Annotated in this window: 211 protein-coding genes (2 of these 211 running past the window's edge); 115 read left to right on the forward strand and 96 right to left on the reverse strand. The window is 63.1% G+C overall.

The annotated features are described in order from the left end of the window. The 6 genes from V6766_RS03030 to V6766_RS03055 form a co-directional block, all read left to right on the forward strand. A protein-coding gene (locus V6766_RS03030) for a glycosyltransferase family 2 protein (protein WP_448463467.1) crosses the window boundary here: on the forward strand, positions 1-679 show its 3' portion. The gene continues 65 nt to the left of window position 1, outside the view; 679 of the gene's 744 nt are visible here — the last part of the coding sequence; the start codon falls outside the window, past its left edge; the stop codon is at positions 677-679. Continuing rightward, entirely contained in the window at positions 679-1305 is a 627-nt protein-coding gene (locus V6766_RS03035; RefSeq protein WP_448463469.1) for a phosphodiesterase, read from the forward strand. Before V6766_RS03030 ends, V6766_RS03035 begins: the two co-directional genes overlap by 1 nt. A 2-nt stretch (positions 1306-1307) precedes the next feature. Beyond that, positions 1308-1958 (forward strand): HAD family hydrolase, encoded by a 651-nt coding sequence (locus V6766_RS03040; protein WP_448463471.1) that lies wholly within the window; start codon positions 1308-1310, stop codon positions 1956-1958. Continuing rightward, positions 1955-2695, forward strand: coding sequence for a glycosyltransferase family 2 protein (locus V6766_RS03045; protein ID WP_448463473.1), 741 nt, complete (start codon positions 1955-1957; stop codon positions 2693-2695). Before V6766_RS03040 ends, V6766_RS03045 begins: the two co-directional genes overlap by 4 nt. Next, the gene (locus tag V6766_RS03050) at positions 2692-3030 is read left to right on the forward strand and encodes a hypothetical protein (protein WP_448463475.1); all 339 of its coding nucleotides are present in this window, start codon (positions 2692-2694) and stop codon (positions 3028-3030) included. The genes V6766_RS03045 and V6766_RS03050 overlap by 4 nt, the downstream gene beginning before the upstream one ends. Positions 3031-3185: 155 nt before the next feature. Beyond that, a complete protein-coding gene (locus tag V6766_RS03055) occupies positions 3186-4178 on the forward strand; it encodes a WavE lipopolysaccharide synthesis family protein (RefSeq protein ID WP_448463477.1) in 993 nt (330 codons plus the stop codon). Between the two features lie 55 nt (positions 4179-4233). On the opposite strand, the gene choV is transcribed toward V6766_RS03055, so the two are convergent. The 3 genes from choV to choX all read right to left on the reverse strand — a co-directional run bounded on the left by choV (position 4234) and on the right by choX (position 7234). After that, complete coding sequence (choV, locus tag V6766_RS03060; RefSeq protein WP_448463479.1) at positions 4234-5274, reverse strand: choline ABC transporter ATP-binding protein; 1041 nt, start codon at positions 5272-5274, stop codon at positions 4234-4236. Next, entirely contained in the window at positions 5274-6110 is an 837-nt protein-coding gene (gene choW / locus V6766_RS03065) for a choline ABC transporter permease subunit (protein WP_448463481.1), read from the reverse strand. The genes choV and choW overlap by 1 nt, the downstream gene beginning before the upstream one ends. A 182-nt stretch (positions 6111-6292) precedes the next feature. Then, positions 6293-7234 (reverse strand): choline ABC transporter substrate-binding protein, encoded by a 942-nt coding sequence (gene choX, locus V6766_RS03070; RefSeq protein WP_448463483.1) that lies wholly within the window; start codon positions 7232-7234, stop codon positions 6293-6295. Between the two features lie 185 nt (positions 7235-7419). On the opposite strand from choX, the gene betI reads away from it, so the two are divergent. The 13 genes from betI to V6766_RS03135 all read left to right on the forward strand — a co-directional run bounded on the left by betI (position 7420) and on the right by V6766_RS03135 (position 23143). Then, positions 7420-8010 carry a transcriptional regulator BetI gene (gene betI, locus V6766_RS03075; protein ID WP_448430127.1) on the forward strand — a complete coding sequence of 197 codons (591 nt, stop codon included), beginning with the start codon at positions 7420-7422 and terminating at the stop codon, positions 8008-8010. Beyond that, positions 8007-9524, forward strand: coding sequence for a choline-sulfatase (gene betC, locus V6766_RS03080; protein WP_448463485.1), 1518 nt, complete (start codon positions 8007-8009; stop codon positions 9522-9524). The genes betI and betC overlap by 4 nt, the downstream gene beginning before the upstream one ends. A 3-nt stretch (positions 9525-9527) precedes the next feature. Next, positions 9528-10991 carry a betaine-aldehyde dehydrogenase gene (betB, locus tag V6766_RS03085; RefSeq protein ID WP_448463487.1) on the forward strand — a complete coding sequence of 488 codons (1464 nt, stop codon included), beginning with the start codon at positions 9528-9530 and terminating at the stop codon, positions 10989-10991. A 209-nt stretch (positions 10992-11200) separates the two neighbouring features. Beyond that, entirely contained in the window at positions 11201-12880 is a 1680-nt protein-coding gene (betA, locus tag V6766_RS03090; RefSeq protein ID WP_448463489.1) for a choline dehydrogenase, read from the forward strand. A gap of 218 nt (positions 12881-13098) precedes the next feature. Further along, complete coding sequence (locus V6766_RS03095) at positions 13099-14445, forward strand: ABC transporter substrate-binding protein (RefSeq protein WP_448463904.1); 1347 nt, start codon at positions 13099-13101, stop codon at positions 14443-14445. A gap of 176 nt (positions 14446-14621) precedes the next feature. Then, a complete protein-coding gene (locus V6766_RS03100; protein ID WP_448463491.1) occupies positions 14622-15848 on the forward strand; it encodes a mandelate racemase/muconate lactonizing enzyme family protein in 1227 nt (408 codons plus the stop codon). A 31-nt stretch (positions 15849-15879) separates the two neighbouring features. Beyond that, positions 15880-17478: a GMC family oxidoreductase gene (locus V6766_RS03105; RefSeq protein ID WP_448463493.1), complete on the forward strand. Its 1599-nt coding sequence runs from the start codon at positions 15880-15882 to the stop codon at positions 17476-17478. Positions 17479-17497: 19 nt separating this feature from the next. Next, the gene (locus V6766_RS03110; RefSeq protein ID WP_448463495.1) at positions 17498-17950 is read left to right on the forward strand and encodes a gluconate 2-dehydrogenase subunit 3 family protein; all 453 of its coding nucleotides are present in this window, start codon (positions 17498-17500) and stop codon (positions 17948-17950) included. Positions 17951-18032: 82 nt separating this feature from the next. After that, entirely contained in the window at positions 18033-18974 is a 942-nt protein-coding gene (locus tag V6766_RS03115) for a carbohydrate ABC transporter permease (protein ID WP_448463497.1), read from the forward strand. Continuing rightward, positions 18971-19825 carry a carbohydrate ABC transporter permease gene (locus V6766_RS03120; RefSeq protein ID WP_448463499.1) on the forward strand — a complete coding sequence of 285 codons (855 nt, stop codon included), beginning with the start codon at positions 18971-18973 and terminating at the stop codon, positions 19823-19825. Before V6766_RS03115 ends, V6766_RS03120 begins: the two co-directional genes overlap by 4 nt. A gap of 38 nt (positions 19826-19863) precedes the next feature. Then, positions 19864-20571, forward strand: coding sequence for a GntR family transcriptional regulator (locus V6766_RS03125; RefSeq protein ID WP_448463501.1), 708 nt, complete (start codon positions 19864-19866; stop codon positions 20569-20571). Positions 20572-20614: 43 nt separating this feature from the next. Continuing rightward, on the forward strand, positions 20615-21685 hold the full coding sequence (locus V6766_RS03130) for an ABC transporter ATP-binding protein (protein WP_448463503.1): 1071 nt from the start codon (positions 20615-20617) through the stop codon (positions 21683-21685). Between the two features lie 21 nt (positions 21686-21706). Then, positions 21707-23143 carry an aldehyde dehydrogenase family protein gene (locus V6766_RS03135; protein WP_448463505.1) on the forward strand — a complete coding sequence of 479 codons (1437 nt, stop codon included), beginning with the start codon at positions 21707-21709 and terminating at the stop codon, positions 23141-23143. Between the two features lie 104 nt (positions 23144-23247). Here V6766_RS03135 and secB read toward each other — a convergent pair whose 3' ends face one another. Both secB and V6766_RS03145 read right to left on the reverse strand, forming a co-directional pair. Beyond that, positions 23248-23733: a protein-export chaperone SecB gene (gene secB / locus V6766_RS03140; protein WP_448430151.1), complete on the reverse strand. Its 486-nt coding sequence runs from the start codon at positions 23731-23733 to the stop codon at positions 23248-23250. Positions 23734-23838: 105 nt separating this feature from the next. Beyond that, positions 23839-24363, reverse strand: coding sequence for an FxsA family protein (locus tag V6766_RS03145; protein WP_448463507.1), 525 nt, complete (start codon positions 24361-24363; stop codon positions 23839-23841). A 172-nt stretch (positions 24364-24535) separates the two neighbouring features. Here V6766_RS03145 and V6766_RS03150 point away from each other — a divergent pair, with 172 nt between their 5' ends. The 3 genes from V6766_RS03150 to V6766_RS03160 are packed head-to-tail and all read left to right on the forward strand — an operon-like array spanning position 24536 to position 26198. Beyond that, positions 24536-25237 (forward strand): Tim44/TimA family putative adaptor protein, encoded by a 702-nt coding sequence (locus V6766_RS03150; protein ID WP_448463509.1) that lies wholly within the window; start codon positions 24536-24538, stop codon positions 25235-25237. Positions 25238-25278: 41 nt separating this feature from the next. Further along, a complete protein-coding gene (locus V6766_RS03155) occupies positions 25279-25839 on the forward strand; it encodes a Smr/MutS family protein (protein WP_448463906.1) in 561 nt (186 codons plus the stop codon). Next, complete coding sequence (locus tag V6766_RS03160; protein WP_448463511.1) at positions 25836-26198, forward strand: helix-turn-helix domain-containing protein; 363 nt, start codon at positions 25836-25838, stop codon at positions 26196-26198. Before V6766_RS03155 ends, V6766_RS03160 begins: the two co-directional genes overlap by 4 nt. A 17-nt stretch (positions 26199-26215) precedes the next feature. On the opposite strand, the gene V6766_RS03165 is transcribed toward V6766_RS03160, so the two are convergent. From V6766_RS03165 to V6766_RS03175, 3 genes are all read right to left on the reverse strand, one after another. Next, positions 26216-28738: an HWE histidine kinase domain-containing protein gene (locus V6766_RS03165; RefSeq protein ID WP_448463513.1), complete on the reverse strand. Its 2523-nt coding sequence runs from the start codon at positions 28736-28738 to the stop codon at positions 26216-26218. Next, entirely contained in the window at positions 28735-29277 is a 543-nt protein-coding gene (locus V6766_RS03170; RefSeq protein WP_448463515.1) for a biliverdin-producing heme oxygenase, read from the reverse strand. Before V6766_RS03170 ends, V6766_RS03165 begins: the two co-directional genes overlap by 4 nt. A 154-nt stretch (positions 29278-29431) precedes the next feature. Beyond that, on the reverse strand, positions 29432-30379 hold the full coding sequence (locus tag V6766_RS03175; RefSeq protein ID WP_448463517.1) for a LysR family transcriptional regulator: 948 nt from the start codon (positions 30377-30379) through the stop codon (positions 29432-29434). Positions 30380-30503: 124 nt separating this feature from the next. Here V6766_RS03175 and V6766_RS03180 point away from each other — a divergent pair, with 124 nt between their 5' ends. The 6 genes from V6766_RS03180 (at position 30504) to V6766_RS03205 (ending at position 37576) form a co-directional block, all read left to right on the forward strand. After that, positions 30504-30950, forward strand: coding sequence for a tripartite tricarboxylate transporter TctB family protein (locus V6766_RS03180; protein WP_448463519.1), 447 nt, complete (start codon positions 30504-30506; stop codon positions 30948-30950). Beyond that, positions 30947-32524 carry a tripartite tricarboxylate transporter permease gene (locus V6766_RS03185; protein ID WP_448463521.1) on the forward strand — a complete coding sequence of 526 codons (1578 nt, stop codon included), beginning with the start codon at positions 30947-30949 and terminating at the stop codon, positions 32522-32524. Before V6766_RS03180 ends, V6766_RS03185 begins: the two co-directional genes overlap by 4 nt. Further along, complete coding sequence (locus V6766_RS03190; protein WP_448463523.1) at positions 32521-33489, forward strand: Bug family tripartite tricarboxylate transporter substrate binding protein; 969 nt, start codon at positions 32521-32523, stop codon at positions 33487-33489. The genes V6766_RS03185 and V6766_RS03190 overlap by 4 nt, the downstream gene beginning before the upstream one ends. Before the next feature lie 73 nt (positions 33490-33562). Beyond that, complete coding sequence (locus tag V6766_RS03195) at positions 33563-34765, forward strand: CaiB/BaiF CoA transferase family protein (protein ID WP_448463525.1); 1203 nt, start codon at positions 33563-33565, stop codon at positions 34763-34765. Between the two features lie 21 nt (positions 34766-34786). Further along, positions 34787-35737 (forward strand): alpha/beta hydrolase family protein, encoded by a 951-nt coding sequence (locus tag V6766_RS03200; RefSeq protein WP_448463527.1) that lies wholly within the window; start codon positions 34787-34789, stop codon positions 35735-35737. A gap of 318 nt (positions 35738-36055) precedes the next feature. After that, positions 36056-37576, forward strand: coding sequence for an aldehyde dehydrogenase (NADP(+)) (locus V6766_RS03205; RefSeq protein ID WP_448463529.1), 1521 nt, complete (start codon positions 36056-36058; stop codon positions 37574-37576). An 18-nt stretch (positions 37577-37594) separates the two neighbouring features. On the opposite strand, the gene V6766_RS03210 is transcribed toward V6766_RS03205, so the two are convergent. Further along, positions 37595-38662 (reverse strand): glycosyltransferase family 4 protein, encoded by a 1068-nt coding sequence (locus tag V6766_RS03210; protein WP_448463531.1) that lies wholly within the window; start codon positions 38660-38662, stop codon positions 37595-37597. Between the two features lie 317 nt (positions 38663-38979). Between V6766_RS03210 and V6766_RS03215 the strand changes: the two genes are divergently transcribed. Beyond that, entirely contained in the window at positions 38980-39735 is a 756-nt protein-coding gene (locus V6766_RS03215; RefSeq protein ID WP_448463533.1) for a Crp/Fnr family transcriptional regulator, read from the forward strand. Positions 39736-39814: 79 nt separating this feature from the next. On the opposite strand, the gene V6766_RS03220 is transcribed toward V6766_RS03215, so the two are convergent. The 7 genes from V6766_RS03220 to V6766_RS03250 all read right to left on the reverse strand — a co-directional run bounded on the left by V6766_RS03220 (position 39815) and on the right by V6766_RS03250 (position 45589). Then, positions 39815-40906, reverse strand: coding sequence for a Gfo/Idh/MocA family protein (locus V6766_RS03220; RefSeq protein ID WP_448463535.1), 1092 nt, complete (start codon positions 40904-40906; stop codon positions 39815-39817). 16 nt (positions 40907-40922) lie between these two features. Then, the gene (locus tag V6766_RS03225; RefSeq protein WP_448463537.1) at positions 40923-41708 is read right to left on the reverse strand and encodes a ThuA domain-containing protein; all 786 of its coding nucleotides are present in this window, start codon (positions 41706-41708) and stop codon (positions 40923-40925) included. A 55-nt stretch (positions 41709-41763) separates the two neighbouring features. Next, positions 41764-42039, reverse strand: a complete 276-nt coding sequence (locus tag V6766_RS03230; protein ID WP_448463539.1) for an HPr family phosphocarrier protein — start codon at positions 42037-42039, stop codon at positions 41764-41766. Positions 42040-42047: 8 nt separating this feature from the next. Continuing rightward, complete coding sequence (locus V6766_RS03235; RefSeq protein ID WP_448463541.1) at positions 42048-42449, reverse strand: PTS sugar transporter subunit IIA; 402 nt, start codon at positions 42447-42449, stop codon at positions 42048-42050. Between the two features lie 113 nt (positions 42450-42562). After that, complete coding sequence (locus V6766_RS03240) at positions 42563-43045, reverse strand: HPr kinase/phosphorylase (protein WP_448463543.1); 483 nt, start codon at positions 43043-43045, stop codon at positions 42563-42565. Continuing rightward, on the reverse strand, positions 43042-44748 hold the full coding sequence (locus V6766_RS03245) for a stimulus-sensing domain-containing protein (RefSeq protein WP_448463908.1): 1707 nt from the start codon (positions 44746-44748) through the stop codon (positions 43042-43044). Before V6766_RS03245 ends, V6766_RS03240 begins: the two co-directional genes overlap by 4 nt. A 124-nt stretch (positions 44749-44872) precedes the next feature. Then, entirely contained in the window at positions 44873-45589 is a 717-nt protein-coding gene (locus V6766_RS03250) for a response regulator transcription factor (RefSeq protein ID WP_448430193.1), read from the reverse strand. 334 nt (positions 45590-45923) lie between these two features. Between V6766_RS03250 and V6766_RS03255 the strand changes: the two genes are divergently transcribed. Beyond that, positions 45924-47531 carry a phosphoenolpyruvate carboxykinase gene (locus tag V6766_RS03255; RefSeq protein ID WP_448463545.1) on the forward strand — a complete coding sequence of 536 codons (1608 nt, stop codon included), beginning with the start codon at positions 45924-45926 and terminating at the stop codon, positions 47529-47531. A 323-nt stretch (positions 47532-47854) separates the two neighbouring features. Here V6766_RS03255 and V6766_RS03260 read toward each other — a convergent pair whose 3' ends face one another. After that, complete coding sequence (locus tag V6766_RS03260; protein WP_448463547.1) at positions 47855-48295, reverse strand: glyoxalase superfamily protein; 441 nt, start codon at positions 48293-48295, stop codon at positions 47855-47857. Positions 48296-48537: 242 nt separating this feature from the next. On the opposite strand from V6766_RS03260, the gene arfB reads away from it, so the two are divergent. Continuing rightward, positions 48538-48975 carry an alternative ribosome rescue aminoacyl-tRNA hydrolase ArfB gene (arfB, locus tag V6766_RS03265; protein WP_448430199.1) on the forward strand — a complete coding sequence of 146 codons (438 nt, stop codon included), beginning with the start codon at positions 48538-48540 and terminating at the stop codon, positions 48973-48975. A gap of 5 nt (positions 48976-48980) precedes the next feature. After that, complete coding sequence (locus tag V6766_RS03270) at positions 48981-49592, forward strand: alpha-ketoglutarate-dependent dioxygenase AlkB family protein (protein WP_448463549.1); 612 nt, start codon at positions 48981-48983, stop codon at positions 49590-49592. Positions 49593-49663: 71 nt separating this feature from the next. Here the strand turns inward: V6766_RS03270 and V6766_RS03275 are convergent, their stop codons facing one another. From V6766_RS03275 to V6766_RS03305, 7 genes are all read right to left on the reverse strand, one after another. After that, entirely contained in the window at positions 49664-51655 is a 1992-nt protein-coding gene (locus V6766_RS03275; RefSeq protein ID WP_448463551.1) for a TRAP transporter permease, read from the reverse strand. Between the two features lie 10 nt (positions 51656-51665). Beyond that, complete coding sequence (locus V6766_RS03280; RefSeq protein ID WP_448463553.1) at positions 51666-52808, reverse strand: TAXI family TRAP transporter solute-binding subunit; 1143 nt, start codon at positions 52806-52808, stop codon at positions 51666-51668. A 345-nt stretch (positions 52809-53153) separates the two neighbouring features. After that, positions 53154-54011 carry a D-amino-acid transaminase gene (locus tag V6766_RS03285; protein ID WP_448463555.1) on the reverse strand — a complete coding sequence of 286 codons (858 nt, stop codon included), beginning with the start codon at positions 54009-54011 and terminating at the stop codon, positions 53154-53156. Positions 54012-54123: 112 nt separating this feature from the next. Continuing rightward, positions 54124-54825, reverse strand: coding sequence for a sulfate transporter family protein (locus tag V6766_RS03290; RefSeq protein ID WP_448463557.1), 702 nt, complete (start codon positions 54823-54825; stop codon positions 54124-54126). Between the two features lie 97 nt (positions 54826-54922). Further along, positions 54923-55459, reverse strand: a complete 537-nt coding sequence (locus tag V6766_RS03295; RefSeq protein WP_448463559.1) for a DUF1176 domain-containing protein — start codon at positions 55457-55459, stop codon at positions 54923-54925. Between the two features lie 195 nt (positions 55460-55654). Further along, complete coding sequence (locus V6766_RS03300) at positions 55655-56887, reverse strand: iron-containing alcohol dehydrogenase (RefSeq protein WP_448463561.1); 1233 nt, start codon at positions 56885-56887, stop codon at positions 55655-55657. Then, entirely contained in the window at positions 56887-58365 is a 1479-nt protein-coding gene (locus tag V6766_RS03305) for an NAD-dependent succinate-semialdehyde dehydrogenase (RefSeq protein ID WP_448463563.1), read from the reverse strand. The genes V6766_RS03300 and V6766_RS03305 overlap by 1 nt, the downstream gene beginning before the upstream one ends. Positions 58366-58641: 276 nt before the next feature. On the opposite strand from V6766_RS03305, the gene V6766_RS03310 reads away from it, so the two are divergent. After that, a complete protein-coding gene (locus tag V6766_RS03310; RefSeq protein WP_448463565.1) occupies positions 58642-60246 on the forward strand; it encodes a flavin-containing monooxygenase in 1605 nt (534 codons plus the stop codon). A 103-nt stretch (positions 60247-60349) separates the two neighbouring features. On the opposite strand, the gene phoB is transcribed toward V6766_RS03310, so the two are convergent. From phoB to phoR, 7 genes are all read right to left on the reverse strand, one after another. Next, complete coding sequence (phoB, locus tag V6766_RS03315; RefSeq protein WP_448463567.1) at positions 60350-61033, reverse strand: phosphate regulon transcriptional regulator PhoB; 684 nt, start codon at positions 61031-61033, stop codon at positions 60350-60352. A 22-nt stretch (positions 61034-61055) separates the two neighbouring features. Next, positions 61056-61775 (reverse strand): phosphate signaling complex protein PhoU, encoded by a 720-nt coding sequence (gene phoU, locus V6766_RS03320; RefSeq protein ID WP_448430528.1) that lies wholly within the window; start codon positions 61773-61775, stop codon positions 61056-61058. A gap of 12 nt (positions 61776-61787) precedes the next feature. Next, on the reverse strand, positions 61788-62591 hold the full coding sequence (gene pstB / locus V6766_RS03325; RefSeq protein ID WP_448463569.1) for a phosphate ABC transporter ATP-binding protein PstB: 804 nt from the start codon (positions 62589-62591) through the stop codon (positions 61788-61790). Between the two features lie 9 nt (positions 62592-62600). Continuing rightward, positions 62601-63929, reverse strand: coding sequence for a phosphate ABC transporter permease PstA (gene pstA / locus V6766_RS03330; protein ID WP_448463571.1), 1329 nt, complete (start codon positions 63927-63929; stop codon positions 62601-62603). Beyond that, positions 63926-65407 carry a phosphate ABC transporter permease subunit PstC gene (gene pstC / locus V6766_RS03335; protein ID WP_448463573.1) on the reverse strand — a complete coding sequence of 494 codons (1482 nt, stop codon included), beginning with the start codon at positions 65405-65407 and terminating at the stop codon, positions 63926-63928. Before pstC ends, pstA begins: the two co-directional genes overlap by 4 nt. Positions 65408-65475: 68 nt before the next feature. Beyond that, on the reverse strand, positions 65476-66519 hold the full coding sequence (locus V6766_RS03340; protein ID WP_448463575.1) for a substrate-binding domain-containing protein: 1044 nt from the start codon (positions 66517-66519) through the stop codon (positions 65476-65478). Positions 66520-66646: 127 nt separating this feature from the next. Further along, positions 66647-67882 carry a phosphate regulon sensor histidine kinase PhoR gene (phoR, locus tag V6766_RS03345; protein ID WP_448463910.1) on the reverse strand — a complete coding sequence of 412 codons (1236 nt, stop codon included), beginning with the start codon at positions 67880-67882 and terminating at the stop codon, positions 66647-66649. A 390-nt stretch (positions 67883-68272) separates the two neighbouring features. Between phoR and V6766_RS03350 the strand changes: the two genes are divergently transcribed. Together V6766_RS03350 and V6766_RS03355 are read left to right on the forward strand one after the other, a co-directional pair. Next, the gene (locus V6766_RS03350; protein WP_448463577.1) at positions 68273-68968 is read left to right on the forward strand and encodes an orotate phosphoribosyltransferase; all 696 of its coding nucleotides are present in this window, start codon (positions 68273-68275) and stop codon (positions 68966-68968) included. Positions 68969-69004: 36 nt separating this feature from the next. Next, positions 69005-69931, forward strand: coding sequence for a carbohydrate kinase family protein (locus V6766_RS03355; RefSeq protein WP_448463579.1), 927 nt, complete (start codon positions 69005-69007; stop codon positions 69929-69931). Between the two features lie 4 nt (positions 69932-69935). Here V6766_RS03355 and V6766_RS03360 read toward each other — a convergent pair whose 3' ends face one another. Next, entirely contained in the window at positions 69936-71993 is a 2058-nt protein-coding gene (locus V6766_RS03360) for a M3 family metallopeptidase (protein ID WP_448463581.1), read from the reverse strand. Between the two features lie 134 nt (positions 71994-72127). Here V6766_RS03360 and V6766_RS03365 point away from each other — a divergent pair, with 134 nt between their 5' ends. From V6766_RS03365 to V6766_RS03375, 3 genes are all read left to right on the forward strand, one after another. After that, positions 72128-72565: a MarR family winged helix-turn-helix transcriptional regulator gene (locus tag V6766_RS03365; RefSeq protein WP_448463583.1), complete on the forward strand. Its 438-nt coding sequence runs from the start codon at positions 72128-72130 to the stop codon at positions 72563-72565. Between the two features lie 14 nt (positions 72566-72579). Continuing rightward, complete coding sequence (locus V6766_RS03370; protein WP_448463585.1) at positions 72580-73875, forward strand: multidrug effflux MFS transporter; 1296 nt, start codon at positions 72580-72582, stop codon at positions 73873-73875. Between the two features lie 76 nt (positions 73876-73951). Next, complete coding sequence (locus tag V6766_RS03375; protein WP_448463587.1) at positions 73952-74641, forward strand: hypothetical protein; 690 nt, start codon at positions 73952-73954, stop codon at positions 74639-74641. A 73-nt stretch (positions 74642-74714) separates the two neighbouring features. Here V6766_RS03375 and V6766_RS03380 read toward each other — a convergent pair whose 3' ends face one another. Beyond that, a complete protein-coding gene (locus tag V6766_RS03380) occupies positions 74715-75935 on the reverse strand; it encodes an argininosuccinate synthase (RefSeq protein WP_448463589.1) in 1221 nt (406 codons plus the stop codon). Positions 75936-76137: 202 nt separating this feature from the next. Here V6766_RS03380 and V6766_RS03385 point away from each other — a divergent pair, with 202 nt between their 5' ends. The 3 genes from V6766_RS03385 to V6766_RS03395 all read left to right on the forward strand — a co-directional run bounded on the left by V6766_RS03385 (position 76138) and on the right by V6766_RS03395 (position 78080). Then, positions 76138-77004: an SDR family NAD(P)-dependent oxidoreductase gene (locus V6766_RS03385; protein WP_448463591.1), complete on the forward strand. Its 867-nt coding sequence runs from the start codon at positions 76138-76140 to the stop codon at positions 77002-77004. After that, positions 76994-77335, forward strand: coding sequence for a TfoX/Sxy family protein (locus V6766_RS03390; protein WP_448463593.1), 342 nt, complete (start codon positions 76994-76996; stop codon positions 77333-77335). Before V6766_RS03385 ends, V6766_RS03390 begins: the two co-directional genes overlap by 11 nt. A gap of 115 nt (positions 77336-77450) precedes the next feature. After that, entirely contained in the window at positions 77451-78080 is a 630-nt protein-coding gene (locus V6766_RS03395; RefSeq protein ID WP_448463595.1) for a riboflavin synthase subunit alpha, read from the forward strand. 17 nt (positions 78081-78097) lie between these two features. On the opposite strand, the gene V6766_RS03400 is transcribed toward V6766_RS03395, so the two are convergent. From V6766_RS03400 to V6766_RS03410, 3 genes are read right to left on the reverse strand one after another with little or no spacing between them, the layout of a single operon-like run. Beyond that, positions 78098-78622, reverse strand: coding sequence for a flavin reductase family protein (locus V6766_RS03400; RefSeq protein WP_448463597.1), 525 nt, complete (start codon positions 78620-78622; stop codon positions 78098-78100). Between the two features lie 52 nt (positions 78623-78674). Continuing rightward, positions 78675-79565 (reverse strand): aldo/keto reductase, encoded by an 891-nt coding sequence (locus tag V6766_RS03405; RefSeq protein WP_448463599.1) that lies wholly within the window; start codon positions 79563-79565, stop codon positions 78675-78677. After that, a complete protein-coding gene (locus V6766_RS03410; protein WP_448463601.1) occupies positions 79565-80722 on the reverse strand; it encodes an LLM class flavin-dependent oxidoreductase in 1158 nt (385 codons plus the stop codon). The genes V6766_RS03405 and V6766_RS03410 overlap by 1 nt, the downstream gene beginning before the upstream one ends. A 75-nt stretch (positions 80723-80797) precedes the next feature. On the opposite strand from V6766_RS03410, the gene V6766_RS03415 reads away from it, so the two are divergent. The 3 genes from V6766_RS03415 to V6766_RS03425 all read left to right on the forward strand — a co-directional run bounded on the left by V6766_RS03415 (position 80798) and on the right by V6766_RS03425 (position 83970). Next, on the forward strand, positions 80798-81505 hold the full coding sequence (locus tag V6766_RS03415; protein ID WP_448463603.1) for a GntR family transcriptional regulator: 708 nt from the start codon (positions 80798-80800) through the stop codon (positions 81503-81505). Positions 81506-81516: 11 nt separating this feature from the next. Beyond that, entirely contained in the window at positions 81517-82632 is a 1116-nt protein-coding gene (locus V6766_RS03420) for a Gfo/Idh/MocA family protein (protein WP_448463605.1), read from the forward strand. A 123-nt stretch (positions 82633-82755) separates the two neighbouring features. Then, on the forward strand, positions 82756-83970 hold the full coding sequence (locus V6766_RS03425; protein WP_448463607.1) for a sensor domain-containing phosphodiesterase: 1215 nt from the start codon (positions 82756-82758) through the stop codon (positions 83968-83970). A gap of 61 nt (positions 83971-84031) precedes the next feature. Here V6766_RS03425 and V6766_RS03430 read toward each other — a convergent pair whose 3' ends face one another. Next, a complete protein-coding gene (locus tag V6766_RS03430) occupies positions 84032-84226 on the reverse strand; it encodes a hypothetical protein (RefSeq protein ID WP_448463609.1) in 195 nt (64 codons plus the stop codon). 408 nt (positions 84227-84634) lie between these two features. Here V6766_RS03430 and hrpB point away from each other — a divergent pair, with 408 nt between their 5' ends. Together hrpB and V6766_RS03440 are read left to right on the forward strand one after the other, a co-directional pair. After that, positions 84635-87097, forward strand: coding sequence for an ATP-dependent helicase HrpB (gene hrpB, locus V6766_RS03435; RefSeq protein WP_448463611.1), 2463 nt, complete (start codon positions 84635-84637; stop codon positions 87095-87097). Positions 87098-87110: 13 nt separating this feature from the next. Beyond that, positions 87111-88403 (forward strand): ActS/PrrB/RegB family redox-sensitive histidine kinase, encoded by a 1293-nt coding sequence (locus tag V6766_RS03440; RefSeq protein WP_448463613.1) that lies wholly within the window; start codon positions 87111-87113, stop codon positions 88401-88403. A gap of 20 nt (positions 88404-88423) precedes the next feature. Here V6766_RS03440 and coaBC read toward each other — a convergent pair whose 3' ends face one another. Beyond that, complete coding sequence (coaBC, locus tag V6766_RS03445; protein WP_448463615.1) at positions 88424-89623, reverse strand: bifunctional phosphopantothenoylcysteine decarboxylase/phosphopantothenate--cysteine ligase CoaBC; 1200 nt, start codon at positions 89621-89623, stop codon at positions 88424-88426. A gap of 206 nt (positions 89624-89829) precedes the next feature. On the opposite strand from coaBC, the gene V6766_RS03450 reads away from it, so the two are divergent. Continuing rightward, the gene (locus V6766_RS03450; RefSeq protein ID WP_448463617.1) at positions 89830-90294 is read left to right on the forward strand and encodes a hypothetical protein; all 465 of its coding nucleotides are present in this window, start codon (positions 89830-89832) and stop codon (positions 90292-90294) included. 42 nt (positions 90295-90336) lie between these two features. Here the strand turns inward: V6766_RS03450 and V6766_RS03455 are convergent, their stop codons facing one another. From V6766_RS03455 to V6766_RS03465, 3 genes are all read right to left on the reverse strand, one after another. Beyond that, on the reverse strand, positions 90337-91581 hold the full coding sequence (locus V6766_RS03455) for a saccharopine dehydrogenase NADP-binding domain-containing protein (RefSeq protein ID WP_448463619.1): 1245 nt from the start codon (positions 91579-91581) through the stop codon (positions 90337-90339). A gap of 58 nt (positions 91582-91639) precedes the next feature. Next, the gene (gene nspC, locus V6766_RS03460; RefSeq protein WP_448463621.1) at positions 91640-92734 is read right to left on the reverse strand and encodes a carboxynorspermidine decarboxylase; all 1095 of its coding nucleotides are present in this window, start codon (positions 92732-92734) and stop codon (positions 91640-91642) included. Positions 92735-92884: 150 nt separating this feature from the next. Next, a complete protein-coding gene (locus V6766_RS03465; RefSeq protein WP_448463623.1) occupies positions 92885-93838 on the reverse strand; it encodes a sugar-binding transcriptional regulator in 954 nt (317 codons plus the stop codon). A gap of 243 nt (positions 93839-94081) precedes the next feature. Between V6766_RS03465 and V6766_RS03470 the strand changes: the two genes are divergently transcribed. Then, complete coding sequence (locus tag V6766_RS03470; protein WP_448463625.1) at positions 94082-94972, forward strand: NAD-dependent epimerase/dehydratase family protein; 891 nt, start codon at positions 94082-94084, stop codon at positions 94970-94972. A gap of 275 nt (positions 94973-95247) precedes the next feature. Here V6766_RS03470 and dnaQ read toward each other — a convergent pair whose 3' ends face one another. Genes dnaQ through V6766_RS03495 form a run of 5 tightly spaced genes read right to left on the reverse strand, consistent with a single transcriptional unit; the run spans position 95248 to position 98888 of the window. Beyond that, on the reverse strand, positions 95248-95961 hold the full coding sequence (gene dnaQ, locus V6766_RS03475; protein WP_448463627.1) for a DNA polymerase III subunit epsilon: 714 nt from the start codon (positions 95959-95961) through the stop codon (positions 95248-95250). Then, positions 95961-96584, reverse strand: a complete 624-nt coding sequence (gene coaE, locus V6766_RS03480; protein ID WP_448463629.1) for a dephospho-CoA kinase — start codon at positions 96582-96584, stop codon at positions 95961-95963. The genes dnaQ and coaE overlap by 1 nt, the downstream gene beginning before the upstream one ends. Further along, positions 96581-97441, reverse strand: a complete 861-nt coding sequence (locus tag V6766_RS03485; RefSeq protein WP_448463631.1) for a shikimate dehydrogenase — start codon at positions 97439-97441, stop codon at positions 96581-96583. Before V6766_RS03485 ends, coaE begins: the two co-directional genes overlap by 4 nt. Next, a complete protein-coding gene (locus V6766_RS03490; RefSeq protein ID WP_448463633.1) occupies positions 97434-98048 on the reverse strand; it encodes a Maf family protein in 615 nt (204 codons plus the stop codon). Before V6766_RS03490 ends, V6766_RS03485 begins: the two co-directional genes overlap by 8 nt. Positions 98049-98066: 18 nt before the next feature. Further along, positions 98067-98888: a pyruvate, water dikinase regulatory protein gene (locus V6766_RS03495; protein WP_448463635.1), complete on the reverse strand. Its 822-nt coding sequence runs from the start codon at positions 98886-98888 to the stop codon at positions 98067-98069. Between the two features lie 408 nt (positions 98889-99296). Between V6766_RS03495 and hemE the strand changes: the two genes are divergently transcribed. From hemE to V6766_RS03535, 8 genes are all read left to right on the forward strand, one after another. After that, complete coding sequence (gene hemE / locus V6766_RS03500) at positions 99297-100322, forward strand: uroporphyrinogen decarboxylase (RefSeq protein WP_448463637.1); 1026 nt, start codon at positions 99297-99299, stop codon at positions 100320-100322. Positions 100323-100346: 24 nt separating this feature from the next. Beyond that, on the forward strand, positions 100347-100877 hold the full coding sequence (gene hemJ / locus V6766_RS03505; protein ID WP_448463639.1) for a protoporphyrinogen oxidase HemJ: 531 nt from the start codon (positions 100347-100349) through the stop codon (positions 100875-100877). A 199-nt stretch (positions 100878-101076) separates the two neighbouring features. Then, entirely contained in the window at positions 101077-102342 is a 1266-nt protein-coding gene (rho, locus tag V6766_RS03510; RefSeq protein ID WP_448463640.1) for a transcription termination factor Rho, read from the forward strand. Between the two features lie 352 nt (positions 102343-102694). Next, entirely contained in the window at positions 102695-104005 is a 1311-nt protein-coding gene (gene mnmE / locus V6766_RS03515; protein ID WP_448463641.1) for a tRNA uridine-5-carboxymethylaminomethyl(34) synthesis GTPase MnmE, read from the forward strand. Positions 104006-104135: 130 nt separating this feature from the next. Then, positions 104136-105983 (forward strand): tRNA uridine-5-carboxymethylaminomethyl(34) synthesis enzyme MnmG, encoded by a 1848-nt coding sequence (gene mnmG, locus V6766_RS03520; protein ID WP_448463642.1) that lies wholly within the window; start codon positions 104136-104138, stop codon positions 105981-105983. A 3-nt stretch (positions 105984-105986) separates the two neighbouring features. Further along, entirely contained in the window at positions 105987-106604 is a 618-nt protein-coding gene (gene rsmG / locus V6766_RS03525) for a 16S rRNA (guanine(527)-N(7))-methyltransferase RsmG (protein WP_448463643.1), read from the forward strand. A gap of 17 nt (positions 106605-106621) precedes the next feature. After that, positions 106622-107413 carry a ParA family protein gene (locus tag V6766_RS03530; RefSeq protein WP_448463645.1) on the forward strand — a complete coding sequence of 264 codons (792 nt, stop codon included), beginning with the start codon at positions 106622-106624 and terminating at the stop codon, positions 107411-107413. Positions 107414-107435: 22 nt separating this feature from the next. Next, a complete protein-coding gene (locus V6766_RS03535; RefSeq protein WP_448463647.1) occupies positions 107436-108308 on the forward strand; it encodes a ParB/RepB/Spo0J family partition protein in 873 nt (290 codons plus the stop codon). 351 nt (positions 108309-108659) lie between these two features. Here the strand turns inward: V6766_RS03535 and holA are convergent, their stop codons facing one another. Genes holA through leuS form a run of 3 tightly spaced genes read right to left on the reverse strand, consistent with a single transcriptional unit; the run spans position 108660 to position 112890 of the window. Continuing rightward, the gene (holA, locus tag V6766_RS03540) at positions 108660-109700 is read right to left on the reverse strand and encodes a DNA polymerase III subunit delta (RefSeq protein WP_448463649.1); all 1041 of its coding nucleotides are present in this window, start codon (positions 109698-109700) and stop codon (positions 108660-108662) included. Positions 109701-109712: 12 nt separating this feature from the next. Next, positions 109713-110273 carry a hypothetical protein gene (locus tag V6766_RS03545; RefSeq protein WP_448463651.1) on the reverse strand — a complete coding sequence of 187 codons (561 nt, stop codon included), beginning with the start codon at positions 110271-110273 and terminating at the stop codon, positions 109713-109715. Next, positions 110260-112890, reverse strand: a complete 2631-nt coding sequence (leuS, locus tag V6766_RS03550; protein WP_448463653.1) for a leucine--tRNA ligase — start codon at positions 112888-112890, stop codon at positions 110260-110262. The genes V6766_RS03545 and leuS overlap by 14 nt, the downstream gene beginning before the upstream one ends. A 165-nt stretch (positions 112891-113055) precedes the next feature. Between leuS and V6766_RS03555 the strand changes: the two genes are divergently transcribed. Next, the gene (locus V6766_RS03555; RefSeq protein ID WP_448463655.1) at positions 113056-113721 is read left to right on the forward strand and encodes a YggS family pyridoxal phosphate-dependent enzyme; all 666 of its coding nucleotides are present in this window, start codon (positions 113056-113058) and stop codon (positions 113719-113721) included. A 6-nt stretch (positions 113722-113727) separates the two neighbouring features. On the opposite strand, the gene V6766_RS03560 is transcribed toward V6766_RS03555, so the two are convergent. Beyond that, positions 113728-113949 carry a DUF1413 domain-containing protein gene (locus tag V6766_RS03560; RefSeq protein WP_448463657.1) on the reverse strand — a complete coding sequence of 74 codons (222 nt, stop codon included), beginning with the start codon at positions 113947-113949 and terminating at the stop codon, positions 113728-113730. Between the two features lie 76 nt (positions 113950-114025). Next, entirely contained in the window at positions 114026-115156 is a 1131-nt protein-coding gene (locus V6766_RS03565) for an NADH:flavin oxidoreductase (RefSeq protein ID WP_448463659.1), read from the reverse strand. A gap of 110 nt (positions 115157-115266) precedes the next feature. Here V6766_RS03565 and V6766_RS03570 point away from each other — a divergent pair, with 110 nt between their 5' ends. Next, positions 115267-115641 (forward strand): winged helix-turn-helix transcriptional regulator, encoded by a 375-nt coding sequence (locus V6766_RS03570; protein WP_448430010.1) that lies wholly within the window; start codon positions 115267-115269, stop codon positions 115639-115641. Positions 115642-115731: 90 nt separating this feature from the next. On the opposite strand, the gene V6766_RS03575 is transcribed toward V6766_RS03570, so the two are convergent. Next, complete coding sequence (locus tag V6766_RS03575) at positions 115732-116430, reverse strand: DUF1013 domain-containing protein (protein ID WP_448463661.1); 699 nt, start codon at positions 116428-116430, stop codon at positions 115732-115734. A 303-nt stretch (positions 116431-116733) separates the two neighbouring features. On the opposite strand from V6766_RS03575, the gene acs reads away from it, so the two are divergent. Together acs and V6766_RS03585 are read left to right on the forward strand one after the other, a co-directional pair. After that, positions 116734-118692, forward strand: coding sequence for an acetate--CoA ligase (acs, locus tag V6766_RS03580; RefSeq protein WP_448463663.1), 1959 nt, complete (start codon positions 116734-116736; stop codon positions 118690-118692). A gap of 142 nt (positions 118693-118834) precedes the next feature. Then, a complete protein-coding gene (locus tag V6766_RS03585; RefSeq protein WP_448463665.1) occupies positions 118835-119611 on the forward strand; it encodes a pyrroline-5-carboxylate reductase in 777 nt (258 codons plus the stop codon). Positions 119612-119635: 24 nt separating this feature from the next. Here the strand turns inward: V6766_RS03585 and V6766_RS03590 are convergent, their stop codons facing one another. The 4 genes from V6766_RS03590 to osmF form a co-directional block, all read right to left on the reverse strand. Beyond that, positions 119636-120376: an ABC transporter permease gene (locus V6766_RS03590; protein ID WP_448463668.1), complete on the reverse strand. Its 741-nt coding sequence runs from the start codon at positions 120374-120376 to the stop codon at positions 119636-119638. Beyond that, positions 120373-121311 carry an ABC transporter ATP-binding protein gene (locus V6766_RS03595; protein WP_448463670.1) on the reverse strand — a complete coding sequence of 313 codons (939 nt, stop codon included), beginning with the start codon at positions 121309-121311 and terminating at the stop codon, positions 120373-120375. The genes V6766_RS03590 and V6766_RS03595 overlap by 4 nt, the downstream gene beginning before the upstream one ends. Further along, positions 121308-122498 (reverse strand): ABC transporter permease, encoded by a 1191-nt coding sequence (locus V6766_RS03600; RefSeq protein ID WP_448463672.1) that lies wholly within the window; start codon positions 122496-122498, stop codon positions 121308-121310. Before V6766_RS03600 ends, V6766_RS03595 begins: the two co-directional genes overlap by 4 nt. Positions 122499-122825: 327 nt before the next feature. Further along, a complete protein-coding gene (gene osmF / locus V6766_RS03605; RefSeq protein WP_448463674.1) occupies positions 122826-123743 on the reverse strand; it encodes a glycine betaine ABC transporter substrate-binding protein OsmF in 918 nt (305 codons plus the stop codon). Positions 123744-124215: 472 nt separating this feature from the next. Between osmF and gyrB the strand changes: the two genes are divergently transcribed. The 9 genes from gyrB (at position 124216) to ahcY (ending at position 136788) form a co-directional block, all read left to right on the forward strand. Continuing rightward, positions 124216-126651: a DNA topoisomerase (ATP-hydrolyzing) subunit B gene (gene gyrB, locus V6766_RS03610; RefSeq protein WP_448463676.1), complete on the forward strand. Its 2436-nt coding sequence runs from the start codon at positions 124216-124218 to the stop codon at positions 126649-126651. A gap of 498 nt (positions 126652-127149) precedes the next feature. Continuing rightward, positions 127150-128463 (forward strand): ABC transporter substrate-binding protein, encoded by a 1314-nt coding sequence (locus V6766_RS03615; RefSeq protein ID WP_448463678.1) that lies wholly within the window; start codon positions 127150-127152, stop codon positions 128461-128463. A 215-nt stretch (positions 128464-128678) separates the two neighbouring features. Further along, positions 128679-129551 (forward strand): carbohydrate ABC transporter permease, encoded by an 873-nt coding sequence (locus V6766_RS03620; protein ID WP_448463680.1) that lies wholly within the window; start codon positions 128679-128681, stop codon positions 129549-129551. Positions 129552-129553: 2 nt separating this feature from the next. Further along, complete coding sequence (locus tag V6766_RS03625) at positions 129554-130384, forward strand: carbohydrate ABC transporter permease (RefSeq protein WP_448463682.1); 831 nt, start codon at positions 129554-129556, stop codon at positions 130382-130384. A gap of 11 nt (positions 130385-130395) precedes the next feature. Further along, positions 130396-131394, forward strand: a complete 999-nt coding sequence (locus V6766_RS03630) for an ABC transporter ATP-binding protein (protein ID WP_448463684.1) — start codon at positions 130396-130398, stop codon at positions 131392-131394. 76 nt (positions 131395-131470) lie between these two features. Continuing rightward, positions 131471-132952: a mannitol dehydrogenase family protein gene (locus V6766_RS03635; RefSeq protein ID WP_448463686.1), complete on the forward strand. Its 1482-nt coding sequence runs from the start codon at positions 131471-131473 to the stop codon at positions 132950-132952. Positions 132953-132971: 19 nt separating this feature from the next. Continuing rightward, positions 132972-133646, forward strand: a complete 675-nt coding sequence (locus V6766_RS03640) for an HAD-IA family hydrolase (RefSeq protein ID WP_448463688.1) — start codon at positions 132972-132974, stop codon at positions 133644-133646. Positions 133647-133673: 27 nt separating this feature from the next. Continuing rightward, a complete protein-coding gene (locus tag V6766_RS03645; RefSeq protein ID WP_448463690.1) occupies positions 133674-135248 on the forward strand; it encodes an FGGY-family carbohydrate kinase in 1575 nt (524 codons plus the stop codon). 139 nt (positions 135249-135387) lie between these two features. Beyond that, positions 135388-136788: an adenosylhomocysteinase gene (gene ahcY / locus V6766_RS03650; protein WP_448463692.1), complete on the forward strand. Its 1401-nt coding sequence runs from the start codon at positions 135388-135390 to the stop codon at positions 136786-136788. A gap of 275 nt (positions 136789-137063) precedes the next feature. Here the strand turns inward: ahcY and V6766_RS03655 are convergent, their stop codons facing one another. Continuing rightward, positions 137064-137705 (reverse strand): L,D-transpeptidase, encoded by a 642-nt coding sequence (locus tag V6766_RS03655; RefSeq protein WP_292055427.1) that lies wholly within the window; start codon positions 137703-137705, stop codon positions 137064-137066. 162 nt (positions 137706-137867) lie between these two features. Here V6766_RS03655 and V6766_RS03660 point away from each other — a divergent pair, with 162 nt between their 5' ends. Next, entirely contained in the window at positions 137868-138371 is a 504-nt protein-coding gene (locus V6766_RS03660) for an MmcB family DNA repair protein (RefSeq protein WP_448463694.1), read from the forward strand. Here the strand turns inward: V6766_RS03660 and V6766_RS03665 are convergent. The 10 genes from V6766_RS03665 to V6766_RS03710 form a co-directional block, all read right to left on the reverse strand. After that, on the reverse strand, positions 138368-139711 hold the full coding sequence (locus V6766_RS03665) for a bifunctional folylpolyglutamate synthase/dihydrofolate synthase (protein ID WP_448463696.1): 1344 nt from the start codon (positions 139709-139711) through the stop codon (positions 138368-138370). The two genes, V6766_RS03660 and V6766_RS03665, sit on opposite strands and share 4 nt — an antisense overlap. Before the next feature lie 121 nt (positions 139712-139832). Further along, a complete protein-coding gene (gene accD / locus V6766_RS03670; RefSeq protein ID WP_448463698.1) occupies positions 139833-140780 on the reverse strand; it encodes an acetyl-CoA carboxylase, carboxyltransferase subunit beta in 948 nt (315 codons plus the stop codon). A 42-nt stretch (positions 140781-140822) separates the two neighbouring features. Further along, a complete protein-coding gene (gene trpA / locus V6766_RS03675; protein WP_448463700.1) occupies positions 140823-141662 on the reverse strand; it encodes a tryptophan synthase subunit alpha in 840 nt (279 codons plus the stop codon). Continuing rightward, a complete protein-coding gene (locus V6766_RS03680; RefSeq protein ID WP_448463702.1) occupies positions 141659-142123 on the reverse strand; it encodes a hypothetical protein in 465 nt (154 codons plus the stop codon). Before V6766_RS03680 ends, trpA begins: the two co-directional genes overlap by 4 nt. Positions 142124-142134: 11 nt before the next feature. Further along, complete coding sequence (locus V6766_RS03685) at positions 142135-142416, reverse strand: hypothetical protein (protein ID WP_448463704.1); 282 nt, start codon at positions 142414-142416, stop codon at positions 142135-142137. A 5-nt stretch (positions 142417-142421) separates the two neighbouring features. Beyond that, the gene (gene trpB, locus V6766_RS03690) at positions 142422-143642 is read right to left on the reverse strand and encodes a tryptophan synthase subunit beta (protein ID WP_448463706.1); all 1221 of its coding nucleotides are present in this window, start codon (positions 143640-143642) and stop codon (positions 142422-142424) included. A 12-nt stretch (positions 143643-143654) separates the two neighbouring features. Continuing rightward, a complete protein-coding gene (locus V6766_RS03695) occupies positions 143655-144311 on the reverse strand; it encodes a phosphoribosylanthranilate isomerase (protein ID WP_448463708.1) in 657 nt (218 codons plus the stop codon). 38 nt (positions 144312-144349) lie between these two features. Beyond that, entirely contained in the window at positions 144350-145075 is a 726-nt protein-coding gene (locus V6766_RS03700) for a M48 family metallopeptidase (RefSeq protein WP_448463710.1), read from the reverse strand. A 135-nt stretch (positions 145076-145210) separates the two neighbouring features. Next, positions 145211-145636, reverse strand: coding sequence for a DUF2852 domain-containing protein (locus V6766_RS03705; protein ID WP_448463712.1), 426 nt, complete (start codon positions 145634-145636; stop codon positions 145211-145213). 178 nt (positions 145637-145814) lie between these two features. Next, positions 145815-146390, reverse strand: a complete 576-nt coding sequence (locus tag V6766_RS03710) for an ActR/PrrA/RegA family redox response regulator transcription factor (RefSeq protein WP_448463714.1) — start codon at positions 146388-146390, stop codon at positions 145815-145817. A gap of 165 nt (positions 146391-146555) precedes the next feature. Between V6766_RS03710 and V6766_RS03715 the strand changes: the two genes are divergently transcribed. From V6766_RS03715 to pyc, 4 genes are all read left to right on the forward strand, one after another. Continuing rightward, entirely contained in the window at positions 146556-147095 is a 540-nt protein-coding gene (locus V6766_RS03715) for a gluconokinase (protein ID WP_448463716.1), read from the forward strand. A gap of 75 nt (positions 147096-147170) precedes the next feature. Beyond that, on the forward strand, positions 147171-148439 hold the full coding sequence (locus V6766_RS03720; protein WP_448463718.1) for an MFS transporter: 1269 nt from the start codon (positions 147171-147173) through the stop codon (positions 148437-148439). A 228-nt stretch (positions 148440-148667) separates the two neighbouring features. Next, on the forward strand, positions 148668-149426 hold the full coding sequence (locus tag V6766_RS03725) for a LuxR C-terminal-related transcriptional regulator (protein ID WP_448463720.1): 759 nt from the start codon (positions 148668-148670) through the stop codon (positions 149424-149426). A gap of 108 nt (positions 149427-149534) precedes the next feature. Then, on the forward strand, positions 149535-152996 hold the full coding sequence (pyc, locus tag V6766_RS03730) for a pyruvate carboxylase (RefSeq protein WP_448463722.1): 3462 nt from the start codon (positions 149535-149537) through the stop codon (positions 152994-152996). 270 nt (positions 152997-153266) lie between these two features. On the opposite strand, the gene V6766_RS03735 is transcribed toward pyc, so the two are convergent. After that, complete coding sequence (locus tag V6766_RS03735) at positions 153267-154148, reverse strand: EamA family transporter (RefSeq protein ID WP_448463724.1); 882 nt, start codon at positions 154146-154148, stop codon at positions 153267-153269. A 78-nt stretch (positions 154149-154226) separates the two neighbouring features. Between V6766_RS03735 and V6766_RS03740 the strand changes: the two genes are divergently transcribed. The 4 genes from V6766_RS03740 (at position 154227) to ispG (ending at position 158291) form a co-directional block, all read left to right on the forward strand. After that, entirely contained in the window at positions 154227-154709 is a 483-nt protein-coding gene (locus V6766_RS03740) for a MarR family winged helix-turn-helix transcriptional regulator (RefSeq protein WP_347446368.1), read from the forward strand. Between the two features lie 311 nt (positions 154710-155020). Then, positions 155021-155806: a DeoR/GlpR family DNA-binding transcription regulator gene (locus V6766_RS03745; protein WP_448463726.1), complete on the forward strand. Its 786-nt coding sequence runs from the start codon at positions 155021-155023 to the stop codon at positions 155804-155806. Next, entirely contained in the window at positions 155803-156981 is a 1179-nt protein-coding gene (locus V6766_RS03750; RefSeq protein WP_448463728.1) for an MFS transporter, read from the forward strand. The genes V6766_RS03745 and V6766_RS03750 overlap by 4 nt, the downstream gene beginning before the upstream one ends. Positions 156982-157034: 53 nt before the next feature. Further along, positions 157035-158291: a flavodoxin-dependent (E)-4-hydroxy-3-methylbut-2-enyl-diphosphate synthase gene (gene ispG, locus V6766_RS03755; RefSeq protein WP_448463730.1), complete on the forward strand. Its 1257-nt coding sequence runs from the start codon at positions 157035-157037 to the stop codon at positions 158289-158291. 258 nt (positions 158292-158549) lie between these two features. On the opposite strand, the gene V6766_RS03760 is transcribed toward ispG, so the two are convergent. Next, positions 158550-159551: a LacI family DNA-binding transcriptional regulator gene (locus V6766_RS03760; RefSeq protein WP_448463732.1), complete on the reverse strand. Its 1002-nt coding sequence runs from the start codon at positions 159549-159551 to the stop codon at positions 158550-158552. A gap of 228 nt (positions 159552-159779) precedes the next feature. Then, entirely contained in the window at positions 159780-161360 is a 1581-nt protein-coding gene (locus V6766_RS03765; protein WP_448463734.1) for a GMC family oxidoreductase, read from the reverse strand. A 242-nt stretch (positions 161361-161602) separates the two neighbouring features. Here V6766_RS03765 and V6766_RS03770 point away from each other — a divergent pair, with 242 nt between their 5' ends. From V6766_RS03770 to derI, 3 genes are read left to right on the forward strand one after another with little or no spacing between them, the layout of a single operon-like run. Then, positions 161603-162370: a DeoR/GlpR family DNA-binding transcription regulator gene (locus V6766_RS03770; RefSeq protein WP_448463736.1), complete on the forward strand. Its 768-nt coding sequence runs from the start codon at positions 161603-161605 to the stop codon at positions 162368-162370. 3 nt (positions 162371-162373) lie between these two features. After that, positions 162374-163138 carry a triose-phosphate isomerase gene (locus tag V6766_RS03775; protein WP_448463738.1) on the forward strand — a complete coding sequence of 255 codons (765 nt, stop codon included), beginning with the start codon at positions 162374-162376 and terminating at the stop codon, positions 163136-163138. Between the two features lie 27 nt (positions 163139-163165). Beyond that, positions 163166-163630 carry a D-erythrulose-4-phosphate isomerase gene (derI, locus tag V6766_RS03780; RefSeq protein WP_448463740.1) on the forward strand — a complete coding sequence of 155 codons (465 nt, stop codon included), beginning with the start codon at positions 163166-163168 and terminating at the stop codon, positions 163628-163630. 297 nt (positions 163631-163927) lie between these two features. Here the strand turns inward: derI and V6766_RS03785 are convergent, their stop codons facing one another. From V6766_RS03785 to V6766_RS03820, 8 genes are all read right to left on the reverse strand, one after another. Further along, the gene (locus V6766_RS03785; RefSeq protein ID WP_448463742.1) at positions 163928-165589 is read right to left on the reverse strand and encodes a glycerol-3-phosphate dehydrogenase/oxidase; all 1662 of its coding nucleotides are present in this window, start codon (positions 165587-165589) and stop codon (positions 163928-163930) included. Beyond that, positions 165586-166362 carry a DeoR/GlpR family DNA-binding transcription regulator gene (locus V6766_RS03790; protein ID WP_448463744.1) on the reverse strand — a complete coding sequence of 259 codons (777 nt, stop codon included), beginning with the start codon at positions 166360-166362 and terminating at the stop codon, positions 165586-165588. Before V6766_RS03790 ends, V6766_RS03785 begins: the two co-directional genes overlap by 4 nt. Continuing rightward, complete coding sequence (locus tag V6766_RS03795) at positions 166359-167888, reverse strand: FGGY-family carbohydrate kinase (RefSeq protein ID WP_448463746.1); 1530 nt, start codon at positions 167886-167888, stop codon at positions 166359-166361. The genes V6766_RS03790 and V6766_RS03795 overlap by 4 nt, the downstream gene beginning before the upstream one ends. Positions 167889-167974: 86 nt before the next feature. Next, on the reverse strand, positions 167975-168829 hold the full coding sequence (locus V6766_RS03800; RefSeq protein WP_448463748.1) for a DeoR/GlpR family DNA-binding transcription regulator: 855 nt from the start codon (positions 168827-168829) through the stop codon (positions 167975-167977). A 392-nt stretch (positions 168830-169221) separates the two neighbouring features. Then, positions 169222-170175 carry a substrate-binding domain-containing protein gene (locus V6766_RS03805; RefSeq protein ID WP_448430299.1) on the reverse strand — a complete coding sequence of 318 codons (954 nt, stop codon included), beginning with the start codon at positions 170173-170175 and terminating at the stop codon, positions 169222-169224. Between the two features lie 75 nt (positions 170176-170250). Then, positions 170251-171363, reverse strand: coding sequence for an ABC transporter permease (locus V6766_RS03810; RefSeq protein ID WP_448463750.1), 1113 nt, complete (start codon positions 171361-171363; stop codon positions 170251-170253). 28 nt (positions 171364-171391) lie between these two features. Further along, positions 171392-172933 (reverse strand): sugar ABC transporter ATP-binding protein, encoded by a 1542-nt coding sequence (locus V6766_RS03815; RefSeq protein ID WP_448463752.1) that lies wholly within the window; start codon positions 172931-172933, stop codon positions 171392-171394. Beyond that, entirely contained in the window at positions 172930-173598 is a 669-nt protein-coding gene (locus tag V6766_RS03820; protein WP_448463754.1) for a DUF2291 family protein, read from the reverse strand. The genes V6766_RS03815 and V6766_RS03820 overlap by 4 nt, the downstream gene beginning before the upstream one ends. Positions 173599-174077: 479 nt before the next feature. On the opposite strand from V6766_RS03820, the gene V6766_RS03825 reads away from it, so the two are divergent. The 7 genes from V6766_RS03825 (at position 174078) to V6766_RS03855 (ending at position 181554) form a co-directional block, all read left to right on the forward strand. Continuing rightward, positions 174078-175043, forward strand: coding sequence for a sugar-binding transcriptional regulator (locus V6766_RS03825; RefSeq protein WP_448463756.1), 966 nt, complete (start codon positions 174078-174080; stop codon positions 175041-175043). A 12-nt stretch (positions 175044-175055) separates the two neighbouring features. Then, on the forward strand, positions 175056-176672 hold the full coding sequence (locus V6766_RS03830) for an FGGY family carbohydrate kinase (RefSeq protein ID WP_448463758.1): 1617 nt from the start codon (positions 175056-175058) through the stop codon (positions 176670-176672). After that, positions 176669-178171 (forward strand): glycerol-3-phosphate dehydrogenase, encoded by a 1503-nt coding sequence (locus V6766_RS03835; protein ID WP_448463760.1) that lies wholly within the window; start codon positions 176669-176671, stop codon positions 178169-178171. The genes V6766_RS03830 and V6766_RS03835 overlap by 4 nt, the downstream gene beginning before the upstream one ends. Before the next feature lie 23 nt (positions 178172-178194). After that, the gene (locus tag V6766_RS03840; protein ID WP_448463912.1) at positions 178195-179127 is read left to right on the forward strand and encodes a TIM barrel protein; all 933 of its coding nucleotides are present in this window, start codon (positions 178195-178197) and stop codon (positions 179125-179127) included. Positions 179128-179457: 330 nt separating this feature from the next. Then, positions 179458-179883, forward strand: coding sequence for a cupin domain-containing protein (locus tag V6766_RS03845; protein WP_448463762.1), 426 nt, complete (start codon positions 179458-179460; stop codon positions 179881-179883). 28 nt (positions 179884-179911) lie between these two features. Beyond that, positions 179912-180754, forward strand: a complete 843-nt coding sequence (locus V6766_RS03850) for a fumarylacetoacetate hydrolase family protein (protein WP_448463764.1) — start codon at positions 179912-179914, stop codon at positions 180752-180754. Then, positions 180751-181554: an SDR family NAD(P)-dependent oxidoreductase gene (locus tag V6766_RS03855; RefSeq protein WP_448463766.1), complete on the forward strand. Its 804-nt coding sequence runs from the start codon at positions 180751-180753 to the stop codon at positions 181552-181554. The genes V6766_RS03850 and V6766_RS03855 overlap by 4 nt, the downstream gene beginning before the upstream one ends. 220 nt (positions 181555-181774) lie before the next feature. Here the strand turns inward: V6766_RS03855 and V6766_RS03860 are convergent, their stop codons facing one another. The 4 genes from V6766_RS03860 to V6766_RS03875 all read right to left on the reverse strand — a co-directional run bounded on the left by V6766_RS03860 (position 181775) and on the right by V6766_RS03875 (position 185816). Next, positions 181775-182236 (reverse strand): MarR family winged helix-turn-helix transcriptional regulator, encoded by a 462-nt coding sequence (locus V6766_RS03860; protein ID WP_448463768.1) that lies wholly within the window; start codon positions 182234-182236, stop codon positions 181775-181777. A 72-nt stretch (positions 182237-182308) separates the two neighbouring features. Further along, positions 182309-182728, reverse strand: a complete 420-nt coding sequence (locus tag V6766_RS03865; protein WP_448463770.1) for a RidA family protein — start codon at positions 182726-182728, stop codon at positions 182309-182311. Positions 182729-182796: 68 nt separating this feature from the next. After that, positions 182797-183540: an SDR family NAD(P)-dependent oxidoreductase gene (locus V6766_RS03870; protein WP_448463772.1), complete on the reverse strand. Its 744-nt coding sequence runs from the start codon at positions 183538-183540 to the stop codon at positions 182797-182799. Continuing rightward, positions 183537-185816, reverse strand: a complete 2280-nt coding sequence (locus tag V6766_RS03875) for a bifunctional salicylyl-CoA 5-hydroxylase/oxidoreductase (RefSeq protein ID WP_448463774.1) — start codon at positions 185814-185816, stop codon at positions 183537-183539. Before V6766_RS03875 ends, V6766_RS03870 begins: the two co-directional genes overlap by 4 nt. Positions 185817-186275: 459 nt before the next feature. Here V6766_RS03875 and V6766_RS03880 point away from each other — a divergent pair, with 459 nt between their 5' ends. The 10 genes from V6766_RS03880 (at position 186276) to pgi (ending at position 196587) form a co-directional block, all read left to right on the forward strand. After that, positions 186276-186689, forward strand: a complete 414-nt coding sequence (locus tag V6766_RS03880) for an acyl-CoA thioesterase (protein WP_448463776.1) — start codon at positions 186276-186278, stop codon at positions 186687-186689. Between the two features lie 50 nt (positions 186690-186739). Continuing rightward, positions 186740-188362 (forward strand): AMP-binding protein, encoded by a 1623-nt coding sequence (locus V6766_RS03885; RefSeq protein WP_448463778.1) that lies wholly within the window; start codon positions 186740-186742, stop codon positions 188360-188362. A gap of 11 nt (positions 188363-188373) precedes the next feature. After that, positions 188374-188781 carry an acyl-CoA thioesterase gene (locus V6766_RS03890; RefSeq protein WP_448463780.1) on the forward strand — a complete coding sequence of 136 codons (408 nt, stop codon included), beginning with the start codon at positions 188374-188376 and terminating at the stop codon, positions 188779-188781. Further along, on the forward strand, positions 188778-189656 hold the full coding sequence (locus V6766_RS03895; RefSeq protein WP_448463782.1) for an alpha/beta hydrolase: 879 nt from the start codon (positions 188778-188780) through the stop codon (positions 189654-189656). Before V6766_RS03890 ends, V6766_RS03895 begins: the two co-directional genes overlap by 4 nt. Positions 189657-190177: 521 nt before the next feature. Then, on the forward strand, positions 190178-191329 hold the full coding sequence (locus tag V6766_RS03900) for an ABC transporter substrate-binding protein (protein WP_448463784.1): 1152 nt from the start codon (positions 190178-190180) through the stop codon (positions 191327-191329). Positions 191330-191404: 75 nt separating this feature from the next. Beyond that, the gene (locus V6766_RS03905) at positions 191405-192319 is read left to right on the forward strand and encodes a branched-chain amino acid ABC transporter permease (RefSeq protein ID WP_448463786.1); all 915 of its coding nucleotides are present in this window, start codon (positions 191405-191407) and stop codon (positions 192317-192319) included. Next, on the forward strand, positions 192316-193311 hold the full coding sequence (locus V6766_RS03910) for a branched-chain amino acid ABC transporter permease (protein ID WP_448463788.1): 996 nt from the start codon (positions 192316-192318) through the stop codon (positions 193309-193311). Before V6766_RS03905 ends, V6766_RS03910 begins: the two co-directional genes overlap by 4 nt. Continuing rightward, entirely contained in the window at positions 193304-194053 is a 750-nt protein-coding gene (locus V6766_RS03915) for an ABC transporter ATP-binding protein (protein ID WP_448463790.1), read from the forward strand. The genes V6766_RS03910 and V6766_RS03915 overlap by 8 nt, the downstream gene beginning before the upstream one ends. Beyond that, on the forward strand, positions 194050-194739 hold the full coding sequence (locus tag V6766_RS03920) for an ABC transporter ATP-binding protein (RefSeq protein ID WP_448463792.1): 690 nt from the start codon (positions 194050-194052) through the stop codon (positions 194737-194739). Before V6766_RS03915 ends, V6766_RS03920 begins: the two co-directional genes overlap by 4 nt. A gap of 222 nt (positions 194740-194961) precedes the next feature. Then, on the forward strand, positions 194962-196587 hold the full coding sequence (gene pgi / locus V6766_RS03925) for a glucose-6-phosphate isomerase (RefSeq protein ID WP_448463794.1): 1626 nt from the start codon (positions 194962-194964) through the stop codon (positions 196585-196587). A gap of 293 nt (positions 196588-196880) precedes the next feature. On the opposite strand, the gene V6766_RS03930 is transcribed toward pgi, so the two are convergent. Continuing rightward, the gene (locus V6766_RS03930; protein ID WP_448463796.1) at positions 196881-197285 is read right to left on the reverse strand and encodes a hypothetical protein; all 405 of its coding nucleotides are present in this window, start codon (positions 197283-197285) and stop codon (positions 196881-196883) included. A gap of 512 nt (positions 197286-197797) precedes the next feature. Between V6766_RS03930 and cyoA the strand changes: the two genes are divergently transcribed. The 9 genes from cyoA (at position 197798) to nrdF (ending at position 207501) form a co-directional block, all read left to right on the forward strand. Beyond that, positions 197798-198904 carry a ubiquinol oxidase subunit II gene (gene cyoA, locus V6766_RS03935; protein ID WP_448463798.1) on the forward strand — a complete coding sequence of 369 codons (1107 nt, stop codon included), beginning with the start codon at positions 197798-197800 and terminating at the stop codon, positions 198902-198904. After that, the gene (gene cyoB, locus V6766_RS03940; protein WP_448463800.1) at positions 198904-200886 is read left to right on the forward strand and encodes a cytochrome o ubiquinol oxidase subunit I; all 1983 of its coding nucleotides are present in this window, start codon (positions 198904-198906) and stop codon (positions 200884-200886) included. The genes cyoA and cyoB overlap by 1 nt, the downstream gene beginning before the upstream one ends. Beyond that, positions 200883-201494: a cytochrome o ubiquinol oxidase subunit III gene (gene cyoC, locus V6766_RS03945; RefSeq protein WP_448463802.1), complete on the forward strand. Its 612-nt coding sequence runs from the start codon at positions 200883-200885 to the stop codon at positions 201492-201494. The genes cyoB and cyoC overlap by 4 nt, the downstream gene beginning before the upstream one ends. After that, a complete protein-coding gene (cyoD, locus tag V6766_RS03950) occupies positions 201491-201937 on the forward strand; it encodes a cytochrome o ubiquinol oxidase subunit IV (protein WP_230722034.1) in 447 nt (148 codons plus the stop codon). Before cyoC ends, cyoD begins: the two co-directional genes overlap by 4 nt. A 198-nt stretch (positions 201938-202135) precedes the next feature. After that, positions 202136-202867, forward strand: coding sequence for an SURF1 family protein (locus V6766_RS03955; protein WP_448463804.1), 732 nt, complete (start codon positions 202136-202138; stop codon positions 202865-202867). Between the two features lie 691 nt (positions 202868-203558). Continuing rightward, on the forward strand, positions 203559-203780 hold the full coding sequence (nrdH, locus tag V6766_RS03960; RefSeq protein ID WP_018065714.1) for a glutaredoxin-like protein NrdH: 222 nt from the start codon (positions 203559-203561) through the stop codon (positions 203778-203780). 129 nt (positions 203781-203909) lie between these two features. Then, positions 203910-204311 carry a class Ib ribonucleoside-diphosphate reductase assembly flavoprotein NrdI gene (gene nrdI / locus V6766_RS03965; protein WP_230722036.1) on the forward strand — a complete coding sequence of 134 codons (402 nt, stop codon included), beginning with the start codon at positions 203910-203912 and terminating at the stop codon, positions 204309-204311. Positions 204312-204313: 2 nt separating this feature from the next. Continuing rightward, entirely contained in the window at positions 204314-206503 is a 2190-nt protein-coding gene (nrdE, locus tag V6766_RS03970; RefSeq protein WP_448463806.1) for a class 1b ribonucleoside-diphosphate reductase subunit alpha, read from the forward strand. A 17-nt stretch (positions 206504-206520) separates the two neighbouring features. Then, positions 206521-207501: a class 1b ribonucleoside-diphosphate reductase subunit beta gene (gene nrdF, locus V6766_RS03975; protein WP_448463808.1), complete on the forward strand. Its 981-nt coding sequence runs from the start codon at positions 206521-206523 to the stop codon at positions 207499-207501. A gap of 60 nt (positions 207502-207561) precedes the next feature. Here the strand turns inward: nrdF and V6766_RS03980 are convergent, their stop codons facing one another. Then, a complete protein-coding gene (locus tag V6766_RS03980) occupies positions 207562-208656 on the reverse strand; it encodes a DUF2778 domain-containing protein (RefSeq protein WP_448463810.1) in 1095 nt (364 codons plus the stop codon). A 543-nt stretch (positions 208657-209199) separates the two neighbouring features. Here V6766_RS03980 and V6766_RS03985 point away from each other — a divergent pair. After that, a complete protein-coding gene (locus V6766_RS03985) occupies positions 209200-211026 on the forward strand; it encodes an SLC13 family permease (protein ID WP_448463812.1) in 1827 nt (608 codons plus the stop codon). Positions 211027-211029: 3 nt separating this feature from the next. Here V6766_RS03985 and V6766_RS03990 read toward each other — a convergent pair whose 3' ends face one another. Together V6766_RS03990 and V6766_RS03995 are read right to left on the reverse strand one after the other, a co-directional pair. Then, positions 211030-211404, reverse strand: a complete 375-nt coding sequence (locus V6766_RS03990) for a DUF2147 domain-containing protein (RefSeq protein ID WP_448463814.1) — start codon at positions 211402-211404, stop codon at positions 211030-211032. 135 nt (positions 211405-211539) lie between these two features. Further along, positions 211540-212118, reverse strand: coding sequence for a TetR/AcrR family transcriptional regulator (locus V6766_RS03995; RefSeq protein ID WP_448463816.1), 579 nt, complete (start codon positions 212116-212118; stop codon positions 211540-211542). Between the two features lie 44 nt (positions 212119-212162). Here V6766_RS03995 and V6766_RS04000 point away from each other — a divergent pair, with 44 nt between their 5' ends. Beyond that, positions 212163-212705 (forward strand): dihydrofolate reductase family protein, encoded by a 543-nt coding sequence (locus V6766_RS04000; RefSeq protein WP_448463818.1) that lies wholly within the window; start codon positions 212163-212165, stop codon positions 212703-212705. Here V6766_RS04000 and nadC read toward each other — a convergent pair. From nadC to V6766_RS04020, 4 genes are all read right to left on the reverse strand, one after another. Beyond that, the gene (nadC, locus tag V6766_RS04005) at positions 212687-213532 is read right to left on the reverse strand and encodes a carboxylating nicotinate-nucleotide diphosphorylase (RefSeq protein ID WP_448463820.1); all 846 of its coding nucleotides are present in this window, start codon (positions 213530-213532) and stop codon (positions 212687-212689) included. The genes V6766_RS04000 and nadC overlap by 19 nt on opposite strands. A gap of 10 nt (positions 213533-213542) precedes the next feature. Next, on the reverse strand, positions 213543-215060 hold the full coding sequence (locus V6766_RS04010; RefSeq protein ID WP_448463822.1) for an L-aspartate oxidase: 1518 nt from the start codon (positions 215058-215060) through the stop codon (positions 213543-213545). Further along, positions 215057-216028, reverse strand: coding sequence for a quinolinate synthase NadA (nadA, locus tag V6766_RS04015; RefSeq protein ID WP_448463824.1), 972 nt, complete (start codon positions 216026-216028; stop codon positions 215057-215059). Before nadA ends, V6766_RS04010 begins: the two co-directional genes overlap by 4 nt. Positions 216029-216183: 155 nt before the next feature. Next, positions 216184-217080 (reverse strand): NUDIX hydrolase, encoded by an 897-nt coding sequence (locus tag V6766_RS04020; RefSeq protein ID WP_448463826.1) that lies wholly within the window; start codon positions 217078-217080, stop codon positions 216184-216186. 461 nt (positions 217081-217541) lie between these two features. On the opposite strand from V6766_RS04020, the gene V6766_RS04025 reads away from it, so the two are divergent. From V6766_RS04025 to V6766_RS04045, 5 genes are all read left to right on the forward strand, one after another. Beyond that, entirely contained in the window at positions 217542-219137 is a 1596-nt protein-coding gene (locus V6766_RS04025) for an ABC transporter substrate-binding protein (protein ID WP_448463828.1), read from the forward strand. Positions 219138-219350: 213 nt separating this feature from the next. Next, complete coding sequence (locus tag V6766_RS04030) at positions 219351-220358, forward strand: ABC transporter permease subunit (RefSeq protein WP_448430282.1); 1008 nt, start codon at positions 219351-219353, stop codon at positions 220356-220358. A gap of 10 nt (positions 220359-220368) precedes the next feature. After that, the gene (locus V6766_RS04035; protein ID WP_448463830.1) at positions 220369-221277 is read left to right on the forward strand and encodes an ABC transporter permease subunit; all 909 of its coding nucleotides are present in this window, start codon (positions 220369-220371) and stop codon (positions 221275-221277) included. A 5-nt stretch (positions 221278-221282) separates the two neighbouring features. Next, positions 221283-222128 carry an ABC transporter ATP-binding protein gene (locus V6766_RS04040; RefSeq protein WP_448463832.1) on the forward strand — a complete coding sequence of 282 codons (846 nt, stop codon included), beginning with the start codon at positions 221283-221285 and terminating at the stop codon, positions 222126-222128. Beyond that, positions 222125-222967: an ABC transporter ATP-binding protein gene (locus V6766_RS04045; RefSeq protein ID WP_448463834.1), complete on the forward strand. Its 843-nt coding sequence runs from the start codon at positions 222125-222127 to the stop codon at positions 222965-222967. The genes V6766_RS04040 and V6766_RS04045 overlap by 4 nt, the downstream gene beginning before the upstream one ends. 66 nt (positions 222968-223033) lie before the next feature. Here the strand turns inward: V6766_RS04045 and V6766_RS04050 are convergent, their stop codons facing one another. From V6766_RS04050 to V6766_RS04075, 6 genes are read right to left on the reverse strand one after another with little or no spacing between them, the layout of a single operon-like run. Next, on the reverse strand, positions 223034-223786 hold the full coding sequence (locus tag V6766_RS04050) for an SDR family NAD(P)-dependent oxidoreductase (protein WP_448463836.1): 753 nt from the start codon (positions 223784-223786) through the stop codon (positions 223034-223036). After that, positions 223783-225297, reverse strand: a complete 1515-nt coding sequence (locus tag V6766_RS04055) for a class I adenylate-forming enzyme family protein (RefSeq protein WP_448463838.1) — start codon at positions 225295-225297, stop codon at positions 223783-223785. The genes V6766_RS04050 and V6766_RS04055 overlap by 4 nt, the downstream gene beginning before the upstream one ends. After that, entirely contained in the window at positions 225294-225767 is a 474-nt protein-coding gene (locus V6766_RS04060; RefSeq protein WP_448463840.1) for a MaoC family dehydratase, read from the reverse strand. The genes V6766_RS04055 and V6766_RS04060 overlap by 4 nt, the downstream gene beginning before the upstream one ends. Further along, complete coding sequence (locus V6766_RS04065) at positions 225767-226783, reverse strand: NAD(P)H-quinone oxidoreductase (protein WP_448463842.1); 1017 nt, start codon at positions 226781-226783, stop codon at positions 225767-225769. The genes V6766_RS04060 and V6766_RS04065 overlap by 1 nt, the downstream gene beginning before the upstream one ends. A gap of 53 nt (positions 226784-226836) precedes the next feature. Continuing rightward, on the reverse strand, positions 226837-227814 hold the full coding sequence (locus V6766_RS04070; protein ID WP_448463844.1) for a fumarylacetoacetate hydrolase family protein: 978 nt from the start codon (positions 227812-227814) through the stop codon (positions 226837-226839). 36 nt (positions 227815-227850) lie between these two features. Next, the gene (locus tag V6766_RS04075; protein WP_448463846.1) at positions 227851-228795 is read right to left on the reverse strand and encodes a DUF6282 family protein; all 945 of its coding nucleotides are present in this window, start codon (positions 228793-228795) and stop codon (positions 227851-227853) included. Positions 228796-228907: 112 nt separating this feature from the next. Here V6766_RS04075 and V6766_RS04080 point away from each other — a divergent pair, with 112 nt between their 5' ends. Continuing rightward, positions 228908-229476 carry the 5' portion of a helix-turn-helix domain-containing protein gene (locus tag V6766_RS04080; protein ID WP_448429917.1) on the forward strand. It continues 214 nt past the right edge of the window, so the window shows 569 of its 783 coding nt (coding positions 1-569); the start codon lies at positions 228908-228910; its stop codon lies off the right edge, out of view.

The following is a 229476-nucleotide window of genomic DNA, read 5'->3' on the forward strand; positions in this document are numbered from 1 at the left end:
CCCGAAGCCGCTTATTCCGGTGCATGGCAAGCCGATGATCCAGGTGGTCGTCGAAAATCTGACGCCGGCCGTCGATCATCGTTTCATCTTCATCTGCCAGTCCGCTCACATTCGCGATTACGGGCTTGAGGAAAAGCTGAAGGCGCTTGCAGGCAATGTCGAGATCATCGGCATCGATCATATCACCGAAGGCCAGGCCTCGACGGTCATGCTTGCCGAGCATCTGATCGATAATGACGACCCGGTGATGACCGCCAATTCGGACCAGTATATCGACATCGACATCAACGATTATCTCCGCTTCATGGGCGACGGCGGCTATGACGGCATGATCATGACGATGAAGGCGGATGACCCGAAATGGTCGTTCGTGCGCGAGGAGAACGGCCGGGTTGTCGAGACCGCGGAGAAGCGGGTGATCTCCAACGACGCCACGGTCGGCGTCTACAATTTCAGGACCGGCCGCGATCTGGTGGCGGCGACCAAGGCGATGATCGGCGACGACGAACGCGTCAATGGCGAATTCTACATCTGTCCCGCCTACAATTACCTGATCCGCGACGGGCGCAGGATCGGTCATTATTCGATCGGCAACGAGGCCGACGGCATGTATGGTCTCGGCATTCCCTCCGATCTCGACCTGTTTCTGGCCCACCCGGTTTCGGAAAAGGTGCGCTGATGGAGGTTCTGTCGCACAGGGGGCTTTGGGAAAGTGCAGCGGAAAAGAACGCCATGACGGCCTTCGTCCGCTCCTTCGATCGCGGCTTTGGCACCGAAACCGATCTACGCGACCATGCCGGCGAAATTGTCATCGCCCATGACATGCCGACAGGGAACGAGCCGCGGCTTTCGGACGTTCTGGATGTCATGGACGGCCGGAATCTGATGCTGGCGCTGAATATCAAGGCGGACGGGTTGAGCGGCAAGGTGAAGGAGATACTGGCGGCCTATGGCCACACGAATTATTTCGTGTTCGACATGTCGCTTCCCGACCTGGTGCGACAGGTGGCCGACGGGTTGACCGTCTTCACCGGTTTGAGCGATCTTCAGCCGAATGCGCCGTTGCTTGAGCAATGCGACGGGGTCTGGCTCGACTGTTTCCGTTCCGACTGGTTCGGTCCGGGCCTCATCGAGGGGTTGATTGGCCAGGGAAAGCGGGTCTGTGTGGTGTCGAGCGACCTGCACCGGCGCGATACCGCGCTCCAATGGTCGATCATAAAATCGGCCAAATGCATCGATAGCAGCCGGCTCTATTTGTGCACCGACGCGCCCGAGGCGGCGCGGGATTATTTTTCGGGAGAGTGAAGATGGCGATCAAGGCAGTCATTTTCGACATGGACGGCGTGCTGATCGAGGCCAAGGAATGGCACTATGACGCGCTCAACCGGGCGCTCGGTCTGTTCGGCTTCACCATCGAGCGCCACGAGCATCGCACCGTCTATGATGGCCTGCCGACGCGCACCAAGCTTGAGCGTCTGAGCGTGGAGAAGAAACTTCCGCCCTATCTTCATGACTTCCTCAATGAGATGAAGCAGCGCTACACGATGGAGATCATCTATGAGCGCTGCCGGCCGCGCTTCGACCACGAATACGCGCTGTCGCGTCTGAGGATGGAAGGCTATCATCTGGCGGTGGCCTCGAATTCCATGCGCGATACCGTGATGCTGATGATGGAAAAGGCGAGCCTTGCGCCCTATCTCGATTTCAAGCTGTCCAACCAGGACGTCACCAAGAGCAAGCCGGACCCGGAAATCTATCTGAAGGCGATCGAGCGGATGGGGCTTTCCCCCAAGGAATGCCTGATCGTCGAGGACAATCCGAACGGCATCAAGGCCGCGACCGCCTCCGGCGCGCATGTGATGGTCGTGAAGGAAGTGGACGAAGTCAATTATGCCGGGATCAAGGCGCGGATCGCCGAGATCGATCAGGCAGCCAAGTCAGTGGGGTCGGCGGCATGAAGATCGTTGTGCTGATGGGCGGTGAAAACCTCGACATCAAGAGCGAGCTCTATCCGCTCTACATGACGGAGTTCAACGAGGAACTGGTTCTGGAGCGCCAGATCGCCGGCCTCCAGAAGCTTTCCCCGCGCGAGATCATCTTCTGCGTCAGGTCCGCCGATATCCGCAAGTTCAATGTCGATGACGTGATCCGCCAGACCACCGATAACGGTCTCTGCGTCGAGGTCGCTGGCCCGACGGCGGGCTCGGTCTGCACCGCGCTTCTGGCGGCTGAACATATCGACGAGAACGAGGAGATCGTGCTGGTCGCCGCCGACGAACTGGTCGAGGCCGATCTTGACGGTATCGTCAAAGTCTTCCGCGAGCGCGATTGCGATGCCGGCGTGCTGGCCTTCCGCTCGGTGCATCCGCGCTATTCCTTCGCGCTTCTCGATCAGGACGGCGATGTCTGCGAGGTCGCCGAAAAGCGGCCGATCAGCAAGCATGCGCTGGTGAGCTTCTATTATTTCCGCAGCGGCAAGGATTTCGTGCGCGCCGCCCTCAACGTCGTGCGCAAGGATCGCAAGATCAACAACGCCTTCTACATCAGCCAGACCATCAACGAGATGATCCTGCGCCACGCCAAGGTCGGCATCGAATTCATCAGCAATGACAGGTTCCACCCGTTGAAGACGGAGATGCAGCTTGCGCAGTACATCTCTCAGCTCAACGACCACAAGGAGGGGCTGCTCCATTGAAGACCGCGCGCCTTGACGACATGGTGAAGGGCTGGTTCATCGGCAATTTTGACCCCAGCCTTGCAAAGACCGAGGATGTGGAGGTCGCGGTCAAGCGTTATGATCGCGGCGACAGCGAGGCCGCGCATTTTCACAAGGTCGCGACCGAATACACCGTCGTGGTGCAGGGGCGGATCCGCATGAACGGGGTCGAATATGGCGCCGGCGACATCATCGTGATGGAGCCGGGAGAGGCAACCGATTTCGAATGTCTGGAGAATGACAGTATCAATGTCGTGGTGAAGCTTCCGGGCGCAACGAACGACAAATATATGGGAATTGCCCGGCAGGATTGAAGTGTACCGGGAATGAAACTCCTGCGGTCTGCGCGGGATATAGTTATCCGGGTACTCAGAGACTGCATTATATTTACTAGCTCTACATCTGTTTGGGTTCCGTGTAGTGTATGGGTTTATCAAGCTGGGGCACGCTGATCGTAGGGTGTGAGAAGATGGACAAAGACGAAATCACATTTCTGTTCCAGGGCGTGGTGGACAAGTCTTTTCTGCGCGGCAGTTTTGCCGCGGTCAGGCGCTTTTTTCCCTCCTCCAGGATCATTCTGTCGACCTGGGTCGGAACCGATACGTCGGGTCTCGACTGCGACGAGGTGGTGCTGTGCGAGGATCCGGGCTTTTTCTACTATTCCCCGCGCGCAGGCGAAAAACCCAACAATGTCAACCGCCAGATTGTCGGCACGCGCGCCGGGCTGGAAAAGGTCGATACCCGTTTCTGCTTCCGCATGCGCACCGATTTCAGGCTGACGGGCGACGGGTTCCTGCGGTTTTTCGACGCCTATCCCGACAGCGTCGATGCCTATCAGGTGTTTTCGCACAAGCTGCTGGCGGCCTGCTATTTTTCGCGCAATCCGCGCTCGCGGGTGAGCTTTCCGTTCCACCCCTCGGACCTGGCCTTCTTCGGCTACACCGACGACATCCGCAAGATGTTCGACGTACCGCTGATGACCGAGGAGGAGGCGAACTGGGATACCGGCGGCCAGCGCTATAACCGCTACACGCCGGAGCAGCATATTTTCGTCAATGCCCTGCGCCGGGACGGAAGGCATGTGCCCTGCGCCTATTATAAGGACGCCAATCCGCAGGCGATCCTCGAAACCGAGAAGTATTTCGCCTCGAATTTCGTCTTCCTCACCTTCGACCAGTTCGACCTGATGCCCTCCAAGCCGACCTTCGTGATGAAGGTGCATCCGAACTCGTTCATGACCTGCTACACCCATAATGAGTGGATCGGGCTTTACCGCAAGCATGTCGATGCGAGCACGCCGGTTCCGGCGGAAGACCCCGAGCGCGAGAAGATCGAGAAATTCTACAAACCCTACAAGGTCTGTCGCCTGATCGGCAATGTCATCTCGCTGCCGTTCAAGAGCAAGATCCGCCGCCGGGCAATCCGCACCGGCGTGCTGGAGTTCTTCCTGTTGCCGCGCTGAGATGACCGCGCTCCCGGCAAGGCCGGGGCACGCGGTCTGGAGGGTCAGGAAGGCGTCACGCCGATTCCTGATTGCTCTCCGGATTGAGCGCGGTGACCACGTCGGAGGGGCGGATACTGCCGAGCGTCTTGCCATCCTTGCTCACTACGCGCAGCACCTTGCCGTCGCCGAGCGCATCCATCATCGCCGCAAGCTTGGTTTCAGCCTCGACGGTGGGTGAATCCGCAAGCGCCTCGTCCTCGCTCATCACGTCCTGCGCACGCAATACGCCCAGCGGGTTCACATTGGCGACGAAGTCCGCGACATAGGCGTCGGCCGGCTTGCGCACGATTTCCGAGGGCGTGCCGCACTGGACGATCCGCCCGCCCTCCATGATCGCGATCCGGTCGCCGATCTTGAAGGCCTCATCGAGGTCGTGGCTGACGAAGATGATGGTGCGCTTCAGGTTTCTCTGCAGCTCGATCAGTTCGTCCTGAAGCCGCGTGCGGATCAGCGGGTCGAGCGCGGAGAACGGCTCGTCCATCAAAAGGATCGGCGCCTCGGTGGCAAAGGCGCGGGCAAGGCCGACGCGCTGCTGCATGCCGCCCGACAATTCGCCGACGAGCTTGTCGCCCCAATCCTGAAGACCGACCAGCTTGAGCTGGGCTCTTGCCTTTTCGAGCCGCTCCTTCTGCCCCATGCCGGCGAATTCCAGCCCGAGCGCGACATTCTCGACAACGGTGCGCCATGGCAGCAGGCCGAATTGCTGGAACACCATGGAAACCCGCGACAGCCGGATGTTGCGCAGCGTCTTGGCGTCCGCCGCCGTCACATCGGTCATGCCGTTGCCGTCATTGACCAGCACGCGGCCGCGGCAGACCGGGTTCAGCCGGTTGACGGCGCGAAGCAGCGTCGACTTGCCGGAACCGGACAGTCCCATCAGCACCAGAAGCTCGCCCTCGCCCACGGAAAGCGAGCAATTGTGGACGCCGAGCACCTGGTCTGTCTCCTCCTGCACCTCGGCGCGGCTCTTGCCCTGGTCCATCATCGGCAGCGCGCTCTGCGGCCGGTCGCCGAAGACGATGTTCACATCTTCAAAAACAACAGCGTCAGCCATTACCTTTTCCTCTCGATCTTGAGAACGCGGTCAAGAATGATCGCGACGACGACGATGACGAAGCCGCTCTCGAACCCGAGCGCCGGATTGACCTGGTTGAGCGCGCGCACCACCGGCACGCCTAGCCCGTCGGCGCCGACGAGGGCTGCGACCACCACCATCGACAGCGACAGCATGATGGTCTGGTTGAGGCCGGCCATGATCTGCGGCAGGGCATAGTGGAGTTCGACCTTGGTCAGCTTCTGCCAGCCGGTGCCGCCGAACGCGTCCGCCGCCTCAAGCAGAGGTTTGGGCACGGAGGAGACGCCGAGATAGGTGAGCCTGATCGAGGCGGGCACGACGAAGATGACCGTTGCCAGCAGGCCGGGCACCATTCCGATGCCGAAGAACACGATCGCCGGGATCAGGTAGACGAAGGGCGGCAGCGTCTGCATCAGGTCCAGGATCGGCTGCAGGACCTGATAGAGGCGGGGCCGGTGGGCCGCGAAGATGCCGATCGGAACGCCGATCGCCATGCAGATGATGCAGGACGAGATCACCAGCGCCAGGCTTTCGGTGGTTTCCTCCCAATAGCCCTGGTTGATGATGAACAAAAAGCCGAGAAAGACGAACAGCGAGACCTTCCAGTTGCGCTGCAGCCAGTAGGAGGCCGCGGTCACGATCACCGCGATCACGATCGGTCCGGGCGCCTGGAGGATCCACAAGAGCTGGTCGATCAGCCAGCCCATGACGTCTGCGAGTCCATCGAAAAACCAGCCGCCATGCATTTGCAGCCAGTCGAAAATATCCTGGGCCCATCGTCCCAGCGGGATTTTGTAATCCGTCAGCCAGTGCAAGAGACTGCTCCTTTGTTCCCCGAATTCAGTGTGTCGAAACGCGCGGCCGGCCAGGGCGACGCAGAGCGATCCGGCCCCGGCATTTTGCCCCGGGCCCGCGCCGCGAAATGCGCGGCTGAAAAGCTATCATCATCGAAAAAGGAAAGCCCGGAAAGCGTTGGCTTGCCGGGCTTGAAGTATTTTTAGAGACCGAGCGATTTCTTGACCGCCGGCAGCCCCGGTTCACCCGAGGTGGTGGTCACGCCTTCAAGCCAGGCGTCAAGGGCATCCGGATTGGCCTTGATCCATTCGGCGGTGGCGTCGCCCTCGTTTTCGCCGTCGTTCAGGATCTTGCCCATGACTTCGTTTTCCATCGGCAGGGTGAACTTCAGGTTTTCAAGCAGCTTGGCGACATTCGGGCACTCTTCGGCATAGCCCTTGCGGGTGACGGTGCGCACGATGCCCTCGCCGCCGAAGAAATCCTCGCCGCCGGTGAGGTATTTCAGCGAATAGGTGGCGTTCATCGGATGCGGCTCCCAGCCGAGGAACACGATCGGCTGTTCCTGGCGGTATTTGCGGCCGACCATGGCGAGCATGCCCTGCTCGGAGCTTTCGACGACCTCGAAGCCCTCAAGCCCGTGCTTGTTCTCCTCGATCAGCGAAACCAGATAGGCATTGCCTTCATTGCCGGGCTCAATGCCGTAGATCTTGTGGTCGAGCTCATCGGCGAACTTGGCAATGTCGCCATAGGTCTTCAGACCCTTTTCATAGGTGTAGGTCGGCACCGCGAGCGTGTATTTCGTGCCCTCGAGATTGGTGGCGATAACATCGATCTCGCCTTCATCGATATAGGGCGTGATGGCGCTGGTCTGGGCCGGCATCCAGTTGCCGAGGAAGACATCGACGTCATCGCTCTTCAGCGAGGCGAAGGTAACCGGCACGGACAGGACCTTGACGTCGACCTTGTAGCCGAGGCCTTCCAGAATGTGCTTGGCTGTCGCTGTGGTGGTGGTGATATCGGTCCAGCCGACATCGGAGAAGCTGACGCTATCGCAGGCGGTTGCTTCCTGTGCCTTGGCGGCGCCGGCGGAAAGAGCGGTCGCGGCGGCAAGCGCGGCGAGGGTCAGTTTCAAGTTATAAGACATGTCAGCGTTTCCTTTCGGTTCGTTTGTCGAAGGCCGTGATGGATCGTTCGGCGTGTCAAAATAAACTGGCGGCTTCCTTGATTGATCGGTCAATCAATATAACATATGCTAAGTCATGTAAACGGCGGGTTGCCCAGAAATTCGCCAGACAGCGCCAGTGAGCATTTTTTCAGCGGGTTCAGCCAATGCCTAAGATCGGAATGGAAGCCATACGTCGCGAAGCGCTTGTACGTGCGGCCATCACCGAGGTGGGCGAGGTGGGCATGGTCGAGGTTACGGTCGCCAAGATCGCCAAGCGGGCGGGCGTTTCGCCTGCGCTCGCGCATCACTATTTCGGCTCCAAAGAAAAGATCCTGTTTGCGGCCATGCGCCGTATCCTTGACGAGTTCGGCAGTTCGGTCAAGGCCCGCTACAAGGATGCGGCCACGCCCAGAGAGCGTCTCGAGGCGATCATCGAGGCCTCGTTCGGGCCGGATCAGTTCGACCCCGCTGTTGTGGCCGCATGGCTCGCCTTTTACGTCCAGGCCCAGCAGAAGGGCGATGCCAGCCGGCTGCTCTCGATCTATGAGGCGCGGCTGCGCTCCAACCTGGTCTATGCGCTGCGCCAGCTTGTACCCCTTGAGGCCGCCCGGCGGATCGCCACCGGGCTCGGCTCGCTGATCGACGGTTTCTACCTGCGCGCCGCGCTGAAGGATTTCGGCATGAGCCGGAGCGATGCCGTCGCCATGACGCTGGAATATCTCGAACTCACGCTCGCCAAGGAGATGTCTTCATGAGTGCGCGACCGAACATTCTCGTTTTGATGGTCGACCAACTTGCCGGTACGCTGTTTCCAGACGGTCCGGCCGATTTTCTGCACACCCCCAACCTGAAGAAGCTCGCCGCCCGCTCGGCGCGGTTCCAGAACGCCTATACCGGCTCGCCGCTCTGTGCGCCGGCGCGGGCCTCGTTCATGGCCGGGCAGCTTCCCCGCCGCACCCGCGTCTATGACAATGCCGCGGAGTTTGCGCCCGATATCCCGACCTATGCCCATCACCTGCGACGCGCCGGCTACCAGACCGCGCTTTCCGGCAAGATGCACTTCGTCGGTCCCGATCAGTTGCACGGGTTCGAGGAGCGGCTGACCACCGATGTGTACCCCGCCGATTACGGCTGGACGCCGGATTACCGCAAGCCCGGCGAGCGGATTGACTGGTGGTATCACAATATGGGCTCGGTCACCGGGGCCGGCATTGGCGAGATCACCAACCAGCTCGAATATGACGACGAGGTCGCCTATGAGGCGGTGCGCAAGATCTACGATCTCGGCCGCCGCAAGGAGGACCGGCCGTTCATGCTGACGGTGTCCTTCACCCATCCGCACGATCCCTATGTGGCGCGCAGGAAATACTGGGACCTCTACGAAGATTGCGACCATCTAGACCCCGAGATCGACACGCTCGATTATGATCAGCAGGACAATCACGCCAAGCGCATTCTCGATGCCAATGACTGGCACAAGGCCACGATCGACAGGCAGGATATCCGCAATGCACGGCGGGCCTATTTCGCCAATGTCTCCTATATCGACGACAAGATCGGCGAGATCCTGGAAGCGCTCGACAGCGTCGGCTTCGGCGAGGATACCGCGATCGTGTTCGTCTCCGACCATGGCGACATGCTGGGCGAGCGCGGGCTGTGGTACAAGATGAGCTTCTATGAGGGCTCGGCCCGCGTGCCGCTGATGGTGGCGGCCCCCGGCGTTGAACCCGGTCTCGTCAAGACGCCGGCCTCCTCGATCGACATCACGCCGACGCTTGCCGATATCGCCGGCATCGACCTTGGCGAGATCGAACCCTGGGTCGATGGCGAAAGCCTGCTGCCGATTGCCGCCGGGGCCGAACGCAAGCTGCCGGTGCGGATGGAATATGCGGCCGAAGCCTCTCAGGCCCCGCTGGTCTCGATCCGCGAGGGCCGGTTCAAATATAACCACTGCGAGCTCGACCCGCCCCATCTCTTCGACCTCGCAGCCGATCCGCACGAGCTGAACAACCTTGCCGACGATCCGGCCCATGCCGAAACGGCGGCGGATTTCGCGACCAAGGTGCGGCAGTTCTGGGACATGAAGGCCTATGACGACGAGGTGCGCGAAAGCCAGGCGCGCCGCCATGTCGTCTATGAGGCGCTGAGGGCCGGGCAATACCGGCCCTGGGACTTCCAGCCTTTCAAGGATGCCTCCGAGCGCTTCATGCGCAATCACATGGATCTCAACATACTCGAGGCCAGCCAGCGCTGGCCGCGAGGGGAGTAAATTATGCGGGCTCAGCCGAAAGCAAGCCATTTCATCGACGGCGAATATGTGGAAGACGCGGCCGGCAAGCCGTTCGAGAGCGTCTATGCCGCGACCGGCGAGGTGATCGCGAACCTCCACAGCGCCACCCCGGCAATCATCGACAAGGCGATGGCTTCCGCCGTCCGCGCGCAACAGGAGTGGGCGTCGTGGCTTCCGGTCGAACGCGCCCGGGTGCTGCGCCGCGCCGCCGATATCATTCGCGAGCGCAACGAGGCGCTCTCCGAACTCGAAACGCTCGACACCGGCAAGGCCATACAGGAAACGCTGGTGGCCGATGCGACCTCGGGGGCGGACAGTCTCGAATGGTTTTCCGCGCAGGCCGCCGCGCTTTCCGGCGAAAGCGTGCCGCTGGGCGATGCCTTCGCCTATACGGTGCGCGAGCCGCTTGGCGTCTGCGTCGGCATCGGGGCGTGGAACTATCCGACCCAGATCGCCTGCTGGAAGGCGGCCCCGGCGCTTGCCTCAGGCAATGCCATGGTGTTCAAGCCCTCCGAGATGACCCCGCTTTGCGCGCTGAAGCTCGCCGAAATCTTCATCGAGGCTGGTGCGCCGAAGGGGCTTTTCAACGTGGTGCAGGGCTTTGGCGATGTCGGGGCGGCGCTTGCGACCCACAAGGACACCGCCAAGGTCTCGCTCACCGGCTCGGTGCCGACTGGCGGCAAGGTCTATGCAGCCGCCGCCTCGGGCATGCGCCATGTGACCATGGAGCTCGGCGGCAAGTCGCCGCTGGTGGTGTTCGAGGATGCCGATCTTGAGGACGCGATCGGCGGCGCTATGCTCGGCAATTTCTACTCCACCGGCCAGATATGCTCCAATGGCACAAGGGTGTTCGTGCAGAAATCCATCCTGGAGAAATTCCTGGCCCGACTGGCCGAGCGCACGAAGGCGATCCGCCTCGGCGACCCGCTCGACCCCGAAACCCATCTCGGCCCGCTGATCTCCGAAGGTCAGCGCGAAAAGGTGATGGGGTACATCGAAAAGGGCAAGGCGGAAGGCGCGCGGCTTGTGATCGGCGGCGGCGTTCCGGCAGGCGATGGCTTTGCGAAGGGTAGCTACATCGAGCCCACGGTCTTTGCCGACGTGACCGACGACATGACGATCGCGCGCGAGGAAATCTTCGGGCCGGTGATGAGCGTGCTCGCCTTCGACAGCGAGGACGAGGTGATCGCCCGCGCCAACGGCACGGAGTTCGGCTTGGCCGCCGGCCTGTTCACCAAGGATATCTCCCGCGCCCACCGCGTGGCAGGCAAGCTCGCCGCCGGCATCTGCTGGATCAACACCTATAACCTGACGCCGGTCGAAATCCCCTTCGGCGGGGTCAAGCATTCGGGCTTTGGCCGCGAGAACGGCAGGGCGGCGATGGAGTTTTATTCGCAGGTGAAGACGGTGCATGTGGCGCTGGGCAAGGTGGATAGTCCGTATTGAGAGACTCTCCTCTCCAATCTCCCCCCTTGAGGGGGAGATGCCCCGACAGGGGCAGAGAGGGGTGAACCCTCTCCGAGAGCACAGAGACTGCGGCTTTTAGGGCTTACGCCCTCTACCCCTCTCTGTCGCTTTCGCGACATCTCCCCCTCAAGGGGGGAGATCGATTGGGGCTATGCTGCTCGTCTGAGAAAAGGTCGCCCACCGCGGCAATGAAAGGGTCTAAATTGGCTGAAGCAGATTTTGTCATCGTGGGTTCGGGTTCCGCGGGCGCGGCGATGGCCTATCGGCTGTCGGAGGACGGGAAATATTCGGTGCTGGTGTTGGAATATGGCGGCACGGATATAGGCCCGTTCATCCAGATGCCGGCAGCGCTTTCCTATCCGATGAACATGAAGCGCTATGACTGGGGCTTTACCTCCGAGCCGGAGCCGAACCTCGGCAACCGGCGGCTGGCGACCCCGCGCGGAAAGGTGATCGGCGGATCGTCTTCGATCAACGGCATGGTCTATGTGCGCGGCCACGCGATGGATTTCGACCATTGGGCCGAGACGGGCGCCGCCGGCTGGGGCTTTGCGGATGTGCTGCCCTATTTCAAGCGCATGGAAAACTGGCATGACAGCGGCCATGGCGGCGATCCGTCCTGGCGCGGCAATGCCGGCCCGCTGCACGTCACCCGCGGCCCGCGCAAGAACCCGCTGTTCCACGCCTTTGTCGAGGCGGGCAAACAGGCAGGTTTCGAGCTCACCGATGATTATAACGGCGAGAAGCAGGAAGGCTTCGGGCCGATGGAGCAGACGGTCTGGAAGGGGCGGCGCTGGTCGGCGGCGAACGCTTACCTCAAGCCGGCGCTGAAGCGCGAGAACCTCGACCTTATCCGCTGCTTCGCCCGCAAGGTGGTGATCGAGAACGGCCGCGCGGTCGGCGTCGAGATCGAGCGCGGCGGCAGGGTCGAAACGGTCCGGGCGCGCCGCGAGGTGATCCTCGCCGCCTCCTCGATCAACACGCCGAAACTGCTGCTTCTGTCTGGCATCGGTCCGGCTTCAGAGTTGGCCGCGCATGATATTGCGGTGGTCGCCGATCGCCCCGGCGTCGGCAAGAACCTGCAGGACCATCTGGAGGTCTATATCCAGCAGGCCAGCACCCAGCCGATCACGCTCTACAAGCACTGGAATCTGTTCGGCAAGGCGCTGGCGGGTGCGCAATGGCTGTTCTTCAAGAACGGCATCGGCGCCTCGAACCAGTTCGAAAGCGCCGCCTTCCTGCGCTCGGCGGCGGGCGTCGATTACCCCGATATCCAGTATCACTTCCTGCCGATGGCGGTGCGCTATGACGGCACGGCGGCGGCGGAAGGCCACGGCTTCCAGGCCCATGTCGGACCGATGCGCTCGCCGTCGCGCGGCGAGATTACGCTGAAAAGCGCTGATCCGGCGGAGGACCCGAAGATCGTGTTCAACTATATGAGCCATGAGAAAGACTGGGCCGATTTCCGCCGCTGCGTCCGACTGACGCGCGAGATCTTCGCGCAAGCCGCCTTCGATCCCTATCGCGGCAAGGAAATCCAGCCGGGCTCCGATATCCAGAGCGATGACGAGATCGACGGCTTCATCCGTGAGCATGCCGAAAGCGCCTATCACCCCTGTGGAACGGCTAAGATGGGCGCGGCCAGCGACCCGATGGCGGTGGTCGATCCCGAATGCCGGGTCATCGGCGTTGACGGACTGCGGGTTGCCGACAGCTCGATCTTCCCGCGCATCACCAACGGCAATCTCAACGCACCGTCGATCATGGTCGGCGAAAAGGCCAGCGACCACATCCTCGGCCGCCACCCGCTTGCGCCGGAAAACGCCGAACCGTGGATGAACCCGCGCCGGCACACGTCGGATCGATAGGCGAGCCGCCACTTACCTTTTTGATTTTCAATAGTTATTTCTGAGGCCGAATGCCCGAGGCGGGCGTTCGGTCCAGGCCTCCCTGCGCGCCGGTTCCGCCGTGACGCGGCTATTCGTCCATCGCAAAAACCTGTTTTGCGGGCGCTTGACGAATCCAATTTCCATATTCTATAGAATATAGAACACGCAACGCGGAGGAGGAGCAAGTCGTGAAAAGCATGATTGGAGGAAAGGGTGCCGCAAGAAGGCGCGTGCTCAAGGGGATGGCCACGTCTTTGGTGCTGGCGGCAATGCCGCTCGCTGCGGCCCATGCGCAGGATGGCCTCGGTTCGCCGGGCGAGCCGGTCGAAATCAAGATCATGGCCAATGAGGCATTCGCCAATACCTGGCAGACCATTCTGGTTCCGGAATTCAACAAGAAGTTCCCGAATGTCGAGGTGCGCATCGATGGCGTGCCCTATACGGAACTGCTCGCCAAGATGATGCTCGATGCCACGAGCCCCGATCCGGAATATGATATCCTGCTGGCCGACGATCCGTGGGTGCCGCAGCTTGCCTCGATCGGCGCGCTGATGGATCTCAAGGGCGACGAGATCGCCGCGATCACCGACGCGGATTACGAATGGGACGATTTCAACGCCGCGCCGCTTGCCGCCGGCGAATGGGATGGCGTCCAGTATGCGGTCCCGGTCCGCTCCAACATGCTTTTGATGTTCTATAACCGCTCGCTCTATGACAAGGCCGGCGTGCCCACGCCGACGCCGGAGCTTACCTGGACGCAGTTCTTCGAAAATGCGCCGAAGCTGGTTCAGGATACTGATGGCGACGGCAAGGTCGATGCCTGGGCGATCGATACCTATTTCGTGCGCGATCCGCTGACGCCGACCATCTGGCAGTCGATCCTCAACGCCAATGGCGGCAGCCTGCTCGATGATGACGGCAATCCCGCCTTTGCCAACGATGCCGGCGTCGCCTCGCTGGAAACCCACAGGCGCCTGCTCGACTATGCGCCGCCCGGCGGCCTCAGCCATGGCTTCTCGGAATCGCTCCAGGCATTCCGTCAGGGCGCGGTCGCCAACATGATCACCTGGGGCAGCGTCTACAAGTCCACCGCCGTCGATCCGCAGTCGACGACGCTCACCACCGATGAGGTCGGCATTCAGGTGCTTCCGGTCGGCGATGTCCGCGCCGGCACGCATCGCGGCATCTGGATTGCCGGCATCAGCAGCAAGACGGAACATCCCGAGGCGGCATGGGCCTTCCTCCAGTGGTTGACCTCGAAGGAGGGCGAAAGCGTAAACGCCGCGCTGGTCGGCTCGTTCCCGGCCCGCAAGTCGACGCTTTCCGGAGAGCCGAGCGAACCATGGCTGGCACCGGTCTATGCCACGCTGCAGAACGCCTATGAAGTTGCCGAAGAGGGCAGGATGTGGCGCATTCGCAGCCCGAAATCGGACGCCGCCCAGCAGGTGCTTGCGGATGAAGTGGCCCGCGCGCTTGCCGGTCAGGCTTCCACGCAGGAGGCGCTCGATACCGCCTCCAAGAAAATCTCCAGGGTGCTGAACTAGCCCGTTCAGTCAACCAGACGAGACGGATGCGGGCCTTCCCGCATCCGTCTCCAACTTCCGGAATTTTATAACAGCTTTTGCCGGCGGAGACGCGGCGCGAGCGAGATCGTGTCGATGCTTTCGGCATCGAATGCCTGGGTCGGAAATATCCGCGCCCATACCGACTGAGGACCATGATGCCAACGAAGGCCATAATCAGTGACGTCAAGACGCTGTCCTGCAGCAATTCCTGGCGCAACTACAATTTCCTGAAGATCACCACCGAGGACGGGATCGTCGGCTGGAGCGAGTTCGACGAGTATTTCGGCTCGCCCGGCGTCGGCGCGGCGATCAACCAGATTTCGCCGCGCATGATCGGCAAGAGCGCGATGCATCACGAGCATATCCGCGAGGATCTGCGCAATGTCACGCGGCCCGGTTCCGGCGGCGTCGTCGGCCAGGCGCTGGGGGCGATCGAGAATGCGCTTCTCGACATCAAGGCCAAGGCGCTGGACGTGCCCTGCCATGTTCTGCTCGGCGGCAAGGTGCGCGACAGGATCCGGGTCTACTGGTCCCATTGCGTTTCCTATCGCACCCGCACCCAGCATTTCTCGCCCGGCATCACCGATATCGATGGCGTGAAGCAGATCGCCCGCGAAGTCGGCGAAAAGGGGTTTTCGGCGCTCAAGACCAATATCTTCCGCTATGACGCGGAGGGTCGGATCGAGCCCTGGTCGCCCGGCTTCGGCCGGCCCTACGAGACCGGTCGCAATGTCGAGCGCAAGACGCTCGCGGGCCTGCGCCAGCATCTCGAGACCATGCGCGAAGCCGCCGGCCCCGACATCGACATGCTGCTCGATCTCAATTTCAACGGAAAGACCGACGGCTATCTGAAGATCCTTCGCGAAATCGACGACCTCGACCTGTTCTGGGTCGAGATCGACACGCTCGATCCCGAGGCGCTCGCCTATATCCGCGCGCAAAGCCGGCACCCGATCGCCTCGTGCGAGACCCTGATCGGTCTGCAGCAGTTCCTGCCCTTCTTCCGCGCCCAGGCCGTCGATGTCGCGATCATCGACACGCCCTGGAACGGCGTCTGGCAGTCGATGAAGATCGCCGCCGCGGCCGAGGCCTACGAGACCAATGTCGCCTGCCACAATTTCTATGGCCATCTCTGCACAATGATGAATGCGCATTTCTGCGCGGCGGTGCCGAACCTCACGATCATGGAAACCGATATCGACCGGATCGGCTGGGACGCGGAAATCTTCACCCATCAGCCGGAATTCAAGGACGGCTATCTCATCCTTCCCGACAGGCCCGGCTGGGGCACGGAACCGATCGAGGCCGCGCTTGCCGACCATCCGCCGGTTCCAGGCGCCGGCATGTGGCAGCGCACCGAAGCCTCGAAGCTTTCGGTATGATGGCGGATGAGGGGAGGCGCGGGCTTCGATCATGAATGAGAAAGTGGATGTCCTCATCATCGGCGCGGGCGCGTCCGGCGCCGCCGTGGCTTGGAGCCTTGCCGATACCAGGATGCGTATCCTGTGCCTGGATCAGGGGGACTGGCAGAACATGTCAGATTTCCCCAGCAACGGGCGGGACTGGGAAGCGCGCCTGACGGAGGACTTCGCGCTTAGCCCGAACCGGCGGCGGCTTGCCGCCGACTATCCGGTCAATGACGACGATTCGCCGATCAAGATCTCCAATTTCAATGGCGTCGGCGGCGGCACCATCCTTTACGCCGGACATTACCCCCGGCTCCACCCCTCCGATTTCAAGGTCCGCAGCCTGGATGGCGTCGCCGATGACTGGCCGATCGACTACGAGACGCTGGAGCCTTTCTTCGCGCTCAACGACCGGATGATGGGCGTTGCCAGCCTGGCGGGCGATCCGGCCTATCCTACGAAAGAGCAGGTCATGGGGCCGATCCCGCTTGGCCGCACGGGTGAGGTGCTCGGCAAGGCCATGAATGATCTCGGCTGGCACTGGTGGCCGTCGGATGCGGCGATCGCGACGCGCGAATATGAGGGCCGCGCGCCCTGCATCAATCTCGGCCAATGCGGCTCCGGCTGCGCCCAGGGCGCCAAGGGCACGACCGATCTGACCTACTGGCCGGAGGCGCAGCGCGCGCGCGTCGAGATACGGCCGCGCTGTCGCGTCAGCCGGATTGAGACCGGTCCGGACGGCATGGCGACGGGGGCTTACTATTTCGACGCAGACGGCAAGGAGCAGTTCCAGCCGGCCGAGATCGTGATCCTTGCCTGCAACGGCATCGGCACGCCGCGCCTGTTGCTGAACTCGGCGTCCGGCCGTTTTCCCGATGGTCTCGCCAATTCCAGCGGCCTTGTCGGGCGCAACCTGATGCTCCACCCCTATGCCCAGATACGCGGCCATTTCGAGCAGCCGATGGATGGCCATCGCGGCTCGCCGATCTGCATCTGGAGCCATGAATTCTATGAGACCGACGCGGCGCGCGGTTTCGTGCGCGGCTATTGCTATCAGTTTTCGCGCGGCATGGGCCCGGTTCGCACGGCGATGACCGGCATGGCGGATGGGCTGCTGCCCTGGGGCGAGGACCATCATGATGCCTTCCGCCGCCTGTTCGGCCACAGCGCCGGCATGCTGGCGATCTGCGAGGACCTGCCCGAAGAGCATAATCGCGTCACGCTCGATCCCGATCTGAAGGATGCAAACGGCATTCCCGCGCCGAAGATCAGCTACCGGCTGAGCGAGAATTCGCGCCTCATGCTCGACCATTCGGTGGCGCGCGGCATCGAGATACTGGAAGCCGCTGGCGCGCGCGACATCACCACCCGGTCGCCGCTGCCCTATGCCGGCTGGCATCTGATGGGCACGGCGCGCATGGGCACGGACCCGGAGCGTTCCGTCGTCAATGAGTGGGGCCGCAGCCATGATGTGAAGAACCTGTTCATCGTCGACGGCAGCGTTTTCGTCACCTCCGGCGGCGTCAACCCGACCTCGACGATCCAGGCGGTGGCGCTCTACGTCGCCGACCAGATCAAGACCCGCCTCTACGAGCTTTTCGATTGAACCGGCCATGACACAGACGATGACAGACCGCGCGGAACCGCCGCCCTTCGAGGACGATAACAAGACGCTGCTTGCGATCGTCGGACACATGATCCCGGCAAGCGCGCGCCACGGCGTGCCCGGCGCCGATGATCCGGCGATCTATGCCGATATCCTGCGCTCCGTCGGCCGTGACAGGCAGGCGCTGGCAGAGGCGCTGGCGGCGGTCGAGGCGCGGGCCGGGACCGGTTTTGCCGCGCTTTCGCGCGAGGAGCAGGCCTCGATCCTTCAGAAATTCCGCGCCAATGAGCCGGCGCTTGCCGGCGTGATGGAGGCTGTCACCGCGCGCTGCTATTATCGCGACGATCGGGTCATGGCATCGATCGGCATCGAGGTCCGTCCGCCATTTCCTGAAGGCTATGCCGTGGAGGCGGGCGATCTGTCGCTGCTTGATACGGTGCGGGCGCGCGGGCCGATCTGGCGTGCGCCCTGAACAAGGCGCGCACCGGCGACAGCGGGAAAGACCCCGTCGGAGGACGGGAGGAGGACGAGGAAGCATGAGGGAGGAGATCGGGATGACGACAGAGACCGCATCGCGCCGCGATGCCGCAGATGGCGGGGCCGCCCGCCACGCCCGGCGGCATGCGCTTGCCGACCTTCTGACCCGCTGGTCGTTCCTGATACCGAGCATGCTGGTGCTGATCGTCATGCTGGCCTATCCGATCTTCTACACGATCGAGATCAGCTTCTCCTCCTTCGATCTCGCGAGCTTCAGCGCCGATCAATGGGTCGGTTGGGAGAATTACCGCGAGGTGATCGGCGACTACCGGTTCTGGGAATCGCTGAAGGTCACGCTGATCTATCTGGTGATCGCCCTGCCGCTGCAGGTCGTGCTCGGCTTCGGCATCGCCTATCTTATCAATGCCGAGTGGTGGGGCCGGGGCATATTGCGTGCGCTGTTCATCATTCCCATGGTCGTCGCACCCGTGGTCGCCGGCGGCATGTGGCGGATGATCCTCGATCCGCTCTGGGGCATCGCCAATTACTGGCTCGGCCTTGTCGGCCTCGGCCCGCTCGACTGGTTCGGCGATGCCAGGCTCGCCATGGCCTCGATCATCATCATAGACACGTGGCGCTGGACCCCGTTCATCGTGCTGATCGCCACCGCCGCGCTGCTTGCCCTGCCCAAGGACGTGTTCGAGGCCGCCAAGATCGACGGCGCCGGCTGGTGGTCCACGCTCTGGTCCGTTGCCGTGCCGCTGCTGGTGCCCGTGATCGCGGCCACCTTCGTTATCCGCTGGCTCGGCGCGGTCAAGATGTTCGACATCGTGCTCGCCGCCACCTATGGCGGGCCGGGCAAGGCGACCAATGTCATCAACCTGTTCATCTACGAGGAGGCGTTCCGCTCGCTGCGCTTTGCAGAATCAGCGGCGATGGCCGTGATCGTGCTGATCCTGACCATGGTGCTGACCGGCATTTTCCTGCGCGGCAGCCGCAAGCTGGAGGAACTGTTTTGAGCGCCCCCGTCCCATCGTCAGCGCCAGCAGGCGCGTTCGGCCACAGGCTGCGGATTGCCGCCGCCATCATCGTCAGCCTGTTCTTCCTGTTTCCGATCTACTGGATGGTGCTGACCTCGTTCAAGCAGCAGGTGGACATCTTCACCAATCCGCCGACCTTCTTCTTCACCCCGACGCTTGCGACCTACACCGAATATATCGCGCGCGCCGATATCGTCCGGCGGCTGGTCAACACCGTCATCGTCGCCGCCGGCTCCGGCCTGCTGTCGATCGTGGTCGGCACCATGGCGGGTTACGCGCTTGCCCGCATCCGGCTTCGCGGGGCCGGCACGATCGGGCTTCTGATCCTGCTGTCGCGCGGCGTGCCGCCGATCGCGCTGGCGGTGCCGATGTTCCTGGTCGCGCGCAAGTTCGGGCTTACCGACAAGCACATCACCCTGATCCTGGCCTACAGCACCTTCCTGATTCCCTATGTGATGTGGCTGATGCGCAGCTTCTTCCTGTCGCTGCCAAAGGAGCTCGAGGAATCCGCCATGATCGACGGATGCTCGCGTTATGGCGCCTTCTTCAAGATCATCCTGCCGATTTCGCTGCCCGGCCTGCTGTCGACGCTGATCTTCAGCATGATCCTTGCCTGGGAGGAACTGCTGTTCGCGCTCGTGCTCACCAACCGCAATGCCTCCACCATACCGGTGGCGATCGCCGGCATTGCCGGCGACACGGTCAACGGCGCGAATTGGGGCGCGCTCACCGCCGTTGGCACGATCACCGTCGTTCCGGTGGTGATCTTCGCGCTTCTGGTGCAGAAGTGGCTTATCAAGGGCTTGGCGGACGGCGCGACCAAGGGATAATTGCGCCGGAGCCTCAAAACCGGAACTGGACGGAAACCATGGACCACCCGAAGACCTACATGACCAAGGCCGAACATGCCCGGCAGCATATCCAGGATATGGTGCTGTCGGGCACGGTCGGCCCGGGCGACAGGATCACCACGCGGGAGGTGTCGCTTGCGCTCGGCATCAGCGAGACGCCGATCCGCGAGGCGATCCGCAGTCTTGCCTCCGATGGCTGGCTGGAGGTGCAGAACCATATCGGCGCCGTGGTGCAGGGCCTGCGCGCCGAGCAGATCCGCGAGATCAGCGCCCTGCGCGGCCTGATCTGCGGGCTTGCGGTGGAGCTTGGCGCCCGGAACTTCGATGCCGAACGGCTGGCGAAGATCGACGAGAATATCGCGGTCTCGGCCACGGCGCTGGAGGCCGAGGATTTCGATCTGTTCGGGTCCAAGAACTACGAGTTTCACCTGCTGCTCTGCGACAATCCGGAATCACCCTGGTGCCGCAGGCTGCTCGAGAACATGCACGGCCTGATGTCGGCCCAGCGCCACGGCATTCCGCCGCAGCCGGGGCGTCTCGCCGATGCCCTGGAAGAGCATAAGGCCATCCGCGACCGGCTGCGCGAGGGCGATTTCACGGCGGCAGCCGCGCTTGTGAACCAGCACGAAAAGAACACCGGCGATTTCCTGATCGATCTGATCGAGGCCGCGCCGGCCAAGGGCGCGAACCGGCGGGCCGAAGGCCGCCGCGCTTCCGCGACATAAATCAGCCGTCCCGGAAAGGGGCGGCAAAGGGAGGAGTTTTGGAATGGGTACGGTTCAAATCCGCAATGTGCGCAAATCCTACGGCGCGGTCGAGGTGCTGCACGGCGTCTCGATCGATATCGAGGATGGCGAATTCGTCGCGCTGGTCGGCCCTTCCGGGTGCGGAAAATCGACCCTGCTCAGAATGATCGCCGGGCTTGAAGGCATTACCGGCGGCGACATCGTGATCGGCGACCGCGTGGTCAACCACGTTGCGCCGAAGGATCGCGATATCGCCATGGTGTTCCAGAACTATGCGCTCTATCCCCACAAGAATGTCCGCGACAATATGGGCTTCGCGCTCAAACAACGGCGCGTGCCGAAAGCGGAGATCGAGCGGCGCGTCGGCGATGCCGCGCGCATTCTCGGGCTCGAGCCCCTGCTTGAGCGCAAGCCACGGCAATTGTCCGGCGGCCAGCGCCAGCGCGTCGCCATGGGCCGCGCCATCGTGCGCGATCCCAACGTGTTCCTGTTCGACGAGCCGCTCTCCAATCTCGACGCCAAGCTCCGCGTGCAGATGCGCTCCGAGATCAAGGAGCTGCACCAGCGGCTGAAGACCACGACCATCTACGTGACCCACGATCAGATCGAGGCAATGACGCTTGCCGATCGCGTCGTGGTTCTGAACGGCGGCGTGATCGAGCAGGAAGGCCCGCCGCTCGAGCTTTACGACAAGCCGGCCAGCCTGTTCGTCGCGGCCTTCATCGGCTCGCCGCCGATGAACTTCCTGCAGGGCGATATCGTCGCCGGGAACGGGCTGAAGCTTGCCGACGGGCGGATATTGCCGCTGCCCGCCGCCGATCCGAAGGGGCGGCAGCGCGTCACCGTCGGCGTCAGGCCCGAGCATTTCGTGCTCGCCGAAAGCGGCTGGCCGGCGATGGTCACGATTGTCGAGCCGACGGGTTCGGAAACCCAGATCACCGCTCGCCTTGCCGACGAGGTTATCCGCATCCTGGTACGCGGGCGCACGGATGCAAAGCCGGGCGATACGATCCATCTTCAGGTCGCGCCGGATGCAGTTCATTTCTTCGATGCAGCGCCGGTGCCGGAACTGGCGCTGGAAGATCCGGTGTGACCGCGCGAAAGGAAAAGACCCATGCTTGAACTCAAAGATTTCTATATCGACGGCCGCTGGACGCCAGCGACTTCGACAGCAAGCCACACGCTGGTGGACGCCACGACCGAACAGCCCTTCGGCACGGTTGCGCTGGCCGGGACAGATGAGGTCGATGCCGCGGTGGCGGCCGCAAAACACGCCTTCCCGGCATGGGCGGAGAGCGACCCGGCCGCCCGGATCGCGCTCGTCAGGCGCATCCATGACATCTACGCCGCCCGCAGCGACGAGATGGCGCGCGCCATCTCGCAGGAAATGGGCGCGCCGATCGAGCTTGCCCGCACACGCCAGGCGGCGGCCGGCCTGCGCCATATGACCAATTTTCTTACCGCCATGGAGCATTTCGATTTCGAAAGGCCGCTCGGACCGCATGCGCCGGATGATCGCATCCTGATGCAGCCGATCGGCGTCGTCGGCTTGATCACGCCGTGGAACTGGCCGATGAGCCAGGTCGCGCTGAAGGTCATACCGGCGCTTCTTGCCGGCTGCACCATGGTGCTGAAGCCATCGGAACTCGCGCCGCTGTCGTCCAACCTGCTGGCCGAGATCATTCACGAGGCGGGCGCGCCCGCCGGCGTCTTCAACCTCGTTAACGGCAATGGCGCGACCGCTGGCGCGCGGCTTGTCGAGCATCCCGACGTTGCCATGATCAGCTTCACCGGCTCGACGCGCGCCGGCGCCAGCATCATGCGCGGCGCGGCCGACAGTTTCAAACGCGTCGCGCTGGAACTGGGCGGCAAGGGCGCCAACCTCATCTTTGCCGATGCCGACGAGGACGCCGTCGCGCGCGGGGTGCGGCAATGCTTCATCAACAGCGGCCAGAACTGCAACGCCCCGACCCGGATGCTGGTCGAGCGTTCGATCTACGAGACCGCCGTTGAACAGGCGGGCGCGGCGGCCGGCGCGATCGCGCTCGGCCCCTCATCGGCCGAGGGCGCACATATGGGGCCGGTGATCTCGAAGGGACAGTTCGACAAGATCCAGGACCTGATCGAGACCGGCATTCGCGAGGGCGCGCGGCTGGTGGCGGGCGGGCCCGGCCGCCCGGCCGGCTTCAACCGCGGCTATTTCGTTCAGCCGACGGTGTTTGCCGATGTCGACAACGCCATGACCATCGCGCGCGAGGAGATTTTCGGCCCCGTCCTCAGCATCATTCCGTTTGCCGATGAGGACGAGGCGGTGGCGATCGCCAACGACACGCGCTACGGCCTCACCAATTATGTCCAGAGCGGCGATGGCGCGCGGCGCAACCGGTTGGCGCGGCTACTGCGTTCCGGCATGGTCGAGATGAACGGAGAGCCGCGCGGCGCCGGCTCGCCCTTCGGCGGCGTCGGTCATTCGGGCGGCGCGCGCGAGGGCGGCGTCTGGGGGCTGGAGGAATACATGACCGTGAAATCGGTCTCTGGCTGGTCGTCGTAACCGGGACAACGTTCCTTGGCGGCAATGGCGGCCAAGGGAATGTGCCCAACAAAAAAACCCGGCCTCGAGACCGGGTTTTTTCATTTCAGAAAGTGCTGCGCCGCTCAGTTGGCCGGCTGCTGCACCTTGGCGCGGGCCTGTTCCTCGGCCATGCGCTTCTGGAACATCTGCGCGAAGTCGATCGGGTCGACGAGCAGCGGCGGGAAGCCGCCATTGCGGGTGGCGTCGGCGACGATCTGGCGGGCGAAGGGGAACAGCAGGCGCGGGCATTCGATGAACAGCATCGGCAGCACGTGCTCCTTCGGGAAGTCGGCCACGCGGAACACGCCGCCATAGACCAGTTCGCACAGGAACATCGGCTTGTCGTTCGACTTGGCTTCCGCCTTCAGCGACAGCAGCACGTCGTAGGTGTCGTCGCCGAGCGGATTGGCGTTGACATTGACGGAGATGTTGATCGCCGGCTGGGCGTCGCGCTTCTGCAGCGAGGCGGGAGCTCCCGGATTTTCGAAGGAAAGATCCTTGATGTACTGGGTGAGAATGCTCAGTGCAGGGCTCGGCTTCTTTTCCGCCGCTCCGTTTTCCTCGGCCATTGCGCGTCCTTTCGAGTAATGTCGTTGTGTGCGAATTAGCATCTCGCCGGCGGGCGTACAACCCTTCGTGCCGGCGGTTCGGGCCGTGAAGGCCTGCATTTCAGCCTATTTGGGCTTGTCGTTGTCGTCGGGCTTGTCCTTGCCCGCCCAGGGCGAATTCGGATCGGGGTCGTGGGAGAAATCATCGGCATCGAGATCGACCACTTTCGGCCCCTCGCGCGGGCCTTCGCGGCGCGGCGGCTCGCGCCTCGTGTAGCTGAACCCGGCGGAGCGCTCGGAAACCACCACCATGTTGCGGCTCATCCGCTTCCACACGAAATCGCGAAACGGTGGCACAAACAGCAGGAAACCGCAGATATCGCTGACGAAACCGGGGATCAGCAGCAGAATGCCGGCGAGCACGATCATGCCGCCATGCACGAGGTCGCGGCCCGGATTGCCGCCGTCGCGGACATCCTGGTTGAGCCTCTGCAAAACGCTGAAGCCCTGGATGCGCAACAGGATCGCGCCGATCACGGCGGTCAGCATGATCAGGCCCAGCGTCGGAAACAGGCCGATCGCGCGGCCGACGATGATGAAGCCCGCGATTTCAATGAACGGGTAGAGAATGATGGCGATGAGAAACGGCAAGTCGGTTTCCTGTCTGGCTTGTCTTTTCCAGATTGTATTTTCTGGCTTTCTTTCCCTTTTCGCGGCCCATGGGAAATGCGCTTGATAATCCGATGTGTTACATTTGAATCATGGCCCTGTGAAGTCTATATGGGGATAGGAAAACAACAAGGAAAGCCGCGGGTACGACGAAATGGGCACAAGCGATCTGATAACCCTCTTCTTCCTGATTGCGGCTGTGGTGATTTTCTTCCAGCTTCGCAACGTTCTCGGGCGGCGCACCGGCAATGAAAAGCCGCGTTACGAGCAGACGCCGGTGCGTTCGCGCACCGATGCGCTGGAGCCGGGACGCGGCGAGGGCAAGGTGATCACGCTGCCGGGCGTCGAGAAGGAACAGGAAGCCGCCCGCAAGGCCGCGATCGACAGGATCGCGCCGGCGGGAAGCGACGTCAATTCCGGCCTCCAGGCGATTGCCGCGGCCGATCCGCAGTTCGACCCCGACGCCTTCCTCAAGGGCGCGCGCTCGGCCTATGAAATGATCGTGATGGCCTTTGCCGAGGGCGATCGCCGCAGCCTCAAGAACCTTCTGTCGAAGGACGTCTATGACGGCTTCAACGCCGCCATCAGCGAGCGCGAGGCCAAGGGCGAAACGGTGCGCGCGAATTTCGTGGGCATCGAAAAGGCTGAGATTACCGAGGCCGAGGTCGAAAAGACCGAAGCCCGGATCACGCTCAGGATCGTCAGCCAGATGATCTCGGCCACCTATGGCAGGGATGGCGAGGTCGTCGAGGGCGATCCGGAGGAAATCGCGGAAATCCGGGATCTCTGGACCTTCGCCCGCGACACCAAGGCGCGCGATCCGAACTGGAAGCTGATCGCCACGGCCTCCGAATAGGCGATTGATCCGGCGGCCATTGCCGCCTGACGGGAGTTCGACTGATGAGCCGGCGCAAGCTCTCGTCCGAGGAACGCGATTTGTGGAACAAGGTGGCCCGCACGGCGCGGCCGCTTCCCGGCCGCAAGGCGGAAAAGCTTGAGGCCCCGGACGAAAATTTCGCCGAGATGATGAGCCCGAAGTCGCCCGCACCCATAAAGGCCGAGCCGCCGCGCGCCGGCGTTTCGCCGCTTGCGCTCCGGCAGCCGAAGGAACCGCGCCACCATCCGCTGGAGCGGCCGGTGAAACGGAAGCTCGCCAGCGGGCGGATCGGCATCGATGCCCGCATCGATCTCCACGGCCTGTTTCAGGACGAGGCCCATGCGCTGCTTCTATCCTTCCTGCGCCGCGCCCATGAACGCGGCCACCGCCATATCCTGGTGATCACCGGCAAGGGCGCGTCGCTTGGCAGCGATGGCGTGCTGAAGCGCACCGTGCCGCTTTGGTTCTCGCTGCCGGATTTCCGGCCGCTGATTTCCTCCTATGAGACCGCCGCCCGCCAGCATGGCGGCGAAGGCGCGCTTTATGTCCGCCTTGCGCGCCGGAAGGGAGGGGCGGCATGACCCCCTTCGGCGATGCCGTGCGCGCATTGCGGGCAAAACGCGGCGTCACGCAAAAGCAGATGGCCGAGGCCATCGGCGTCTCCCCCGCCTATCTCTCGGCGCTCGAACACGGGCGGCGCGGCAAGCCGAGTTTCGATTTCCTGCAGCGGGTCGCCGGCTATTTCCACATCATCTGGGATGATGCCGAGGCATTCTTCGAGATCGCCGACCAGTCCGATCCGCGCGTCGTGATCGACACGATCGGCCTGCCCTCCGCCCACACCGCCTTCGCCAACCATCTGTCGCGCAGTATCGGCCGGCTGGATGAGGATGCGGTGGCGGAACTGGAGGCGGTGCTGGAAAAGCATTTGAAACGCTGAGGCTCTGTCAGCCGCAGTCAGCCGAACAGCCCCCTGATCATGTCCTTGTCGTAGGGTTTCGACAGGATACGGATATCTTCGAGGTCTTCGGGAAGCGCCAGGCTGTCGCCATAGCCGGAGGCGAACACGAAGGGTATGCCGTCGCGTTGCAGCCGCCGCGCCACCTCGAAGCTGGTCTCATTGCCGAGATTTATGTCGAGAAGGGCGAAGCCGAAAGGGCTGTCGCGTTGGTCGAGCATGCCCATCGCCGCTTCCACCGTCGGCGCGATGACGGTCTCCAGACTGCCGAGCTTCTCGAAGATCATCTCGGCATCCATGGCGATCATCAGATTGTCCTCGACCACCAGAACCGTTTCCGGGGGCGTGAAGACGGCCGCCGCGGCGACCTCATGGGCAGCGGCGGGCACCGACGCGGACTCCTCTGCAACCACATGTTCGCCCGGCAGCCAGAACGCGGCGGTCACGCCCTCCAGACGATAGGAAATCTCGGCCCGTCCGGACAGTTCGAACGGGATGGTGCGCTCTATGATGGTCGAGCCGAAGCCTCGGCGCTCCGGCGCTTTCACCGGGGGGCCGCCAATCTCGCGCCAGTCGATCTGGAGGCTTTCGTCCGGGCCGAGGCTCCAGTCGATCCTGACCGTGCCGCGCGGCGATGACAGCGCGCCGTATTTGGCGGAATTGGTCATCATCTCGTGGATCACCAGCGCCATCGCGGTATAGGCCTTGGACGTCAGAAGCACGTTGGGGCCGCTGGTTTCAAGCCGCGTCTTTCGGTCAAGCAGGTAGCTTTCCGCCTCCGCCTCGATCAGTTCCGTCAGCGCGGCCGGGGCCCAGTGGTGGCGCGTGATCTGGTCGTGGGCGCGCGCCAGCGTCTGCACCCGGCCATCAAGCTTGGCGACCAGTTCAGTGGTGGAAATCGCCTCTGCGCTGGTCTGCGATATCAGGCCGCGCACGAGGCCTAAAATATTGCGGACCCGGTGGTTGAGCTCGGCGATCAGCAATTCCTGCTTCTCGTTGGCAAGCTTGCGCTCGCGCCCCGCCTCTTCCGACAGCCGCAGCACCACTTCGAGCAGCATGATCCGCAATTGCGAGGCGGCGCGGATATCGGCGGCGGACCAGGGCGCGCTCTGGCCGCGCACCGTCGTCTGCCAGGTCTCGAAACTCTTGCGCGGCGTCAGCCTGGCGCCGTTCGGGCCGTAGCTCACCGGCTTTTCCGGATTGCCGGCCCAGTTGACCTGCTGCACCAGTTCGGCGCGGAAGAACAGCAGATAGTCGCGCGGCGAGCGGGAGATCGGGATCGACAGCACCCCGGCTGCCTTTTCGACAAGGCGCTCTGCGTCCGGCATGAATTTTTGGATCTCGTGATTGGCGTAGACGGCGTTGCCGGGCAGCGCGTTCAGTTGGTCGCAGAGCGCGAGGATATCGGTCGCATCAGGCGCGTCGCCGCCGGTCACGACCTTGTTCTCCTGAACCACGGCGTAGCCATCCGCCTTGAGAATGTCGGCGAAGGATTCGGCGGAGGACCGCAGCAGTTCCGGCGTGGTGGTGTCTTTCGAAAGCGTGCGGGAAATATGCGTCGTCAGCCGGTGCACCACCTCGTCATTGGCGCGCTCGTCCGCCGAAAGGCGGGTCTGTAGCACCAGCGACAGCATGTGGCCGAACAGCAGCGCGGCGTTGCGAAGCCGCATCGAGGGCACATGGGGCGCGCCGTGGTGACAGGCGATCAGCCCCCACAGCGCGCCGTTGACGATCACCGAGATCGACATCGAGGCGCCGACATTCATGTTGCGCAGATATTCGAGATGGATGGTCGACACGCTTCTGAGCCGGCTTCCCGAAAGGTCCAGCACCTTGCCGTCACGGGCGAGGATCGGCGCGCCCTCGTCGGCGACCGAGGCGATCAGCCGGATCGGGTTTTCGACATAGAGCGCGCGCGCCTGTTTGGGAATGTCGGTGGCGGGATAGCGCAGGTTCAGGAACGGTTCGAGATCGTGCTTCTTGGCTTCCGCCACCACTTCGCCGGTGTCGTCCGCGCCGAACTTGTAGAGCATCACCCGGTCGAAACCGGTGATCAGCTTCACGAAACGGACGGTGTGGCTGTAGACCGCGGCAAAGGACGGAAGCTCGGCCATGCGGTCGATGGCGTTGCGCACATTGGCCATGTCGGTGGCAGCACCCTCCACCGGGGTGGCGGGCTCGAACTCGATAATCACCGTGTCCTCGAACCGGTGCACCGATGCATCGAACCGGTTCGCGGATCCGGCGATGCCGAGGTCGTAGATCACCTCGACGCCGCGGTTCGGATTGAGAAATTGCAGCCCGTTGCGGATCGTATGGATCGTGTCCGCGGGAAGCAGCGCCTCTGCCTGCCGGCCGAGCAGCGCGCCGGCGGCAACGTCCAGGAAATTGCCGATATTTTCGGAGACATGCGTGATCGTCCAGTCGGGCGCGACGGCGACCAGAAAGCCGAATGCCTGCACGCGGCCGAGAAGATGGATCGGCTCGCGATCGCAATTGGTCAGATCGACCCGGTCGTTCATTGCGCCTGTTCTCCTTCAAGATGGCAAACGGCCTCCAGATAGGCATCGAAAAGCGCCCTGGCTGACGTTACGGCCGTTGCGACGGCGCTTTGGTTGGCGGGTTGGGCGGCAAGCCAGGCCCGAAAAGTCGTCCAGTGATTCTCGCCTTCGCCATGGCGCAGGAAAGCGACGGGATAGGGCGCGCCGGCCTTCGCCAACTGGCCAAGGAGATAACGGGCGCCCAGCCGGGAGCCTTCCAGCACATAAGCCAGACCCGCGACCGAGCTGCTGTTGTCGGCGACGCAATCGCCGGCCGGCATTGAAAGCGCGAGCGCATCAAGATCGCGCGCAAGTGCTGCCGTGCGCAGCCTGTCGCCGGGAAGCGTCGCATAAAGCGACTGGGCGGCAAGCCAACGCTCGGCTTCGGGCAGCACGCGGGCATGCATCAGCAGGAAACGCTGATAGCCTTGGGGCGAGGCGAATGGGGTGCGGCTGACCGCGCGATCGAGGCGCTCATGCAGGTCGCTGGTATTGTTTCGCAGTTCGGCAAGCAGTTCCATTCGCCACTTTAGGGAAAATTAATATACGGGAAACGTGACCTTGTAGACGAATAATGCAGGCCGCACCAGACGTTGCGATTATGAAGAGAGAGGCAGAGGCGGGCTTTAAACCAGATTAAACCGGGGCGCGATTGGCGGGCCGGCAGGGCCGGTTCTATTCGCCCGTCAGCGCCCTTGCGGCCTGACGCAGGGCCTCGCGGAAGGCCCGGACGGAGGCCATGGTTTCGTGTTCGGCCAGCGTGACGAACCCGACCCGGATCTGCGGCAGCGTGAAACCGGGAATGTCGAGCGCGACCACCTCGCCGCCGGCGAGCCGGCTTTCGAGCATGAAACGCGGGGTGAGCGTCAGCACCTGCATTTCATGGGTCAGCGTCAGCAGCGAACCGGGTCCGGCGTTGAGCTCCAGCATCGGCTGGGGAAGGATCACGCCATGGTTGCGCAGTTCGGTTTCGAGCTCGACGCGGTTATTGCTCTCTTCCGGCGGCAGCAGCCATGGCCAATTGGCCAGCTCGGCGATGTCGATATCGGTTCGTCCCGCCAGCGGATGGTTCTTCGAACAGGCAATCACAAGATCGGAGCGCGTCAGCGGGTCGTGGCGCAACACCGGCATCACCTTTTTCGGGATATGGTTCCAGTCGATCCGCCCGACATAGCAGTCGAGCCGGCCCTCCCAGAGCTCGCGCAACACATCGCCGACCATGCCGACCGATATGCGGTAGCGGACCGCGCTCCGTTCGGCGTCGAGAATTTTGAGCGCTGCGGGCAGCAGGTTGAAGTTCAGCGCCGGATTGGCGCCGATCCTGACGATCGGCGAGGGACTGGTCTTCAGTTCGGCCACAAGATGGTCAAGCGAGGACAGGCCCGACCGGGCGCGCTCGAGGGCGACGCGTCCGGCGGGGGTTAGCTCGACGCCGCGCACTGACCGCGCCACCAGCTCGACGCCGAAGGCATATTCCAGGTCCTTCACCATTTGCGAAACCGCGGGCTGGGTCCGGTTGAGGACCTGCCCGACGGCGCGCAGGGAGCGATGCTCGTCGATCAGTTCGAGGATGCGCAGATGCCTGAAACGCAGGCCATCGAGTCGGTGTGATGCATTAGCCATAAGCGTAACTTATCATATTGAAGAAAGTTCCGACTATTTCTTTTGGCTAAATCGGCAAATAGTGCAACCGAGGAGAGTGACGGCAGGCGTTTGTCGCCGACGCGTCACCGATCGGGAGGAAAAATTGAGACGCGCCAATATCGTTTCCGGCGTTGTTCTGGCTCTTCTGGGCCTGTTTGCGCTTGTCTTCATCATTCCGAAAGGGATTAGCGAGGGGCCTCAGGGCATGATGTCGCCCCGCCTCGTGCCGAACATGATGATGATCGTCGCGGTCGCGCTGTCGGCCTTTCTGGCGTTTTCCAATCTGCGCGCCAAACCCGCGCCGGAGGATGCCGAGCCGACGATCACGCGCGGCGAAATGCTGGCGCTGGTCAGGATCGGCGCGGTGTTCCTGATCTCGATCGCGCTCTATTTGCTTCTCGCCCCGCTTGCGGGCGGCATCTTCCTGGTGGCGGCGAGCCTGCTTCTCCTGGGCGAGCGGCGGCCGCTGGTGATCATCGGCATGACGGCCGGGCTGCTGATCGCGGTCTGGCTGCTGTTTTACAAGCTGCTGGGGACGGGTATTCTATGAGCCATATCCTTCTCGGTTTTCAGGATGTCCTGCACCCGGCCACGCTGGTATGGGTCGCGCTCGGCGTGTTCATCGGCTATGTCGTCGGCGCGCTGCCGGGGCTCGGCAAGGGCACGGGCGTGGCGGTCGCCATTCCGCTGACCTTCTATCTCACGCCGCCGGCGGCCATCGGCATGCTGATCGGCATCGCCAAGGGCAGCGGCGCGGGCAGCGCGGTCTCCGCCATCCTGCTCAATACGCCCGGCGAACCGTCCTCGGCGCCGACCGCGCTTGACGGCTATCCGCTGGCGCGCCAGGGCAAGGCGCAGAAGGCGCTGAAAATGGGCCTGTTCGCCTCGGTGATCGGCGACTTCCTCTCGACCGTCATCCTCATCCTCCTGGCGGCGCCGCTGGCGCGCTATGCGCTGCTCATCGGGCCGGTGGAACTCTGCGCCATCCTGCTGTTTTCGCTGACCTTCATCGGCGGCCTTTCCGGCACGTCCATGACCAAGGGGCTGATTGCCGGCGCGCTCGGGATTTTCTTCGCCACGATCGGGTTCGAGACCGAGACCTTCGTGCCGCGCATGAGCTTCGGTCTGCTGGAACTCGATGACGGCATCAAGCTGGTGCCGATGGCGATCGGCATGCTGGCGGTCGCCGAAATGGTGGTGCAGGCGGGCAATCTCAAGGCGCTCGATTCCGCGACCGACCAGATCCGCGACAGCGACAGGCGCGAGGACCGCGTGATCCTTTGGTCGGAGTGGCGTCGCTGCTTTCCCGCGATCGCGCGCGGCACGCTGATCGGCTCGGTCGTCGGCATTCTGCCGGGCCTTGGCGCAAGCGTCGGCTCATTCATGTCCTATGGCGCGACCCGCAGGGCCTCGAAGACGCCGGAGAAATTCGGCAAGGGCATGATCGAGGGCGTGGCGGCGGCCGAAAGCGCGGACAATGCCGTGGTGCCGGCGAGCCTGATCCCGCTGTTTGCGCTCGGCATTCCCGGCAGCGTCATCGCCGCGATCCTGATCGCCGCCTTCATCCTGCATGGGCTGACGCCCGGCCCACTGATGTTCAAGCAACAGCCGCGGCTCGTCGCCGATGTCTATGCCGCGATGCTGTGCGCCAGCGTGATCATGCTGGCGATCGGCTATCTCGGCCAGCGCGTATTCGCCCAGATCATCAAGGCGCCGATGCGGCTGATCATTCCGGGCGTGCTGCTTCTGTGCAGCATCGGCGCTTATATGGAAACCGGCAGCATCTTCTCGATCTATGTGATGCTCGCCTTCGCGGTGGTGGGGTTCTTCGCGCGCAAGCTCGATTTTTCCTTCGTCACTTTTCTGATCGGCTTCGTCATCGGCCCCAATCTGGAGCTGAGCTTCCGCCAGTCGCTGCAACTGCTTGACCATAACGCGCTCAATTTGCTGCGGCACCCGATCGCGGTCGTGTTCCTGGTGCTGACCGTGGTGATTGTCTGGTGGATCGGCCACGGCAGCAAGATCGCGGCATCGCTCGGCCGGCACGACGCACATGATTTCACCGGTGCTGAAGATCATGACGACACGGCGTTTCTCGCAATCAAAAGGGAGGATGAGCGATGAAATCGATTACCAAACGGGGCCTGCTCGGCCTTATCAGCGGTGCGGCGCTGAGCCTTGCCAGTCTCTCCGGCGTGGCCTTTGCCGAGGATGCCTATCCCGACCGGCCAATTACCATGCTGGTAGGCTACGGCGCCGGCGGCCAGACCGATCTGGTCGCAAGGGCCGCGGCACAGATCATGTCCGACCATCTCGGCCAGCCGATCAATGTCGTCAACAAGCCGGGCGCCGGCGGGGCGGTCGCCGCGCGTGAGCTGACCAAGGCCAAGCCAGACGGCTACACCATGCTGTTCCAGTCGAACTCGGTGGTCAACACCTCGCCCTTCATCATGGAGGGCATCGACTTCACCGCCGAGGATTTCGAATATGCCGGCATGATCACGTCCTATCAGGTCGGCCTAGCCGCCCGCAAGGACAGCCCTTACGACAACCTCACCGAATATCTGGCATGGGCGAAGGAAAATCCGGGCTCCAGCTTCGGCGCGCTGAGCCCCGAAGCGCGCCTCTACATCGAGGCGCTGAGCAAGCAGAATGATATCGACGTCAATATCGTGCCGCTGCAGAGCGGGAGCGAGATGATCAACGCGCTGCTCGGCAACCAGGTGGCGGCGGCGTTTTCCGGCGGCATCCACTATCGCTATCCGGAAGAGCTGAAGACGATCTCGGCTCTCACCACCTTCCGCCATCCCTCCGCGCCGGACGTTCCGACGATCGAGGAGGAGGGCTATCCGATGGCGATGGATTCGCGCACGACGCTGTTCCTGCCCAAGGGAACGCCGCGCGCGATCCTCGACCGCCTCGCCGAGGCGCTGTCGTTTGCCGAAAACGATGAGAGCTTCCAGAAGATCACCGCTGCTGCCGATATTCCGATCAAGTTCCTCAATGTCGATGAGTCGTATAGCGAAATACGCTCGTCCCACGACAAGAACAAGAAGATCATCGAAGACGCCAAGAAGGCGGCGCAGTAACAACCCGCCTGCCAAAAGAAATCGCGTCGCGCAGAAACGCGCGGCGCTCCTCTCCCAAGACCGGAAATCCGTTATGTTTCAGCCACTCAAGGGCGTCAGGGTGATCGATTTGAGCCAGGTTCTGGCCGGCCCCTATGCCACCTATCAACTGGCCCTGATGGGCGCCGAAGTGATCAAGATCGAAAAGCCCGGCGAGGGCGACTGGACCCGCATCGGCGGTCTGTTGCCGGAGCTGACCGAGCGGCGCATGGCGTCGAGCTACCTGACCCAGAACGCCGACAAGAAATCTGTGACGCTCGATCTGAAAAGCGCCAAGGGACTTGAGATCGCGAAGAAGCTGATCGCGGGCGCCGATGTCTTCGTGGAGAATTTCAAGCCCGGCGTTGCCGAGCGGCTGGGGCTCGGCTTCGAGGTCGTGAAGGCGATCAAGCCGGATATCGTCTACTGCTCGATCTCCGCCTATGGCCAGAACGGGCCGTGGAGCGCCAGACCCGCCTATGATCACGTCATCCAGGGCATGTGCGGCATCATGCTGACCACCGGCAAGCCCGGCGACGGCCCGACCAAGGTCGGCGCGCCCTATATCGATTTCGCAACCGGGATGAATGCCGCGCAGGCGATTATGGCCGGGCTGCTGGAAGTGGCCCGCACCGGCAAGGCCATCGAGGTCGACGTCGCCATGCTCGATACCGCGCTGATGCTGATGGCCTCGCTGATGACCCAGCACATGACCGCCGGATGGATGCCGACCCAGAGCGGCAACGAGGCCTGGAGCGCCAGCCCTTCCTCGGGCGCGTTCGAGACGAAGGACGGCGTGCTGATGCTGGCCGCCAACAACGCGCCGCAGTTCATCAGGCTCTGCAAGGCGATCGGCCGCGACGATATTCTTGCCGATGCGCGCTGGAATACGCCCGCCGCCGTCAAGGAAAACGCGGCCTCCCTGCGCGAAACGTTGAACGCCACCTTTCTCACGCGCACGGCGGATGAATGGGAAGCCTTGCTGGCAAAAGTCGATGTTCCCGCCGCCAGGGTGCGCAGTCTCGACGAAACCCTTTCGGAGGCGCATATTGCCGCGCGCGGCCTGCTTTCCGAATTCCGGATCGAAGGCCATGACGGGCCGATACACGTACCCTCGATGAGTTTCCGCGCCAATGGCGAGGCGGTGACCGCGCATGCGCCGCCGCCCGAACTCGGCGCCGACACCGCAGGCGTGCTGAAGGAGATCGGCCTTTCGGACGGCGAGATCGACGCCTTGCGCAGCGCGGGCGTGATCTGAGGTGAGAGTGAGGACATGACAATGGACGCAAACGATTGGCCGGGACCGGCCGGCGCCGTCAACACCGTCCGGTTTGACACAAAGGACCGGGACACGAGCCTGCCGCTCGTCTGCCGTTTTCCCGCCGAAGGACAGGCAAAGGGCATCGTCATTTTCTGCCATGGCCTCGGCGGCCATGGCGGGGATCATGTCGAACTTTCCACGTTTCTGGCGAGCCATGGCTATCTCGTCATCCATCCGACCTTTGCCGATGGCGTGGCCGCGCTCGCCGAGGTGGCGCGCGAGCTCGGTTTTGCGCCCGATGGTCCGGAAGTTTCAAAGTGGATCATCTTTCCGCCGCTGAGAGACCGGATGTTCCAGATCCTGCACACGCCGCATTACTGGATGGAGCGGATCCGGATCGTCACCGCCATTATGGACAATCTGGCGGAAATCCGGGAGAAAACCATCGGTGCGTCGTCCACGCCTTTGCCCGCCGCCATCGCCGGCCACTCCTTCGGCGCCTACACCTCGCAATTGCTGACAGGCGTGGAAATCGACATGCCGGGCGAAGGCCCGCGCAGCTTCCGGGATCCGCGATTTGCGGCCGCCGTGCTGTTGAGCGGCCAGGGCCGCGGCCAGCAGGGCCTGCGCGAGGGCTCCTGGGCCGCGATGGATGGACCCGTGCGGACGGTGACCGGCACCCTGGACGGCGGCGCCAAGGGGCAGGACTGGCGCTGGAAAACCGAACCGTTTCATCACGCGCCCGCCGGCGACAAATATCTCGCCGTGCTGGAGGAGGCCGACCATTTTCTCGGCGGCATGACCGATAACGACCCGTCTCCCGGCCACCCCGCCCAGCGCGAAGCGGTCTCCATGCTGACCCTCGCCTTCCTCGACGCCCATCTTGCGGATGACCAAAATGCGCGCGCATGGCTTACCGCGCTAGAGGACCGCATCGCCGACTGGCCCGCGCAGTTCTTGCGGAAGTAGAGCTCCCAGACGCCAGCACCACCGGAAGCGCTTGCGTCCGGCGCCATTTTGCGCATTGTTGCAGGCCGATTGCGCAGGTGGGCGGAATGAGCATAATCGGCCGCCGCAGCGGACCTTGTCGGGCCGCGAGGTGGAACAATCCGGAGGCCGAAACTGTTGTCGCTGTATCTTTGGTGGGCTGCATCCCGGGGTGAGGTTTTGCCCCACAAAACCGACGAGGGTCGCCGCCGGGTCAGCATATGGACGCCGTCCGACTGTCGACTTGGCGCGCTGACGGCGGAGATCGCGCACCGCGACCCGATCTGAATGGAGACATCTATGACTTTCGAACCACATGGCCGGCACCTGGTCGGCGGCGAATGGAAAGAAACCGCCAAACGCTTCAGTTCACAGCCGGTGACGGGCAAGCCGCTCGACTATTTCGAAGCCGATGAGGCGCTGGTGGATGAGGCGGTGAAGGCCGCCGAGGCCGCGTTCTGGGACTATGGCTACACGTCACGCCGAGCCCGCGCCGAGTTTCTGAACAAGATCGCCGACGAGATTGAAAAGCGCGGCAGCGACATCACCGCGATCGCCATGGCGGAAACCGGCCTGCCGGAGGCCCGCCTTGAAGGCGAGCGCGGCCGCACGACGGGCCAGCTCCGCATGTTCGCGCGCCATATCATGGACGGCGACTATCTCGACCGCAGGCATGACGCCGCCAACCCCGAGGCGACGCCGCCTTCGCCCGATCTGAAGCTCATCCAGCGCCCGATCGGCCCCGTCGCCGTGTTCGGCGCGTCGAATTTCCCGCTGGCGTTTTCAACGGCCGGCGGCGACACGGCCTCCGCCCTTGCCGCCGGTTGCCCGGTGGTGGTCAAGGGCCACCCGGCCCACCCCGGAACCGGCGAGATCGTGGCCGAGGCGATTGCCGCGGCGGCGGAGAAATGCGGCATTCATCCCGGCGTGTTCTCCCTGCTTCAGGGCGCCTCGCATGAGGCCGGCACGATGCTCGTCACCCATCCGCTGATCAAGGCGGTCGGCTTCACCGGCTCGCTTGCCGGCGGCAAGGCCCTGTTCGATCTTTGCGCCCGACGCGATGAGCCGATACCGTTCTTCGGCGAGCTCGGCTCGGTCAATCCGAATTTCCTGCTTCCGGATGCGCTCGCCAATCGCGGCAGCGAGATTGCCAAGGGCTGGGCCGGCTCACTGACCATGGGCGTCGGCCAGTTCTGCACCAATCCGGGCCTGATGGTGACGCTGGCGGGTCCCGAGGCCGACCGGTTCGCCAAAGAGACCGCCGAGGAGCTCGGCCGAGTCGGTGCAGGCACGATGCTGACAGAGGGCATTGCCGAGGCCTTCCGCAAGGGCAGCGATGCGGTTGCCCATGCATCCGGGGTCGAGACGCTGATCAAGATGGAGGCGGATGGGCGCAAGGCCGCGCCCGCGCTCTACAAAGTTTCCGCGGCAGCGTTCATCGAAAACCCGGCGCTCGCCCATGAGGTCTTCGGCCCGCTCGGCATCATTGTCGTGGCGTCGAACGCCCAGGAGATGCGGGCGGTCGCCGAGCGGCTGGAAGGCCAGCTTACCTGCACGCTGCACATGGATCATGATGATGCCGAGTTCGCCGGCTCGCTGCTGCCTGTGCTGGAGCGCAAGGCCGGCCGGCTGCTCGCCAACGGGTTTTCAACCGGGGTGGCCGTTGCCGATGCCATGGTCCATGGCGGGCCCTACCCGGCGACCACCAATTTCGGCGGCACCTCGGTCGGCACCATGGCGATACGCCGCTTCCTGCGGCCGGTCTGCTATCAGAACATGCCGACGGCGTTGCTGCCGGAGGATTTGCGGCATACCGGGTAACACCGGCGGCGGCTGGAGCTACCGCGAAGCCGGGGCGGCGGCGGCGGCATCCACGGGCACCGGGCCGCCCTGCGGCGGCTGAAGCACTCCGGTCAGCTTCTGCCGCCACAACTCCGCGACATGGGAAATGCGATAATGCGGCGCGGCCGTAACCTTCGGCAGCGCCGCGCGCCAGGCGTCGAGCCGGCCGACGATCGCATCGATGTCGCCGGTGTCGACGCATTGTCCGTCCCCGCCCAGAACTTCCATATTGACCGCAAGCGCCTCATCCGCGAGCACGGGCGTGCCGACCGCATTCGCCTCGGCAAGCTGCAGGGCGAAGGGCTCGAAAAACCGCGTCTGCGGATAGAAGACGCAAAGCGACCGGCGCATCCGGTCAATCATCTCGTCATGGTCGAGCCGCCCCAGGAAGGTGACGCCTGCCGGCGGCGCGCCATCAGGCCAGATCTTGTTGCCGTCTTCGGCGATATCGAGCTTCAACTCGGGGCGTTGCTGGCGGAGCCATTCGAACTTGGCGAGAACCTCCGAAATGCCCCTGAGCGGCGCGCCGGGAAAGAACAGTCGGTTCACGTCGCGCGGCGTGTCATCGGGTGCGAGGTGGTCATCGACCGGGTTGTAGATCGTCGTGATCTTCGGCAGCCTCTCGTTTTCCGCGCTCAGGAATTCGCGCACGTGACGCGCATGCGCATGAGAGACGCAGACGATCTCGATGCCGGCGTCGGCAAGCGCTTCACCCATGCGGCGGTTGTGCCGTCCCGGGTTTGAATGGAGCCTGAGAAAAATCGGGGCGTGCGCGTTGAGCTTGCGCGCCTTCAGAGCGGATTTCCAAGAGCTGACCACCACGATCGCCTGAACGCCTGCAAGATCGTCCGCTTTCAGCGAGCCGAGCGGCCGGTAGAAGCCGCAGACGTCGCGGTCGATATCGGTGCGGCCGTTCTGGTAGAAGTGAAACCTGAAATTCCTGCCATGGGCTTTCGCAACGCGCATAGCGATCGATTCGGCGCCGCTGAGCGCCCCGGCTTCCAGCGAGCCGAGCGTGTAGGGCGTAAGGCAATAAGGGTCTATAACAGCAATGGCGGAGGACATCAGAGTGCCTCCTTTCTTTGTTCGTTTTGAAGGATTTTCACGGACCACAGGACCTGCCCGACCGCGAACTGCTTCTTTTGGCCCGATGGCAATTCTGACATCGGGCCCTCCTCGTTTGTCATCTACCTGAACTGTTTAGAAAAGGCGCGCATTAAACTGGTTACAAATCGTCTAAAATTGCGTTGAAAACGAGGACGCCGCGCATAAAGTATCGCCGGACCCGACCATGATGATTGCAGTTGCCGCCATCATTCGGCCATAATTGCAGTGGCAGCGAGCATTTCACCACAGTCGCCCTGCCGGAAGGTTTTGGAAAGATGAACGCGCACACGAAAAGCTGTCTGGCCCAGAAGCTCTCGCATTATGCCGAACTCGATGAGGCTTCGCTTGAGAGCATCGCCCGGTTCGAACGCGAGGAAAAGGATTTCGCCAGGAATGACGAGGTCTATCAGGAGGGCGACCGGAATATTCACCTCTATGTGGTTAAGAAGGGCTGGCTTTACAGCTATGCCGACCTGAAGGACGGCCGCCGGCAGATCGTGGAGATACACCATCCGGGGGATATCGTCGGGTTTCCCGATATCGCCTTCACCGAACGCACGACGGTCTTGAGGGCGGCCGAAGACGTGCGGCTCTGCCCGTTTCCGAAAAAGGATCTCGACGAGGTGTTCAAGCGCGCGCCGCAGCTTGCCGCGCTGCTGTTTGCGCTTGCGGTGCGCAATCAGGTGATCATGATCGATTTCCTGCGCGCCATCGGCCGCATGAGCGCGCGTGAACGGATCGCCTATCTACTGCTCGACCTCCAGGCGCGGCTGCGCATCACCAACACGACGATGACGACGACCTTCCGCCTGCCGCTCAACCAGACCGAGATATCGGACGTTCTGGGGCTCACCAATGTCTATGTCAGCCGCAGCTTCACCGCGCTCGAAAAGGACGGTCTGATCCGCCGCTCCAACGGCTCGGTGGAAATTCTCGAGGAGGACCGGATGAAGCGCATCTGCGACTTCTCCGACCGCCACACCAAACTCGACACATCCTGGTTTCCCGACGGAACGCCCGTCGAGGCCTGAATATGTTGAATCCCTTTGTTTTCAGCCTGTTAGATCAAATAAACTGAAATTCAGTTAATTTGGCCTGGGCGGCATGGTTTCATGACGATTCCGCAACCGCCTCTAGCGTCAGCGAACGGCTGCCCATCTCCTGGGAGCGGCCGGCGAGATCGAGAACCTGCTGCAGTTCCGCGCCGCGCAGGAAGGTCGGCTCGGCCGGCGCCTCGCTGCGGATCGCCGCGATGAAACGCTGGTAGATCGTCGGGACCGGCGGGCAGTCGATGTCGCTCCACTCCTCCTTGGCAAGTGCATCCGGGCCGATCGCCGCGCGCAGATGGCTCTCATTGCGCTCGAACAGCACCTGCAGCCCGCCCTTGTCGCCGTAAATCCTGAGGCGGAGGTCATTATGGTGGCCGGAGGCGAAGCGCGACGCGGTGACCGTGCCGATCGCGCCGTTTGCGAGGTCCATATGCATGACGAAGCTGTCATTGGCGTCGAGCGTATACTCGCCGATCCTGTCGCCCTCCGCCTTGTGGAACACGGCGGTGCGGCAGGAGACCGAATGCGGCGCGGAGCCGGCGGCAAAGGTTGCGAAATCGACGATATGGATGCCGACATCGCCGAGCGCGCCCTTGGAGCCATGCGCGGTGGAAAGCCGCCACAGCCAGCCGGGCTCGGTGCGCCAGTCGCCCCAGACCGACTGGGTCAGCCAGCTCTGCAGGTAGGAGGCCTCGAAATGGCGCACTGCGCCGATCTCGCCGGCGGCGATCATCTCCGCCGCCTTCTGCAGCGCGGCGACATTGCGGTAGCTGAGATTGATCATGTTGACGATGCCCGCTGCCTCGGCGGCAGACGCCATTTCGGAGGCAAAGGCGTAATCGGTGCTCAGCGGCTTTTCGCACAGCACATGCTTGCCGGCCGCAATCAGCGGCATGGTCGTGGCATAATGCAGGCCATCGGGCGTCACCACCGAGGCGGCGTCGAAATCGCATTGCTCGATCGCGTCGGCAAGCGTGGCATAGCGGCCTTCGATCCCGTGTTTGTCGCAGAAGGCGGCGAGCACCTCGGCGCGCGGATCGACGCCCGCCACCACGCTCACGCCGTCCATCTCGGCAAAGGCTTCGGCATGAACGCGCGCCATGCCGCCGGTGCCGACGATCAGCACCCGTACCGGTTTCTTCGTCTTCGTCATCGGGCTGTCTCCGTGGTCAGCGAAAACCGTCTTCGCCGGGATTATGCAGGCGGGCGCCGCGCTCGGTGATCTTCTCGGGCGCCTCGTCAGCCGGCACGTTGGGGGCTGCGGTGGGGTCGGCGATCCGGCGGGCCGGGTTATGGGCCCAGCGCACGGCATTGGCGATCACGCGCTGGACATTGGCGTCGTGATAGGTCGGATAGGTCTCGTGGCCGGGGCGGAAGTAGAACACATTGCCCGCGCCGCGCTTGTAGGTGAGGCCGGAGCGGAACACCTCGCCGCCCTGGAACCAGCTCACGAACACGGTCTCCAGCGGTTCGGGCACGCCGAAGGGTTCGCCATACATCTCCTCGTTCTCGAGCTCGAACATCGGGCCGACGCCTTCGGCGATCGGGTGGTTGGCGGAGGTCACCCATAGCCGCTCGCGCTCGCCGGCTTCGCGCCAGGTGAGATTGCAGGCTGTGCCCATCAGCCGCTTGAACGGTTTGGAAAAATGCGCCGAATGCAGGAAGATCATGCCCATCCCGCTCCAGACCGCCTCGCAGACGCGCTCGGCAACCGCGTCGGATACCTCGCCATGGGCGGCATGGCCCCACCACAGCAGGACGTCGGTTGCAACAAGCCGCTCTTCCGTCAGGCCGTGCTCCGGGTCCTGAAGAACGGCGGTTTCGGCCTTGATGCCGTCATTGCGGTTGAGGCTTTCGGCGATGGCGGCATGCATGCCGCGAGGGTAGAGTTCGGCCACGGTCTTGTTGGTCTGCTCGTGGACGTTTTCGCCCCAAACAAGGGTTCTGATGGTCATGTCTGATATCCATTTTTTCCGGATTGGCGCGGCGCGGGACGCGTTGCGGTCGGACTTAGCCGTCCTCGCCGAAACGGTCGGCAACGAGCGCCTCTATGGCATCGAGCGCCGCTTCCGCCTCGGCGCCCGCGGCTGAGACAACTATAGTGCTGTTGATGCCGGCGGCAAGCATCATCAGCCCCATGATCGACGTGCCGCCCACGCGCATGCCATCCTTGGCGACGGCGACGGAGGCATCGAATTTCTCGACGGTCTGGACGAATTTCGCGGATGCGCGCGCATGCAGCCCCCTTTTGTTGAGAATCGTCAGGCGGCGGGTAACGGTTTCCATAGGGCCTGCTAGTTCCCGCTCAGCACACGGCTTGCAACATTGATATAGCGCCGGCCGGCATCCTCCGCCTCGGCAAGCGCCTTTGCCATGTCGTTTTCCTGCCGCACGGCCACAAGCTTGATCAGCATCGGCAGGTTGACGCCGGCGATCACCTCGGTCGTGCCACTGTTCATGACGGAAATCGCCAGGTTAGAGGGGGTTCCGCCGAACATGTCGGTCAGGATGATGACGCCGTTGCCGGTATCGACCTTGTCGACGGCGGCAACGATATCGTCGCGGCGACGGTCCATGTCGTCTTCCGGGCCGATCGAAATCGTCTCGATGGCATCCTGGGGCCCAACAACATGTTCGACCGCCAGACGGAATTCCTCCGCCAGGCCGCCATGGGTCACAAGAACCAGTCCGATCATTCACCAAGCTCCTTCTCGGGGCGATAACGTTCGCATCTTGTCGAAGCGGGCGCGAAGTGCAAGCCAAAACGGCGAAATCACACATGAAAACAGCCGCGCTCGAAGAGGCGCGATCAGTATTCCGCCAGGCGCGGGCGCGCGGCGAGGCCCTGTTCGAGGCCGGGACAAAGTACCGCAAGCGCCGAAAACGGGTCGGGCGACGGCCAGACGAGGCGGGCGAGCGGCAGCGTCAGATCGGCAAGAAGGGCGAGGCGCTCCCCTGTCGCCGGCAGCCGCTCGGCCGTGGCCGGATCGACGGGCAGAAGCGCGAAATCGAGCACAGCCTCCGGCAGATGGTCGATCGGCACAAGGCCGGTCCCGCGGATTTCGATCAGGCCCGCGGTCGCCGGCGGCGCGGCCGCCACCGCCCTACCGTTCAGCGCCGAGACCAGGACCTGGTCATCGGCGACCAGGCTTGCATGCAGGCCGTGCAGCCGTGCGGCCCGGATCAGCGAAAGCGCCAGCGCGCTTTTGCCCGCGCCGGACGGGCCGGTGATGAGAATACCGGTCGCGCCGAGCACGATCGCCGTTGCGTGCAGATTGGCCGCGCCGGTCATGTCGCCTTGCCGGTGGCGGCCGGCAGGGTGAGGGTGAAGCGCGCGCCCCTGACTTCGCCGGTTTCGGGATCGGCGACGTTTTCCGCCGTCAGCGTGCCGCCATGGGCCTCGGCGATCTGGCGCGAGATCGACAGGCCGAGGCCGGAATTCTGGCCGAAGGCCTCGCCATCGGGCCGGTCGGTGTAGAAACGTTCGAAGACGCGCTCCAGCGCGTCGGGACGGATGCCGGGCCCGTTATCGGTGACGGTGACGATGATCTGCGCCCTTGTGCGGGTCAGCGCCACGTCGACGCGGCCGGTCTTTTCCGGGACGAAGGAGCGGGCGTTTTCGATCAGGTTGGTGACGATCTGGCCGATGCGCAGATCATGGCCATAGGTCTCGAACGCGCTCTTGCCGTGATTGCCCGGATGGGCGGTGAAGCCGATCGTCACCTGCTTGTGGCGCTTGCTGGTTTCGCGCGAGATCTTCACCAGGTCGGTGAGCAGGGTTTCGACATCGAAGCGCTTGGCGTCCTCGCGCGCAAGCTCGGCATCGAGCCTGGAGGCATCCGAGATATCGCTGATCAGCCGGTCGAGACGGCGCACATCGTGCTGGATGATCTCGGTGAGCCGGGCCTTGGATTCCTCGGTTTTCGCCAGCGGCAGGGTTTCCACGGCGCTGCGCAGCGATGTCAGCGGGTTCTTCAGTTCATGGGCGACATCGGCCGCGAAACTGTCGATCGCGTCGATCCGGTCGTAAAGCGCGGTGGTCATCTCGCGAAGCGTCGTCGAGAGGTGGCCGATCTCGTCCTGGCGGGCCGAGAAATCCGGGATTTCCTCGCGCTCGCGCGGGCCGCCGCGGCGCACCCTCACGGCGGCCTCCGACAGCCGGCGCAGTGGGCTTGCGATCGTCGAGGACAGCATGAAGGACAGGATCATGGTCACCAGCGCGGTGACCCCGAAGACGCGGATGATCGCGATCCGCTCAGCATGGACGATCTCGTCGATATCGCCGGCCTGGGTGGAGAGCAGCAGCACGCCGAGCACCGCGCGGAAACGCTGGATCGGCACGGCCACGGAGACGATCAGCTTGCCCTTGTCGGTGACGCGCACCACGGCGGAGCGCTGGGCGTCAAGCGCCTTGATGACCTCCGGATAGATCGAGCCGTCGCCGCCCGGGGCCTCCTCGTAGCGCGGCAGGTTGCCGGGCTGCAGGAAGCGGTTCATGAGGTTGCCGAGCTTGTCGCCGATGCTTTCGGTGTCATCCTGGCTGGCGGCGGGCAGGTCGTAGCGCAGCACCTGGCCGCGCGAATAGAGATAGCGCGAATCGAGGATCAGATTGGCGTCGGGATCGAAGATCCGCGCCCGCGTCCTTGTCGGCGAAATCAGCCGTCTGAGGATCGGCGCCACTTTTTCGGGGTTGAGCGGAAAGCGCAGATCCTCGTCGCTGGCGGTCGGCCGGGCGCTTTCGCCGGCCTGCAGTTCCAGGAGCTTCTGCGGGTCGATCGTCATCGTGTCGGTTTCGACCGAGGCCGAGGAGGCGATCGCGCCGGCGATGATCTCGCCCTGGGTCAGCAGGCTTTCGACGCGCGCGTCGATCAGGCCCTCGCGGAACTGGTTGAGGTAGAGAATGCCGCCGACCAGGAAAAACAACGCCAGAAGATTGAAGAACAGGATGCGCCAGTTGAGGCTTGAAAACACGGTCGAGGCCAGCACCCAGCGCATGACGGCGAAGGGCTTTCGCCAGCGCCGGGCCGGTTTGGCTGTTTTCTTGGCTGTGTCCGTCACGCTACGTCCTGGCTACCCGGCGCGGCCGCTCTCGGTGGCGCGCCGGTCGTCGTCTTGAAAATCAGGCCGCCTCGCGGAAGCGATAGCCGACGCCGTAGAGCGTCTCTATCATATCGAAGTCGTTATCGACCATCTTGAACTTCTTGCGCAGGCGCTTGATGTGGCTGTCGATGGTGCGGTCGTCGACATAGACCTGATCGTCGTAGGCGGCATCCATCAGCGCATCGCGGCTTTTGACCACGCCCGGGCGCTGGGCGAGCGATTGCAGGATCAGGAATTCGGTGACGGTCAGCGTCACCGGGCCGCCCTTCCAGGTGCAGGTGTGGCGCTCGCGGTCCATCACCAGCGGCCCGCGCTCCAGCGGACGGTTGGCCTCGCCGTCTGTCGGCTTGACGCCGTTGGCGGCGGCCTCGCGGGCGGCGACCCGGCGCAGCACCGCGCGCACGCGCTCCACCAGCAGGCGCTGCGAGAATGGCTTGGTGATGAAATCGTCGGCACCCATCTTCAGGCCGAACAGCTCGTCGATCTCTTCATCCTTGGAGGTGAGGAAGATCACCGGCATGTCGGATTTCTGGCGCAGGCGGCGCAGCAGTTCCATCCCGTCCATGCGCGGCATCTTGATATCGAAAATCGCAAGCTGCGGGGGGTTGGCCTGAAGCCCGGTCAGCGCGGTCGCGCCATCGGTATAGGTGTCGACGCGGTACCCCTCCGATTCGAGCGCGATCGACACCGAGGTCAAAATGTTGCGGTCGTCATCGACCAGAGCGATCGTCTGCATGGGAACTCCCTGTCAGCATCTGTTTTTTGGAAGGGCCGCCGCAAAGCGGACCAACTCCCTGTTTCTAGCATTTCTTGGAAAAAAACTGGAACAAATTGTGGCAAGGCCGCCCCCTCGGCGCTGACACCGCGTTTTAAATCGAGCCGCGGCCCAACGCGGATGAGCAGTTAAGATCATGAGAAAGCAGGATAAATTTCATAACACTGTCATGCATAGATTTTCTTTAATCGATTAAATGACTGATTTCATTAGATTTTGCGACATCCCCGGTTGTCGGATGCGAATTTATTTAATATGTTTTTAAAAAATTGAATTTCTCTTGAAAGGCGAGAACATGGCGGAGCATGGAATCTACAATCGCAGCTTTCCGGTCGAGAGCGCGGGTCTGAAAGACCTGAAATCGGTCTATTACAACCTCCTTCCGGCCGAACTCTGCGAGGAATCGATCCGTCGTGGAGAAGCGGTTCTGACCGCCGGCGGCGCCCTGCGCGCGCTTACCGGCCAGCACACCGGCCGGTCGGCCAAGGACAAGTTCGTGGTTTGCGACGATACCACCCGCGACCAGATCTGGTGGGATAACAACAAGCCGATGTCGCCGGAGCATTTCGCGCTTCTGAAGGCCGACATGCTGGCCCATGCCGCCGGCAAGGATTTGTTCGTCCAGGACCTGATCGGTGGCGCCGACGAGGCCAACCGCCTGCCGACGCGGGTGATCACCGAATATGCCTGGCACGCCCAGTTCATCCGCAACCTGCTGATCCGCCCGGATCGCGATCAGGTCGAGGATTTCGAGGCGAAGCTGACGATCATCAACCTGCCGTCGTTTTCGGCCGATCCGAAACGCTATGGCTGCCGCACCGAAACCGTGATCGCCTGCGATCTGGTCAACGGCCTGGTGTTGATCGGCGGCACCTCCTATGCCGGCGAGATGAAGAAGTCGGTGTTCACCGTGCTCAACTACCTGCTGCCGGAACGCGACGTGATGCCGATGCACTGCTCGGCCAATGTCGGCCCGGATGGCGATGCCGCCGTGTTCTTCGGCCTGTCGGGCACCGGCAAGACCACGCTTTCGGCCGATCCGGCGCGCACGCTGGTCGGCGATGACGAGCATGGCTGGGGCAAGGATGGCCTGTTCAACTTCGAGGGCGGCTGCTACGCCAAGACCATCCGGCTTTCGGCGGAGGCCGAGCCCGAAATCTACGCCACGACTCAGCGTTTTGGCACGGTGCTGGAAAATGTCGTGCTCGACGCCGACCGCCAGCCCGATTTCGATGATGGCTCGCTGACGGAAAACACCCGTTGCGCCTATCCGCTGGATTTCATTCCCAACGCCTCGCGCACAGGTCTCGCGCCGCATCCCAAGACCGTCATCATGCTGACGGCGGATGCCTTCGGCGTGCTGCCGCCGATCGCGAAGCTCACGCCCGAACAGGCAATGTACCACTTCCTGTCGGGCTACACCGCCAAGGTTGCCGGAACCGAGAAGGGCGTGACCGAGCCTGAAGCGACGTTTTCGACCTGTTTCGGCGCTCCGTTCATGCCGCGTCACCCGACCGAATACGGCAATCTCCTGAAAGAGCTGATCGCCAAACACGGCGTCCAGTGCTGGCTGGTCAACACCGGCTGGACCGGCGGCGCCTATGGCACCGGTTCGCGCATGCCGATCCGCCAGACCCGCGCCATGCTGGCCGAAGCGCTGTCGGGCCGTCTGGCCGAGGTCGAATTCCGCACCGATGCCAATTTCGGCTTCGAGGTGCCGGTCGCGGTGCCGGGCGTCGATGCCGCCATCCTCAACCCGCGCGGCACCTGGTCGAACCCGACCGCCTACGACGCGCAGGCCAAGAAGCTGGTCGCCATGTTCGTCGCCAACTTCGCCAAGTTCGAGGACCATGTGGACGCCGGCGTCAAGGCGGCTTCCCCGGGCGTGCTGGCCGCGGCCTGAGAGACAGGCGAGACCTTAAAGAGGGGGGCGATACCCGGGCGACTGAGGTCGTCCGGGTATTCGGGCTTCTGCAGTATTTCCAAATGCGAGGTGTTGGCGGGGATGGCCCTCTCCTCTCAGGGGTCATGCTCGGACTTGATCCGAGCATCCAGGCGACTTAAGCCATTGAACTTCATTGGACTTATTGCGAATCCTTACCGCGTTGCCTGGACCCTCGGGTCAAGCCCGAGGGTGACGCCGAGTTTAAGGATAGGTTCGTCAACAAACTGGATACCTGGGCACTGAAGTCGCTCAGGCATTTGTCGTTTTTTCGTGATCACCAGCTACCAGGACAGTTCCACATGCGGGCGTCCATCCGATGTCTTTGCCGGCGAGCGGCCGGTTTCGTCGATGGTGCAGTTGATCCGGCGGCGAAAGGCCGAGAAGCTGTCGAAGGTGACCACATCGATCGCTTCGTCGAACTTCATCGTCAGCCGGTAGTAGCCCGGCCTGTTTTGGATCGCCTGCACGGAGATCACCTCGGCGGTGAACGGATGACCGAGATAGGTGCCGCTGACGCGCGCGCCGAGCATCCATGGATTGAGCGGCGGCCGGTTGCCGACCCTGGCATGCAGCGTGTTCCAGTCGCGAAAGCCGTATTGCGCGGCAACCAGTTCCAGCGCGCGGGAGTGGCTGATGGTCTGGCCTTCCTGGGCCAGCCGGGAACGCAGGCGTTTCGCCTGATCCTTGAGCGTCTCAAGGGCGGGGAGAGGTGTATGGGGCATTGCGAAGTCTTTCCTTCGCATTCGCTTTTATGGTGTTCCGGTGCCCGCATTGCCTGAAACGCGAATGCGCAAGGTTTGCAAAACTCGCTCATCGGTTCAACGGGCACTTCACCATAGGCTTCAACAAACCCGCGGGCGGCCGGCGTCCCTTGCCGTTCCTGCTCGGTACGCCGGTTTTTTCTCCGCGTCAAGCAAGGCGCGCAGCCTTGAAGGGCAGGGTGGGGCGTGAGATAACGCCAGCCATGGCCTCAAGCGATCTCATCATCAACGACCGGATCACCATTTTCGGCTGGGAGCTGACCGAGCAGTTCGTGCTGTCGGGCGGGCCCGGCGGGCAGAATGTCAACAAGGTCGCGACCGGCGTTCAGCTGTTCTTTCCGCTCACGGCCTCGCCCTCGCTCTCCGACACGGTCAAGCGCAATGCCGCGCGCATTGCCGGTCGCAAGCTCTCCAAGGAGGGCGTACTGATGATCGAGGCCAACCGGTTTCGCTCCCAGGAACGCAACCGCGAGGATGCCCGCGAGCGGCTGAAGGAACTGATCCTCGCCGCTGCCGCCCCGCCGCCGCCCAGACGCCGCAAGACCAGACCCACCAAGGGCTCGATCGAACGCCGGCTGAAGGCCAAGACCGGACGCGGCGCCATCAAGAAGATGCGCGGCAAGCCCGCACCCGACGAGTAACCGCCATGACCGACCTGCCCGAGGGTTTCCGCTACCTGCCGGATTATCTCGACCGCGCCGCCCAGGAGGCGCTGGTCGCCGAAATCCGTGCCGTGGTCGCGGACGCCCCGCTCTATGTGCCAACCATGCCGCGCACCGGCAAGCCGATGTCGGTGAGGATGACCAATTGCGGCGCGCTCGGCTGGGTCACCGACAAGCAGCGCGGCTACCGCTACCAGGAAACCCATCCGGTGACCGGCAGGCCGTGGCCGCCCATGCCGGCAAGCCTACTGAACCTCTGGGACACGCTTGCCGATTACGAGCGCCCGCCCGAGGCCTGCCTCGTCAATTTCTATGACGAGAGCGCCAAGATGGGCCTGCATCAGGACAGCGACGAGGCCGATTTCAACGCGCCCGTGCTCTCGGTCTCGCTCGGCGATACCTGCCTGTTCCGCGTCGGAGGGACCCAGCGGGGCGGCAAGACGGTGTCGCTGAAGCTCAAGAGCGGCGATATCGTCCTGCTTGCCGGCAAAAGCCGCCTCGCCTTCCACGGCGTCACCCGCACCTATCCTGGCACCTCGACGCTTCTGAAGAACGGCGGCCGGATTAATCTGACACTGCGGCGGGTGACGGCGTAGCGCGCCTACTTGTCACCGCACACAAAAAAGCCGGCGGGCATGACCCGCCGGCGCGCCTTGGGAGGCTGTGTTCACACCGCGCCCGTCGGGCTTAACCCGCGGCGGTTCTGGATCAGCGCGGCGATCACCACCGGTGACATCACCGCAAGACCGATTCCCAGCAGTTCGAGATCGCCGATGCCTGCGATCGCCTCGCCCGGCAGCGCGATCAGGATCGCGCCGATCAGCAGCGGCAGCCTGAGGACCCAGGCATAGGGGCTGTCGCGGAACACCGGACCGATGCCCATGATATAGCCCTGGATGCCGCCCGCGAACATCCATACCCCGAACAGGGCAAGCATCAGCGAGACCACGATATTGCCCCAGCTTCCATGGCCGATCAGCGCCGGATCGAACACGAAGAAGAACGGGATGAAATAGACGATGCTGCCGATCTTCATGGCCTCGAAGCCGGTGCGCATCGGCGGCGTGTTGGCGACCGATGCGGCGGCGAACGCGCCGAGCGCCACCGGCGGCGTGATGAAGGACAGCATGCCCCAGTAGAAGATGAACAGGTGCGAGGCCAGCGGATCGAGCCCGACCTGGATCAGCGCCGGCGCCAGCATCACCGCGAGGAAGATGTAGCACGCCGTCGCCGTCATGCCGGTGCCGAGCACGAGGCTCGTCAGCGCGCCCATGATCAGGAGCAGCAGGGGACTGTCGCCGGCAATCGACAGCAGGTCGTTGACGAGCGTGCCGGCAAGGCCGGTCATCGAAAGCCCGCCGACGATCATGCCGACGGCGGCAAGGGTTGCGGCGAGCGTTGCGAACAGTCGGCCAAGCGAATCGATGAAGTGCAGCAGTTCCTTTTTGCCCCAGCGATCGGTCTTCGAGACGATCTGGTTGATCACCAGCAGCGCGGCAGTTGCATAGAACGGCGCATATTGCTCGTTCTGCATCACCAGCAGCATGAAGGTCAAAAGCCCGAAGGCGAAGACATGGTGCCAGCCTTCCTTGAGAGTCTGTTTCAGCTTCGGCAGTTCCTCGACCGGAATGCCCTTCAGCCCGTCACGCGCGGCGCGCGCGTCGATCTGGATGAACAGGCCTATGAAATAGAGGAAGGCGGGGATCGCGGCAGACACCGCGATCGTGGCGTAGGGCACCTGCAGGAAATCCGCCATGACGAAGGCGGCGGCCCCCATGACGGGCGGCATCAGCACGCCGCCCGTCGAGGCGCAGGTCTCGATCCCGGCCGCCATCGTGCCCTTCATGCCGACCCTGCGCATGGCCGGAATGGTCATGACGCCGGTGGTCAGCACATTGGTGACGACGCTGCCCGAAAGCGAGCCCATCAGCCCGCTCGAAAGGATCGCGACCTTGGCCGGTCCGCCGCGGACGTGACCGAGAAGCGCGAAGGCGAGATTGATGAAGAACCGGCCTGCGCCGGTATGTTCCAGTGCTGCGCCGAACACGACGAAGCCGAACACGAGATTGGCGAACGCCTTCAGCGGAATGCCGAGCATGCTTTCAAGGCTCATCGCGTGATAGGCGGCGACATAGGAAAACGGCGATGAGAACGCCGAGATCGGCCCCGGCATCCTGTCGGCAAACAGCGGATAGGCCGAGAAGAACAGCACGATCAGACCGAGGATCAGCCCGCCCGCGCGCCTGCCGGCGTCGAGCATGAGCACCCACAGGATCGCGCTGAAGATCACCGCAGTTTGAGGCGGCGACATTTCCCAGCCGAGCAACACGATGTCATAGGAATGGATGACAAAATAGGCGAGCGTGCCGACGGTGATCGCGGCAAGCGTCCAGTCGATGATGCCAGGGCCCCTGGCGGTGTTGCCGCCGAAGCCGGGAATCAGCAGAAACACCATCGGGATGGCGAGCGCCAGCACGAGATAGAAATACTGGTTTTCGAGGATCGTGAAACCGAAATGCGATCCGAGATTAAACGTCTGGTTGGTGCCGAGCACGAGGAGGATCAGGGTAAAGACCCTGACCGCCCATCGCGCCGGACCGGGGAGATGGCGAGTCGGCGTAGACTCGCCGTCATGATAGATCTTTTCCGGTTCGGACATTCTTATTCTCTTACCTGAAATAAGCCGGGAAGCCCGCTGCTTCCAGCGCATCGGCGCGCACCTGCATCCACTTCTCGGCAAAACCGTCGCCGCTTTCGCCTTCCATCGTGGCCCAGGCATCCTGCAGCACCTTGCCGCGGGCGACCAGGTCATCATTGTGCTTCTGGATCTCGTCCGTCCAGACGCCGGCCTCCTTGTAGTATTCGATGGCGCCGGCATTATACGGCACGACCCAGTCGAACACCTGGCGGTCTGCGGCCCAGCCGGACGTGCCCGACTGCATCTTGGAATAGACCGGGGCCTGCAGGTCGATCGCCTTGGTGACGTTGTAGACCAGGTCCTCAGGCGCTGTGTAGGTGATCAGCGCCGGATAGGGCACACCCGCGCATTCCAGCGGATGGTCCTCGTCGATATGGACGCCGACGGTGGCCTTGCGCTGGGTGAAGTGCGGGTTGACGGCCTGCAGGCGCTCCCATCCTTCCTTGTCGGAGAAGGGCAGCGGCAGCCATTTCAGGCCCTGCGGCGAGGCCGCCGCCTGTTCCAGCACGCCGCTGCCGGAGGTCACCGCCGTCATCGCGTCAATCTGTCCGCTGGTGAACGCCTGCCAGGCGCCGCCATAGCTCGGCTGATCGACAAGCTCGACATCATCGACGGTAAGGCCGCCAAAGGCCAGAAACGCCCGGACATTGGACTGAAGCGAGGGCGAGCTCACCACCCAGCCGATCTTCTTGCCCTTCAGGTCCTGGATCGAATTGATGTCGCCATTTTCGGCAACGCCCATGGCCACGCCATTATCAGCGCCCGCGAGATCCACGGCCGTCAGTTTCTGCGGCCCGAGTTCGGGCGTGGCATAGCTCAGCACGCCCTCGAAAGCGTAGAAGGCATCGCTGCCGGCGAGCGCGAACGGCACACGGCCCTCGCGCGCCGGCGCAATGCGTGAAAGGTCGGTGGAGGCCGGCAGCACGCGCAGCGAAATGCCATAGGCATCCTCCAGCGCCTTGCCGACCGCGATCGACTGGTTATAGCCAAGACTGCCGGTGTCGAAGCTGGTCCACACCAGCGTTTTCGGCAGCGTTATGGTGTCATCGGCGGCGACCGCGCCTCCCGCCACCAGGCAGAGTGCACCGAGCGCCATGCGCGCAAATCGTTTCATTGGTTTTCCTCCTCGTCATTTTGGCTGACTCCTTGGCATGGCCAGCGCAATCGCGGCCTTTCTGCCGTCCCGCGCCGAAACTAGGATGACTTGCGTTTCCGGGATATTTCAATCCAGATGCATTTCGCCTGGCGGAATGGGTGCGTTGCCGGATACAGGGAAGGCGGGCGTGCGGAAACACGAAAAGGGCGGCCCCGTGGAGCCGCCCAGAGTGGAAGACCTTCCAGAGCCCGAAAAATGGAGCCCCACAAAAGAAGCCTGTCAGATAGCGAGAACGGGGGCTTGAACCTGACCGCGAGGCTTCAGCCGCCATGCGCTTTGACGCGCGCATAAGCCTGAAAGGCTTTAGATCGCGTTCGCCCGCCGGTCGGCGATATAGAGGTCGCGCAGCTTGAGGCTGGTTTCGCCCGGCTTGCCGTCGCCGATCTTATGGCCGTCGATCGCGATGACCGGGGTCACAAAATTGCTGGCGGAGGTGTAGAAGGCTTCCTTCGCGGCCTTCGCCTCTTCCACCGTGAAGGCGCGCTCTTCCACCTTGAAGCCGTTGCGAGCGGCGATTTCCAGCGCGGTGGCGCGGGTGATGCCCGGCAGGATTTCGCGCGACAGCGGGCGGGTGACGACGACGTCGTCCGCAGTCACGATATAGGCGGTTGCCGAGGTCTGCTCGGTGATGAAGCCGTCCTTGACCATCCAGGCATCGTCGGCGCCCTTTTCATGGGCCTCCATCTTGGCAAGACTCGGATAGAGAAGCTGCACGGTCTTGATGTCGCAGCGGCCCCAGCGCAGATCCTCGACCGTGACCACGGTGATGCCGTTCTTGCCCGTTGCCGCGCCGAGCACATTCTTCTTCTGGGTGAACATCGAGAAGGTCGGGGTCATGTTCTTTTCGAACATGAAGTCGCGGTCGCCGGGGTTGCCGCGCGAGACCTGCAGATAGATCAGCCCCTCGGTCATGTCGTTGCGCTTGGCGATCTCGCGATGGAGCGCAAGCAGCGTGTCGTCATCGGTCGGCATGGCGATGCCGATGGCTTTGGTCGAGCGCTTCAGCCGCGCGGCATGACCGTCATAATCGAGCAGCTTGCCATCTAGAACGCAGGTGACCTCGTAAATCGCGTCGGCAAACACATAGCCGCGATCGAAGATCGAGACCTTGGCCTCTTCCTCGGGCAGCCATTCTCCGTTGAGATAAACGATACGGCTCATCGCGCGCTCCTGCGTTTTCGTGGTATAAAAACGTCATAGCGGCTCGCAGGATTCGATTCAAGCGCGAAATATTCGCAGTTTGTTGCGAATGGAAATCATTTTTCCGCACAAATCACGGCTTTGCCGGATCCATACGCTTGAACAGGTGCATCATGAAGGCGGTGGCGAACAGCGGGGTCGCGAGATTGACGATCGGGATCGCCACGAAGCCGGCGACGACGAGGCCAGCGAGGAACACCGTCAATCCGCGCTTGCGCCGGAAGGCCCTGGCCTCGGGCGGGCTCATGAATCGCATCGCCGCGAATTCGAAGAACTCGCGGCCGAGCAGATAGCCGTTGACGATGAAAAACGCGATCAGGTTGACGCCCGGCACCAGCAGCAGAAGCAGCGCGAAGATATTGCCGATGATGACGACACCGAGAAAGGCCAGCGCCTCCTTCATCGCGGCGAAGACCGGCAGCGCCTCGCCGGGCGGATCGTCGGGATAATGATTGCGCTCGATATGCTCCGCCGCCTCGTCAAGAAAGATGCCGGCTACCAGCGCGGAAACCGGCGCCATCAACAGCGCAAGGCCAAGCGCCAGCCCGACCGCGGCGAAGATCAACAACACGAAGGTGATCCAGCCGGTCCATTCCGGCATGGTCGGAAACAGGTTCTGAAGCCAAGGAACGGCAAGCCACATGAACAGGCTGCGGATCGCGACCCATAACCCGATCAGGCAGAGCAGCGAAAGGCCGAGCACCTTCCACAGGATGGCGCGCATCTTCGGGTCGATCAGATCGTAAAGCGCCCGGCGGGCGGCATCTATCAGCATGGTCGGCTCCGGCATGCAGGCAAGGACCGGCCTTGGCTACACCGCGCAAGGCTTCCTGCGCGATGTAGTGTGGCTTTTCACCTGAAACAAGCGCCTTTCAGGAGCCGCGGTGCTGCTGCTGGGCCAGCCATTCGAGGCTTTCGCGGAAACCGGTGAGGTCGGCAGTGGCCACTTCCTGGGTTTCCGGTCCTTCATAGGTCACCATGATTTCGTCCTCGCCGACCTTTGCCGCCGCCAGCACCGGCTGGACAATCTTCGGATCGGTGGTCACATAGCCGCCCTCGGCGTCATCCTGCTTAAGCTGGCTGACCTTGATGGAGGAAACCTCCTCGCCATCAACCGAAATGGTGAACTTGCCATCCTTGGCAAGCGTGTCCCAGCCGTCAATCGTCGGCAGCACCATCATGACCGGCGCTTTCGCGCCGCTGGTCCGCACGAAGGACGGGATCGCCAGTCCGCCGTCATTGGCCGGCAGGTCGCTGGTCGTCAGCCGGCAGGTCATGGCGGCGTCGCAGGCCGCGTTCCAGGTGGCCCCGGTATTAAGCACTTCCGCCGCCGAAGCCGTGGTCTGGAGCGAAAGCACGCCAACCACCGAGGCCGCCAACCCCGCATAGACAAGTGAACGCATTTTCATGAGTGTTTTCCTTTCTGCACATTGACAGCGCGGCGACAATGGCGCGGCGTTCACGCCCAAATTGTGACGTGTGCGAAAGGCATTTTTTGAGCGATTGCTTATGGAAAACAAGAGGTTGCTGCGGGATCGGCCAGAAGCGGCGGGGCGGCCCTGCCAAGGCATCAGGCGCGCAAACCGAATATTGGCGAAGCCGGCCTACGCCCACCAGCTCCGGTCGCCGGCAAGGCCCCGGGCCAGCACCTTGCGGACCGCGTCCTCGGTGAGCAGCGCGGGATTGTTGAGCACCAGCCGGGTCGCCTTCACCGCCGAGCGGGCGATCTGGTCGAAATGGCGCTCCTCGATCCCGAGCGATTTCAGTTCCAGCGGCGTGCCGGTCTGCTCCAGCAGCGCCTCGATTCGCTCGATTGCGGCGCGGCCGTTCTCCTCCGGCGAGGCGGCGCTGTCGGCGACGTCGAGGCAATGCGCGATCTCCGCGAATTCCACCGTTGCATAGGGCAAGTTCAGCCGCATCACATAGGGCAGCAGCGCGCCCACGCCGAAACCGTGCGGCGTATGGCCGATCGCGGCCATCGGGCTCTGGATCGCATGGGCTGCCGCCGTGCCCGTCGTGTTGATCGCCATGCCCGCGCAATAGGCGGCGAACATCACATCCGAGCGCGCGGCGAGATCGGCGGGGTTTTCGACCACGCGCGCAAGCGAGCGGTTCATCAGCCTGAGCCCCTTCTCGCAGAACATGTCGGTGATCCGGTTCTTCCCGACATAGATCTGGGTTTCGATCTGCTCCGCCGTGGGGTTCTTCGGTGTCGCGGTATAGGCCTCGACCAGATGCGACAGCGCGTCGGCGGCGGTCGCCGCCGTCAGGCCGGGCGGGCAGGTGAGCGTCAGTTCGGGATCGATGATCGCGATCGCGGGCTCGATATGGGCATCGGCGACCGCCATCTTCATGCCCGTCTCCTCGTCGAACACGATCGCGAGGCTTGTCACCTCCGCGCCTGTTCCGCCGGTGGTCGGGATGGTGATCACCGGGATGCAGGGCCCCGGCACCGCGAACTCGCCGAAATAGTCGCGGACATCGCCGCCATGGGCGAACACGACCGAGGCCGCCTTGGCGAGATCCATGCAGGACCCGCCGCCGACCCCGATGATGACGTCGGCAGCGCCCGCCATCTCCGCGACCTCCATGACGTTGCCGCGCGGCAGGTCCGGCTCGGCCTGATCATAGACCGTGACCGCGAGGCCGCATTCGCGCAGATCGCTCGCAAGTGCTGCAAATTCCGGGGTCGTCGCCATGCGGGCGTCGGTGACCACCAGCGCGCGGGTTCCGAAGCCGCGCGCATAGCGGCCGAGCTGGCGGCGCTGGCCGGGGCCGAACAGCACCGTTTTCGGCTGGCGCACGAGGCCGAGCCCCAGAACATTCTCCATCGTCATCAGCTCAGCGCCTCGTTGACCGTGACCGCCATGTATTTCTGCTCCATGAACTCATAGATCCCCTCCTGCCCGGCCTCGCGCCCGATGCCCGAGGCCTTGGTGCCGCCGAACGGCGCCTTGGGATCGGCCATGATTCCGCGATTGATGCCGACCATGCCGAATTCCAACCGCTCGCCGAAGGTGAGCGCCCGCGACAGATCCCTTGTAAACACATAAGATGCCAGGCCGAAATCGCTTTCATTGGCAAAGGCGAGCGCGGCCTCCGGACCATCGACCGCGAAAATGGCGGCGATCGGGGCGAACAACTCGTTCGAGCACATCACTTCGTTGCGGCCCTCAAACCGCACCACCGTCGGCTCGAAGAAATAGCCCTCGCCCGCCATCGGCCTGCCGCCGGCCAGCAACTGGCCGCCGGCATCGGTGAGTTGCTTCAGGGCGTCGCCCAGCCTGTCGCGCTGCCTGGCCGAAATCATCGGCCCGACATCGACCGCCCCCATGCCGTCGCCGACCTTCAGCGCCTTGACCTTGGCCACGAATTTCTCGGTGAATTCGGCCTCCACGCAGGCGTCGACGATGATCCGGTTGGCGGCAACGCAGGCCTGGCCGGCATTGCGGAACTTGCAGATGATCGCCTGGTCGACGGCGAGATCGATATCGGCGTCATCGAGCACGATGAACGGGCCATCGCCGCCAAGCTCCATCGAACAGTTGAGAATGTTGCGCGCGCCCTGTTCCATCAGCAGGCTTCCCACCCCGGTGGAGCCGGTGAACGAGACCTTGCGCAAACGCTTGTCCCTCAAAAGCGGTTCGGAGACGCCGGAGGATTTGGTCGTGTGCAGCAGATTGGCGACGCCTGCCGGAAAGCCGGCATCATGCAGCACCTGGGTAAACAGCGCGCCCGTCAGCGGGGTTTCCTGCGCGGTCTTGGTGATCGTGGTGCAGCCGGCGGCAAGGGCCGCGCCCGCCTTGCGCACGATCATCAGCAGGGGGAAGTTCCAGGGCGTGATCAGCAGGCACGGCCCGATCGGCTGGTGCTTGATCACGACACGGAAATCGCCGTTGGAACTGTCGGAATAGGAGCCGTGCAGATGGGCGCTCTGCTCGGCGAACCACAACAGGAAATCGGCTGACAGCAGGAATTCCGCCCGCGATTCCGTCAGCGGCTTGCCGCTTTCGAGCGTCATGATCTTCGTGAAGGCGTCCTCCCGCTCCAGCATCAGCCGGTAGGCCTTGTGCATGAGATTGGCGCGGGCGCGCGGCGCAAGCCTTGCCCAGCCGGGCTGGGCCTTGGCCGCCGCATCGAGCGCGGCCAGCGCCTCGGCCGAGGTCGCATGCGACACCGAGGCGACCGGCCGGCCGTTTGCCGGGTTCATTACCTGAAACTCCGATGCCCCTTCCACCCAGGCCCCGCCGATATAAAGCCTGCGGTCGGGCATCAGAGCGTCGTGATCCATGGAGAGCGGGCCTTGCGTGTTCATGTCATGCGATCCTTGGTGAAGCGGCGCTGCGAACTGCCTTCATGTTCGATATGGTCGTATTACGGTATTATAGGAATATGATCATGACAAGGGCATTTTGCATCAGCTCGCCGATTGCCGATAATACCGTAATACCATATGAGTGTGTGAAAGCGAGGGCTGCGACGCATTTTTCGCCGCAGCAGGAATCCGGTTTCTGGCCAGGCGCCGGTTTCACGATAAAGACCGGCGGACGGTTTGCCGCCGCAAGATTTGACGAGAATGGGAGGTTTCAGAATGAACGCTGTATCGCACAAACAGCTGGAGCTCGATGTTGCCATCATCGGCGCGGGCGTCGGCGGGCTCTATGCGCTGCACAAGACGCGCAACGAGCTCGGCATGAAGGCGGAAGCCTTCGATGACGCGGGCGGCGTCGGCGGCACCTGGTACTGGAACCGTTATCCGGGTTGCAGGGTCGATACCGAATCGACCGTCTACACCTATTCCTTCGACCTCGACATGTTCCAGAACTGGGAATGGTCGGAGCGCTATGCCAAGCAGCCTGAAGTGCTGAACTATCTGAACGCGGTCGCCGACAAGCACGACCTGAAGCGCTCGATCCATTTCAACACCCGCATCGCCCGCGCTGAATGGAAAGAGGATGAGGGCCGCTGGCTTCTGACCACCACGGCCGGCGATACGGTGAAGGCAAAATATGTGATCGAGGCCGTGGGGCTTCTCTCCTCCTCCTATGCCCCGCAATTTCCCGACCAGGACAAGTTCAAAGGCGAGGTCCTGCTCGCCTCGAAATGGCCGGACACCGCGCCCGATCTGGAAGGCAAGCGCGTGGGCGTGGTCGGCACCGGCTCGACCGGCATCCAGATCATCACCGCGCTCGCCGACAAGGTCGGCCATCTGCATGTGCTGCAGCGGACCGCGCAATGGGTGGTGCCGCTCGGCATCGGCCCCTTCCCGGCCGAAACGCGCGAGAAGATCAAGGCCGATCCGCATGGCTTCCGCGACTGGGCGCTGAGCACGGCTGCGGTTTTCGGCTTCGACGAAAGCACCGTGTCCGCGCTCGAGGTGGATGAGGAAGAGCGCCGCCGGGTCTATGAGAAGGCGTGGCAGAAGGGCAACGGCTTCAGCTTCCTGCTCGAAACCTTCTCCGATATTCCGGTGACCGCCGAAGCCAACAAGACGGCGACCGATTTCATCAAGTCGAAGATCGACGCCATCGTCAAGGATCCGGAGACCGCCCGCAAGCTGACCCCGCGCGACTATTACGCCAAGCGTCCGCTGGCCGCCGACAATTACTACGAGACCTATAATCGCGACAATGTCACCCTCCACGACGTCAAGGCCGAGCCGATCGAGCGCTACGCCGAAAACGGGCTGATCGTCGGCGGCAGGGAGCTGGAACTCGACGTGGTGATCATGGCGACCGGCTTCGACGCGATGACCGGCAACTATCTGAAGATCGACACGATCGGCCGCGACGGCGTGCGCCTGAAGGACGCCTGGAAGGAAGGCCCGCGCGCCTATGCCGGCATGTCGATCGCCGGTTTTCCGAACCTTCTGATGGTGTTCGGCCCGTTCAGCCCCTTCACCAGCCAGCCGCTGGTGCATGAATGGCAGGTCGACTTCCTGTGCACCCTGATCGAAAAGGCCGAACAGGGCAACGGCATCATCGAGACCAGCAAAAAGGCCCAGGACGACTGGGTGCGGGTGTGCCAGGAAGGCATGGCCGGCACGCTGTTCGAGGTTACCGATAGCTGGATCAACGGCGCCAACATTCCCGGCAAGCCCCGCACCTCGATGTGGTATATGGGCGGCATGGGCAATTACATGACCGAAATGAACGCCATCCGCGACGACAATTACCGCGGTTTCGAAGTCCGCTGATCCCGAACGTCGAAGGCACGGGATTGACCGGACTTCGATTCAATGGATGTTCCGGCGTACGATCTCATCTCAAAGGGCGAAGTAGCAGGGGCCATGCGGCCCCTCACACTTCCATCGAATAGCCGGCCCCGCGCACGGTGCGGATCACGTCGGGCATCTGCGAGAAGTTGAGCGCCTTGCGCAGCCGGCCGACATGGACGTCGACGGTGCGTTCGTCGACATAGATGTCGTGGCCCCAGACGCCATCGAGAAGCTGGGAGCGCGAGAACACCCGGCCGGGCGAGGTCATCAGGAATTCGAGCAGCCGGAACTCGGTCGGCCCGAGGCGAACTTCCTTGGCCTTGCGATGGACGCGGTGGGTCTCGCGGTCAAGCTCGATATCGCCGCATTTCAAGACGCTGGAGAGCACTTCCGGCCGGGCCCGGCGCAGGATCGCCTTGACGCGCGCCATCAGTTCCGGCGTCGAGAACGGCTTGACGACATAGTCGTCGGCGCCGATCGCAAGGCCGCGAACCTTCTCGCTTTCCTCGCCGCGCGCCGTCAGCATGATGATCGGCAGGCGCTCGGTTTCCGGCCGCATCCTGAGCCGGCGGCAGAGCTCGATGCCGGAGACGCCGGGCAGCATCCAGTCGAGCAGAAGAAGGTCCGGCACCCGTTCCTGGAGCCTCAGTTCGGCCTCGTCGCCGCGGGCGATCGTCTCGACTTCATAGCCTTCCGATTCAAGGTTGTAGCGCAGCAGAACGCTCAGCGCTTCTTCATCTTCGACAACTGCAATCTTCGGAACCATCTCGTGCCTCTGTCAAATGGTTTCAGGACTTGCTTTCGCCGGAGCCGACCGAGGGCGACATGTCGTCCTTCGGGCGTTCTCCCTGCGGCTGCGAGCCGGTGGCGATGTAGTAGATCATTTCAGCAATATTGGTGGCGTGGTCGCCGATGCGCTCGATGTTCTTGGCGCAGAACAGAAGATGCGTGCAGGTGGTGATGTTGCGCGGATCTTCCATCATGTAGGTCAGAAGCTCGCGGAACAGCGAGGTGTAGATCGCGTCGATCTCCTCGTCGCGCTCGCGGATCGAGTTGGCCTTGTCGGCCTGGCGCGAGGTGTAGGCGTCGAGCACTTCCTTGAGCTGGAGCAGCGCCAGTTCCGACAGGTGCTCGATGCCGTGAGCGAGCTTGCGCGGCACGCCGGTGCCCTGCACCGAAATCACCCGCTTGGCGGTGTTCTTGGCCATGTCGCCGACGCGCTCGAGATCGGCGGCGATCCGGATCGCGCCCATGATTTCGCGCAGGTCCGCCGCCACCGGCTGGCGCCGCGCGATGGTGACGATCGCCTTTTCGCCGACCTCGCGCTCGGCATCGTCCAGCGCCAGATCCTCGGCGATCACCTTTTCGGCGAGCTCGGTATCGGTGTTGACCAGCGCCACGACGGATTGCGAGACCATCTCTTCCGCCATGCCGCCCATTTCGGAGATCCGGCGCTGGAGATATTTCAGCTCCTCGTCGAAGGCCGATATGATATGCGAGTGTGCCATCTGTGCGTCTCCTTAACCGAACCGGCCCATGATGTAGTCCTGGGTCCGCTGGTCCGCGGGATTGGTGAAAATCGTGTCGGTGTCGTCCTCCTCGACCATGTAGCCGAGGTGGAACATCGCCGTGCGTTCGGAAACGCGGGCGGCCTGCTGCATCGAATGGGTCACCATCACGATGGTGTAGTTCTGCTTCAGCTCGCTGATCAGCTCTTCCACGCGCGCGGTCGCGATCGGGTCGAGCGCCGAGCACGGTTCGTCCATCAGGATCACTTCGGGGCTGACAGCAATGGCGCGGGCGATGCAGAGCCGCTGCTGCTGGCCGCCGGAAAGGCTGGTGCCGGGCTCGTGCAGGCGGTCCTTGACCTCGTTGAACAGGCCGGCCTTCTGCAGGCTGGTCTCGACGATCCGGTCGAAATCCGAACGGTGGCGGGCCAGACCATGGATGCGCGGGCCATAGGCGACATTCTCGTAGATCGATTTCGGAAACGGGTTGGGGTTCTGGAACACCATGCCGACGCGGGCGCGCAGTTCCACCACGTCGATGCCGGAGGTGTAGATGTCCTCGCCGTCGAGCGTGATCGTGCCGGTGACCCGGCAATTCTCGATCGTGTCGTTCATGCGGTTGAGCGTGCGCAGAAAGGTCGACTTGCCGCAGCCCGACGGGCCGATCAGCGCGGTGACGGCATTGCGGCGGATATTGAGATTGACGTCGAACAGCGCCCGCTTCTGCCCGTAATAGACGGAAACATCCTTGCCGGCCATCTTGTAGCTTTGTTCGTTCATGTTTCCGCTCATTGTTCTTTTCGCATCAAGGGTCATTGTCGTCTCCTACCAGCGCCGCTCGAAGCGGCGGCGGAGAATGACCGCGGTCAGGTTCATCAGGATCAGGAACACCAGCAGCACGATGATCGCCGCAGAGGTGCGTTCCACAAAGGCGCGCTCGGCTTCGCCCGCCCACATGTAGATCTGCACTGGAAGCGCGGTGGAGGGATCGAGCGGGCTTGAGGGATAATCGGCGACGAAGGCGACCATGCCGATCAGAAGCAGCGGCGCGGTTTCGCCGAGCGCGCGGGCAAGACCGATGATCGTGCCGGTCAGGATGCCGGGCATGGCAAGCGGCAGCACATGGTGGAACACCGCCTGCATTTTCGACGCGCCGACGCCGAGCGCTGCCGAACGGATCGAGGGGGGCACGGCCTTCAGCGCCGACCGGGTGGCGATGATGATCGTCGGCAGCGTCATCAGCGTCAGCACCAGCCCGCCGACGAGTGCGGCCGAGCGCGGCAGGCCGAGAAAGCCGATGAACAGCGCCACGCCGAGCAGGCCGAAGACGATCGACGGCACGGCGGCGAGATTGTTGATATTGACCTCGATAATATCGGTGAACCGGTTCTTCGGCGCGAATTCCTCCAGATAAATTGCCGACGCCACGCCAAGCGGCAGGGACAGCGCCAGCACGATGCCCATCATGTAGAGCGTGCCGACGAAGGCGACGCCGATGCCGGCCGATTCCGGACGCGAGGATGCGCCGTGGGTGAAGAAGCCGGTGTTGAAGCTCTTATGCAAGCGCCCCTCGGCCTTCAGCTCCGCCATCCAGGCGGCCTGTTGATCCGAGACGCGGCGGCTGGTTTCGGGCAGCGAGAGATCGATCTGGCCCTTGTTGGCGGAATCGATATCGGCGGCCGCTAGCAGTTTCACGTCAACGGTCCTTCCGATCACCGACGGGTCGTCCATCACGACATCGCGCAGGTCGACGCGGGCCGAGCGAGAGACGAGCCGCATGGCTTCACGCATCTCGGCGGCATTGGCCGGATCGAGATCGAGCGTTTTCGCCAGCGCGTCCTGCACCAGAGCCGGATAGTTCGCGGTCAGAAGCAGGCGCGGGTTTTCATTGCGCAGGCCCTCGGGGTCGATGACCTGCTCCGAAAACGTGATCGGCAGGGTGATCGTGGTCTGCTGGAACGCGGAAAAGCCCTTGCCGGCGACCGAGAACAGCAGCGCCGCCAGGAAGAACAGGCCGGCGAAGATCGCCAGGAAGCCGAACACGCGGAAGCGTTTCTCCGCGCGGTGGCGGCGTTTCAGCCCCTTGCGGCGGGTCTCGGTGACCCGGCGGCGGAAATCCTCCGCCTCGTTCGGATTGGAGAAGGTCTCGCTCATGCGTACTGCTCCCGGTATTTGCGCACGACATAGAGCGCGTAGACATTGAGGCAGAGCGTGATCACGAACAGCGTCAGCCCGAGCGCGAAGGCCACCAGCGTCTGGGGCGTGTTGAATTCGAGGTCGCCGGTGAGCTGGTTGACGATCTTGACCGTCACCGTCGTCATCGGCTCGAACGGGTTGATCTGCAGATTGGCGGCGACGCCGGCGGCGAGCACCACGATCATGGTCTCGCCGATTGCGCGCGATGCCGTCAAAAGCAGCGCGCCGACAATGCCGGGCAGCGCCGCCGGCAGCACCACCCGCTTGATGGTCTCCGATTGCGTGGCGCCAAGCCCGAGCGAACCCTTGCGCAGGCTGTCGGGCACGGCGTTGATGATGTCATCGGAGAGCGACGAGACGAAGGGGATCAGCATGATTCCCATCACCACGCCGGCGGTCAGCACCGACTGCGCCTCGATGAAATTGCGGTAATTGCCGGTGAACAGCCCGTTCAGCTCCACCGAGATATCGCGCAGCAGCGGGCCGACCGTGATCAGCGCGAAGAAACCGTAGACGATGGTCGGAATGCCGGCGAGCACCTCCAGCAGCGGCTTGGCAATGGCGCGCAGGCGGCCGGAGGCATATTCCGACATGTAGATCGCGGCATAGAGCCCGATCGGCACGGCAACCGCCATCGCCACCGCGGAAATATAGATCGTGCCGGCCAGAAGCGGGATCAGGCCGAACTGTCCGGGCGAGGCGGTTTCGCCGGCGGCGGCAAAGCGCGGGTCCCAGACCGTGCCGAAGAAGAAATCGATCGGCGAAACCTGGGCGAAGAAGCGCAGCGATTCCGACAGCATCGACAGCACGATGCCGATCGTCGTCAGGATCGCGATGGTGGAGGCGAGAAGCAGGGCCCCGAGCACCACCTGTTCGACGCGGTTGCGGGCCTGGAACTGCGGCTTGACCGCGCGGAAGGATAGCGCCAGCGAGACAAGCGCGACGGCCAGCACGGCGGCGGCCATGGCGTAGCTGCTTTTCGCCGAAAGCGCGTTCATCCGCTCCGCCGAGGAAAGCACGAAGGGCTGTGGATTGGAGGCCAGCGGAATGCCGCTTCTTGCAAGCACCGCGCGGAGCTGGCTGGAATCTTCCGCAACGCGTTCGCGCGCCGTTTCGGGAAGCTGGCGTAGACCGTAGGCGACCGAGGTGACGGTGTTGAAGGTGAGGCTCTGGGCCGAGGCCGGCTGTTCCTTCACGCTTTCGGGGAAACCTTCGCGGATTTCCGCGCCGATCAGGAGCGGGCTCGCCACCATCCACACCGCCATCAGGAGCACGGCCGGAATGACGGTCGCGATCGTCACGAAGCTTGCGTGATGGCTGGGGCGGGAGTTGATCCGCCCGGCATCGGCCAGCGCATAGGCCTTGGCGCGGGCGGCAAAGAACGCGCCTGCGCCAAACAGCACGATAAGCGCCAGTATGATCAAAAACACATGCATATTCGGACCATCCGGGGCCTGAAACCCCATTGCCCCGCCACCGGCGGGCATTGAATTTCACATTGGCGCTACTGCGTCTGCTGCGCCGTTACGCCCTCGTCGAAAGCAGCCTTCGTCGCAGCCCGCTCGGCTGCGGAGGCCGGCACCAGGCCGTATTCTGCCAGCGGCCCGTAAGGCCCGGCCATGTCGTCGGACAGGAAGAAATCGACATATTCCTTGAGGCCAGCGATCGCGCCGACATGGGCATTCTTGACGTAGAAATAGAGCGGCCGCGACACCGGGTATTCGCCGGATCCGACGGTTTCAAGCGTCGGCGTGACGCCGTCGATCGTCGCCACATTCAGCTTGTCCGTATTGTTGTCGTAGAAGGACAGGCCGAAGACGCCGAGCGCGGATCGATTAGCGGCCACCCGCGCCAGCGTTTCGGTGTAATCGCCGTCAATGCCCGGCGCGCGGCCATCCTTGCGCACGGCGATGCATTTTTGCTCGCCCTGCTTCTTTCCGAATTCTTCAGTAAGGAACTCGACCGCGCCCGCTTCCTCGCAGCCGACCGCCAGCACCTTTTCCTCAAAAACCTCGCGGGTGCCGTGCTTTTCGCCAGGTATATAGGCGGTGATTTCGCTGTCGGGCAGCGCCGGATTGACCTCCGACCAGCGGGTATAGGGATTTTGCACCAGCTCGCCGTCAATCACCAGTTCGGCGGCGAGCGCGTGATAGAGATCGAGCGGCGTCAGCGCCATCGGTTCCATCGCCGCGTCGGTGGCGAACACGATGCCGTCATAGCCGAACACGATCTCGGAAATGCCGGTGACGCCGTTTTTCGCGCAGTTTTCGCGCTCGCCCTCGCGCATTGGTCGCGAGGCATTGGCGATATCGATGGTGCGCGGGCCGACGCCCTTGCAGAATTCCTTGAGCCCCGCAGACGAGCCGCCCGATTCCACGATCGGCGTCTTGTAGTCGGGATAGATCTCGCCAAAGGTCTCCGCAACGATCTTGGCATAGGGCAGAACGGTGGAGGAACCGGCGATCTGGATCTGGCTGCGCGCCATCGCCGGCGCGGAGAATGCAAGCGCGGCGGAAAGCACGACGATCGGCAGAAAGAATGGCTTCATGGCTGGGCGCGCCTCTTGCGGCTTTGCAGGACCCTCTTCGGGTTGCCCCGGTTTTATGTCATTTTTACTTCAGTTTTATGACAGTCTATGCCTATGAAAACATAGGGATTTCACTTTGTCGACGCCGTCAGAACCGGACGGTGAAGGTCGTTCCCTGGCCGACTTCGGATTTGACCGAGAGCCGGGCGCGATGGCGGGTGAGGATGTGCTTGACGATGGCGAGGCCAAGGCCTGTGCCCTTCTTCGAACGGCTGTCTGCCACCGAGACGCGATAGAAGCGCTCAGTCAGCCGCGGCACATGTTCGGAGGGAATGCCGGGGCCGTGATCGACCACGGAAACCTCGGCGCCGGAGGGCGACAGCGGCTTGAGATAGACCTCGACCCTGCCGCCCTCGGAGCCGTATTTGCAGGCGTTTTCGATCAGGTTTTCGAACACTTCCACCAGTTCGTCCTTGTCGCCGTTCACCGTCACCGGCTCCTCGGGCATGAACAGGTGGATCGAAACCTCGAGTTCTTCGGCGAGCGGCAGCAGGCTGTCGCGGACATGGCCGAGCACGGCGTTGAGCGTGACCGTCTGGTCCGGCGGCAGATGTGCCTTGGCCTCCAGCCGCGACAGGCTCATGAGATCATCCACCAGCCGGCTCATCCGGGTTGCCTGATCGAGCATGATCGGCAGGAACCGCTCCTGCGCCTTCACATCATGCTTGGCCGGTCCCTGCAGCGTTTCGATATAGCCGCGCAGCGAGGCGAGCGGGGTCCTGAGCTCGTGGCTGGCATTGGCGACGAAATCGGAACGCATGCGATCGATTCTTCGCGCCTCGGAGACATCGCGCAGCACAAGCATGAATACCGGCCTTTCGGCATCGGAAACCGGGGCGCTGCGCACCAGATAGACGCGCTCGGAGGGCAGCCGCTCGGAATATTCGATCTGGTTGACCCTGCCGTTTGCCAGCGTATCGCGGATAATGTCGAGCACGCCCGGCGCGCGCATGCGCGCCGAAATGTGCGAGCCAAGCGGGAATTTTCCGAAGGTGTCGCCCGCCGAGCGGTTCTGGAACAGCACCGTGCCGTCAGGCGCCAGAAGATAGATCGCAAGGTCGATTTCATCGAGCAGGCCGGGAAGGTCGCCGAAATCGAAGGCGAGCGTGGTCTCCAGCCTGTCGGGGACAGCCTCTTCCTCAGCCGCCATCCGAGGGCGGATGCCGACAATGGCGGCAATGCAGATGACGAGCCAGGCGGCAATGACGGCGAATGTCGGCAGCGCACCATAAAAAAACGCAAGCAGCGCCACGGCCGTCGTCGCCAACAACACGAACCGCGCCGCGGCCATGCGCGAGGCAATGCCGCTCAGAATGCCTTCCACACGGTTCACCCGATGCTCCCGAAATCTCCTGAATTGCGCCTACTATACGCATTTTGTAACAGGAATATTGATGACGGGAAAATAATCGAAGGATGGCGGGGCATGACTGACAATAGCCGCATCCCTACGCTTTCCAGGGGCCTTGCAACAGCGACCTCTCCGCCCCGGAGAGGAGATTATACGTTGCAAAGCCCCACCCCACGCCCCGCTTTTCACTGTTGGAAATTCCCGAAAGCCGGCCAACATCATTGCAGCGGCCCGCCATTTCGCTATCTTCGGCCCGCCGCCCCTTCTCTTTCCGCGGCAGGCGATTGATTTTTCCCTCCGGACAGGGCACGGACAAGCCAAAGACAGGCCACAGACAGGGCGGCCAGACGAAAGGAACCCGAGATGACCAGCGCGAGTTTTGCCGAGCCGCACGTAATGGCCGACCTGATGGCCCGGATGCTGTGGGAGATCGAGGCGGTGCATTTCTCGCCCGACGAGCCCTACAAGCTCTCCTCCGGCCTCGTTAGCCCGGTCTATATCGACTGCCGCCGGCTAATCTCGTTTCCGCGCATCCGCTCCACGCTGATGGATTTCGCGGCCGCCAAGATCATGGCCGAGGCCGGTTTCGAGCAGTTCGACTGCGTGGCCGGCGGCGAGACGGCGGGCATTCCCTTCGCCGCCTTCCTCGCCGAACGCCTCGACCTGCCGATGATCTACTGCCGCAAGAAGCCGAAGGGCTATGGCAAGAACGCGCAGATCGAGGGCCATATGCCGGAAGGCGCGCGGGTGCTGGTGATCGAGGACCTGACCACGGCGGGCGGTTCGATGTTCAACTTCATCGATGCGATCCGCAATGCCGGCGGCATCGTGAACCACGGCATGGCGCTGTTCTACTATGATATTTTCGCCGAAGCCGGGAAACGTTTCGCCGATGGCGGCGTTGACCTTCATTATATCGCGACCTGGCAGAACGTTCTGGCGGTGGCGCGCGAGAAGAAACTGTTTAATGACAAGGCGCTCGATTCCGTCGCCGATTTTCTCGACCAGCCGATGGCATGGTCCAAGGCGCGCGGCGGCATTGACCAACTGCCCGCCTGACGCCGCGAACGCGATAAAACGAACTGGGAGAAGACAATGATCCTTTGCTGCGGCGAAGCCCTTATCGACATGCTGCCCCGTGAAACCACAAAGGGCGAGCCGGCGTTTTCGCCCTATGCCGGCGGCGCGGTCTGCAACACGGCGGTGGCGCTGGCCCGGCTTGGCCGGCCCACCGGCTTCTTCTCCGGCCTGTCATCGGACCTGATGGGCGACATCATCCGCGAAAAACTCGACGCCTCCAATGTCGACCATTCCTATGTCGCCACCTCCGACCGCCCCACCACGCTCGCCTTCGTCAAGCTGGTGAACGGCGCGGCGAGCTACGCCTTCTATGACGAGAACACCGCCGGCCGGATGATCACCGAGGCCGATCTGCCGAAAATCGGCGATGATTGCAGCGCCATGCATTTCGGCGCGATCAGCCTGATCCCGGAGCCCTGCGGCTCCACCTATGAGGCGCTGTTGATGCGGGAGGCGGAAAAGCGCGTGATCTCGCTCGACCCCAATATCCGCACGAGCTTCATCACCGACCCCGACAAGCACCGCGCCCGGATCGAGCGGATGGCGGCGAAAGCCGATATTCTCAAATTCTCCGACGAGGATCTCGACTGGTTCGGGCTGGAAGGTTCGCTCGACGACAAGGCCCGCCACTGGATTGCAGCCGGTGCCAGCCTCGTTGTCGTGACCCGCGGCGGCGACAGCACGATCGGCTACACCGCCACGCAGAAGGTCGAGGTGGCGAGCGAAAAGGTCGAGGTGGTCGACACTGTCGGCGCCGGCGACACGTTTGACGCCGGCATCCTCGCCTCGCTCGACCTCGCCGGCCTGCTGACCAAGGACAAGGTGAAGACGCTTTCCGCCGACGCCATCCGCGACGCCCTTGCGCTCGGCGCCAAGGCCGCCGCCGTCACCGTATCCCGCGCCGGCGCCAACCCGCCCTTCGCCCACGAAATCGGGCTTTAGAGCTTCACACCAGCCCGCGCCCCTTCAGCATTGCCTCGGGGCCGGGCATGCGGCCCCGGAAGGCTTCATAGGCCTCTTCGGGGGCGACCGAGCCGCCTTTGGTGAGGATTTCCGACTTGAGCTTGCCGGCGGTCGTCGGATCGAAGACGTTGCCCGCCTCCTCGAAGGCTTCGAACGCGTCGGCGTCGAGCACTTCGGACCACATGTAGGAATAATATCCTGCGGAATAGCCATCGCCCGAGAAGATGTGCAGGAAATGCGGGATGGCATGGCGCATCGCGATCGCCTTCGGCATGCCGATCGCGTTGAGCACGCCATCCTGGAACGCCACCGGGTCGGCCGGCGGGTGTTCTGCCGTGTGGAGGCGCATGTCGACGATCGCGCAGGCGGTGTATTCGACGGTGGCGAAGGCCTGACCGAAGGTCGCGGCGGCAAGCACCTTGTCCATCAGCGCTTGCGGCATCGGCGCGCCGGTTTCGGCGTGAAGCGCATAGGTCTTCAGCACTTCCGGCGTGGTCAGCCAGTGTTCGTAGAGCTGGGAGGGCAATTCCACGAAATCGCGGTCGACGCCGGTGCCTGAGACGGACGGATAGGTGACATCCGACAGCATGCCGTGCAGCGCATGGCCGAATTCGTGGAACAGCGTGCGGGCATCATCCAGCGACAGCAGCGCCGGCTTTCCGGCGGCGGGCTTGGCGAAATTGCAGACATTAATGACGATCGGGATTTCGCCCTGATCGCCGTTCGGCAGTGTCAGGCGGTGCTGGCTCTGCAGCGCATTCATCCAGGCGCCCGAGCGTTTCGATGTACGGTTGAAATAGTCGCCGAGGAACAGCGCGATCAAGTCATCGTCGCTATTGCGGATTTCATAGACCCGCACATCCGGATGATAGGCCTTCACATCCGGCTTCGTCACGGCGCGAATGCCGAACAGGCGCTCGGCCACAGCAAAACAGGCCTCGATAATCTTCTCGAGCTGGAGATAGGGCTTTACCTCACTCTCGGAGAAATCGAATTTCCGGGCCTTTAGCTTCTCGGCGTAATAGCGCCAGTCCCAGGCCTCGATATCGCCATTATAGCCTTCCTCCGCCGCCAGTTCGCGCAGTTCCGCTTCATCGGCGGCCGCCGCCTTCACGGCCTTTTCCCAGACATCCATCAACAGCGCGTCGACCGCTTCGGCGGTCTTGGCCATGGTATTGTCGAGCATCAGCGCGGCGAAATTCTCGTAGCCGAGGAGGGCTGCCTTTTCCGCCCTGAGCGCCAGCGTCTCCTTCATGATCGCGCGGTTGTCGTGCTCGCCGCCGGAAAGGCCGCGCGCGGTCCAGGCCTTGAACGCCTTTTCGCGCAGGTCGCGGCAGGCCGAGAGCGTGAGGAACGGCTCGACGATCGAGCGCGACAGGGTGACGGCATATTGGCCCTCGCGGCCGCGCTCGCTGGCAGCACCCGCCATCGCGTCGATCAGAAAATCGGGAAGGCCATCAAGCTCGTCTTCCTCCGTCAGAAACATCGCCCAGTCGCTCTCGTCGGCCAGCACGTTCTGGCCGAAGGCGGCGCCGAGTTCGGCAAGCCGGCGATTGACGGCGGCAAGCCGTTCCTGCTGCTCGCCCTCAAGCTGCGCCCCGGAGCGGACAAAGCCCTTCCAGTGACGTTCCAGAACGCGCAATTGCTCGCCGGTGAGCCCCAGACCATCGCGCGCCTGCCAGAGCGTGTCGATGCGCTGGAACAGCGCCTTGTTGGCGCCGATCGCGGAGTAGTGGCTGGAGAGTTTCGGCACGATCTCGCGCTCGATCTTCTGGATTTCGGGATTGGTGTCTGCCCCGGCCCTTGTGAAGAACACCGCACTGACCCGCGACAGCGCATCGCCGGAGACCTCCAGCGCATCGACCGTGTTGGCAAAGTCGGGGGCATCCGGATTGGCCGCGATCGCCTCGATCTCGCGGTCATGGTCGGCCATCGCCCACTCGAAGACCGCAATGAAATCGCCGTCCGCGATGCGGTCGAATTCGGGCAGTCCGGAAAATCCCTCCCAGCGGATGAGCGCGCTGTTGATCGTGTCGGTCATGTCGCATCGGTCCTTTCATGCTGCTGGCGGCGTAACATGTGTGTGCGGCAGACGCGGCTTCAAGGCAAGGACCTTGATTGTCTCCTGAAAAAATAGTAAGCGATGCTTATTAATATCCGATGATGAGAAATGGAATGACGAAAGCGTCAACCGAAAGGCTCGGTTTTCTTCTGAGCGATGTGGCGCGGCTGTTTCGCGCAGCCTTCGAACGCGAGATCGCAAAAAGCGGGCTCGGCGTCACGCCGGGCGAGGCGCGCGCCCTGACCCGCATTGCCGCCAGCAACGGCGTGCGCCAAAGCGAGATCGCGGTGGCGCTCGGCATCGAACCGATGACGCTGTCGCGCTATGTGGACGGGCTGGAAAAGGCCGGCCTGATCGAGCGCCGCGTCGATCCGAAGGACGGGCGCGCCAGATGCGTATCGATGACGGAAAAGGGCAAGGTCGTGCTCGCAGACATCCGCGCTCATTCCGACGATCTGGTGGCGCGCCTGCAGGCGGACCTTCCCGAAAGCGACAGGCAGGCGCTTTTCCGGGCGCTCAGGACCATGCGCGACAATTTCGCGCGCCTTTGAAAGATGACACAAGGATGAGTCACCCCAACCCAACCCGGCCGTTGATGAGCGAAGGGCGCACAAGCGTGCTGGGCGCGGCGCTCTCCATGCTCGGGCCGATTTCGCTGTCGCTCTATACGCCCGCCATGCCGGCGCTGACGCAGGCGCTTGCCACAACCGATGGCGCGATCAAGCTTTCGCTGTCGCTCTATTTCGGCGGTTTCGCCTTCGCCATGCTCGCCACCGGCCCGCTGTCGGATGCGTTCGGGCGGCGGCGTACGGTCGTGTGGTTCCTGGCGCTCTATCTGCTCGGCAGCATCCTCGCCGCCTTCGCGGGCAGCGTGTCGATGCTGTTGGCTGGCCGCCTGATACAGGGCATCGGCGCATCGGTGGGGCTCACCGTCGGCCGCGCGATCGTGCGCGACCAGTTCACCGGCGAGCCGGCCTCGCGAATCCTCAACATGCTCGGCATCATGCTGGCCACCGGACCCGCGATCGCGCCCACCATCGGCGGCATCATCCTTTCGCTCGTCGGCTGGAAGGCGATCTTCGTCGCCATGATTGGCTTCGGCCTCACGCTCGGTGCGCTGGTGCTTCTCTTGATGCCGGAGACCGGAAAGCCGGATCGCGCCAAGGCCCGGCCGCTGCCGTTGCTCAAGGCCTATGGCCGGCTGTTGCGCAGCCAGCACTTCATGGCCTCGTCGCTGATCATCGCCGCTTCCACCGGTTCACTTTACGCGCTCGCCTCGATCCTGCCCTTCGTGATGATCAATGTTGCCGGCCTCACGCCCTCGCAATTCGGCCTCGGCATGCTGATGCAGACCGGCTGCTATTTCTCCGGCTCGGTAGTCTTCCGGATTTTGCTGCGCTGGTTTACCTCGCGCGCCCAGGTCGGGTTCGGCCTGTTATTCGTCGCCCTCGGCGCGGTTTCACTCGCCATTTCCACGGAGGTTCTGCCGATCTCCTATCTTTCGGTCATGCTGCCGGTCGGCTGCTTCGCCTTCGGCATCGCCTTCCTGATGCCCTATATCACCAATGCCGCGCTGCTGCCCTTTCCCGATATCGCCGGCTCCGCCTCGGCGATGATGGGCTTCATGCAGATGGGCTCGGGCCTCGTCACCGGCATGATCGCCGCCGCCCTCGGCTCGCCCGTGCTCGCCATGCAGATCATGGTGCCGGCCATGGGCGCAATTGCGGTCGCCTGCTATCTCTGGCTGCGCCTGATCGAAAGGCGAGAGCCGGCATCGCCGGAAATCCGGGAGCCCTCCGAACAGCCCACCGCCGGCGACGACTGGAACAAGGACCCCCAGCGTTCCGCAGCAATGAAATAGCGGATACTTCGCCTTTTACTGGTATTTATAGCGCAAGCTCTCTAAGGTTGAGGTTGTCATTCCGGGGGCACAGACCATGTTGCGCAATGCGCTCGGTTTCATGCGGGCCAATGTCAGGTTCTTTGCGATCGTGATCGTCGCGACGGCGGTTCTTCCCGCGCTCGCGCCCGCCGCCATCGCGAGCCTGCTGGAGATCGTCGCAAGCAGCGCGGTTCTCTTTCTCATCTACAGGCGGCTCCTGCGACAGGCCTCCTTGAACCCCTTCAGCCCCGGCGCGGGGGTCGCGCCTGCGGAACTGTTCGGCTTCGTCTGGCGCGATCTTGTCATCGTGGCCATATCGGTGGCCATTCCAATCCTGCTGCTTCTGGCCGTGACCCTTGTCGATCTGACGAATGTGAACGTCAGCATCGCCCTGATCTACGGGGGTACCGTGCTTCTCGAGCTTTCCGCGGTCTGGGGTATTGCCTATTTCGGCACATGGCTCCCGGCATATGTCTATGGTGAAAACCCGACATTCCGGGCAGCGCGAAAGCGCGGTCAGGCGAGTTTCGGCTCGCTTGCTTGGCGGTTCACGCTCTTATCGCTGGGGGTGCTCGCCATCGGTTTCGCGCTCGTCCAGATTGACAGCCCGCTCGGACTTTCCGATGCGACATGGCTTCACTGGCTCGTCATCATCCCGATCACCGGCGCCATCAACTGGTTCGTCAGTGTCTATATCGCCGTGGCGCTGTGCCAGGTCTATCTGACGCTCGAAAAGATCGTCTGACGCCGTCGGGGTGAGGTCCCCGGAGGCGAGGTCGACGAGGCAACTGGGTCGCCGCCTCGTCTTGCAAGATTGCTCACATCCGGTCGCGCTTGGCGAGCGTGCGCAGACGCAGCGAATTGAGCTTGATGAAGCCGGCGGCGTCTTTCTGGTCGTAGGCGCCGTGGTCGTCCTCGAAGGTGACGAGGGCTTCGGAGTAGAGCGATTTGTCGCTCTCGCGGCCGATGACCATGACATTGCCCTTGTAGAGCTTCAGCGTCACCTCGCCTTCGACATGCTCCTGGCTCTTGTCGATCGCGGCCTGCAGCATCGCCCGTTCCGGCGAGAACCAGAAGCCATAATAGATCAGCTCGGCATATTTCGGCATCAGCTCGTCCTTGAGGTGCGCCGCACCCCGGTCAAGCGTGATGCTCTCGATCGCGCGGTGGGCGGCGAGCAGGATGGTGCCGCCGGGGGTCTCGTAGACGCCGCGCGACTTCATGCCGACGAAGCGGTTTTCGACCAGATCAAGCCGGCCGATGCCGTTGTCGCGGCCGTAATCGTTGAGCTTTGCGAGGATCGTCGCCGGGCTCAGGCGCTCGCCATTGATCGAAACGGCATCGCCCTTCTCAAACCCGACCTTGATGATGGTCGCCTTGTCGGGGGCGGCTTCCGGCGAGACCGTGCGCATATGCACATATTCCGGGGCTTCGATCGCCGGGTCTTCCAGCACGCGACCTTCGGAGGAGGAATGCAGCAGGTTGGCGTCGACCGAGAACGGCGCTTCGCCGCGCTTGTTCTTGGCGATCTGGATCTGGTGGCTTTCGGCGAATTCCAGAAGATCGGTCCGGCTCTTGAACGACCAGTCGCGCCACGGCGCGATGATCTTGATGTCCGGGTTCAGCGCATAGGCCGACATTTCGAAGCGGACCTGGTCATTGCCCTTGCCGGTGGCGCCGTGAGCAATGGCATCCGCACCGGTCTTCTCGGCGATCTCGATCAGGTGCTTGGAGATCAGCGGCCGGGCGATCGAGGTGCCGAGCAGGTAGACGCCCTCATAGACGGCATTGGCGCGGAACATCGGGAACACGAAATCGCGCACGAATTCCTCACGCACATCCTCGATGAAGATTTCCTTCACGCCCGCCTGTTCGGCTTTCAGGCGCGCCGGTTCCAGCTCCTCGCCCTGGCCGAGATCGGCGGTGAAGGTGACGACTTCAGCGCCGAGTTCGGTCTGCAGCCATTTCAGGATGATCGAGGTGTCGAGTCCGCCGGAATAGGCGAGCACGACCTTCTTGACGTCTTTGTGCGTTGCCATGTGAGTTCAGGTCCATATCGCGTTTTGAATGTGTGAGCCGTTTTAGCGGCTTTGCGCGGCCACGCAAGGAAAACCGTGGCGAAGCGCCGCGCGCGCCGGACGATTTGCGCATTGACATGCCGTTTCATCTGCCAAAAAGTCTTCCGGGAAACAAACCGCGCGCCCTGGCGACTTGGCAAAAGGCGGAAAACGGGAGGATATCATGAGCCAGCATCCGGCACTCAAAGCGGGCAATTCCGCTGTCATTACCGGCGGCGCATCCGGCATCGGCCTTGCCGCCGCCAAGGCCTTTATCGACCTCGGCATGAATGTGATGATCGCCGACCTGAAGGGCGAGCGGCTGAAGCGGGCCGGCAACGAACTGGCGGAGCTTGCCGAAAAGAAGGGCGTGAAAGCCCTGGCGCATGCGACCGACGTCTCCGATCTGTCGGAACTGGAGGAGCTTGAGCGCGCCGCCAACCGCGCCTTCGGCAATATCCATGTGCTGATGAACAATGCAGGCATCCAGCCCGGCACCGCCATATTCGGCAAGCAGATGCCTTGGGACCGGATCATCGGCGTCAATCTTACGGGCGTCATCAACGGCACCCGCATCTTCGCGCCCGAGATGCGCGCCCATGGCGAGCCGGCAGTGATCATCAATACCGGCTCCAAGCAGGGCATCACCACGCCCCCCGGCAACCCGGCCTACAATGTCGCCAAGGCCGGGGTGAAGGCGTTCACCGAGGCGCTGCAGCACGAACTGCGCAATATCGAGGGCTGCAAACTCGAGGCGCATCTGCTGATCCCCGGCTTCGTGTTCACGCCGCTGACCGCCAATGGCCGCGACGAAAAGCCGAAGGGCGCCTGGACGCCGAAACAGACCGTCGAGTTCATGCTGAAAAGCCTGGAGGCGGGCGATTTCTACATTCTGTGCCCCGATGGCGAGGTCGATCGCGCCACCGACGAGAAGCGGATGATGTGGGCGATCGGCGACATCGTCGAAAACCGCCCGCCGCTGTCGCGCTGGCATCCCGATTACGGCGAGGCCTTCAAGGCCTATCTGAACGGGAACAGCGATGGCCATTGACGAGGAACTGAGCGCCAGGGTTCGCGATCGTCTCGAAGGGCTGGAAGGGCTCGGTGAGAAGAAGATGTTCGGCGGGCTCTGCTTTCTGGTGAACGGCCACATGGTGGTCGCCGCCAGCCGGCGCAACGGCGAAGGCCGCTTCCTGTTCCGCATCGGCAAGGAAAACGCCGATGCAGCCGCGAAACTTGGACAGTCCGAGCCGATGGTCCATGGCGGCCGAAAAATGTCCGGCTTCTATTACGTCGATGCCGACGACGTCAGTGATACCCATTTCGAGGAATGGATGTCGATCGCGGTGGAGAACGCCTACTCGCTGCCGCCGAAGGCATAGATGACCGGGATGTAGACGCATTGTCGACGCCGCGGCCCTTGTCCCGACGGCTTCATCCTCTCATATTGCCGAAAGCATCGCCCGAGCCGCGATGCGTCAGCAGGAGCGTTCTTCCATGTATACCGGCATCGTCCAGGCCGTCCGGCCGCTTTCCGACATCACCGCCTATCCCGGCGGCAAGACCTTCACGGTGGCCTTCACCGATGAACTGCTGGAGGGGCTGAAGCTCGGCGCGAGCGTGAATATCGAGGGCGTCTGCCTGTCGGTCACCGGGATTTCCGGCAACGACGTCACCTTCGACGCCATGAATGCCACGCTGGAGCGCACCAATCTCGGCGCGCTTGCCACAGGCGACGGCGTCAATCTGGAACGCTCGGCCAAGATGACCGACGAGAACGGCGGCCACGTGATCGCCGGCCATGTGGCGACAACCGCCACCGTGGAGGCAATCAGCACCGCGGAGGAACGGGCCTTCATCCGCTTCCGCGTGCCGGCAGAATGGGCGAAATACATCTTCCCGCGCGGGTTCCTGGCGGTCAACGGCTGCAGCCTGACGGTGGCGGAGGTCGAGGACAACCTGTTCACCATCAACCTGATCCCGGAAACGCTGCGCCAGACCACATTCTCCCGCTACAGGCCCGGCGACCTCCTGAACATCGAGGTGGATCACCAGACCATGGTGCTGGTCGACGTCATCGAACGCACCGTCTCACGCGTCCTGCCGGGGCTGGTTGCAGGGCGCTGACCGGACAAGCGGAATTTTCAGCTACAATGGGCAAACCGGCCGAAGGCGCCGCGTGAGAAGATCAGCGGTTCGCCTTCGCCGTGGGCGGCGCGCAGCACGCGGCCGACGACGATGGTGTGATCGCCGGCGTCATGGGCATCGGCGCGGGCGCATTCGAACCGGGCCAGCGTGCCCGCAAGCACCGGCACGCCCTCTTCGTTCAGATGATGGGCGAGGCCTTCGAACGCCGCTCCGCCGCGGGTGAAGCGGGCGGAAAGGTCGTGCTGGTCGGCCTTCAGCACATGGATGGCGAAATGGCGCGCCCCGGCAAACAGGTCGTGGCGGCGCGAAGACTTGGCCGGCGACCACAGCACCAGCGGCGGATCGAGCGAGACCGAGGCGAAACTGTTGACCGTCATGCCCTGCGGCCCGGCATCGCCCTGCAGCGTGACCACGGTGACCCCGGTCGAAAACGCGCCCAGCGCATGGCGATAGCGGCGGTTGTCGGTCGGGTCGGGCACGAACACACTGTCTTTTGCAAACGCCATCTGGTGCACTGTCATTCTCCATGTCTTGCCGCATTTTCGCGGACGTCCGGCGTGACTGCGAAATGCGCTATGGAACCTCGTATCCGCGCGCGGTCTCGAACAGCGCGAACCAGTCCTGGCGGTCGAGCTCGACCTTCTCGGCATCGGAAATCGCGGCAATGCGGTCGAGATTGTTGGTACCGAGCACGGGCAGGATATTGGCGGGATGCGCCAGCAGCCACGCGATCGCGACGGCGGAGGCATCGACGCCGAAGCGCTTGCCGATCGTCTCCAGCGCGGCAAGCAGCGGTGCGCTGGCTTCGACAAACAGCCGGCCGCCGCCAAGCGGCGACCATGCCATGACCGGCAACTTGCGCTCCTGCAGGAAGGCGAGGTCGCCATTGGTGAAGGGATCGGTCGCCAGCAGGCCCAGTTCGATCTGGTTGGTGGCGAGCCAGGTTTCCATATTGGCCTGCAGCAGGGTGAAATCATGCGGGCGGAAATTGGAAACGCCGGCGGCAAGGATCTTGCCGTCGGCCACCAGATCGTCCAGCACCCGGCCGGTCTCCTCCGGATCGATCATCGGATCGGGACGGTGGATCAGCAGGAGGTCGACATGATCGGTTCCCATGTCCCGAAGTGAGGCCTCAACCGAGGCGCGGATATGCTGCGCCGAGGTGTCGTAATGCTTCACCCGCTTGGCCGAATGCCGGCCCATGGGCGCGACGATGCCGCATTTGGTGACGATCTCGATCCTGTCGCGCAGGCCGGGCGAAGCCTTCAGCGCGCCGCCGAGAACCGCCTCAGCGGTGTAGCCGCCATAGATATCGGCATTGTCCATGGTGGTGATACCCTGCGCCAGGCACGCCTCCACCTTGGCCTGAACGGTCGCCGGCGACGTCTCGCCCTCGGCAATCCGCCACATGCCGTAGACCAGACGGCTGAAACTCAAATCCTTCGCAATATCGACCCGCTGCATCAATGCCTCTCTCCAACGCCGAGCGGCGTTGCCGGTGTGGTTTCTGGTACCCGGCCATATACATGGGGCAGCGAGCAGGTCTCAAGCGCAGGCAGGACCTTTGTTCCGAAATGGTCGGCCTCGTCGAGATGCGGATAGCCGGAGAGAATGAAGGCGCGGATGCCCATCTCGCGATATTCGGCAAGCTTCGACAGCACCTGATCGGTGGAGCCGACCAGCGCTGCCCCACAGCCCGAACGCGCCCGGCCGATGCCGGTCCAAAGACCGGGCTCGACATAGCCGAACTGGTCGGCAAGTTCGCGCGCGCGGGCCTGATGCGAGACGCCGAGCGAGGCGGCGTCATGGGCCCGGTCGCGGATCAGCCTTCCATATTCGTCATCAAGCTTCGAGACCAGATGATCGGCATATTCCCGCGCTTCCTTCTCGGTATCGCGCACGATCACATGGACCCTGAGACCGTAATCCAGCGTACGGCCGTGGGCTGCGGCGCGTTCATGAACCGCCTTCATCCGTTCGGCGAGCTGGTCCTTGGTCTCCGGCCACATCAGATAGACATCGCATTGCGCGCCGCACAGTTCCAGCGCATCCGGCGAATAGCCGCCGAAATAGAGCAGCGGCCCGCCATTTTGCTGGTAGGGCCGCGCGGGCTCGGTCGTCACGTTCTTAAACTTGTAGATCTCGCCGTCGTAATTGATTTCGTCGCGGGTCCAGGCTTGACGCAATATCTCCACCACCTCATGGCTGCGGCGGTAGCGATAGGCGCTGTCAGCCTCCTCGCCCGGAAAATTCGAGGAGATCACGTTCAGCGTCAGCCGGCCCTTCAGCATGTGATCGAGGGTGGCGACCGTGCGCGCCAGCATGATCGGCTGCATCTCGCCGCAGCGGATCGCCGCCAGAAAGTTGATCTTTTCAGTAATGGGCGCGCATCCCGCCACGAAACTCAACGTGTCCTGCCCCACCTGATAGGAGGACGGGCAGAGGATGTTGCGGAAGCCGTGGCCTTCCGCCCTCTTCACGATATCGGAACAATGGTCGAAGGATGAGCGAAGGCTGCCGTCCGGCACGCCGAGATAGGCGTAATCATCCGAACACAGCGCGGAAAACCACGAGACTTCGGCAGCGTTCAGTTCGGCGGATGTGACGGGCACGACGGACATGCGTTTCTCCCAATTTTTTGCTTGCGTATCATCAAATTTTTAGTAAATCAATAGTGTATCAATTTTGAGGTGACGATGAAATCCCGCAATGATGGCAGCCTTCCGGTCTATCTGCAGATCGTGGAACTGATCGTGCGCGATCTGGCGGCCGGTCGGCTGGTCGATGGCGAAAAGCTCGCGCCCGAGCGCAAGCTTGCCGCCGAGCTGAATGTCGCGGTCGGCACGCTGCGCAAGGCGCTCAACGAACTGGAAACGCGCGGCCTGCTGGAGCGCCGCCAGGGCTCCGGCAATTACGTGCGCGCGATCGCCGATCCGGCGAGCGTCTACACTATGTTCCGGCTGGAACTGATCGAAGGCGGCGGCCTCCCGACGGCAACGGCGATTTCGGTGGACCTTATGGAAAAGCCGGCGGATTTGCCGGCGTTCGGCGCCTCGGCGAGGGCCCACCGCATCCGCCGCCGCCGCTTCGTCGGCAAGAAATTCGCGGCGCTTGAGGAAATCTGGCTCGACGCCGCCTATGCCGAGACGCTCACCATGACCGATCTTTCCGAAAGCCTCTATCTCCATTACCGCACCCGGCTGGGGCTCTGGATCACGCGGGCCGAGGACCGGATCGGGCTTGGCCGGGTGCCGGACTGGGCCCCGGATGATTTTGGGCTCGCGTCCAGCGCACCCGTTCCCGAGGTGCAACGCATCTCCTTCGACCGGGACGGCGAGAAGGCGGAATTTTCATACACATGGTTCGACCCGGCGGTGGCGCGTTATGTCGCGCGGCTCAAATAGGAGGGGCTGAGGTGAAGGCAATTTACGGCATTATCGGCTGCGGCATGATGGGCCAGGAGCATCTGCGCAATATCGCGCTTCTGCCTGACGCGGAAATCGGCGCGATCTTCGAGCCCAATCCGGAAATGCGCGCGAAAGCGGCAGCACTCGCCCCGCAGGCAAGGCTTTGCGACAGCCTCGCCGATCTGCTCGCGGTGGAGGCGATCAACTGCCTGCTGATCGCAAGCCCCAACCACCTGCACCTGTCGCAAATGGAGGAGATCGCCCGCACGCGGCCGCTGCCGCTGATGGTGGAAAAGCCACTTTTTACCGACCCCGGCGACACCGCCCGGGTGACCGCCTTCAAGGCAAGTTATCCCGCGCCTGTCTGGGTGGCGATGGAATACCGCTACATGCCGCCGATCGCGCGGCTTGTAAGCGAGGCGGACAGCGTGACCGGCGGCGTGCGGATGCTGACCATCCGCGAACATCGCTTTCCGTTTCTAAACAAGGTGGGCAACTGGAACCGGTTCAACCGCTATTCCGGCGGCACGCTGGTGGAGAAATGCTGCCATTTCTTCGACCTGATGCGGCTGGTGATGAAAAGCGATCCCGTGCGGATCATGGCGAGCGGCGGTCAGGCCTTCAACCATCGTGACGAGATGATCGACGGCCATGAGCGGCCGGATGTCTGGGACCATGCCTATGTGATCGTCGATTTCGCCTCCGGAACCCGCGCGGCGCTGGAGCTTTGCATGTTCGCCGAGGGCTCGCGGTTTCAGGAAGAGATTTCCGCGATCGGGCCGAACGGCAAGATCGAATGCCATGTGCCCGGCCCGACCCGCTTCTGGCCCGCCCATCTCGGCGCGCCGCCGGAAGCCCGCATGGCCTATTCTCCGCGCCATCCCAAGGACCCGCGCGAGGTCGGGATCCCGGTTGATCCAACGCTTCTGATGGCGGGCGACCACAACGGCTCGACCTTCTACCAGCACCAGAGTTTTGTCGCCGCGATCGCCGGTTCGCGGCCGGTGGAGGTGAGCCTGGAGGATGGCTGGTGGGCTGTTGCCATGGGCCACGCCGCCCAGCAATCGGCCATGAGCGGCCACGCGGTGAAGCTCGAAGGCGACCATTTCAGGGTCCAGACTTGATAAAAGGCAAGAAATTCAACACCAAAGCGATCGTTCCGTTGCGCATGACGCACCTTCAAACTGGACGGCAACACAAGAACCGCTGTAGCATGCCGACGAGCACGAAACAGCGGACGCAAAACGATGGGTCGCCTACCCCTGAACCTGACCCTGGGCCCGACAGACCAGCCCAGGGATGCCGTCGACATCATCCTTGAGACGGTGCGCAAGCATTTTGACATGGAGGTCGCCTATCTTTCCGAGATCGTCGATGGCCAGTCGGTTTTCCGCGCCGTCAGCGCGCCGGGTTTCGAGGCGCTTATCAGCCCGGGATCGGTCATCCCGCTTTCCGAGGTCTATTGTCAGCACATTCTCGACGGCGTGTTGCCGAACCTGATGACCGACACCAGCCAGCACCCGGTGGCGGTGGCCATGCCGATCACGCACAACGTGCCGATCGGCGCGCATATGAGCCTGCCGGTCTACCGCGACAACGGCGAGGTATACGGCATGCTTTGCTGCCTGCGCACCACCCCGCATGAAAGCCTCGGCGAACGTGACCTTGCGGTGATGGAGACCTTTGCCGGGCTTGCCGGCAACCAGATCAATGACGGCCTGCGCCGCCGCGCCGAGATCGCCGATATCAATGCCCGCCTGGACAGCGCGCTTGCCGCGGACGGCTTCAGGATCGTGTTGCAGCCGGTGGTGGATCTTGAAACCCTGCGGCCGATCAAGTTCGAGGCGCTGTCGCGGTTTGCCGGCGGCGGGCCTCCCAATATCTGGTTCGAGGAGGCCCGGCAGGTGGGCCGCCAGGTCGAGCTCGAGATAGCGGCCATTGAAAAAGCCCTGGCACTGCTCGGCGACATCCCGCAGGAAATGGCGATCGGCTTCAACGCCTCGCCGCAGACCATTACCAGCGACGCTCTGCTTGACGCGATCGGCCATATACCGCCGGAGCGGCTTGTGGTGGAGATCACCGAGCACGACGTGGCGGAGGATTTCAACGAACTCGCAACCGCGCTCGAAGGTCTGCGTCGGCGGGGCATACGCACCGCCGCCGATGATGTCGGCGCCGGGTTCTCCGGCCTGATCGCGCTTTTGCGCATGCGGCCGGATATTCTCAAGCTCGACATCGAACTGGTGCGCGACATCAACGCCAACCTCGCCAAACAGGCGCTGGTCCTCGGCATGGTCGACTTCGCCCGCAAGACCGGCGCGCTCACCATCGCCGAAGGCGTGGAAACCGAAGAGGAATACGCAACCCTGCTCCGCCTCAAGGTCGATCTGGGCCAGGGCTACCTGTTCGGCAGACCGATGGACATCGGCGGTGCGCAGGAATGGCTGGCGGAAAGAAGCTAAAGACTATCGACACAACTGCGCCGCAACGGTTTCCCGTGGCGGCGCGTTCTGCCTGGCGTTTTCAACCTTCACCGAGGTCGTGTTCATTATGGATCAGCTCAAGCGCGCCGTAGAGGCGGACCGCCGCCGTGCTGTACCCAAGCTTCATGGCAAGATCCAAAGTGGATTCTATGGATCGCACCATCCGTATTTTCTTTGATTCCGAAATCAGCAAGCGGCCAATGCGCTCCTGATTTTCCGCACTGATATCATGCATTCCCTCACCTCATTTATTATTGTTGTTGGGGCGCGCCCGTACACAATAATTATAAGTTTTAAAAATAATATACATTATACTTCTCATATAGACAATGCTAATGATTGTCTATTTTTTAACTATTGGGGAGATTTATATTATAATATTTTATGCAACCCATGATCGAGACGAATATGACATAACAACTTCTTATTCTCAGAGAATGATTAGTTGCCCACGTGCGCGCAACTCGACAGACCCTTGAGAAAGCTGCATCCGGCTGATCGCTGGAAGCGGACTCCCCCAACCAGAAATTCGCGGGTTCGCCGATAAATGAGGCTGGTCGGTCCGCACCGAGCCGATCGATGAAGCGTGACCAAACCACGCTTTGCCCGAGCCGCGCTTTTGCTCTATCAGGATGCGGATGCAATGCAGGACCGCCAACACATGAAGGACGAAGCCAGGGCGCTGCCCGTCACCGCCGTGCTGGAGCCGCTGACGGCGGCGCTGAAGAGCCATGGCCGCGCCGTCCTTTCCGCCCCGCCCGGCGCCGGCAAGACCACGCTGGTGCCGCTGCATCTTCTCGAAACCGGCCCGCCCGGGAGAATTATCCTGCTTGAGCCGCGCCGGCTTGCCGCCCGCGCCAGCGCCTTCCGCATGGCCTCCCTTCTCGGCGAGGAGCCCGGCGGCACCGTTGGCTATCGCATGCGGCTCGACACCAAAGTCTCGGCCCGCACACGCATCGAGGTGGTGACGGAGGGCGTCTTCGCCCGCATGGCTCTCGAAGACCCCGAGCTTGCCGGCATTGCAACGGTGATCTTCGACGAATTCCACGAACGCTCGCTCGATGCCGATTTCGGGTTGGCGCTCGCCCTCGATATCCGCGCCGGCCTGCGTGAGGATCTCAATATTCTGGTGATGTCCGCGACGCTGGATGTCGCCCGCATTGCCGCCCTTCTCGGCGATGCGCCGGTGATCGAAAGCAAAGGCAGGGCCTATCCCGTCGAGCTCCGCTATCAGGCCCGGCCGCCGCAATCGCGCATAGAGGACAGCGTCGCCGATGCCGTGCGCGCCATGCTGGCCGCAGAGAAAGGCTCGATCCTCGCCTTCTTGCCGGGCCAGGCCGATATCCGCCGCACCGCCGAGCGACTTGAGGGAAGGGTGGGGGAAGACACCGACATCGCGCCGCTTTACGGCAATCTCACCCGCGCCGAGCAGGATGCGGCGATCAAGCCCGCACCGGCGGGTCGCCGCAAGGTGGTGCTCGCCACCTCGATCGCCGAAACCTCGATCACCATCGACGGCGTCACCATCGTTATCGACAGCGGATTGCAGCGCCAGCCCGCCTATGAACCGGCCACCGGCATCACAAGGCTGGAAACCGTGAAGGTATCGCGCGCCGCCGCCGACCAGCGCGCCGGCCGCGCCGGGCGAACCGCGCCGGGGATTGCCCTGCGGCTCTGGCACGAGGGCCAGACCGCGGCCCTTGCCCCCTTCAGCCCGCCGGAAATCATGAAATCCGATCTCTCCGGCCTGGTTCTCGATCTCGCCCATTGGGGCGTCACCGATCCGGCGCAGCTTGCCTTTCCCGATCAACCGCCCGCGCCGGCCCTTGCCGAAGCCAGGAAACTGCTGGCCGCCCTCGGTGCGCTGGGAGAGGATGACCGGCTGACCGAAACCGGCGAGCGCATCCGCGCGCTGTCGCTGCCGCCGCGCCTTGCCGCCATGGTGATCGCGGCCAGCCGCGAAGGCCATGCCCGAGACGCCGCGCGGCTTGCCGTGCTGATGAGCGAGCAGGGGCTTGGCGGTCCAAGCATCGATCTGTCGGAGCGGCTGCGGCGGTTTGCCGCCGACCGCTCACCCCGCGCCGAGGCCGCGCGCGGCCTTGCGGACCGGATCGCAAAGGCGGCGGGCAGCGGCCGCGCGGACGGCCCGTTCGACCCCGGCGAAGCGCTGATCCATGCCTTTCCCGACCGGATCGCGATGGCGCGCGGGGGGCGCGGGCGCTATCTGATGGCGAACGGGCGCGGGGCCGAGCTTGCCGAGGACGATCCGCTCGCCGGCGAGGATTTTCTGGTCATCGCCGATCTGACCGGCTCGGCCGCGCGCGGGCGCGTACTCGCCGCCTGCCCGCTGTCGCGCGCCGTTATCGAAACGCAGCCGGGGATCGAGACGCTGGAGGAATGCGTGTTCGACCGCGACAGCCTGTCGGTGCGCGCCCGCCATGTCCGCCGGCTCGGGGCGCTGGTGCTGTCCGAACGCGCGGTGAAGAGGCCTGCGGGTGAGCAGGCAGCCGAGGCCCTTGCCGAGGGGCTGCGCCAGCACGGACTGGCGCTCATCGATTTTCCGAAGGAGGCGGCGCATCTGAGAGAGCGCATCGGCTTCCTCCACCGCAAGCTCGGCCCGCCTTGGCCGGATGTCAGCGACGAGGGATTGCTCGAAAGCCTCGATATCTGGTTCACGCCGTTCCAGACCGGCCAGACGTCTATTGCCGCGATCACCCCAAAGAGCCTGACGGACGGGCTGAAATCGCTGCTGCCCTATCCGCTCGCCGCCGATCTCGACCGGCTGGCGCCCACCCATTTCACCGCGCCCACCGGCGACCGGCTGCCGATCCGCTATGATGGCGACGAGCCGGTGCTGTCGATCCGGGTGCAGATGCTTTACGGGCTGAAATCACACCCGACGATTGCAGGCTCCGTGCCGCTGCTTCTGGAGCTGACCTCGCCCGCCGGACGGCCGATCCAGACGACCCGCGATCTGCCCGGCTTCTGGGCCGGATCGTGGAAGGATGTGCGCGCCGACATGCGCGGGCGATATCCGAAACATCTCTGGCCGGAAAACCCGGCCGAGGCCGAAGCCACCCGCAGGGCCAAGCCGCGCGGAACGTGAGAGGAGAGCCAAAATGAGGGCGCCGCCGCCGGAAATGCTGGAGAAGGAACGCCGCCGCAGCCTGCGCCTGCAGACGCTGGTGCGGTTGCGCTGGCTGGCGGTCGCGGGCCAGACCACGACCGCGACCTTCGTGGCCTTCGGGATCGACTTCTCGATGCCGATCATTCCCGTGTTTGCGCTGATCGCCGCGCTCGCCCTCGGCAATCTGATCCTGACGTTGCGCTATCCGGCAACGCAGCGGGTGGAGCCGCGTTTCGCCTTCGCGCTGCTCGGCTTCGACCTCGCCCAGCTCACCGCCCTGCTTTATCTGACGGGCGGGCTTGCCAATCCGTTCGTGCCGCTGATTTCGGTACCGGTGATCATTTCCTTCACGGCGCTGCCGCTGCGCCACGCGATGGCGCTTCTGGTGCTGGCGGTCGCGGGCGTTTCGCTGCTGGCGATCGAGCCGTTTCCGCTGCCCTGGTATGAGGGACTTTCGCTTCAAATCGAGCCGGTGCTGAAATTCGGCATCTGGATCGGAATCGTCTCGATGCTGAGCTTCGCCGCCTTCTATGCCCATCGGATTTCGCTGGAGGCCGAGCAGATCTCGGATGCGCTGGCGGCGACAGAGCTTGTGCTGCAGCGCGAACAGCACCTCTCGCAGCTTGACGGACTGGCCGCCGCCGCCGCCCACGAGCTCGGAACGCCGCTTGCGACGATCTCGGTGGTGGCCAAGGAAATGGCGCGGGCGCTCGGCGATGATCCAGACCATGGCGAGGATGTGCAACTGCTCGTCAGCCAGAGCCAGCGCTGCCGCGACATTCTTTCCCGGCTCGCCTCGCTTTCCAAGGAGGACGAGAGCCATATGCGCCGGTTGCCGCTGTCCTCGCTGCTGGAGGAGGCGGCGGCCCCCCACCGGCCGTTCGTCGCGGAAATGGAGATTAGCATTGACGGCGACGGGCCCGAACCCGTGGGCCAGCGCAATCCGGCGGTGCTTTACGGCCTCGGCAACATCATCGAAAACGCGGTCGAGCATGCCGGCCGCGCCGTGAAAATTGAGGCGCGCCATGATGCCACCCGCGTGACCATCACCGTCAGCGACGATGGCGGCGGCTTTGCGCCGGACATTCTCGCGCGCATCGGCGATCCCTTCGTTTCGGACCGCCAACCCGATCGCGAGGAGGGCAACCGGGCCGGCGGGCTGGGACTCGGCCTGTTCATCGCCAAGACGCTGCTGGAACGCGCCGGCGCAACGCTGACCTTCGAAAACAATGGCGGCGCCCGCATCACCATCACCTGGCCGCGCTGGCGGATGGAGACGGAGTGAGGGCAGAGGCTATCGCAGCCCTAAAACCGGCCCGCGATCCATGCGGCAAGCCTTTCGGCGACCTCAGCCTTGTCCATATCGGGCCAATCCTCCGCACCATCCGTCGTCACCAGCGTAACCCGGTTGCGCTGGCCGCCCATCACGCCCTCTTCCGACACATCATTGGCGACGATCAGATCGGCGCCCTTGCGGGCGAGCTTGTCGCGCGCATAGGCGGCGACATCGTTGGTTTCGGCGGCGAAACCGACGACAAGCGAAGGGCGATCATGGTGATGGCCGACGGTTTTCAGGATATCGGGGTTTTCAATCAGTTTCAGCGGCGGCGGCGCCGCGCCGGGCTTCTTCTTCATCTTCTGCGCGGCCGCATCCTCCGCCCGCCAGTCCGATACCGCCGCGACCATGACCGCGATATCGGCGGGGAGTGCCTCCTCCACCGCGGCGAGCATCTCGCGCGCGCTTTCGACATGCACGGTGGTGACGCCTGCGGGATCGGCGATATTGACCGGGCCTGCGACCAGCGTCACCTCCGCGCCAAGCCGCGCGAGGGCAGCGGCGATCGCATGGCCCTGCCGGCCGGAGGAGCGGTTGGCGATATAGCGCACCGGATCGATCGCCTCCACCGTCGGGCCGGAGGTGACGATTGCGCGCCTTCCGGCAAGCGGTTTCGGCGCTTCTGCGAAAAACGCTTCAACGGCCGCCACGATCTCCAGCGGCTCGGCCATCCGCCCGGTGCCCGCCTCGCCGCGCTCGGCCATTTCGCCCGCCATCGGGCCGATTGTCATGACACCGTCGCCAATGAGCGTTGCGAGGTGGCGCGCCGTTGGCGCAGCCGTCCACATCTTCGGGTTCATAGCGGGCGCGATCATCACCGGGCAATCGCGCGCCAGAAGCACCGCGCCGGCGAGATCATCGGCGATCCCCACCGCCATCTTCGCCATCAGGCTGGCGGTGGCGGGGGCGACGACGATCAGGTCATGCTCGCGGGCGAGCCGGATATGGCCGACATCCTGCTCGTCCTCGCGCGAGAACAGATCGGTGAACACATGGCCGCCCGTCAGCGCGCCGACGGCAAGCGGCGTGATGAATTCCTGCGCCGCTGCGGTCATGATCGGGGTCACCGCCGCGCCGCGCTCCTTCAGCCGCCGGATCAGGTCGAGGCTTTTATAGGCCGCGATGCCGCCGGCGATGATCAGAAGGATGCGTTTTTCCTGAAGCGACATGAGCGTGCTTTCCCTACCATTCTGCCGCTATCATTAGCATGGATGCTGCGCCGAAAAACCCTCCCTTGAAGGCGGGAGCCTGGCCGGAGAAAAATTCGTCTTCCGGACCGCCGATTGAAGCCACAGAAAGAAAAAATCTTCTACAGATTTCGTTGGTCCCGAACGATTGCGGGTTTATCACGCCTTTCGAAACGGGGTTGGACGAGATGAAGATTATCGAGACGGAAGCATTCAAGGGACTGACGGCATCGCGCCGCCTTGCCATCCCTGACGTAAAGGCGGCGGCGGCGGAGCTGTCTCCGAGGATTGAAGCCGAGGCCGCGGCCTGCGGCCTCGCGGTCGCCGGTCCATGGATTTTCATGGCGCAGAACCTGCCCCATGACGGCAAGACGCTGTTTGACTGGACGATTTGCCGCCCGGTGACGGCGCCCGACGGATACCGCCATCAGTGCGAGTTCACGCTCACGGCATTCGAGGCGATCATCGTTGCGACCACCACCTATCAGGGCACGATGCGGGGTCTGTTCACGAAGGGCTACGCGCCGCTTGTGGAAGAGATCGAGCACTCCCGCCATGTCTTCTCTGGCGAGAGCCGGGAAATCTATCATGCCTGGAACGGCGCCAAGGCCGGTTATCACCGGATCGAGATCCAGTTCGGCCTTGCGCGCTGAAGCCGGCGCGGCCCGTTTCAATAAGCCGCGCCGGGTTTCAGTTTACTTCGAAAAATCGAGCGCCCGGTCGCCGTTTTCGTCCCTGATCCGCGTCGGCAGGCCGATCTGGTTCAGGATGTGCAGGAACGGCTTGGGCGGCAGTTCCTCGACATTGGCCATGGTCTTCACGTCCCATTCGCCGTTGGCGACCAGCATGGCGGCGGCAACCGGGGGAACGCCGGCGGTGTAGGAAATCCCCTGCGAGCCGACCTCGTTATAGGCTTCCTTGTGGTCCGAGACGTTGTAGATGAACACTTCCGCCGGCTTGCCGTCCTTGGTGCCCTTGACGAAGTCGCCGATGCAGGTGTTGCCGGTATAGCCGGGCGCGAGCGAAGAGGGGTCGGGCAGCACGGCCTTGACCACCTTGAGCGGCACCACTTCCTGGCCATCGGCCAATTTCACCGGCTGTTCGGAGAGCAGGCCGAGGCTTTTGAGCACGGTGAAGACGTTGATGTAGTGATCGCCGAAGCCCATCCAGAAGCGGACATTGGGCGAGCCCATGTTCTTCGCCAGCGAATGGATCTCGTCATGGCCGGACATATAGGCCTTCTGCTTGCCGACCACCGGCAGGTCGAATTCATGGCCGATCTCGAACATCTTGTTCGTGGTCCACTCATTGTTCTGCCATGCGTAAACCACGCCGGTGAATTCGCGGAAATTGATTTCCGGATCGAAATTCGTGGCGAAATACTTGCCGTGGCTGCCGGCGTTGATGTCGACGATGTCGATATCGGTGATGTCGTCGACATAGTCGTCCTTGGCAAGCCGCGCATAGGCGTTGACGACGCCCGGATCGAAGCCGGCGCCGAGGATCGCGGTCACGCCTTTCTCGGCGCAACGATCCTTCCGCTTCCACTCGTAGTTCGCATACCACGGTGGGGTTTCGCAGATTTTGTCCGGCTCTTCATGGATGGCGGTGTCGATATAGGCCGCACCCGTTTCAAGGCAGGCTTCCAGCACCGACATGTTGAGGAAGGCCGTGCCGACATTGATGACGATCTCGACGCCGGTCTCCTTGATCAGGCCGACGGTTGCCGGAATATCCAGCGCGTCGAGCTGGTGCGCCTGCAACACGCCCTCCTGCTTCAGCGCCTTCTTTTCCATGATGCTTTCGATGATCGCATCGCATTTCGCCTTGGTGCGCGAGGCGATATGGATATCGCCGAGCACATCATTGTTCTGGGCGCATTTATGAGCCACCACCTGGGCGACGCCGCCGGCGCCGATAATCAGGACATTCTTCTTCATCAGGACAACGTCTCCGGTTTCGTCCGTTGTGGCCGCTGGGCCGGTGAAAAATCAGGCGTCACGAAAGGCTCGCGACATAATCCTCATAGCCGAACTGGCGCACGGGACGGATGGTTCCATCGAGCTCCCGATGTGCGATCGCCGGCATTTTCACGCCATTGAACCAGTTCTTCTTGACCATCGTATAACCGGCGGCGTTTTCGATCGAAAGACGATCTCCGACCTTCACCGGCTGTTCGAAGGAAAACTCGCCGAAAATATCGCCCGCAAGACAGGACTTGCCGCAGATCATCACCTTGTGGGGACCGGTGTCGGGCGAGAGCTTCGCGCGTTCGCGATAGATCAATAGGTCCAGCATATGTGCCTCGATCGATGAATCGACGATGGCGAGATCCTTGCCGTTGTTGAGCGTGTCGAGCACCGTCACCTCCAGCGTCGCCGCACCGGTGATCGCGGCCTCGCCGGGTTCCAGATAGACCTGAACGCCGTATTTTTCCGCAAACGCCTTCAGCCGGTCGGCGAGCCTTTCCAGCGGATAGTTCTCGCCGGTGAAATGAATGCCGCCGCCAAGGCTCACCCAGTCGAGCCGCGACAGGAGATGGCCGAAGCGTTCCTCGATCACGCCGAGCATGTCGTCGAAACGCTCGAAATCCTCGTTTTCGCAATTATTATGAAACATGAAGCCCGAAACCTTGTCGAGCACCGGCTCGATCACCGCCGGATCATGCTCGCCGAGCCGCGAGAACGGCCGGGCGGGATCGGCAAGGTCGAAATCCGAGCTCGAGACCTGCGGGTTGACGCGAAGGCCGCGGATCCTGTCGGCCGACTGTGTTTCAAACCGGGTGAGCTGGCCCACCGAATTGAAGATGATCTTGTCGCAATTCTCCAGCACCTCGTCGATCTCGTTCTCGGCATAGGCGACCGAATAGGCATGGGTCTCGCCGCCGAATTTCTCGTAGCCGAGCTTGACCTCGTAGAGCGATGACGAGGTGGTGCCGTCCATATACTGGCTCATCAGATCGAACACCGACCATGTGGCGAAGCATTTGAGCGCGAGCAGGGCCTTCGCGCCGGAGGCCTCGCGCAGCCAGGCGATCTTTTCCATGTTCGCCGTCAGACGCTGCTTGTCGATGAGATAATAGGGCGTTTGCATCGGCGTGACCTCTTCCAGGCGGCGTCAAAGAAGCGCCCGGGCGCAACGGGCTGTCGGGGTCTACATATTCAAGCGGACGGTAAAATCAACCTCGAAGCGGAAGGGTTACGGGAAAAGGATCGCGAAGAGGGGAAGGGTGGGGCCTCCCCATCAGCCCTTCAACAGATAGCGCGCCGCGTCCTCATCGGTGATCAGCGCGTTGATCTGGCCTCCCCGGAGTGCGGCGCGGATGGCGCGATGCTTGCGCGCGCCGCGGGCGAGGCCAAACACCGTGGTATCCTCATGGACGGGAATGGGAATGCTGGCGACGCGCTGGTTGATCGGATGGTCCAGAAGTTCGCCATTATCGTCGAAGATCCAGCCGCAGATTTCGCCCGCTGCCCCCGCGGCAAGCAGTTCCTCCATTTCGCCGGCGGTCAGGAAACCATCGACCAGCAGGGGCGCGTGCTGGCCGAGCTCGCCAATGCCCACGAATGTCGCATCCGCCGTGGCGCCGAGCTCCAGCGTCGGCTTCACCAGCGGCTGGGCGTGAAACAGGATGCGCTCCTCGGGCGTCGACACCAGAACCGGCAGCGGCATCGGGAAATGGCGGGCATTGATGGCATCGGCCATCAGAAAGATGACGTTGTAATAGGCCGCCGAGCCATCCGGGCTGATATTGCCGGTGAGCGAGACGATTCGGTGCTGCGGGCAATCCATTGGCGGCAATTGTTCCACGGCGGCGCGCAGCGTGCGGCCGGTGCCCATGGCAAGCACGGTCGGCTCGGCGCGCTTCAGCCAGCGTTCGATTTCGGCAGCCCCTTCCTCGGCAATGCCGGCGACGGAACTGTCGGAGCCCGGATCGCTCGGCACCACCACCGCCTGTTTCAGCCCGAATTCCTGCTGCAGCGCGCTTGAAAGCGCCAGGCATTCGGCGATCGGATGGTCGAGGCGGACCTTGATCAGCCGTTCCGACATGGCCAGCGACACGAGGCGCTGGGCGCTCTGGCGGGAAATGCCCATGGCAGCGGCAATCTCGTCCTGGGTGCGGCCGGCGACATAATAGAGCCAGCCGGCGCGCGCCGCGTCATCGAGACGGGAGGTTTTGCCGGTTTTCTTCGCCATTGCGGGGCCGCCATCTTCCTTCGTTGAGCCTTCGTCAAGCGGCAGCTTAGTGCCTGCAAGGCTTGAAGGGAACCGGTCCCGGCGCTTGCCGTCCCGCATTCCCCGGATATCGGGCAGGCTGAAATCACCGCCCCGGCTTGTCGGTCGGGGGGCAAAGACGATAAAAGCGGGCAGCGGCCGTTTCGCGCCGCCCGAACGGATCGGGAAAAGCCGTCATTTCCGGACGGCGGACAGTGAGGAACCATGAGCAAGCGTATCGTTTTCACCGGCGGCAGCGGCAAGGCCGGCCGCAATGTCATTCCCTATCTTCTGGACAGGGGTCACAGCGTCCTCAATCTCGACCTGAAACCGCTCGACCATCCGGGCGTGAATACGCTCACCACCGATCTGACCAAGAGCGGCGAGGTTTTCAACGCGCTGTCGATGCATTTCGGCTTTGAGGGCTATGAGAGCGGCGCGCTGCCGAAGGCGCCGGACGCGGTGGTCCATTTCGCCGCCGTGCCGCGCGTGCTGCTGCAGCCCGACAATGTGACCTATGAGACCAATGTGGTCTCGACCTATAACGTCATCGAGGCGGCGATGAAGCTTGGCGTGCGGAAGGTGATCATCGCGTCGAGCGAAACCACCTATGGCGTCTGCTTCACCGAGGGCGACAAGGATTTCAAGTCGTTCCCGCTGGAAGAGGACTACGATGTCGACCCTATGGACAGCTACGGGCTTTCGAAGGTCTGCAACGAGAAAACCGCCCGCGCCTTCGCCATGCGCTTTGGCGCCGACATTTACGCCCTCAGGATCGGCAACGTGATCTCGCCGGAAGACTATGTCAATTTCCCGGGCTTCCTCGCCGACCCGCCCTCGCGCAAGCGCAATGCATGGAGCTATATCGACGCCCGCGATCTCGGCCAGATCGTCGATCTCTGCCTTGAGAAGGACGGTCTCGGCTTTCAGGTGTTCAACGCCACCAACGACACCATCACCGCCAACGAACCGACAGCAAGCTTCCTCGCCAAATACGCGCCCAACACGCCGATTACCCGCGAACTGGACGAATACGAGGCCCCGCTCTCCAACCGCAAGATCCGCGAGGTTCTGGGGTTTCGGGAGGAGCATGACTGGCGCAAATATGTGAAGTGAGGCGCGGCGAAAAGACAACGGCTGTCGCATATGGCTTGACCGCATAGCCCCCCAATCTTCTCGCCCCGGCGGGGAGAGATGTCGCGAAAGCGACAGTGAGGGGGGAGAGTTTCCCCGCGAACGCCCTCACGAGACGAAAAGCCGCACCACCCTCTCTGCCCCTTTCGGGGCATCTCTCCCGCCAGCGGGAGAGAGTATTGGGTGCAAGCCGCTACGCCTATGCGATTCGCCTGCCCTCAAGGGGGGAGATTAGGGGTGGCAAGCCGCCGCGCCCGTTATTCCACCGCCACCGAATTCCACAGCGCCTTGTCGCCGATCTTGGCGACCATCTTGGCATGCGCTTCCAGTTCTTCCGGGTGAATGCGCGGGGCAAGCGGGCGGGGACGGACGAGGGGGGGAAGCTTGCGGACATTGCCGTCGGCGTCATACTGGTCGCCGTCGCCGGCATTGACGAGGCGGAACGCCGCCTGCCGGCCGCCCGACATCTCGATATAAACCTCGGCCAGCAGCTCGGCATCGAGCAGCGCGCCGTGCTTGGTGCGGTGGGCATTGTCGATCGCATAGCGCTTGCAGAGCGCATCGAGGCTGTTGGGGCCCATCGGATGTTTGCGCCGCGCCAGCGCCAGCGTGTCGAGCACCATCTCATCGGCGATCGGTCCCTTGCCCAGCCGGCCGAGTTCGACATTAATGAAGCCCATATCGAAGGACGCATTGTGAGCGATCCAGCGCGCACCGTCGAAAAAGGCCAGAAGGTCATCGGCGATTTCCGAGAATTTCGGCTTGTCCTGCAGGAATTCATCCGTGATTCCGTGCACCTGCAGGGCTTCCGGGTGCACGGTCTTGCCATCGGCATTGATATAGACGTGGAAGGTGCGGCCGGTCGGAAAATGGTCGATCAGTTCGACGGCGCCGATCTCGATGATCCGGTCGTCATTCTTGTCCATGCCGGTGGTTTCGGTATCGAAGATGATATCGCGCTGCGCCTTCATCAGATGCTGTCCCTTGTGCTGTCTCTTGTCGCCCGCGGGCCTCGACGTGTGAGATCGGCAATGATCGCGCCAACCGCCGCGCGCGCCGCGTCCATGCCATCACCAGTGTCGACAGTATAGTCCGCACGCGCCCGTTTTTCGCTATCGGGGAGCTGTTGTTTCAGCACGGTTTCCAGTTTTTCCACTGTCATTCCCGGCCGCGAGAGCACGCGTTCGCGCTGAATTTCCGGATCGCAGGTGACGACCACGACATAATCGACATCGCGCTCGCCGCCGGTTTCGTAAAGCAGCGGCACATCGAGCACCGCGATCGGCGCACCATCGGCCTGGGCCTGTTCCAGAAAGGCCCGCCGCTCCTCGCGCACCAGCGGATGGACGATCGCCTCGAGCCGCTTGAAGTTTTCCGCCTTGCCGGCAAGCGCGGCGCTGAGCTTCTGCCGGTCGATCGCACCATTGACGACGACGCCGGGGAAAGCCGCTTCCACAGGTTCCACCGCCCGGCCGCGGTAAAGGCGGTGCACGGCCTCATCGGCGTTGAATACCGGCATGCCGGCCTCGGCAAAAAAGCCTGCCGTGGTCGACTTGCCCATGCCGATCGATCCGGTGAGGCCGAGCAATATCATACGGTTTCTCCAAGGTCAGCGAGGATTTCGGCCATCAACCCGTCATCGACTTCCGGCGTCTTGCCGAACCATTTCTCGAAACCGGGCACCGCCTGATAGAGCAGCATGCCAATGCCCTCGGCGGTCCTGAAACCCTGTTGTTTCGCCTGTTTGAGGATCGGGGTTTCCAGCGGCACATAGACGATATCGGCGACAATCGCGTTTTCATTGAGCGGCGAGAAATCGAACTCCGGAACCGCGCCGCCCTTCATGCCGAGCGAGGTGGTGTTGACGAACAGGCCCGCGCCTTCCATCACCGCTTCGAGATTGTCCATGTCGTGGGCATGCACGCGATCGCCGAGCCGGAAGGCGAGCTCTGAGGCGCGCGCCAGCGTGCGGTTGACGATATGGACATGGGAAAAGCCGCGATTCTTCAGCGCCAGCACCACGGCGCTCGCCCCGCCGCCGGCGCCCAGCACCACCGCGCGCTCGGCATAATCCCAGCCCGGATGGAGCGCGTCGAGACTGCTGGCAAAGCCGAAGCCATCGGTATTGGTGGCGTGGATGCGGCCATCCTCGACCCACAGCGTGTTAGCGACGCCGAGCGTGGTTGCAAGCTCGTCGCGCTCGTCGGCAAGCTCGAAGGCTGCGGCCTTGTAGGGCATGGTGACATTGCAGCCGACATAGCCGGCCTCGCCGGAGCGCAGCTTATCCATGAACTCCCCGATCGCGCCGGGCGCGACATCCTGACGGACATACTCTCCGTCGATACCGTATTTCTTCAGCCAGTAGCCATGCACCAGCGGCGAGCGCGACTGATCCACCGGATGGCCGATAACGCAGGCCCTTGGCTTTGCCGTTTCACGTGAATCACTCATCAATCGCTCCCAGTTTGCGCAGGCCCTTCAAAAGCGTCAGCATCGGCAGGCCCAATATCGTGAAGAAATCGCCCTCGATTTTCGTAAACAGTTGCACGCCCGGTCCTTCGAGCTGGTAAACGCCGGAGGAAAAAAGGGTGTGATCCGGCAGGAGCGCGAGATAGCGCTCGATCGCCGCCTCATCGAGCGTTCGCATGGTGAGCCGCGCCGTCTCCGCCGCCTCGAACAGGATCTCGCCGTTTCTGGCGATCGCGAATGCGCTGATCAGTGAATGGCTTTTGCCCGAAAGACGCCTCAGATGATCGCGGGCCTCCTCCCGGCTTTCCGGCTTGGAATAGGGCCGGCCTTCGAATTCCATGACCTGGTCGCCGCCGATCACAAACGCATTTTCCGCCCGCGCCGAAACATCGAGCGCCTTTTCGCGCGACAGCAGGCCCGCCAGGAAGGCCGGTGTGACACCCTCTTTCAGATAGGGGGCCTCGATGGCGCGTTCATCGACGTCGGGCTTTACGGCGGTGAAGGCGAGGCCGGCATTTTCGAGCAGGGAGCGGCGGGACCGGCTGGTGGAGGCGAGCACGATCGCGGGTTTTTCATCGGTGGCGTTCATATTTCTCCCTCAGGCTCTTCAGCCGCGCTGGTGTTTCAGGGCGAGGATCGCCGCCGCCGTCTCCTCGATCGAGCGGCGGGTGACGTCGATGATCGGCCAGTCATTGCGGGCGGCAAGCGCGCGGGCGTATTTCAGCTCCTCGGCAATGACGGCGCGGTCGGTATAATCGCTCTTGCCATGATCCCCGCCGGCGCCGAATTCGCGGAACTCGCGGACCTGCGAAATCCGTCCGGTCGAGGCGATCAGGCAGACGATCAGCGGTTTTTGCGCGCGATAGAGACTGTCCGGCAGCGCCACCCCCGGCACGATAGGGATATTGGCGACCTTGACGCCGCGATTGGCGAGATAGACGCATGTCGGCGTTTTCGATGTCCGGCTGATCCCCAATATGACGATATCGGCCTCGTCATAGGTCTCGGGCATCTGGCCGTCATCATGCTCCATGGTGAAGTTCAGCGCCTCGATGCGGGCGAAATAATCCTCGTTGAGGCTGTGCTGCGCGCCGACCCTGCGTTGCAGCGTGGTGCCGAGATAGGACTGGAACACGGCAGCCACCGGCTCCAGCACATTGACGCTCGGCACCCCCATATCGCGGCACATCTCGTGGATCAGGGCGGAAAGCTCCTCGTTGACAACCGTATAGAGCACGATGCCCGGCGCCTCATCGATCGCGCGCAGGACGGTGAGCAACTGCTTGCGGCTTCTTATCAGCGGATAGACATGTTCGATCGGCTCATGACCGCCGAACTGGGCGGATACCGCGCGGCCCGCCGAAATCAGCGTTTCGCCCGTCGAATCGGAGATCAGATGCAGGTGAAAGAAGTTTTTCCGGTTTTCCACGATGTCCTTCGCCTGCTGTTCATAACGCTGGAGAAACCGGGATGAAAAATCTCGTCCGGGTTTCGCCTGTGGGAAGCGGGAGCGTTTATCCACATATGCTCAAATACGGAAAGCGAGAAATCCAACCTGTTGAAAACGGGGACAATGGCGACCACCGCACCGCTTTTCCGGAGGTTTTACACAGGGTTTTCACCGCGCGCCAGAGTCCGGAGGGCCCGAATTCCTTGAGATTGATCACGAAATCCCCGGTCTGCCGGAATCTGAGTGGCGAAAATCGCTGCAGCGAAACTGGAAACCGTGGAAATGACTCATGACTGCGGCAAAAGCTTTAATCCTTGATCGTCACAGACTCTAAGAAATAAAAGAAACCGAATAAAACAAGATTCATTTAGAGGCGAGGCTGGGGATATGGCGAAAAGGGCACTGGAACGGGTGCTGGATGGCGAGACCGTAAACCCGCCGCCAATCTGGCTGATGCGCCAGGCAGGACGCTATCTGCCGGAATACCGCGCCGTGCGGGAAAAGGCCGGCGGTTTTCTGAACCTCTGCTACAATCCGGATTTTGCAACGGAAGTGACGTTGCAGCCGATCCGGCGATATGGCTTTGACGCGGCGATCCTGTTTTCCGACATCCTCGTGATCCCCGATGCGTTGAAGCGCAATGTCCGCTTCGAGGCAGGGGAAGGACCGAGACTCGACCCGATTGACGCAGACGGGATTATGGCTCTTGAAAAGAGCTATGACGAAAGTCGGCTCGATCCGGTCATCGAAGCGGTAAAGCGGATACGCCGGGAGCTGCCGGAGGAAACGGCGCTGCTTGGCTTCTGCGGTGCGCCCTTTACGGTGGCGACCTATATGATTGCCGGGCGCGGCACGCCCGACCAGGCGCCGGCGCGGCTGTTTGCCTATCGCCATAGACGCGAATTTTTGAGGCTGCTCGACTACCTCGCCGATCTCTCGGCCGATTACCTGATCCGCCAGCTCGCGGCCGGTGTGGGCGCGGTGCAGATCTTCGACAGCTGGGCCGGCGTGCTCGGCGAGCAGGATTTTGCCGACTTTGCCGCGGCACCCGTCGCCCGGATCGTTGCGAAGGTGCGGGCGGCGCATCCGGAGGCGAAGATCATCGCCTTTGCCAAGGGCGCTGGCCCTAATCTTTCGACCTACAGAGCCAAAACCGGCGCGGATGCCATCGGCCTCGACTGGACGGTGCCTCTTGCCATCGCCAGAGACCTGCAGAAGGATGGACCGGTGCAGGGCAATCTCGACCCGCTCTCCGTTGTCGCCGGCGGCCATGCGATGAAAAGCCGCGCCCTTGCTATTCTCGAAGCCCTTGCGGACGGGCCGCTGATCTTCAATCTGGGCCACGGGATCACGCCCGAGGCCGATCCCGAGCATGTGGCAGCACTTGTACGGCTCGTCAGAGGCGAAGAATAATCTTTTCAAAGGGGAGGATGCCTGATGGCAGATCGGAACAACGCCGGCAGCAAGGCGGCAGGACGGGCCATGACGGCGCTGCTGGTGTTTCTGGCCCTCTGTCTTGGCATCTACATCTTCGACCGCGACAATTTCTATCTCTGGGCCAAGGCAATCCACATCATGGCGGTGATCGCCTGGATGGCCGGCATGTTCTATATGCCGCGTCTGTTCGTCTATCACGCCGATACCGCGCCCGGCTCCGAAAGCTCTGAAACCTTCAAGGTCATGGAATACCGGCTGATGAAGGCGATCATGAACCCGGCCATGATTCTGACATGGATTTTCGGTCTATACCTCGCCTGGGAGGGTTTCCGGTTTTCCGGCGGCTGGCTGCATGTCAAGATTTTCGCGGTTTTCCTGCTATCGGGCGTCCATGGCTATCTCAGCAAGGCGATGAAGGATTTTGCGGCGGACAAGCGTACCAAGAGCGCGAAACACTGGCGGATCGTGAACGAGGCGCCGACCGTTTTGATGATCATTATCGTCATAATGGTGGTTTTGAAGCCGTTTTAATCATCTGATGAACGGATTCGGCCGGTTTTGGCGATAAAAATGCGGTTTTTGCTCTTGTAACGACAGCGGCAAATCAGTATCTTCCGGCCACTCATCCAAAAGGCTGTGCGAAAGTATCCCCCTTTGCCAATCCGAATTGGCACTGCTCTACCAGCGCAACCGGCCTTGCTATCATCATGACAACATCACGGTTTTCTTCATGTCTCAAATGAAGCTTCAGGAACTGAAGAGTAAAACGCCTACCGATCTCCTTGCCTTTGCCGAATCCGTCGAAGTCGAGGGCGCGAGCACGATGCGCAAACAGGAACTCATGTTTGCCATCCTGAAAATGCTTGCCGCCCAGGACGTCGAGATCATCGGCGAGGGCGTGGTCGAGGTCCTTCAGGACGGTTTCGGGTTCCTGCGTTCGGCCAATGCCAACTATCTTCCCGGCCCGGACGATATCTATATTTCGCCCTCCCAGATCCGCCGCTTCGCGCTGAAGACCGGCGACACGGTTGAAGGACCGATCCGTGGACCGAAGGAGGGCGAGCGCTATTTCGCCCTGCTCAAGGTCAACACCATCAATTCCGACGATCCGGAAAAGATCCGTCACAAGGTCCATTTCGACAACCTGACGCCGCTCTATCCCAATGAGCGCTTCAAGATGGAGCTCGACAACCCGACCTCCAAGGATCATTCCGCCCGCGTCATCGATCTGGTGGCGCCGCTCGGCAAGGGCCAGCGCGGCCTGATCGTCGCCCCGCCGCGCACCGGCAAGACCGTGCTTTTGCAGAACATCGCCCATTCGATCACCGCCAATCATCCCGAATGTTTCCTGATCGTGCTTCTGATCGACGAGCGGCCCGAGGAAGTGACCGACATGCAGCGTTCGGTCAATGGCGAGGTGGTGTCCTCGACCTTCGACGAGCCTGCCGTCCGTCACGTTCAAGTCGCTGAAATGGTTATAGAAAAGGCAAAACGCCTGGTGGAGCACGGGCGCGATGTCGTGATCCTGCTCGACTCGATTACCCGTCTCGGCCGCGCCTACAACACCGTCGTGCCGTCTTCCGGCAAGGTCTTGACCGGCGGCGTCGACGCCAATGCGCTGCAGCGTCCGAAGCGCTTCTTTGGTGCTGCCCGCAACATCGAGGAGGGCGGTTCGCTGACGATTATCGCAACCGCGCTGATCGATACCGGCAGCCGCATGGACGAGGTGATCTTCGAGGAATTCAAGGGCACCGGCAACTCGGAAATCGTGCTCGACCGCAAGGTCGCCGACAAGCGCATCTTCCCGGCCATGGATATCCTCAAATCCGGCACCCGCAAGGAAGACCTGCTGGTGCCGCGCCAGGACCTGCAGAAGATTTTCGTCCTCCGCCGCATCCTCGCCCCCATGGGCACGACGGACGGCATCGAATTCCTGATCGACAAGCTGAAGCAGACCAAGAACAACGCCGAATTCTTCGAATCGATGAATACCTAAACGGGGCGGGGGCCGGGCGAGTTTTGTCTGACCGAGGCCTATCTGCAATTGGTTGTGTACCGCATTGAAGGTGGGATGGACCCCCCGTGGCATTCGCCGCATAGCCCCCTAATCTTCTCGCCCCGGAGGGGAGAGATGTCGCGAAAGCGACAGTGAGGGGGGAAGCTATCACCGCGAACGCCCTCGCGATCTGGACCGCCGCGCCACCCTCACTGCCCCTTTCGGGGCATCTCTCCCGCCAGCGGGAGAGAGTATTGGGAGCAAGCGGTAACGCCTTGACCATGTGGCGGCGAATCGGTGGTGGCGTTGCCAAATACTGATAAGTTATTGAAATAAAATAGGTTTCTTAAATATGGCCGCTGCCGGCGACACCATCTACGCGCTATCGAGCGGCGCCCTGCCTTCCGGCGTGGCGGTGGTGCGGGTGTCGGGAAAAGACGCTTTTTCCTGTTGCCTTGCGATTGCCGGCGCCGTGCCGGAGCCACGCAAGGCGCGCCTGATGAAGCTTGTCGATGGCGCAGGGCTTCCGATCGACACGGCGCTGGTTCTGGCCTTTGCGGGGCCGGCCTCCTTCACCGGCGAGGATTGCATCGAGTTCCAGCTTCATGGCGGGCGTGCGGTGGTGCGGGCAATGCTCGACCGATTGGCAGGCCTGGGCCTGCGGCATGCAGAAGCCGGAGAGTTTACCCGCCGCGCGTTTGAAAACGGCAAGATCGATCTTGTCGAGGCCGAAGGCATTTCCGACATGATCGCCGCCGAAACCGAGATGCAGCGGCGGCTGGCGCTGGAGCAGGCAGGCGGCGGTCTTTCCGAGCTCTATGAGGGCTGGGCGCGCGAACTGACCCATGCGCGGGCAATGATCGAGGCCGAACTCGATTTTTCCGATGAGGACGATATTCCGGGTTCGGTATCGGCCACGATTTGGGGCACGGTCGAGGAAGTTGGCCGCCAGATCGAAAGCCACATTGCCGGCAGCAGGGCAGGGGAGATTATCCGCGATGGCTATCGCGTTGTGATTGCCGGTCCTCCCAATGCCGGCAAATCCAGCCTGATGAACGCGCTCGCGCGTCGGGATGTCGCGATTGTCACCGATGTGGCCGGTACGACGCGCGATATTCTGGAGGTCTATCTTGACCTCGATGGCTATGCCGTTCGACTTTGCGACACTGCTGGTCTGCGCGACAGCGATGATGTCGTCGAGGCGGAAGGGATGCGGCGGGCACGGGCCCTGCTGGAGGAGGCGGACCTGATCCTCTCCCTTAGTGATATAGGATCGGGCCACTCAGCGGAGCGCTTCGAAGGCGAGTGCCTGCGGATCGGCACCAAGGCGGACACCGGGAACGGAGCCGAGGCCGACTTTGACCTGCTGATTTCGGCTCGAACAGGCGCGGGCATGGATCGCCTGGTCGAGATGATAAAGGCGCGGCTTGAGGCCCGGCTGGCTGGCGCTTCCTTGTCACTGCCGGTGCGCGATCGCCAGGTCGGCTATCTGAAGGAAACGCTGCATCAAATTCAGACTGCGCTGGCTGCCAGGGATCACTCGCCGGAGATACCCGCCGAGGCGCTGCGGCAGTCCGCTGTCGCGCTGGGCAGGATTACCGGGCGGGTGGACGTCGAGGATCTGCTGGATGTGATCTTCTCGTCGTTCTGCGTCGGCAAGTGAGCGGATTTGTTTCACGTGAAACAATCTTGACTCGCCCGCCGGCAAACGGCACAACGCATTAAAAATACCCGGCCGCGTAAGCGGCGGAGAAAGGCTCCGGGCGACGGCCCGTCGAGCCATGGAGTCACGAATGTCCTATGATGTCATCGTCATCGGCGGCGGCCATGCCGGCTGCGAGGCCGCTAGCGCCGCGGCCCGCGCCGGCGCCAAGACCGCGCTGATCACCCATAGCCGCGAAACCATTGGCGTGATGTCGTGCAACCCCGCGATCGGCGGTCTTGGCAAGGGCCATCTGGTGCGCGAGATCGATGCGCTGGACGGGCTGATGGGCCGCGTCGCCGATGCCGCCGCGATCCAGTACCGGATGCTGAACCGCCGCAAGGGACCGGCCGTGCGCGGTCCCCGCAGCCAGGCGGATCGCAAGCTTTACCGTCAGGCCATGCAGGCGGCGCTCTCCGAGATCGAAAACCTCAACATTCTCGAAGGCGATGTCTTCGATCTGGAAACCGCCAACGGCCGGGTTTCCGCAGTCATCCTCGGCGATGGCCAGCGCTTTGCCTGCGGCGCGGCGGTGTTGACCACTGGCACGTTTCTGCGGGGTCTGATCCATATCGGAACCCGGAAAATTCCTGCCGGCCGGGTCGGCGAGGCGGCGTCCGTCGGCCTCTCGGCGACACTTGCGCGGCTTGGGCTTTCCCTCGGTCGGTTGAAGACCGGCACGCCGGCGCGGCTCGACGGTCGGACCATCGACTGGGATTCGCTGGACCGCCAGAGCGCGGATACGGACCCGACACCGTTTTCCTTCATGACGACCGAGGTGCAGAACCCGCAGATCGATTGCGGCATCACCCGGACGACGCCGAAGGTGCACGACATCATCCGGGAGAATATCGGTCTTTCGGCGATGTATTCCGGCCAGATCGAAGGCGTCGGGCCGCGCTATTGCCCGTCTGTCGAAGACAAGATCATGCGCTTCGGCGATCGCGACGGGCACCAGATTTTTCTCGAGCCGGAGGGTCTGGACGACCCGACGGTCTATCCCAACGGTATCTCGACATCGTTGCCGGAAGAGGTTCAGGATGCTTTCGTTCACGCGATCCCCGGCCTGGAGAAGGTGACGATCCTGCAGCCGGGCTATGCCATCGAATATGATCATGTCGATCCGCGCGAACTTTCGGGCTCGCTTGAATTGAAAAAGCTCGGCGGGCTGTTTCTGGCAGGCCAGATCAACGGCACGACCGGTTACGAGGAGGCGGGCGCGCAGGGGCTGGTTGCCGGTTTGAATGCGGCGATGCTTGCGTCCGGCTCCGAGCGGGTGACCTTCTCGCGCACGGACTCCTATATCGGCGTGATGATCGATGACCTCACCACGCGTGGCGTGGCGGAGCCTTACCGCATGTTCACCTCGCGCGCCGAGTATCGCTTAACGCTGCGTGCCGATAATGCTGACCAGCGGCTAACGCCGATGGCGGTAGCGCTGGGGATTGCGACCAGTGAACGGCGGGAAAAATTCACGGACTATATGGCGGCGATCGATGAGGGGAGGGCGGCGCTGAAGAGTCGTTCGCTGACGCCCAATGAGGCGGCGCGCCACGGGTTGAAGCTCAATCAGGATGGCCAGCGCCGCAGCGCCTATGATCTTCTTGCTTATCCGGAGCAGGACTTTGCCGGGATTGCCGCGATCTGGCCCGAGCTTGGCTCTATCCCTTCGGCGGTGCAGAGCGCGCTGGAGATCGAAGCCTGTTACGCCGTCTATCTCGACCGGCAAGCCGCTGATATCGCGGAAGTGCAGCGTGACGAGGGCAGGGCGATCCCGTTGGAGTTCGACTATAGTAGCCTGTCGGGTCTTTCCAACGAGCTGAAAGGCAAGCTCTCGGCGGCGCGACCCGCGACCATCGCGCAGGCAAGCCGGATTGACGGCATGACTCCAGCGGCGCTTTCGCTGCTGCTGGTGCGGTTGAAGCTGCGGGCGGCCTGAGCGATGAAGCTGAATGGCATCGATGTTTCACGTGAAACAGAGGCGCGGCTGGACGGCTTCGTCCGCCATTTTGAGAAATGGGCGAAGGCGATCAATCTGGTTGCGCCGTCCACCCGCCAGCAGATCTGGGATCGGCACATTGCCGACAGCGCGCAATTGTTCCAGCTCGCGCCCGAGCCCAGGACATGGATCGATCTCGGCAGCGGCGGCGGCTTTCCCGGCATTGTGACGGCAGTCTTTCTGGCCGAGGCCGGAAAGGGCTGGGTGCACCTTGTCGAGAGCAACAACAAGAAGGCCTCGTTCCTGCGCACCGCGATCCGCGAGACCGGCGCGCGCGCCAGCGTCCATCCTATCCGAGCCGAGACGGCGCCGGCGGAGATCGAAGCGCCGCAGCTGATGTCGGCGCGGGCGCTGGCGTCGCTCGATCAATTGCTGAATTATGCGGCACCCTGGTTCGCGGCAGACCCTTCCTTCCGCGCTTTTTTCCACAAGGGGCGGGATTATCAGCGCGAGATCGACAAAGCGCGTGACCGATGGTCGTTCGATCTGGTAAAACATGAAAGCAAGGTCGAGCCCGGCTCCGTAATCCTCGAAATCGCGCGCCTTGCACCGGTTCTTTGAAGACAGGCGGGACGATCATGAACCAGAAAACCAGGATCATCACCGTCGCCAACCAGAAGGGCGGCGTCGGCAAGACGACGACGGCGATCAACCTGGCAACCGCGCTCGCGGCGATCGGTGAGAAGGTCCTGATCGTCGACCTCGATCCGCAGGGGAATGCCTCCACCGGGCTGGGCATCGAGCGCAACCAGCGGGAAATTTCGGCCTATGACGTGCTGATCGGCGAAAAGACCGTCGCCGAGGCCGCGGTGCATACCGCCGTTCCCAATCTCGATATCGTTCCCTCGACGCTCGATCTGCTCGGCTTCGAGCTTGAGATCGCCAGCGATCCCCGCCGGGTGTTCAAGCTGCGCGATGCGCTTTCGCACAGCGATATCACCAATTACCGCTACGTGTTCTGCGATTGCCCGCCTTCCTTCAATCTTCTGACGATGAACGCCATGGGTGCGGCCAACGCCATTCTCGTACCGTTGCAATGCGAATTTTTCGCGCTGGAGGGGCTCAGCCAGCTGCTCGACACCGTTTCGGAAGTGCGCAGCACCATCAATCCGAAACTGGAAATCCAGGGCGTGGTGCTGACCATGTATGACAGCCGCAACAATCTCGCCCAGCAGGTGGTCAGCGATGTGCGGGACTATATGGGCGACAAGGTCTACAAGACGCTGATTCCGCGCAACGTCCGGGTCTCCGAGGCTCCGTCCTTCGGCAAGCCGGTGATCCTTTACGATCTCAAATGCCAGGGCAGCCAGGCCTATATCCAGCTTGCCTCGGAAATTATCCAGCGCGAGCGTGCGCTGGCAGCGGCGTGATGCGATTAACATGGTGAACGCGATGAGTGATGACAATTCCAAACGGCGACTCGGCCGCGGTCTCGCCGCCCTGATCGGCGATATCGAGAAGCCCGAAGAAGCCAGTGCTCCGGTGACGGCCGACCGCCGGATCCCGATCGAGTTCATCACCCGCAACCCGCGCAATCCGCGTCGCCATTTCGAGGAAGCGGATCTGCGCGATCTGGCCGCCTCCGTGCGCCAGCACGGCATCGTCCAGCCGGTCGTGGTGCGCACAATTGGCGCACAACGCTACGAGATCATCGCCGGCGAACGCCGCTGGCGCGCGGCCCAGCTTGCGGGCCTTGCCGATGTACCGGCGCTGATCCGCGATGTCGATGACCGCACGGCGCTGGAAATCGCCATCGTCGAGAATGTCCAGCGCGCCGATCTCAACCCGCTGGAAGAGGCCAATGGTTACGAGCTGCTAATCGCAGAACATGGCTATACCCAGAACGATCTCGGTGACATTATCGGCAAGAGCCGTAGCCATGTCGCGAACAGTTTGCGGCTGCTGAAACTGCCCGAAGGGGTGCAGACAATGCTGGCCGAAGGCGCTTTGTCTGCCGGCCATGCGCGCGCCCTGATCTCCACGCCCGACCCGGCAAGCCTTGCCCGCACCATCGTCGAGCGCGGCCTTTCCGTGCGCGATGCCGAAAAGCTGGCGCAGAAGGCTATCGAGGGCGGTGGCCAGAGCAACCGGGCGCCGCGTCAGAAGGACGCCGATACGCTGGCGCTGGAGCAGACGCTCTCTGATCGGCTCGGACTGTCGGTCGTGATCGATCATAAAACCAATGGCGGGCAGATCCGGATCAGCTACAAGACGCTGGATCAGCTCGACGATCTGTGTCGCCGTCTGGATCGCACGCCGAATTGATATGACACAATTTTTCTATTTAAATTCAAAGGCCTGAAAGAAGGTATGCCCAGTATGAGATCTTCGCGCAAGAAGGTCTCGTTTCAACAGTATAGGGCTATCGCATATGACTTTTCCGCATAGCCCCCAATATTCTCGCCCCGGAGGGGAGAGATGTCGCGAAAGCGACAGTGAGGGGGGAGTCTTTCCTCTCGGACGCCCTCACGATTGGATACGCTGCTTCACCCTCACTGCCCCTTTCGGGACATCTCTCCCGCAAGCGGGAGAGAGTAATGGGAGCAAGCTGCTACGCCGTATGCGATAACCCTGCCTTCAACAGAAGGCAAACTCCGTTCCCCGGCCTTCCAAACGTCAGGCCCGCGTCGCCGCCCGGTTTGATCGCAGCGAGAGCGAAAGCAGGGTCTGCATCGCAATGCTTTCCTCAAGCTCGGGATATTGGCGTGTCTTCAGCACGGTATCGGCCAAAAGCCTGAGCGCCCGGGCCGTAGCCGCGCTGTTCCAGGCGCCAAGCGCGCGTTCGAAGATCGGCTTGCGCTTGAAGAAGATGTGCCGCCCGTGGGTCTGCATCACCTGGCTTGCGGGCAGGCGCTTGCTTTCCATTTCGGCGCGCATCTGGTCGAGCAGATGAAACTGGCGGATACAGCCATTGAGGATCAGAAAAATCGGCGTTTTCGACTGCGCCGTCTTGGCCATGGCGTGGCGCAGCGCCGCCATATCGCCGGAAAGTACGGCGTCTACCGCATCATCTGCGGAGATCGCGCTGGCATCGCCGATCACGGCGGCGACGTGCTCCTCGGTGATGACGTCAAGGCCCCGGCCATAAAGCACGAGCTTGTCGATTTCGTTGCGAGTCGCCAGCCTGTCGCCTCCGATCAGCGACAACAGCAATTGCCGCGCGGGCGGGGTCATGCGCAGCGAAGCATCGGATAAAGCCTGATCGATCAATGCGTTAAGCGCGCGCGCGTCGTCGGCATAGCAGGGTATGGCCGCGATGGAGCGGGCACTTTCCGCCGCCTTGCGCATGGCCGTGCCCTTGCGCAGCTCGCCGGCCTCGATGATCAGCGAGGCGCTTTCGGGCGGGCTCTCGCCCAGCATTTTCAGCACATCCGCGAGCGCCTTGTCATTGCCGCCTGCGCGCACCCAGACGAGCCGCTCCCCGCCGAACAGGCCGATCGCGCCCATCTCGTCCATGATCCGCCCGGCATCGACATCGCCGCTGTCGAGTTTCATCACCGCGAAGGCATCATCCAGCGGTACGCCCGTGCCCTTGGCGATCAGCGCGGCGCGTTCGCTGACGAGGCCGCGATCTGGGCCATAGACCAGAAATACCCGATATTTGCGGGCATCCTGGCGCAGGAAGCCGTCAAACTGGTGGGACTTTATCTCGGTCATCGGGGCCCTTGTCTATTGCGGGGCAGGGGCGGGCGGCAGAACCTCCGGAGGCTCCTTGTTGAGCGCGATGGCGAGATCGGCATTGATGATCTCGGCCACTTCGTTCGAGGCCCGCTGCTCGGCATCGCGAATGGCGCGCAGGCGGGCGAATTCCTGAGAGGGGAAGTCGACAAGCGCAATCGCCTTGCGGCGACCGGAGGCCAGAAGCTTGCTGTCGGAGCGGCGGCGAAGCGAATAATCCGCCGTCACGATGGTGCGGCCCGCGCTTGCGGTATCGGAGGAATCGTCAACCAGAACCTCGGAGGTAATCGCAAAGGCCGAGACATTGACGTCGTATTTCGGGTCGGTGCTTTCGCCGAGCCCGCCGGCGGTCATGAAGATCAGGTCGTTCAGCACATATTGCGCCACCGGGGTGGTGGGCGTGTTGAAGGCGAGCTGATGCATCTTGGCATTCAGCGCCGTGCCCTCCGCGCCCCCATAGAGCGGGCGAACCTGGCAGGCGGAAAGCGCCATCAGAGCGGCAAGGGCCGCAGCCGGCAGGGCGGTGCGGAAGAGACGGTCAGACAACAACATTCACGATCCTTTGCGGCACGACGATCACTTTCTTCGGCGTTTTGCCTTCCAGCGCGCGCGCCACCGCTTCCAGTTCCATCACCGCCGCCTTGATGCTGTCCTGATCGGCGTCGCGGGCGACGGTCAGTTCGCCGCGCTTCTTGCCGTTCACCTGCACCGGCAGGGTGATCTCATTGTCGGCCGTCAGCCCGGCATCGAATTCCGGCCATGCGGCCATGGCGATCATACCCTCACCGCCGAGCGCCTTCCAGCATTCTTCGGCGAGATGCGGCATCATCGGCGCAAAACAATGGGTCAGGAACAGGCTCGCCTCCTTCAGCGCAGCCAGCATCTGCGCATCCGCCTTGCCCTCGGCCGCTTCCGTCAGCGGGGCTGCCAGCAGGTTGACCAGTTCGTAGATCCGCGCGATTGCCTTATTGAAGGCCAGCGCCTCGATATCTGCAGCCACGGCCTTCAGCGTCTTGTGGGCGGCGCGGGAAACCTCCAGCGCCTTGCCGTCCGTCCCGGCTTTCGCCTCGACGCTGGAGAGGGCAGGGGCGGCCTCGGAAATCAGCCGCCAGATGCGCTGCACGAAGCGGAACGTGCCCTGCACGCCGGCCTCGGTCCAGACCACGTCGCGGTCGGGCGGGCTGTCTGACAGCACGAAGAACCGGGCGGTATCGGCGCCATAGGTTGCCAGAATATCGTCGGGATCGATGACGTTCTTCTTCGACTTCGACATTTTTTCGATCGAGCCGATCGTCACTTCCGCGCCGGTGTCCACCATGAACGCCTTGCGAATGCCGTCGGTCTCCTCGATCCGCACATCGGTCGGCGAAACCCAGCTTCCCGACGTGCCGCTGCCGCCGAGGCGATAGGTCTCGTGCACCACCATGCCTTGCGTGAACAACCCCTTGAACGGTTCGTCATGGTTCACGTGGCCGGTCGCCTTCATGGCGCGGGTGAAGAAGCGCGAATAGAGCAGGTGCAGGATCGCGTGCTCGATGCCGCCGATATACTGGTCGACCGGCAGCCAGCGGTCGGCAACGGCCGGATCCGTCGGCGCATCCTCGCGCGGCGCGGTGAAGCGGGTGTAATACCAGCTCGAATCCACGAATGTGTCCATCGTATCGGTCTCGCGCCGCGCGGACTTGCCGCAGCACGGGCAGGCGACATTGCGCCAGGTCGGGTGGCGGTCGAGCGGGTTGCCGGGCTTTTCAAAGTCGATGTCGTCCGGCAGCTTCACCGGCAGGTCGGCCTTCGGTACGGGCACCACGCCGCAATCCTTGCAATGGATCACGGGGATCGGGCAGCCCCAATAGCGCTGGCGGGAAATGCCCCAGTCGCGCAGGCGGAAATTGACCTTGCGTTCGCCCCGGGGCGCGCCACGCACGGTCTCGGCCTCCAGCTTTTGTGCAATCGCTTCAAAAGCTTCCGTCGTGTCCATGCCGTCAAGGAAGCGCGAATTGATCATCACGCCGTCATCGGTATAGGCCTCGTCGCCGATCGCGAATGTCGCCGCATCGCCATCCTTCGGCATCACGATCGGGGTGACGGGCAGGTCATATTTACGGGCGAAGTCCAGGTCGCGCTGGTCGCCGGCCGGGCAGCCGAAGATCGCGCCCGTGCCGTAATCCATCAGCACGAAGTTGGCGACATAGACCGGCAATTCCCAGTTCGCGTCGAAGGGATGGCGCACGGTTATGCCGGTGTCGATGCCCTTCTTCTCGGCGGTCTCGAGTGCGGCCACCGATGTGCCGGCGCGGCGGGTTTCCTCGCAGAAGGCGGCGACCTTCTCGTCGCGCTTCGCGGCTTCCTTCGCCAGCGGATGGTCGGCGGAAATCGCCAGGAAGGAGGCGCCGAAGATCGTGTCGGGCCGCGTGGTGTAGACGGTGATGTCTTCCATGCCGCCGGCATCGCCGCTGGCGATATCCCAGCGCACCATCATGCCCTCGGAGCGGCCGATCCAGTTCTTCTGCATCAGCCGGACCTTTTCCGGCCAGTGGTCGAGCGTGTCGAGCGCGTCCAGCAGCTCCTGGGCAAAGTCGGTGATCTTGAAGAACCACTGCGTCAACTCGCGCTGTTCGACAAGCGCGCCCGAACGCCAGCCGCGCCCCTCGATCACCTGCTCATTGGCGAGCACGGTCATGTCGACCGGGTCCCAGTTGACCTTGGATTCGCGGCGGTAGACCAGCCCCTTTTCCAGCATGTCCAGGAACAGATGCTGCTGGCGCTGGTAATATTCGACATCGCAGGTCGCGAATTCACGGGTCCAGTCGAGCGACAGGCCCATGGATTTCAGTTGATTGCGCATGGTCGCGATATTGTCGTAGGTCCAGTCCTTGGGGTGGACCTTGTTCTGCATCGCCGCGTTTTCGGCCGGCATGCCGAAGGCGTCCCAGCCCATCGGATGCAGCACGTTGAAGCCGCGCGCCCGTTTGTAGCGGGCCACGACATCGCCCATGGCATAGTTGCGGACATGGCCGATATGAATGCGTCCCGAGGGATAGGGAAACATTTCGAGCACGTAATAGGTCTCGCGCGGGTCGGCATTATCGGTGACGAAGACGTGTCCGTCATTCCACCGGCTCTGCCACTCGGGTTCGACTTTACGCGGATTGTAACGTTCGGATGCCATGTCGGATTTGCTCGGTTCTTTTTCTTGGGGATTTTGGCGGTGAGCTTCACCATGAAAGCGCTTCAGCGTCAAGCAAAACGGCCCCGAAACGCGCCCTGCGGCGTTGCCTCGCCGGATGCCTTTGCCATATGGTGACGCCGCAATGACAATGTGAGGTGTGACGATATGGGCGTGCGCGAAAATCTGGAAGAGGTGCTGGGCCGGATAAAGGCCGCCGAACACGAGGCCGAGCGCGCGGGCGTCACCCTCGTCGCCGTCTCCAAGACCCATGACGCCGACGCCATTCGCCCGGCGATCGAGGCAGGCCAGCGGGTCTTCGGCGAAAATCGGGTGCAGGAAGCGCAGAAGAAATGGCCGGCGCTGAAAGAAGAGACGCCGGATATCGAACTGCACCTCATCGGGCCCTTGCAATCCAACAAGGCCGAGGACGCGGTCAAGCTGTTTGACGTGATCGAGACCGTCGATCGCGAGAAGATCGCTCGCGCGCTGGCGAAGGAGATCGCAAAGCAGGGGAGGGCGCCGCGTCTCTATGTCCAGGTCAACACCGGCAACGAGCCGCAAAAGGCCGGCATCGATCCGCGCGAAACCGAAGCCTTCCTCGCGCTCTGCCGCGATGAGCTCGGGCTCGCGATCGAGGGCCTGATGTGCATCCCGCCCGCCGGTGAAAACCCCGGTCCGCATTTCGCGCTGCTGCACGATCTTGCGACCGAAAACAGCGTGCCGAAACTCTCCATGGGCATGTCCGGCGATTACGAGATTGCGATTGCCTTCGGCGCCACCAGCGTGCGCGTGGGCTCCGCAATCTTCGGCGAGCGCGACTATTCCGACTGAGAGCCCTCAGCCGCGCTTGAGATAGACACGGCCGCCGCCCTTCTTGCGGCCGGTATCCTCCACGCCGGGGAATTTGCCCTTGCGCACGGCATTCAGGAATTCCCGCCCGATCTTCACCTTGTCGCCGATATAAAGCCGGTCCCAGCTCTCGCCATAAAGCGCGGGAAAGTGAAACTTGCCGGGCTCGAGCCCCAGCAGCCGGCTTCTGATGTCTTCTTCGTCAAGCATGGTTCTTTGCTGTTGCGTTGGAAGCGCCCGGAAAATCAGCTGGCGGTTTTCCGGGCGGATGCATGAACGGACTGGCTCAGACCAGCGCGCCCAATGTTTCACGTGAAAACGTGGAGAGCGTTTCGGTCTCGCCGCCCTCGATCTTCTTGACCCATTCCGGATCGGCGATCAGGGCGCGGCCGACGGCGATCAGGTCGAACTCGTCGCGTTCCATGCGGCGGGTAAGCCGGTCGAGATCGGGCGTCTGGGCATTGGCCTCCGCGCCGCCGAACCAGCCCAGGAAATCGGCGCCGTTGAGGCCGACCGAGCCGACGGAAATTGTCGGAACGCCGGTGAGTTTCTTGGCCCAGCCCGCGAAATTCAGGCCGTCCTCGCCGTCGATCTCCGGAAATTCCGGTTCCCAGAAACGGCGCTGCGAGCAATGCAGCATATCCGCGCCGGCATCCACCAGCGGCTGCAGCCATTCGGCCATCTCGTCGGGCGTGGTGGCGATGCGGGCATTGTAGTCCTGCTGCTTCCACTGGCTGAGCCGGATGATCACCGGCATGTCGTCGGAAACCGCCGCGCGCACGGCCTTGACCACTTCCGCGCCGAACCGTGCGCGCTCGGTGATGGTCTCGCCGCCCCAGCGATCATCGCGCAGGTTCAGGCCCTGCCAGAAGAACTGGTCGATCAGATAGCCGTGCGCGCCGTGAATCTCGACGACATCGAAGCCGAGCCGCTCGGCGTCCGCAGCTGCCTTGCCGAAGGCGGCGATCGTATCGGCGATGTCCTCCTCGCTCATGGCGTGGCCGCGCTTTTCACCCGGCTTGACGAAGCCGGACGGGCTTTCGGTCTCGTCCGGGTTCGGCGGATAATCGGCGGAGGCAATGGTGTTGGCCACGTGCCAGATCTGGGGCCCCATCTTGCCGCCGGCGGCATGGACGGTGTCGATCACGTTCTTCCAGCCCGCAAGCGATTTCTCGCCGTGGAAATCCGGAATGCCGGGCAGGTTCTTGGAGTAGGGGCGGTCGATGACCGTGCCTTCGGAGAGGATCAGGCCGACATCGCCCTCGGCGCGGCGGCGGTAGTAATCGGCGACGTTCTGGCCGGGTACGCCGTCGGGCGAAAAGCCGCGCGTCATCGGCGCCATCACGATCCGGTTCTTCAATTCGAGCGATTTGAGTTTGAAGGGCCGGAACAGGGCCTCATTGGCGGAATTTGACATTTCGGGTTTCCTTTGCAGCCTTGGGAGGACTTGTGGCGACATAGGTATAAATTATGGACTTAGTGTCAATAAGGCATTATCATTAGCCTAGGTATAGATGAGGTGACCCCGTGACGCATGATCCGTCCCACTGCCCGAAATTCCAGGTGGATTGCATCAACCGGAAGATACTCGACCAGATTTCTGGCAAATGGTCGATCATGGTTCTGACCATGCTTGGCTACGGCCCCCACCGGTTCAACGCGATCAAGAAGCAGCTCGAGGGCATCAGCCAAAAGGCGCTGACCGACACGCTGCGCAAGCTCGAGCGCAATGGCGTCGTCAATCGCAAGGTGCTGCCGACCTCGCCCGTCGGCGTGGAGTATGAATTGACGGCGCTCGGTCAATCGCTGCGCGCCCATGTCATCGCGCTCTACACCTGGACCGAGGAAAACGGCGACGAAATCACCCGCGCCCAGGCCGCATTCGATGGACGCGCGGCCTGAACGACCAGTCTCCGACAACCGCCCAAAAGCAAAAGGGGGCTTTCGCCCCCTCGATCGTTCCGCGGTGATGCGGCCGCAGCCGGAAACGCCTTACCGGTCGTCGTCGTCGTTCTCGTCGTCATCCTTGACCGAATTGCCGAGCGAGGCGAAGCGGGAGAACACTTCGTCGGCGGACATGCCCTTGTCGTCGTCCGAACCGAGGTTCTCGGTGTCCTGAGCGGAGGCGAGGGTCGCATTGTCCATCTCGTCGGCAGAGGGCAGGGGCCGGTCCTTGGCGGACTTGCTGACTTCGAGGTCGAGATCGATCTGGCTGCAAAGGCCAAGCGTCACCGGGTCCATCGGCACGAGATTGGCCGCGTTCCAGTGGGTGCGGTTGCGGATCTGCTCGATCGTCGACTTGGTGGTGCCGACCAGGCGGGAGATCTGCGCATCCTTCAGTTCCGGATGGTTTCGCACCAGCCAGAGGATCGCGTTCGGGCGGTCCTGACGCTTGGAGACCGGCGTGTAGCGCGGGCCCTTGCGCTTGGATTCCGGTACCCGCACCTTCGGTTCGGAAAGCTTCAGCTTGTGGCTCGGGTTCTTTTCCGCGCGCTCGATCTCGTCGCGGGAAAGCTGGCCGGTGGAGATCGGGTCGAGGCCCTTGATGCCCTGCGCGGATTCGCCGTCGGCGATCGCCTTTACTTCCAGAGGATGCAGAGCGCACAATTCGGCGATCTGGTCGAACGACAAGGCCGTGTTGTCCACGAGCCATACGGCAGTCGCCTTGGGCATGAGCAGCTTTTGCGCCATTGGATATAGTCCTTCTATCGTCCGCGCCGGTGTCGCGGTCCGTGGGTCTTTGCCACTATTTCCGGGAAAACATGGGCGTTCATATAACGGCAAAATGTCGCAATTGCAATTGATCCGGCGGCAATTGACCAATGTCTTATTGAACTCGCCAAATCAGGCTGTATGAATGGGAATCAATGGAGGAGCCCCGGTTTTCAGTGCCTTTCCGCCTTTCTTTGAAACGCGAAAACGCTCCATCTGTTGATTGTGTCGCAATTCCGCCCGGTTAAGCGGTTCTCGTGGAATTGCCGTTAGGAGGAAACGATGTCGTCAAAAACCTATCCCGTGCCGAAATCGGCGAGTACGCGCGCAAAGATCGACGCTGCGAAATATGACAAGTGGTACAAAGAAAGCGTGGAGGAGCCGGAGATTTTCTGGGACCGCCATGGCCGCCGGATCGACTGGTTCAAGCCCTATACCAAGGTCAAGAACACATCCTTCAAGGGCAGGGTCTCGATCAAGTGGTTCGAGGATGGCCAGACCAACGTCTCCTACAACTGTATCGATCGCCACCTGAAGACCCGCGGCGAGGAAACCGCGATCATCTGGGAAGGCGACAACCCCTATATCGACAAGAAGATCACCTATAACCAGCTTTACGATCAGGTCTGCCGCATGGCGAACGTGATGAAGAAGCACGGCGTCAAGAAGGGCGACCGGGTGACGATCTACATGCCGATGGTGCCGGAAGCCGCTTACGCGATGCTCGCCTGTGCGCGCATCGGCGCGATCCACTCCGTGGTGTTCGCCGGCTTCTCGCCGGAGGCGCTGGCAGGCCGCATCGTCGATTGCGAGAGCACCTTCGTGATCACCTGCGACCAGGGCGTGCGCGGCGGCAAGCCGATCCAGCTCAAGGAGAATGTCGACCTCGCCATCGATATCGCCGCCAAGCAGTATGTCATGGTCAACCATGTGCTGTGCATCCGCCGCACCGGCGGCAAGGTCGGCTGGGCGCGCGGCCGCGACCTCTGGCATCACGAGGAGATCAAGACCGTCAAGGGCGACTGCCCGCCGGTGAAGATGAAGGCGGAGGATCCGCTGTTCATCCTCTATACCTCGGGCTCCACCGGCAAGCCCAAGGGCGTGCTGCACACCACCGGCGGCTATCTCGTCTGGACCTCGATGACGCACGAATATGTGTTCGACTATCGCGAGGGCGAGATCTTCTGGTGCGCGGCCGATGTCGGCTGGGTCACCGGCCATTCCTACATCGTCTACGGCCCACTCGCCAACGGCGCGACCACGCTGATGTTCGAGGGCGTGCCGACCTTCCCGGATGCCGGCCGCTTCTGGGAGGTGGTGGACAAGCACCAGGTCAACATCCTCTACACCGCGCCGACCGCGATCCGCGCGCTGATGGGCGCCGGCGACGATCTCGTCAAGAAATCCTCGCGCGAGAGCCTGCGCCTGCTCGGCTCGGTTGGCGAACCGATCAACCCGGAGGCCTGGGAATGGTATTATCGCGTCGTTGGCGAGGAGCGCTGCCCGATCGTCGATACCTGGTGGCAGACCGAGACCGGCGGCATGATGATCACGCCGTTCCCGGGCGCGACCGCCTTGAAGCCGGGTTCGGCTACCACGCCGTTCTTCGGCGTCCAGCCCCAGCTTGTCGACAATGAGGGCAATGTGCTGGAAGGAACGGCCGACGGTAATCTCTGCATCATCGACAGCTGGCCGGGGCAGGCGCGTTCGGTCTATGGCGACCACAACCGCTTCATCCAGACCTATTTCTCCACCTATAAGGGCAAGTATTTCACCGGCGACGGCTGCCGGCGCGACGAGGACGGCTATTACTGGATCACCGGCCGCGTCGACGACGTGCTCAATGTGTCCGGCCACCGTCTCGGCACGGCGGAAATCGAAAGCGCGCTGGTCTCGCATCACTATGTTTCCGAGGCCGCGGTTGTCGGCTATCCGCATCCGGTCAAAGGGCAGGGAATCTACTGCTATGTCAGCCTGATGAGCGACCACGAGGGCGACGAGGCGCTGCGCCAGGAGCTGATCAAGTGGGTGCGTGCGGAAATCGGCCCGATCGCCACCCCCGACAAGATCCAGTTCGCCCCCGGCCTGCCCAAGACCCGCTCCGGCAAGATCATGCGCCGCATCCTGCGCAAGATCGCCGAGGACGATTTCGGCGCGCTCGGCGACACTTCCACCCTCGCCGATCCCGGCGTCGTCGACGACCTGATCGAAAACCGCCAGAACAAGTCGAAGGCGGCGTGAGGTCGCAACTGCCCCTGATCACGGGGTTGCGTTAAAAAGACTGGCCGCCGGCATCATCCGGCGGCCTTTCTTTTTCTTCCCCGGCGTTTCCAAACCGACGCGCGCTTTCTATGCTGCGAACCAAACAGCAAAGGAGACCGCCATGACGATCGGGTTTATCGGAACCGGCGAAATCACCCGGGCCGTGGTCACCGGCCTTTCCACGGTCGAGGGTGAGAAGCCCGCGATCCTCGTTTCGCCGCGCAATGAGGCGATCGCGCGCGATCTTGCCGAAAGGTTCGACAATGTCGCGGTCACGAGCAGCAATCAGGATGTCATCGACGGGGCGGAGATGGTCTGCCTGGCGCTGCGCCCGCAGGATGCCGTCGATATTCTTCAAGGCCTGAAATTCGGCCCCGCCCATCATGTCGTCTCGTTCATGGCAACCTATGGCGTTGAGCAGATCGAAAAGCTGACGGCGCCGGCCCAAAAGGTCACGCTGGTCACCCCGCTTCCCGCCGTCGCCTTCCATGGCGGTCCGACGCCGATCCATCCGGTGCATCAGGAGGTGGTGGACCTGTTCGAGCCGCTCGGCACGCCGGTCGCGGTGGAAACCGCAGAGGAATATCAGGCGCTCTGCGTCGCCACCGCGACCCTTGCCGGCGCGTTCGCCTATTACGAGACGATCGCCGACTGGCTGGCGGCGAAGAACGTGCCGGCCGACAAGGCGCGGGAATTTTCCGGCGCGGTGTTTTATGCGCTTGCCGCCACCGCGAAAAACGCGCCGCAACACTCTTTTGGCGAGCTCACCAGGGAATCCGCCACCCGCGGCGGCACCAATGAACAGGTTCTGGCGCATCTGAAGGAGGACGGGGCGTACCGCGCGCTTTCGAAGGCGATGGATGGCATCTGGCAGCGGTTCGAGGACGCAAAGTCCTGAAGAACAGCGCAGAACCCTCTACCCTCACGCCTGCCGGCCGGTGCGCCGCGCCATGGCGCGTTCGACCATGACAAGGCCGTCATGGATCAGAAGCGCCAGCACGCCGACCACGAGACCGCCCTGCAGCACGAAGGCAGTATTGTTGGACAACAGCCCGGCGATGATGACCTCGCCCAGCGTCTTGGCCGCCACCGTCGAGCCGATCGTGGCCGTCGCCAGCGAAATCACCACCGAAAGCCTTATGCCGGCGAGAATGACGGGGAAGGCGAGGGGGAATTCCACCTGCACCAGCCGCTGAACGCCCGTCATGCCCGCGCCGCGGGCTGCCTCGGAGACATTGCCCGGCAGGTTGGTCAGCCCCGTCAGCGCGTTTTCGAAGATCGGCAGCAACCCGTAGAGAAACAGCGCGATCAGCGTCGGGATCGGCCCGAAGCCGAAGATCGGCACGGCCAGCGCCAGCACGGCGACCGGCGGAAAGGTCTGGCCGATATTGGCGATCGAGCGCGACAGCGGCAGGAATTCGACGCCGAAGGGCCGGGTGACGATGATGGCGAGGCTCACGGAAAACAGCGTCGCGGCGAGCGTCGCCAGCCCCACCAGCGCCAGATGGCTGAGCGTGAGCGACAATATGCTGGACTGGGTGTAGATCGCCGGCGCGTTGTTCTGCGTGAACGGCGCGAACACCGGCGCGAAGGTCTCGGGCGTGACGATGAAGGTCACGAGCAGCGCCAGAAGCGCCAGCCTTGTGAGCATGGCAAGCTTCATGAAGCCGGACCTTCCGCCCGCTGCAACAGTTTCTCGCGGGTGATGCGGCCGATGACGACGCCGTCGCGTTCCACCGGCACGGCGTCGCGTCCGGACCAGAGAATCTGCGCCAGCGCATCCCTTAGGCTCGCGGTATCGGCGATGGGGGGACCTTCGGCCGGGCCTGCCTCCACCATTTTCGACGCCGCCGTCAGCGACAGCATGCGGAAGGCCTTGTCGCCGGTGCCGAGCAGTTCGTTGACGAAGTCGGAGGCCGGATGGGCGATGATTTCTGCGGGCGGCGCATATTGCAAAAGCTTGCCCTCATGCATCACGCCGATCCGGTGGCCGAGCAGGATCGCCTCGTCCATGTCGTGGGTGACGAGCACCACGGTGGTCGAGAACTGTCGCTGGATCTTGAGCAGGTCCTCCTGCGCCTTGGCGCGGATGATCGGGTCGAGCGCGCCGAAGGGCTCGTCCATTAACAGCAGCGCCGGCTCGGCGGCAAGCGCCCGGGCCACGCCGATGCGCTGCTTCTGGCCGCCGGAAAGCTCCTGCGGCATGCGGTCGCGATAAAGCTCGGGCTCGAGGTTGAAGAGCGACAGCAGCTCGTCGACTCGGGCATCGCGCTTCTTGCGGTCCCAGCCGAGCAGTTTCGGCACGGTCGCGATGTTTTCGGCCACCGAGCGGTGCGGAAACAGGCCGTGGCCCTGGATCGCATAGCCGATACCGCGTCTCAGCTCATAGGCCGGCAGATCGCGGTTGTCGCGCCCGTCAATGCGGATCGTGCCGGATGTGGGCTCCACGAGCCGGTTGATCATCCGCATCAGCGTGGTCTTGCCGGAGCCGGACGTGCCGACAATGGCCGCGAGTTCGCCGCGCTCGACGGTGAGCGAGACATTGTCCACGGCCCGCGCCTCGCCATAGACCTTGGTGACGGCATCGATCTCAATCATGGGCGGCGGACCCTTTTCTTCTGGCTGACTTCAACGAGGGCGTCGAGGATGATGGCTGCGGCAAAGGCCATGCCGACCACCGGCAGCGCGCCGAGCAGAACGAGGTCGGTCGCGGTCTGGCCGATGCCCTGGAACACGAAGGTGCCGAAACCGCCGCCGCCGATCAGGCCGGCGATCACGGCGAGCCCGATATTCTGCACCAGCACGATGCGGATGCCGGTGAGGATCACCGGAAAGGCGAGCGGCAGCTCGATCTGGAACAGCAGTTGCGGGCCGGTCATGCCCATGCCGCGCGCGGCGTCGCGAGCATCGCGCGGCACGCTGTCGAGGCCGGCGACCGTGTTGGAGACCACGGGCAGCAGCGAATAGGCAAACAGCGCCACGATCGCCGGCGCAAAGCCGATACCGGCAATGCCAAGTGCTGCCGCCCCCGGCACGGTGCGGCCGATCCAGGCCAGCGGCGCGATCAGAAGGCCGAACAGCGCAATCGAGGGAATGGTCTGTAAGACGTTCAGGGCGTTCAGAATGCTGGCGCGCACCGGCGGCGTTCGAAAGCACAATATGCCGATGGGAATGCCGATAACCGTGGCAGCCGCGAGCGATCCGAAGGCGAGCGCCACGTGAATGCGGCCCTCGCGCCAAAAGGCGTCGGCGCGGTTTTCATATTCCTTGATGATCGAAAGCTCGTTCCACGCCCCCGACCACAGCAGCGCCCCGATCGCGGCAATGGCGGCGAGCAGAAAGATGATTCTGGCGAGCGGCGAGAGCTGTTTGCGCACGATCGCATCGGCCATCGCGATCGAAAACGCAAACAGCATGATCCAGAACCCGCCGCCCGGCGAAACGCGGGCATAGGGATTGTCGTCCGGCATCAGGTAGTAGCCGGCGCGACCGACCATCAGCGCCAGCACCGCAATCGCGGCCACCGCTGCGGCCAGCCTGAGGTTCACCGGGGTTTTCAGCAGAATGACGGCAATCACGGCCATCAGAAAGGCGATCAGCGCGATCGCCTGCGCCATCGGCATCGCCGCCCAGAGCATGACGCCCTCGGCGGAAACGATGCGGTTTGCCCGCGACAGCGCGAAGGGCTGCAGAAACAGACCGGCAAGCGCGATCGCCGCAACGATGACGCCAAGCTTGTCGAGCCTTCCGGTCGCGCTGGTCTCTGTCTCGGTGATGGCTGACATGTTCTGCCTTCGGTCGTTGTTCCGTTGAGGCGGGGCGATGCTGCTCCAAACAATCTCCCCCTTGAGGGCAGGGCTATGGCATATGACATCGCCGCATTGCCCCCCAATCTTCTCGCCCCGGAGGGGAGAGATGTCGCGAAAGCGACAGTGAGGGGGGAGTCTTTCACCGCGAACGCCCTCACAATTTGAAATGCTGCTTCACCCTCACTGCCCCTTTCGGGGCATCTCTCCCGCAAGCGGGAGAGAGTATTGGGAGCAAGCTGCGATACCCCTGCCCGTGAGGGGAAACTATTGGGGGCTTTGCGGTTAGGTCCAAAAAACCTGGCCTTACTTCACGAACCCGTTCAGCGTCAGGAACTCCTTGGCAACCGCATCGGCCGGTTCGCCGCCGACCTGGACGCGGCCGTTGAGGTCCTGCAGGGTTTCAAGGTCGAGCGCCTCGAAGACCGGTTTCAGGATCTCGGCGATCTGCGGATATTCCTCAAGACGCGCCTCGCGGATGATTGGAGTCGGCAGATAGACCGGCTGCACGCCCTTGTCGTCGTCCATCACCTTCAGGCCGGAGGGCGCGATGCCGCCATCGGTGCCATAGACCATGGCGGCATTGGCGCCGGAGGTCTGCTTGGCGGCGGCCGCGATCGTTGCCGCCGTATCGCCGCCCGAAAGGGTGATCAGCTGGTCGGACTCCAGGTGGAAGTTGTAGGCCTTCTCGAAGGCCGGCAGCGCCGAAGGCGAGGTCACGAATTCGGAGGAAGCCGCGAGCTTGATGTCGCCGCCATCGGCGATGTATTTGCCGAGTTCGGAAAGGTCGGTCAGATTGTTGTCCTCGGCGATTTCCTGACGGATCGCGATTGCCCAGGTGTTGTTGGCGTTGGCCGGCGTCAGCCACACGATCTTCTCGGCGTCATAATCGAGCTTCTTGGCCTCTTCATAGCCTTCCTCGGCATTCTTCCATACCGGCAGATCGGCCTTGTTGTAGAAGAAGGCGGCATTGCCGGTATATTCGGGATAGATGTCGATCTGGCCTTCGGTAATCGCCTGACGCACGATCGGGGTGCCGCCGAGCTGGATCTTGTTTTCCGTCGGGATGTCGTTGGCCTGCAGCGCCTGAAGGATGATGTTGCCGAGAACGCCGCCCTCGGTGTCGATCTTGGAGGAGACCACCACGGGCGCGGCGGCGGCGGTCTGGACGGCGGCGAGCGCGGCGATCGCCAGTGCGCCGGTCAGGGTGAGAAGTCGGTTCATATCGGTTCCCTCTCTCTAGGAACGGCCCGTCCCGGGCCGGTTGCCGCGCCTTGGGGTCTCACCCCCGCAAACGGCGCAGCCGCGAAAATTCGTCCGGCCGCATCTTTGGCGACCGGCAAGGAAGCTGCCGCTTCGCCACCGCCCGGCATTGTCCGGGGGCGATGGTGAATGGCGACCCCACTTTCAGATAGTGCGCCGCCGGTTCATAACGATAGCATACACAAGAATTATCTGGCCGCGCCCCCGGTTCGCCGGAAATTTCCCGTTTCGGGATCGGCGATTTTTGCATCCCGCCCCACTTGCGCGCGCCCGCCATTGAAACGGGCTGGGCTTATCCCCAATTTGACTGTAAAAGAGGCCCCATCGATTTGAGTGAAAAGGGCTTTTCCCCTAGGATCGGTGCCTGAAAACGGCAGTGATTCGGCGCCAATGTTTTGCGCCCACACTCCAACACGTTTGGAAAGACCTGTTTATGAGCGAAACCCCAGAAATTGCCGTCGGCGTTCCCGCCGAATACGGCGCTGATTCGATCAAGGTTCTCAAGGGGCTGGATGCCGTGCGCAAGCGGCCGGGCATGTATATCGGCGATACCGATGACGGCTCCGGGCTGCACCACATGGTCTATGAGGTGGTCGATAACGCGATCGACGAGGCGCTGGCCGGTCATGCCGATCTGGTGACCGTGACGCTCAATCCCGACGGTTCGGTCTCGGTGACCGACAATGGCCGCGGGATTCCGACCGACATTCACACCGGCGAGGGCATCTCGGCGGCCGAAGTGATCATGACCCAGCTCCATGCCGGCGGCAAGTTCGACCAGAATTCCTACAAGGTCTCCGGCGGGCTGCATGGCGTCGGCGTTTCGGTGGTCAATGCGCTGTCCGTCTGGCTGAAGCTGAAGATCAAGCGCAATGGCAAGCTGCACGAGATTTCGTTTACCCACGGCGTGGCCGACAAACCGCTGGAAGTGATCGGCGATGCCGGCGATGAGACGGGCACCGAGCTCACCTTCATGCCGAGCTCCGAAACCTTCACCATGGTGGAGTTCGACTATGACACGCTGGAAAAGCGCCTGCACGAGCTCGCCTTCCTGAATTCCGGCGTGCGCATTCTTCTGACCGACAACCGCCATGCCGAGCCGGTCTCCAAGGAAATGCATTACGATGGCGGGCTGGCCGCCTTCGTCGCCTATCTCGACCGCGCCAAGAAGCCGCTGGTGAGCGAACCGATCGCGATTTCCACCGAGAAGGACGGGATCACCGTCGAGGTCGCGATGTGGTGGAACGACAGCTACCACGAAAACGTGCTCTGCTTCACCAACAACATCCCCCAGCGCGACGGCGGCACCCATATGGCCGGTTTCCGCGGCGCGCTGACCCGGCAGATGGTGTCCTATGCCGACACGTCCGGCATCCTGAAGCGCGAGAAGGTGACGCTTTCGGGCGAAGACTGCCGCGAGGGGCTGACGGCGGTACTCTCGGTGAAGGTGCCGGATCCGAAATTCTCGTCGCAGACCAAGGACAAGCTGGTTTCCTCCGAGGTTCGCCCGGTTGTCGAAAGCTGCGTGAATGACGCGCTCGGCCAGTGGCTGGAGGAGCATCCGAACGAGGCGCGCATTCTCGTCACCAAGATCGCCGAGGCCGCGACCGCCCGCGAGGCCGCACGCCGCGCGCGCGAACTGACGCGGCGCAAGGGCGCGCTCGATATCGCCTCGCTGCCCGGCAAGCTTGCCGACTGTTCCAACCGCGATCCGGCCAAGTCCGAGCTGGTGCTGGTGGAGGGTGATTCCGCTGGCGGTTCCGCCAAGCAGGGCCGTTCGCGCGAGACCCAGGCGATCCTGCCGCTACGCGGCAAGATCCTGAATGTCGAGCGCGCGCGCTTCGACAAGATGCTGTCGAGCCAGGAAATCGGCACGCTGATTACAGCACTTGGCACCGGCATCGGCAAGGACGAATACAATCCGGACAAGCTGCGCTATCACAAGATCATCATCATGACCGATGCTGACGTCGACGGCGCGCATATCCGCACCCTGCTGCTCACCTTCTTCTTCCGGCAGATGCCGGAGCTGATCGAGCGCGGCCATCTCTACATCGCCCAGCCGCCGCTCTACAAGGTCACGCGCGGCAAGTCGGTGCAGTATCTGAAGAACGAGCAGGCGCTCGAGGATTACCTGATCGACCAGGGCCTCGAGGATGCGTCGCTGGAGCTCGGCTCCGGCGAGGTGCGCGCCGGGCCCGACCTCAGACAGGCGATCGTCGACGCGATCCGGATGCGCAACCTGATGGAAGGCATCCATTCGCGCTATGACCGCGCGGTGGTGGAGCAGGCGGCGATTGCCGGCGCGCTGAATGCCGAGCGGGTTACCGATCCGGCCGAGGCCACAAGGCTTGCCGCCGATATCGCCGCCCGGCTCGACATGATCGCGGAAGAAACCGAACGCGGCTGGGAAGGCTTCGTGCGCGAGGACGGCGGTCTGCGCTTCGAGCGCACGGTGCGCGGCGTCAAAGAAGTCGCCAATATCGACATGGGCCTGATCGGCTCGGCCGACGCCCGCTATATCGACCAGCTCCAGAAGCGCCTGTTCGAGGTCTACGAAAAGCCGCCGCTCCTGAAGCGCAAGAATGGCGATCTCACGATCTATGGCCCGCGCGCCATGCTGGAAGCCGTGTTCGAGGCCGGCCGCAAGGGGCTGACCATGCAGCGCTACAAGGGCCTTGGCGAGATGAATGCCGAGCAGCTCTGGGAAACCACGATGGACCCCAATGTCCGCTCGCTGCTGCAGGTCAAGGTCAACGACGCCACCAGCGCCGACGGCCTGTTCTCCCGCCTCATGGGCGACGAAGTGGAACCCCGCCGCGACTTCATCCAGGACAACGCGCTCTCGGTGGCCAATCTGGATATCTGAGGACGGGGCGGCGCGTGCGCCGCCTCAATTTGCTGACAAACATTTCCTGCATTCCGGGTCATCTTCGGACTTGATCCGAGGATTCAGGTCGCCCGGCGAGGACTCGTCATAAGTTCTTGCAATTTCAGTGGCTTAAGCTGTCCGGATGCTCGGATAAAGCCCGCTCATGATACAAGAACGAAGGGTGATGACACATGATGGTCAAAGCTTGGTGCTTTGTCAGCAGTCTGATCCGGCTTTCCGTTAGCCCGCCTTGGCAAAGATAGAAGATCAGGAATATCCGGCGACGCCGGTTAAACGTCAATCCTCCCGGTCGTTCATCCGCCAACGACCGCGCCGCAGGGCGTCCCTTCCACGCCAAAAAATTACCCTTTCGAAACAAGCGTATTGCGGCATTCGCCCAAAGTATGAGCATTCGCCCACTTGACAGAGCGCGTCATTCTGGTGAGTAATTGCCCACATCGTAAGCTATTGCTCAATTCTGAGGGAGGAACGAGTATGAAACTTCATTCGATGCTGCTCGCCGCTTGCTCGCTGGTCGCCCTGACCGGCGTTGCTTCTGCTGAGACGCTGACCATCGCCACCGTCAACAACGGCGACATGATCCGCATGCAGAAGCTCACCGACGATTTCACCAAGGATCATCCGGATATCGACCTCGAATGGGTCACGCTTGAAGAAAACGTGCTGCGCCAGAAGGTCACCACCGATATCGCCACCAAGGGCGGTCAGTATGACGTCTTGACCATCGGCAATTACGAAGTGCCGATCTGGGCCAAGCAGGACTGGCTTCTGCCGCTCACCGATCTGCCCGGCGATTACGACGCCGCCGATCTTCTGCCGGCCATCGCCGGCGGCCTTTCCGTCGACGGCACGCTCTATGCCGCGCCGTTCTACGGCGAAAGCGCCATGGTGATGTACCGCACGGATCTGGCCGAAAAGGCCGGCGTGACCATTCCGGCCGAGCCGACCTGGGAAGAGATCAAGGCCGCGGCCAAGGCGATGACCGACAAGGACAACGGCATTTACGGCATCTGCCTGCGCGGCAAGGCCGGCTGGGGCGAGAACATGGCCTTCCTCGGCGCCATGTCCAACTCCTACGGCGCGCGCTGGTTCGACATGGAATGGAAGCCGCAATTCGACACCGAAGAGTGGAAGGCGACGCTCACCGACTATCTGGACATGATGAACAATTATGGTCCGCCCGGCGCGTCCTCCAACGGCTTCAACGAGAACCTGGCGCTGTTCCAGCAGGGCAAGTGCGGCATGTGGATCGACGCCACCGTCGCCGCCTCGTTCGTGACCGATCCGGATGAATCCAAGGTCGCCGATTCTGTCGGCTTTGCCCTGTTCCCGGAAAAGGGCGATCTCGGCAATCGCGGCAACTGGCTGTGGTCGTGGAACCTCGCCATTCCGGCATCCACGCAGAAGGCTGATGCGGCCAAGGCATTCGTCGCCTGGGCGACGTCCAAGCACTACACCGATCTGGTGGCGGAGCAGGACGGCTGGCGCGCGACGCCTCCCGGCACCCGCACCTCGCTCTACGAGAACGCGGACTACCAAGAGGCGGCGCCCTTCGCCGAAATGACACTGGAATCGATCAACGCGGTCGACACCAACAAGCCTTCGGTTCAGGAGATTCCCTATACCGGCGCGCAGTTCGTCTCGATCCCGGAATTCCAGGGTATCGGCACCGCCGTCGGCCAGCAGTTCTCGGCAGCCCTTGCCGGCAACGTCTCCGCCGAACAGGCCCTCAACAACGCGCAGCAGCTCACCCAGCGCGAAATGATGAAGGCCGGCTACATCAAGTAACCTTCCTCCGCGGGGCGGCCGGGCTCAAGGGTCCGGTCGCCTTCGGAGTTCAAGCCGACATGATGACGGCCGCCGCGCATGAAGTGACGGCGGCCAATCCGGTTTTGGCGCACCGATGAACGGCCTTTCCCGGCCGGACAGGGAAGGATGCGCAACGTACGGGCTTACGGCGCCTGAGGGCGGCCTGACGATCCACTTTGCGGGGAAACACCGAAATGGCGACGACCCATACCAAAAATGCAGCGCGGCTGATGATGGCGCCCTCGGTCATTCTGCTCTTGTTGTGGATGATCATACCGCTGTCGATGACGATCTACTTCTCGTTCCTGCGCTACAATCTTCTGATGCCGGGGACGGAAAGCTTCGCCGGCTTCATGAATTACCGCTTCTTCCTGACGGACCCGGCCTTCTTCCAGGCCATCGGCAATACGCTGATGCTGGTGGGCGGCGTTCTGATTGCCACCGTTGTCGGCGGCATCGCGCTGGCGCTGCTGCTCGATCAGCCGATCTTCGGCCAGGGCATCGTGCGTATCCTCGTGATCGCGCCGTTCTTCGTCATGCCCACCGTTTCGGCGCTGGTGTGGAAGAACATGCTGATGAATCCGGTGAACGGGCTGTTCGCCTCGCTGGCGCGGTTCCTGGGCATCCAGCCGGTCGACTTTCTATCGTCGATCCCGCTGATGTCGATCGGGCTGATCGTCACATGGCAATGGCTGCCTTTCGCAACCCTCATTCTGCTGACGGCGCTGCAGTCGCTGTCGGAGGAGCAGAAGGAAGCCTCCGAGATGGACGGGGCCAATGCCTGGAACCGTCTGATCTACATCATCCTGCCGCATATGGCGCGCGCCATCACCGTGGTCGTGCTGATCGAGACGATCTTCCTGCTTTCGATCTTCGCCGAAATCCTGGTCACCACCAATGGCGGCCCCGGCACGGAAAGCACCAACCTCACCTACCTCGTCTACATGCAGGCACTGCTGCAGTTCGACGTCGGGGGAGCGTCCGCCGGCGGTATCATCGCCGTCATTCTCGCCAATATCGTTGCGATCTTCCTGGTTCGCATGATCGGCAAAAATCTGGAGGACTGACGATGGCACGCCAGGTAACAACGCAGAAGAAGGTCGCTTTCACCGCATTGGCATGGCTGATCGCGCTGCTGATCTTCTTCCCGATCCTGTGGACCTTTCTGACAAGCTTCAAGACCGAGGGCGAGGCCGTCGCCTCCCCGCCCTCCTTCCTGTTCTTCCAGTGGACGCTGGAAAACTATGTCGAGGTGCAGGCGCGTTCGAACTATTTCCACCATTTCTGGAATTCGGTGGCGATCTCGCTGGGTTCCACGGTGATCGGCCTTCTGATCTCCGTGCCGGCCGCCTGGGCGATGGCGTTTTCGCCGACGCCGCGCACCAAGGACGTGCTGCTCTGGATGCTCTCCACCAAGATGCTTCCGGCGGTCGGCGTGCTGGTGCCGATCTACATCATCTTCCGCGATCTCGGCCTGCTCGACACCCGCACCGGCCTGATCGTGGTGATGATGCTGATCAACCTGCCGATCATGGTGTGGATGCTCTACACCTACTTCAAGGAAATCCCGGGCGAGATTCTCGAAGCCGCCCGGATGGACGGGGCAACGCTCGGCAAGGAGCTCATCTATGTGCTGACGCCGATGGCGATCCCGGGCATTGCCTCCACCCTTCTTCTCAACATCATCCTTGCCTGGAACGAAGCGTTCTGGACGCTGAACCTGACGGCCTCGAAAGCAGCGCCGCTCACAGCCTTCATCGCTTCCTATTCGAGCCCGGAAGGCCTGTTCTACGCCAAGCTTTCCGCGGCCTCGACCATGGCGATTGCGCCGATCATCATTCTCGGCTGGTTTTCGCAGAAGCAGCTCGTGCGCGGGCTCACCTTCGGCGCGGTTAAATAAGGACAGGACCAATGGGCAGCATCAGACTTGAAAAAGTTTCCAAGCACTTCGGCGAGCACGCGGTCATCCCTTCGATCGACCTCGAAATCAACGAGGGTGAATTCGTCGTCTTCGTCGGCCCCTCGGGCTGCGGCAAATCCACGCTTCTGCGCCTGATCGCGGGACTGGAGGACGTCACCGGCGGGCGCATTCTGATCGACGGCGAGGACGCCACCGACAAGCCGCCGGCAAAGCGCGGTCTCGCCATGGTGTTCCAGTCCTACGCGCTCTATCCGCATATGAGCGTTCGCAACAATATCGGCTTCCCGCTGAAGATGGCGAATGTCGACAAGGCCGAGATCGACCGCAAGGTCGAGGACGCGGCGAAGATCCTGAACCTCACCGATTATCTGGAGCGCAAGCCGCGCGCGCTTTCCGGCGGCCAGCGCCAGCGCGTGGCGATCGGCCGGGCGATCGTGCGCAATCCGGAATGCTTCCTGTTCGACGAGCCGCTGTCGAACCTCGACGCCGCGCTCCGGGTCAACATGCGCCTCGAGATCACCGAACTGCACCAGCAGCTCGATGCCACCTCGATCTACGTGACCCATGACCAGGTGGAGGCCATGACCATGGCCGACAAGATCGTGGTGCTGCGCGCCGGCAATATCGAACAGGTCGGCTCGCCGCTGGAGCTCTACCGCAAGCCCGCCAACCTGTTCGTCGCCGGCTTCATCGGCTCGCCGAAGATGAACTTCGTCACCGGCAAGGATGCGGAAGGCTACAAGGCCCACACGATCGGCGTCCGGCCGGAACATCTGACGCTGTCGACCGAGAGCGGCACCTGGCAGGGCAAGGTCGTGGTCGCCGAGCATCTGGGCTCCGACACCTTCCTGCATATCGATGTCGACGGCATCGGCCAGCTCACCGCCCGCGCCAATGGCGACTTCCCGGTGCGCCATGGCGACGTCGTCTATGTCACCCCCGATCCGGAGCGCATCTACCGCTTCGACGACAAGGGCCTGGCGCTCTAGACGGCGGGGACGCGCAGAGAAAACGGCGGGCGCCACCGGCTGCGCCCGCCCCGGAATGCGAAAATCGGACAGGACAATGACCAAGGCACTTTCACTCAGCACACTCAAGGACCACGCCGACAAGGCGGCGGTGCCGACCTATGCGCGCGACGATCTTTCGCCGGGCATTGTCCATTTCGGCGTCGGCAATTTTCACCGCGCCCATCAGGCGGTCTATCTGCACGAGCTCTTCAACAAGGGCCGCGATCACGACTGGGCGATCATCGGCGCCGGCGTGATGCCGGGCGATGCCAGGATGCGCGACGTGCTGAAGGACCAGGATTTCCTGACCACGGTGGTCGATCAGGAAGCCCATGCCAGCAGCGCCACAATTACCGGCGCGATGATCGACATGATCGCGCCGCCGGATTTTGACGCGATGATCGCAAAGCTCGCCGATCCGGCGATCCGGATCGTCTCGCTGACGGTGACCGAAGGCGGCTATTTCATCGATCCGGCAACAGGGAAGTTCGACCCCAAACATCCGGCAATCGTCGCAGATGGCAACAACCCGGATCAGCCGAAGACCGCGTTCGGCCTGATCATCACCGGCCTGAAGAAGCGCTGCGCGGCGGGCCTTCCGGCGTTTACGGTCATGTGCTGCGACAACATTCCCCATAATGGCGCGGTCACCAAGGCCACGGTGTCCGGCCTTGCAGAACTTTCCGACCCGGATTTCGCCGTCTGGATCCGCGAAAACGTCGCCTTCCCCAATGCCATGGTCGACCGCATCACGCCGGCCACCGGCGAGCGCGAGCGAAAGATCGCCGCGGAAGAATACGGCATTGCCGACAACTGGCCGGTGTTCTGCGAGGAGTTCCGGCAGTGGGTGCTGGAGGATGACTTTCCGCTCGGCCGGCCCGCGCTGGAAGAGGTGGGCGTCACTTTCGTGGACGATGTCAGCCCCTACGAGATCATGAAGCTCAGGATCCTGAACGGCGGCCACGCCGCGATCGCCTATCCGGGCGAACTGCTCGACATCCATTTCGTCCACGAGGCGATGGAGAACGAGCTGATCGCCGCCTTCCTGGAAAAGCTCGAAAAGGACGAGATCATCCCGATCGTGCCGCCTGTGCCCGATACCGATCTCACTGAATATTACGAGCTGATCGCGCGGCGCTTCGCCAACCCCAAGATCGGCGACACGATCGAGCGTCTGGCGCTCGACGGCTCCAACCGCCAGCCGAAATTCGTGCTGCCGTCGACAGCCGTTCGGCTGGAGAAGGGCCTCGATGTCACCGGCCTGGCGCTAGTCTCGGCGCTGTGGTGCCGCTATTTCGAGGGCACGTCCGATAGCGGCCGCAAAATCAAGTTCAACGACGAGGCTGCCGACCGGCTCCATGCCGCCGCACTTGCCTCGCGGGAAAAGCCGACCCGCTTCCTCGAAGAGCGTGACATTTTCGGCGCCGTCGCCGATAATCCGCAATTCGTGAAGCGGTTCACCGGTGCGCTTGAAAGCCTGCGTGCCAACGGCACGGCCGCGACGCTGAAACGCTATATCGAGGGCGATCTGGAGTAACGCCACCATCAGGAGCCATATGCCCGTAAAGCCGCTCATCATTTTCGATTGCGACGGGGTGCTGGTCGACAGCGAACCGATTTCGCTCGCGGTCTTGAGGGAGGCGCTCGCCACCGAGGGCATCAGCATCTGTGACGAGGATGCGCGGCGGCTGTTTCTCGGCCGCTCGCTTGCCACCATGCTCGCGATCGTCAAGCAGGATTACGGCGCGACGCTCGGCGACGGGTTCCTGGAAGGGCTGAGGCGCGACCTCTATGCCCGGTTCCGCGCCGAACTGAAACCGACAAATGGCATTGCGGCGGCCTGGGCCGAGCTGGAGGCGACAAGTTACGATTTTTGCGTCGCCTCCAGCTCCCAGCCCGAGCGAATCCGGCTTTCGCTTGAGATCGCCGGCCTTCTGCCCCGGTTCGAACCGCCGATCTTCTCCGCCTCGATGGTGGAGAACGGCAAGCCCGCGCCCGATCTCTTCCTCTTTGCCGCAGGCCGGATGGACCGGCCGCCGCAGGAATGCCTGGTGATCGAGGACAGCCCGGCAGGCATTGCCGCGGCAAAGGCGGCAGGCATGCGGGTCTTCGCCTATCTCGGCGCCACCCATGCCCGTTCGCCCGGCTACCGCGAGCAGATTGCGGCGCTTCACCCCGACCTAATGTTTGACGCCATGGACAATCTCGTCCAACGTGCGGCAAAAGTCTGACAGGAAATCAAGGGTGGGAGCGACCGGATGCGCGATCATGTGATTGCGGTCGATGTCGGCACGGCAAGCGTCAGGGCCGCCGTTTTCGACGCTGCCGGCGCGATGCTTGCCCGCGCGGCAGCACCACTGCGCCTGAAACGCCCGGCGCCCCGGCGCGGCGAATATTCCTCGCAAGACATATGGCAGGCGACAGCGGAGGCCGTGAAGGCGGCTCGCGCGGCAGCCGATATCGCGCCGGAGCGAATCGCGGGCCTTGCCTTCGGCGCCACCTGCTCGCTGGTGCTTCTGGGCCGCGATGGCCGGCCGCTTGTGCTTTCCGAGGACGAGACCGGCGCATTCGACACCATCGCCTGGTTCGATCACCGCGCCGCTGCCGAGGCGGCAGAACTCAGCGGGTTCGACCATGAGGCCGTGCTCCATTCCGGCGGTTCGGTCTCACCGGAAATGCAGGTGCCGAAACTCGCATGGCTGAAGCGCAACCGGCCGGACCTCTGGGAACGGGCCGGCGGCATCTTCGATCTCGCCGACTACCTCACCTTCCGCGCCACCGGCAACAACCGCCGCTCGCTCACCACGCTTTCGGCCAAATGGTTCTATCGCGGCGACCACGTCCTTCCCTGGCCGCTCGGTCTTCTGGAAAAGGCCGATCTCACCGATCTGCGTGAAAAGGCGGGAATCCCGGAATTCATTCTGGTGCCCGGCGATGCCGCGGGCCGGCTGACGACAGCGGCGGCGCGCGACCTTGGCCTTGATGGCGAGGCGGTGGTCGCGGCCGGCCTGATCGACGCTTATGCCGGCGCGCTCGGCGCGCTGCCGCCGCCGGACATGAAAGGCGATGGCGAACTGGCGCTCATCGGCGGCACATCAAGCTGCATCGTCGGCTATGAAAGCCGGCCCGTCTTCGCGCCAAGCCTCTGGGGGCCCTATTTTTCCGCGCTTTATCCTGCGCGTTGGCTGTTCGAGGCGGGGCAATCGGCAACCGGCGGCCTGCTCAACCATCTGCTGGAGGTCCACAGCGCCGGCGGCATTGCCACCGAGGAGCAGCATGGCAGGGTGATTGCCCGGATCGGGGACATGATTGCCGAGCGCGGCCCGGGCTTTGCCGATGGTCTCGATATCCTTCCCGATTTTCACGGCAGCCGTTCCCCCTTCGCCGATGCCTCGATGACCGGCATGGTCGCCGGGCTGACGCTCGACGGCAGTTTCGACGGGCTCTGCCGGCTCTACTGGCGCGCCTCGGTGGCGATCGCCCTGTCGCTGAAGCAGATTCTTGCCCTGCTTTCCGAAAACAGCATCGCCGCAACGCGTCTGCATCTGGCCGGCGGCCACAGGCGCAACCCGCTGCTGACCCGGCTTTACGCCGATGCCACCGGCCTGCCGGTGCTGGTCTCGCCGACCGAGGACGTCGTCCTGCTCGGCTCCGCCATCCACGCCGCAACCGCCGCCGGCCTCGCCCCCGATCTCGGTGCGGCCGCGCGAACCATGCAGGCGACGCCGGTCGAGATCGCGCCCGATCCCGCACTCGCGGATTACTATGCCCGTCAGTATCGCCGGCTGGAAATCCTGCAGGCCTGCCGCGACCAACTCAAGGCCCTCGCATAAGCGTCGACAGAAAGACATAAACAAACCTTTATGTCTTTCTTGCCAGTTTTCGCCAAGGCTGATAGGTACGGAACAGATGAACAGGCAAATTGCGGGTGCCGGTTGCGCTCGTCCTGCCGAAATGTTTCCGGAGTTTCAGATGAGCACCACCAACGACTATCTCGTCGCCGATATCGCGCTGGCCGATTATGGCCGCAAGGAAATCGACATTGCCGAAACCGAAATGCCGGGCCTGATGGCCGCGCGCGCGGAGTTCGGTGACAGCCAGCCGCTAAAGGGCGCGCGCATTTCCGGCTCGCTGCACATGACGATCCAGACCGCGGTGCTGATCGAGACGCTGACGGCGCTCGGCGCCGATGTGCGCTGGGCCTCCTGCAACATCTTCTCCACCCAGGACCATGCCGCCGCCGCGATCGCCGCCGCCGGCATTCCGGTCTATGCCGTCAAGGGCGAGACGCTTGCCGAATACTGGTCCTATACCGACCAGATCTTCCAGTGGGCCGATGGCGGCCAGTCCAACATGATCCTCGATGATGGCGGCGACGCCACCATGTATATCCTGATCGGCGCGCGCGCCGAGGCTGGCGAGGATGTGCTGTCCAAACCCGGCTCGGAAGAAGAGGAAGTGCTGTTCGCGCAGATCAAGAAGCGCATGGAAGCCTCGCCCGGCTTCTTCACCAAACAGCGCGAGGCGCTTCTCGGCGTTACCGAGGAAACTACCACCGGAGTCAACCGGCTCTATCAGCTCGCCAAGAAGGGCCAGCTCCCCTTCCCGGCGATCAACGTCAACGACTCGGTCACCAAGTCGAAATTCGACAACAAATATGGCTGCAAGGAATCGCTGGTTGATGGCATCCGCCGCGCCACCGACGTGATGATGGCCGGCAAGGTCGCCGTCGTCTGCGGTTACGGCGATGTCGGCAAGGGCTCCGCCGCCTCGCTTTCGGGCGCCGGCGCGCGCGTGAAGGTAACCGAAGCCGATCCGATCTGCGCGCTGCAGGCCGCCATGGACGGCTATGAGGTCGTGCTTCTGGAAGACGTCGTCGCGACCGCCGATATCTTCGTCACCACCACCGGCAACAAGGACATCATCCGCATCGAGCATATGCGCGAGATGAAGGATATGGCGATCGTCGGCAATATCGGCCATTTCGACAACGAGATCCAGATTTCCTCGCTGCGCAACTACACCTGGACCAATGTGAAGCCGCAGGTCGACATGATCTCGTTTCCCGACGGCAAGCGCATCCTGCTGCTTTCGGAAGGTCGTCTCCTGAACCTCGGCAACGCCACCGGCCACCCCTCCTTCGTGATGTCGGCGTCGTTCACCAACCAGGTGCTGGCCCAGATGGAAATCTTCCAGAACCACGCCAAGTACGAGAACACGGTTCACGTCCTGCCGAAGCATCTCGACGAAAAGGTCGCGCGCCTGCATCTCGACAAGCTCGGCGCTAAGCTGACCGTTCTCTCGGAAGAACAGGCCGCCTATATCGGCGTGACGCCGGAAGGCCCGTTCAAGCCGGAACATTATCGTTACTGAGGCCATTTGCGAGGCCGCCGTCAGACAGCGGCCTGCGAACGTCACAAAAAATAAAAGGCGGCCCCGTATTGGAGCCGCCTTTTTAATCGGAATCTCGATTTTCTCGGGTCACCCTCGGGCTCGACCCGAGGGTCCAGGCGACGCCCACCGTGCGGCCTGGATGCTCGGATCAAGTCCGAGCATGACTCATGAGAGCGTGGCGTAGCGCGAAGGACACGAGGGCGTCGGGAATGTGGCCCCGAGCGTGTTTGCCGTCAGCGCCCTTCCAGTTCCACTCAGCCTTCGAGCACAACCACCTTTGTGCGCTTGTCGGGGTCGACGCGGGCGTAGAGGTCGATGATGTCCTGGTTGATCATGCGGATGCAGCCGGAGGAAACGGCCTGGCCAATCGAGGTCCAGTCCGGATTGCCGTGGATGCGGAACAGGGTGTCATTGCCGTTCTTGTAGAGATAGAGCGCACGGGCGCCGAGCGGGTTCATGATGCCCGCATCCATGCCACCGGCATATTCCTTCAGCTCCGGCTGGCGCTTGATCATTGCCTGCGGCGGATACCAGGTCGGCCATTCGGCGCGGCGGCCGATATAGGCCTCGCCCGACCAGCGGAAACCGTCCCGGCCGACACCGATGCCGTAGCGCACGGCCTTGCCGTCTTCCAGCACCAGATAGAGCAGCCGCTGTTTGGTATCGACGATGATCGTGCCGGGTGCTTCATCCGTCTCGTAATTGATGATCTGGCGGCGATACTTGTCGTCGACCTGGGTGATCGGCACGCGCGGCAGGTCCACGCCATTGTCATTCGTGGCCGCATAGGCGGAGATCGGGGCCATCGTCGTCGACGAACTGTTGGTGGTGGTGCAGCCGGCGGCGGCGAGCAGGCTCGTCAGCGAGATTGCCAGAAAAAGGGATCGAATGTGCATGGACGGTCTCACGGCGTGGAACAAAAGGTGATAATGGTCAATTGATAGAAGCTTATGGTTAAGAATTGGTTGCAACACAAGCTCTGACATGGATCGGAGGTTTAGATCGCGCCCCGAGGGCGCGGGGCTGTTGTGAAAATGCATCGCATGAAAGGAAGTTCCATGGCGATTGTCGATCTGCATGGAAAAAACCCGACGGCGGATGGTCGCCAGTCGGACCGCGCCATCATGGTCCGTCGCGGCGTCCAGCATCTGCTGAAGCACATGCGCGTTTCCGCGATCGCCGAGATGACGCTTCGAAGCGGAAGGCGGGCCGACCTGATCTGCCTTTCGGAAAAGGGCGAGATCTGGATCATCGAGATCAAGACCTCGATCGAGGATTTCCGCGTCGACCGGAAATGGCCGGAATACCGCGATTTCTGCGACCGGCTGTTCTTCGCCACCCATGCCGATGTGCCGCTCGAAATCTTCCCCGAGGATTGCGGCCTTCTCCTGGCGGATCGCTATGGCGCGGAGATGATCCGCCCCGCCCCCGAACACAAGCTTGCAGCGGCGCGCCGCAAGGTGCTGACGCTTGCCTTCGCCCGAAACGCCGCCGACCGGCTGACCTTCGCCGAACTGGTATTGGAGAAGCTGGAAGCGGAGGGCGTGGACGTCCGGATTTAAAGCGGCGGCGTGCCGTTTTCGGCCAGCGCATTGCCGGCGAAATAGAGCGAGCCGCCGATCAGGATGCGCGGCGGCGGCTGATCGGCGCGCGCGCGCATGCAGATCGCGGCAAGCGCCTCGCCGATCGAGGAGACCGGCTCGGCCGAAAGCCCGGCATCGGCCGCGGATGAAGCCAGCGCAACCGGATCGATCGAGGCCTCGGTTCCCTTGATTGGCGCGCAGTAGACATAGGTCGCAAGGCCCGCGAAATGTTCGAAGAAGCCGAACGGATCCTTGGTGTTGATCATGCCGATTACCAGATAGAGCGGGCGCGGGTCGCGCTCCTCGAAGCCCGCCAGCGCCTCGGCGATCACCTCGCCGGCGCCGGGGTTGTGGCCGCCGTCGAGCCAGATTTCGGAGCCCGCGGGCGCCGCCGTCACCAGATCGCCCGTCGTCAGCCGCTGCAGCCGCGCCGGCCAGAACACCGCGCCCATAGCGGTTTCGACGGCCTTTTCGTCCAGCGCGAAACCGGCCGCCTTGACCGCCGAGATCGCGGCGGCGGCATTGGCATATTGATGCCGGCCCGGCAGCGCCGGCAGCGGCAGGTCCATCAGCCCGTCGCCATCCTGATAGACCAGCCGGCCATGCTCCTCATGGGCGGAGAAATCCTGGCCATAGACATGCAGCGGACAGCCGAGCCGGTCGGCGCTGGCGATCAGTACTTCTTCCGCCGCCTCATATTCCTGCTGGCCGATCACCACCGGCACGCCCGGCTTCATGATCCCCGCCTTTTCCGCCGCGATCAGTTCCACCCGGTCGCCGAGATAGGCCTGATGATCGAGCGAAATCGGCATCACCACGGAAACGGCCGGCTTGTCGATGATATTGGTGGCGTCGTAGCGCCCGCCCAGCCCAACCTCCAGGATCACCACATCGGCCGGAATTTCGGCAAACAGCACGAAGGCCGCCGCCGTCAGCATTTCGAACACGGTCGCCTTGGCGCCCTCATTCGCCGCTTCGACCCGCCTCAGCGCCTCCGCCAACAGCGTGTCGTCGACATAGCCGCTCGCCCCGCCCGGCCCGCCGATGCGGAACCGCTCGTGCCAGCGCACCAGATGCGGCGAGGAATGGACATGAACGGAAAGGCCCGAAGCCTCCAGCAACGCGCGGCAGAAGGCGGTGGTCGAGCCCTTGCCGTTGGTGCCGGCGATATGGATCACCGGCGGCAGGGAAAGATGCGGATTGCCGAGCTTTTCGAGAAGCACCCGGATGCGATCCAGCGACAGATCGAAGCCCTTGGGATGCAGCTGCATCAGGTGCTCGATCACGCGCTCGGCGGCGCCGAATGAGGGGTTATCCATGATTGATCCGATTCTGCGGGCCTATCCCGCCCGTGGCGTTCGCGCGCCCTTATCATCCGCCGGAGATGGCCGACCGTGAAGACCGCCGCCGCCTTGGGGCGCGGGGTCTTCTCCGTCTTTCTCAGCCCTGCTGCGCCGGTGCTTCCTCTGCCGGCACCGCCGGTTCGGCTTCCGCCTGCGACGCATGCGGGCCTTCCAGAAGCCCGTGCGGCGGCGTTGCCGGCGCGCCGGTCATGATCTTCAAAAGCCGCGCCAGTGTTTCCGGCAGGTCATGGCGCTTGACCACCATGTCGACCATGCCGTGCTCCAGCAGGTATTCGGCGGTCTGGAACCCGTCAGGCAACTGCTCGCGGATGGTCTGCTCGATCACGCGGCGGCCGGCAAAGCCGATTTCCGCCCCGGGTTCTGCGATATGCAGATCGCCGAGCATGGCGTAGGAGGCCGAAACGCCGCCGGTGGTCGGGTTGGTCAGCACCACCACGTAAGGCAGGCCGGCATCGCGCATCATCTCGATCATCACGGTAACGCGCGGCATCTGCATCAAGGAGAGAATGCCCTCCTGCATGCGCGCGCCGCCGGAGGCCGGGAAGATCACCAGCGGGCATTTTTCATCGAGCGCGCGCTGAAAGGCCTGGATGATCGCCTCGCCGGCGGCCATGCCGAGCGAGCCGCCCATGAACTTGAACTCCTGCACCACGGCAACGAGCTTCAGACCCTCGAGCGTGCCGACGCCGGCGAGGATCGTGTCCTCCTGCTCGGTCTTCGCCCGGTTTTCCTTCAGCCGGTCGAGATATTTCTTGGAGTCGCGAAACTTCAGCGGATCCTGCGCGACCTTGGGCTGCGGCAGGTCTTCATAGGCGCCGTTGTCGAACAGATCGGCGAGGCGCGCGCGCGCGGGCATCTTCATGTGATAGCCGGAAGACGGGATCACCCACTTGTTTTCTTCCAGATCGGTATGAAACACCATGGCCCCGGTTTCGGGGCATTTGATCCACAGATTCTCGGGCACCTCGCGGCGGCCAAACATGGAGTTGATCCGCGGCCGCACGTAATTGGTAATCCAGTTCACCACATGAACCTCCTGAATTTCTTTGCCTGCCGTGTGCCAGATTTACTCGGCGGCTGCAAGGCGCGCGTCCCGCACGCCGCTTGAAAGGCCCTTCACGAAGGTCGAAACCGCGTCGACCGTGTCCTTGCCGGCCTTGCCGTCCGCCGTCAGGCTGCCGGCGATCTGGTTCACCAGCGCCGTGCCGACCACTACGCCATCGGCAGCAGCTCCGATCAGGCGGGCATGTTCGGCGGTCTTGACGCCGAAGCCGACGCAGACCGGCAGATCGGTATGCGCCTTGATGCGCGAAACGGCCTCGCCGACCTTGGAAGGGTCCGGCAGCGCCGAGCCGGTGATCCCATTCATCGAGACATAATAGACGAAGCCGGACGTGTTTTTCAAAACCGCCGGCAGACGCTTGCCATCGGTGGTGGGCGTCGCCAGCCGGATGAAATTCAGTCCGGCATCGAGCGCCGGAATGCAGAGCTCGTTATCCATTTCCGGCGGCAGGTCGACGATGATCAGCCCGTCAATGCCGGAGGCCAGTGCATCGGCGATGAATTTGTCGACGCCATAGATATAGATCGGATTGTAATAGCCCATCATCACGATCGGCGTATCGGCATCGCTCTTGCGGAATTCCCGCGCCAGCTCAAGGGTCTTCGCCAGCGTCTGGCCGCCCTTCAGCGCGCGCAAGCCTGCCATCTGGATCGACGGGCCATCGGCCATCGGATCGGAAAACGGCATGCCGAGCTCGATCACGTCCGCGCCCGCCTTCGGCAGCGCCTTCATGATCTCAAGCGATGTATCGAAATCCGGATCGCCGCCCATGAAATAGGTGATCAGCGCCGGCCGGCCCGCGGCCTTCAGCGCGGCAAAGCGTTTTTCCATACGTTCGGTCATACTCTACTCCGTGGCATCGTCGATGCGAAATAATCGGCAAGCGGTGCGCCGGCCATGGCGGTTGCCATGAATGCGCGCCGTTCGAAATCAATCACGCCCAGTTCCCAGACGCAGGCCATCGGGCCGGGCGGGACGGGCGAAAAATCGGGCGGCGACCTGCCGAGATCGGCGCGCCAGAGCCCGTGAGAGAGGATTCCGCCTGGAAGCCACCAGTGCAACAGCAGCCACCAGGCCTCCTCGCCGCGATGAAGCACCGCAAACCCGGCGCCGAAATTCGGCTTGGGCGCGGCGGCGCTTCTCAGAACGGAAATGGCGGCTTCCAGCACGTCATCTGCGAATTCCGGCGCGCCCTCGGCCGAAACGCCGCTGAGCTTGATCCTGCCGTCATCCGTCTCGACCGTCGTCAGATAACCGGCCTCGCGCGGGCGATAAAGCTCCGCCTCTGCCAGTCTATCCGCCATGACCTTCCTTCCTACTCCGTTTCTCCGTCCGACCACGCGCTGATCGCGGTGACCAGCGACTTGTGGACGGACTTCATGTTCATCACGAGACTGTCGATTTCGGCGGCGGCATCATCGCCGGAGGCGAGCGCGTTCAGCGCCGAGACCAGTTCGATGTTGAACAGGTTCTGGTGCGCCAGCGCCTTGATCACCGCGGCACGCACCTCGTTGTCGCCGCCGTCCTCTTCCTCGATGATCTCGAACAGCGCTTCCGCCAGTTCCGACATTTCCTCGATCACGTCCCCCCGGCTCATTTATCTCACATCTCCATGCCGAGAATCTTGCCCACCGTGTGGACATCCTTGTCCCCGCGGCCGGAAAGATTGGCGAGGATGATCTCGTCCTTGCCCATTTTCGGCGCGCGCTTCATGATTTCGGCAATCGCGTGGCTCGCCTCAAGCGCGGGGATGATGCCCTCGAGCCTTGTCATGAGCTGGAAAGCTTCCAGCGCCTCGTCATCCATGATCGGCACATAGTTCACGCGGCCGATATCGTTGAGCCAGGAATGTTCCGGCCCGATGCCGGGATAATCGAGGCCGGCGGAGACCGAATGGCCTTCCTTGATCTGGCCGTCGCCATCCTGCAGCAGATAGGTGCGGTTGCCGTGGAGCACGCCCGGCGCGCCGGCGGTGATCGAGGCGCAGTGCTCCTCGCCCGAAAGCCCCTTGCCGCCCGCCTCTACGCCGACGATTTTCACGCTCGGGTCATCGAGGAAAGGATGGAAAATGCCGATCGCGTTCGAGCCGCCGCCGACCGCGGCGATGACGAGATCCGGCAGCCGGCCCTCGGCCTCCATGATCTGCTCGCGCGCTTCCGTGCCGATCACGGCCTGGAAATCGCGCACCATTTCCGGATAGGGGTGCGGACCCGCGGCCGTGCCGATCAGGTAATAGGTGTCCTCGACATTGGTGACCCAGTCGCGCAGCGCTTCGTTCATCGCGTCCTTCAGCGTGCCGTGGCCGGCCGTCACCGGCTTCACCTCGGCGCCCAGAAGCTGCATGCGGAACACGTTCGGCGCCTGACGCTCGACATCGGTCGCGCCCATATAGACCACGCAGGGCAGGCCGAAGCGGGCGGCGACGGTGGCGGACGCCACGCCGTGCTGGCCGGCGCCGGTCTCGGCGATGATCCGCGTCTTGCCCATGCGCTTGGCGAGCAGGATCTGGCCGATGCAATTGTTGATCTTGTGCGAGCCGGTGTGGTTCAGCTCCTCGCGCTTGAAATAGATCTTCGCGCCGCCGAGATGCTCGGTCAGCCGCTCGGCGTAATAGATCGGGCTCGGCCGGCCGATATAATGCTTGCCGAGCGATTTCAGCTCCGCCTGGAATTCCGGATCGGTCTTCGCCTTCTCCCACTCGGCCTCAAGGTCGAGGATCAGCGGCATCAGCGTCTCGGCGACGAAACGGCCGCCGAAAATGCCGAACAGACCGGTCTCGTCGGGTCCGGATTTGAAGGAATTCAGCTTCGGGGTCTCGTTCACGGTCATTCTCCATCAGGCCGTTGCATAGGCAGCGTCAACGGCATCAAAAAAGGCATCGATCCGGGCGGCATCCTTCACGCCGGGCGCGCTTTCCACGCCCGAGGAAACGTCGAGCCCCGGCGCGCCGGTTTCATGAAGCGCGGCGGCGACATTTTCCGCCGAAAGACCGCCCGACAGGAAATAAGGGATAGTCGGGCGCCAGCCGGCAAGCAAGCGCCAATCGAAAGTCACGCCATTTCCGCCGGGAAGCGTGGCGTTGGCCGGCGGCTTTGCGTCAAAAAGCAGGTGATCTGCGACACCCATATATTCATCGACACGGGCAAGGTCCTCCGGCGCGCGCAGCGAAAACGCCTTGATCACCGGCAGGCCGAACAGCGCCTTGATGGTCACCACCCGGTCGGGCGTCTCGTGGCCATGAAGCTGCAGCATGTCCGGGCGCGCGGCGTAGACGATCTCTTCCAGCAGTTCGTTGTCGGCATCCACCGATACGGCGACCGTCTTCGCCCTTCCGCGCACATGATTGACCAGGCCGGCAGCGATATCGGGCTCGACATAACGCGGGCTCTTTTCGAAGAAGATGAAACCGACATGGCTCGCGCCGCGACGGATGACGTGATCAATCGTGTCTTCGCTGCTGAGACCGCAGATCTTGATGGCCGGACGTTTCATGGTCTGTCCTTAACATATCGCGAAAAACTTCGCGAGTTCTATACGGCGGGAGGATCGAAGCGGATCGCATGGAGGAACGATCCTTCGGTCTTGAGCCATTTGCGCGCTTCGGGGGTTTTCGGGCAAAGCTTTTCACACAGAGCCCAGAAGCGCGGGCCGTGGTTCATTTCGGACAAATGCGCCACCTCGTGCGCGGCGAGGTAATCCACGACAAACAGCGGCGCCATCGCGATCCGCCAGGAAAAATTGAGATTGCCGGCCGAAGAACACGAACCCCAGCGCGATTTCGTGTCCTTGAAGCTGATCGCAGCGAAACGCTTGCCGCTTGCCTCCGCGTGGTATCGCACCCGCTCCGTGATCTCGCGCTTCGCTTCCTTTTTCAGATAGTCGCTGGCTCGCCGGCCAATGCTTGCGGCGGGGCCGGAGACCAGAAGCACGGGCCCGCCGTCTTCCATGCGGGCCTCGGTCAGGCCGCGCAGATTGCCGCTGTGGCGTATGGTGTGGGCGACGCCGAACACCGGCAGCGACGCCCCGTCGCCGATTGTCGTGTCGCGGCCCTCAAACCGTCCGATCCTGTCGATCAGCCAGTCATGATGGCGGCGCAGGAAGCCGTCGACCTGATGGCGCGCCAGCCCCGGCGGCACGGTGAGGCTCACCGCATGCCCGCCCGGCTCGATCTTCAGCGTCATCCGACGCGCGCGCGCATTGGTTTTGACATTGAGCGGCAGCATCCTTCCGCCGATGTCGATTGTCCTGGCGTTCATTCCGTGTCTCTTCGGCCCCTTCGGCCTTTCTATACCGGTTTCCGGGCCCCGCAGGCCACAAAAAAAGGCACCGCCCGGGGGATATGGGCGATGCCGAAAGGGTGGCTGCCGCGCCGGAAGGCGCGGTGCATTGCGTCAGTCCTGCGATGTGCCGCCGAAATTGCCGTTATTGTTATTGCGCTCGCGCATGAAACGGTCGAATTCCTCGCGGTCGCGGGCCTTTCTCAACTCGTCGGTGTAGCGGTCGAATTCGGCGCGCATTTCATCAAGCTTGCGGCGCTCGGCCTCAATCCGCTCCATCTCGCTGCGGCGCCATTCATCGAAGGCGGCATTGCCGGTGGAGGCCATCGGCTCGGCGGCCTGGCGCATGTTGCGCTTGCAGGAACCGAACGCCCGTTCGGCGGAACGCTTCCACTCGCCGCGCGACATGTTCAGACGATCGCCCCAGATAATATAGGCAAGCATCACCAGTCCAAGCGGCCAGAACACGACAAAACCGATCACCATCAGGGCGATCGTAAGTGGCGTCCACGCCGGACGCAGTAACGCAGTCTCGTTCATCTCGGTTTTTCCTCGTTTCGTCTCGGCGATCGACCGCCGATATTTCCGATATGGAAATGGCGGCATGCCGCTTCAAGATATACTCGACAGGAATCGAACGATTTTGCGGAAAACGGTACGGCTTCGGGAAGGTTTTGCCAGATGCCGGAAGCGGCCCGAAAGCCGATCCGATCGCCGGTTAGCGTGGCGCGCGTTTGGCGAGGATGCGCTGCAGGGTGCGGCGGTGCATGTTGAGGCGGCGGGCGGTTTCGGAGACATTCCGGTCGCACATCTCGTAAACCCGCTGGATATGCTCCCAGCGCACCCGGTCCGCCGACATCGGATTTTCCGGAAGGTCGGTCTTCTCGCCGGGCTGTTGGGTCAGCGCGTGGACGATATCGTCGGCATCGGCGGGCTTGGCGAGGTAATCGAGCGCGCCGAGCTTCACCGCCGTCACGGCGGTGGCGAGATTGCCATAACCCGTCAGCATCACGATCCGGGTATCGGCCCGCGCCTCGCGAATGGCGGCGACCACGTCGAGCCCGCTGCCGTCCTCAAGCCTCAGATCCACGACCGCGAACGCCGGCGGACGCGCCTTGGCAAGCGCGATCCCCTCGGCAACAGAGCCCGCCGTTTCGATGTCGAAGCCGCGCGTTTCCATGGCGCGCGCCAGCCGGCGCAGGAAGGGTGCGTCGTCATCGACAAGCAGCAGGGTGCGGTCGTCGCCGAGGCCGGCGAGGTCGTCATTGGTATCGGGGGTCTGCAATGCGTTCATTTCATTGGGCCTGAAAGTAATGCCTGACCCCTTATGCCTGCGGGGGCGACGGGGGTAAACCCCTTGCGCGTCACAAAACCGTCACCCGAACGGTGGGTTTGCGCGCTTTCATTCCGGTGCGAACCATTCTAGACCATGGCCTCAAACTTGCGGAACGGGAGCATAATGAACGAACATGACATCGAAAAACCGGGCGTACTTCCCGAGGCCATCATCGTCATGGGCGTCAGCGGCTCGGGCAAATCCTCGATCGCGCGCCGTCTTGCCGAGCGCGCCGGTCATGCGTTTATCGAGGGGGATGACCTCCACCCCGCCGCCAATGTCGACAAGATGGCCCGCGGCATCCCGCTTCAGGACGAGGACCGCTGGCCGTGGCTGGCGCTGATTGGCGAAGCGATAGCAACTCACCGGCAAAGGGGCGTGGTCATCACCTGCTCGGCGCTGAAGAAGGCCTATCGCGACCGGCTGCGCCAGACCGCCGGCGGCCCGCTGGCCTTCGTGTTTCTGGACGGCAGCGAGGCCTTGCTGAGCGCCCGCATGGGCCATCGCACCGGCCATTTCATGCCGGTCTCGCTGCTCCAGAGCCAGCTTGCCACGCTGGAACGGCCCGACGGCGAGCCCGGCGTGGTCGTCGTCGATATCGATCAATCGCTGGAGGCGATCGTCGAGACGGCGCTTGCGGGCCTTGCGGCCATATTCGACTGAGGCCCCACGTTTTCCGCCTTGCCTTTCCCGCGGTCATCGGCGAACGTCAGGCAGGTGTAAGCGCGGAGGAACGGGATGACGGTGACGGCCAGCGAGCGCAGGCGCGCTCTCTTTCTGGGGAGCATGGGCGGCGGGCTCGAATTCTATGACTTCGTGATCTATGCCTCCTTCGCCTCGCAGATCGGCAAGACCTTCTTTCCGGACGAGGCGCCGGCCGCGCGGCTACTGGCAGCCTTCGCGATCTTCGCCGTCGGCTATCTCGTGCGCCCGCTCGGCGGCATCCTGTTTTCCCATTTCGGCGACAGGCACGGCCGCAAGGCCATGCTCCGGGTCTCGATCGCCGGCATGGCGGGCGCGACATTCCTGATCGCCTTCATGCCCGGCTATGCCAGCTGGGGCATTGCCGCCACCGTGCTGCTCGTGGTGCTGCGCATGGTGCAGGGGCTTTGCCTTGGCGGCGAGATCCCCGGCGCGATGACGCTGATCACCGAAACCATGCCGAAGCGACGGGGACTTGCCTGCGGCTTCCTGTTCATGATCATCAATGTCGGCATGCTGGCCGCCCAGGCCGTGCAATGGGCGATCACCCATCTGATGTCGGAGACCGCGGTGCTGTCCTATGGCTGGCGCATCGGCTTCTTCGTCGGCGGGCTGGTGGCGATCGCGGGCTTCTTCCTGCGCGCGCGGCTTTCCGAAAGCCCGGCCTTCGCCGAAATGGAAGCCCATGCCCACAAGGTACCGCTCGCCGCTTTGTTCCGCGACAATGCCCGCGCCGTCTGGCTCGGGCTATTCATCACCGGGCTCGGGGCGGCGACCGTGCCGCTGCTTTATCTCTACATGAATTCCTATCTGACCGATTTCCTGAAATACGATCCCGATCAGGTGGCGACCGCCGTTCTCATCGGCATCGTCCTGTTCTCGCTGCCGATGCCGGTGGCTGGTCTGATCTCGGATTTCGTCGGCATTAAGGTTCCCGCCTTCATCGCCGCGCTGCTTCTGGCGGTGGCGGCGATCCCGGCCTATGTCTGGATGCAGCAGGACGTTTCGCAACTGCTGCCGGCCATGATCGTGATCTCGCTGATTGCGGCCTTTGCCTGGGGCGTCGGGCCGGTGCTGCTGACGGCGATTTTCCCGACGGATGTGCGCTATACCGGCGTTGCCTTCGTCTACAATATCGGTTTTGCGATCGTCGGCGGGCTGACGCCGCTGACGGCGACCTTCATCATCCAGGAGACCGGGTTCATGCTGGCGCCCGGTTTCCTGCTGGCGCTGTTCGCGGGTCTTGCGACGGTGGCGATCTTCCTTTCCAACGTGCTGCCTTCCGGCAGAACCGGCCGCGTCTGAACGGTTTGCGGATCAGGCGCCGGGCGCTCGCAGCGGTTGCTCGCGTGCGGCGGTTCGATGCCGGGGTTGGTGGTTTTCCAACGCTAATCAGTTGATTATAAGCTGGAGCCGGTCTGCTTCTCGAAACCGCGCGCGTCGCAAGCAGATCGCCGAACAGAAGCCGCCAGCGCGGGAGGCATGTCGTGTATGGCACGCGCCACATGGCGCGCGCCTGCCCAGGGAAGTCGCATGAGAAAAATAAACCTGGTGCTGGAAAATCTCGTGCTGGTTCACGAGATGGACAGGGTGGAAGAGATCGGCCGCGTCGTGTCCAATGCCGCGCAAGGTTACGGGTTCTCCTATATCGGCCTGTTCCGCCGCTACTGGCCAGCCGGCGGCGACCGCCCGCGCTGGCAGCCGATAACCCACTGGCTCCACCGCCGTCCGATCCTCGAATTCAGCGAGAAATGCGCGCAGGGCGCCGATGTCGGGTGGTCGAGGCTTTCGGCCGTGGACACGCCGTTTACCTGGGACAGGCTCCTGGAGATGGCGCAGCGCGAAAACAAGGTCGTCTATCGCAAGCTGAAAAGGCAGACGGATTGGGCGGCCGAGGCGGGCATTCCCCACGGGATCACCTTTCCGGTGTTTTCCCGCGACGGCCTTTTGGGCAAACTGGTTCTCGGCAGCAGCACGCCTGTCGATCTGTCTCCGGTGGAGGTCAGTCTGTTTACCACGCTTGCGGACCAGAGCCTTCGGCAGTGCACCGCAATTCTGCATCGCGGTGCAAACGGCCCCGCGGAGATGGCATCAGTGCCGCAGCTTTCCGACCGGGAAATCCTGATTCTAAAATGCATCGCCGGCGGCATGACGTCGGTGGAGACCGGCAGGGCGGCCAACATTTCCCACTACACGGTTGACTGGTACGTCAACAATCTTCAGGGCAAGCTCGGCGCGCGCAACCGCCAGAACCTTGTGGCGCTGGCGTTCCGGCACGGCCTTGTCCGGTAGTCGATTTTCCGCCCGGGAGGCGCGCTGGCCGGGTTTGCGCTCGGGCCGGAGTTTGGGTATGAATTTGGAATTGCGATTTTTCAGCAGTTCCCCTTTGGAGGCCCTCCCTTGCCGATCTCAAAAATTCTTGTCGCCAATCGTTCCGAAATCGCTATTCGCGTTTTTCGCGCTGCAAACGAACTGGATATCAAGACCGTTGCAATATGGGCGGAAGAAGACAAGCTGGCGCTCCACCGCTTCAAGGCGGATGAGAGCTATCAGGTCGGCCGCGGCCCCCATCTCGACCACGACATGGGCCCGATCGAAAGCTATCTGTCGATCGAGGAGGTAATCCGCGTCGCCAAGCTCTCCGGCGCCGATGCGATCCATCCGGGCTACGGCCTGCTCTCCGAAAGCCCCGAATTCGTCGATGCCTGCGAGGCCGCGGGCCTCACCTTCATCGGTCCCAAGGCCGAGACCATGCGCCGGCTCGGCAACAAGGTCGCCGCCCGTAACCTTGCGATCGAGGTCGGCGTGCCGGTGGTGCCCGCCACCGATCCGCTGCCCGACGACATGGACGAGGTCGCGCGCATGGCCGAGGAGGTCGGCTATCCGGTGATGCTCAAGGCGTCCTGGGGCGGCGGCGGCCGCGGCATGCGCGTCATCCGCGCCAAGGAAGACCTTGCCCGCGAGGTGACGGAGGCCAAGCGCGAGGCCAAGGCCGCCTTCGGCAAGGACGAGGTCTATCTCGAAAAGCTGGTGGAGCGCGCCCGCCACGTTGAAAGCCAGATTCTCGGCGACACCCATGGCAATGTCGTGCACCTGTTCGAACGCGACTGCTCGATCCAGCGCCGCAACCAGAAGGTCGTCGAGCGCGCGCCGGCGCCGTATCTCACCGAAGCGCAGCGCAAGGAACTCGCCGAATATTCGCTGAAGATCGGCCGGGCCACCAATTACATCGGCGCCGGCACGATCGAATATCTGATGGATGCCGATACCGGCAAATTCTACTTCATCGAGGTCAATCCGCGCATCCAGGTCGAGCATACCGTGACCGAGGTCGTCACCGGCATCGACATCGTCAAGGCGCAGATCCACATTCTCGATGGCCACCCGATCGGCGACGAGGCCGCGTCCGGCGTTCCGCCGCAGGAGGAGATCAAGCTGCGCGGCCATGCGCTGCAGTGCCGGATCACCACCGAGGACCCGGAGCATAATTTCATTCCCGATTACGGCCGCATCACCGCCTATCGCGGCGCGACCGGCTTCGGCATCCGGCTTGATGGCGGCACCGCCTATTCCGGCGCGGTGATCACCCGCTATTACGATCCGCTTCTGGAAAAGGTCACCGCCTGGGCGCCGACGCCCGAGGAGGCCGCGCGCCGGATGGACCGCGCGCTCCGGGAATTCCGCATTCGCGGGGTGGCGACCAACCTCACCTTCCTCGAGGCGATCATCACCCATCCGAAGTTCATGGATTACAGCTACACCACGCGTTTCATCGACGAAACGCCGGAACTGTTCGACCAGGTCAAGCGCGCCGACCGCGCCACCAAGCTGCTGACCTATCTCGCCGACGTCACCGTCAACGGTCATCCGGAAGCCAAGGGCCGGCCGAAGCCCGCCGAGGACATCGCCAAGCCGGTCGTGCCCTATATCGAGGGCGATCCGAAGCCCGGCACCAAGCAGCTTCTCGACGAGATGGGGCCGGAGAAATTCGCCAAGTGGATGCGCCACGAAAAGCGCGTGCTGATGACCGACACCACCATGCGCGATGGCCACCAGTCACTGCTCGCCACCCGCATGCGCACCCACGACATTGCCGCGATCGCCGGCACCTATGCCCGCGCGCTGCCGGAACTGCTGTCGCTGGAATGCTGGGGCGGCGCGACTTTCGATGTGTCGATGCGCTTCCTGACCGAGGACCCGTGGGAGCGTCTGGCGCTGGTGCGCGAGGCCGCGCCCAATCTGCTGCTGCAGATGCTGCTGCGCGGGGCCAACGGCGTCGGCTACACCAATTATCCCGACAATGTGGTGAAATATTTCGTCCGTCAGGCGGCCAAGGGCGGCATCGACCTGTTCCGCGTGTTCGACTGCCTGAACTGGGTAGAAAACATGCGCGTTTCGATGGATGCAGTCGCCGAGGAAGGCAAGCTCTGCGAGGCGGCGATCTGCTACACCGGCGACATCATGAACGCCAAGCGGCCGCAATATGACCTGAAATACTACACCAACCTGGCAAAGGAACTGGAAGCGGCGGGCGCCCATATCATCGCCGTCAAGGACATGGCCGGGCTCCTGAAGCCGGCGGCGGCAAAGCAGCTTTTCACCGCCCTGCGCGATGCCACCGAACTGCCGATCCACTTCCACACCCACGACACCTCCGGCATTTCGGCCGCCACCGTGCTGTCGGCGATCGATGCCGGCGTCGATGCCGTCGATGCGGCCATGGACGCGTTTTCCGGCAATACCTCGCAGCCCTGCCTCGGGTCGATCGTCGAGGCGCTGAAGGGTCACGAGCGCGATCCGGGGCTCGATACCGGCTATATCCGCCGCATCTCGTTCTACTGGGAGGCCGTGCGTCACCAGTACGCCGCGTTTGAAAGCGACCTCAAGGGGCCGGCATCGGAAGTCTATCTGCATGAAATGCCGGGCGGCCAGTTCACCAATCTCAAGGAGCAGGCGCGTTCGCTCGGCCTCGAATCCCGCTGGCACGAAGTGGCGCAGGCCTATGCCGACGCCAACCAGATGTTCGGCGATATCGTCAAGGTGACGCCGTCTTCCAAGGTGGTCGGCGATATGGCGCTGATGATGGTGAGCCAGGACCTTTCCGTTCCCGATGTCGAGAACCCGGCGAAGGACATTTCCTTCCCGGAATCGGTTATCTCCATGCTGAAGGGCGACCTCGGCCAGCCGCCGGCCGGCTGGCCGGAAGGGCTGCAGAAGAAGGCTCTGAAGAACGAAAAGCCCTATACCGTGCGCCCCGGCTCGCTGCTGGAGGACGCCGATCTCGACGCCCTGCGCAAGGAAGCGGAGGAAAAGATCGGCCGCGAGATCGATGATTTCGAACTGGCCTCCTACCTGATGTACCCGAAAGTGTTCGTCGACTACGCCATGGCGAGCGAGACTTATGGCCCCGTCTCGGTTCTGCCCACGCCCGCCTATTTCTACGGGCTTGACGAGGGCGACGAGCTGTTCGCCGATCTGGAGCGCGGCAAGACGCTGGTGATCCAGAACCAGGCGATCACCAGCGCCGACGAAAAGGGCATGGTCACCGTGTTCTTCGAGCTGAACGGCGCGCCGCGTTCGATCAAGGTGCCCGACCGGGCGCATGGCGCGGGCGCGGGCGTCAACCAGAAGGTGGACCCCACCAATGCCAACCAGGTCGGCGCGCCGATGCCGGGCGTCATCTCCACCGTCGGCGTCTCCGCCGGCCAGCAGGTCTCCGTCGGCGACGTTCTGGTCTCGATCGAGGCGATGAAGATGGAAACCGCGCTCCACGCCGATCGCGACGGCGTGATCAAGGAAGTCCACGTCAAGGCCGGCGACCAGATCGACGCCAAGGATCTGTTGGTGGTCTACGAGGGGTGAGGAACTCCCAAGCAGGTCAAAGGGCCGGAAATACCGTTCATCTGCCTGGAATCTCAGCGCGTTGGCAACCCCGTCTGCCTATCCTGTGTCATCCTCGGGCTTGACCCGAGGATCCAGGCCGGACTGCACAGTCTCGAAGATTACCATTCTGATCAATGGCTTGTGCTGCATGGATGCTCGGGTCAAGCCCGAGCATGACCCCTCTGGGCGGGAGCATCCGGGATCAGAAACACTGAAATTCGCGGCTTGATCAGCAGCCCGAGATCCCGGTCATTCGGCCGGGATCTTTTTGTTTGCGGAGGCGGCGGCGCGGCTCGCCGAGCGGCCGATCCAGAGGCTGGCGAGGACCAGAACGGCGCCGGCGACCTGCAGTGGGGACAGCGCCTGTCCGAGGATTATCCAGCCGAGCAGAACGGCGCTGAGCGGGCTCAGGAAACCGAGCAGGGCCGCCGGTCCCGGTCCAATGCGGGCGATGCCGCGAAACCAGAAGAAATAGGTGAGCGCCGCGCCGATCAGGCCCAGCCAGACGAGACCTGCAAAGGCCCTGCCGTCCGGTATCGGAAAGCCGGGCTCGATGGCAAGCGCCAGCGGCAGCAGCAGAAGGCCGCCCGTGGTCAATTGCCAGGCGGTCAGTGTCAGCGGCGCGACCGGGAACTGCCACCGGCGGGTGAGCACGGTGCCGAGCGCCATCGACAGCGCGCCCCCGAAAGCGGCGGCAACGCCGAGCGGATCGAGCGTGATCGTCGATGACAAAAGCAGCAGGGCCACGCCGACAAGCCCGCCGAGCGCGGCGACGACGGCGCGCGGCCGGATCGGCGCGCCGATCAGGCCCCGTGCCAGAAACAGCACGATCAACGGCTGCGTCGCGCCAAGCGTCGCGGCCACCCCGCCCGGAAGCCGGTAGGCGGCCACGAACAGCAGGCCCCAGAACAGGGTGAAATTCAGAAAACCGAGTACGAAGAGCTTCGGCAGCCATGCGGGCTTCGGCCATTGCCGGACAAGGACGAGCAGGATAAGGCCCGCCGGCAGCGCGCGTAGCAGGCTGACGGTCAGCGGGTAGCCATCCGGCAGCAGCTGGGTGGTCACGATATAGGTCGTGCCCCAGATGGCCGGCGCCAGAGCGGTCAACAGGAAATCGTATGGTTTCGGCATAATCGCCTCCATTTAGCTTGACGTCAAGCTATATCGAATTAGTTTGACGTCAAGTTATTTTTCCGACAAGCTTCGGCCATGGATCATGTCGACAGTATTCTGGCCGAGTGGCAGGCGGAGCGCCCGGACCTCGACGCCATGCCCATGGGCGTCATGGGCCGGCTGAAGCGGCTGCAGGTGCATCTCGCGCGCAATCTGGAAACGGTTTTCGCCCGCTACGGGCTGAATGCCGCCAGCTTCGACGTGCTGGCGACGCTGAGGCGTTCCGGTCCGCCCTATGCGCTTTCGCCATCGGCGCTGATGGACCGGACCATGGTGACCTCGGGCACCATGACCAACCGCCTCGACCGGCTGGAGGCGGCCGGCTTCATCGCCCGCCGCCGCAACCCGGAAGACGGTCGCGGCTTCTCCGTGGCGCTCACCGACAAGGGCTTCTCGCTGATCGACGAGGCCGTAACTGCCCATGTTGAAAATCAGCACAAGCTGATCGCAGCCCTCGACCCGGCCGAGCGCGCGGCGCTCGACGCCCTGCTGGCGCGGTGGCTGGCCGCGTTCGAGTAAGTCACTCTGATTTCAAGGGAAAGCAGCACGCATTCTCAGTTTGCGGACAAACGTCTCCCACATCCCGGGTCATCCTCGGGCTTGACCCGAGGATCCAGACCGCCTGGCAAGGGCTCGCCAGAAATCTTCGCAAATTCAGCGGTTTAAGCCGCCTGGATGCTCGGATCAAGTCCGAGCATGACTCAAGAACGACGGGCCAATGTCCCATGATGAACAAAGCCCATTGCTTTGCCAGCAGTTTGCCTTTCCATTTCTTCTTGCGCGCACATTTAATCCATATTATGCACGTTTATGCACGATTTGGGTGATGCATGAACGACTATCTCATTCGCGAGCGGCAGGACATCATCCTCGGACGCCTCAAGGCCTCGGGGCGGGTGCTGGCTGCCGATCTGGCGGCGGAATTCAAGGTTTCGGAAGACACGATCCGGCGCGATCTGCGCGATCTCGCCGCCCGCGGCCTGTGCGAGCGGGTCTATGGCGGAGCGCTGCCGATTGCGCCGGCGCGCGGAACGCTCGGCCACCGCAAGAGCCGCGATGCGGGCGAGAAGGAGATGCTCGGACGGATGCTGGCCGCCCAGATCGATGACGGCATGACGGTGTTTTTCGACGCCTCCAGCACCAATATCGCCGCCGCCCGCGCGCTCGCCGAAGACCGTGCGGTGACGGTCGTCACCAATGCGCCGGCGATCGCGACCGTCTTCGATGGGCGCGAAAGCCAGACGGTGATCATGATCGGCGGCATGATCCATCCCGAGGTCGGCGGCGCGATCGGCGCCAAGGCGATCGCCGAGCTGGAGCGCTTCCACTTCGATCTCTGCCTGATCGGCGCCTGCGGCCTCGATATCGACGCGGGGCTGACCTGCTTTCATTATGACGACGCGCTGTTCAAGCGCGAGGTCGCGCTCCATGCGCGCCGGGTAATCACCGCGGTGACAGCCGACAAGCTTGAAACCCGCGCGCCCTGCAGCGTGCTCGCGCTGGAAGCGCTGGACGGACTTGTGCTTGGGCCTGGCATCGCGCCCGAAAGCCGCGCCGCGCTGCTGCAGGCCGGCGTGAACCTGATTGAAACGACAGACGGAACAGCCGCCAGATGACCATTTCCACCATCGCGCCGCGCCCGCGCTACATGTCGAAGCCGCGGCTTGCGACCTCGCTGCTGTTCCTGATGAACGGCTTCGTGATGGGCTCCTGGGCGCCGAAAATTCCGGTCTTCGCCGAAAGGCTCGGCCTCTCCGAAAGCGGTCTCGGCCTGATGATCCTGACCTTCGGCGTCGGGTCGATGCTGGCGATGCCGTTCACCGGCGTGATGATCGCGAAATTCGGCTCCGCCCAGGTCGTCAAGGCCGTTGCCGCGATCTTCACCCCGATGCTGCTGCTCGTCAGCCTGGCCGGCACGATCCCGCTGGCCGTGCTGGCGCTGTTCGTGTTCGGCGGCCTGATGGCGGCGATGGATGTGGCGATGAACGGCAATGCCGTGGCTGTCGAAAAGGCCGAGGGACGGGCGATCATGTCGTCCTGCCATGCGTTCTGGAGCCTCGGCGGACTGATCGGCGCGGGCCTTGGCGGTCTGTTGATCTCCGCTATCGGCCCGCTCGGACACGCGCTGGCCGTTACCGTCATCGGGGCCGGGATGCTTGCCTTTGCCTTCCCGAAGATTTTTGGCGATGCGCCGGAGGAAAGCGTGCGACGGCAGAAGGTGCGTCTGCCGATGACGCCGCTGCCCTGGCTGATCGGCATCATGGCGCTGTTTTCGATGATCCCGGAAGGCGCGGTGCTGGACTGGAGCGCGGTCTATCTGCGTGACGAGCTCGGCATCACCCTGTTCGCCTCCGGTTTCGGTTACGCCGCCTTCCAACTCGCCATGACGATCATGCGCTTTGCCGGCGACCATGTGCGCGACCGCTTCGGCCCGGTCAACACGGTGCGCTTCTGCTCCGCCGCCTCGGTCGCCGGTCTTCTGTGCGTCGGGCTTGCGCCCAACCTGGCCGTGGTCATTATCGGTTTTGCGATCACGGGCGCGGGGATTTCCAATCTGGTGCCGGTGGCATTCTCGGCGGCGGGCAACCTGCCGGGTCTGCAGCCCGGGATCGGCCTTTCGGTCACCACAATGCTCGGCTATTCCGGCATTCTGGCAGCGCCCTCGCTGATCGGCTTCATCGCCGAGCATATCGGCTTCGCGCCGATCTTCACCGGCCTGTCATTGCTGCATGTCATCGTGTTCTTCATGGCGCCGATGGCGCGCTATGCCGAGCGCGAGCGCGAGAGTTGACAAGCGCGCGGCATTGTACCACCTGAAGGGCAATGGAATATCCGGAGAAGACCATGTCGCTCGCCCGCCCGAATTACGACCCGCTGCCGCGCCGCGCTTCCGTGGCCGTCGATGTCGGCGGTGTGATCGTCGGCGGCGGCGCGCCGGTGGTGGTGCAGTCGATGACCAACACCGACACCGCCGATATCGACGCGACCGTGGCCCAGGTCGCCGCCCTCTCCAAGGCCGGCTCCGAACTGGTGCGCATCACCGTGGACCGCGATGAGGCGGCCGCCGCCGTGCCGAAAATCCGCGACCGGCTGGAGCATCTCGGCCTCGACGTGCCGCTCGTCGGCGATTTCCACTATATCGGCCACAAGCTTCTGGCCGATCACCCGGCCTGCGCCGAGGCGCTTGCCAAATACCGCATCAATCCCGGCAATGTCGGTTTCAGGGACAAACGCGACAAGCAGTTCGCCGATATCATCGAGATGGCGATCCGCTACGACAAGCCGGTCCGGATCGGCGTCAACTGGGGCTCGCTCGACCAGGAACTGCTGACCCGGCTGATGGATGAGAACGCGGAAGCCGGCTCCCCGCTTTCGGCGCGCGACGTCACCCGCGAGGCGATCGTGCAATCGGCGCTGCTTTCCGCCGAGCTTGCCGAGGAGATCGGCCTGCCGAGGAACCGCATCATCCTCTCGGCCAAGGTCTCCCAGGTGCAGGATCTGATCGCGGTCTATTCAATGATCGCCGAACGCTCCGACCACGCCCTTCATCTCGGCCTCACCGAGGCCGGCATGGGCACCAAGGGCATCGTCGCGTCTTCCGCCTCCATGGGCTATGTGCTGCAGCACGGCATCGGCGACACCATCCGCGTGTCCCTGACGCCCGAACCCGGCGGCGACCGCACCCGCGAGGTGCAGGTGGCGCAGGAGCTGCTGCAGGTCATGGGTTTCCGCCAGTTCGTGCCGGTGGTCGCGGCCTGTCCCGGATGCGGGCGCACCACCTCGACGGTGTTCCAGGAGCTGGCCTCGAAGATCCAGTCCGACATCCGCAAGAACATGCCGGTCTGGCGCGAGAAATATCCGGGCGTCGAGGCGCTCAACGTCGCGGTGATGGGCTGCATCGTCAACGGTCCGGGCGAAAGCAAGCACGCCGATATCGGCATTTCGCTGCCCGGCACGGGCGAAACCCCCGCCGCCCCGGTCTTCGTGGACGGCAAGAAGGCCAAGACGCTGCGCGGCCCCAACATCGCCGCCGATTTCGAGGCGATGGTGGCGGATTATATCGAGCAGCGTTTCGGCGCGGGCAGGCAGGCGGCTGAATAGGGGAAGCGGCTCCGCTGTTTGGACGCTGGTACGTCCGGCATCAGGCCCATATCGGGTGCGCATTCCTGTCCTGTAACGGAAAACCTCGCAGCCACAATCTCTCCCCTTGAGGGAGAGATGCCCCGACAGGGGCAGAGAGGGGTGAACCCTATCCGAGAGCACGAAGTTTGCGGCTTATGCTCATACCCCTCTCTGTCGCTTTCGCGACATCTTCCCCTCAAGGGGGAAGATTATTGGAGCCTGACCGCTCCCTCAACTTTACCTTCCCCCACTCGTCTCCCGCACCACCAGCGTGACCGGCGACAGGTGCCGTTCCGGCGGGCGGTCGCCGGTTTCCAGCCAGGCAAGCATGGTCGCCGCCGCGTCGCGGCCGAAGGCGCCGATATCGCAGTGGACGGAGGAGAGTTTGGGGAAGGCCAGCGCGCATTCCTCGATATCGTCGAAGCCGATCAGCGCGATATCGCGGCCGACCGCGATCCCGGCCTCGGCAAAGCCGGCCATCATGCCAAGCGCCACCAGATCGTTGAAACAGAGCACGGCATCGATGCCCTGTCGGTCGGCCGCCAGTTTCAGCGCGGCCTCGCGGCCGAAGGCGCGGGTCGGGCGGCCGAGCAGCGTCACCGGTTCGCGATCGCCGAGAACCGCGCGGTAGCCCGCCATACGCTCCTGGGTCACCGCCCGGTCCGGCAGGCCGCCGACGAAGGCGATCTTCTGCGCGCCGCTTGAGACGAGATGGCGTGCTGCTTCAAGGCTTCCGGCCTCGTAATCGAGCGAGGCGAAGGGAAAACGGGCGGTATCGGGAGACGCCATGCGCAGCACCTGCAGCGCCGGCAGCCCGGCGCGGCCTATGCGTTCGAACACCGCGCCCTCATCGCCATAGGCCGGCGAGATGATCAGCGCCGAGACGCCGTGCTCCACCATGGAGGCGATCACCTGCGCCTGGATGCCGATATCCTCGTCAGTATTGGCGATCACGGTGGCGAAGCCGTGTTCGGCGAAGGTCATCTGGGCGCTCGCCGCGAATTCGGCAAAGAAGGGGTTGCGCAGGTCGTTGATGACGAGGCCGATCAGGCCGGCCTCCGCCCCGCGCAGGTTGGCGGCGGTGCGGTTATAGACATAGTTCAGCGCCTGCATCGATTGTTCGACGCGCGTTCGGGTGGCCTTCTTCACCAGCGGCGAGTTTTGCAGCACGAGCGAGACCGTCGATTTGGACACGCCCGCATGGCGGGCCACATCGATGATCGTCGGTCGTTTCGCCACTTCCTGTTCCCTTTGTCGCGCACCGCGTTTGTTGGCACGGGTGAGGCTATTTTTCTTTGATCGTCGCCTTCTTCTTGCGTCATGCTCGGGCTTGACCCGAGCATCCAGGCGACACGGAAAACGCTGCCTGGATCCTCGGGTCAAGCCCGAGGATGACTCGAAAGAAAGGGAGAACCCGCTAAAGCCGAAGCTTGCTTCATGCCCCCTTCCGGCACACTCCGCAAGCCCTCACAACCCATGCTCACGCGCAATCATGTCGGCGGCCTTTTCGCCGATCATGATGGCGGCGGCGTTGGTGTTGGAGGAAATCAGCGTCGGCATGATCGAGGCGTCGACGACGCGCAGGCCGCTGATGCCGTTGAATTTCAGCTCGGGATCGACCACGGCGCGGTCATCCGCGCCCATGCGGCAGGTGCCGGCGGGGTGGTGGTCGGTCTTGGCGTGACGGCAGGCATAGGCGAAATAATCGTCATCCGTCTTCACCGCCGGTCCCGGCAGCATTTCGCGCTTGATGAAGGGTTTGAGCGCATCCTGATGCATGATCTCCTGCGCCAGCTTCAGGCCGCGGATCGACATGTCCCGGTCATGGGGGTCGGCCCAGTAATTCGGGTCGATCAGCGGCGCATCGGCGGGATTTGCCGATTTCAGCCGCACCGAGCCGCGCGAACGCGGTCGCAGATAGGCGGAGTTCAGCGTGACACCGGGATTGACCATCTTCTCCACGCCCGCCTCGATGCCGGAGCCGAGGCCCAGATGAAACTGGATATCCGGCGAGCGCGCGTCCTGTTCCGCATACCAGAAGCCGCCGGTCTCGAACAGGCTGGAGGCAACGGGCCCCTTGCGGGTCAGCAGATATTGCAGGCCGGCCACCGCCGACCAGAACGGTTGGGCATATTTGTCATAGGTGAAATCGCCGGCGCATTCGAGAATGGTGAAGAGGTCGAGGTGATCCTGCAGGTTTTCGCCGACTTCCGGATGGTTGAAGACCGTCTCGATGCCGGCCGCGCGCAGATGGTCGGCCGGGCCGATGCCGGAGAGCATCAACAGCCGGGGAGAACCGATCGCGCCTGATGACAAGAGCACATCGCGGGAGGCGGTCAGCACCTCGCCGGAAGCGGTTTCGACACCGATCGCCTTGCCGCCTTCGACGCGGATACGGCGGGTCTCGACTCCGGTGCGGATGGTGAGGTTTTCGCGGCCGCGCGCCGCGCCGAGATAGGCCTTTGAGGCGGAGGAGCGTCGCGCATGTTTCTGCGTAAGCTGGTAGTAGCCGACGCCGTCCTGCGTCTCGCCGGTCATGTCGGCATTGAAGGGAATGCCGAGTTCGCCTGCGGCTTTGAAATAGGCCTCGCAGATCGGCAGCGGCGCCGAAGGCTTCGAAACGCCAAGCGGGCCGCCCTTGCCGTGATAGTCGTTGTCGAAGGTGTCGTTGTCCTCGGCCTTCTTGAAGAACGGCAACACATCGTCATAGCCCCAGCCGGTGCAGCCCATCTGCCGCCATTCATCGTAATCGAGCCGGTTGCCGCGGGTATAAATCTGGGCGTTGATGGTCGAGCCGCCGCCGATCACCTTGGCCTGCGTGAAGCGGATCGACATGTCGTTCATGTGCCGCTGCGGCACGGTGTGCCAGCCCCAGCTGCCGATGCCCTTGGTCATCTTGGCGAATCCAGCCGGCAGCGTATAGAACGGATGCCGATCCCCGCCGCCTGCTTCCAGCAGCAGCACTTTCACTTCCGGATTCTCGGAAAGCCGCGCCGCCAGCACGCAACCGGCCGAACCGCCGCCGACAACGATGAAATCATAGACCATGCAATGATCCTCCCGAGGGCGATTTAGCACAGGTTTAGGAACGTTCCAAATGAATTCCGCGCCCAGGGCCGGGATGATTGGTAATCGATGGCCTCGGTACTGCCCTGGCTAAAGTTGCCCCCCTGCGCGATTGGGGCGGATATTGCAAAATCACATTAAAAGATAACATATTCTCTTCACAATGATTGATTATGAGAGATCGCGATGTTAGTCATCGTTTATGAGATGCGAGGGACCTTCCGTTGAAACTCGATGATCGCCGCCGGGATATTGTCGACCTGCTGGTCGAGGAAGGCACGGTTTCGCTTGACGATCTGGCGACGCGCTTCGCCGTTTCGAAGATGACGATCCACCGCGATCTGGACGATCTCGAAGCCGAAGGCCTGTTGCGCAAGGTGCGCGGCGGGGCGACGATCGAGGCGAGCGGCCAGTTCGAAAGCGATTATCGCTACCGCGCGAAGATGGCGCCTGCGCTGAAAAGCGCGATCGCGCGCCGCGCCGCCGATTTCATCGAGCCGGGCATGAGCGTGATGGTGGATGACGGCTCGACGTCGGAAGCGGTCATCCCCTTTCTGATCGAGAAGCGGCCGTTGACGGTGATCACCAACAATCTTTCAATCATCAACGGGCTTTCGGGGCAGGGCGGCATCAGCCTGATCGCGCTCGGCGGTGATTTCTCGAAAAAATTCAACGGCTTCTTCGGGGTCATCACCACGGCCACGCTTGCCGACCTGCGCGCCGATATCGCGCTGATCACCAGTTCCTCGATCCATGGCCGCATCGCCTGCCATCAGGACCAGGAGGTGCTGCAGGTCAAGCGGGCGATGATGGCGGTCGCGCAGAAATCCTATCTGATGGCCGACCACAACAAGTTCGGCCGCACCGCCCTGCACCGGCTGGCGGACCTCGATGCCTTCGCCGGCGTGGTGACCAGCCGGGCGCTGCCGGAAGACCAGGCTGCGGAGCTCGCTAGCCAGGGCATAGAATTGTATTTCGCAGAGGAAGAATAAGCGATGGCACGGTTTGACCGGTTCTTTGTCGGAACCAGCTGGAAGATGAACAAGACGCTGTCCGAGGCCGTCGCCTATGCCGATGCACTCGCCGCGGCCGAAGGCGATGACCGCATCCAGCGCTTCGTCATCCCGCCCTTTACCGCGATCCGCGAGGTTAAGGCGCGGCTTTCGGGTGCCGATGTTCTGGTTGGCGCGCAGAACATGCACTGGGACGATCACGGCGCGTGGACCGGAGAGATTTCGCCGGTGATGCTTGCCGATTGCGGCATGGATATCGTTGAGCTCGGCCATTCGGAGCGGCGCGCCAATTTTGGCGAGACCGACGAGACCGTCGGGCTGAAGACCGAGGCCGCCGTGCGCCACGGCATGATCCCGCTGATCTGCATCGGCGAGACCGAGGCGGAAAAGGATGCCGGCCGCGCCGACGATGTGCTGCATACCCAGGTCGAGGCCGCGTTGTCGCGTCTCAGCGACGAGCAGAAACAGGCCGAAATCATCTTCGCCTACGAGCCGGTCTGGGCGATCGGCGAGCGCGGCCATCCGGCCACGCCCGATTATGCCGAAGCGCGCCAGGCCAAGATCATCGACACGACGCGGCTTGTGACCGGGCGTGAATTGCCCTGCCTCTATGGCGGCAGCGTCAACCCCGGAAACGCGGCCGAAATGATCGCCTGCGACCATGTCGACGGGCTGTTCATCGGCCGCTCCGCCTGGCATGTCGAGGGCTATCTCGACATTCTGGACCGGGTCGCGAAAGTCATCTGAACCACTTTTTATCGAGAGGAAAACACCATGAAGATTGCAGTTGCAGGAGACAGTGCGGGCGCGCCGCTCGCCAAGGTCATCGCCGAGCATTTGAGCGGCCGCGAAGGGTTCACCGTTTCCGAACTCAGCACCCCGCCCAATAATGGCACGGAATATTACGCCAACCTGGCCGACCGCGTCACCACCGGCATTCTGGACGGCACCTATGACCGGGCGATCCTGTGCTGCGGCACGGGCATCGGCGTCGCGATCTCGGCCAACAAGGTCCCCGGCATCCGCGCCGCCCAGACCCACGACACCTATTCGGCCGAACGCGCGGCACTCTCCAACAATGCCCAGGTCATCACCATGGGCGCGCGCGTGATCGGAACCGAACTCGCCAAATCGATCGCCGATGCTTATCTCGCCTCGGAATTCGACCCCAATGGCCGCTCCGCCGGCAATGTCCAGGCGATCAACGATCTGGACGCGAAGTATAACGCCAAGGGCTGATCTTTGGCGGGCACCGCTTTGTCGTGATCTCCTCCTCGTTGACGAGAGGAGATTGCTCAGGCTTTGCGACTTGCTCCAGCTATTCTCTCCCGCATGCGGGAGAGATACCCCCGAAAAGGGGAGTGAGGGTGAAGCAACGTATCCAATCGCGAGGGCGTTCGAGAGGAAAGGCTCCCCCTCACTGTCGCTTTCGCGACATCTCTCCCCTCCGGGGCGAGAAGATTGGGGGGCTATGCGATAGCTTCTGTATCAGCGGGGCGGCTGCACGCTGCGCCATCTTCGGTCTGAGTGATGCACTTAAAGCCTCACCCGGTTGACCGACCGCAGGTGTTCCTCCACCGTCGCGATTTCGGCCGCGCGGGCCTCCGCGCTCCAGCCGAGCACATCCCCAGCCACCCCTGCAATTCGTTCGATATCGCTCCTGTGCAGCCTGCCGGTGATGGCAAGCGTGGTGCGGCGCATGACGATGTCGGCGAGGTGGGTGACGAATTCGTTGCGGACGATCCAGTCTATCTCGGCCACGGAATATTCGCTGGCCTGCGGCAGGCGCTCCTGATTGCCGAAGCTCGCCTCATAGGCGGCGATGGCGCGGGCGGTGGTGCCGTAGCGGGTCAGCAGTTCATCGATCCGTTCTTCCGAAAGGCCGGTTGCGCGGGTCGCATCGGCAATCCATGCCCGCCGTGCCGCCGCGTCGGTCGGAAAATCCCTGCCGCCGCCGATCGGGCTTTTCTCGGTGGAAACCCGCCGCTCACGGCCGAGGCGTTCGAGAATGGCATCGGCGACCTCCTCGGCAAAACCCCGGAACGTGGTCCATTTTCCGCCAATCAGGGGGATGATCGCGAAATGCCGCGTCTCATCGGCCTCCAGAACCGGGGCGGAATGATCGCGGCTGATCAGGCCCGGAATATCGGCGTCGGAGGCCGGGAGCGGACGGATGCCGCTATAGGCGTAGACGATCTGGTCCTCGCCGATTTCGATCCCTGGAAGCAACGCCTTGAGGCTGTTGATGAAATAGGCGATCTCGTCATCCTCGCAGCGCACGTCATCGGGATTGTCGGCGGGGATATCGGTGGAGCCGGCCAGCGCAAGGCCGAGATATTCGTAGACCAGACAGATGCGCCCGTCATCGGCCTCGAAATAGATCATCCGCCCGGCAAGCCGCTTCACCAGTTCGTCATTGCGCAGCAGCACATGGGAGCCTTTGGTGCCGCCGATCAGCTTCGTCTCAAGGCCGAGCATGGCATTGACGTGGTCGATCCAGGGGCCGGCGGCGTTGACCACAAGGCCCGGCTTGACTGTCTGGGTCTCGCCCGCTTCGGTTTCAAAGACGATCCGGTCGGCGTCCGCAGCGCGGATGGTGGTGGCGTTGAGGGCTGCCGAGCCGGGGTTGGCCGCAAGCCCGTCGCGGATCATTTCCATGACGAGGCGTTCGGGCTGGGTGATGCGGGCATCGTAATAGGTGCCGGCGGCGACGATCGTATCCGTCAGCCCCGGCATGTCGGAGAGCGCCTTTCGTTTGCCGACAAGCTTGTGACGCGGCATCACCCGGTGGCGCGCGCCGTAGAAATCGTAGAGCCAGAGCCCGATCTTGACGAGGATTGCCCCACGGCTGCGCGGCGCACTGGTGGAGCCGAACAGCGTGCGGATCGCCGCCCAGATACCCTTGGTCCAGGAAAAGATCGGGATCATGGTCGGCAGCGGCTCGACGCAATGGGGCGCGTTGCGCAGCAGCAGGTTGCGCTCCAGCGTCGACTGAGCGACGAGGCCGAATTCGCCGGTCTCGAGATATTTCAGCCCGCCATGAATCAGCCGCGAGGGGGCGGCGCTGGTGCCGGCGCCGAAATCGGCCTTCTCGGTGATCAGGCAGTTCACGCCCTGCAGCGAGAGGTCGCGGAACAGGCCGGCGCCGTTGACGCCCGCACCGATGATGACCACGTCGAAGGCGGTGTCGTCGCTCATTTGGAAGCGCCCTTCACGATCTGGAGATTGACCCCTGCCTTTCGCAGCCGCTCGATTTCGCCCGGATCAAGGCTGTCGGTCACGATCACGGTGTCGAAGGCGGTGAGATCGCCGAACACGTTGAGGGCGACCTTGCCGAACTTGGTATGGTCGGCAAGCAGGATGGATTTGCTGGCGGAGGCGACCATCGTCTGCTTCACGCGCGCGACCTGCTGGTCCTGGATGAAGGCGGTGGTGCCCTCGATCGCGGAGGCCGAGCAGATCAGAAGATCGGCCCTGAGCGCCTCGATCGCGCGCAGGCAGATATGGTCGATATAGGCATTGTAGGTGTGGTGATACTGGCCGCCGAGGCAGATGAAATCGACCACGTCGGCATCGACAAGCGCGTTCGCCACCGCGACGCTGTTGGAGATCACGGTCAGCGGATCGATCTCGTTGAGGAACGGCGCGATCGCGCCGGCGGTGGTGGAATCATCCAGAAAGATCACCTGGCCGGGCTCGATATGGGCGAGCGCCGCTTTTGCCAGCGCCTGCTTTTCGGCGGTGGCCACTGTGGCGCGGTAGCGGTGCAGGCTTTCGTAGATGCCCGAGGGCTGGGCGCTGACCGCGCCGTGCAGCTTGCGCAGCACGCCCTTGGCGGCGAGCTGGTCGATATGGCGGTGGATCGTCATGCGCGACACGCCGAAATGCTCGACCAGCTTGTCGATGCGCACCTGGCCGTGGGCGATGACGTAATCCGCGATTTCCTCGCGTCGGCTGTCTGCCGTGGTCATTGTCCGTTCTCCCTGTCGCCAAGCGCTTCCAGTGCATGCCAATGCGGTTTCAGCGCCTCCGAGATATCCCGGTAGACCGCAAAGCGGCGGTCATAGGCCGCAGCCCTTTCGGCATCCGGTCGGAATGTCCGGCCGAGGGCGTCGAGATCGCGCGGATCGTCGGTTGGGCTTTTGTAAAGCCCGACGCTCGCGCCGGCGCACAGCGCCGCGCCCCAGGCGGCGGCCTCCTCGGTCGCTGTCACGGTGACCGGGTGGTTGAGAATATCGGCGAACATCTGGGCAAAGGTGGCGTTGCGCGAGATGCCGCCGGTGAGCCGCACCTCCTCATACGGAAAGCCGTCCTCCAGCGCGTCGACATGTTCGCGGTGGTTGAAGGCAATGCCTTCCAGCACCGCCTTCAGCATGTCGCCGCGATTGTGCCAGCCGTGCAGACCGACGAAGGAGCCGCTACTGGGAGCTCCATGGGGCGAGCCGAAGAGATAGGGATGAAACAGCAGGCTGGAGGGACGCGCGATCGCGGCCTCGATCTCGCCGGCAAGCGCCTCATGGATCGGCGGCCCTCCGGAGGCGGCCTTGTCATGGTCCCCCTGGCAGAGCGTGTCGAGGAACCAGTCGTAATTGGCAGCGGATGCCGGCGAAATCGACATCGCGTTCCACTGGCCTGGTTCGATGGCGTTGCGGCAGAACCAGCGCGGATCGGTGAGCGGCCTGTCCGATACAATCTCGTTGATCGAATAGGTCCCGGCGACGACGCCCATGACGCCGCTTTTCTGCGCGCCGATCCCGAGCGCCGATGCCGTCACGTCATGAAGCCCGGCGGCCACCGGCGTTCCGGCGGCAAGGCCGGTGGCGCGGGCCGCCTCCGCGGTGACATGGCCGATGATTGCGGCGGAATACGCGCTCGGGGCAAGCTGCTCAAAAATCTCCTCAAGATCGTAGAGTTCGGCGGCGGCGCGGGAATAGTCCTGGGTGTTCACATCGGTGAACGAGGTGCTGGCCTCGGTGCGGTCGGTGCCGACATGGCCGGTCAGACAGAAGGTCAGCCAGTCCTTGCAGCCGAGCACCGCGCCGATGCGGGCGTAGCGTTCAGGCTGACGGCGCCTGATCCAGGCAAGCAGCGCCGAGGGGGCGGAGAGATGCGGACGCTGCCCGGTCAGCGCCAGCGCCTTGTCGGCCGTGCCGTCCTTCTCCCATGCAGCGATGATGTCGCCGGCGCGGCTGTCGAGCGAGAGGATGCCGGGGCCGAGCGGCCTGTTGTCGTCATCGAGCAGATAGAGCCCATCGCCATGGGCAGTTGCGGCAATGGCGGCGATATCGGAGCCGGGGCGGCCGCTGAGCGAAATGGCTTCGGCAATCGCCTCGGCAGTGGCGCGCCACAACCCGTCCATGTCGCGCTCGACAAAGCGCGGCTCGGGCATCGATTGCGGAACGCGGCGGCGGGCGACGGAAAGCACCGTCCCGTCCGTGTCGAACAATACGGCCTTGGTGACCGTGAGGCCGTTATCAATTCCAAGAAGACTCGGCATGGGACGCTCCGATGACCGTATCGGTCAAAATTAACGGAATAATTTGATAAATTAATACCAAGGAGCGTTACATAGAGTCAATTATATCATTTCGACTGCTTATCGGTCTTGCGCGGCGCGACGACCACATTGATGCCCTTGGCATGCATTCGCTTGATATGGGCGGGTGGCGTGCCGTCATCGACGATGACGGTGTCGAAATCCGTCAGCGCGGCGAGGCTGTGCAGCGCGCGGCGCTCGAACTTGGTGTGGTCCGCGAGCAGTATGCGCTTCGAGGCGGCGTCCAGCATGGCGCGCTTGGCGTCGATCATTTCGGAGGACTGGTGAAACACCATGTCGTCGGTGATCGCGGCCATCGACAGAAACACGGTATCGGCGCGCAGATTGGCAATCTCGTTGGTGGTCATGCGGCCAAGAAAGGCGTTGCACCAGTTGCGGAACTCGCCGCCGAGCGCCAGCAGCGTGATATCGCGCAGACCGCGCAGCTCGTTCATCATCGTCAGCGAATTGGTGATCACCGTCAGCGGCGCATGGTCCTGCAGATGCGGCACCATGTGGAGAACCGTGGTGGAATCATCCACGAAGATCGCCTGACCCGGTTCGATGAAGCTTGCCGCGGCGGCGGCGATCGCGGCCTTTTCCGGCGACTGGCGGCTGGAGCGGTAGACGTCGCTCGCCTCGATCAGGCTTGTCGGCGCGGCCGACACCGTGCCGCGCGTCTTGCGCAACAGGCCACGGCTTACCAGATCGTCGAGGTCGCGATGGGCCGTCATCAGGCTGATGCCGAAACGCTCGGTCAGATCCTCGATCCGCATCGGCCCTTCCAGCATCACGGTTTCGGTGATCAGCTGGCGGCGGGCGAGTTGGCGGGCCTGTCTGGAATCGGAGGGCATCTCCTCCGACATCAGATGATCCATGGCGTCGTTGCTCTGACTCGTCATTCCCGTTCCCGTCGGCGGCATTGGTCTCGCGGCTGAAGGATGTTGTTATAGGCGGCCCGGTCGCTGAGGTGAATGCCTTTCGCAGGCGGCAAGCGCGGAACCGTCGCTGGCTGAAGGGCGGTTTACAAACGCCCCTCAGAGTATTGAAAAAGCCTGCCCCACACGCTTCCGTCACCCTCGGGCTTGTCCCGAGGGTCTAAGCACGTGTCACCACGACAGGCGTCTCGGGCGAAACACGTTTGGACATCAATCAATGACCAGCCGCCAACTCCGCTCGTATTGCGCGGTGATTAGATCCTCGGGACAAGCCCGAGGATGGCGTCCGACGGGGGGGGCGGCTTTGTTGCCAAAGTGGGGGGACGCCTCGAGAGCGCCCCTCCCATAGCTACACTTTACTGGGCCAGAACGAACGGGCCGGTATAGTCGTCGACATTGTCCTTGGTGATCAGCAGGCAATCGAAGAGCTGCTTTTCGGCGTCGACGCCGGTGCTGCCGGTCCGAATGAAGGAGTCCGCCTGCTTGACGGCTTCCTTGGAGAAGATCGCGACAGGCTGCAGCACGGTGTATTCCAGTTCGCCGGCCTTGATCGCGTCCACGGCATCCGGAGAACCGTCAAAGCCGCCGACCTTTACGTCTTCCAGACGGCCGGCTTCCTTCAGCGCGGCGATCGCGCCAAGCGCCATCTCGTCATTGCCGCTGATCACGCCGATGATGTCGGGATGGGCCTGAAGCAGGCTCTGCATCTTGTTGTAGCCCTGGGTGCGGTCCCAGTTGGCGACATCCTGACCGACCTTGACCAGATCCGGGTACTGGCTCAGCACGGTTTCGTAACCGTTCGAGCGGGTCTGGGCGTTGTTGTCGGAAGGCGCGCCGAACAGTTCGACGTAATTGCCGCTGTCGCCGACATCTTCCACCCACTGCATCGCGCCAAGCGCTGCGCCCTGGGCGTTGTTGGAGACGAGCTGCGACTTGGCAAGGCCTTCCTGGTTGATTTCGGCGTTGACCAGGAACACCGGAATACCGGCATTGACGGCCTTGCGCACAGCGCCCACCGAGCCGTCGGCATTGGCCGGGTCGAGAATGATCGCGACGGCCTTGTTGGTGATGGCGGTGTCGATCAGGTTGCTTTCGGTGTTGGTGTCACCCTTGTGGGCGGCAACCGTTGCCGAATAGCCGAGGTTTTCGGCTTCCGCCTTGGCCACTTCGCCTTCCGTGTACCAGTAGGGGTTGGACGGATCGTTGACGATGATCGAGATCAGGCCGTCGGCCATTGCCGCGCCCGCGCCAAGCGGAACCGCGATGATGGCGGCTGCCATGGACATCAGAAACTGTCTCTTATTGAACATGGTATTCTCTCTCCCTTGGTTGAACAGTTCAATGCTTCTCATATGCCGGTTGCCCGGCGGGTTTTCCGCGCTCTATCAAGCCGTTTTGGTCTTGGCCCCCGCGGCGGAAGGGGTATTGGTCGAAGCGTCGCCATCGGCCGGCTTAGCGGCCCTGCGGCGTCCGTACTGGATGCTGTTGAGCAGCACCGCGAGAATGATGACCGCACCGGTAAAGACGGTCTGCCAGTAGGACGACACGCCGATGATCACGAGACCGTCGGACAGGAAGCCGATGACGAAGGCGCCAAGCAGCGTGCCGCGGACATTGCCGCGTCCGCCCGTCAGCGCCGCGCCGCCGATCACCACGGCGGCGATCGCGGTCAGCTCATAGGTGGTGCCGGCGGTCGGGCCGGCCGAGGTCAGCTGCGAGGACAGGACGAGGCCGGCGATCGCGGCGCAGATGCCGGAGAGCACATAGACCGAAACCGTCACCCGCTTGACCGGAACGCCCGAAAGCTCTGCCGCGCGGGCGTTGCCGCCGGTGGAATAGACCCAGCGGCCGAAGGCGGTGCGGGTCAGAAGAATGCTGCAGATGATCGCGACAACCGCCAGCACCAGCACGCCGATCGGGACGTTGAACAGGCGATTGAAGCCGAGCCAGTCGAAACCGGTATTGCCGAGCTCCGGCTTGCCGCCGAGATTGTTGTAGGTCAGCCCGTTGGTCATCAACAGTGCCGCGCCGCGCGCCACATAGAGCAGGCCAAGCGTCGCAACGAAGGCGGGCACCTTGAAGAAGGCGATCAGCACGCCGTTGATCGCGCCGATGAAAGCGCCGACAAGGCAGGTCAGGATTACCACCACCCAGACCGGCGGAAACAGCACCACGCCGAACATGTCGAGCTGGACGCCCTGCATCAGAAAGCCGGCGATACAGCCCGCAAGCCCGAGCGTGGAACCGACCGAAAGGTCGATGCCGCCCGTCAGGATCACCAGCAGCATGCCGATCGCGAGCAGGCCGAAGATCGCCACATGCGACGACATGATCAGGAAGTTGTTGGTCGACAGGTAAACCGGCGACAGCAGCGAAAACACCACGATGATCGCGATCAGCGCGAAGAACGCCCGGCCTTCCAGCAGAATGCGCCCGAGGCTGAAGCCGCCGCGCCGGCCGGAGCTGGAGGATTTTTGAACTTGACGTGTGTCGGTCATTATTATGCTCCGAAAGTTTACGCTGAAATCACGCGGCCACGGCTTCGCCGGATGCGGCCATGATTTCCTCTTTTGATACCGACGGGTCGAACTCGGCGACGATCTGCCCGCGCGCCATGACGATGATGCGGTGGGCGACGCTGAAGCATTCGCCGACTTCCGAGGTGGAATAGATCACCGCGAGGCCGCGCTCGGCGCGTTCCCCAAGCAGCTTGAACACTTCCGCCTTGGCGCCGATGTCGATGCCGCGCGAAGGCTCGTCCAGCAGCATCACGCCCGGATGGGTGGCGAGCATCTTGCCAATCACGACCTTCTGCTGGTTGCCGCCCGAAAGCGAACCGATCGGCGCGCCGCCGCCATCGGTCTTGATGTGAACATCGCCGATTGCGCCCTCGACGATGCCGCACTCGGCCTTGCGGGAGGTGAAGACCCGGCGGGTGAAGGTCGGGATCGAGGCGAGCGAAAGGTTGCGGCCGACCGTCATGGTCTGCACCAGCCCGTCGCGTTGCCGGTCTTCCGGCACCAGCACCAGCCCGGCCTCGATCCGCTGGGCAATGCTGAGATGCGACACGTCCTCGCCTTCGAGAAGAATCTGTCCGCCGACGCTGCGGCTGCGCCCGGCAATGCATTCCAGCATTTCGGTGCGTCCGGCGCCCATCAGCCCGTAAATGCAGACGATCTCGCCGGCGCGCAGGTCGAGCGAGAGATGATCGACGGCAAGCCGCCCGGTGCCGGAGGCATCCTCGACGCAGAGGTCGCGCAGCGACAGCTTCACATCGCCGAATTCATAGCCGGTCGGCGGCGAGCCGAGGTCGAAATTGTCGCCGACCATGTTGCGCACGATCCATTCTAGATCGATATCCTTGCGCTCGCCGAAAGCGGTCATGGTGCCGTCGCGCAGGACCACGGCATGGTCGGTGATCTGCAGCGCTTCTTCCAGATGGTGCGAAATGTAGACGATCGAGACGCCCCGGCTTTTCAGGTCCGCGATCACCTTGAACAGCACCTCGACCTCCGAGGCGCTGAGCGCCGAGGTCGGCTCGTCCATGATCAGGATGCGCGAGTTGACCGAAAGCGCGCGGGCGATCTCGACGATCTGCTGCTGGCCGAGGCGCAGATCCTCCACCGGCGTCAGCGGATCGATGTCCTCTTCCAGCTCCTCCATCAGAATGCGGGTCTGGCGCTCTTCCTCGGCGAAATCGACGCCCTTGGCGGTGCGGATCTCGCGGCCCATGAAGATATTGTCGCGCACATTCATGTTGGGCGCGAGGCTGAGCTCCTGGTGAATGATCGAAATGCCCTGGGACGCCGCATCGGCGGCCGAGCTGAAGGTCACCGGCGCGCCGTCGAGAATGATCTCGCCGGAGGTGGGGCGCACGATGCCGGACAGAACCTTCATCAGCGTCGACTTGCCGGCGCCGTTTTCGCCGAAAAGCGTGGTGACGCTGCCGTAATGGACGTCGAAATTGACGCCCTTCAGGGCATGGATGCTGCCATAGGACTTGGCGATGTTGCGGGCGGCGAGGACGACCTCGTCCCTGCTGCGCGGGCTTTCGGTTGTCCTGGTCATTCTACGCTCATCTCCACCGGCGTGACGAGCCAGCTCTTCGGATTGATCAGCTTGAAGACGCCGGTGACGGAGATCGTCTTGCCGGAAAGGTTCGCGGTGTCGATATCGGCGAGCACTTCCTTCTTCATCTCGTTGTTGAGCGCGGAACCGGCATCCTGATACTCGATCTGGTTCTTGAACTGGCCAAAGGCGATCGTGCCGGTGGCATCACGCAGGTCGGTGCCGTTGATCGCCGGGCCGGTCTGGACGCGGATGGTGATCTCTTCCGGCACGCCTTCAACGGCGACCGGGTAGATGCCGCTCTTGGCCTCGCCGGCAACGCCGGTGAAGCTGACCGGCATCACCGCGCCGATCCCGGCCTTCACGCCATATTTCTCGATCGCCGTGTCCTTGTCGGCGGCAATGTCGCTGGCAAGCGTTGCCGCATCGACGGCCCGATCCTCGACGCTTTTCTGGACAATGGGGAAGTTTTCGGCGCCGAAGGCTTCCGGCGAGAAACCGTCTTCCGTCACATGCTCGGCGGTGCCGATGCGCACGACCTTGGTGTCGAAGGCCATGGCCGCGACGACGACCACGACCGCGAGCGTGCCGATGATCATCGGCAGTTTCGAGCCGCGCGGACGGGCGGAGGGGGCGGAAGAAGGGTTTGTGGTTTGTGCACTCATCAGGAGGTGACCTTCAGACGCTGGAATTTTGAACATGAAAGCGCGCCGCCAGCCCCGCGGGCAGCAGGCGACGCCAGAAGGCGGACACGGCAGATTGATGGCAGTGTTGGCATCAGGTCGCTCCTCCCTTGCGGCTCCTTGATGGCGCGCCTTCGCAACGTCCTCTCGCTGCTTCGGCACGGCTGGCTGAACCGGTGACCACGGATAACAGTTCGTGTTATCGCTATGTTATCTATTCGGCAAACTATGTTATAATTAAACTTGGCTGTCAATCACCGGGATCAAAATCCGGTTGTCAGGCATTCGTTCGCCTTCGGATTCGGGCCTTTCCCAACACGCTATTTCATATATTTCCGGCGCTCAAAGGCAGTCTATGCGGCATGCCTCGTCGTGCAACATCATGTTCGCTTCATTGACAGAATGCGGTTCTGATGAAATAAATTGCCATAAATATAAAAAATTACAAAAAGGGAGAGAGTATGGCGCGAGCGGGTCGACGGCGCGATTTTGACGAGAGCATGGCGCTGCGCGCCGCGTGGCTTCATTACGGCGGCGGGCTGACCCAGGCCGAGGTCGCCGCGCGTCTGGATATCTCCACCGTCAAGGCCCATCGGCTGATCGCCTGGGCCAACCAGAGCGGCGCGGTGAAGGTTTCGATTGATGGCGATGTCGCCGAATGCGTGGCGCTCGAAACCCGGCTTTCGGAAGAATTCGGCCTGACCCATTGCGAGGTCGTGCCCGATCTCGGCGAACGCGGCATGCCCTTGAGGGCGCTCGGCATCGCCGGCGCGCGCTTCATCCGCCAGGAAATCGAATCCGAGCGCTCCGACGTGATCGGCGTCGGCCATGGCCGCACGCTCGCGAGCGCGGTGGACGCGCTGCCGCGCATTACGGCCAACGGGGTGCGCTTCGTGTCGCTGATGGGCGGGCTGACGCGCAACTACGCCGCCAATCCCCACGATGTCATCCACCGGCTTGCCGAAAAGACCGGCGCCTCCGCCTATGTCATGCCGATCCCGTTCTTCGCCAACACGGCCGCCGACCGCGAGGTGTTTCTCGCCCAGCGCGGCGTGTCGCAGATGATCGACCTGGCGGCCCGTTCCGATCTGATGCTGGTCGGCATCGGCACCGCCAATCCGGGCGCGCAGCTCGTCGCTTCTCACATGATCGATGTCGCCGAGATCGGCGAGGTGCAGGAGCGCGGCGGCGCGGGCGAGGTGCTCGGCCACTTCTTCGACCGCGACGGCCAGCTTGTAGAGACGTCGCTTTCCGCCCGCACGGTGTCGCTCGACATCAGCGCGCTGGGCAAGCGCCGGATCGTCGCGATCGCGGGCGGCGAGGAGAAACTCAATGCCATGGCCGCCGTGCTGCGCAGCGGCACGATCAGCGGCCTGATCACCGACGAGGCGAGCGCTGCCGCGCTTGCGGACGGCAAGGTCGGGTAGGGAGGCAGCATCATGGCCAGTTACAACGGACGCGGCGATATTCTGATCGGCATCGATGCCGGCACCTCGGTCATCAAGGCGGTCGCCTTCGATCTCGGCGGCCGGCAAATCGCCGAGGCGGCGGTGAAGAACCGCTATCGGACCGGCGGCGATGGATCCGCGACACAGTCGATGGAAGAAACCTGGGATGACTGCGCGGAAGCGCTCCGGCATCTCGGCGAAAAGGTCGAGGGGCTGGCCGCCCGCACGGCGGCGATTGCCGTCACAGGGCAGGGCGACGGCACCTGGCTTGCCGATGGCGACCACAGGCCGGTCGGCGATGCCTGGCTGTGGCTCGATGCCCGCGCAGCACCGACGGTCGACCGCCTGGAGAAGACAACCGGCGCGCGCGCCCGTTTCGAGGCGACCGGCACCGGTCTCAACACCTGCCAGCAGGGCGCGCAGATGGCGCATATGGCGGCCACCCGGCCGGAGCTTCTGGCCAATGCCGCGGTGGCGCTGCACTGCAAGGACTGGCTCTATCTCAATCTTACCGGTGCACGGGCGACCGATCCTTCAGAGGCGAGCTTCACCTTCGGCAATTTCCGCAACCGCGCCTATGACGACGGCGTGATCGAAGCGCTCGGCCTTCGTGATTTCCGGCATCTGCTGCCGGAGATCGTCGACGGCACGGAGGTCACGCATCCCCTGAGCGCCGATGCGGCGAGCCAGACCGGGCTTCTTGCCGGAACGCCGGTCAGCCTCGGCTATGTCGACATGGTCATGACTGCCCTTGGCGCTGGCGTCTATACTGGCGATGCGGGCACTGCCTGTTCCACTGTCGGTTCGACCGGGGTGCACATGCGCGCCGTCCATGCATCGGGCGTGCGGCTCAACGACGACAATACCGGCTATGTCATCGCGCTGCCGGTCCCGGACATGGTTACCCAGGTCCAGACCAATATGGCCGCGACGCTGAATCTCGACTGGATTCTGGAGGTTGGCCGCGGGCTTCTCGCCGATATGGGCGTCGAGGTCTCGCACCGCGATCTGGTCTCCAAAATTGACGACTGGCTTCCACGGGCGAAGCCGGGCGCGCTGCTCTACCACCCCTATATCTCGGAGGCCGGCGAGCGTGGGCCGTTCATCAATGCCGATGCTCGAGCCGGCTTCATCGGCCTTTCCGCCGGTCATCGCTACCCCGATCTCGTGCGCGCGGTGGTCGAGGGCCTCGCGATGGCGGCGCATGATTGCTACGCCGAAATGGGCGATATGCCGGGCGAACTCCGCCTCACGGGCGGGGCCGCCCGCTCGCGCGGCCTGCGCAGCGTGTTGTCGGCGACGATCGGCGCGCCGGTGAGGGTTTCCGCGCGTGAGGAGGCTGGCGCTGCGGGTGCCGCCATGATGGCGGCGGTCGCGATCGGCGTCTATCCCGATATGGAGCGCTGTATCGGCGAATGGGTCACCCCCCTTCTGGGCGAGGCCGAGCGCCCCGATCCTGCGGCAACCGCGCTCTATCAGCGACGCTATCCGACCTATGCCGCCGCGCGGCGCGCGCTGGAACCGATCTGGAATGCAATGGCGAAGGATCGCCGCGCCGAACGCGATGGCGCGGCCGGTGCCGCCGCCAATGAAAGGACATCGAAATGAGCGAAGCCGGGATGATCGATCTGTTTGTGATTGGCGGCGGGATCAACGGCGCGGGCATCGCCCGCGATGCCGCGGGCCGCGGCCTTTCCGTGGTGCTCTGCGAAAAGGACGACCTTGCCGAGGGCACCTCGTCGCGCTCCGGCAAGCTGGTTCATGGCGGGCTGCGCTATCTCGAATATTACGAGTTCCGGCTGGTGCGCGAGGCGCTGATCGAGCGCGAGGTGCTGATGAACAATGCGCCGCACATCATCTGGCCGCTGCGCTTCGTGCTGCCGCATTCGCCCGATGACCGGCCGGCCTGGCTGGTTCGCCTCGGCCTGTTTCTCTACGACCATCTCGGCGGCCGCAAGAAGTTGCCCGGCACCCGCGTGCTCGATCTGAAGCGCGATCCTGTCGGCGCGCCGCTGCTCGACAAATATACCCGCGGCTTCGAATATTCCGACTGTTGGGTGGACGATGCCCGGCTGGTGGTGCTGAACGCCGTCGACGCCGCCCGCAAGGGCGCCACCGTTCTGACCCGCACCCCTTGCGTTTCCGCACGGCGCGAGGATGGCGGCTGGACGATCGAGACCAAGGACGCGATGACAGGCGAGACGCGGACCTTCCGGGCGAAGATCCTGGTCAATGCCGCAGGCCCCTGGGTGAACGATGTCGTGCGTCGCGTCGCCGGCTCCAACTCCAGCCGCAATGTCCGCCTCGTCAAGGGCAGCCATATCATCACCGAGAAGTTCTGGGAGGGGCCGCACAGCTACCTCGTCCAGAACCACGACAAGCGGGTGATCTTCATCAATGCCTATGAGGGCAACAAGGCGCTGATCGGCACCACCGACATCGCCTATGAGGGCCGCGCCGAGGAAGTGCAGGCCGACGAGGGCGAAATCCAGTACCTGCTCGATGTGGTCAACCGATACTTCAAGCAGAAGCTTACGCGCGACGATGTCGAGGAAACCTTCTCCGGCGTCCGCCCGCTGTTCGATGACGGCCAGGGCAACCCCTCCGCCGTGACCCGCGACTATGTGTTCGATCTCGACGAGACCGGCGGCGCGCCGATGCTCAACGTCTTTGGCGGCAAGATCACTACGTTTCGCGAGCTTGCCGAGCGCGGCATGCACAAGCTCAAGAAATTCTTCCCCGGCATGGGCGGCGACTGGACCGACAGCGCGCCGCTGCCCGGCGGCGACATGGAAAACGCCGATTACGAGACCTTCCGCGACAGGATGAAGACCGACTATCCGTGGATGCCGGCCGCACTGCGCCGCCATTATGGCCGGCTCTACGGCACGGCGATCGCGGATATCGTCGGGTCGGCGGACAGTCTCGAGGGGCTGGGCCGTCATTTCGGCGGCAATCTCTACGAGGCCGAGGCGCGCTATCTTGTCGAGAATGAATGGGCCCGCACCGCCGAGGATGTGCTGTGGCGGCGCACCAAGCATCGCCTGCACCTGAGCGATGCCGAGCAGGCCGCCTTCACCGTCTGGTTCGACGCCGAACTGAAGTGAATTCAAAAAGAAAGGCCTGGGCGATGCCGCTGACGCTTTCCCTGAACACAAATCCGCTCGTCAACCGCTTCGCCGATCCGGTCGACCTGATCGAAACCACCGCGCGCGACCTTAAACTGCGCGATCTTCAGCTGACCCATGAATTCATCAACCCGTCCTGGCCGGCCCCCGTCATCCGCCGGCTGACGCGGGCCATGGACGGCGCGCTCCAGCGCACCGGCGTCCGGGTGACGTCGGGCATGACCGGCCCTTATGGCCGGCTCAACCATTTCGGCCATCCCGACCGCGACGTCCGGCGCTATTATGTCGACTGGTTCAAGACCTTCGCCGATATCATCGGCGATCTCGGCGGTACTTCGGTCGGCACCCAGTTCGCGATCCTCACTTTTACCGATTACGACGATCCGAAGCGGCGCGAGGAACTGATCCGGATCGCGATCGACTGCTGGGCTGAAGTCGCCGAGCACGCCAAGGCCGCCGGGCTTTCCTACATCTTCTGGGAGCCGATGTCGGTCGGCCGCGAATTCGGCCATACGATCGCGGAATGCATGGCGCTGCAGGATCGTCTCACGGCCGCCGATATGGCGGTGCCGATGTGGATGATGGCCGACATCGACCATGGCGACGTCACCTCCGACAATCCGGACGATTACGATCCCTATGCCTGGGCGCGGGCGGTGCCGACGGTCTCGCCGATCATCCACATCAAGCAGAGCCTGATGGACAAGGGCGGCCATCGCCCGTTTACCGCGGCCTTCAACGCCAAGGGCCGGATCCAGCCCGAACCGCTGCTGGCCGCCTTCGCCGAAGGCGGCGCGCGCGACAATGAAATCTGCCTCGAACTCAGCTTCAAGGAGCGCGAGCCCAACGACCGCGAGGTGATCCCGCATATCGCCGAAAGCGTGGCCTTCTGGGCGCCCTATATCGATACCGGCGCCGGCGACCTGAAGATCTGAGGATCGCGGTTTTCGAAAAAGAACTGGCATTGCGGCGCCCTGGCGACCAGTTGCGCCAGTTTGTCGCAGTCGAGAGCTTGCCGGTCTGGCCGTAGGGCTCATTGATATTCTATGCCAATTCCGGCGGCGTTCTGATGAACGTCAAAATCCCAGTGAACCCGCGATGGCAAGATTAATAATTCAAATTTAAAATATATGCGCGGCATTCTTGTAATTTCGCGGTGTCGATTATATCGTTTCTCCATCAAAGATTTGAAGGCCGGACCAGGACTGCTCCTGCCTGTGCCAATGCCGCCGTCCGGTGGAAAAGTTTTAAATTTGGAGGAAACCATGAGCGCTAAAGTCATTCCCGTCGTCACCCGCAGCAGCGAACTCGGCGAACAGACCCTGCAATCGGGCGAATGCGTCCGCAAGTCCGGCGTCAGCCCGCAGCACACGCCCGCCACCAAGATCTGGTTCGGTCGCGTCACCAACGAGCCGGGCCACCGTTCCCCGCCGCATCATCACGAAGAAGCCGAGACCGGCGGTTACGTGCTCTCCGGTCACGGCCGCATCTATTTCGGCGAGGACTACAAGGAATATACCGACATGTATCCGGGCGATTTCGTGTTCGTTCCGCCGTTCATGCCGCATGTAGAAGTCAATATGAGCACGACCGAAGAGCTGGTCTGGCTCACCTGCCGCACCCCGGATAATCTGGTGACAAACCTGCCGGATGTTCCCGACGAGCAGCTTGAGGGTTATCGTCGCGCCTGACTGACGATCCTCAAAGCTGGAGTAGACTATGAAACTGGTACGATACGGTGAAAAGGGCGCCGAAAAGCCCGGAATCCTCGATGCGAACGGCGCGATCCGCGATCTTTCGGGCGTGATCGGGGATATCTCCTCCGAAACGCTGTCGCCGGAGCTGCTTGCCCGGCTTTCCGGCCTCGATCCCGAAACTCTGCCGCTTGTCGACGGCAGACCGCGCTATGGCGCGCCCGTCGGAAAGATCGGCAAGTTCATCTGCGTCGGCCTCAACTATGCCGACCACGCCGCCGAAACCGGCAAGGCGCCGCCGCCCGAGCCGGTACTGTTCGCCAAGGCGACGACGGCGGTCTGCGGCCCGAATGACGACGTCGAAATTCCACGCGGCTCGTCGCGCACCGACTGGGAGGTCGAGCTCGGCATCGTCATCGGCAAGCGGGCGAAGTATGTCACGGAAGACGAGGCGCTTTCGCATGTGGCCGGCTATGTTCTCGTCAACGATGTCTCCGAACGGGAATTCCAGTCGGAACGCGCCGGCCAGTGGATCAAGGGCAAGAGCCATGACACGTTCGGCCCCACGGGCCCGTGGCTGGTGACGCCCGACGAATTCGAGGATATCCAGAATCTCGACCTCTGGCTCGATGTCGATGGCGAACGCCGCCAGACCGGCAATACCCGCACCATGATCTTCTCCGTAAAACACCTCGTCAGCTACATTTCGCAGTTCATGACGCTGGAGCCCGGCGACATCATCTCCACCGGCACGCCCCCCGGCGTCGGGCTGGGCATGAAGCCGCCGACCTTCCTCAAGGAAGGCCAGATCGTAACGCTTGGCGCGGCCGGGCTTGGCGAACAGCGGCAGAAGATGGTGCAGGCATGAGCTTTGCAAAGGCAAAGGCGGCGCTGAACGATCTCTCCGGCAAGACCGCGATCGTCACCGGCGCCGGGCGCGGGCAGGGGGCGGTGGAAGCCGCCCTTCTGGCCGAGGCCGGTGCACGAGTGATGCTGTGCGACGTGCTGGTCGAAGAGGGCGAGGCCGAGGCTGAAAAGCTGCGGGCGGCGGGCCATGACGCCCGCTTCCTGAAGCTCGACGTCACCTCCGAAGCCGACTGGCAGGCGGTGATCGACGCCGTGCGCGACTGGACCGGCGGTCTCGACATCCTCGTCAACAATGCCGGCATCATCAATCGCAAGACGATCGCCGACATGAGCGTTGATGAATGGCGCAAGGTGCTTGATGTCAACGCCACCGGCGCATTCGCAGGTCTCAAGGCGGCGCTGCCGTTGATGGCGGAAACCGGCGGCGGCTCGGTCATCAACATCTCGTCCAACAGCGGCTTTTCCGGCCATTACGACCCGGCCTACACCGCCAGCAAATGGGCGCTGCGCGGGCTGACCCGCACGGCGGCGATGGAGTATGCCGAAAAGGGCGTGCGCGTGAACGCGATCTGCCCCGGCCTGATCGTCACCGACCTCAACCGCAACTCCCCGCATCTGAAGCCGATGATCGAGATGACGCCGATGGGCCGCAGCGGCGAGGCCGAGGAAGTGGCCCAGCTCGTGCTGTTTTTGGCCTCTGACGCCTCCGCCTTCATCACCGGCGAGGATTTTGTCATCGACGGCGGCTTCACCGGCGGCGCGGCCTACCGCCGCGTGGCGCGGGAGACAGGGATTTACTGAGGGGCTGTGTCGCGGGGAGGGGCTGCTTGCCCTCACCCGGCGCATACGCGCCACCCTCTCCCCTTCGGGGCGAGGGGGAACCGTGCTGCGTTTTCGGAGCAAGCGGCAAGGCAGAGCCGCGCCGTCTTCCCCTTCTCCCCTTGGGGAGAAGGTGGCCGAAGGCCGGATGAGGGGAGCGGCCTTTCCGCGGGTGAGGAACGAGCGGAACGGCTCGCCTCGCCTACGAATGCGGCTTGTGGCGGATATCCATCATGATCGAGATTGCGCGGGCGATGTCCGGTTCGGCGATTTCGGCGAAGATCTCGTCGATCCAACCGCGATGGACGGCGGTGGCCTCGTCCATCAGCGCCTTGCCCTTTTCCGTAATGCGCACCAGAAAGGCGCGGCGGTCGGTCTCCTGGTTCTCGCGCTCAACGAGACCGTCGGCGACCAGCTTCTCGATCACGCCGGTGACATTGCCGTTGGAGACCACGAGCTGCTTGGAAAGCTCGCTCATGCGCATGCCCTCGGGGGCCGCGTGAAGTGCTGCCATCACGTCGAACCGCGGCAGCGTCATGCTGTAATTCTCGCGCAGCCGCTCCCTGAGATTGCCCTCCACATGGCGCACCGCCTTAAGCATCTGCAGCCAGAGGCGCACGCGCTGGGTGGCAAGGGCCGGGTCTTTGACTTCATGGGCGGTCATGGCGGATTCTCTCTTCTTCCGTAACCGCTCTAGCCGCATTTGCTTCAAACCTCAACCAGATTGCGGCAAGTCTTACCCGGCGGGGATCACTGCGGTCGCCTCGATCTCCACCTTGGCCGCGTCTTCCATCAGGGCCACGACCTGAACCACGGCCATGGCCGGGAAATGGCGGCCCATCACCTTGCGGTAGACCAGGCCAAGCTCCTTGAGGTTGTCGAGATATTCGCGCTTGTCGGTGATGTACCAAGTCAGCCGCACGACGTGCTCCGGCCGGGCGCCGGCTTCGGCGAGCACGGCGACGATATTGCGCAGCGTCTGTTCGAACTGGCCGACGAGATCGTCGTGTTCGAATTCCTGCCGGGCATTCCAGCCCACCAGTCCGCCGGTGAAGACCATCCGGCCCGTGGCGGCCATGCCGTTGGCGTAGCCGCGGGCGGGGACCCAGCCTTCGGGCTCGAGAAACTGATGCGGCGATTGCGAATACGATGTCATGCCTGAACTTTCAAATACGAACCTGATGGGCGGTCTTTCCGCGGTGTTTAAGTGGGCGGCGGGCGAATTCATACCTCGCCCCCCGAAATCGAAATCGCCTGTCCGGTGACCATGGCGGCCCCGTCGGAGGCAAGCCAGAGCACGGCCTCGGCCACATCCTCCGGCGGCACCAGCCGCTTCATCGGATTGGTGGCCTCAAGGGCAGCCCGCGCGTCCTCGGCGCTGCGGCCCGTGGTCTCGACGATACGGGCGATCGAGCGCTCGGTCATCTCGGTATCGAGAAAGCCGGGGCAGATGGCGTTCACCGTGATATCCTTGCGGGCATATTCGAGCGCGGCCGATCTGACCAGCCCGACGACGCCATGTTTTGCTGCCGCATAGGGCGCGACATAGGCATAGCCCTTCAGCCCGGCAGTGGAGGCGATCGCGATCAGCCGGCCCTTGCGCCCTGCCATCGCCTTCGCGCCCTCGCGCAGCGTCAGGAATGCGCCGGTGAGGTTGACGGCGATCATCGCGTTGAAGCTTTCAAGCGTGGTCGCGGCGAACGGCGCGCTCTCGGATGCCCCGGCATTGGCGACAACGATATCGAGCGGCCCGGCGGCGGCAAACAGCGCGGTCACCTGCGCCTCATCGGTGATGTCGCAAGTCATCGCCGAGATCGCCTTGTGGCTTTCGGCCACGGTCTCGAGCGGTTCGCGCCTGCGCCCACAGATGATCACCTCGGCGCCGGCATTGGCGAGCGCGCGGGCAATCACCGCGCCAACGCCCGAGCCGCCGCCGGTGACCAGCGCCTTTTTGCCGGAGAGCGTCATGACATCGCCTTCGCGCGTTCGGCAAGCGTATTGGCCTGCCGGCGGCCGCCCTCATAGGGCGCGGGCCATGCCTGTTCGGTGTCGCCGAGTTCGACGGCGGCGTGGAGCGTCCAGTAGGGGTCTGCCAGATGCGGGCGGGCGAGCAGCACCAGATCGGCGCGGCCGGCCATCAGGATCGAGTTGACGTGATCGGCCTCGTAGATATTGCCGGCAACCATGGTCGGCAGGTGGATGTCGTTGCGCACCCGGTCGGAGAACGGCACCTGGAACATGCGGCCATAAACCGGCTGTTCGTCCTTGGTGGTCTGGCCGGAGGAGACGTTGATGGCATCCGCGCCGGCGTCCTTGAAGGCTTCGGCGATCCTCAGCGCCTCGTCGGGCTCGACGCCCGCCTCGCCCACCCAGTCATGGGCAGAGATGCGCACCGTCATCGGCTTTTCGGCCGGCCAGACCGCGCGCATAGCGGCGAACACTTCCAGCGGGAAGCGCATGCGGTTTTCAAGGCTGCCGCCATATTCATCCTCGCGCCGGTTGGTGACCGGCGAGATGAAGGAGGCGAGCAGATAGCCGTGGGCGGCATGCATTTCCACCATGTCGAACCCGGCCGCGTCGGCGGCCTTCACGGAGGCGACGAACTGGTCGCGCACCCTGTCCATATCCGCCCGGTCCATCGCCTTCGGCGTCTGGCTTTCGGGCGTGTAGGGAATGGGCGAAGCGGAAATCAGCGGCCAGTTGCCGTCGACAAGCGGCATGTCCATGCCTTCCCAGGCAACCCGGGTGGAACCCTTGCGGCCGGCATGGCCGATCTGGGCGCAGATCTTTGCTTCGGTCTCGGCGTGGACGAAGTCGGTCAGCCGCTTCCAGAGCGGCACCTGTTCATCGGTGATGCAGGGGCAGCCGGGCGTGATCCGGCCTTCCGGCGAAACGCAGAGCATTTCGGTGAAGACGAGGCCTGCGCCGCCCTTGGCGCGTTCGGCATAGTGGACGAAATGCCAGTCGGTCGGCATGCTGTCCTTGGCCTTGTACTGCGCCATCGGCGAAACCACGACGCGGTTCTTGAGTTCCATGGCGCGCAGTTTGAACGGCGCGAACATCGGCCGTCGCGTCGACTGGCTGCCGGCCTGTTTCTGAAACCAGGCTTCCGCCGTCGCCAGCCATTCGGGATCGCGCAGGCGCAGGTTTTCATGGCCGATGCGCTGCGAGCGAGTCAGCAGCGAATAGTTGAACTGCATCAGGTCGAGGTCGAGATAGCGCTCCACCTCCTCGAACCATTCGGTGGAGTTGCGGGCAGCCGAAGTGACGCGCAGCACCTGCAGCTTGCGCTCGGCCTCGTAGTCGTCCAGCGCCTTTTCGAGCGGCTTGCCGGAATTGAGCTCGTCGGCAAGGGCGGCGGCACTTTCCATGCCGAGCTTGCTGCCGGAGCCGATCGAGAAATGCGCGGTCGCCGACGCATCGCCGAGCAGCACGACATTGTCGAAGTGCCAGTTTTCGCAGACAACGCGCGGAAACCGGATCCAGGCCGAACCGCGGATGTGGTTGGCATTGGTCATCAGGCTGTGGCCGTCCAGGTGACGGGCGAAGATCTTTTCGCAGGTGGCGATGCTTTCCTGCTGGCTCATCTGGCCAAAGCCATAGGCCTCGAAGACCTCCGGCCCGCATTCGACGATGAAGGTCGCGGTGTCGTCGTCGAACTGGTAGGCATGGGCCCAGATCCAGCCCTTGTCGGTCTTCTCGAAGATGAAGGTGAAGGCATCGTCGAATTTCTGCTTGGTGCCGAGCCAGACGAAATGATTGCGGCGCATATCGATCGACGGCTGGAACTTGTCTTCGTAAAGCTTGCGGGTGCGCGAGTTCAACCCGTCCGCGGCGATCACGAGGTCGTTTTCGGCGCGCAGCTTTTCGATGGCGGCATCATCGATCTCGGCTTCGAATTCCAGATTGACGCCGAGTTCGCGAGCGCGTTCCTGCAGCAGGACCAGAAGCCGCATCCGGCCGATGCCGCAAAAACCATGACCGCCCGAGGTCATGCTTTCCTCGCCGCGCACCACCTTCACATCGTCCCAGTAGGCGAAATTATCGCGGATCGACTGGACGACGACCGGGTCGTTGCCCTTGAAATTCTCCAGCGTCTCGTCGGAAAACACCACGCCCCAGCCGAAGGTGTCGTCATGGCGATTGCGCTCGTAGACGGTAATGTCGTGGCCGCTGTCGCGCAGCTTCATCGAGATCGCGAAATAAAGGCCCGAGGGCCCGCCGCCCAGAACTGCGATTTTCATGTCTGGTTTCCCCTGTCGCTGCGTGTGGCGCTTGATGCGAAAATTAATTTGAATTTAAAATAAATTGGGTTTGGGGGTGGTGTCAAGCGCGGGTTTGGCCGGCAAGGACGCCCGGCGCCTTTCTTTTGATCGTCGGAAGACGTACGGCGTGTCGACCTCCCTCACCGGCGTCATCCTCGGGCTTGACCCGAGGATCCATGCACATCGCCACGCGAAAGGAGTTGACAGGCGAGGACAATCGCGGCGCGGTCTCGCCGTGAAGACCGCCAACGCGTTTCGCGACATAGGTGGTTAGATCCTCGGGTCAAGCCCGAGGATGACGCGGAGTTCTGGGCGAGGCGCGGAGAGAGAGGGACGAGGCAATATTTCAATATTGAACTAATAATCCGTCTCCTCTATGGTTCCCATATAACCGCAAAACGCGGCCGATATCAGCCACAATAACAAGGGAGTCCGTCATTGCCGTTTGAAACCTCTCAAGCCCTGCGCTTCGGCGACTGCGATCTCACCGGGATCGCCTATCACCCGGCCTATTTCTCCATGCTGGTGGAAGTCAACCGCGCCATGTTCGCCTCCTTCGGGGTCTCCTGGGAGGAGATGATGCTTAAGCGCAATCTCGGAATGCCGGTGCTGAAGATGGATATCAGCTTCGAAAAGCCCGCGAAATTCGGCGATGTGCTGGATTTTTCCATGCATGTGCGCCGCATCGGCAATTCCTCGCTTGATCTTGAAACCTTCGCCCGCGTCAGGGGCGATGTGATCTGGTCCGTGCGCCAGCGCATCGTGCTCACCTCCACCGAGGATCACAGGTCGCGGCCGTGGCCAGACGATGTCCGCGCCGGGCTGGAGACCTACATGGATCCGCCGGCCTGACAGACAGGAAAACGGGCAGCGTTCACTCATAAAAACAACGGGAACAGACCATGCCTCAGCATCTCCGGCCTTCGGGCCACACCGACAGTTTCGCCCGCGACAACCTGCCGCCTTTCGAGGCATGGCCCGATCTGCTGCTCGAAGGCTTCGAGTACCCGGACCGGCTGAACGCGGGCGTTGAGCTGACCGATGCCATGGTCGCCAAGGGCTTCGGCGACCGGGTTGCGCTGATCGGCAATGGCAGGCGGCGCACCTACAAGGAAATGGCGGACTGGACCAACCGGCTTGCCCATGTGCTGGTCGACGATCTTGGCGTCAAGCCGGGCAACCGGGTGCTGATCCGCTCGGCCAACAATCCCGCCATGGTCGCCTGCTGGCTGGCGGCCACCAAGGCCGGCGCGGTGGTGGTCAACACCATGCCGATGCTGAGGGCCGGCGAGCTTGCCAAATATGTCGACAAGGCCGAGATCGAATTCGCGCTCTGCGACACGCGGCTGATGGAGGAGCTTGTCGCCTGCGCCAAGGAAAGCCGGTTCCTGAAAAAGGTGATCGGTTTCGATGGCACCGCCAATCACGATGCCGAGCTCGACAGGCTGGCGCTGGAAAAATCCGTGCAGTTCGATGCCGTCGATACCGCGCAGGACGATGTGGCGCTGCTGGGTTTCACCTCTGGCTCGACCGGCGACCCGAAAGCGACGATGCATTTTCACCGCGATCTGCTGATCATCGCCGACGGCTATGCGAAGGAAGTGCTGAACGTGACGCCGGAGGATGTGTTCATCGGCTCGCCGCCGCTGGCGTTTACCTTCGGCCTTGGCGGGCTGGCCGTGTTTCCGTTGCGCTTCGGTGCGGCGGCCACGCTGCTCGAAGTTGCCTCGCCGGCCAACATGATCGAGATCATCGAGAAATACCGCGCTACCGTCTGCTTTACCGCGCCGACGGCCTATCGCGCGATGTTGCAGGCGATGGATCATGGGGCCGATCTTTCGAGCCTTAGGGCCGCCGTTTCCGCCGGCGAAACCCTGCCGGCGCCGGTCTACGAGGCCTGGATGGAAAAGACCGGCAAGCCGATGCTCGACGGCATCGGCTCCACCGAAATGCTGCATATCTTCATCACCAACCGGTTCAACGACCATCGCCCGGCCTGCACCGGCAGGCCTGTCGGCGGCTATGAGGCGAAGGTGCTGGCCGAGGACGGCACGGAAGCGCCGCGCGGCACGATGGGGCGGCTTGCGGTGCGCGGGCCCGCCGGCTGCCGCTATCTCGGCGGCGAGCGTCAGGACGAATATGTCCAGGATGGCTGGAACATCACCGGCGACACCTTCGTGCATGACGAGGATGGCTATTTCCACTTCGCCGCCCGCAATGACGACATCATCGTCTCCGCCGGCTACAACATCGCCGGTCCGGAGGTGGAGGCGGCGCTTCTGCGCCATGAAGCCGTCTCGGAATGTGGGGTGATCGGCGCGCCGAACGAGGATCGCGGCCAGATCGTCGAGGCCCATATCGTGCTCGCCGCAGGCCATGCCCCGAGCGATTTGCTGGTGAAAGAGCTTCAGGACTATGTCAAGGCGACGATTGCGCCTTATAAATACCCGCGCAGCATCAAATTCGTGGAGGCGCTGCCGAAGACCTCCACGGGCAAGATCCAGCGGTTCCGGTTGCAGTCCTGAAAGACCGTCCAATGCCCTTTGAAATGAAGCAGAAAGTCCTGTTCAAACATTGCGATCCGGCGGGGATCGTGTTCTTCCCCCGCTATTTCGAGATGATGAACGATTGCGTCGAAACCTTCTTTTCCGAGGTTCTGGAATGGCCGTTTGAGGATTTCATCGGGCGCGAGGGCGTACCGACGGCGGCGATCGAGACCCGCTTCACCGCGCCGAGCCTCCATGGCGATCATCTGGTGATCGCCCTTGTTGTCGAGCGCGTCGGCCACACCTCTTTTTCCTATCGGATGACGGCATGGTGCGGTGACGAGAAGCGTTTCGAGACCAATGCACGCTTGGTGTTCGTCAACGACAAGGGTCGCCCGCAGCCCTGGCCGGATGCAATCAGGGCAAAACTCGAAGCCGCTCTGGAGCCCGCAGCATGAAGGCCGGCCGCGACGCCTTTCGCCGCTATGACGCAGCCTCCCTGAATGCGCAATATATCGCCCGCGACGCCGTGCCCGCCTTCGGCGCCTATGCCAAGCGCTGGCAGGCGGCGAGCGCGAAGGCGGCGGAAGACCTGCCCTGCCAGCTCGATATTGCCTATGGCGAGAGCGCTGCCGAGAAGCTCGACATTTTCCCGGCGCTTGATGGCGGGCCGGCGCCGGTGCTGGTGTTCTATCATGGCGGCTACTGGCGCTCGACCGACAAGTCCTGGTACCGGTTTCTCGCCCGCCCCTATGTCGAGCGCGGCGTCACCGTGGTGTTTCCCGATTACGGGCTGTGTCCGGCTGTCAGCATGGACACGATTGCTGACCAGTGCCGAAGGTCGTTCGAATGGATCTGGCGCAACGCCGCCACCTTCGGCGGCGATGAGGCGCGGGTGTTCGTCTCCGGGCATTCCGCCGGCGGCCAGATCGCCGGCATGCTGCTTGCCGCCGACTGGTCCGGGCTCGGCTCGGTCTCCGGCTTTCCGATCAAGGGGGTGACGGCGGTGAGCGGGCTGTTCGATCTCGAGCCGATCCGGCTGACAAGTCTCAATGACGATCTCGGCATGGATGCGGAGGCCGTGCGCCGCAACAGCCCCGTGGACCACCCGATGCCGGCGAAAATCCCGCCGGTGATCGCCGCCGTCGGCGCGCTCGAAAGCGATGAATTCCACCGCCAGAGCCTGCTCTATCGCGACCATATCGAAGCGTCGGGCGGCGACTGCCTCCTGCTCGACGTTCCCGGCCATCACCACTATTCGATCCTCGACGCCATGGCCAATCCGCGCCATCCGTTTGGAAAAATGGTGCTGGAGCAGATTGGCGTGGCGTGAGTCAAGTCGGCAATAAGTTAAATATTAAAGTATTTTCTAGCTCTCCGTCCGGTTCTTTCCTCTCATCCTTCCAGCGTCATCCTCGGGCTTGACCCGAGGACCCAATCCCGTCTGTCGCGAGAGGCGTTGGCGGGTTTCGGAACGGTGTCGCCCCCGTATTTGATACGCCGTTCACTCCGCTCGTATGGATAGGTGCTTGGATCCTCGGGTCAAGCCTGAGGATGACGCCGAGAGTGGGGAGGCGTGGGGGGCAGCCGGAGGTTCGGCAGCGCGAGTCGATGAGCCAATGCAGATCACGCCGGACGAAAGCCTATCCGGCGCCAGAAGCGCCTCCCCAATACCTAAAATGCATCCGCAAACTATTTTAAGTTTGATGTAATAATTGAATTATGTCAGGTTACACTTCAACGGCTTATCATGGCGACATGCTTAGACTAGACTGCCCGCATGGGCACGAGGGGCGTTGCCTGAGGCCGAAGACGAATTCCGCAGGAATCGCAAACAACAGATAGGGGACATCTATGAAACTCAGCACTTTCCTGAAAGGCGGCGTCATGGCGCTCGCGATCGGCGCTGCCGGCGTTGCGCAAGCCGAGCCGGTCAAGGTCGGCGTCATCACCACGCTTTCGGGCGGCGGCGCGTCGCTCGGCGTCGACAGCCGCGACGGCTTCATGCTGGCGCTGAAACAGGCCGGCGATGCCGCTTCAGACGTTGAAGTCGTGGTCGAGGACGACCAGCAGAAGCCGGACGTCGCCGTCCAGATCGCTGACAAGATGATCCAGTCCGACAAGGTCGACGTGCTGACCGGCATCGTCTGGTCGAACCTCGCCATGGCCGTGGTGCCGTCGGCTGTCGCCCAGGGCAAGTTCTATCTGTCGACCAACGCCGCGCCCTCGCAGCTTGCGGGTGCGGGCTGCAACCCGAAATATTTCGCGGTCAGCTACCAGAACGACAATCTTCACGAGGCTGCCGGCGCCTATGCCAGCCAGGAAGGCATCGAGAAGATCTTCATCATGGCCCCCAACTATCCGGCGGGCAAGGATTCGCTCACCGGCTTCAAGCGCTTCTACGACGGCGAGGTGGTCAGCGAAGTCTACACCCAGCTCGGCGCCACCGACTACGCTTCCGAGATCGCCCAGATCCGCGACAGCGATGCCGATGCGGTGTTCTTCTTCCTGCCCGGCGGTATGGGCATCTCGTTCATGAAGCAATATGCCGAATCCGGCGTCGACAAGCCGCTGATCGGCCCGGCCTTCAGCTTCGGCCAGGATATCCTGCCGGCCATGGGCGAAGCCGCCATCGGCGTCAAGAACACATCCGACTGGTCGCCGGACCTCGACAATGAGGCCAACAAGGCATTCGTCGAAGGCTTCGAGGCCGAATATGGCCGTCTGCCCTCGCTCTACGCGGCGCAGGCTTATGACACCGGCAACCTGCTGCTGTCCGCGCTCGCCGCAGCCGATGTCACCGACGCCGATGCCTTCAGACAAGCGCTTGCCGCCGCCGATTTCGACAGCGTGCGCGGCAATTTCAAGTTCGGCCCGAACCAGCATCCGATCCAGGATTTCGTGATCCGCGAAGTGATCGATGACAATGGCGTGCTGACCAACAAGCTTGTCGGCACCGTGATGACCGATCACGCTGACGCCTACGCCGCCGAGTGCAAGATGTAAGGTCTTCTCCAGACCGCATGCCGTCCGGCGCTCAAGCGTCGGCCGGCGTCTTCATTTTTCGCGAAGGAGGAGCGTGTGTCGCTCTTGGTCGAGCAGGCCCTGAACGGCCTGCAATACGGCATGATGCTGTTTTTGATGGCGGCCGGCCTGACGCTGGTATTCGGCGTCATGGGGCTCATCAATCTTGCCCATGGTTCGCTGTTCATGATCGGCGCCTTTGCCTGCGCTTTTGTCGCCGCGGCAACGGGGCATTACTGGCTCGGCCTTGCCGCAAGCCTGCTCGTTTCCGCCGGCGTCGGCGCGCTGATCGAGGTGGGCGTGATCCGCAAGCTCTATGCCCGCGATCATCTGGATCAGGTGCTGGCTACCTTCGCGCTGATCCTGGTGTTTTCCGAAGGCACGCGCTGGGTCTTCGGCTCGTTTCCGCTCTATCTCAACCTGCCGGAGCTCCTTTCGGGCGCGGTCACGCTGCCGGGCGGGCTGCAATATCCGATGTTCCGGTTGGTGATCATTCTTTTCGGCGCGGCCGTTGCCATCGGCCTCTGGCTCTTGATCGGCCGCACGCGTCTCGGCATCCGCATCCGCGCCGGCGAGGCCGATCGCGAGATGATTGCAGCCCTCGGCGTCGATATCGCGAAGCTCTCCACGATCGTTTTCGCGCTTGGTGCAGCACTTGCCGGCTTTGCCGGGGCGCTGGTCGGCTCCATCCAGTCGGTGCAGGTCGGCATGGGCGAGCCGGTGCTGATCCTCGCCTTCGTGGTCGTCGTCATCGGCGGCATCGGCTCGATCAAGGGCGCGCTGATCGGCGCGCTTCTGGTCGGCATGACCGATACGCTCGGCAAGGCGCTGCTGCCGGGCCTGTTTGCCGCACTTGGCGGCGGGTCGGGCGCCAATGCCATGGCCGCCACCGTCGCATCGATGCTGATCTATATCCTGATGGCCGTGGTTCTGGTGATCCGCCCGCAGGGCCTGTTCGGGGCGAAGACATGACCCGCGAAACCATCATCAATCTCGCCATCTTCGCAGCCCTGATTGCCTTTGCCATCGGCGCGCATCTGATGGGCAACGGTTTCGCCGTTACGCTTGCCACGAAAGCCGCGATCTTCGCGCTTGCCGGCGTCGGCCTCAATCTCGCGCTCGGCTATGGCGGGCTGGTCTCGCTCGGCCATGCCGCCTTCTTCGGCATTGGCGGCTATGTTACCGGCATTCTGGCAAGCCATGCGATGTCTGGCACGCCGGTGCTGACCTTTCCCTTCACGCTCGCCGGCAGCAACGACATGCTCGGCATCTGGCCGATGGCGATGATGGCGGGCGGTCTGCTGGCGCTTGCCATCGGCGCGCTGTCGCTTCGCACCACCGGCGTCTATTTCATCATGGTCACGCTCGCCTTCGCGCAGATGGTCTATTACTTCGCTGTGAGCTGGCCGCGCTATGGCGGCGAGGACGGGTTGAGCTTTTATGTCCGCAACAATTTTCCGGGCATGAACACGTTCGATCCGATCCAGTATTTCGCGATCTGCGCAGCACTGCTGGCGATCGCGCTGCTCTTCACCGCCGTCGTCACCCAGTCGCGCTATGGCCTGGCGCTGCAGGCGGCAAGGCAGAACCGCCAGCGCACCATGGCCGTCGGCATTAGGCCCTATGGCGTGCTTTTGGTCGCCTTCGTGCTCTCGGGCATGATCGTGGCTCTTGCCGGCTCGCTCTATGCCGATCTCAACCGGTTTGTGAGCCCCGCGATGCTCTCCTGGCACATGTCGGGCGAGATCATGGTGTTTGTCATTCTCGGCGGCGTCGGCAGGCTGTGCGGGCCGGTCGCGGGTGCTGCGATCTATATCCTGCTCGAGCATCTGCTCGGCGATGTCAGCGAATACTGGCAGGCGCTGCTCGGCCTGCTGCTTCTGGTGATCGTGATCTATTCGCCGGGCGGGCTGATCGGGCTGATTACGCGCCACCTGCCCGGGAGGAAGTTCCGCGATGCATGAGCCGATCCTGGAAATCACCGGCCTTCGCAAAGCCTATGGCGCGCTCACCGTCACCGACGATGTCAGCCTCACCCTGATGCCCGGCGAAATCCATGCCCTGATCGGCCCGAACGGGGCCGGCAAGTCGACGCTGATCAAGCAGATCGTCGGCGAGACCCGTCCCGACCACGGCACGATGCGGTTCGAGGGGCAGGTGATCGACGACCTCGATGCCGCCGCCCGCGCCCGGCTCGGTCTGGCGCGCAGCTTTCAGGTTTCCTCGGTGATTGCCGATTTCACGGTGCTGCAGAATGTCATGCTCGCTGTCGCCGGCGCTTCGGGCCGGGTATTCCGCTTCCATATTCCAGCCCTTTCCGACCGCAAGCTCACCGAGCCGGCGCTGTTTCATATCGCCGAAGCCGGATTGAAGGACCGCGCCGATGTCGTAGCCTCCGCGCTCTCCCACGGCGAACGCCGCAAGCTCGAGATCGCGATGGCGCTGGCGATGCGCCCGCGCGCCTTCCTGCTTGACGAGCCGATGGCGGGGATGGGGCTTGAGGGCGGCCAGCAACTGACGGCCATGCTGGCGGAGTTGAAACACGAAGCGCCGATCCTGCTGGTGGAGCACGATATGGACGCCGTGTTCGCGCTCGCCGACCGCATCTCGGTGCTGGTCTACGGCAAGATCATCGCGACCGGCAGCGTTGCCGAAATCCGCGCCAATCCCGATGTCCGCCGGTCCTATCTCGGAGAAGAGGCATGAGCCGGCTGCTGGAGCTTGAAAACGTCACGGCCGCCTATGGCGCGGTCAAGGCGCTGTTCGGCGTTTCGCTCGCCATGGACGAGGGCGAGGTCGTCGCCCTGATGGGGCGCAATGGCATGGGCAAGACCACCACGATCCGCTGTATCAGCCGGTTGCTGCAGCATTCGGGAGGCCGTCTCAGCTTCGTCGGGCGCGACCTCAAGGGCGTCTCCGCGCCGAAGGTTGCCCAGCTCGGCGTCGGGCTTGTACCGGAGGGGCGGCGCTGTTTCGCGCCGCTGACGGTTGCCGAAAATCTGGTCGTCGCCGCTCGCCCCGGCCCTTGGGACATCGAACGGGTGCAGACCCTGTTTCCGCGGCTGAAGGAGCGCATGCGCCAGACCTCGGCCACGCTTTCGGGCGGCGAACAGCAGATGCTGGCGATCGGCCGCGCGCTGATGACCAATCCGCGCCTCCTGATCCTCGACGAGGCGACCGAGGGCCTCGCCCCGGTGGTGCGGCAGGAAATCTGGGCGGGCGTCCGCGCCCTGAAGGCGGAGGGTCTCTCGATCCTGCTGGTCGACAAGTCGCTGAAGGAAATCGTCTCCGTCGCCGACAGCGCGGTGATCATCGAGCGCGGCGAAACGGTCTGGCAGGGCGGCATCGACGCACTGACGCCGGAGCTGACGGACCGGTATCTCGGCGTTTGAGGCGGGCAGATCGCATCTGACCTTGCCGCATAGCCCCAATCTTCTCTCCCGCCAGCGGAGGAGAGTATCGGGAGCGAGCCGGTCGATCTGTTGAAACAATGCAGTCCAGCGCTTGATTTTCGCTTCCCGCCCGCCTTCAATGCCGCCGAACGCTTCCAATTATGCCTGAAGGGTTCTAGGTATCACCTATCGCCCCACCCCATAGTCAGGGAGCAGACTGATATGAACACCCTCATCGCCAAGCTCAGGGAAACGGCCGAGCGCGCCAACGCCACCGATCTGCGCGCGGCCTTTGCCGCCGATCCGGAGCGGTTTTCGAAGTTCAGCGTCTCCTTCGAAGACCTGCTGATGGATTTTTCCAAGACAGCGATCAACGACGAAATCCTCGATCTGCTGGTCAAGCTCGCCGATGAGGCGGGCGTCGCGGACAAGCGCGCGGCGATGTTTTCCGGCGAGAAGATCAACATCACCGAGGACCGCGCCGTGCTGCACACGGCGCTCAGGAACCGCGCCAACACGCCGGTGATGGTTGACGGCAAGGACGTGATGCCGGATGTCAACGAGGTGCTGGAGGCCATGGGCGATTTCGCCGAGGGCATCCGCACCGGCGCCATTCGCGGCGCCACCGGCAAGCCGTTCACCGATGTCGTCAATATCGGCATTGGCGGCTCCGACCTCGGCCCGGCAATGACCACGCTGGCGCTCGCGCCGTTCCATGACGGGCCGAGGCTGCACTACGTCTCCAATGTCGACGGCGCCCATATCGCCGACACGCTGAAGGGGCTCGATCCGGCGACGACGCTGATCATCGTCGCCTCCAAGACCTTCACCACGATCGAGACCATGACCAATGCCAAGACGGCCCGCAAGTTCATCGCCGGGGCCCTTGGCGAGGAAGCGGTCGCGCATCATTTCTGCGCCGTGTCGACCGCGCTCGACAAGGTCGCCGATTTCGGCATCGACCAGTCGCGCGTCTTCGGATTCTGGGACTGGGTCGGCGGGCGTTACTCGATCTGGTCGGCGATCGGCCTGCCGCTGATGATCGCGATCGGCGAGAAGAATTTCGGAAAATTCCTCGATGGCGCCCATGCCATCGACAATCATTTCCGCGAGGCCCCGGTTAAGGAAAACCTGCCTTTCCTGCTCGGGCTGGTCGGCTTCTATCAGCGGGTGATCCTCGATTATCCCTCGCGCGCGGTGATCCCCTATGACCAGCGGATGTCGCGCTTTGCGGCCTATCTCCAGCAGCTCGACATGGAAAGCAACGGCAAGTCGGTGACGATCGGCTCCGAACATGTCACCACGCCGACCGGGCCGATCGTCTGGGGCGAGCCCGGCACCAACGGCCAGCACGCCTTCTTCCAGCTCCTGCATCAGGGCACCAACATCATCCCGATCGAATTCATGATCGCCGCCAACGGGTTCGAGAGCGATTTGCGCCACCAGCACCAATTGCTGATGGCCAATTGCCTGGCGCAGTCGGAAGCGCTGATGAAGGGCCGTTCGCTGGAGGAGGCGAAGGCCCAGCTTCTCGACAAGGGGATGGATGCCGCAAGGGCCGAGAAGATCGCGCCGCACCGCGTGTTTTCCGGCAATCGCCCGTCGATTACCTTCGTCTATGACAGTCTGACGCCTTACGCGCTCGGCCGCCTGATCGCGCTTTACGAGCACCGCGTGTTCGTGGAAGGCGTCCTGTTCGGCATCAACTCCTTCGACCAGTGGGGCGTGGAACTCGGCAAGGAACTCGCCACCGGGCTGCTGCCTGTCGTCTCGGGCAAGGAAAGCGCCGAAGGGCATGATTCCTCGACCAAGGGGCTGGTTGCGGCGCTGCTTGAGGCGGCGAAGTAGCGGGCGCCTTAATGGCGATGAGGCCGCTGCCCTCACCCGGCGCATTCGCGCCACCCTCTCCCCTGCGGGGAGAGGGGGAGCCTTGCAGCGTTCTCTGAGCAAGCGGCAACGCAGAATCGCGCCGTACTCCCCTTCTCCCCTTGGGGAGAAGGTGGCCGAAGGCCGGATGAGGGTAAGCAGCGGACCGGAATGCCTTCAGCCTGAGGGTGAGGCCAGACGCGACACGGATTCAGCACGAACAAAAAGCCCCGACATCGCGCCGGGGCTTTTCGATTCATTCATCCCGCAGCCAATCAGGCGTGGGTGGGCGTGTGTTTGTGGCGCTCGCTCCTGTGGGCGACCAGCATGAAATAGATGAATACGAACGGGATCGCGGACCAGTAGGCCGCGGACTTGTCGAGGCCCATATTGCGGGCGCGGAACGCGGTGAAGCGGCCGAAGGCAAGGCCCGGCACCACGGCGTAGATCGAGAGACCCAGGAAATAGGCGGTCGACAGCGCGATGCCCGAGCTCGTCACGGTTTCCATCGGGAAGGCGAATTCCAGCAGGAACGAGATCACAATGTTGATGATGAAGATGAAGCAGGCGCGCAGGATATAGTCGAGGCGGTTATATTCGCGCGCTTCGTTGGTCCAGTAGACGCCGAGCAGAACGCCGACGGCGCTGGTCACATAGGGAAAGAAAAATAGGCCGGTCATAGTCGTTTCCTCCTCGAAACGGTCATGCGCAATTTGTCACATGTGTCGTATTGTCGCATGAAAGTTTCCGGTACTGCAACTGCGAAAAGCGCTTTGGTGGGAATCAACGGTGGGACTGCCCTGCCGGTTCCCTGCAACCAAGTCGCGATGGCGGGTGAAATTTTCGCCTGGAGGGATCGGGTCCGACGCGACAATCTGCCGCGCGGCAAAAGCTGCTGCCTTGCGAAGTGGCAATTTTCACGCAACGCGGGCGAAAAAGTCGGGGGGACAGGTGACGCCTTAGAACCCTTGTGCCAAAATGCCACAGCACGAAAGCGGTTTATTTTTGTCGAAATTGGGTTAGTAGCTGCCGCATGTGCGCCCGGTCCTTGAAGGATGGGCGGTTTCAACGGGAATGTCTGTGCCGCACCGGTGTCGCGGGGACCAGGGGCCGGAAGGCTGCAGACACGTCATCGAAAACAAGGCCCGCGTTTTTCCGCGAAACCGGGCGTTTGGCAGAGAATGAAACGATTGTGAACCTTTCCAAGCTAATAAAACCGGCATTGCTGCTGCCGCTTGTGCTCGCTCTTTCGGGCTGTCAGCTGATCCTTCTCGACCCCGCAGGCTGGGTCGCCAATGAAGAGCGCGACCTGCTGATCGCCTCCACCGTGCTGATGATGGTCATCATCGTGCCGGTGCTGGTCATGGCGGTCTACATTCCGTGGCGTTATCGCGATTCGCGCAAGGCCACGGATGATTACGATCCGGAATTCGAGCATTCCAACCTGTTCGAGGCCTTCATCTGGGGCGTTCCGGTGATGATCATCATCGCGCTCGGGGCGCTGACCTGGGTCTATACCCACCGTCTCGACCCCTACAAGCCGCTCGACCATATCGCCGGCGAACCGCTGGAGATCGAGGCGGTCTCGCTCGACTGGAAGTGGCTGTTCATCTATCCGGAAGAAAACATCGCCGTGGTCAACCAGCTCGTGCTGCCGACCGACAGGGCGGTGAACCTGCGGCTGACCTCGTCATCGGTGATGAACACATTCTCGGTTCCCGCGCTCGCCGGCATGATCTACACCATGGCCGGCATGGAGACCAAGCTGCATCTGGTTGCCGATGACGCCGGCAAATATTACGGCCGCTCGGCCAATTATTCCGGCCCCGGCTATGCCCATATGGATTTCGAGACCTTCGCCGTGTCCGAGGACGAGTTCGACAACTGGGTGAGCACGGTCAAGACCTCCGGTTCCGAACTTACGGTCGACGCCTACCAGACGCTGGCGAAACCGACTGTTGCCGACAGCGTGTCCTATTACAACGGCGTCGCCGACAACCTGTTCGACAAGATCGTCGGCCTGTGCGTCGAACCGGGCAAGGTCTGCATCGGCGACATGATGATGCAGGACATGATGGGCGGCGGCGGCAAGAAGGGGATCGAAACCAAGGATTCCTATGTCTATGACGAGTTCGCGCCCGGCGAGGGCTTCGACCAGCACGCCTTCGAGGAAACGCTCCACGCCAATCCGGACGAGCCGACCAAGGGCCCGGTCAACGTCAAGAACCCTGACCAGACCGTCACAAACCTGGCCGGCGGCGACAATGCGCCGAACGCATCCGAATCCGCGAGGCAGTAATGAGATCTGATTTCTGGAACTTCATTTTCGGCAAGCTCACCTGGGCCGACATCCCCTACAATGTCCTGATCCTGGATGTGACCTTTGCCGCCGTGGTGATTGCCTTTCTGACGGTGTTCGGCCTGATCACCTATCACCGCAAGTGGGGCTATCTCTGGAGCGAGTGGTTCACCTCGGTCGACCACAAGAAGATCGGCGTGATGTATATCGTGCTGGCGCTGGTCATGCTGTTCCGCGGCTTCACCGACGCCTTCATGATGCGCACCCAGCAGGCGATTGCCGCCGGCGGGGCGCAGGGCTACCTGCCGCCGCACCATTTCGACCAAATCTTCACCGCCCACGGCACGGTCATGATCTTCTTCTTCGCCATGGCCTTCCTGGTCGGCGTGATGAATATCGCCATGCCGCTGCAGATCGGCGCGCGCGATGTGGCCTTTCCGTGGCTCAACAATTTCTCGTTCTGGATGACGGTTTCGGGCGCGATCCTGCTCAACGTGTCGCTGTTCATCGGCCTTCTCGGCCGCACCGGCTGGCTCGCCATGCCGCCGCTTTCGGGGATCGCATACTCGCCCGATGTGGGGGTCGACTATTACATATGGTCGCTACAGATAGCGGGGATAGGCACGACGCTATCGGGCGTCAACATGGTCGCGACCATCCTGAAGATGCGCGCGCCGGGCATGACGATGATGCGCATGCCGGTGTTCGCCTGGACCACGCTGGCCGCCAACGTGCTGATCGTCGCCGCCTTCCCGGTGCTGACGGCAACGCTCGCCATGCTGGCGCTTGACCGCTATCTCGGCATGCACTTCTTCACCAACGACATGGGCGGCAACCCCATGATGTATGTGAACCTGATCTGGATCTGGGGCCACCCGGAAGTCTATATCCTGATCCTGCCCTGTTTCGGCATCTTCTCCGAAGTGGTTGCCACCTTCTCGGGCAAGCCGCTGTTCGGCTACCGCACCATGGTCTACGCCACGGCCTGCATTCTGGTGCTGTCCTTCGTCGTCTGGCTGCACCACTTCTTCACCATGGGCTCCGGGGCGAATGTGAACACCTTCTTCGGCATTTCGACGATGATCATCGCGGTGCCGACGGGGGCGAAGATCTTCAACTGGCTGTTCACCATGTATCGCGGCCGGATCCGGTTCGAGACCCCGATGTACTGGACGGTGGGCTTCCTGATCACCTTCACCATCGGCGGCATGACCGGCGTCATGCTGGCGGTTCCGCCAGCGGATTTCCAGCTGCATAACTCGCTGTTCCTGATCGCCCACTTCCACAACGTCATCATCGGCGGCGTGGTCTTCGGGCTGATGGCGGGTTACCAGTACTGGTGGCCGAAAGTGTTCGGCTTCAAGCTGGATGACAAATGGGGCCGCCGCTCGTTCTGGTTCTGGTGCATCGGCTTCTACGTCGCCTTCATGCCGCTTTATGTGCTCGGCCTGATGGGCGTCACCCGTCGGCTGCAGAGCTATACCGACACCGGCTGGCAGATCTATTTCGTGATCGCCTGCATCGGCATGCTGTTGATCGGCTGCGGCATCGCCTCCACCGTGATCCAGCTCGTCGTCTCCATCAAGAACCGCGACGCGCTGAAATGCGGTCCCGATCCGTGGAACGGCCGCACGCTGGAATGGGCGACCACTTCTCCGGTCGCGCCCTACAACTTCCCTGCCGATTTCGTCGTGACCGGTCGTGATGCCTGGTGGCGGATGAAGAAGGAAGGCTTCCAGTGGCCGACCGACTACAAGCCGATCCACATGCCGAAGAACACCTGGGCCGGCATCGTGCCCGCCTTCTTCTGCCTCGCGCTCGGCTTCGCGCTGGTGTGGCACATGTGGTGGCTGGTGGTGCTGAGCTTCGTGCTCGCTGTCGGCTCGATCATCTATCACACCTTCGATTTCGACCGTGATTACTACATTCCGGCCGAACAGGTCGCCCGCGACCAGGAAAAGGCCAAGGAGGCACTTGCATGACGATCGCTGATACGGGCGCAGATACCAGCGCGCATCACGACGACCACGCCCACGACAGCCCGACGCAGCTTGGCTTCTGGATCTACCTGATGAGCGACTGCCTGATTTTCGGCACGTTGTTCGCGACCTATGCCGTGCTCGGCCGCTCCTATGCGGGCGGGCCGGCGCCGAACGACCTGTTCCACCTGTGGTTCGCGCTGGTGGAAACTGCGCTGCTGCTGTTCTCCTCGGTCACCTTCGGCATGGGCATGCTGCACATGGACAAGGGCGACAAGGCCGGCGTGATGAAGTGGCTGATCATCGCCGGCCTGTTTGCCGTCGGCTTTCTGGCGATGGAAGTCTACGAGTTCCACGACCTGATTTCCGAAGGCGCCACGCCGGACCGTTCGGCCTTCCTGTCGGCCTATTTCACGCTGGTCGGCACCCACGGCCTGCATGTGACCTTCGGCACGATCTGGCTGATCGTCCTGCTTTTCCAGGTTTCGAAGCGTGGCTTGAACGAGCCGATGCGCCGCCGTGTCTCAACGCTTTCGATGTTCTGGCACTTCCTCGACCTGATCTGGATCGGCGTGTTCTCGCTGGTCTATCTTACCGGAGCGATCCTATGAGCAGCGCTGAACACACTTCCCACGGCCATGGCAGCTTCAAGGGGCTGATGACCGGCTTCGTGCTGGCGGCGGTGCTGACCATCATCCCCTTCGGGCTGGTGATGGCGGACGCAATCTCCAGCAAGGCCTTCCTGCTGACGGTGGTGATGATCTGCGCCGCGGCCCAGATTCTGGTGCATCTGCGCTATTTCCTGCTGCTCAGCACCAATCAGGAACAGGGCTGGACCATGGCGTCCTCGCTGCTGGCGCTGATCCTGCTTCTGATCGTGCTGGCGGGCTCGCTCTGGGTCATGCACAACATGAACAAATACATGATGCCGCTGCCGGAAAGCGGGTTCACCTATCTCGACGACGGCACCATCGTCTGCGCCACGCCCGAGATTGCCCAGCAATTGCGCGACGCCGGCGTCACCGGCAATATCATCGTGCAGGGCCAGCAGTAACGCTTTGTCCGCCCCGCAGCCAGGCTGCGGGGCGGTTCCGTTTTTATCCGGCGAACGCCGTTTCGCCACGTTCCGGCGTCATTCCAATCCGAGGCGCCTTCTAGGGCGATGGCCTTGATTGCGCCGGAGGTGACGCGCCGTCGTCCTGCGTGCTTTACAAAGCATTATAAGATGCCGGCCCGAAAGGTCCTTGCCGCAATGGCCGCCACGTCCCGCAAGAAATTCCTGATCCTCACCGCGATCGCTGCGATCCTGTTTGCCAGCTTCACGGCGCTCGGCATCTGGCAGGTCTATCGCCTGCAATGGAAGCGCGATCTGATCGCCGCCGTCGATGCCCGCGTCGAAGCGCCGGCCGTGCCGGCGCCGGGGGCAGGGGAGACGGTGACGCGCGAAGATGACGCCTATCGCCATGTCAGCGTCACCGGGCGCTATATCGAGGCGGCGCAGACGCTGATCTACTATCCGACCCAACTCGGCGCCGGCTATTTCGTGATGACGCCGCTTCTGCGCGATGACGGCAGCTATGTGCTGATCAATCGCGGCTTCGTGCCGGAGGGCAGACAGGACAATCCCGCCAATTATCGCGCCCCCGAGGGCGAGGTCACGGTTGAGGGGTTGCTGCGCATGTCGGAGAGCAAGGGCTGGCTGTTTTCACGCTCCAACGATCCGGCCGATGGCAAATGGTATCGCCGCGATGTCGCCTCGATCATGGGGACCAGAGGCCTGGTGCCGTTCGCCCCCTATTTCATCGACGCCGAAGCCAGCGGCCCGGCGGGCAAGCTGCCGATCGGCGGCCTGACCGTGGTCAGCTTCCGCAATGCACATCTGAGCTATGCGCTGACATGGTTTGCGATGGCGCTCGGCACGCTCGGGCTTTATGTCTTCGTGCTGCGCTATGAGCGGCGGCCATCGTCCTCCGACGACGAATAGGGCTGGCTTCTCAAAGGCTTGTCCTTTGGTCGCGTTCCTGCCGGCCTGAAGTTTCGGTCATCCCCTGCTTTTTTGTCCCCCTGTGGAAAGGGCGAAAGAAATCCCGCGTGCATGACGGTTCAACTCCCGGTTGGTAGCCGTTGCCGGTGGCGAGGGGTCATCTTCACGGCCATCGGCAATTTCCCAAGACCGATTCGCCGGGCCGGCACATGCTGCAACAGCGCTGTTCGCCCGTTCCGGCCTGTATTTTTTCCCTGTCACAATGCGTTAACCCTGAATGTGGAAAACAGGTCCACGAAACACTATATATGGTTGGTTCGGGCATTCCAGTTCGCAGATATTGTGTTATGGTGAGTCTATCGAATCAATGCTGACTCGTCAGCGGCGTCCGGTTCTCAGGTTTTTTGAGTCTCCATAGGCATATGTCGGATTGGTGTTCCTCGTGGACAGCGCGATTTCTGCCGGCTTCTGGAGAGCCAAAATGCCAGTCCGGTCAATGTGTTCGAGATGTCTGTTGAGAAATGGCGGCGGCGGCCGTTTGCAACCGCCGGCGTTTCGATCAGGCGGAAGCCGGCCATGGGTCCGGGACGAGGCTATGCCGTGTTGGCCGCCAGCCTCGCCAGATGCGCGGGAAGCGCCGAGGGTTCGCCCGGCGGCGCTTTTTGAAGAAAATGATTATGCGAGGATAACGATGAAGATCACTGTCTATTCCAAACCGGCTTGCGTGCAGTGCAATGCAACGACCCGCGCGCTGGAGCGCAAGGGCCTCGACTATGAAGTGGTTGATGTGTCGGTGGACAACGATGCCTATGATCAGGTCGTTGGCATGGGCTACCGGCAGGTCCCGGTCGTCGTCGCCGGCGAGCAGCACTGGTCGGGCTTCCGTCCGGACATGATCGGCGCGCTTGCCTGACCATGAATGCCGCCGGCTGCCAGCCGGCGAAGCCTGAAGAAGGCGTTGCGCCGCATCCATGCGGCGGGCGCCTGAACGATCAGACGGCGCGTCAGACGGGCGCGCCGTGTTGGTGAAGAGGACAAGAGGATGACGGGCATGCTCGTCTACTATTCCAGCGCTACGGGCAACACCCATCGTTTCGTGACCAAGACAGGCCTTCCGGCAAAGCGTCTCGGCCCGCAGGGCGACACGAAAAAGGTGGACGAGCCCTATGTGCTGGTCGTTCCCACCTATGCCGGCGGGGATGGCAGGGGAGCGGTGCCGAAACCGGTCATCCAGTTCCTCAACGATCCGGAGAACAGGGCGCTGGTCCGCGGCGTCATCGCCTCCGGAAACACGAATTTCGGAAATACATACGGCATTGCCGGCGATATCATCGCGGCAAAATGCAAGATACCGTACCTCTATCGTTTCGAGCTTCTCGGCACGGAAGAGGATGTCAACAACGTCAGACAGGGGCTGGAAGAGTTTTGGAAACGGCAGAATTGAGGATGGCCACAAGCGCCGAGGAAGAAACCGTGCAGGGCACCGAGAAGGTCGCGGAAAAGGGCGCCGCCAAGGCGAAGCCCGCAACGCTGGACTATCATGCCCTGAACGCGATGCTCAATCTCTATGACGAGAACGGGCACATCCAGTTCGACAAGGACCGGCTGGCGGCCAAGCAGTATTTCCTGCAGCACGTCAACCAGAACACCGTGTTTTTCCATAACCTCCGGGAGAAGCTCGATTATCTTGTCGACGAGGGCTATTACGAGCAGGAAGTGCTCGACCAGTATTCGTTCAATTTCGTGCGCGATCTCTGGGACCACGCCTTCGCGAAGAAGTTCCGGTTCCAGACGTTTCTCGGCGCCTTCAAATATTACACCGCCTACACGCTGAAGACGTTTGACGGCAAACGCTATCTGGAGCGCTACGAAGACCGCGTCTGCATGGTCGCGCTCGCGCTTGCCAAGGGCGACGAGCAGCTTGCGACCGCGCTCGTCGATGAAATCATCGCCGGTCGTTTCCAGCCCGCGACGCCGACCTTCCTCAACGCCGGCAAGAAGAGCCGCGGCGAGCTGGTCTCATGCTTCCTGCTGCGCATCGAAGACAATATGGAGAGCATCGGCCGCTCGATCAATTCGGCGCTGCAGCTTTCCAAGCGCGGCGGCGGCGTGGCGCTGTCGCTCACCAATATCCGCGAGCATGGCGCGCCGATCAAGAAGATCGAGAACCAGTCCTCCGGCGTCATCCCGGTGATGAAGCTGCTCGAGGACTCGTTCTCCTACGCCAACCAGCTCGGCGCGCGCCAGGGCGCGGGTGCCGTTTATCTGAACGCCCACCACCCCGACATCATGCGCTTCCTCGACACCAAGCGCGAGAATGCCGACGAGAAGATCCGCATCAAGACGCTGTCGCTCGGCGTGGTGATCCCGGATATCACCTTCGAACTCGCCAAGAACAACGAGGACATGTACCTGTTCTCGCCCTATGACGTGGAACGCGTCTACGGCAAGGCGATGACCGAGGTCTCGATCACCGAGCATTACCGCGAAATGGTCGACAACCCGGAAATCCGCAAGAAGAAAATCAATGCCCGCGCCTTCTTCCAGACGCTGGCCGAGCTTCAGTTCGAAAGCGGCTATCCCTACATCCTGTTCGAGGATACGGCGAACCGCGCCAATCCGGTTGCCGGCCGGATTTCGATGAGCAATCTCTGCTCGGAAATCCTGCAGGTCTCGGAAGCCAGCGAATTCGACGAGGACCTGTCCTACAAGCATATGGGCAAGGACATCTCCTGCAATCTCGGCTCGATGAACATCGCCATGGCGATGGATTCGTCCGACTTCGGTCGTACCGTCGACACCGCGATCCGCGCGCTCACCGCCGTTTCCGACATGAGCCACATTTCCTCGGTGCCCTCCGTCGAGAAGGGCAATGACGAGAGCCACGCGATCGGCCTCGGCCAGATGAACCTGCACGGCTATCTCGCCCGCGAGCGCATCTTCTACGGTTCGGAAGAGGGCGTCGACTTCACCAATATGTATTTCTACGCCGTGACCTATCACGCGCTGAAGGCCTCGAACCGGATCGCCGTCGAGCGCGGCGTTTCCTTCGCGGACTTCGAGAAGTCGAAATATGCCAGCGGCGAATATTTCGACAAATACACCGAGCAGGAATGGAAGCCTGCGACCGAGCGCGTGCGCGAGCTGTTCGAAAAGGCCGGCATCGACCTGCCGACGAAGGAAGACTGGCTGGAACTGAAGGACGCGGTGATGAAGGGCGGCCTCTATAACCGCAACCTCCAGGCCGTGCCGCCGACCGGTTCGATCTCCTACATCAACAACGCCACCGCCTCGATCCACCCGATCGTTTCCAAGATCGAGATTCGCAAGGAAGGCAAGATCGGCCGCGTCTACTACCCGGCGCCGTTCATGGACAATGACAATCTGGAATATTACCAGGATGCCTATGAAATCGGGCCGGAGAAGATCATCGACACCTATGCGGCGGCCACCCAGCATGTCGACCAGGGCTTGTCGCTGACGCTGTTCTTCCGCGACACCGCCACCACGCGTGATGTCAACAAGGCGCAGATCTACGCCTGGAAGAAGGGCATCAAGACCATTTACTACATCCGTCTTCGGCAGATGGCGCTTTCGGGCACCGAGGTCGAAGGCTGTGTTTCGTGCAGCCTGTAATGCGCGGGGGAAAAACCATGAACATGCAGACAAAGAAGCCCGCCATCGCCGTGCCGCGCGCGGTCAACTGGAACCGTATCGTCGACGAGAAGGACCTTGAGGTCTGGAACCGGCTCACCGGCAATTTCTGGCTGCCGGAAAAAGTGCCGCTGTCGAACGACATTCCCTCCTGGTCGACGCTGAAGGAGGACGAGCAGAAGCTCACCATCCGCGTCTTCACCGGGCTGACCCTGCTCGACACCATCCAGAACACGGTCGGCGCGATCACGCTGATGCCCGATGCCGTGACCCCGCATGAAGAGGCTGTGCTGTCGAACATCTCCTTCATGGAGGCGGTTCACGCGCGCTCCTATTCCTCGATCTTCTCCACGCTCTGCTCGATGCCGGAAGTGGATGATGCCTATCGCTGGTCTGAGGAAAATGCCTTCCTCCAGGAAAAGTCACAGCTCATCCTGCAGGAATACCGCGCCACCGATCCGCTTCGTAAGAAGGTCGCCAGCGTCTTCCTCGAAAGCTTCCTGTTCTATTCGGGCTTCTATCTGCCGATGTACTGGTCGAGCCGCGCCAAGCTGACCAACACCGCCGACCTGATCCGCCTGATCATCCGCGACGAGGCCGTGCATGGTTATTACATCGGCTACAAGTTCCAGCAGGGGCTGAAGAAGGTGTCCGAGGCCGAGCGCGAGGCGATCAAGGACTTCACCTTCGGCCTGCTGTTCGAACTCTACGAGATCGAATCCAAATACACCGAGCAGCTTTACGATGCGGTCGGCCTGACCGAAGACGTGAAGGCCTTCCTGCACTACAATGCCAACAAGGCGCTGATGAATCTCGGTTACGAGGCGCTGTTTCCACCGGAAGCCTGCAAGGTCAACCCGGCGATCCTGTCGGCGCTGTCGCCGAACGCCGACGAGAACCACGACTTCTTCTCCGGCTCCGGCTCGTCCTACGTCATCGGCAAGGCGATCGCCACCGAGGACGACGACTGGGATTTCTGATCCCTTCAGCAGAGTCTCGGGCATTTTACGGCCAGGCGGAGACGTCTGGCCGCGTCAGTTTTACCGGTTCGCCAGCAGCGTGTTGGCCCCTTCCTCGAGGCTTGGAACGGCGACGATATAGTCGACCTTGTCGGCCTTCCACGCTTTCAGGAACTTGTAATAGTCCTTGAACACCAGGCAGCCATGGGAATCGCCCGGCGTGCGCAGCATGTAGGTGTGGGCAAGAATGCCGGTGCGGCCGAGCGGATTGGTGCCGTCGACAGAGGTCATTCTGAGCGCCGGCACGCCGTGGAACAGCGATTCGCGCATGGTCAGCTTGTAGGTCGCCGCCGGCACCGCGCCGGCCATCTTCACATGGGTATGGTTCGGGTCGTCGCGGTATTTGCCCTTGCCGGAATGGGCTTCCATGACCTCGCCGTCCGGCATGTAGACCTTGCCCGCGGAGATATCGTAGACGGCGACCTTCTTGGTGCGGCCGGGCACCTCGCCCATGATGTCGTTGAGGTCGTCATGGCCGAAATCGGCATAGGCAAGCTGCATGCCGGCGGGCCGTTTGGCCGGCACCGGCACTTCGCCCGGCGAAAGACGGGACGAATCGGCGCCCTGGAGCACCAGTTTGAAGGCATCGTCGGCATTGGTGTCGCCGCTCGGAGCGAGTGCCGCAAGCGTGGTGGACGGGGCGGCGGGCGTCGGGACCGCTGCGGCTTTCGGCTGAAGCTCGGGCGGAACCCCGGCAAGCGCGATTTCGGAGCCGGCATTGTCGGCGATCTGGCGGCCGACAAGGCCGCGCTGGAGATCGGCGAGCGCCATGCGGCCGGCCTGTTCCAGCCGGCCCGCCAGAAGGGCCTGCCTTATATCATCGGGAGCAAGCGCCGGCTTTGCGCGGCTCTGTCCGGTTTTGGCGGCGAGAAGGCGCGCTTCCTTGGCGCTTTGGGCGCGCTGGGGCGCCTTGAACGCCGGGTTGACCGTAAGGCTGATGCCGCGCGAGGAGGCGAATTCGGGTTTGGAGACCGTCGCCGAAAGGATCGGCGACGAGGCGATGGTGATGATCGCGCCGCCGGCGATTGCCGTCATGATGCCCGCGAGCGAAAGCCGCAGCAAGCCGTTCCTGCGATCTCGCTTGGGGCGGGATTTCGAATTCTTGATCGACGTCACGAAACACACTTCCTACGCAAAACTCAAAGACGGTGTGACAGGTGCCAGTCGGAAAAATACTGCGCGCAGGGTAAATTTTTCCTTACGCCGGAAACGGCCCGGGCTCGGCTGACGGGCGTCGCCGCAATTGGAACAGGCGGCAACGCCTTTGGCTACGGGGTTTTTGCGGACGGAAAAAAAGTTGCGTGGCGGCATTTCGGCTGGGTCCTCTAGCGCTGGAGTTGGCCTTCGTGGCGTTGGGTCTTTTGACCTTGACGTTTGCGTCACTAACTTCGAAGAGCGCCTAAAATCCAAAATGGGAGAAAATGCGGCCTCATCGGTTAATGCCTGAAAATGCGCTATGCTTTCAGGCGATGCAGTTGCGAAATGCCCCGGCCGACCCGCGCGGTTTCAAGAGGGCCGACTTTTTAGAGAGGACTTGCGGACGCCGCGGGAATACTGTCAAAGTCAAATTTTCGATGATGTAAGACAGTCGGTTTTGCGGGAGCGGGGGTATCGCTTCGGTCTCGGGACAGGCGTGTCCGGATTTTTTACGAGGCTCTTTTGATCGAACATTTTCATCTTGTGGCGACAATGGCGATTATCGTCGGGACGATCGGTCTTTATTCCCTCGACCGGTTCCCGATCGAGGCGGTGTCGCTCGCCGCGCTCGGCATGCTTCTTGTGCTGTTCGGCGCGTTCCCGTTTACGATGGAAGGCGGAAAGCCGCTGCCGATCGAGGATATGCTCGCCGGCTTCTCCTCGCCGGCGCTGGTCACGGTGCTGGCTCTCCTGATCGTCGGCCAGGGCCTGTTTGCGACCGACGCTTTGGAGGGCGTGACCAACCGGATCGGGCAGTTCTACGGCGCCAATCCGCGCCTGCTGATCATCATGATCCTGGCGACCTGCGGCATCACCTCGGCATTTTTGAACAACACGCCGGTCGTCGTCATCTTCATCCCCGTGCTGGCCTCGCTTGCCGCGCGGTTCCGCCTGCCGCCCTACCAGATTTTCATGCCGCTTTCCTTCATCACCATTCTGGGCGGCATGACCACGATGATCGGGTCCTCGACCAATCTGATCGCGGCGGGCATCGCCAGCCGCGAGGGTGTCAATCTCGGCTTCTTCGACATCACCGGCATGGGCGTCATCCTCGCGGTCTCCGGCGCTGTCTATGTGCTGTTCGTCATGCCGCGGATCTTCACCCGGGAACGGTCGCAAAAGCGCTTCGAACAGGAGAGCGCCGGCACCCAGTTTCTGGGCGAGGTGGTTCTGCTCGGCGAAAGCCGCTATGTCGGGGAACGCGCCCGCTCGGGCTTCTTTCCCGTGCTGACGCCGATGTCGCTGCATGCCCTGGTCCGTGGCGAGACGGTGCTGTTGCCCCCCTATGATGACGGGCTGACGCTGCAGCCGGGCGATCGGCTGCAGATGACGGGTACCCGCAAGGGGTTCATGGACCTGCTGGCCAAGGGCGAGATCAGCCTCACGGCGCCGCCGGACGGAACCGCGCCGTCGGCGGAACGGCGGGTCGGCGCGCATTATCATCTGGCCGAAGCGGTGATCACGCCCGGCTCGCTGTTCGAGGGGCGCACGGTCCGCTTCAGCGGCATTCAGCAGCGCTTCAACATCACCATATTCGGCGTTCGCCGCAAGAGCCGGATGGCGCGGACGCCGTTCTCGCAACTGCGTTTCGAGGCGGGCGATACGCTGCTGATCGGCGGTCGCGAGGACGATCTGCGCGCCATGCGCGGTAATCACGATATCCTGCTGCTCGAGCATTCGGCCGAAAGCGTGCCGCCGCGCGACAAGGCGCTCTTGGCGAGCGGCATTTTCGCGGCGATCGTCATCCTCTCGGCCACGGGTATCACGCCGATGGTGGTCAACGCCGTCACCGGCGCGCTTTTGATGATCCTGTTCGGCTGCCTGACGCTGCAACAGGCAGCCCGCGCCTTCGACCGGCAGATATACCTGCTCGTCGGCGCGTCGATCGCCATGGCGACGGCGCTTCAGGCAACCGGCGGCGCGCAACTGATCGCGGAAGGCATCGTCGCGCTTGGCGGCGGCTCCTCGGCGTGGCTGATGATCGTGATGTTGTTCGTGGGGGTCTCGATCCTCACCAATGTGCTTTCCAACAACGCGGCGGTGGCGCTTTTCATTCCGATCGGGCTCAGCATGGCGCGGCAGATCGGCGCGCCCCCGGAGGCCTTCGCCGCAGCCGTGATCTACGCGGCAAACTGCTCGTTCGCGACCCCGATCGGCTACCAGACCAATCTCATGGTCATGGGGCCGGGCCATTACAGTTTCGGCGATTTCATCCGCGCTGGCGTGCCCCTGATCGTGCTGCTCGCCGTGGTGTTCGCGTTGACCGCGCCCTGGTATTACGGGCTTTGAACTTCAGTTCACGCTGGTCCAGTTCGCCGATTTGCAGATCAGCTTGCCGAGAATGCAGCCGCGCGTCTCCATCGCCGCGCCGTCGAGCGATATCTCCATCGAATAGGTGAGGCCGCGCCGCACATCGCGGGCCCGGCCCTCGTAGCGCGACGGCCCGACCGGGTCGACATCCATGACCAGCGTGTCGCCGACTCGCTCGTTGCGCGTGCCGGGCCTGACCCAGACATTGGTGGCGCAAAGGTCTTCGCCGCATTGCTCGACCACCACCCGCGCCTTGCCATCGCCGCGCGCCCACACGCCGGCAAGGTCGGAGGCTTCGGCGAGCCCGGGCGCGGCCGCCAGCGGAAGCGCGAGCAGAATTGACGCTCTCCGGTTCATCCCTGTCTCCTCTCACGGTTTTGCGCGCGACCGGCAAAGGCGGGCCTTTGCGCGGCGCGCGACAACCAGACAGGGGGAATTACGGGCAAAAACGCCCGTCGGTTCGCTCGGCGGCGTTTTTTTTTGTCAGACATACTATCGGGAAGCGGAGCCCGATGGGTCAGCGGGCGGATCGAGGCTTGCGGTGCGGCACCAGCCTTCGAGAGCCTCGCCGATGGCCGCCTGCGGCGGGCCATTGCGGTTGAAGCCCCACCAGATGATCGCGCCCTGCCACAGGCTCGCCATCTGCCGGCCCAGCGCCGGATTATCGCCGAGCCGGCGCGAAAGCGCGGCTGAAAGCCGCTCTCCCCAGGCCCTGCCGCGCGCCCTCAGCGCCGGGTTGCGCATGTCCTCGCGCAGAAGCGGCAGGCCGCCATCAAGGCCGTGTTCGGCATTGGGCGTGAGATGCAGAAGCAGATCGATGGCGCCGCGCGGCGAAACCGGGAAGGCGGCATCGGCGGCTTCGGTTGCCTCATCAAGCCGGTCCCATGCGTAAAGCAGTATGGCCTCGACCATCGCCGCGCGGTCGCCGAAGCGCTGTACCAGCGTCGGCGCGGAAAGCCCGCTGCATGCTGCCGCCCTGGCAAAGGTGAGGCCATCCGGACCGGTTTCGGCGATCGCGTCGAGCAACACGGCGAGCAGGGCGGGTTCGGAAATTGTCTTGCGTCTGGGCATGGTCTATTTATAAATGAATGTTTATTTATTAACAAGGAGCAACCATGGCAAAAATTGTGGGTTATATCGCCGTCAGTCTCGACGGCTTCATCGCCGGACCGGACGACAATCTCGACTGGCTGTTCCGCTATGACGGGCTCGATCTCGGCGAGCACGATTACAATCTTTTCCTGAAGCGGATTGGCACCGTGGCCATGGGCCGGAGCACCTATGACTTTCTGGACCGCGTGGAAGGTCCCTGGCCCTATGAGGGCAAGCGGGTGCTGGTCGTGACGTCACGCCCCATCGATCGGCCGAAGGGGGCAATCGAGACGAGGGCGGACGTCGATAGCCTGATCGCGGAACTGCGCGCGCTTGACGATGGCGACGTCTGGATGCTCGGCGGTGGCAAGCTGCAGATGGCATTCATGGAGCGCGGCGCGCTGGACGAGATCGAGATCTATGTCATGCCGGAGTTGATCGGCGGCGGAGCGCCGCTGTTTCCGGCGACGGGCTTTGCCGCGCAACCGCGCCTGATCAGCGCCAAGACGCTCGACCGTGGCTGTGTCCGGCTGCATTACAGCTTTGCTCAGACGGCTTCCCGGTAATCGAGACCGATATCGAGCACGGGGGCGGAATGGGTCAGCCAGCCAATCGAGATCAGATCGACGCCGGCCTTTGCCACCGCGCCGGCGGTCTCGGGCGTGATGCCGCCCGAAGCCTCGGTGATCGCGCGGCCGGCGACGATCGAAACCGCCTCGGTGAGCATTTTCGGCGACATATTGTCGAGCAGCACCGCGTCGACGCCCTCGTCCATTGCCTCGCGCAACTGGTCGAGCGTGTCGACCTCGATCTCGATCTTGACCATGTGGCCGGCATGCTTCTTCGCAGCCCGCAGCGCGGCGCGGATGCCGCCGGCGATCGCGATGTGGTTATCCTTGATCAGCACCGCATCGGCGAGCGAGAAGCGGTGGTTGCCGCCGCCGCCGGCCTTCACCGCGTATTTCTCCAGTGCCCTGAGCCCTGGGGTGGTCTTGCGGGTGCACACGATCGCAGCGCCCGTGCCCGCGACGGCCGCAACGACGCCTGCGGTGACGGTGGCGATGCCGGAGAGATGGCCGAGGAAGTTGAGCGCCGTGCGCTCGCCCGTGAGGAGCGCGCGCGAGGGACCGGTGACGGTGGCAACGATATCGCCGGATTCGACCTTGGCGCCGTCTTCCACATTTCGGGTCATGACGATCGCCGGATCGACGAGCATGAAGGCGAGCTCTGCGGCATCAAGGCCTGCGATCACGCCGGGCCTGCGCGCGGCCATCACCACGGTGGAGCGGTGGCCGGCCGGGATCACGGCATTGGCGGTGATATCGCCGGCAAGGCCGAGGTCTTCCTCAAGCGCGCGGCGGACAGCGGGTTCGATGATCAGGCGGGGCAGCATGGCATGGTCCTCAGGCGCTTCTGGCAAGCGCGGGGCGCGCGGCAAGCGCGCGGGCATGGGCGTAAACGGCGTCGAGCGTCATCGTCCGACGCTGGCTTTCCAGGTTCTTCCGCGGAAAATCGGTGCGGGCATGGCCGCCGCGCGATTCTTCGCGCAACGCGGCGAATACGGCAATTGAAAGCGCAACGACCGCCGGATCGGCGTCCGGCCCGTCGCTTTCTGCGAGCGGCAGCAGGGCGGCGATGGCATCGTCAAGCGCGGTCCCGTTCCGGGTAACGCCGAGTGCGTCCGAAGCGATGCGGCGCACGGCGGTAAGCCGGGGCGCGGCGGGCAGCCTCAGCGCCGGGAGCGGAGGCGCGGGCGAGGGCGGGGCGGCGGCGATATCGGCGGCTGCGGCAAGGCCGGTGACGGCGGCCTCCAGCAGCGAATTGCTCGCCAGCCGGTTGGCGCCGTGGAGCCCGGTGGCCGCACACTCGCCGACGGCATAGAGACCTTCAACCGAGCTGCGGCCGGCAGCATCTACGGCGATCCCGCCCATGTGATAATGCTCGGCCGGGCGCACCGGAATGAGATCGGTCGCCGGGTCGATGCCGGCGCGGGCGCAGATCGCGAAGATCTCGGGAAAACGGTGCTTGAACCGGCTGCCGAGCGCGTCCCGCGCATCGAGGAAGACCCTTCCGCCCCGTGCGATCTCGGCGGCAATCGCGCGGGCGACGACATCGCGTGGCGCAAGCTCAGCGCCCGGCGTCGCGGCCAGAAAGCGCTCGCCCTTCTCATTCACAAGCAAGGCCCCTTCGCCGCGCACCGCCTCGCTGATCAGCGGCAGCGGGCGGATGTCTGTTGCGAGCGCCGTCGGGTGGAACTGCACGAATTCCATATCGGCAAGGACCGCGCCCGCGCGGGCGGCAAGCGCCACGCCTTGGCCGAAATTGCCCGCCGGATTGGTCGAGGCGTCGTAGAGCCCGCCAATGCCGCCAGTGGCGATCATGATGCGCGCGGCCGCGCACCGGAACGGTTGGCCATCCCTCACGCCGGCAAGCCCGCAGACGGCACTGTCGCGCACGAGCAGGCGGCGCACCTCGGCGCCGGAAACGATCGTGATTGAAGGCGTCTCGGCTACGGCCTTCGTCAGCGCGGCGATGATCGCCGCCCCCGTTGCATCGCCGCCGGCATGGATGATCCGGCGGCGGGAATGGGCGGCCTCCAGCCCGAAGGCGAGGCCTCCGTCGGGGCTGCGGTCGAAGGCGACGCCGTGGCGTTCGAGGAAGGCGATGGCGTCTGGCGCGCCCTGCAATATCCGCGCGGCCGCCTCGGCATCGCAAAGCCCGTCACTGGCTGCGAGCGTGTCGGCGAGATGCAGCTCGGCGCTATCGTCTTCGCCAAGGGCTGCGGCAATGCCGCCCTGCGCCCAGCCGGTGGAGGTCTCGGCCCCGAGCGCCGCCTTGGTCACCAGCGTCACCGGCAGCGGCACCAGCGCAAGCGCCGTGACCAGCCCGCCGATCCCGGATCCGACGACGGCGACGGTCATACCGCGAGCATCCGCTCGACGGCGCGGCGTGCATCATCGGCGATCGCGGGATCGACGGTGACCTCGTGGCGCATTTCCTGAAGGGCGGTGCGGATATTGGACAGCGTGATCCGCTTCATGTGCGGGCAGAGATTGCAGGGGCGGACGAAATCGACGTCCGGATGATTGACCGCGACATTGTCGCTCATCGAGCATTCCGTCAGAAGCACCACCCGGCCGGGTTTGGCATCGCGGACATAATCCGACATGCCGGCGGTGGAGCCGGAAAAATCGGCCTCGGCCACCACTTCCGGCGGGCATTCGGGATGGGCGATGATGGTGACGCCCGGCCATGCCTCGCGCATCTCGCGTACGTCTTCAGCCGTGAAAAGCTCGTGCACCTCGCAATGGCCGCGCCATGCGATCAGCTCGACATCGGTCTCGCGGGCGACGTTGCGGGCTAGGTACTCGTCCGGCAGCATCAGCACTTTCGGCACGCCGAGCGATTCCACCACCTTTTTGGCATTGCCCGAGGTGCAGCAGATGTCGGAGGCGGCCTTCACCGCGGCCGACGTGTTGACATAGGTGACCACCGGCGCGCTGGGATGGGCCTGCCGCATCAGCGCGATATCCTCGGGCGTGATCGAATCCGCCAGCGAACAACCGGCGCCCATGTCGGGGATCAGCACGGTCTTTTCCGGGTTCAGCAGCTTCGCGGTCTCGGCCATGAAGTGGACGCCGGCGAGCACGATCACATCGGCATCGACCCTTGTCGCCTCGCGCGCCAGCGCCAGGCTGTCGCCGACGATATCGGCAACGCCGTGGAAGATTTCCGGCGTCTGGTAATTGTGCGCGAGGATGACGGCGTTGCGCTCACGCTTCAGGCGGTGGATCGCTTCGATATCGTCGGCAAAGCTCAGCCATTCCGCCCTGGGAATGACGTTTGCGACCCGGTCATACAGGGCATCGGCGGAAAAGGGCGCGTTCATCGGCGTTATCTCCTGTGTTCGGCCCGGCGCGGAAGAATCGGGGAAGCCGCGCCGGGCCTGCCAGGGAGAGGCGTTGGGGCAACCTCGCGCTGGTCTATTAATACTCAATCTGAGTATATCATGGGCGCAAGCATTACGCCCTTATTGACGGGGAGTCAAGAACGCGCGAGCGGGAGCCTTGAGAGCGTCAGCGCCCGTTCCTCGACGATCGCGTGACGATAGCGGTAAAGCCTGGCCGGGCGGCCGCCGGCCTTGTCGGATGTCTGGCCGGTTTCCTCGATCAGTTTCTGCTGGTCGATCTGGCGGCGGAAATTCGGCTTGTGAAGCTTGAGGCCGGCCAGCGCCTCGACGCATTTCTGCAGCTGCAGCAGCGTGAAGCTTTCCGGCATGAGTTCGAAGATCACCGGCCGGTATTTGATCTTGGCGCGCAGCCTTGCGATCGCGGTCGCCAGAATCCGGCGGTGATCGGCGGCCATCGGCTTGCCGAACCAGAAGGCTGGCGTCTGTCCGGCCTCGGCAATCAGCCCCGCCTCATACATCAGCTCGAAGCGCTGCAGCACCAGTTCCTCGTTCCAGGCCATGCCGTCCACGCCGAAGGCGAAGCGGATGCGCTGGCGGCGCTCGGCCCGACCCGGCCGCTCGCTCATCGCCCACTGCATCATCAGGTCGCTGACCTGTTCCAGGATTTCCGGCCGGCCCTCGCGCAGGTCCTCCCACGGAAAATAAGTATACCAGTCCTTCCACAGCGGCCCGCCGCCGCCGGGCGGCGGCTGTTCGCGCACAAGGCCCAGATAGCTGATCGAGATGGTGCGCTCGCCGTCGAAGCCGCGATCGCGATCGGCGAAGGTGTAGAGCTGCTCGAGATAGCCGACGGGATGCCCGGTCTGGGCCCTGACCCAGGAGTTCAGCCCGCCCTGCAGCGTGCGGTGGCCGTTCTCGAACGGCCCGGAGGGGAGTGCGGCGCCCATGCGCACGGTCATCACCCGCGGCGCATCATTTGTCAACGCGGTCAGGACGGCGATCAGTTCGGCATGGACGCGGGCTTCGGTCACGGAGGCTCCGGATGGTTATCGGTTCAGGATATCACCATTTCGGGTATGGCGATAAGCAACGAAATCAAGAGCACGCCATCTCAGACTTTCGCATGATTAGCAAACGGCGCGCTGCTTGTATGGTCGCCTGTGGAAAGCAACTTTCGGCAAAACCGTGCCCATTCCCACGAAACAGAATTACGCGCTTTGCCGCCACATTTTGCCGAAAATAAGCGGGACGTGGAAAATTCAAGGATTTCATGTGTTTGCCACGCCTGACGCGAGAGCGGTAACGCGTTTTTTGATTGCATGGTCAATAAAAAGCGCTAGTCTCGCCATCAGTGTGACGTTTGCGGTTGGGCGCAGACCCGCATGAAGTTCAGCATAATTCGAGATCGCGAAAAAGCCGAAAGCGGTGCCGGAAAGTGCGAAACCTTTGGCGGCGAGAGGCCGTCGACGACATTAACCATAAGGGGAAAATGATGAAGAAACTGAAGGCTTTGGCGCTCGCCACGAGCGTTTTCGTATCGCTTGGCGGCGCCGCCAGCGCATCAACGCTGGTCTACTGCTCGGAAGGCTCCCCCGAGGGCTTCGATCCGGCGCCCTATACCGCAGGCACGACGTTCGACGCCTCCTCACGCGCGATCTACAACCGCCTCGCCGAGTTCAAGCACGGCTCCACCGAGGTTGAGCCCGGCCTTGCAGAGAGCTGGGACGTTTCCGAAGACGGGCTGGAATACACCTTCCACCTGCGTCCGGGCGTCAAGTTCCAGACGACCGATTATTTCACCCCCACGCGCGAGATGAACGCCGACGACGTGATCTTCTCGTTCATGCGGCAGATGGATGAATCCAGCCCCTGGTACCAGTATGCGCCGGGCATCTCCTGGGAGTATTTCAACGGCATGTCGATGCCGGACCTGATCAAGAGCATCGAAAAGGTCGATGACATGACGGTCAAGTTCGTGCTCAACCGGCCGGAAGCGCCGATGATCGCGAATCTCGCCATGGACTTCGCCTCGATCATGTCGAAGGAATATGCCGACCAGCTCGAAGAGGCCGGCAATCTGGAGCAGTTGAACCAGAAGCCCGTCGGCACTGGCCCGTTCACCTTCGTGAACTACCAGCAGGATGCCGTCATCCGTTACAAGTCCAATCCGGACTATTACAAGGGCCAGGAAGATCTCGACACCCTGATCTTCGCGATCACCACCGACGCCGCCGTTCGCCGCCAGAAGCTGGAAGCCGGCGAGTGCCAGATCATGGTCTATCCCGCGCCCGCCGATCTGGAAGCGCTGGAATCCAATGACGACATCACGGTCATGGCCAAGGAAGGCCTGAATGTCGGCTATCTCGCCTATAACACCAAGATGGCGCCCTTCGACAATCCGAAGGTCCGCAAGGCCCTGAACATGGCAGTCGACAAGGAAGCCATTCTGGAATCGGTGTTCCAGGGCGCCGGCGAGGTTGCCAAGAACCCGATCCCGCCGACCATGTGGTCCTATAATGACGAGGTGCAGGACGACCCCTACGATCCGGACGCCGCCAAGGCGATGCTGGAAGAGGAAGGCGTCACCGATCTTTCGATGAAGATCTGGGCGATGCCGGTGCAGCGTCCCTACAACCCGAACGCACGGCGCATGGCCGAACTGATGCAGGCCGACCTCGCCAAGGTCGGCGTCGATGCCGAGATCGTGTCCTATGAGTGGGGCGAGTATCTGGCCCGGTCTTCCGCCGAAGACCGAGACGGCGCCGTGCTTCTGGGCTGGACCGGCGACAATGGCGACCCGGACAACTTCCTGGCCGTGCTGCTCGGCTGCGATGCCGTTGGCGGCTCCAACCGCGCCCAGTGGTGCTACGAGCCCTTCGAGGAGCTGATCCAGAAGGCCAAGGTCACCTCCGACACCGAGGAGCGCACCGAGCTCTACAAGCAGGCTCAGGTGATCTTCAAGGAACAGGCGCCGTGGAACACGATCGCCCATTCAAAGGTGTTCATGCCGATGACCAACGCGGTCGAGGGTTTCGTCATGGACCCGCTCGGCTATCACCGCTTCGATGATGTAACCATCGCCGAATAAGGCCTCGCACAAGAGAAGGGGGCCGGAAATGCGGCCCCGGTTTGCAAAAACCTCTCCCCGATCGGGAGTCACCCTCGGGCTTGACCCGAGGGTCCAGGCAGCGCCCACAGCGTCGCCCGGATGCTCGTACGAGCATGACGCCTTTCGGGATGGCAGGCCGAAAAGCAAGCCGGATGCCGGTCAAGCGGCCCCTTTCCGTTTTCGGGAATCGCCATGCTCAGATTTCTGTTCAGCAAGCTATTGCTGATTATTCCGACCTTTATCGGGATCACCATCGTTGCCTTCGGCTTCGTGCGCGTCCTGCCCGGCGATCCCGTGCTGCTTCTGGCCGGCGAACGCGGCATGGACCCCGACCGATACCAGAAACTCCTTCACCAGTTCGGCTATGACCGCCCGATCGTCGTCCAGTATCTCGATTATGTCTGGAGCCTGCTGCATGGCGATTTCGGCGTTTCGATCGCCACCAAGCAGCCGGTGTTCCAGGAGTTCCTGAACCTGTTTCCGGCCACCGCCGAACTTGCGATTTCGGCGATGCTGCTTGCCGTCATCATCGGCATTCCGGCGGGCATCATCTCCGCGGTCAAGCGCGGCTCGGTGTTCGACCAGGCCACCATGGGCATCGCGCTCACCGGCTATTCCATGCCGATTTTCTGGTGGGGCCTGCTGCTGATCATCCTGTTTTCCGGGATTCTCGGCTGGACGCCGGTCTCCGGCCGGATCTCGCTGCTTTACTATTTCCCCTCGGTCACCGGCTTCATGACGATCGATTCGCTGCTGTCGGGCGAAAAGGGCGCATTCGCCTCGGCGGTTTCGCATCTCATCCTGCCGTCGGTCGTGCTCGCCACCATTCCGCTAGCGGTGATCGCGCGACAGACGCGCTCGGCGATGCTGGAGGTGCTCGGCGAAGACTATGTCCGCACTGCCCGCGCCAAGGGGCTTTCCGGCAGGCGCGTCATCGGCATCCACGCGCTCAGAAACGCGATGATCCCGGTCATCACCACGATCGGCCTGCAGGTCGGCATGCTGATGGCCGGCGCGATCCTGACCGAGACGATCTTCTCCTGGCCGGGCATCGGCAAGTGGATGATCGATTCGATCTCGCGCCGCGACTATCCGGTCGTCCAGGGCGGGCTGGTGCTGATCGCCGGTCTGGTCATGCTCGTCAACCTGCTGGTTGACCTTGCCTACGGCCTCATCAATCCTCGCATCCGTCACCAATAGGAGCTCAGCCATGTCAGATAGCACGCTGGGCCAGCCGGTCCAAAAACGGAATATCCGCCTGCAGATGCTTTCCGAATTCTGGCACTATTTCAGCCAGAACAAGGGGGCTGTCGCGGGCCTCATCGTCATCGTCCTTCTGGTGCTGATGGCGATCTTTGCGCCGCTTCTGGCGCCGCATAATCCCGATCAGCAATATCGCGACATGTTCCTGACCCCGCCCTTCTGGCAGGAGGGCGGAACGTGGACCTTCCCGCTCGGCACGGATGCGGTCGGTCGCGACATGCTCTCGCGGCTGATCTACGGGTCGCGCTATTCGCTGGTGATCGGCCTTGTGGTCGTGTCGGTGGCGCTGCTGCTCGGCATCACGCTCGGGCTTCTGGCCGGCTTCTTCCGCGGCTGGGTCGATGTCGCGATCATGCGGGTGATGGACGTGATCCTCGCCTTCCCGCCGCTGCTTCTGGCACTGGTGCTGGTTGCCGTGCTTGGCCCTGGCCTGTTCAACGCCATGATCGCCATCGCGCTCGTTCTGCAGCCGCACTTCGCGCGGCTGACCCGGGCGGCGGTGATGGCGGAGGCGCGCCGGGAATATGTGGTTTCGGCCAAGGTCGCCGGCGCGAGTAATCTCAGACTGATGTTCAAGACCATCCTGCCCAATTGCCTGGCGCCGCTGATCGTGCAGGCGACGCTCTCCTTCTCCAACGCCATTCTGGAGGCTGCGGCGCTGGGCTTTCTCGGCATGGGCGCGCAGCCACCGACGCCGGAATGGGGCACGATGCTCGCGGAAGCGCGCGAATTCATCCTGCGCGCCTGGTGGGTCGTCACCTTCCCCGGCCTTGCCATTCTGATCACGGTTCTGGCGATCAATCTCGTGGGCGACGGCCTGCGCGATGCGCTGGATCCCAAGCTGAAGCGGAGCTAGAGACCATGGAACCGCTACTCGACGTTCAAAATCTTTCCGTCAGCTTCCCGACCGCGAACGGCGAAACGACGGTGCTGCACAACGCCTCCTACCGGATCGACCGGGGCGAGGTGCTCGCCATCGTCGGCGAGAGCGGCTCCGGCAAGTCGGTCGCCATGCTCGCCGTGATGGGCCTGTTGCCGACGACCGCCACCGTGAAGGCCGATCGCATCGCCTTCGAGGGCCGCGATATCTCAAACCTTTCGGCAACGGATCGCCGCCGCATCATCGGCAAGGATATCGCGATGATCTTTCAGGAGCCGGTGGCGAGCCTGAACCCGTGCTTCACCGCCGGTTTCCAGATCGAGGAAGTGCTGAAACAGCATACCGATCTCGACAAGAAGGCACGCCACGCCCGCGCCATCGAGCTGCTTCAGGCCGTCGGCCTGCCCAACCCGGAAGACCGGCTGAAGGCCTATCCGCACCAGATGTCGGGTGGCCAGTGCCAGCGCATCATGATCGCGATCGCCATGGCCTGTTCGCCGAAGCTCCTGATCGCCGACGAGCCGACGACCGCGCTGGATGTGACGATCCAGAAGCAGATTCTCGAACTCTTGGCCAATCTCCAGGCCGAGACCGGCATGGCGCTGATCATGATCACCCACGACATGGGCGTGGTGGCCGAGACCGCCGACCGGGTGACGGTGCAGTACAAGGGCCGGCTGATGGAAGAGGCCGACGTGCTGTCGCTGTTCGAAAGCCCGAAACACGCCTATACGAAAGCGCTGCTTTCGGCGCTGCCGGAAAACGCCACCGGCGACCGGCTGCCCACCATCGATTATTCCGCCGACTATACGGGAGGCGCGGCATGAGCGAGATCGTCGCTGAAGGAAAGAACATCGTCCGCGACTACGTCGTGCCGGGCGGCATGTTCAAGTCCGCCCGCACGGTGCGGGCGCTGAAGGGCGTTGATTTCTCCGTCGAGCGCGGCAAGACGCTGGCGTTGGTGGGCGAATCCGGCTGCGGCAAGTCCACGCTTGCCCGGATCATCACCATGATCGACGCGCAGACGGCGGGCGACCTTGCGATCGAGGGTCAGACGATCGACATCGCAAAGAGCAGGCCGACACCCGAGCAGCGCCGCAAGGTGCAGATCGTGTTCCAGAACCCCTACGGTTCGCTCAACCCGCGCCAGAAGATCGGCGACGTGCTGATGGAGCCGCTGCTGCTCAACACCGACGACACGGCGAACGACCGTCGCGACAAGGCCCACGACCTTCTGAAGAAGGTCGGCCTCGGGCCGGAGCATTTCGACCGCTACCCGCACATGTTCTCCGGCGGCCAGCGCCAGCGCATCGCGATCGCCCGCGCGCTGATCCTCAACCCGAGCCTGCTGGTGCTCGACGAGCCGGTCTCCGCGCTCGATCTGTCGGTGCAGGCGCAGATCCTGAACCTGCTTGCCGATCTCCAGGACGAGCTCGACCTCACCTATATCTTCGTGTCCCACGACCTCTCGGTGGTGAAATATATCTGCGACGAGATCATGGTGATGTATTTCGGCGAAGTGGTCGAACGCGGCACCCGCGACGCCGTGTTCTCCGACCCGCAGCACGAGTACACCCAGACCCTGTTCAAGGCGACGCCGCGCGCCGACGTCGAAAGCATCCGCGCACGGCTTGCGGCCAAGCAGGCGAAGATGGCGGCGGGGTAATAGGGCGAGGCCTTGCCTCCAAAATTTTGCCCTGTTGGGTAGCCTTCGGTTCAGGGAATCGCCGCCCTAGAGATGCCGGCCCTCGTCTACAGGCACGACAATGCCGGTGGAGCTGGTGAGCAGGGTGGCGCAGGCGATGATCGCGCGGGCGACGTCGTCGGGTGTGGTGATCCGCTGGAGCGGCAGGGTTTTCGCCATCGCTTCCAGCTTTTCGCGCGGGCGGCCCGGCACGAAACCGGTATCAACGCCGGCGGGCGAGACCGAGAACACCCGGATATCGGGGGCCAGCGCCTTGGCGAGGCCGATGGTGAGCGCATCGAGCCCGGCCTTGGCCGCGCAATAGGCGAGGTTGCTGCCCATTCCGGTGCGCGCGGCGATCGAGGAGACATTGACCACCGCCGCGTCTTGCCCGCGCGAAAGCAACGGGCGGAAGGCGCGGACCATGGCGAAGGGGCCGCGCAGGTTCACCCGGGTGATCTGGTCGAACAGGTCGTCGGTGAGCCCGTCGAGATCACCTGCCGGGACCACCTCTGTGGCTCCGCCATTGTTGACCAGCAGATCGACCGCGCCGAAACGGGCCTCGACCGCGGCGACGGCCTCGGCGATGCTGTCCGCCTCCTCGATCGCGATGCGGAGCGGCATGTGCCCTTCTCCCGGCAGCGCGGCGGCCAGCGCCTCGGCCTTTTCGCGATTGCCGTGATAGCCGATCACCACCGACGCGCCGAGCGCCGCCAGCCGTTCGGCGGTCGCCCGTCCGATGCCGCCGGAAGCGCCGGTGATGACGGCGACGCGGGGCCGAACCGGCAAAATGTCGCTCATGACGCGTTCTCCCAATAAGGTTTTTTCAATTCCTGCTTCAGCACCTTGCCGCCGGAATTGCGGGGCAGCGCGTCGCGGATTTCGACGGCGGAGATCTTCTGCATCCGCCCGAGCCGTTCATTGACCCAGTCGCGCAACGTCTCAGGCTCAAGCGCCGCCCCCGCCTTCGCCACGACAAAGCCGAGCGGGGTTTCGCCCCATTTCTCGCTCGGGATCGCGATCACCGCGGCCTCCAGCACGCCGGGATGGGCGAGCAGCTTTTCCTCCAGATCAGAAGCGTAGATATTGAAGCCGCCGGAGATGATCATGTCCTTCTTGCGGTCAAGAAGCACCAGGAACCCGTCCTCGTCAAACATGCCAATATCGCCGGTGCGATGATAGAGCGTGCCGTCCGGGTCCCGCCAGTAGAAGGCGCGGTTGGCCTCGTCATTGCGGAAATAGCCGGACATCATCATCGCCGAGCGGCCGATGATCTCGCCGCGCTCGCCCTGTTTCACGTCATTGCCGTTTTCATCGACGATCCGGATCGTGTTGCCGGCGGCAGGCTTGCCGACGGTATGGGCCTTTTCCGGATAGCGCGCCGCATCGAGGATCGCGGTGCAGCCGCCTTCCGTGAGGCCATAGACCTCGAAGAAATCGCCCGGCCAGGCATCGACAAGGGCGCGCTTGGCGGCGGCGGGCAGCGGTGCGCCGGTGCTCTGCTTGACCTTGAAGGCGGAGAGATCGCGCCTGCCAAAACTGTCTGCCGCGAGAATGCGCTGGTATTGCACCGGCACCAGCATGGTGTGGGTGGCGCCGAGACTTTCGGCGAGATCGAGATAGCGTTCGGCGTCGAATTTCTGCATCAGCGCGACGCGCGCGCCGTGAAACAGCGCCGACAGCATCGGCATCAGCGTGGTGTTGGAATAGAGCGGCGTGGCGAGCAGCATGGTGGAGCCGGCATCGAGCCCGAACAGCGTGCGCGCCGCCTGGCGGTAGCGCATGCGGTGCGGATGGACGATGCCCTTGGCGCGCCCGGTGGTGCCGGAGGAATAGATGATGTTGAAAGGCGCATCCGGATCGGCGGCGACGGGTGCGGCAAGAGGCGCGGCCGCGTCGCGGAAATCCGCAGGAACGCCGCCCGCCGCGTTGGCGTCAAGCTTCACCACGCGACCGGCATAGGCCGCCGGCAGGTCATGGCCAGCCTGCACGAAGACGAGCCCCGGATCGCAATCGGCAAGCATGCCGGCAAGCGCATCGGGATGGGCGGACGCCGGCAGCGGCACGGCGCAGCCCCCGGCGGCGATGATGGCGAGATAGGCGGTGACGAGCCCGATATCGGCGGTGCCCAGAAGCGCGATCCGGCCGACATTGCCCTCGCAATGCGCCGAGAGCGCGCCGGCTGTCGAAAGAACATCGTCGCGCAATTGCCGCCAGCTCGCGGTCTCACCATTGCAGAGGAGCGCCGCGTCGCCCGGCCGGGTCTCCGCATGGGCGAGAATGGCCGCGATCAGGCCGCCCTCCGCGCTCATGCGCTCTCTCCCGCGGGGTCTTCGATCAGCAGGATATGGCGCGCCACGATCGCCGGGCGTTCGGACCCCTCGAGCTCGATCACCGCGTCATTGACGATCCGCGTGCCCTTCGGGTGCGCCTCGGCTTCAACCAGCGTCAGCGCCAGACGAATACGGCTTCCGACCGGCACCGGCATCACGAAGCGCATCCGGTCATAGCCGTAATTGAGGCCGCGCCCGCGCCGCTCGATCCGGTAGATGTCGCGCTGCAGGCGCGGCATCAGACCGACAAGGTAAAGCCCGTGGGCGATGGTCCTGCCGCCCGGCATTTCGCGGGCGGCGCGTTCGACATCGACATGGATCCAGTGATCGTCGCCGGTGAGCCGCGCGAATTCGGAGATCGCGTCCTGCGTCACCGCCACCCATTCGGAATGCCCGAGCCTTTGCCCGGCATGGTTTGCGAGATCGCGGGCGTGTTCGACCGTCAGCATCAGTTCTCTCCCCTTTCGCGCGGCGCCGTTCCGGCACGCGCCTCGTCAACCGCGAGCACCACCTTACCGATCTGCTCGTTGCCATCCATCAATTGATGGGCCGCCCGGACATCGGCAAAGGCGAAGACCTTGTGGATGCGGGTGCGGATTGCGCCGCTTTCCAGCAGCGGCCAGACGTCGCGCACAAGCTCTGCCGCGATCCGGCCCTTGTAGGCGGCAGAGCGTGGGCGCAGCGTGGAGCCGGTCAGCGTCAGCCGCCGGCGCACGATCGCGCGGATATTGACCTCCGCCGTCTCGCCCTGGTGGCTGGCGATGAATACCAGCCGGCCATCGGGCCTCAGCAGATCGAGCTGTTTCTGCGTGTAAGGTCCCGCCTGGGCATCGAGGATGACGTCGAAACCATCGGTCAGCGCGCGGAGCTCCGCTGCCCAGTCGCCGCGATAGCTGACCGCATGCTGCGCGCCTATCTCGCGGCACACGGCAAGCTTTTCCTCGCTGCCGGCGGTGGCGAACACATTGGCATTGCGGAGCTTGCGGGCGATCTGGATCGCCGCCATGCCGACGCCGCTGGTGCCGCCCTGCACCAGCAGGCTCTCGCCTTCGGCAAGGCGAGCCAGCCAGATGACGTTGTTCCAGGCGGTGAAATAGACTTCCGGCAGCGAGGCGGCCTCGATAAAGGTGAGGCCGCACGGCACCGTCATGCACTGCAATGCCGGCACGGTGCAGAACTCCGCATAGCCGCCGCCATTGACGAGCGCGCACACCGGATCGCCTATGCTGAATCCGGTGACACCCTCGCCGATCGCGGCGATTTCGCCCGCGACATCGAGCCCCGGGATCGGCGAGGCCCCCGGCGGCGGCGGATAGAGGCCGCGCCGCTGCTGGACATCCGGCCGGTTGACGCCGGCGGCAATCACCCGGATCAGCACCTCGCCGGGCTTCGGTTCGGGCTTTGGCCCGTCAATAATCGCGAGCACCTCCGGTCCCCCGGCGCCCTGAATTTCCACAAGCCGCATGGCTACTCCTCCCGGCATGGAGCGGCAGGCGCCGCGCCATGCGTCGTTTCAGCTTACGTCCAGTCGTGCACGACGGGGTTCGACAGATGGCCGAGCCCCTCGATCTCGATGTCGATCACGCCGGAAAGCTTGTGCATATTGACCGAACGATGGCCATTGGGGAAGTTGCCAACGCCCTTGGCCGAGGTGCCGAAGCAGATGATGTCGCCGGGCAGGAGCGTGAAGTAGCGGCTCGCCTCGGCGATCACTTCCGCGACCTTGAAGCGGTAGCTTGCCGTCGAATCGACCGCGAAGGGCTCGCCGTCGAACCAGCCCTTCACCTCCAGCGCATCGGGGTTTTTCACCTCGTCGGCGGTGGTGATCCACGGACCCATCGGGCCGAACGTGTCGGTCGCCTTGGAGCGGGTGTGGTAGACGAAGTAGACGTCGTTGTCGTTGTCGTCACGGCGGTTGCGCCAGGCCAGATGATGCGGACGGATCAGGTCCTTCTCGCGGGTGGTGGCGATCGAATCCATGCCGAATTTCAGGCCGTGCGAGGTGACGTCGTTTATGATCGAGAAGCCGAAGATCGCGTCCTTCGCCTCCTCCACCGTGATCTTTTTGCAGCGCTTGCCGATGACGGCGGCGAGCTCGAGCTCCGGAATGGTCTCGCCGAAATGCTCTTCCATGATGATCGGCTTGTTGTGGCCGGTGAGGCAGGACGGGGCCTTCAGGAAGAAATTCGGCACGCCCGGATCGCGATGGGCGGATTTGCGAATGCCCATATTGTTGAAGGCGACGCCGAGCACCTTGGAGGGGCGCGGCTGCGGCGGCAACCAGTCGAGGGCTGCTTCGTCAAGCGGCTCGGCCGTGCCCTTTTCGAGTGCCGCGCGCACCTCTGCGAGCTTGCCGTCCTCGATCAGGTCGAGCATCGAGCGCGGCGCTTCGCCGAGACCGGCGCTTTCATAGAGCGCGGAGAGCAGCACCGGCGCGCCGTCCTTTTGAGCGACCAATGCCGGTCGGCCCTGATGATTGATCATGCCTAGTTTCACGGGGTAACCTCCTGAGGCGGATTGTTTTTTGACGGCTCAGCCGAGGTCGAGACCGACGAGCTTTGCGGAATTGTCGCGCACCATCAGGCGCACCTCGTCCTCGGAAAAACCGAGGGCGAGCAACATCTTGATCGCCTGGCGCATGCCTTCCACCGGCGAGGGATTATCCACCTGTCCGAGATCTGAGCCGATCGAGGAGTGTTCCACGCCGGCCGCCAGGATGTGCTCCTTCAGCTCGTCGGGGGAGAACACGTTGAAGCGCGAGTCGATATAGAGGCAGGCCGACTGCTCGATCAGCGCGCCGAACTGGGCCAATTCGGTGATATCCTGATAGGTGAAGTGCAGCCCGTACATCGGATGGTTGACCAGAAGCCGCTTGACGCCGCGCTTCTTCGCCTCCTCGAACAGCTTCCAGATCTCGTAGATATGCAGGTGCCCCGATGACAGGATCGCATCGAAGGCGGCGATCGAATCGAGGATTTCCTTCACCACATCGAGAATGTCGCCATAGGCATCGAGCACCGTGATCCCGGGCGATTTCTTGAGCTGGACATTGGAGGCAAGCCGGGACTTGCGGTGGGAGGAGCGGATGTGGTTCGCAGACTGCGCCGTCGGCATCCACACCAGCTTGGCGCCCTGGTTGAGCTGGGCATCGACCACGTAAGGGTTCAACCCGCCGGTGGTGTTGTTGAGCACCAGCCCGCCATACATCGCCACGTTCAGGTGGCCGAGCACCCGCTCCATGATCGGCAGGAAGGGGGCGACGGAATAGTGATGGTCCTTGAACATGATGCCGCGCATGCCGGCGGCGGCCGCCTGTTCCACGGCCTGGAAATGATCGAGCTGGCGCGCCATGGTGGAGGGGCCGGAATGGACGTGCAGATCCACCGCCCCCTTCATCAGCCCGTCGACGACGCCGTCATCGATCGTCGCCATCAGCGCGCGCGCCTTCTCCCTGTTCTCCGCCCCAACGTCTGCCATGCCAGTCTCCTTGTCTTGCTGGGAAAAAGGTATAGGGCTTGACAATTTGCGCCGACAACGCGCAAACCAACCCCGTTTCGACAGACGAAACGTCGCTGACCGGGAGGAGAAGGTGAGCATACGTTCGATTGAGCGCGGCCTGCGCGTGCTGCAGGAAATGAACCTGCAACCCTACACATCCATCGCCAGCCTGCACGAGCGCACCAAGCTGCCGAAGCCGACGCTGGTGCGTATTCTGAAGACGCTGGAACAGGCGGGCTATGTGGAGAACGATCCGCGCGTGGGCGGCTATCAGCTTTCCGCACTGGTGGCCTCGCTCTCGTCGGGCTATCACAAGGAGCCGATGGTGGTGGAGGCGGGCCGCCCCTGGGCGGTCGCGGTCACCCGCAAGCATCAATGGCCGGTCTCGATCGCACTTCTGGACCGCGACGCGGTGGTGGTGCGGTTTTCGACCGTGCCGGACAGTTCGGTCTCGCCGTTCCACAAGACCGTCAACATGCGCCTGCCGCTGATCACCCGCGGGCTGGGCCTTGCCTATCTCGCCTTCGCCGAGGAGGAGGAGCTGGGGCTGATATTGCGCATGCTGCAGACCTCGGAAGACCCTGAAAACGAGCTTGCCCGCAACCCCGAAAAGATGAACCGGCTGGTCGCGATGACAAAGGCCCGCGGCTATGCCACCCG

It is taken from the genome of Martelella sp. AMO21009, assembly GCF_053484295.1.

Coding starts and splice junctions, on each gene's coding strand:
- V6766_RS03035 (WP_448463469.1), top strand. CDS start 679: ATGGAGGTTCTGTCGCACAGGGGGCTTTGGGAAAGTGCAGCGGAAAAG.
- V6766_RS03040 (WP_448463471.1), top strand. CDS start 1,308: ATGGCGATCAAGGCAGTCATTTTCGACATGGACGGCGTGCTGATCGAG.
- V6766_RS03045 (WP_448463473.1), top strand. CDS start 1,955: ATGAAGATCGTTGTGCTGATGGGCGGTGAAAACCTCGACATCAAGAGC.
- V6766_RS03055 (WP_448463477.1), top strand. CDS start 3,186: ATGGACAAAGACGAAATCACATTTCTGTTCCAGGGCGTGGTGGACAAG.
- choV (WP_448463479.1), bottom strand. CDS start 5,274: ATGGCTGACGCTGTTGTTTTTGAAGATGTGAACATCGTCTTCGGCGAC.
- choX (WP_448463483.1), bottom strand. CDS start 7,234: ATGTCTTATAACTTGAAACTGACCCTCGCCGCGCTTGCCGCCGCGACC.
- betI (WP_448430127.1), top strand. CDS start 7,420: ATGCCTAAGATCGGAATGGAAGCCATACGTCGCGAAGCGCTTGTACGT.
- betC (WP_448463485.1), top strand. CDS start 8,007: ATGAGTGCGCGACCGAACATTCTCGTTTTGATGGTCGACCAACTTGCC.
- betB (WP_448463487.1), top strand. CDS start 9,528: ATGCGGGCTCAGCCGAAAGCAAGCCATTTCATCGACGGCGAATATGTG.
- betA (WP_448463489.1), top strand. CDS start 11,201: ATGAAAGGGTCTAAATTGGCTGAAGCAGATTTTGTCATCGTGGGTTCG.
- V6766_RS03095 (WP_448463904.1), top strand. CDS start 13,099: ATGATTGGAGGAAAGGGTGCCGCAAGAAGGCGCGTGCTCAAGGGGATG.
- V6766_RS03100 (WP_448463491.1), top strand. CDS start 14,622: ATGCCAACGAAGGCCATAATCAGTGACGTCAAGACGCTGTCCTGCAGC.
- V6766_RS03105 (WP_448463493.1), top strand. CDS start 15,880: ATGAATGAGAAAGTGGATGTCCTCATCATCGGCGCGGGCGCGTCCGGC.
- V6766_RS03110 (WP_448463495.1), top strand. CDS start 17,498: ATGACAGACCGCGCGGAACCGCCGCCCTTCGAGGACGATAACAAGACG.
- V6766_RS03115 (WP_448463497.1), top strand. CDS start 18,033: ATGACGACAGAGACCGCATCGCGCCGCGATGCCGCAGATGGCGGGGCC.
- V6766_RS03125 (WP_448463501.1), top strand. CDS start 19,864: ATGGACCACCCGAAGACCTACATGACCAAGGCCGAACATGCCCGGCAG.
- V6766_RS03130 (WP_448463503.1), top strand. CDS start 20,615: ATGGGTACGGTTCAAATCCGCAATGTGCGCAAATCCTACGGCGCGGTC.
- V6766_RS03135 (WP_448463505.1), top strand. CDS start 21,707: ATGCTTGAACTCAAAGATTTCTATATCGACGGCCGCTGGACGCCAGCG.
- secB (WP_448430151.1), bottom strand. CDS start 23,733: ATGGCCGAGGAAAACGGAGCGGCGGAAAAGAAGCCGAGCCCTGCACTG.
- V6766_RS03150 (WP_448463509.1), top strand. CDS start 24,536: ATGGGCACAAGCGATCTGATAACCCTCTTCTTCCTGATTGCGGCTGTG.
- V6766_RS03160 (WP_448463511.1), top strand. CDS start 25,836: ATGACCCCCTTCGGCGATGCCGTGCGCGCATTGCGGGCAAAACGCGGC.
- V6766_RS03165 (WP_448463513.1), bottom strand. CDS start 28,738: ATGAACGACCGGGTCGATCTGACCAATTGCGATCGCGAGCCGATCCAT.
- V6766_RS03170 (WP_448463515.1), bottom strand. CDS start 29,277: ATGGAACTGCTTGCCGAACTGCGAAACAATACCAGCGACCTGCATGAG.
- V6766_RS03175 (WP_448463517.1), bottom strand. CDS start 30,379: ATGGCTAATGCATCACACCGACTCGATGGCCTGCGTTTCAGGCATCTG.
- V6766_RS03185 (WP_448463521.1), top strand. CDS start 30,947: ATGAGCCATATCCTTCTCGGTTTTCAGGATGTCCTGCACCCGGCCACG.
- V6766_RS03190 (WP_448463523.1), top strand. CDS start 32,521: ATGAAATCGATTACCAAACGGGGCCTGCTCGGCCTTATCAGCGGTGCG.
- V6766_RS03195 (WP_448463525.1), top strand. CDS start 33,563: ATGTTTCAGCCACTCAAGGGCGTCAGGGTGATCGATTTGAGCCAGGTT.
- V6766_RS03200 (WP_448463527.1), top strand. CDS start 34,787: ATGGACGCAAACGATTGGCCGGGACCGGCCGGCGCCGTCAACACCGTC.
- V6766_RS03205 (WP_448463529.1), top strand. CDS start 36,056: ATGACTTTCGAACCACATGGCCGGCACCTGGTCGGCGGCGAATGGAAA.
- V6766_RS03210 (WP_448463531.1), bottom strand. CDS start 38,662: ATGTCCTCCGCCATTGCTGTTATAGACCCTTATTGCCTTACGCCCTAC.
- V6766_RS03215 (WP_448463533.1), top strand. CDS start 38,980: ATGAACGCGCACACGAAAAGCTGTCTGGCCCAGAAGCTCTCGCATTAT.
- V6766_RS03220 (WP_448463535.1), bottom strand. CDS start 40,906: ATGACGAAGACGAAGAAACCGGTACGGGTGCTGATCGTCGGCACCGGC.
- V6766_RS03225 (WP_448463537.1), bottom strand. CDS start 41,708: ATGACCATCAGAACCCTTGTTTGGGGCGAAAACGTCCACGAGCAGACC.
- V6766_RS03230 (WP_448463539.1), bottom strand. CDS start 42,039: ATGGAAACCGTTACCCGCCGCCTGACGATTCTCAACAAAAGGGGGCTG.
- V6766_RS03235 (WP_448463541.1), bottom strand. CDS start 42,449: ATGATCGGACTGGTTCTTGTGACCCATGGCGGCCTGGCGGAGGAATTC.
- V6766_RS03240 (WP_448463543.1), bottom strand. CDS start 43,045: ATGACCGGCGCGGCCAATCTGCACGCAACGGCGATCGTGCTCGGCGCG.
- V6766_RS03245 (WP_448463908.1), bottom strand. CDS start 44,748: ATGCGCTGGGTGCTGGCCTCGACCGTGTTTTCAAGCCTCAACTGGCGC.
- V6766_RS03250 (WP_448430193.1), bottom strand. CDS start 45,589: ATGCAGACGATCGCTCTGGTCGATGACGACCGCAACATTTTGACCTCG.
- V6766_RS03255 (WP_448463545.1), top strand. CDS start 45,924: ATGGCGGAGCATGGAATCTACAATCGCAGCTTTCCGGTCGAGAGCGCG.
- V6766_RS03260 (WP_448463547.1), bottom strand. CDS start 48,295: ATGCCCCATACACCTCTCCCCGCCCTTGAGACGCTCAAGGATCAGGCG.
- arfB (WP_448430199.1), top strand. CDS start 48,538: ATGGCCTCAAGCGATCTCATCATCAACGACCGGATCACCATTTTCGGC.
- V6766_RS03270 (WP_448463549.1), top strand. CDS start 48,981: ATGACCGACCTGCCCGAGGGTTTCCGCTACCTGCCGGATTATCTCGAC.
- V6766_RS03275 (WP_448463551.1), bottom strand. CDS start 51,655: ATGTCCGAACCGGAAAAGATCTATCATGACGGCGAGTCTACGCCGACT.
- V6766_RS03280 (WP_448463553.1), bottom strand. CDS start 52,808: ATGAAACGATTTGCGCGCATGGCGCTCGGTGCACTCTGCCTGGTGGCG.
- V6766_RS03285 (WP_448463555.1), bottom strand. CDS start 54,011: ATGAGCCGTATCGTTTATCTCAACGGAGAATGGCTGCCCGAGGAAGAG.
- V6766_RS03290 (WP_448463557.1), bottom strand. CDS start 54,825: ATGCTGATAGATGCCGCCCGCCGGGCGCTTTACGATCTGATCGACCCG.
- V6766_RS03295 (WP_448463559.1), bottom strand. CDS start 55,459: ATGAAAATGCGTTCACTTGTCTATGCGGGGTTGGCGGCCTCGGTGGTT.
- V6766_RS03300 (WP_448463561.1), bottom strand. CDS start 56,887: ATGACGATGGAGAATGTTCTGGGGCTCGGCCTCGTGCGCCAGCCGAAA.
- V6766_RS03305 (WP_448463563.1), bottom strand. CDS start 58,365: ATGAACACGCAAGGCCCGCTCTCCATGGATCACGACGCTCTGATGCCC.
- V6766_RS03310 (WP_448463565.1), top strand. CDS start 58,642: ATGAACGCTGTATCGCACAAACAGCTGGAGCTCGATGTTGCCATCATC.
- phoB (WP_448463567.1), bottom strand. CDS start 61,033: ATGGTTCCGAAGATTGCAGTTGTCGAAGATGAAGAAGCGCTGAGCGTT.
- phoU (WP_448430528.1), bottom strand. CDS start 61,775: ATGGCACACTCGCATATCATATCGGCCTTCGACGAGGAGCTGAAATAT.
- pstB (WP_448463569.1), bottom strand. CDS start 62,591: ATGACCCTTGATGCGAAAAGAACAATGAGCGGAAACATGAACGAACAA.
- pstA (WP_448463571.1), bottom strand. CDS start 63,929: ATGAGCGAGACCTTCTCCAATCCGAACGAGGCGGAGGATTTCCGCCGC.
- pstC (WP_448463573.1), bottom strand. CDS start 65,407: ATGCATGTGTTTTTGATCATACTGGCGCTTATCGTGCTGTTTGGCGCA.
- V6766_RS03340 (WP_448463575.1), bottom strand. CDS start 66,519: ATGAAGCCATTCTTTCTGCCGATCGTCGTGCTTTCCGCCGCGCTTGCA.
- V6766_RS03350 (WP_448463577.1), top strand. CDS start 68,273: ATGACCAGCGCGAGTTTTGCCGAGCCGCACGTAATGGCCGACCTGATG.
- V6766_RS03355 (WP_448463579.1), top strand. CDS start 69,005: ATGATCCTTTGCTGCGGCGAAGCCCTTATCGACATGCTGCCCCGTGAA.
- V6766_RS03360 (WP_448463581.1), bottom strand. CDS start 71,993: ATGACCGACACGATCAACAGCGCGCTCATCCGCTGGGAGGGATTTTCC.
- V6766_RS03365 (WP_448463583.1), top strand. CDS start 72,128: ATGACGAAAGCGTCAACCGAAAGGCTCGGTTTTCTTCTGAGCGATGTG.
- V6766_RS03370 (WP_448463585.1), top strand. CDS start 72,580: ATGAGTCACCCCAACCCAACCCGGCCGTTGATGAGCGAAGGGCGCACA.
- V6766_RS03375 (WP_448463587.1), top strand. CDS start 73,952: ATGTTGCGCAATGCGCTCGGTTTCATGCGGGCCAATGTCAGGTTCTTT.
- V6766_RS03380 (WP_448463589.1), bottom strand. CDS start 75,935: ATGGCAACGCACAAAGACGTCAAGAAGGTCGTGCTCGCCTATTCCGGC.
- V6766_RS03385 (WP_448463591.1), top strand. CDS start 76,138: ATGAGCCAGCATCCGGCACTCAAAGCGGGCAATTCCGCTGTCATTACC.
- V6766_RS03390 (WP_448463593.1), top strand. CDS start 76,994: ATGGCCATTGACGAGGAACTGAGCGCCAGGGTTCGCGATCGTCTCGAA.
- V6766_RS03395 (WP_448463595.1), top strand. CDS start 77,451: ATGTATACCGGCATCGTCCAGGCCGTCCGGCCGCTTTCCGACATCACC.
- V6766_RS03400 (WP_448463597.1), bottom strand. CDS start 78,622: ATGACAGTGCACCAGATGGCGTTTGCAAAAGACAGTGTGTTCGTGCCC.
- V6766_RS03405 (WP_448463599.1), bottom strand. CDS start 79,565: ATGCAGCGGGTCGATATTGCGAAGGATTTGAGTTTCAGCCGTCTGGTC.
- V6766_RS03410 (WP_448463601.1), bottom strand. CDS start 80,722: ATGTCCGTCGTGCCCGTCACATCCGCCGAACTGAACGCTGCCGAAGTC.
- V6766_RS03415 (WP_448463603.1), top strand. CDS start 80,798: ATGAAATCCCGCAATGATGGCAGCCTTCCGGTCTATCTGCAGATCGTG.
- V6766_RS03425 (WP_448463607.1), top strand. CDS start 82,756: ATGGGTCGCCTACCCCTGAACCTGACCCTGGGCCCGACAGACCAGCCC.
- V6766_RS03430 (WP_448463609.1), bottom strand. CDS start 84,226: ATGCATGATATCAGTGCGGAAAATCAGGAGCGCATTGGCCGCTTGCTG.
- hrpB (WP_448463611.1), top strand. CDS start 84,635: ATGCAGGACCGCCAACACATGAAGGACGAAGCCAGGGCGCTGCCCGTC.
- V6766_RS03440 (WP_448463613.1), top strand. CDS start 87,111: ATGAGGGCGCCGCCGCCGGAAATGCTGGAGAAGGAACGCCGCCGCAGC.
- coaBC (WP_448463615.1), bottom strand. CDS start 89,623: ATGTCGCTTCAGGAAAAACGCATCCTTCTGATCATCGCCGGCGGCATC.
- V6766_RS03450 (WP_448463617.1), top strand. CDS start 89,830: ATGAAGATTATCGAGACGGAAGCATTCAAGGGACTGACGGCATCGCGC.
- V6766_RS03455 (WP_448463619.1), bottom strand. CDS start 91,581: ATGAAGAAGAATGTCCTGATTATCGGCGCCGGCGGCGTCGCCCAGGTG.
- nspC (WP_448463621.1), bottom strand. CDS start 92,734: ATGCAAACGCCCTATTATCTCATCGACAAGCAGCGTCTGACGGCGAAC.
- V6766_RS03465 (WP_448463623.1), bottom strand. CDS start 93,838: ATGGCGAAGAAAACCGGCAAAACCTCCCGTCTCGATGACGCGGCGCGC.
- V6766_RS03470 (WP_448463625.1), top strand. CDS start 94,082: ATGAGCAAGCGTATCGTTTTCACCGGCGGCAGCGGCAAGGCCGGCCGC.
- dnaQ (WP_448463627.1), bottom strand. CDS start 95,961: ATGAAGGCGCAGCGCGATATCATCTTCGATACCGAAACCACCGGCATG.
- coaE (WP_448463629.1), bottom strand. CDS start 96,584: ATGATATTGCTCGGCCTCACCGGATCGATCGGCATGGGCAAGTCGACC.
- V6766_RS03485 (WP_448463631.1), bottom strand. CDS start 97,441: ATGAGTGATTCACGTGAAACGGCAAAGCCAAGGGCCTGCGTTATCGGC.
- V6766_RS03490 (WP_448463633.1), bottom strand. CDS start 98,048: ATGAACGCCACCGATGAAAAACCCGCGATCGTGCTCGCCTCCACCAGC.
- hemE (WP_448463637.1), top strand. CDS start 99,297: ATGGCGAAAAGGGCACTGGAACGGGTGCTGGATGGCGAGACCGTAAAC.
- hemJ (WP_448463639.1), top strand. CDS start 100,347: ATGGCAGATCGGAACAACGCCGGCAGCAAGGCGGCAGGACGGGCCATG.
- rho (WP_448463640.1), top strand. CDS start 101,077: ATGTCTCAAATGAAGCTTCAGGAACTGAAGAGTAAAACGCCTACCGAT.
- mnmE (WP_448463641.1), top strand. CDS start 102,695: ATGGCCGCTGCCGGCGACACCATCTACGCGCTATCGAGCGGCGCCCTG.
- mnmG (WP_448463642.1), top strand. CDS start 104,136: ATGTCCTATGATGTCATCGTCATCGGCGGCGGCCATGCCGGCTGCGAG.
- rsmG (WP_448463643.1), top strand. CDS start 105,987: ATGAAGCTGAATGGCATCGATGTTTCACGTGAAACAGAGGCGCGGCTG.
- V6766_RS03530 (WP_448463645.1), top strand. CDS start 106,622: ATGAACCAGAAAACCAGGATCATCACCGTCGCCAACCAGAAGGGCGGC.
- V6766_RS03535 (WP_448463647.1), top strand. CDS start 107,436: ATGAGTGATGACAATTCCAAACGGCGACTCGGCCGCGGTCTCGCCGCC.
- holA (WP_448463649.1), bottom strand. CDS start 109,700: ATGACCGAGATAAAGTCCCACCAGTTTGACGGCTTCCTGCGCCAGGAT.
- V6766_RS03545 (WP_448463651.1), bottom strand. CDS start 110,273: ATGTTGTTGTCTGACCGTCTCTTCCGCACCGCCCTGCCGGCTGCGGCC.
- leuS (WP_448463653.1), bottom strand. CDS start 112,890: ATGGCATCCGAACGTTACAATCCGCGTAAAGTCGAACCCGAGTGGCAG.
- V6766_RS03555 (WP_448463655.1), top strand. CDS start 113,056: ATGGGCGTGCGCGAAAATCTGGAAGAGGTGCTGGGCCGGATAAAGGCC.
- V6766_RS03560 (WP_448463657.1), bottom strand. CDS start 113,949: ATGCTTGACGAAGAAGACATCAGAAGCCGGCTGCTGGGGCTCGAGCCC.
- V6766_RS03565 (WP_448463659.1), bottom strand. CDS start 115,156: ATGTCAAATTCCGCCAATGAGGCCCTGTTCCGGCCCTTCAAACTCAAA.
- V6766_RS03575 (WP_448463661.1), bottom strand. CDS start 116,430: ATGGCGCAAAAGCTGCTCATGCCCAAGGCGACTGCCGTATGGCTCGTG.
- acs (WP_448463663.1), top strand. CDS start 116,734: ATGTCGTCAAAAACCTATCCCGTGCCGAAATCGGCGAGTACGCGCGCA.
- V6766_RS03585 (WP_448463665.1), top strand. CDS start 118,835: ATGACGATCGGGTTTATCGGAACCGGCGAAATCACCCGGGCCGTGGTC.
- V6766_RS03590 (WP_448463668.1), bottom strand. CDS start 120,376: ATGAAGCTTGCCATGCTCACAAGGCTGGCGCTTCTGGCGCTGCTCGTG.
- V6766_RS03595 (WP_448463670.1), bottom strand. CDS start 121,311: ATGATTGAGATCGATGCCGTCACCAAGGTCTATGGCGAGGCGCGGGCC.
- V6766_RS03600 (WP_448463672.1), bottom strand. CDS start 122,498: ATGTCAGCCATCACCGAGACAGAGACCAGCGCGACCGGAAGGCTCGAC.
- osmF (WP_448463674.1), bottom strand. CDS start 123,743: ATGAACCGACTTCTCACCCTGACCGGCGCACTGGCGATCGCCGCGCTC.
- gyrB (WP_448463676.1), top strand. CDS start 124,216: ATGAGCGAAACCCCAGAAATTGCCGTCGGCGTTCCCGCCGAATACGGC.
- V6766_RS03615 (WP_448463678.1), top strand. CDS start 127,150: ATGAAACTTCATTCGATGCTGCTCGCCGCTTGCTCGCTGGTCGCCCTG.
- V6766_RS03620 (WP_448463680.1), top strand. CDS start 128,679: ATGGCGACGACCCATACCAAAAATGCAGCGCGGCTGATGATGGCGCCC.
- V6766_RS03625 (WP_448463682.1), top strand. CDS start 129,554: ATGGCACGCCAGGTAACAACGCAGAAGAAGGTCGCTTTCACCGCATTG.
- V6766_RS03630 (WP_448463684.1), top strand. CDS start 130,396: ATGGGCAGCATCAGACTTGAAAAAGTTTCCAAGCACTTCGGCGAGCAC.
- V6766_RS03635 (WP_448463686.1), top strand. CDS start 131,471: ATGACCAAGGCACTTTCACTCAGCACACTCAAGGACCACGCCGACAAG.
- V6766_RS03640 (WP_448463688.1), top strand. CDS start 132,972: ATGCCCGTAAAGCCGCTCATCATTTTCGATTGCGACGGGGTGCTGGTC.
- V6766_RS03645 (WP_448463690.1), top strand. CDS start 133,674: ATGCGCGATCATGTGATTGCGGTCGATGTCGGCACGGCAAGCGTCAGG.
- ahcY (WP_448463692.1), top strand. CDS start 135,388: ATGAGCACCACCAACGACTATCTCGTCGCCGATATCGCGCTGGCCGAT.
- V6766_RS03655 (WP_292055427.1), bottom strand. CDS start 137,705: ATGCACATTCGATCCCTTTTTCTGGCAATCTCGCTGACGAGCCTGCTC.
- V6766_RS03660 (WP_448463694.1), top strand. CDS start 137,868: ATGGCGATTGTCGATCTGCATGGAAAAAACCCGACGGCGGATGGTCGC.
- V6766_RS03665 (WP_448463696.1), bottom strand. CDS start 139,711: ATGGATAACCCCTCATTCGGCGCCGCCGAGCGCGTGATCGAGCACCTG.
- trpA (WP_448463700.1), bottom strand. CDS start 141,662: ATGACCGAACGTATGGAAAAACGCTTTGCCGCGCTGAAGGCCGCGGGC.
- V6766_RS03680 (WP_448463702.1), bottom strand. CDS start 142,123: ATGGCGGATAGACTGGCAGAGGCGGAGCTTTATCGCCCGCGCGAGGCC.
- V6766_RS03685 (WP_448463704.1), bottom strand. CDS start 142,416: ATGAGCCGGGGGGACGTGATCGAGGAAATGTCGGAACTGGCGGAAGCG.
- V6766_RS03695 (WP_448463708.1), bottom strand. CDS start 144,311: ATGAAACGTCCGGCCATCAAGATCTGCGGTCTCAGCAGCGAAGACACG.
- V6766_RS03700 (WP_448463710.1), bottom strand. CDS start 145,075: ATGAACGCCAGGACAATCGACATCGGCGGAAGGATGCTGCCGCTCAAT.
- V6766_RS03705 (WP_448463712.1), bottom strand. CDS start 145,636: ATGAACGAGACTGCGTTACTGCGTCCGGCGTGGACGCCACTTACGATC.
- V6766_RS03710 (WP_448463714.1), bottom strand. CDS start 146,390: ATGAACGCATTGCAGACCCCCGATACCAATGACGACCTCGCCGGCCTC.
- V6766_RS03715 (WP_448463716.1), top strand. CDS start 146,556: ATGAACGAACATGACATCGAAAAACCGGGCGTACTTCCCGAGGCCATC.
- V6766_RS03720 (WP_448463718.1), top strand. CDS start 147,171: ATGACGGTGACGGCCAGCGAGCGCAGGCGCGCTCTCTTTCTGGGGAGC.
- V6766_RS03725 (WP_448463720.1), top strand. CDS start 148,668: ATGAGAAAAATAAACCTGGTGCTGGAAAATCTCGTGCTGGTTCACGAG.
- V6766_RS03735 (WP_448463724.1), bottom strand. CDS start 154,148: ATGCCGAAACCATACGATTTCCTGTTGACCGCTCTGGCGCCGGCCATC.
- V6766_RS03740 (WP_347446368.1), top strand. CDS start 154,227: ATGGATCATGTCGACAGTATTCTGGCCGAGTGGCAGGCGGAGCGCCCG.
- V6766_RS03745 (WP_448463726.1), top strand. CDS start 155,021: ATGAACGACTATCTCATTCGCGAGCGGCAGGACATCATCCTCGGACGC.
- V6766_RS03750 (WP_448463728.1), top strand. CDS start 155,803: ATGACCATTTCCACCATCGCGCCGCGCCCGCGCTACATGTCGAAGCCG.
- ispG (WP_448463730.1), top strand. CDS start 157,035: ATGTCGCTCGCCCGCCCGAATTACGACCCGCTGCCGCGCCGCGCTTCC.
- V6766_RS03765 (WP_448463734.1), bottom strand. CDS start 161,360: ATGGTCTATGATTTCATCGTTGTCGGCGGCGGTTCGGCCGGTTGCGTG.
- V6766_RS03775 (WP_448463738.1), top strand. CDS start 162,374: ATGGCACGGTTTGACCGGTTCTTTGTCGGAACCAGCTGGAAGATGAAC.
- derI (WP_448463740.1), top strand. CDS start 163,166: ATGAAGATTGCAGTTGCAGGAGACAGTGCGGGCGCGCCGCTCGCCAAG.
- V6766_RS03785 (WP_448463742.1), bottom strand. CDS start 165,589: ATGAGCGACGACACCGCCTTCGACGTGGTCATCATCGGTGCGGGCGTC.
- V6766_RS03790 (WP_448463744.1), bottom strand. CDS start 166,362: ATGACCACGGCAGACAGCCGACGCGAGGAAATCGCGGATTACGTCATC.
- V6766_RS03795 (WP_448463746.1), bottom strand. CDS start 167,888: ATGCCGAGTCTTCTTGGAATTGATAACGGCCTCACGGTCACCAAGGCC.
- V6766_RS03800 (WP_448463748.1), bottom strand. CDS start 168,829: ATGACGAGTCAGAGCAACGACGCCATGGATCATCTGATGTCGGAGGAG.
- V6766_RS03805 (WP_448430299.1), bottom strand. CDS start 170,175: ATGTTCAATAAGAGACAGTTTCTGATGTCCATGGCAGCCGCCATCATC.
- V6766_RS03810 (WP_448463750.1), bottom strand. CDS start 171,363: ATGACCGACACACGTCAAGTTCAAAAATCCTCCAGCTCCGGCCGGCGC.
- V6766_RS03815 (WP_448463752.1), bottom strand. CDS start 172,933: ATGACCAGGACAACCGAAAGCCCGCGCAGCAGGGACGAGGTCGTCCTC.
- V6766_RS03820 (WP_448463754.1), bottom strand. CDS start 173,598: ATGAGTGCACAAACCACAAACCCTTCTTCCGCCCCCTCCGCCCGTCCG.
- V6766_RS03825 (WP_448463756.1), top strand. CDS start 174,078: ATGGCGCGAGCGGGTCGACGGCGCGATTTTGACGAGAGCATGGCGCTG.
- V6766_RS03830 (WP_448463758.1), top strand. CDS start 175,056: ATGGCCAGTTACAACGGACGCGGCGATATTCTGATCGGCATCGATGCC.
- V6766_RS03835 (WP_448463760.1), top strand. CDS start 176,669: ATGAGCGAAGCCGGGATGATCGATCTGTTTGTGATTGGCGGCGGGATC.
- V6766_RS03840 (WP_448463912.1), top strand. CDS start 178,195: ATGCCGCTGACGCTTTCCCTGAACACAAATCCGCTCGTCAACCGCTTC.
- V6766_RS03845 (WP_448463762.1), top strand. CDS start 179,458: ATGAGCGCTAAAGTCATTCCCGTCGTCACCCGCAGCAGCGAACTCGGC.
- V6766_RS03850 (WP_448463764.1), top strand. CDS start 179,912: ATGAAACTGGTACGATACGGTGAAAAGGGCGCCGAAAAGCCCGGAATC.
- V6766_RS03855 (WP_448463766.1), top strand. CDS start 180,751: ATGAGCTTTGCAAAGGCAAAGGCGGCGCTGAACGATCTCTCCGGCAAG.
- V6766_RS03860 (WP_448463768.1), bottom strand. CDS start 182,236: ATGACCGCCCATGAAGTCAAAGACCCGGCCCTTGCCACCCAGCGCGTG.
- V6766_RS03865 (WP_448463770.1), bottom strand. CDS start 182,728: ATGACATCGTATTCGCAATCGCCGCATCAGTTTCTCGAGCCCGAAGGC.
- V6766_RS03870 (WP_448463772.1), bottom strand. CDS start 183,540: ATGACGCTCTCCGGCAAAAAGGCGCTGGTCACCGGCGGCGGCTCGGGC.
- V6766_RS03875 (WP_448463774.1), bottom strand. CDS start 185,816: ATGAAAATCGCAGTTCTGGGCGGCGGGCCCTCGGGCCTTTATTTCGCG.
- V6766_RS03885 (WP_448463778.1), top strand. CDS start 186,740: ATGCCTCAGCATCTCCGGCCTTCGGGCCACACCGACAGTTTCGCCCGC.
- V6766_RS03890 (WP_448463780.1), top strand. CDS start 188,374: ATGCCCTTTGAAATGAAGCAGAAAGTCCTGTTCAAACATTGCGATCCG.
- V6766_RS03895 (WP_448463782.1), top strand. CDS start 188,778: ATGAAGGCCGGCCGCGACGCCTTTCGCCGCTATGACGCAGCCTCCCTG.
- V6766_RS03900 (WP_448463784.1), top strand. CDS start 190,178: ATGAAACTCAGCACTTTCCTGAAAGGCGGCGTCATGGCGCTCGCGATC.
- V6766_RS03910 (WP_448463788.1), top strand. CDS start 192,316: ATGACCCGCGAAACCATCATCAATCTCGCCATCTTCGCAGCCCTGATT.
- V6766_RS03915 (WP_448463790.1), top strand. CDS start 193,304: ATGCATGAGCCGATCCTGGAAATCACCGGCCTTCGCAAAGCCTATGGC.
- V6766_RS03920 (WP_448463792.1), top strand. CDS start 194,050: ATGAGCCGGCTGCTGGAGCTTGAAAACGTCACGGCCGCCTATGGCGCG.
- pgi (WP_448463794.1), top strand. CDS start 194,962: ATGAACACCCTCATCGCCAAGCTCAGGGAAACGGCCGAGCGCGCCAAC.
- V6766_RS03930 (WP_448463796.1), bottom strand. CDS start 197,285: ATGACCGGCCTATTTTTCTTTCCCTATGTGACCAGCGCCGTCGGCGTT.
- cyoB (WP_448463800.1), top strand. CDS start 198,904: ATGAGATCTGATTTCTGGAACTTCATTTTCGGCAAGCTCACCTGGGCC.
- cyoC (WP_448463802.1), top strand. CDS start 200,883: ATGACGATCGCTGATACGGGCGCAGATACCAGCGCGCATCACGACGAC.
- cyoD (WP_230722034.1), top strand. CDS start 201,491: ATGAGCAGCGCTGAACACACTTCCCACGGCCATGGCAGCTTCAAGGGG.
- V6766_RS03955 (WP_448463804.1), top strand. CDS start 202,136: ATGGCCGCCACGTCCCGCAAGAAATTCCTGATCCTCACCGCGATCGCT.
- nrdH (WP_018065714.1), top strand. CDS start 203,559: ATGAAGATCACTGTCTATTCCAAACCGGCTTGCGTGCAGTGCAATGCA.
- nrdI (WP_230722036.1), top strand. CDS start 203,910: ATGACGGGCATGCTCGTCTACTATTCCAGCGCTACGGGCAACACCCAT.
- nrdE (WP_448463806.1), top strand. CDS start 204,314: ATGGCCACAAGCGCCGAGGAAGAAACCGTGCAGGGCACCGAGAAGGTC.
- nrdF (WP_448463808.1), top strand. CDS start 206,521: ATGAACATGCAGACAAAGAAGCCCGCCATCGCCGTGCCGCGCGCGGTC.
- V6766_RS03990 (WP_448463814.1), bottom strand. CDS start 211,404: ATGAACCGGAGAGCGTCAATTCTGCTCGCGCTTCCGCTGGCGGCCGCG.
- V6766_RS03995 (WP_448463816.1), bottom strand. CDS start 212,118: ATGCCCAGACGCAAGACAATTTCCGAACCCGCCCTGCTCGCCGTGTTG.
- V6766_RS04000 (WP_448463818.1), top strand. CDS start 212,163: ATGGCAAAAATTGTGGGTTATATCGCCGTCAGTCTCGACGGCTTCATC.
- nadC (WP_448463820.1), bottom strand. CDS start 213,532: ATGCTGCCCCGCCTGATCATCGAACCCGCTGTCCGCCGCGCGCTTGAG.
- V6766_RS04010 (WP_448463822.1), bottom strand. CDS start 215,060: ATGACCGTCGCCGTCGTCGGATCCGGGATCGGCGGGCTGGTCACGGCG.
- nadA (WP_448463824.1), bottom strand. CDS start 216,028: ATGAACGCGCCCTTTTCCGCCGATGCCCTGTATGACCGGGTCGCAAAC.
- V6766_RS04025 (WP_448463828.1), top strand. CDS start 217,542: ATGAAGAAACTGAAGGCTTTGGCGCTCGCCACGAGCGTTTTCGTATCG.
- V6766_RS04030 (WP_448430282.1), top strand. CDS start 219,351: ATGCTCAGATTTCTGTTCAGCAAGCTATTGCTGATTATTCCGACCTTT.
- V6766_RS04035 (WP_448463830.1), top strand. CDS start 220,369: ATGTCAGATAGCACGCTGGGCCAGCCGGTCCAAAAACGGAATATCCGC.
- V6766_RS04040 (WP_448463832.1), top strand. CDS start 221,283: ATGGAACCGCTACTCGACGTTCAAAATCTTTCCGTCAGCTTCCCGACC.
- V6766_RS04045 (WP_448463834.1), top strand. CDS start 222,125: ATGAGCGAGATCGTCGCTGAAGGAAAGAACATCGTCCGCGACTACGTC.
- V6766_RS04050 (WP_448463836.1), bottom strand. CDS start 223,786: ATGAGCGACATTTTGCCGGTTCGGCCCCGCGTCGCCGTCATCACCGGC.
- V6766_RS04055 (WP_448463838.1), bottom strand. CDS start 225,297: ATGAGCGCGGAGGGCGGCCTGATCGCGGCCATTCTCGCCCATGCGGAG.
- V6766_RS04060 (WP_448463840.1), bottom strand. CDS start 225,767: ATGCTGACGGTCGAACACGCCCGCGATCTCGCAAACCATGCCGGGCAA.
- V6766_RS04065 (WP_448463842.1), bottom strand. CDS start 226,783: ATGCGGCTTGTGGAAATTCAGGGCGCCGGGGGACCGGAGGTGCTCGCG.
- V6766_RS04075 (WP_448463846.1), bottom strand. CDS start 228,795: ATGGCAGACGTTGGGGCGGAGAACAGGGAGAAGGCGCGCGCGCTGATG.